We start from the raw sequence: 230,686 nt of genomic DNA, 5'->3' as shown, positions 1-230,686 counted from the left end.
ATGATATATCAGAAAAGGAAGAATATAAGGAAATATATCCTCTAAATTTTTTATGGGATTTAAAAGAAACAGATCAAAATCTCACGCATCATCCTGAAGGAACTGTTTGGAATCATACAATGTTGGTATTAGATCAGGCTGCTAAATTTAGACATTTAAGCGAAGAGCCTAGAGTTTTTATGTGGGCAGCGTTGTTACATGATATTGGTAAGGCACCTACAACTAAAGTAAGAAAAGGTAAAATAACTTCTTACAACCATGATAAAGTAGGGCAGAATATGGCAGTTATTTTTCTAAAGGAATTAATGTTAATAGAAGATAGTGATTTTATATATAAAGTAGCAGATTTAGTAAGGTGGCATATGCAACCGCTTTTTATAGTGAAAAACATGCCATTTGCGGAAATAGATAGAATGTTAGAAGAGGTTTCAGCTGATGAAATAGCTCTTTTAGCTATTTGTGATAGAGTTGGTAGAGGAAAAATGACGGATGAAAAAGCTAAAGAAGAAATAGATAGTATTGAAAGATTTTTGTTAAGAGCAAAGGAAAGAGCTAAAAAGTTGGAATATAGTCATTAAAAGGAGTGATTCTATGGCAACTAAGGGTGAGAAAAAAAGAAAAAATGATAATAGAACTAAAGATCCAAAGTCAAAGTCAGCAAATCCAATAACCATGGAAGTAGATCCTAATATGAATAAACCTGTTAGAGGGTTACCTGAGGTGTAATATATAATAAATTAGAAGGGCTGTCTCAAAATAGAAAGTAATTTCTAAATAAAGATAGCCCTTCTTTTATTATTAATAAAAATTCCTTAATTTACAATTACATTTAGATCGCATTAAATTATGAAGAATCTAGCTCTCATGCTTCATAATAAAGATATAGACTATTATATATAAAAAGGCTATAATTATGTTAAAAAATATAATATAAATGAGAGAAAGGATAGAAAATTTGAATATTGGAATAATAGGACCCTTAGATTCTTGTAAAAAGATATCTGAGGTTATTAAAAAATATTTTCCTAAATTAACAGCTAAAATATATGCAGTTAGTAAAATAGAGGAAGCATATTTAGAAATTGAAAAATCTCAAAAAGAATGTGAAGGATTGGTTTTTACAGGTGTAGGAGTATACTCTAAAGTAATAGAAAAGGTCGACCCTTCTGTGCCATACGTTTATACTCCTTTTTTAACGTCTAGTATTATGAAGTCACTTTGGGAGTTAAAAGAAAAATTTCCATATTGTAAAAATATTTCAATAGATATTGTAAAAAAATCAGAAGTAAAAGATATTCTTGAAGAACTAAATTTAAATGATATAAATGTGCAAGCTATGGATTATAACCATCTATATACCGAGCAAGATTACGTTGACTTTCATGTAACAATGCATGAAAAAGAAGAGGTAAGCGTATCTATTATAGGTTTAGGATGGGTATATGAAGAAGTAAAAAAGAAAGGATATCCTGCAATAAGGCTTTATTCAACTAAAAGTGCAATAAAAAGTACAATCAATGATTTGTTGTACAAAATAAAAGAAGCAGAAGCTAAGGAAGCAACTATGGTAGTACAGCTTCTAAGTGTAAAAAATCAAGAAAATATTTCACAATATAAAGCTTTAGAAATAAGAACACTTATAGAAAGTAACTTAGTAGGATATTTAAAAGAAATCCAGGGAAGTATTTTTAATTTAAAATCTGATCAATACATAATATTTTCTACTAGAGGAGCTATTGAGAACACTGAAAATTTAGTGAAATTAAAAAACACATTGGATTATTTAGAAAAGAATAATATTAAAATCTTTGTTGGTACAGGGTTAGGAAGAACAGCATATGAAAGTGAAATTAATGCAAGAAAGGCATTACAGATAGCTGCTAAAGAAGAAAAAAGCTGTATTTTTAAAGTTGATGGAAATAAAATAGAAGGTCCTTTGTTAGAAGAAGAAGAACTTACCTATAATTTAACAATGGATAACTCAGAAGTAGAAGAAATGGCAGAATTAATAAATTTAAACCCATTGTATATCAGGAAGATTAATGCCATAAAAGAAAAGTATTCGAAAGATACATTTACAAGTGAAGAGTTGGCACAATATTTAAATATAAGTATAAGAAGTGCAAATAGAATAATAAAAAAAATACTAGACAACAATTGTGGAGAAGTAGTAGGATTAGAATCTAATAATTCTTTAGGAAGGCCTAAAAAAATAATTAAAATAAATTTCGATAAAAATTAAATATATTTTTAAACAAGATTCAGTTTATCTGAATCTTGTTTTTTTGATAAAAATCTACATTTTTCTATTGACTTATTGTAACTGTTTACATATAATTATACGTAAAGTATTAAAGACAACTAAAGGACAAGACTAAAATGCAATTATATAATCTAGTACAGGGAATCGATAAAAATTAAAGAAAATGTTGAGAGGAGGCAAAGGTTTAGGTTGAACTAATACATATGTAAATTCTAAATAATATGTAAGGAGATACAGGGATGAAAGAAAAAATTAATAAGAATTACAAGAAAATATTTCTAGTAGTAATGATAATATCTTTAGTTACAGAATGGATTGGATCAAGAAATATTGAAATAGGAGTAGTTAAAATAGCACTTTTCCCAATGTTATATGCCGTAATAATAGGAATTTTAATAACGCCAGATTTATTAGGTAAAAAAATAAAATCATTACAAAAAGTTATTGGCGAAAAAGAGATGGGTATAGCTGGAGAGCTAGTAGGAATATCTCTTATTTTGTTAGGAGTAAGATATGGAACTTTAGTTGGACCTAATTTAGATAAAATTATAAGTGTTGGATGGGCATTTTTAGCACAGGAATTTGGACATATAGTTGCTCCTCTATTAGCTTTACCAATGGCAATATTTGCAGGAATGAATAGAGAGGCTATAGGAGCTGCTACCAGTATAGGTAGAGAACCTTCTTTAGGGGTTATATCAGAAAAGTACGGAATAGACTCACCAGAAGGTAATGGTGTACTTGGAACTTACTTAGTAGGAACTGTTTTAGGAACTATATTTTTCGGAATTTTAGGTTCTGTCTGTATATATAGTGGACTACATCCTTATGCATTGGCAATGGCATGTGGAGTAGGAAGTGGAAGTATGACCACTGCAGCTGCATCATCCTTAGCAGTAGCGGTTCCGGAAATGGGAGATACAATTCTAGCTTATGCAGCTACTAGTAATATGCTTTCAGGAATTACAGGGGTTAACTTTTTAATATTTGTAACATTACCTTTCTCAAATTGGTTTTATGATAAATTAATAAGAATTCGTGATAAGAAAAAAGTAGCAAAGGAGAAAATAAATGGGTAACTTTGATATCAAAAAAACAGGCTATCAATTTATTACAATGCTTTTAGTTGGATTAATAATTCTAGTAGGACAACAATTAGGATTAGGTATACCTTTTAATAAGGCGTACTTAGGGATGATCATGCTTATTTTAGTGGCACAGACTTCTTTTATTGTAAATGATTTATTTCCTAAATCTATATTTCCAGCCTTTGGATGGGCTACTATATTAGGATTACTTTTTAGTATGCCATATAATCCATTATCAAAAGTATTTTTATCAAATGTAGAAAATATAAACTTTATGGCTATTACAACACCTTTATTGGCTTTCGCGGGAATTTCAGTAGGAAATAAGATAGATGACTTAAAGAAAATGTCATGGAAAATAATTTTAATAGCTATGTTTATATTTACAGCTATATTCTTTGCATGTGCCTCAATTGCACATATAGTTCTAAAATTACAAGGTAAAATTTGAGTATCTTAAAGGAGGATATTATGAATATAAATGAATTAAAACAAAAGGTAATCAAAGCAATAGACGACAATAAGGAAGTTATATTAAAAGCGGGTAAAGAAATTTATGCTAATCCTGAAATGGGATTTAAAGAATTTAAAACTACAGAAACAGCAGCCAATTTTTTAAAAAATCTTGGATTAGAAGTTGAAGAAAACATTGCAGTTACTGGATGTAAGACAAGCATAAAAGGTGGAAAACCAGGTCCTAATGTTGCTATACTAGGAGAACTTGACGCTATTTCATGTGCAAATCACTGTGATTCAGTTGAAGGAGGGGCAGTTCATGCCTGTGGACACAACATTCAAATAGCAGGAATGTTAGGAGCAGCTTTAGGTCTTGTAAAAAGCGGAGTTTTACCAAATCTTGCTGGGAATGTAACTGTTATGGCCACACCAGCAGAAGAATTTGTAGAATTAGAGTATAGAGCTAAATTAAAAGAAGAAGGACAGCTAACATATTTTGGAGGAAAACAAGAGCTTATTAAAAAAGGTTATTTTGACGATATAGATATGGCTATGATGTTCCACTCTCTAGATATGGGAGATAAAGATGCATTAGTAGGACCAGTAAGTAATGGTTTCGTAGGGAAAAAGGTTCAGTTTATAGGAAAGGAATCTCATGCAGGATCAGCTCCTGAAAATGGAATTAATGCACTTAATGCAGCGATGCTTGCTATAAACAATATACATGCACAAAGAGAAACTTTTAAAGACTCTGATAGAGTGAGAGTTCATCCTATAATTACAAAAGGTGGAGATATCGTAAACTCAGTTCCAGCTGATGTTCAAATGGAATCCTATGCAAGAGCAAGAACAATAAATGGAATGTTAGATTCTAATGCTAAAGTAGATAGAGCTTTAAAAGCTGGAGCAATGGCAGTTGGAGCAGATGTAAAAATAACAAGTATTCCTGGATATCTTCCTATACTAAGAACAGTGGAATTAGATAATCTATTTAAAGAAAACTTAATGTTTATGGGTATGCCAGAAGAGAAGATAATAGAAGGAGGAGACTTTACAGGATCCTTTGACTTTGGAGATGTATCTCATATAATGCCAACTATGCATCCAATGATAGGAGGAATAAAAGGAGATCTTCATACTCGTGAATATGAAATCGTTGATGAAAATCTAGCTTATATAGTACCAGCTAAAGCAATGGCTTTAACAGTTGTAGATTTACTTTTTGATAATGCATCAACAGGAAAAAACATATTAAATAATTTTGAAGCAAAAATGACTAAAAAAGAGTATATGGATTTTATGGAAAGTTTAGATAAAGTAGAATTATTCGAAGGAGATAAATTAATATAAAATCTACGAATAGATTCATAATAAACAACCATAGGACGAGAGGAGATAAAAATGGATTCTTTAAGAGAATTATTTAAAATTGGAAATGGTCCGTCTAGTTCTCATACAATGGGTCCAGAAAGAGCAGCGAAAAAGTTTAAAGCAGAAAATCCCAACGCAGCGAAATTTAAAGTAGAACTTTACGGTTCTTTAGCAGCTACAGGAAAAGGACATCTTACTGATTGGATCATTATAGAGACGCTAAAACCACATGCTACTGAAATTATTTGGAAACCAGAAGTTGTACATGAATATCACACAAATGCAATGAAGTTCTTTGCTTTGGATGGTGAAGAAAATGTAATTTCAGATTGGCTTGTTTTCTCTGTAGGTGGTGGAACCATAATGGAAGAAGGGAAAGCGAGACAAGGCGCTTCTAAAGTTTATTTACTGAAAACCATGGAACAGATAATGGAATGGTGTAAAAAAGGTAGAAAAGAAATGTGGCAATATGTAGATGAATCAGAAGGAGAATCCATATGGCAATATCTTGAAACAATTTGGGAAGCTATGGAGCAGTGTATTCAGACTGGACTTACTAAAACAGGAATGCTTCCAGGAAGCCTAAATTATCCAAGAAAAGCACAATCTTTTTACAGAAAAACTAGAAAAGATGATTCTAAAAATGTTTTTGGTGGAAAAATATTTGCATATACATTAGCGGTATCCGAGGAAAATGCTGCTGGAGGGACAGTGGTAACAGCCCCTACATGTGGAGCGTCAGGAGTAATTCCTGGATTATTGTATGCTTTAAAAGAAGAGTATAATTTACCTAAGGATGAAGTATTAAAAGGACTTGCTGTAGCAGGGCTTATAGGAAATTTAATTAAAGAAAATGCAACTATTTCAGGTGCAGAGGGTGGATGTCAAGCAGAAGTAGGATCTGCATGTGCTATGGCAGCGGGAATGGCAGCATTTTTATTAGGAGGATCCGTGGATCAGATAGAATACGCAGCTGAAATGGCACTTGAACATCACCTGGGATTGACATGTGACCCTGTAGGTGGATATGTACAAGTTCCTTGTATAGAGAGAAATGCAGCAGCAGCTGTTAGAGCTCTTGATGCCGTAAATTATTCGCTTTATACAGATGGAAAACATATGGTTTCATTCGATCAGGTTGTTATTACAATGAAGGAAACAGGTATGGACCTTAAGTGTGAATATAAGGAAACATCCTTAGGAGGGCTAGCTAAATCAAAGTATTAAAGCAATATAAAATCATAATTCTAAAAATAGAGATATAAAACTATGGTTTTGCATGATAAAACTGTTGACAATTTTATTTTGTCGACAGTTTTATTTTTTAGTATCATTATAAATCAACAAGTTATGGGATTGAAAGATTTAAGCATTAAATCTTTGAATAAAATATTTTGGATTTTTAAATTATTTAAAATATAATTACATTTATGCAATAGAAATTTGTATACTTAGTATAAAAGCCTTTAATGAATAAATAATAAAACAAGGGGAGTGATTGTATGAAGGAAAAAGAAAAAATGATTAATGGTGAGCTTTATAACGCCAACGATGAGGAGTTAGTGAAGGATAGAAATAATGCGAGAAGGTTAATGAAAATATATAACAACACTACTCCAGAAGAAGGATATATAAGAAAGGACGTTATAAAAGAATTATTTGGAAAAGTAGGCAATGATTTTTATATTGAGCCTCCATTTGCTTGTGACTATGGATTTAATATTGAATGGGGGGAAAACTCCTATGCCAACTTTGATTGTTTAATATTGGATGGCGCTCCTGTGAAAATAGGAAAAAATGTACTTTTAGCTCCAAATGTAAAAATTTTTACTGCCACTCATCCTATAAGCCCTCAACTAAGAAAAGAAGGAAAAGAATATGCCAAACCTGTAACTATAGGAGACAATGTATGGATTGGCGGTGGAACTATAATTAATCCAGGGGTTACTATTGGAGAAAATACTGTCATTGGCTCTGGAAGTGTAGTGACAAAGGATATTCCAGCTAATGTAGTTGCGGCAGGTAATCCTTGTAGAGTAATAAAAAATATAGAGGAATAAGAGAAGCGTTACATAGAATTTTTTATTTGTTGTAATCATGATTTGGGCATCAGAAACGAGAACTGAGGTACATAGTGACGTCGCGTCACAAAAAAGGCGCTCTTCCCACTATATACCCTAGTTCTTTTATAAGTTACCAATGTGTTTTCAGATATATATTGTGAAGAATTAGTTTTTCATTAATAAGTTTTTACAAAAGTAATTTAGATTCCGAAATAGAGAGCTAAGTACATAGTGAAGCCGCTCCAGATAAAGTGGCTATTTCACTACATACTTAGCTCTTTTGTTTTTTACAAATATATTCTCAAATTTATATTATGGCAAATTGATTCTTCAAATATTTATTTTTATGATTTCATGTTTAAAACTTAAAAATTATTTGCATTTAAGAAGTTATAAAATATCTAAAGTCATAGTAATTATATTATACTAGCAAGAAAAGAAGGAAAGTGATTATGTGTATTATATCACATAAAACTTAAATATAGTTCGGAATGGAAAGGAATATATCGATTAAAACGTAAGTTTATTTACGTAAATTTAAAGGAGTATCTATATTTTTATAAAAATATATGTTATAATAAAAATAAATCAAAAATCAAATAGGGGGGGTCTTTACATGTTAAATGGGAAGAAAATAAGAGAGTATAGATTAAATTTAGGATATACTGCTTCTGATATTGAAAATTTAACTAAAAACCCAAAATATGAAACTTCAATTTCAAAGTCATATTTAGAGGAACTTGAGAGAGGAGATAAGAGTAACCCCAGTTTGCAAAAGGTTATAGTTTTAGCCAATATATTATGTTGTAAGATAGATGATTTGGTTTTATATTAAGTTATAAAAAGCTAAGAACTAAAATAGAAAAATTAAAATAGAATAATAAATGTAGGGATTTTGTTTAACAAAGTCCCTTTTTTATTTTTATGATTTTATTGAATATCCTTATAAAATGTGGACAGAATATTTGAATGGTATATGATTTTTTTTTTATGGAGGTTAGTATGAAAGTAGGAATTCCTAAGGGACTTTTATATTATAAATATTACCCATTCTTTATTAAGTTTTTTGAAGAATTAGATGCAGAAATAATATATTCTTCTGATACTAGTAAGGATATATTAAATGAAGGTGTTAAATATTGTGTAGATGAAGCCTGTCTGCCTATAAAGATATTTCATGGTCATATTGCTTCAATAAAAGATAAGTGTGATATTTTATTGATACCAAGGATTATGCAAATTAGAGAAGCAGAATTTATATGTCCTAAATTTTGTGGTTTACCGGAAATGGTGATAAATAGTATACCAAATATGCCGCAGACAATAACTGCACCTATTTATTTCACATCTATGAAGAAATTATATCAATGGGCCAAAGAAGCTGGAAGGATGATCACAAAAGATAAAAGAAAAATAGAAAAGGCTTTTAATGATGCTGTTGAGGAGCAGAGGAAGTTTAAAGATGGTATAAAAGATGAAAACTTTAAGCTTAATATTGCTTTAGCAGGGCATCCATATAATATATATGATGATTTTACAAATATGAGTTTGGTTAAAAAGCTCAATGAATTAGGTATTGGAGTTATTACTGAGGAGTATGTAGAGGATGAATACATAGATACTGAAGTAAAAAGCCTTTATAAAAAACCATTTTGGACTTTTGCAAGAAACACTTATGGTTTTTTATCACATATAGCAAAGAATAAGAAAGTTGATGGAATAATATATATATCATCTTTTGCCTGTGGAATAGATTCTGTAGTAATTGAACTTGTAAAGGATAGAATTGAAGATTTTCCTTTTATGGTTCTTAAGATAGATGAACACACAGGGGAAGCTGGTATTGATACTAGAATAGAAGCGTTTGTTGATATGCTAGAAAGGAGCTGTTAATTTGAAAATAACAAGTCCTCACATGGGGAATGTATACTTAGCTGCCAAGGCATTATTTGATGGACTTGGGATAGACTATGTTATACCTAATTTCAATAGTAAGTCATCCCTTGAAATTGGTTCATTATATTCTCCAGATGAAATGTGCTTACCATTTAAATTAATGATAGGCAATTACATACAAGCGATTGAACAGGGAGCAGATACAGTAATATTAACAGGTAGCTGTGGACCATGTAGGTTTGGAGAGTATTGTGAATTGCAAATGAACACATTAAAAAGACTAGGGCATGATGTAGAATTTATAGTTATAGATGCTCCAAAAGATATAGGAGTACAAGAGCTTTTAAATAGAATAAATAGAATAGCAGATAATAGTAAAAAAAGTAGAAGAGAGAAGCTTAAAGCTACAACTCAGGCTCTAAAGGTTATAAATTTAATTGATGGAATAGAGGCAAGGGCACATTATCTTGCAGGGTATGAAAAAATAAAAGGCCAATGTAAAAAGCTTCTAAATACTTGCAGAGCAGAATCTGAAAAATGTAATAATCCAGAAGACATGATTAATGTTTTGATGAAATATAAAAATAAGATAAACAATGTAGAGATAGATAAAACAAAGGATCCTATTAAAATTGCTATAATAGGGGAAATATATACAGTTATAGAGCCCTTTTCAAATTGTTATATTGAAGATAAATTAATGGATTATGGTGTTTCAACTAAAAGAAAGCTTAGTCCTAGTTGGTGGGTTAAAAATATGGCATTATATCCTACAAAATTAAATCAGTTAGATATAAAAAAAATGGCTAAAGAATACTTGAACGTACAAATTGGCGGTCATGCAAGAGAATGTATAGGAGAGGCAGTATTAGCTCATAAAGAAGGATTCCATGGCGCTATTCAAATATTTCCAATGGGATGCATGCCAGAGATTGTATCAAAAGCAATATTACCACAAATATCAAAGGATAAAGATTTTCCAATCATGACTCTCATAGTTGACGAAATGACAGGAGAAGCAGGTTATATTACAAGAATAGAAGCTTTTGTAGATTTGCTTGAAAGGAGAAAGGATAAATGTATTATTTAGGTGTTGATGTAGGTTCCGTTAGTACAAATTTTGTACTTTTGGACAATAAAATGAATGTTGTAGAGAAACTATATTTAAGAACAAAGGGAAGACCTATAAATGTAATTCAGGAAGGTTTTAGGATTTTAAAAAATAAATATGATGGTGCTAAAATACTTGCAGCTGGAACTACAGGTAGTGGAAGGCAAATAGCTTCAGCTATAATCGGTGCAGATGCAATTAAAAATGAAATAACTGCCCATGCAGTTGCAGCTTTGCAGGCAGATGAAGATGTAAAGACTATAATTGAAATAGGCGGACAAGATTCTAAAATTATAATTCTAAGAAATGGAATAGTTACTGATTTTGCAATGAATACTGTTTGTGCCGCAGGAACAGGTTCTTTCCTTGATAGACAGGCGGAAAGGCTTGAAATTCCAATAGAGGAATTTGGTGATTATGCGTTAAAATCAGATATATCTGTAAGGATTGCAGGGCGTTGCGCCGTTTTTGCAGAGTCAGATATGATACATAAGCAACAGTTGGGATATAATGAATCTGACATAATAAGAGGACTTTGTGAAGCTATGGTTAGAAATTATCTCAATAATGTAGGAAAAGGCAAGGAAATTAAGTCTAAAGTGTTTTTTCAAGGAGGAGTAGCTGCAAATATAGGAATGAAAGCGGCTTTTGAAAATGCATTGGGTTTTGAAGTGGTTGTTCCAGAACATTATAATATAATGGGAGCAGTAGGTGCTGCAATTATTGCGAAATCTGCCGCAGAGAAAGCAGGAGGAAGTAGATTTAGGGGATTAAATCTTGGAGAAAGTGATTTAATCTCATCAAGCTTTGAATGTGAAGGATGTAGTAATAGATGTGAAGTTGTTAGAATAAATGAGAATGATAATATAATTGGATGCTTTGGAGATAGATGTGGTAAATATAACAAAGTTGGTTAGTATTGCTTTAAAAAATTGCTAGAATAAAATACTTTGCATTTTATCTTAAATAATAATATAATTTACTTTGTATTACCAAAAAAGGAGAGATAAATATGAGCAATCCAATATTTACAATAACTATGGAAAACGGAGATATTATGAAAGGAGAATTATATCCAGAAGTAGCTCCTAATACTGTAAATAATTTTATAAGCTTAATTAATAAAGGATTTTATAATGGCATTACTTTTCACAGAGTAATACCAGGGTTTGTTATACAGGGAGGTTGCCCAGAAGGAACAGGAATGGGTGGTCCAGGATACTCCATTAAAGGTGAATTTAAAATTAATAAATTTACAAATGATTTAAAACATACTGTAGGTGTTTTATCTATGGCTAGATCCATGAGTGTCAATTCAGCAGGAAGCCAATTCTTTGTAATGATAGGAGATGCTCCACATTTAGATGGCCAATATGCTGGTTTTGGAAAAATTACAGAAGGATTAGACATAGCTCTCAAAATAGGAGCAGTAGCTACAGACTATATGGATAAACCACTAGAACCACAAAAAATTAAAGAAGTTACTGTAGACACTTTCGGAGTAGAATATCCAGAACCTGAAAAAATGTAGTTAATAAAAATTGGGAACTAGGTACATAGCGGCATGGCTACAAAAAAGCTGTTTTGCCACTGTGTACTTAGTTCCTTTGTGTTTTACAAAGATACTTTCTAAATTAAGTTATATAAGATTAGTTCACAATTATAAATTTTCACAATGATATTTATATATCAGAAATGGAAACTGAGGTACATAGTGACGTCCCTTCGTAAAAAGGCGCTCCTCCCACTATATACCTCAGTTTCTTTATAAGTTACCAATATGTTTTCAGATATATATTGTGAAGGATTAGTTTTTCATTAATAAGTTTTTTTACAAGTATAATTTGGATTCCAAAATAGAGAGCTAAGTATGTAGTGAAGCCGCTCCGAAAAAAGTCGCTATTTCACTACATATTTAGCTCTTTTGTGGTTTACAAATATATTTTTAAAATTATATTATAACAGAAACGAATTGTAGCTTGCATCAGAAGGCATTCTCCAGTCTCCGCGAGGAGATAAGCTTATAGTGCCCACTTTAGGGCCATCAGGCATAGCGGAACGTTTAAATTGTTGAGTGAAGAATCTTTTGATAAATAGCTGTAGCCATTTATATATAGTATCTTTGCTATATATCCCTTCAAACGCTAATCCAGCTAAATACAATATTTTTTCTGATGATGAACCTTTTACAAAGTGGTAAAGGAAAAAGTCGTGTAACTCGTAAGGGCCTACTATATCCTCGGTCTTTTGAGCTATTCTTCCTTCTTTATCCTTTGGAAGAAGTTCAGGGCTTACTGGAGTGTCTAAAATATCTATCAATATATTAGAAATTTCTTCTTCAGATTCATTTGTGCTTACATATTTAACCAAATATCTAACTAAAGTTTTTGGTATAGAAGGATTAACGGAATACATGGACATTTGGTCTCCGTTATATGTACACCAACCCAATGCTAACTCTGACAAATCTCCAGTACCTATAACCAAGGCGTCTTCCTTGTTAGCCACATCCATTAAAATTTGAGTTCTTTCTCTTGCTTGAACATTTTCGTAGGTTACATCGTGAATTGATGGGTCATGGCCTATATCTTTAAAATGTTGAAGACAAGAAGGAACTATATCTACTTCTCTTAGTCCTGTACCTAACTTCTTACAGAGGTTAATGGCGTTATTATATGTCCTATCGGTGGTTCCAAAACCAGGCATTGTTATAGTGATAATATTTTTGCGCTCTATATGTAATAAATCAAAGGTTTTAACGACTACTAAAAGAGCTAGAGTTGAATCTAATCCTCCAGAAATTCCAATCACAGCTTTTTTTAGATTAGTATGCTCTATTCTTTTAGCTAATGCAGAACTTTGAATATTAAATATTTCTTTACATCTTATTTCTTGTTCACGAATATCTTTTGGCACAAAAGGTTGTTTTTCTATGTATCTATGCATTTTAAAGCTTGATTCTTTAAAGCTAAACTCTATTTCTCTTACATTAAATAAAGTATTTTTATTGTTATCCCTAAAACTAATATTTTTTAACCTTTCTCCATTTAGCTTCTCTATATCTATAGAAGATATTATCATGTTTCCTTCTCTTTCGAATCTTTCATTTTCTTTTAGTATAGAACCATTCTCTCCTATTATTAAGTGTCCGCTAAATAGTAAGTCTGTAGAAGATTCATATACACCTGAAGATGCGTAAATATAGCTAGAAACGCAACGACCACTTTGAGATTTAACTAAATCTCTTCTGTAAGAAGATTTACTTACTATTTCATTGGAAGCGGATAGATTACCTATTACATTAGCTCCTTTTAGACTCAAATAGCTACTTGGAGGAATGGTTACCCATAGATCTTCACATATTTCAAATCCAAATTTAATTACACCACTTTTAAATATTAAATCTACTCCAAAAGGAATGTCTTTTTGAAAATCTAGGTCAATTTTTTCGTCATTAATATGCATTCCTTCAGAGAACCATCTTTTTTCATAGAATTCAGAGTAATTAGGTATAAAGCTTTTAGGAACTATACCTAAGATTTTTCCTTCATAAATTATAAAAGCACAATTATATAATGAATCATTAAATATTAATGGAGCGCCTACTGCTACTAATATATCTTTATTTTTTGAAAAGGAGCATATATTTTCTATGCCCATTGTAGATTTAGAGAGAAAACTTCTATTTAAAAATAAATCGCCACAAGTATATGAGGTAACTGAAAGTTCCGGGAAAACTATCAGTTTTACATTTTGATTTGAAGCATCATCTATACATTTTTTTATATTATTTATATTAAGATCTATATCGCAAACATTTACTGTAGGACATGCAGCAGCCACATTTATAAAATCTTTTTCAGGGCTATAATTTTTATTATTGCTTGAATTCATAAATTTTCCCTCCAACTATATTATTAAATATATTTTTTACAAAATTATTATTAAATAAACCTGTTTATATGTCAACTTTTACATATGCTTAAATTTACCTTATAAATATATTTAAGTATGCAAATAATAAGCGAAATATTGTATAATGATAATAACAATAATTATATCTAAAATCAAATTTGTTATTTATTTTGGAAGGAGGGATTGGCTATAGGAACAACAGCATCAATTTTATTATGGGTAGCTATAGGTGTAGGTGGTGTGGCTATAGACTTATTTACTAGCACTCTATTGTTTGTTTGGTTTACAGTAGGTTCACTGGCTTCTCTAATAGCTTTAATTTTGAACTATTCTTTTACTACTCAATTAATTACTTTTGGAGCAGTAAGTGCATTGTTCATGGCAATTGGATATCCTCTAGCAAAGGAAACATTAAATAAGACTGTGGACAAGACACCTACTATGGAAGAAGGGTATATAGGAAGAGAAATTAGTGTGGATAATGATGTTATAGATACAGCGTTGATAAAGATAGATGGGATTTATTGGACGGCTAAAGCTCAAGGTGAAGTGTTGAAAAAGGGTGATAGAGCTAAAATAGTTTCTATAGAAGGAAATAAATTATTAATAAAAAAAATATAGGAGGGTTTAATTTATGTTAGGGAAGATTATTTTAATTTTAATTTTAGTTATACTGTTGTCAGCAGTACTTTCTTCAATTAAAGTTGTAAACACAGGAAATCTTTATATTTTAGAGAGATTTGGTCAATTTTATAGAGTGTTAGAACCAGGTTGGCATTTTACTATTCCTTTCGCAGATTTTGTAAGAAAAAGGGTCTCTACCAAACAACAAATTTTAGATATTGAACCACAAAGTGTTATAACAAAAGATAATGTTAAAATTTCCATAGATAATGTTATATTCTACAAGGTTATGGATGCAAAAGATGCAGTTTATAATATTGAAAACTATAAATCTGGTATAGTTTATTCAACAATAACTAATATGAGGAATATAGTTGGTAATATGTCTTTAGACGAAGTTTTATCAGGAAGAGATAAGATTAACAATGAGTTGTTACAAGTAGTAGATCAGATAACAGATGCTTATGGAATAAAAATTTTATCCGTTGAAATTAAAAATATTATTCCACCAGCAGAAATTCAACAGGCAATGGAAAAACAGATGAGAGCAGAAAGAGATAAGAGAGCTGCAATACTTCAAGCAGAAGGTCAAAAGCAATCTGATATTGCTAGAGCAGAAGGTGAAAAGCAAGCTAAAATACTTCAAGCGGAAGCGGAAAAGGAAGCTAACATTAGACGTGCAGAAGGATTAAGACAATCTCAAGTTCTTGAAGCTGATGGTAAAGCAGAAGCTATAGAAGCAGTGGCAAGAGCTGAAGCTAAGGCAATTGAAATGGTTAATAAGGCTATAATTGATTCTGGTACAGATGAAAAGGTAATAGCATTAAAACAAGTTGAAGCTCTTAGAGAAATGGCTAAAAATCCAGCTAATAAACTTATATTACCAAATGAAGCTGTTTCTTCCCTTGGAAGCATAGCAGCAATTGGAGAAATGTTAACTAAGAATAAAAATCAATAAAAGCTAAGTTGTGTCCTAGGACACAACTTTTTTTCTATAATAATATATAAATTATTACTTTATTGACATAATATAGTTGTAAAGTATAAAAAAATAAATTAATCTATTATTACAAATGAATTGTAATATAAATTAAAAAAGGGGGGAAGCAGTTATGAATGTAAAAGAGATTATAATTAGAGTAATACTGGCTATATTAGTTGGTGGAGTTATAGGATACGAAAGAGAAAGTAAAAATAGACCTGCAGGTTTCAAAACTCATATTTTAGTTTGTTTAGGTGCAGCTGTTATATCAATGATGCAGATATATGACATAGAGTACACAATTAAGTTAATAAATGAAAGATCAGAATTGAGTAATGCTTTAAAAGCAGATGTAGGAAGATTAGGAGCGCAAGTTATAAGTGGTATTGGATTTTTAGGAGCAGGCACAATAATTCATGATAAGGGTTCGGTAAAAGGGCTCACTACAGCAGCAAGCCTTTGGACTGTTGGGTGTATTGGACTAGCAGCAGGAAAAGGGTATTATTCCTTAAGCATAATCTCAGCTCTATCTGTAATTATTATATTGGCATTTTTAACAAAGTTTGAAAATATGTTTAGAGAAAAATGTACTGCTGTACGATTTCAAATAGATTATACTAATAAAGAGAGAGCTATTAATGATATAACACATTATTTTCAACAGAACAACATTAGGATTAAAAATATAGAGTTTTTTTTGGAAGATGAGGATACGGGCTTTGGAAGTAGCTTATATACAGTTCTATTACCTAGGCGTGCTCACAGAGAAGAGATCATTATGGAGCTAAGAAAGAGTGAGGGAATTAATAGCGTAGAAATATTATAAAGGAGAGAGAAATGTGAAAAATAAAATATTTTACTTTTCTGGTTCAGGAAATTCTTTAAAGGTGGCAAAGGACATTTCTTCAAAACTCGGAAATACCGAATTAATATTTATACCTAAAGCATTAAGAGAAGAGATAGACTTGGAGTGTGAAAAAATAGGAATTGTTTTTCCAGTTTATGCTTGGGGTGTACCTAGGATAGTGGTGGATTTTCTTGAAAAAATAAAAACAAATAAATATGTTTTTACTATAATAACTTATGGTGATTCAGGAGGAAGAACTATAAATCAGGTTAGCAATATTTTAAAAAAGAATGGGATTAAGCTTAATGCAGCATTTGGAATAACTATGCCCGATAACTATATACCTATGTTTAATACTATTTCCGAGGAAAAACAAAAGGAAATATTTAAAGCTGAAGAGGAAAAGATTAAGAGAATTTGCAGTATAATCAAAAATAATGAAGACTATAATGAAGAAGAGAAATCCCCATTAATAGGAAGTATACTATCAAAAGCTGTATATCCTATAGCAATTAAACACTTTAAAAAATGTGATAAAAATTTTTGGGTAAATGAAAAATGTTTAAAATGTTCCATATGTCATATGGTATGTCCGAGAAAGAATATAATAATGAAAGAAGGAAAACCAACTTGGAATGGAGATTGTGAGGCTTGTATGGCTTGTATACATTGGTGTCCACCAAAGGCCATTGAATATGGTAAGAAAAGTAAAGATAAAAAGAGATATACAAATCCTTATATTAAATTAGAGGAAATGATAGAGAACTATTAACTATTTCCTTGGTACTCCGTAATATAAGTAAATAGGGTACTAGGAGGTATTTAAATGAAAAGAATAATAATTACGTTTTTAATATTATTTGGGGTGATTTTTGCGGGATGTTCTAAAAAAAATATGGAACATAGTAAAGATCAAATTAAAAGTACTGATGGCATAGAAAAGAAAGAAGGGAATTATTCAAAATATTATTTTATTTATTCTCAGGTATTAGATTCTTATATGACAATAGACCCTGGATTAAATGATGATATTAAATATATAGCTATAGATTTTGATACTTTAGAGGGAGTAGAAGAAGAGAAAAATCTTATAAAAAAATATTTCGAAAAGTATAATTTAGAAGTCATTGACGAATCTTTTGAAAGCTTAAAAGAAAAAGGTATGGTCAAAGAAGGAAATTATATTGAAGGGATATTGTTATCAATTGAAAGTATTGAATTCACTTCAGATAATCGAGCTGTAGTTGAAGGTTCAAAGTTTCGCTCGGGAAAAGGGGCAGTAGGATTTAAGTCAACTATAAAACTTAGTAATGGGCAATGGAAATTAGAAAATACGGATATGACTTGGATAAGCTAATGATTTATAACACTTAATTAGGAGGGAAAAGTGGGGATTAGTTATTTAGCAGTCTTAACAATTGTTTATTTTGGGTGGATTATTTTAAGTGGCAATATACACTTGTTTTATATGATATGGAATGTATTCTTATCGTGGATTCCGCTGATAATTGCGTTGCAAATGAATAAATTAAGCAAAAAAAGTGGTAAAAAAATAAGGAATAATATTATTGTACTTTTACTAGGGTTAGTTTGGCTATTGTTCTACCCTAATTCACCCTATATAACTACAGACTTTATTCATTTGTCGACTAAGAAATTCTATTTTTCAAATCCTAATTATATTCCTTATGGTTTAGAGCCGAGAGTTTTATACAACAAGGATCTTAAAGTTTGGTTAGAATTTATAAACATTGCCATAGGGGTATGGTTAGGATATGTAGTGGGATTCATATCTTTATATATAAATCAAAGGTTAATAAGAAAAAAAGCTAACAATTTTATCAGCTGGATATTTGTATTTGTGGTTAATATGCTTAGTGGATTTGCTATATACTTAGGTAGGTTTATAAGATGGAATAGTTGGGATGTAATAAAACCTAAAAATATAATAGCTATACTTACAAAAGATATTAATTCTCAATCGTTAAAATATACACTTATCTTCGGCGTGTTTTGTCTTGTTCTATATTTAATAAACTACTCTATTATTAAATTAGCAAAGGAGAAAAATTATGATTAAGAAAATTAGCATATTAATATTAATTTTATGTACTATGTTTCTAGGATGTGGTAGACAGGAAGAAAATAAAACAAATGAAATAGAGAACAAGCCTATAACTCCTACTATAGACCCTGTTAAAGAAGAGCTAAATAAGCTTACCCTAGAAGAAAAAATAGGGCAAATGTTTATTATAAAAATAGAAGGACAAGAAATTAATGAGAATACAATGAAACTAATTAGAGATTATAAGGTTGGAGGGGTAATATTATTTCAAAACAATATAAAGGATTCTTCACAGCTATTAAAGTTAACAAACTCTATAAAGGAATATAATAGGGAAAATCCTATACCTTTGTTTATCTCTATAGATGAGGAAGGTGGAAGAGTAACTAGGATGCCTAAAGAAATTAAAAAATTACCTAGTGGCAGTAAAATAGGTAGAACAGGTAGCAAAGATGTAGCTTATAATGTTGGATTAACAGTGGGAGAAGAACTAATGAGTTTTGGTATTAATATGAACTTTGCTCCTGTTATGGATATAAACAGTAATCCTGCAAATAAAGTTATAGGGGATAGATCTTTTGGTGATAATCCTCAAACTGTTAGTGAGCTCGGTATTGAAGTGATGAAAGGCTTTCAAAATGCAGAGGTTATCCCTGTATTGAAACATTTTCCGGGGCATGGTGATACATCTGTAGATTCACATGAGGATTTGCCAATAATAAATAAGAATATAGAAGATCTTGAAAACTTTGAAATGTTACCCTTTAAAAAAGGTATAGAGGCAGGGGCAGATGTGATTATGATTGCACATATTTTACTACCTCAATTAGATAAAGATAATCCTTCCACTTTATCGCCAGTAATAATTAAAGATATATTAAGAGATAAATTTGATTTTGAAGGTGTAGTTATAACAGATGATATATCAATGAAGGCAATATCAAATAAATATGGTGTAGGAGAGAGTGCACTTAAGTCATTAAAAGCTGGTACGGATATAGTATTGACTTGTCACACTCCGGATAAGCAAGAAGAGATGATTAATTTTATAAAAAAATCAGTAGAAGATGGAACTTTAACTGGAGAAGAAATTGATGGAAAAGTATATAGAATATTAAAACTTAAGGATAAATATCATATCGATGATGAAGCAATGGAGACGGTTAATATTAATGCAATAAATGAAAATATAAATGAAGTATTGGAAGATATTAATAAAAACTTGAAGTAGAAATTATTATTTTATATAAATATAGCCGTAGAGTAAATTCTACGGCTTTTCAACTATATAATATCCTGTTTTGTATAATAAACTATTCCAATTGCTCCTGGTCCAACATGCATTCCTATCACTGGTCCTATGTCACATATTTTAGTTTCTAACTTAAATATTTCTTTTATTTTTTTGTTTAATTCAATTGCCTCATTGAAGCAATTGATATGATGAATAACTACTTCTACTAATTCACAGCTATTTGCATCTTTTAACAGTTTATCTAGCATTGTTTCTATAGCTTTCTTTTTTGTTCTAACCTTTGTATAGATTGTTGTTTTTCCTTCTTCAACTGTTAAGATGGGAATTATTTTAAGTAAATTTCCAATTAAGGCACTTGCTCCTCCAATTCTCCCGCCTTTTTTTAAATATTCTAGGTTATCTGGTATAAATAAGAACTTGCTTTTTTTTAGGTTTTTCTCAGCAATTTTTTTAACTTCCTCTAAGCTTTGTCCTTCTTTTGCTGCTTTTGCAGCTAGGATAGCTGCGAACCCAAGCTGCATACAAGTAGAGCGAGAATCTAATATTTCTATTTTGGCATTTTCATATTTTTCTAAAATCATATTTTTTACTGTATGAGCTGCTGAGTATGTTCCACTTAAATCCGAGGATAAAAATATGCAAAGGATACTGTCACCTTTCTCCACTGCATCTTTCATAATATGGTATAATTCTTCAATGGAAGGTTGAGAAGAAGTAGGTATACCTTCCTGTTCCATCTTTTTGTAAAAAATATCATTATCTATGTCACATTCTTTAAAACTTTCATTTTTAAATATAATATTTAAAGATATAGTTTGTATATCTAATTCTTCTTTAATATCTTTATCAATATAGCTTGTGCTATCAGTTAAAATTTTTATCGCCATAACATTCACCTCAATCACTAAATTACTTACTTGTCTCTAAATTATCCGATGACTACCATTCGTAATACTCCCATTTTCTACGGATGCTACGTCCCTGGATAAGTTCTTCTAAGTTTCAGTTGAAGTAAGTATTCCTTTTAAGCAAACTCCATCTGAAGCTAAGAATCACTTGATATAGCTAATATTTAAAGACCAGTTATTTTTGAAAATGCTTTATTATAAGTTTATATTAAAACTTATATTTATTATTAAATTTTCGTCGCTTTGTAATTAAGTATATATATTTATTCGAAGAATTGAAACCCTAAAGAGAAATAGATTAAAACTTTAATCTATAAAATACCTATACATTGCTCTATTTAATTAAGTTTTTCGCCCTATACATGCATTTGTTAATATTTATGATTTCTTACGTTAAAATATTTCTTTATAATTATTTTTTGTTATAAAATTCTATTTAAAAAACTGAGGAGTAGAAGGTACTATCTTCTACTCCTCAGTTTATTTTAACCAAATAAAACTCTATCACTTAATGATTCTTTAGTTTGCAGATTATCAAAATGTGAAAGCAATTTGTTTACTGTTAACTCTTTTTTCTTCTCTTTACATATATCTAAAACTATATTTCCCTGATGCATCATTATCAATCTATTACCCATGCTTATTGCATGATTTAGATTATGAGTTACCATTAAAGTTGCGATTTTGTTTTCTTTTATAATTTCAGCCGTAATCTCATTAATTCGTTCAGAGGTTTTAGGGTCCAATGCTGCTGTATGTTCATCTAAAAGTAATATTTTAGGTTTGCTCATTACAGCCATAAGTAATGAAAGAGCTTGCCTTTGTCCACCGGATAATAAGCCAACCTTGATGTTCATTTTATCTTCAAGTGCTAAATCTAATTTACATAGCATTTCTTGAAAAAGAGTTATATTTTTTTTAGACAATCCACTAGTTAAATTAAATTTATTTCCTTTATTCTGCGCCATAGACATATTTTCTAGAATTGTCATGTTGGGCGCTACTCCTGATGATGGATTTTGAAATACTCTTCCTATAACTTTTGAACGTTTATGTTCAGACATCGTAGATATATCTCTATTCTCCAGAATAATAGTGCCATCATCCAGGGCTATTACTCCTGATATTATATTTAAAAGAGTGGATTTTCCTGCTCCATTACTTCCTATTATGGTTATAAATTCTTCTTTCTCTACATTAAGATTAAAATTATCAAATATAATTTTTTCATTTACTGTATTATTATTAAAAATCTTATATAAATTATTTATCTGTAACAAGAACTCCACCTCCCATCGGAACTTTTTTTCTAGTTTTAAAATTAAATTTTTTATTATTTAATGATAATGCTATGACTACTATAATTACAGTTACAAGCTTTAAATCTGTAGGCTCAAGACCTAATTGTAAGGCAATAGCTATTATAGCTTTATATATTATAGAACCTAATATAGCCATAGTAGTGCCTTTTACTATACTAGCCTTTTTAAAAATAGATTCTCCAATTATAACAGCGGCAAGTCCCATAACTACAATACCAGTCCCCATACCTACATCTGCAAAGCCTTGGTATTGAGCCATTATAGATCCTGATAAAGCCACTAATCCATTAGAGATTATAAGCCCTAGTATTTTAATGGTGTCCTTATTAACTCCTAAAGAAGTCACTAACTGATCATTATCTCCTGTAGCTTTAAGAATAAAACCTAATTTAGTTTTCAAAAATAAATCTAATATAACCTTTGAAGCTAATGCAAAAATAACTATTATAATTATAGGACTGGAAACTGGTGTGAAAATAGTATCAATTCCAAATAGAGGGATATTGGATTTTCCCATTATCCTCAAATTTATTGAATAGAGTGCTATCATCACAAGAATGCCAGACATAAGATTAGTTATCTTAAATTTCACATGAAATAATCCTGTTATGGCTCCACCTATACCACCTGCTATAAAAGCTAGCAGACAAGCTATAAAAGGATCTATACCCTTTATAAGACACATTGCTGTAACAGAGGCACCTAGTGGAAAGGTTCCATCTACTGAAAGATCAGGAAAATCTAAAATTCCATAGGTTATATAAACACCAACAGCCATTATGGAGAAGATTAATCCTTGTTCCAGTATATTTATCAATATACTCATTTAATTAACACCTCCTGTAACCTTTTCAGCCTGATCATTTAATTCAGCAGGAATAGTTATATTTAATTTTTTAGCAGCATCGGTATTAATTATTAGCTGCATTTCATCTAAGGTTACTATAGGAAGATCCTTAGGTTCTTTTCCGTTAATTATATCAACAGCCATAAGTCCTGTCTGAAAACCAAGTTTATAGTAATCAATACCATTAGTTGCTAGCGCCCCAGACATAACATGGGCTTTTTCTGCACCTATTATTGGGATATTGCTTTTAAAACATTGGGTAGAAATTAATGGCATGGATGATGCTACTATATTATCTGTAGGAGTGTATAGCACATCAATTTTTCCAATCAAAGAATTCAATGCTTGAGGTACATCATTTACATTAGTGATTCCTGCAGTTACAATTTCTAAACCAAATTTAGGTGCTACATTTTTAGCATTATTTACTTGGATTTCTGAATTATTTTCACTAGTATTATATAAAATACCTACTTTTTTAGCCTCGGGTAAAATTTTCTTTAGAAGTTCAAATTGTTTATCGATTGAAACATTATCTGAGGTACCTGTGACATTTGTTCCAGGTTCTTTCATAGATTTAACAAGGCCAGCCTCTACTGGATCTGTAACTGCTGTTACCAAAATTGGTATATCTTTTGTTGTATTATAGGCTGCTTGAGCTGCAGGCGTTGCTATAGCCATTATCATATCCATTTTTTGAGATACAAATCTTTGTGCTATAGTTTGTGTTGTAGGAATATCTCCTTGGGCATTTTGAAAATCAATTGTTATATTTTTACCTTCTTCAAATCCTTTTGATTTTAGCCCATCAATAAATCCCTCTCTTGTGGCATCTAGTCCTGGATGCTCAATTAGCTGTGAAATACCGATTTTAATTTCCTTGTTATCATTTGAATGTGTTTTATTCGGACTTGCACATGCTCCTAAAATAGACGCAGTTAATAACACTGCTAAAGTGATTTTTAAACTCTTTACTACCATACTACCATCCTCCAAAATATTTATAGTTTTTATAAAATAAAAAACTCTCCTATAGGAGAGTTATATAACAAAAAAACATAGACTTATTTTAATATCTCCTACAAAACTACCATTTTACCTAATTAAAATCTACTAAATATAATAATATTTAATTTTTAATTGATCTTACAAATACTACATCAAATTTATCAAACTACTACTCTAGTCTGCTACCATACTGCTATAATGTTCTACCATTCTACTACTTAAGTCCCAAAATTGACTTGTCACTATTCTATATTTATTTTCTAAGCTTGTCAATATATTTTTTATATTTAAGAACAGGTAAAAAAGTTCATAGTAGTTTACTTTAATTATTTAGTGTAAATTATTTAATAATATTTAATTAAAAAAAGGAAGGGAAGCCCTTCCTTTTTTTAAAAGCATGTGAATTGATCTATTTGTCTAAGATCCATTCCGAAAAATACCCATCTGGATCCGGTCCATCTAAATCCAGCAACGGATCTAGGTCCTACAAAAGTAAGCCAAGCCCAGAAACCTCTTCCTCTCCTAGGCCATATGAAAACAAATCTAAAAAGACAAGGTCTGATAGCACCAGGATCCACTGCTAGTGCTTGAAATTGTGGCTGGCTTGGAGTAAATGAAGGTGGTGGTCCGCTAGGAGGTCTGCCTGCGCCAGGACCTCCTCCAGGTCCAGATGGTGGACGTCCTGGAGGAGATGGTGGAAAGAATTGGCGATAATATGGGCAATAAGGGTAACAGCTCTCCATAGAACGAAAATCATCTTCGAAATCCATATTTAGATCATAATCAAAGTCATCAATAAACATAAATACTCTCCTTTTAAAAGCTACATTACATATTATGCAACATGGCACAAAAAGGTTATACTATATTTAATTGGGAATTTAATTTTTTACGAGGAGGAAGAATATGAAGAATTTTAACATCAGATTTGCTAAAGAAGAAGATACTAAATTGATTTTAAATTTTATTAATGGATTGGCAGAATATGAAGAGTTATCTAATGAAGTGGTTGCTACAGAAGAAACATTAAAAGAATCTCTTTTTATAAGAAAGGCTGCAGAAGTAATTATTGGAGAGTATGAAGGAATTCCAGTAGGGTTCGCACTATTTTTTCACAATTTCTCTACTTTTATTGGTAAGCCGGGTATTTATTTAGAAGATTTATATATAAGGCCTGAAATGAGGGGGAAAGGTTTTGGCAAAAAGATGCTTTCATTTTTAGGAAAATTAACTATTGAAAGAGATTGTGGAAGATTAGAATGGTCGTGCTTAGATTGGAATAAGCCATCTATTGACTTTTATAAAAGCATGGGATCTATACCTATGGATGAATGGACGGTATATAGGGTTACAGGAGACGCTTTAGAAAAATTAGCAGGCAATTTTATAAAGTGAAGAGTTGGAAAATGAAAATAAATAATATATGTCCTCAATATCATAAGTTTTTACAAAGATAATTTAGTTTAACAAATAGAGAGCTAAGCACGTATTGAAGTCGCTCCAAGAAAAAGTCGCTATTTCAATACATACTTAGCTCTTTTATAGTTTGAAAATGTATTTTCAAATTTATATTAAGATAAATTAGTTTCTTAAATACTTATCTTTATAATTTTATTGTTTAAAATTTAAAATGCTATGTAATGTGTCCTATGCATTTGAGCAAAGTCTATTCAATTAAAAAAGTTTTGAACATTTTTTAACTAAGTTAAATAAAAGACCAAAATGTAATATATAAACAAAATGTATTTTAAATATTCATAATATTCTATAATATAAATATAAGCATTATTATAGAATTAAAATTTAAGAAATGGGGGATTGGAAAGTGGATAATAGTGATGTGATGATAAGTAAGGATGAAAAAGTAGTTCAAAAGAAAGACTACAAAATCATGGGTTTATCTGTGCCTATGTTCTTTATTTTAGCAATTATTGTTTTATTATCAGCTTATCTTAATGTATTACCAAAAGGCATGATTGGGGCTCTTGCAGTGATGATGGTAGTTGGAGCGGTGCTGAATTTAATAGGAGATCATCTTCCTATTGTAAAGGATTACTTGGGTGGAGGGCCTATAGTTGTAATATTTGCTTCTGCTGCTTTTGTTACGTATAATATTTTTCCTAAGGGAACAGTAGATATTATTACAAATTTTATGACTAAGGAAGGTTTTTTAGATTTTTATATTGCGGCTTTGATTACTGGTAGTATACTTGGAATGAACAGAAATCTACTGATAAAAGCTGCTGTAAGATATATTCCGGCAATTTTAGGGTGTATTGTTTTTTCATTATTATTTGTTGGTATTGCAGGTGCAGTAATGGGATATGGTGTAACTGAAGCAATATTCTATATTGGAATTCCTATAATAGGTGGAGGGATGGGAGCAGGGGCTGTTCCACTTTCTAAAATTTTTGCTTCAGGGCTTAATACAGATCCAGCTCAAATGCTATCTGTTATGGTACCAGCAGTTGCACTAGGAAATGCATTTTCCATAGTAGTAGCAGGAGTTTTAGATAAAATAGGAAAAGGAAGACCAAAGTTAACTGGAAACGGAGAGATGTTAAGAGATAGTAATGCGGAAGTTATTAAAGAAGAAGAGGAAGTCTTTAAACTAGATCTTGGAATAATGGGAAATGGACTTTTGATTGCACTTACATTTTTCTGTTTGGGCTCTATCATAGCCAAGTTTATGCCAGGAATACATCAATATGCCTGGATGATTTTATCTGTAGCTGCAGCTAAAATTTTAGGACTAATTCCTAGAAAATATGAACTAGCGGCGGCTCAATGGTATCAGTTTATAGTTACTAATTTCACTTCAGCCTTATTAGTTGGTATAGGAGTAGCATATACAAATTTAGGAGAAGTTATTGCAGCATTGAGTGGTCAATACTTAGTATTAGTTATAGTTACAGTATTGGGGGCTGCATTAGGAGCGGCACTAATAGGAAGATTAGTAGGATTCTATCCAATAGAAGCTGCAATTACAGCAGGATTATGTATGGCTAACATGGGTGGAACAGGAGATGTTGCAGTTTTATCAGCAGCTAAGAGAATGTCGCTCATGCCATTTGCACAAATATCTTCCCGTATAGGCGGTGCAATGATTTTAATTATAGCCAGCACAATAATAAAAATATTTTCTTGATATATAAATTAATATTAGTCTTATAGAATATTAAAAATTACACTAAATCTCTATATGTCTCGTGACTTTAGACATATAGAGATTTTTGTTTGTTCTTAATATTTAATTGTTTTAAACAGGTTAAATTAAATATATTAGAAAAATAGTAATATTTTTAAAGTGATAGCAATTAGAAGCTAAATGATCTATATTTTCTATATTTTTATATATTGAAGGAACTAGAGGTAGATGAAGATGAGTGGAAATTGGGAATTATGCAAGAAATATTTCATAAAAATAAAAACATAATATTTTTGAAATATTTCTCTCAAATGGTTGACTAATTTTGATTTTTTGTGATAACATCTACAGTAACCTAGCTGGGCAAATATTAAAAAATAAAAATAAGATGTCTCTATATGCTTTTTAAAATAGTATATAGAGACTTTTTATAAATTTTATTTGGAAAAATTAAAAGGGGGCTTTTAGATGGATGGAATATTAGCATTCACGGTATTATTTATCATTTTTGGTGTTGGAGATTTTATATCTTCCAAGACTAAAGCTATTTGTTCAACTATGTTTGTATCTTCAACTATATTGTTGATTGGTTTTTGGGTGGGGCTACCTAAGACTATTTTCAATGATTCTATATTATTACCCTTAGGATCCATAGTTATAGCAATTTTAATAACTCATATGGGGACACTTATGAGTATTAAAGAACTTAAGAAACAGTGGAAAACAGTAGTTATTGCTGTAGGTGCAATTGCAGGTATAGCGGTTTTTGTTTATGTTGCAGGGACTCCTATTCTTGGAAGGGAATACTCTGTGGCAGCAGCTCCTCCTATAGCTGGTGGGGTAGTTGCTGGGATAATGATGGGAGAAGTAGCTAAAGCAAAGGGACTCGAAACTATTATGGTATTTACCACTCTTTTAGTTGTTGTGCAAGGATTTTTTGGATATCCAATTGCTTCTATATGTTTAAGAAAAGAGGCTAAAAGAATTTCAAGTAAATTAAAAAGTGGAGAATATGGAGAACTTAATATATCAAAGAGTGAAGTAGCCTCAACTAAGGAAAGGGAAGAGAAAAAATCTAAGTATAAAATATTCCCTGATTTCCCAAAGGAACTGCAAACATCTTCTATATTGCTAGCAAAATTAGGATTAGCTACTTTTTTGAGTTTTAAATTAGCTGCATTAACCAATGGTGTTGTAAATCAGTATGTTATGTGCTTGATTATGGGAGTTGTTTTGAAGGAAATAGGTTTTTTAGAAGGGGACATTCTCACAAAATCAAATTCTTTTGGAATAGCTATGGGAAGCATACTTACAGTTATATTTGCAAATTTAGTAAATGCAACTCCAGAAATGGTAGGTAAATTATTGTGGCCATTAGTGGTAAGTCTAACTTTAGGAACAATAGGTATAGCTTTAGCCAGCATTCCTTTAGGAAAGTTTTTAGGTATAAGCAAGGAAATGTCATTAGCCATAGGAATTACAGCTTTATTCGGCTTCCCAGGGACTTTTATTATATCTCAAGAGGTTGCCAATGCTGAGGGAAAGACTGAAGAAGAAAAACAGTTTATTCTAAACGAAATATTGCCTAAAATGCTTATAGCAGGCTTTGTAACAGTAACTATAGCATCTGTTGTTTTGGCAGGTATAATGGTAAAGATGCTTTAATTTTTAAAATTTTTGCTTTAGTAATGTATAACTGTACATTGAAATAAGATATATTGATAAAGGGGGATTCATTTATGAAAACATTAGAATTAGCTAAAAAATATTATGATTGGATGGTTGATATAAGAAGGGATTTTCACATGCACCCAGAGGCTTCTCTTAGTGAATTCAGAACTTCTAAGAGAATAAGAGAAGAGTTAGAAAAAATGGGTATTGAAGTTTATAGTCCCTGTGAGACTGGGGTATTAGGGGTTTTAAAAGGTAAGGGAGAGAGGAAGGTAGTTGCATTAAGAGCTGATATTGATGCTCTATCAGTTAATGAAGAAACGGGATTGCCTTATAGCTCAAAGACACCTGGAATGATGCATGCTTGTGGACACGATGCTCATGCGGCAATGCTATTAGGAGCTGCTAAGGTGCTGTCTGAAATGAAAGAAGAGATAAATGGGACAATTAAGTTTATATTCCAACCAGCAGAAGAAGTAGCTAAGGGTGCTAAGAATATGATAGAAGGTGGAGTACTAGAAAATCCTAAAGTAGATATGATTTTTGGTATGCATATATGGACTGATATTGTTGCGGGTCAAGGTAACATACAGGCAGGTCCTATGATGGCATCTGGAGATGTATGGAAGCTTATTATAAAGGGTAAATCTTGTCACGGATCATCACCATGGCAGGGAGTAGATGCTATTACTTGTATGACGGCTGTTTTAAACGGGCTTCATACAATTGTTACAAGAGTAAATGATATAAGAAATCCTATAGTGATAAACGTTGGTACTATTAATGCAGGGGAGAGATTTAATGTAGTTCCTGGAAGAGCTGAAATTACGGGTATGAATAGAGCTTTTACAAAAGAGAGTAGAGAAGCATTGCCAAAGTGGATGGAAGATATTATTAAGAGTACTTGTGAAGCGTATGGATGTGAATATGAATTTACCTATGATTATATATGTAGTCCAACCATTAATGATGAAAACACTGTAAAGTTTGTGAAGAAGTCTCTAGCTAAAGTTATTGGCGAAGAAAATCTTATACCTATAGAAAAAGTTATGGGATCAGAGGATTTCTCGGAATATACGGAAAGAATTCCAGGAGCATTATTGTTCCTAGGAGGAAGAAATGAAGAGAAAAAATGTTGTTACTCGCATCATTCTAATTTCTTTAATATAGATGAGGATGCACTACCTCTAGGGGCTGCTAGTTATGCTCAGGTTGCATTGGATTATATATTGAATAATATAGAGTAGGTTTTAAACCTACTCTATATCTATTAGTTAGGAATTATATATACGGAGCAATGCTTTATGTTTTCTATATTATTTTCTATGGTAGTATGAACTGTTTCTGCGATTTTATGTCCTTCCTCTATGGAGATATTCTTGTCTACACATATACCCACATCTGCGTATACTTTATTTCCAAATATTCTTGTTTTTAAACTATTTACTTTAATAACTCCTTCTATGTCTGAGCTAAGCTCTTTTATTCTATCTATTATATCGTTGCTGGCGGTATGATCTACTAATTCTTTAACAGCTTTTAGATAATATTCCACTCCTACTTTAACAATGATGATACAAACTAATATGGCAGCTATAGGGTCTAATATTTTAAAGCCCATGCGAGCGCCTAGTATACCTATGAAGGTAGCTATAGATGAGATAGCATCAGAACGATGGTGCCATGCATCTGCTTCCATAGATGTACTTTTGATTTTTCTAGCAATCATTAGAGTATACCAATATAAACATTCCTTTACGATTATAGAAGTGGCTGCCGCAATTAAAGCTATTTTTCCAGGTGAACTTAGGTTTCCTCTTATTGAGTCTACTACTCCCTTATATCCTATTGAAACCCCTGTAAATATAAGCAATAAACTAATAATCTTAGTAAATATAGATTCAAATTTCTCATGGCCATAAGGGTGATTTTCATCTGCATCTTTATTTGATATTTTTAATCCTATAATAACTACTAAGGTTGTAACTATATCAGCTAAACTATGAACTGTATCTGCAAGCATCGCTGTACTTTTACCTAATATAGCTCCAGCTAATTTTAATAATGATAATACTAGGTTTATTCCTATAGAAATCCAAGAAGCTCTGGTTCCTACTTTTACATTATCCATTCTAACACCTCTCAATTGATAATAATATGACATAATAACTATAACTACAGTATATGCTGAATACTTGAAATTGACAACGTTTATTAAAAATTAATTTAAAAATATTTTCGATGAATTTGTTTATCAATTGATAATGAAAATCCTTTTAAATCTAATAATATTCATTATTGATATTTAGTATAACTTATACATTAGTATATATGGAGATAGGAAAAACTTATTTAAAAACGCCTATATATTTTTAATTTCGCATATAAAAAAGTATTTCTGTGGAAATATTTTAGAAGCTATGAAGAAAAATAATAGAACATAGGAATAAATAGCTTAGCATTTAATAGTGGAAATAAGGAAAGTTTAAAAGAAAATATAACTTAATTACTAGGGCATCAGGAATTGATTCATTTTATATCTAGAAATGCAAGAAAATATGCAAATCTGATTAGCTTTAATTTTTTAAGCAAATGTTAAGAATTTAGTAAGGTTATAGTAAGAAATATTTCTTATAATGTAGTTATAAAGTTAACCAAGGGGGAATATATTGTGATAAACTTACTTTTATTTCTCTTATTTGCCTTAATTATCACAGTTACATTTGAGTGCTTTGTTGGAGATATATACTTTAACAATGGATGCAGAAAACACTACTATAGAATATTGAAAAGTATTTATAATATGTTAATTATAATATTTATTTTCCTTCATAGAAATTACATATTATCAATGAAGGGCTTGAGTGGAGTATTATTTTTTAGCTGTGGAGCAATTGCTTTAGTTAATATTTTTTATATAGCTAAAGATACAAAGGTATTGAAAGAGGAAGATGCATTATAATGAATGAGGAATAAAATATTATACATAAAAAAAGACATGCAATATTACACTGCATGTCTTTTTAGCTTTATAAATCTAAAGGCTAAAATAACAATCAACAGAAGACCTATATTCGGAATGAATACATTATTATTTATGATTAGATAAAATATATTTTTTGATACATTCGTTATATCGGTTCCTATAATGTTAATTAATATTTTACTTAATAAATAAAAACGATTGGGAATTAATGAATAAAGTATAGTTAATATTATGGATATATAAAATAAAATCGTCATTCCTAAATTCCAATCATATATATTTTTTTTATTCATAAAGATTTTTGTATTTGTATACTTGGTCACAACTATTGAAATAATAGTAAATATTATAAAGCTTAGTAAGTATGAAACGTTAAAAGCGTATGAAGATTTAAATAACCAAGAAGCTTCAAAAGTTCTCCCTGTAGTAGATGATACAAATAATGAGAAAAATACGATGAAAATTTTTTCTAATATAAAAAACATTGAATTACAGATAATTATGTTCTTTACAATATTATCAATATTATTTAATTTCATGTTAATGTATAAAAAAGATGTTAATACAACTAAGAATGATAATGTATATATAAATATCATAGAGATACCATTAGATACCATTAGATACCATAGGTGCTGGAGTATTACTAAATAGTAATGAGTCTAAATAAATAAAAATTACATATACAAAAAACATATTAATAAGACATTTAACTTTATGTCTGATTGAAAAAGAAGAATATTTATTTTTAGATGGTAAAGAGTCCTTTATTTCTGCTATACCATGCATTCCAAAATCTGATATTGAACGAGATATAGCCTCTCTTTCGCAATATCCCTTTTCTATATATTCTTCTTTAAGTAGCATTAGATGATCATAAAATTCAAATTTTAATTCCTCCTTATCATGATCATTTATACCACTATTTTCAAGTATTTTATTTATAAAGATTTCAAAATCATTCATATTGTGTCTATACCTCCTTAAATATCTTTATTAAAGATGTGATTTTATCCCATTCTAACAATTTTGTCATCAAAGTTTCCTTTCCCTTCGGTGTAATTTTGTAGTATTTTCTTTTATTAGAGGGTGTATAATTTTGCCAATAGGATTGTATCAATTCTTTTTCTTCTAATCTTTTTAGCGCTGGATATAAAGTACCTTCTCCCATAATATATAATCCATTACTCTTTTCTTTTATATTTTTTGCAATTTCATAACCATATGTATCTTGCTTTTGTACTAATAATAGTATGAGTATGTCAATGCTACCTTTTAAAATTTCTTTATCCAATCATAAACCACCTTTTCATTATTATATCTAAATATTACCATAAAGTACATCGTATTACAAGGTATAAATTAATAAGTAATTATAATTTTTATATGGTATAATTATATGTAATATATTGGTATATAAGGGGATGTGAGGAATATGAAAGACATGAAAGAAAAAATAATATATTGTTTGTTGGGGTTTTCCATAGTATTAAACATCTATACTATAAATTTAGTCTTAAACCTTAGAGATAACATGGCAAATAGTTTATCTGATTTAAGCTGGCAGATGAGGAATACGCAAAATAATGTAAGTGAAATAAATAATTCATTAAATGGAATGGAGAGAGAAGTTGATGAATACATAACAAAGGACAAGAGGGCTAAAGGTGTTATGTCTAGTTATGAATTGGCACAATATTTAAATATTCCAGTAGAGAAGGTTTGGAGAATAATAGAAGATAAAGAATCTAAAATACCCTATGTTGTAATAGATCTTGACTATAGGTTTTCTAAGGAAGCCATAGATAAATGGTTGGTTTCAGTAAAACATATAGATACTTATAAAGATATTCTCACATCTCAATAGATGGGAGAATATTTTTTATCCGATGATATGATATAATAGAACTAATTTTGATAAAAGGCTGATGATTATGAGTAAAGAATTTAAGATTTCAGTAAGAAATTTAGTGGAATTTATAATGAGATCTGGTGATATAGATTCTACTTTTATAGGAAATAGTAGAGCTCTAGAAGGAACTAGGGTGCACCAGAAAATACAAAAGAATAAAGGGGAAAACTATAGAGCGGAGGTTTCTTTAAAATATATCTTCGCTTATAAAGATGCCATTATAAGTGTAGAAGGAAGGGCTGATGGCATTATTGAAGAGGATGGGGAAGTAATAATCGATGAGATTAAGAGTACTACAAGAGATTTAGAAAGCATAGAAGAAAATTACAATCCACTTCATATGGCTCAAGTAAAATGTTATGCATACATATATGGAAAGGAAAATAATCTAGAGAGTTTAAAGGTTCAACTTACCTATTGTAATGTAGAAACAAAGGAGATAAAAAATATAATTGAAGAATACTCCTTAATAGAGTTGGAAGAATTTCTCTATGATTTGTTGGATAAGTACTATGTATGGATTCAATTTGAAAAAGAATGGCGTGAATTGAGAGATTCTAGCATAAAAGCCTTATCTTTTCCCTTTACTGAGTATAGAAAGGGTCAAAGGGAGTTAGCAGTAGCAGTATATAGAACTATACAAAATAAAAGAAATATTTTTCTTCAGGCACCCACAGGCGTGGGTAAAACCATATCCACAATATTTCCTACCATAAAAGCTATGGGGGAAGGGTTGGTGCATAAGATGTTTTATTTAACAGCTAAAAATATAACTTCTTCTGTAGCCTTAGAAGGTATTAAATTAATGAATGAAAAAGGATTATCTCTAAAAACCTTAGCTATTACAGCCAAAGATAAAATTTGTTTTAAAGAAAAAACTATATGTAATGGGGAGCAGTGTGAATATGCTAGAGGTCATTATGATAGAGTAAATGAGGCCATATTAGATATATTAGAAAATGAAGATTTAATAGATAGAGAAAACATCCAACTTTATGCTGAAAAGCATAAGGTTTGCCCTTTTGAGTTTTCTTTAGATGTGTCTTTATGGGCAGATATGATTATATGTGATTATAATTATGTATTTGATCCTAGGGTATATTTAAAAAGATTTTTTGATAGTAAGAAAGAAGATTTTATATTTTTAATCGATGAAGCACATAACTTAGTAGATAGAGGGAGAGATATGTTTTCTGCCTCATTGAATAAAGAGGATTTTCTTAAAGGGAAAAAGATTACCAATGAAGTTGGGAAAAAATTATATAAAAAACTGGATAAAATTAATTCATACTTTTTAGAACTAGGAAAGAAATGTGACGAAAAGGGATATTTAATATTAAAAGAAGATCCTTTAGAGATAGCTTCCATGATAAGAAGTACAGTGGAAGAAATGGAGAAATGGTTAAAAATTAAGGATAACTCAGAAGAATATGAGCATATTTTAAAATTATATTTTGACTGTTTAGCTTTTATAAGAATAAGCGAACTATATGATGAAAATTTCATGGTTTTTTCAAAAAAGCAAGGAAAAAATATAGTATTAACTTTGTTTTGTTTAGACCCATCTAGACTTTTGAGGGAGGGTATAGAAAGAGGAAAGACTGGAGTTTTCTTCTCCGCCACATTAACTCCAATAAATTACTTTATGGATGTATTAGGAGGAGATAAGGAAGATTATATAGTTAGAATACCATCTCCTTTTGATCCTAGTAAAAGAAAAATAATTATTGCAGGAAATGTATCTACTAGATATAAACATAGAGATATTAGTGTAGATAAAATTATAGAGTATATTAAAGTTTTTATTGGATCCAAAAAAGGAAATTATTTAGTGTTTTTTCCTTCTTATACTTACATGGAAAAGGTCCTTGAAAAGTTCAAAGAATACGATGAGGAGATAGATATTCTTTCTCAAAATTCAATAATGAATGAGAAAGAAAGGGAGGAATTTTTAAATAAATTTCAACAAAATCCAGAGAGAACAATGATTGCATTTACAGTGCTTGGAGGAGTATTTTCTGAGGGGATAGACCTAAAGGGGGAAAGGTTATCGGGAGCAATAATTATAGGAGTGGGGCTTCCTCAAATATGTTTTGAGAGAGATATAATAATGAATTATTTTAATGCATCTAACGGAAATGGGTATGAATACTCTTATGTATACCCAGGAATGAATAAAGTTCTTCAAGCTGGAGGAAGGGTTATAAGAACAGAAGAGGATAGAGGAGCTATTTTATTGATAGATGATAGATTTATAACTAAAACTTACAAATATTTATTTCCTAGGGAATGGAGAGATAATATTGTAGTATATAGCCCCAAAGATTTAGAGAAGATATTATTAAATTTTTGGTGAGATTGTGATTTTTTATGTTGACAAATTTAATAAATTTAAAATATACTAAACACTAATAAATAAAATCACGAAATAATTTTCTAAAAAGGGGGCATATTTATGAAAAATAGTAGAAAGGATTTATTCGTAATAGGGTTTGCACTATTCGCCATGTTTTTTGGTGCAGGAAACCTTATTTTTCCTCCATATTTGGGGAATATGGTAGGAAGCAAATTTGCAATGGCAACTATAGGCTTTGTTATAGCAGGGGCAGGAATGCCTTTTTTATCTATATTGGCCTGTAGTAAGACTAATGGTAATTTTGAAGACATGGCAGGAAAGGTGAGCAGAAGGTTTGCTATAATATGCTCTGTAGCCATATTTTTAGCTATAGGTCCTATGCTTGCAATACCGAGAACTGCGGCTACTACACATGAATTAACAATTCAGCCGTTATTTCCATTCATACCATCATTTTTATCTATGATATTATACTTTGCATTAAATCTATGCTTTGTTTTAAGACCATCAAAGGCCATAGATTATATAGGGAAGTTTTTAACACCAGCATTGTTGATTACTTTAATGCTTTTAATAATTAAAGGAATTATATCACCTATTGGTGAGATTGTAGATAGGAATGCTACATCAGTTTTTTCAAGCTCTTTAATAGAAGGGTATCAAACCATGGATGCTCTAGCAGGCTTGATGTTTGCAACTGTAGTGACTAATTCTTTAAAAGAGAAAGGTTATACGGGAAAAGATGGAACAATCATGACTATTAAGGCAGGATTAATAGCTATTATTGGACTAGCTTTAGTATATGGAGGATTAACGTATTTAGGAGCGCAAACTAGCTCTATTTATTCTAGTGGAGATATTTCTAAAACTGCATTATTACTTCAAATATCCGAAAGAACCTTTGGAAAATATGGAAGTACATTAGTTGGAATTGCAATGGGACTAGCTTGCTTTACCACTTCTGTTGGACTTATTACAGCAGGATCTACTTTCTTTAGAGATATATCTAATGGAAAGTTATCTTACAATATGAATGCTATAATAATTTCTTTAGCTAGTATTATAATTGGAACCTTTGGAGTTGATGAAATAGTTAAAATATCTGTACCTATATTAAGTATTCTGTATCCTGTTGCTATAACTTTAACTCTAATAACTCTAACTAAAAATTTATCCCATAATAAAGTTGTTATAAAAAATGCTGTATATACTTCTTTGTTTTTCAGTATAATTGAAACCTTACCTTCTATGGGAATAGACTTTGCTAAAAGTTTTGTTGAGATATTACCACTATCTAAACTTGGGTTTGGTTGGGTAATTCCTACTGTTTTAGTTTTAGTAATTAGTTTGATTTTTAGTAGAAAGCAGCAGCTATCTCTCACTGAAAATATATAATTTAATTTTGAAAGTATAGATTTAAAATAAAAGCAGAGGCATATAGTGAAAGGAACACCTTTTTTAAGGAAGATCACTATGTACCTCTGTTTTCTACTTAGGATGTAGATTATATTTTGTAAAAAGGCTTTTCTTTATAGAAGTTGTTTTCTCTCATTAAAAAATCCTTTATATGCTAAATAACATGCTAAGTAGGAAGATATAGAAGTTGTAGATAATATCATGAATGTAACCATTAATTGATATTTTATCGCTTGAACTGGTGGAGTACCTGCTAGTATCAACCCTGTCATCATTCCAGGTAAGGAAACTATACCTAGAGTTTTCATTGAGTCTATCATAGGAAGCATTCCCGTTTTTATAGAATCTCTTATAATTTCCACAGAAGATGATTTTATATCAGCTCCTAAGGATAGTTTTATTTCAATCTCATCTCTTTTGCTTTTAAAGTTGGTTAAAAGTTGCTTGTAACAAAGTCCTAGAGATATCATGGCGTTTGTAATTACCATACCACCTACTGGGATTATTTGACTAGGTTCGTATTTTATACTTCCAGCTAGTACTAATATTATTAAAGTTATGAAGGTACCTAATGATATAGAAATAAAGGAAATTATGTATTTAGATTTTATTCCATTTCCTCTCTTACCTGCATTATAAGAAGCATTTACTATCATGAATAGAAGTAATAAAGATGTATAAATGGGATTTTTAATGCTAAATATTAAATCTAATAGATAGCCGATGAATATAAGTTGGATAATTGCTCTTATTACACCGATTAAGGTTTCTTTTTCTAAATCTAATTTTTCTTTATAGGAAAAAAATAAAGATATAATTATTAAACATGAGCTGAATAATAAAGAGTAAGTATTCATATTAACTGAGTTATTCATTTTAAAACCTCCAAGGATTTTACTTTTCCATCCTCTATTGTTAAGAGTTTGTTTGCATATTTAACACTTTGTTCCTTATTGTGGGTTATCCATAGAATAGTAGTGCCTGCGTTGTTTAATTTGTAAATAATATTTTCAATTATAAGGGTATTTTCGCTATCTAAAGCTGAAGTTATTTCATCAAGAAGCAGTATATTTGATGGAAAAATTAAGTTTCGCATTAAAGCTATCCTTTGTTTTTCACCACCGGAGAGATTTGTTATTTTTTCATCTAATATTTTTTTATGTAAATTGAACAAATCACATAAATACTCTGCTCTTTTTATATCAAATTTTTTATTTCTTATTTCATAAGGAAAGTGTAGATTGTCTATCACCTTATCTCCGAATAAATAAGGAGTTTGAAAACAGTAGCTAATCTCTTTCCTAAGCTCAATTGGATTGTAACTTAACATATCCTTTCCTTTATATGATATACTTCCACTACTAGGACTTATCAAATTATTGCATAATTTTAAAAATGTGCTTTTCCCGCTACCGGAGGGGCCTACTATGGAAATATAATCTCCTTCTTCTATGTGTGCATTTATATTTTTTAATATATTTTTCCCGTGATTTTCATAGGAAACTTTTGAAAAATTTAACATAATCATAACCTCCACTAAATTTCTTTAAAAAGATCTCTAGTATTTATCCGATACTACCATTAGTAATAATCCCATCACACTGTTTTATAAGCAAACTCCATCTAAAGCTAAAAATTACTTTATTTTATTTATATAATAAACATACTATTTTCTATATGAAAACAATACTATTATTATATAATTTTAATGCAAAAGAAATCAATAAAATTTCTATGGTAAGCCACCATACTTTTAAATTAAAGAGAGGGTGGTTCTTTCATTTTTAGAGTTAAATGAATAGAATATAATTGATGTAGTATGTTAGGAGGTTTTTTATATGCAAATCGGTGTAGTTATGGGAGGAATTTCCTCAGAAACAGAAATATCATACCTAACAGGAAAGCATATTATTGATAGTTTAGATAAGGATAAATATGAGGTTTTACCTATTCCTATAAATACTAAATATGAATTAATCGATAGAGTTAAGTGTTTAGAGTTTGCTTTTATAGCTCTCCACGGTAGTTTTGGAGAAGATGGTAAAGTTCAGGCTATTTTAGAGAGCATGGATGTGCCTTACTCTGGGTCAGGAGTATTATCAAGTGCTCTTTGTATGGATAAAAATACTTGTAAAAAAGTATTTATAGCAGATAGAATAAAGACTCCTAAGTGGATTATGATAAAAAAAGTTGAGGAAATAGATTTCCAAGAAGTAGATAGGATCGGTTTCCCACTGATTGTTAAACCTAATAGCGGAGGATCCAGCATAGGAATTGCTTTAGTTTATAATAAAGAAGAACTGATTAATGCTGTGAAAGAAGCATTAAAGTATGACGAAGAAGTAATGGTAGAAGAATATATAAATGGGGAAGAAATAACTTGCTGTATGTTAGATGGTGAATTGTTACCTATACTATCTATTAAACATGATAAGGAGTTTTTTGATTACTCTTCAAAGTATGATGATGATGGTGCTGAAGAAAAACCAGTTGAGCTTTCAAAAGAGATATATAGCAAAGTGGAGAAAGCTTGTAAAATATGTTGGAACAGTTTTAAGTTGAGTGTTTATGCTAGAATTGATATGATTATAAGAGAAGATGATGTTTACGTATTAGAAATAAACACTTTACCGGGTATGACTAAAAATAGTCTTTTTCCCAAAAGTGCTAAAGCCTTTGGATTAAGCTTTAGTGAATTATTAGATAGGATAATAGAATCATCTTTGAAAAAGTGATTAGCTTTGAGGTGAATATATGTTTCATAATATAAAATTGGAGCAAGGGGAAACAGCCTATGGTCAAATATATAGCTATATAAAGGAAATGATTGAAAATGGAATGTTACCAGGAGGTAGCAAGCTTCCTTCCACAAGAGAAATGGCTACAATTATGAAAGTGAGCAGAAATACTATAATAAAAGTCTATGAAATGCTTGAAGATAGTTTTCTTGTTTACACTGAAAAGGGGAAGGGAACCTTTGTATCTAAGGTGGATATTAATAAAAATAAAGAGTGGCATATAAACTGGAGCGAAAAGATAAATGAGTTTGGAAAGAAAGCTGAAGCTTTAGATATAATGAAACATGAGCAATTATATAAAAGAGGTATGATTTCCTTTAGAAGTATAGCTCCTGACGAAAGCTTATTTGATGTTGAAGAATTAAAAAGAGCTTTTTTAAATAGAGTTGCTCTTGAAGGAGAAAAAATATTAAATTATGGTTATGCAAGAGGATATAAATATCTTATTGAGTATTTAATGAAGTATATGGAAGAAAAGGGAGTTAACACAAAGAATAAGGAAATACTAATTACTAATGGATTTACAGAAGGATTTGATATAGTGTTATCTTCTTTAACTAGTAAGGGTGACAAAATATTGTGTGAGAATCCAACCCATAATACTGCAATTAAATTGATGAGATTGTATGGATTAGACATTATAGGTTTGGACATAAATGAAAATGGTATAGATTTGGATAGTTTAGATAAAAAGTTAAATGATGATATAAAATTAGCTTATATAATACCATCTTATCACAATCCCACAGGTATGGTTATGCCTTTTGAAGGAAGGGAAAAGCTCTACAATAAATTAAAAGAGCATAAAGTTCCAATAGTTGAAGATGGGTTTAATGAAGAATTACAATATCTAGGCACTCACATAGCTCCATTAGCTGCTATAAGTGGTGAAGAGAATTCTGTTATTTATATTGGAAGTTTATCAAAAATATTATTTCCGGGTATGAGAATAGGATGGATATTTGCAGACAAAGAATTAATAGACATTTTTGAAAGTGTAAAAAGAAGTAAAAATATACACACTTCCTTTCTAGATCAAGCTATATTATATGAATATATGAATAGTGGTTCTTTTGAAAAGTATGTAAAAAAGGTTAGAAACATTTATAAAGAGAAGTATGAATTAGCTAAAAGCCTTTCAGAAGCCTATATTCCAAATGAGTACGTACTTGGAAATGGAGGACTTCATATATTTGTTAAGTTAAAAGATGTAGATGCAAGAGTGCTTTTAGATAGATGCCTTAAAAGAGGAGTAATATTTACTCCAGGGGATATATTTTATACAGATGGGGGAGGAAAAAACACCTTAAGAATAGGTTTCTCGAGAAATTCCTTAGAAGAAATAAAAGAAGGAATAAAGATAATAGGAGAAGAAGCATACCTAATTAGAGGAAGGTGATTTATAGACTATGAAAGAAAATAATAAACCAATCTGCTCAACTTGTAGTTGTGGTGGTTGCCACGAAAAGTACTGTGCATCGAAAGTATTCATATTTTCAACTCTTAAAGAAGAGCAGTTTAAAGAAATATCAAAATTAATTGTTACTAGAAGGTATAAAAAGGGAGAAAGCATATTTTTTGAAGACGACTTATGGGATAGGCTTTATATTATAAATAAAGGAAAGATAAAGGTATTTAAATACACAAAGGAAGGTAAGGAACAAATACTTTATCTGCTTTCAGAGGGAGATTCCATAGGAGAATTGAATCTTTTAAAGAGAGGAAAATTTGAATTTAACGGTGAGGCTCTAGAAGACACTTCAATTTGTACTTTAAGCAAGGAGGATTTTGACAAGATTTTAATAAACAATCCTGGTATAACTCTTAAAATATTAGAAAAAGTTCACGATAGAGTGGTAAATCTAGAAAATTTAGTTCAAATGCTTAGTACAAAGGATATCGAAACTAGAATAGGAAATTTGCTATTAAATCTTATAGAGAATTTCGGAACAAAGCATGATGAAGATATAATTCTAGATTTGCCTATTAATAGAGAGGATATGGGTAACTTCGCTGGCATAACTAGAGAGACGGTGAGCAGAACTCTCTCAGCCATGGAAGAAGCGGGAGTAATAGATATAGTAGGCAATAAGAAAATTATCATAAAGGATATAGAATACCTTAAGAGCCTGATTTAAGTGTACACCTAAGAATATGATTCATATGAACCTATGAAAAACTAAATTATCTTTGTAGGAGCTTATAAATGTAAAACTAATTTATGAGTGCAACAAATAAAAAATGCTATATAATGCTTCTTATGCTAATTCGCTGCAATAAGAACTTCTAAAATTTATTTTATAAAAATCCCTAATGCTGACAAACTCCCTTCGCTCAAACATGTGCAGCATCTTAACGATATTTTTCTAAAATAAATTAAGAATTTCTAGATTTTGCTCAAATGCATAGTCCACATTACATAGCATTTTTTTAAAGTTTTGTACAATGAAATTTTAAAATAAATATTTGAAAAGATAATTTGTCACAATCTAATTCTGAACACATATTTGTAAACTATAAAAGAGCTAAGTATGTAATGAAATAGCGACTTCTTCTGGAGCGGCTTCATTACGTACTTAGCTCTCTATTTGTTAAATTAAATTATTTTAATAAAAGTTCTCCTAGTATTCTACCGGTTTTTATAGATAATTTTTTTCCTTCGTTATCATTATAAAATCTAACTCTTAAAGGAAGTTTTATTGAATTATCACTAGTAACTTTTATTATATAAGATGTATCAAATACTTTACCATTGCTATTTTTTAAATAGTCATTTATTATTTCAATAGCTTCTCCACTCCAGCCATAAGAACCAAAGGCAGCTAAGTATTTGTCTGATAAATCTAATTTTATTATCTCTTTAAGTATTTCTTCTGTATTACCTATCATATCTCCATATTTTGTAGAGCTTCCTATAAGGATTAAATCTGATTCTATAACCTTTTCTTTAATTTCCTCAAAGGATAAGGATTTTAAATTTAACACTGTGGTATCTATATTTGAATCTCTTAAACCTTCACTTATATTTCCGCCAATTTTTCCAGTATTTCCAGTCATAGAGTTATATAATATCAATGCTTTTTTACTTAGATTTTCAGTAGGAATGTCGCTCATATTGTCATATAATTTAATATATTTTTCAACATTTTTTCTAAGTATAAAACCATGAGAAGGGGCTATTATTTCTATTTCTAAGTTCTTAATTTTACCTATCATGTCTTTAACGTAGTTTCTGTGAGGACTCATAATAAGTTTGTAATAAACCTTAAAATCTTCATCTATATCATCTTTTGATAAATCGTTGAACAAATCATAAGTAGCTATATGAGAACTAAATATATCACAAGGGAATAAAATTTTATCTTCTAAAGCATAAGTTATCATAGTTTCTTCAGTATGAAGATAAGGAGTTTCCAAGAACTTTAGGGTTTTTCCTCCTATATCTAGGCTATCCCCATCCTTAATTATTAAGTAATTTTTATCATAAAATTTAAACATTCCATTTAATAATTCCTGAGCCTTTGCATTAGTTACAATAGTAGCATTTGGAGCTTTATTTAGTAAAGCTGGCAAGGCTCCTGCGTGATCAGGCTCCACATGATTAATTACTATATATTTCAAGTCTTCTAGATTAATATGCTCTTTGAGATTTTCTACAAACTCTCTAGAATACATTATATCAACTGTATCTATAATAGTTGGCTTTTCAGTTTTTAATAAGTAAGAGTTATAGGTAGTGCCTTTTTCTAGAATCAGCCTATGAAAAGGAACCTTTCTATCATCAATTTTTCCAATCCAATATATATTATCTTTTAAAAGTAAATTATTTTTCATTTTAACACCTCTTCTAAAATTTATTTTTTGTTTAATTTAATGATACAACTGATTTTCCATACAATATGTGATTAGAATCAATTTTAAAATTGATTCTAATCACATATTAGTTTTCCTATATTGACTATAATGAAGACATAAAATATAAATTTATGGAGGTATGAATAATGAATAAAGTTTTCAAAAGTTCACATAAAATAGGAGATATAGTTGTTAAGTTTCCCAAAGCTATGGATGTATTTAGAAGGCATGGTATTGACTTTTGTTGCGGAGGTAATAGACCTTTAATAGATGCGATAAAAGAGGATAATTTAAATGAAGAAGAAGTTTTAAAAGATCTTCTTGATGAATATGAGAAGATTGATTCTCTTATAAAGGAAGAAGTGGATTGGTTAAATATAAGCTACAACGATTTGATAGACTATATTGTAAATAAGCATCATGGATTTCTAAATGAAGAACTTCCAATAGTAAGTGAATTGACTACAAAAATATTAAGGGTGCATGGAGAAAATCATCCTGAATTAAGTAAGGTATATAAGTTATTTCATAATTTAAAAATGGAATTAGAGGAGCACTTAATAAAAGAAGAGGAAATAGTATTTCCACTAATTAAAAAATATGAAAAGGAAGGTTCAAAGGAAGCTTTGGATAACGCAATAAAAATAATAGAAGAACTTGAAGCAGAGCATACTGGAGCAGGAGATATATTAAAGGAATTAAGAAAAATTACTCATAATTATGAAGTTCCAAAGGACGGATGTAACACTTATAAATACACTTATGACAAGCTTCAAGAAATTGAATTAGATTTATTTAATCACATTCATTTAGAAAATAATATAATGTTTCCAAGGCTTAAAAAATAAAAGAGGCAATTTAGCCTCTTTTATTTTTGCACATTTTTGTATATTATAATTTTGGTTAGAAACCTTAATGGCAGCTTCTGCCGCCTCTACCTCTTCCCATCATTCCGTGAAAACCATTTTCTGATCCTGGACTTTCGTCTAGGCAATCATCTATATAGTTATCAAAGTCTTCTTTAAATCTTTCTCCTTCTTCTTTGGTGATAGTTCCATTTTTGATAGCCTCATCTATGGCTTTTGTTCTTCCTTCAACCATAGCATTTTTAAAATCTTCATTGCTCATTCCTTTTTCTTCTGCTATTTCCCACATATGTTTTCCAGAATTAAGTGCGTCTTCGATTTCTTTATCGCTCATATTTAATTTATCTCTTAATATTGATGTCATCATGTCATAACCACCAAATCCCATCATGTGGTGATTACCCATACCCCTCATGTGATGATCATACATATCCATCATATTATAATCATCTATTCCTGTTCTTCCGTCCATTCTTCTGGAATATGATGTATTGTCATTATTAATATTTGATGTATTTATATTTCTAGGTGATGCTGTAGCTGCATAAGCAGTAGCTCCTACCCCTAAAGCTAATGTTAAAGCCAATGTGGTTATAATATTTTTTCTTTTCATAGTAAAGTCCTCCTAAACATTTTTCTTTATGAATATATAATAATATATAATATTGATTAAACTATGAGGAGATTGTGATGGAATTGTGAAAATTATTGTAATTATTTTGTAACATATTCGTAAATTCAATGTAATACATGCTATGGATAATTATAGTAATATATAATTAAAGAAGAGCTTAAAAGGAGGACTATTATGAATAAGAAATTAAAAAAGATTACATTGGTAATATCTACAATTGCTATAATATTTGCTTTTACTGGTTGTGGAAGTAGTAAGAATACTTCTTCATCAAAAGAGAATGAGGTGAAGGCAGAAATCAATGAAAATAAGAAGGAAAAAGAATATAGTAAGGAATTAGCAGCTTTTTTTCCTAAAGAGGATATGTCAGAAATGCAGTACAGTGGTACTTCCGAATATAGTGAAGCAGTAAAAATTGGCAAAGTTTCAGGGACTAAAGAAACTTTGATTATTGATTTAAAAGGAACTGTTAAAAGGGTAGCTGAAGAAGGAGAAGGAGCTACTGGGGACAAATTACAATTTGTAAAAGAATATACCATAGATAATGAATCTGTAAAAGAAGTACAAACCAATGGAGAAATTAAGAAAAATCAAGGAGCTATTGAAAAATCTACAATATTAAAACTGCCCCTAGAAAAGGGAAATAAGTGGGAAGATGAAGTAGAATTAAAAGGCAAAACTTATAAAGCTGAAACTACTATACAAGATATATCTAAAGGTGAAGATGGAAAAAGAATAATAACAACAGAAACTATTGTTAAAGGAGTAGAAGGATATCCAGATAAAACTTATAGAGAGATAAAAGCATTTAAAGAAGGAAAAGGACTTGTGGAATTTAGCAATGTACTAGTATTTGAAGATGGAAGTACTATGGATTTCTCATATAGTTTATTCGAAGCTGGAAATGAATAAAAAGTGCTTTGTACTTAACATTTTAAAAACACATTTTTAAACCATAAAAGAGCTAAGTATGTAATGAGAGAAACGTCTTTTGAAGTGAACTCATTATGTACTTAGCTACCCCTTTTTGTATATCCAATTATCTTTGTAGAAACTTACAATTAAGAGAAAAAAATTTAAGGTTTCAACAAATTCAAAATGCTATACAATGCTTCTTATACTATCTCGCTTCAATAAGAACTTCTAAAATTTATTTTATAAAACTCTCTAATGCTGACAAACTCCTTTCAGTCAAACATGTACAGCATCTTAACGATACTTTTCTAAAATAAATTAAGAATTTCTAGATTTTGCTCAAACGCATAGGGCGCACTACATAGCATTTTTTAGTTTTAAATATTTGTAAAACATAAAAGAGCTAAGTATGTAATGAAATAGCGACTTTTTCTGGAGTGGCTTCATTACATGCTTAGCTCTCTATTTGTCAAATTAAATTACGTTTGTAGAAATCTATCTTTGAGAAAACAATCTGTTACAATATATATTTGAAAATACATCTGTAAAACATAAAGGAACTGAGATATATAGTGGGAGGAGCGCCTTTTTGAAGCGATCTCACTAAAGAGCAGTCCTGCTGTTTTCCGGTAATACTGTTTTTTCAAAATAAATTAGGTTACAATAATAGTAACATTACTTATAAGGTGGAGTTTAACATGAGTTTAAGATTTATTTATGGAAGGTCTGGCAGTGGGAAAAGTTATTATTGTTTACAGGATATAAAAAGAAAAATTGAAAAAGGAGAAGATACTACAAAAATTCTTCTTGTACCAGAACAATTTTCATTTCAAAGTGAGAAGAATTTATTGAGTTTTCTTGGAGAAGAGAATATAAATAAAGCACAGGTTCTTAGTTTTAAAAGATTGGCTTATAAAGTGTTTAATGAGGTGGGAGGAATTACTCATAGACATATCAATGACTCAGGAAAGAGTATGCTCATATATAAAATAATAAATGATTTAGGTGATGAATTAAAAATATTTAAAAACGCATCTAAAAGAGATGGCTTTATTTCTACTATGTCTGATCTTATAACTGAATTTAAGAGATATAGCATCACTCCGGAAAATTTGCTTGAATCGTCAAAGGGGATAAGTGAGAATACCCTTAAAAGTAAAGTTGAAGATTTAGGTCGTATATATTTAAAATTTGAAGAAAATTTACATAACAAATACATAGATAGTGACGATGATTTAACTATATTAATAGATAAACTGGATAAATCTAATTTATTTGATAATGCAGAAGTTTGGATCGATGAGTTTTTTGACTTTACTCCTCAAGAATATAAGATATTAGAAAAAATACTTTATAAGGCGAAAGTGGTAAATATCACTTTAAGTACTGATGTATTAGAGGGTAGCTCCCCAATAGACAACTTAGATTTATTTTATCCTAGTAAAAATACTGAAGAGAAATTTTTAAGCATAATAGAAAAGAATAATATAAGATATGATAAACCTTTGGCATTAGAATGTTCACCTTGTTATAGATTCAAGGATAAGAAAGAATTAATTCATTTAGAAAAAAATTTATATGCCTTTCCTTATAAAGAATATAAAGAGAATACGAAAGATATAACTTTGTTTAGAGCGCTAAACAAGTATACAGAAGTTGAGGATACAGCTAGAAATATTTTAAAGCTAGTTAGAGAAAAAGGATATAGATATAAAGATATTGCTGTGATAACAGGAGACTTGGAAGGCTATGAGAATTTAGTTAGGGCGGTATTTTCAGAATATGAAATTCCATATTTTATAGATAAAAAAGTTCAAATTAGCAATAACCCTCTTGTGATATTTATATTATCTTCTATAGAGATATTTGCAAAGGGATGGAGCTATGAATCTGTTTTTAGATATTTAAAGACAGGACTTACGGATTTAAAGGAAGAAGAAATTGATATTCTAGAAAATTATGTTTTGGCAAACGGAATAAGAGGTAAAAAGTGGACTGAAATTGATAATTGGCAATATAGGATAAGATATGGATTTGGTATAGATGAGGAGATTTCTGAAGAAGAAAAAGAAGATTTAAATTTTATTAATTCTTTAAAAGAAAAAGTAACTTCTCCATTGATGGAGTTTAATAAAAATTTAAAGAGAAGTAAAGGGGCCAAAGAAATGAGTAAAGCCCTATATGACTTCTTAAATACTATGAAAATAAATACAAAAATTGAAGAATGGATAATTAAATTTAAAGAAGAAAATCAACTGGATAGAGTAAGTGAATATAATCAAATATGGAATATAGTAATAGACTTGATGGATCAAATTGCAGAGGTTCTAAAGGAAGAAGATGTGACTATAGATGTTTTTGGAAAACTACTTAAAAGTGGATTTGAACAATATGAGTTAGGATTGATACCTCCAGCTCTAGATCAGCTTTTAGTAAGTAGTATTCAAAGACTTAGAAGCCACCAAATAAAGGCTCTTTATATTATTGGAGTTAATGATGGTGTGTTCCCAGGGGTTATATCTACCGAGGGAATTTTAACAGATATGGACAGGGAAGGATTATATAACAGTGGCATAGAGTTAGCTAAGGATACTAAGAGTAAAGCTTTTGAAGAACAGTTTGTAACCTATATAACTATGACTACTATGAGCGATTATTTAAGGATTAGTTATCCTATAGCGGATCATGAAGGAAAATCTTTAAGGCCCTCTATTGTTGTCTCTAGGTTTAAGAGAATTTTTCCTGATATTATAGAGAGTAGCGATATTATAAAAAAGCATGATATAGAAGAGAATATTAATAAAGTAACTACTCCGGGGGCTACATTTAATGAACTCATTGTTAATTTAAGAAATGATGATAACTTAGAGGTTAATCCTATTTGGTTAAGTGTATATAGTTGGTATATTGAAAACTATAATTGGAAAGATAAATTAACTAATATACTAGAAGGATTTTCTCATAATAATGAAGCAGAGATATTAGATACTAAAAAGGTTAGAAAGTTATATGGTTCCAAAATGAATATTAGCGTATCTAGACTTGAAAAATATGCAGAATGCCCCTTTGCTTATTTTATAAAATATGGAATAAAGGCAAAAGAAAGAAAGATATATAAACTTACAACTCCAGATGTTGGTACATTAATGCATGAAGTTCTTGAGGACTTTTCAAACTATATGGAGGATAAAGAAATTCAGTGGGAAGATGTAACCAATGAGCTGTGTGGTGGAATTGTATCTAATATTGTAGATGAAAAAATTGATGGTATGCCTGGTAGTATATTTAAAAGCTCTCCAAGGCATGAATATATGGGTAATACAGTAAAAAGAATATTAACTAGAGCTGTGTCTGTCATAGGAAGCCAGATAAAAAAAGGGGAGTTTAAGCCATTAGACTATGAATTGTCTTTTGGATTTAATGGGGATTTTCCGCCTATATCTATAGAATTAAGTTCAGGTGAAACTGTAAATTTAATCGGTAGAGTAGATAGAATAGATGATTTAAAAAATACAGAAGGAACATATATAAGGATTATAGATTATAAATCAGGAAGTAAAGAATTTAAATTATCTGATGTTTATTATGGATTACAAATACAATTATTAGTGTATCTTGATGCTCTTTTAAATGAAATTGAGAAAAAATATGGAGAAAATGCTCTTCCAGCAGCTATGCTATATTTTAAATTAGATGACCCTATAATAAAAACTAAAGGGGAAATAAGTGAAGAAGAGATAGAAAATAAAATAATAAAAGAATTAAAGATGAAAGGATTAATATTGGCAGATACTGAAATAATAAGAGCTATGGATAAAGATCTAAAGGGTTCTTCAGATATTTTACCTGTAAGAATAAATAAGGATGATACTATAGCTAAAAGTTCTTCTGCGGCAACTAAGGAGCAATTTCAAATATTGAGGAAATATGTAAGAGGCATGATAGTTAATTTATGTGAGGAAATGTTAGAAGGGAATATAAGTATAAAACCTTATAAAAAGAGTGATTCATCCACTCCTTGTAGGTATTGTGAATATTCTGCAGTATGTCAGTTGGACACAACATTAGATGGTAATGGATATAGATTTATCAATGACAAAAGCGATGAAGAAGTATGGGATTTAATAAAAAAATCTATAGAGTAGCAAGGCAAGGTATGAACTAAGGGCATGGTTTGGAGGAAAAATTGTGGAACATAAAAAGTATAAAATCAATGAAGTTGCAAAAATGCATAATATATCTAAAAAAACTCTAATATATTATGATAAGATTGGACTTTTTAAACCGCAGTATGTGGATGAAGTGAATAACTATAGATATTATGATATGAAAGAGCTTCCAATATTAAAGCAGATTGTATATTTAAAGAATATTGGATTTTCTTTAATGGAAATAAAAAATCTTTTGGATAATAGGGAGCATGATTTAATAATAGACGCATTAACCTCTAAAGATAATGAAATAGTTAAAGAAATTGAAAAACTTCAGGAGACACATAATAGCATTGAACATTTATTGAATTTTTATAAAAAGACAAAATATCTAGATAAAAAGGATCTATATAAACCAGCAGTTAAGATATTTACAAAGAGAAAAATTTTTTATTTAAGATGTGAAGAAGAGGGTAGTTGGGAAGAGATAATGCTGACTTATAGGAGAGTATTAAGGCATCTTCAAGAGTTAAATTTATTCTCTCATAAAGAGTATGGGACTATATATTTAAAAGAAGGGATTGAGTCTGGTTTTAAGCGTAATGTAGGATCTTTTATAAGTATTTCTGATAAATATGACATTAAAGATGAGACGATTCTCCAAGAGGGAAAGTATATTTGTATGTATAAAGATGGAGGATACTATAATGAAGATGCAGTTAAATATCTTTTAAATTGGATAAAAGAAAATGGCTATGAGGTTATAAGTGACATATATGAATATTGTATGATTGATTATACTTTTACAAAATCAATAGAAGACATGATATCTGAAATTCAAATAAGGGTGAGATAATATCTCATCCTTTTTACTTAGAAAAATTATTGTTGACAATGACCTTAGGGCACGGATTAAAGTGAAATTGTTAAAAAATTAATAATTGATTTAAGGAGTGAATAAATCATGTCAGAAAACAAAATTAATGCTAAGGAGTTTATTAGCAAGATTCTTACAGGTATGAGTATTGGTATTGTAGTTGCGTTAATACCTTCCGCTTTGTTAGGAGAATTAGGTAAGGCTCTTAATATAAATGCTATAGTGGAAATTACAAAGATGGCAAGCAATTTATTGACTATTGTAATGGGACTTTGTATAGCTATGCAATTTAAGATGTCTCCTATACAATCAGGAACTTTAGCAATAACTACAATGATAGGTTCTGGAGCTTTAAAAATAAAGGATAATGTTATTCAATTTGCTGGAATGGGCGATGTAATAAATGCTGGAATAACAGCAGCATTGGCGGTATTATTAATATTATATATAGGTGACAAATTAAAAGCTTACACAATGCTTTGCGTTCCAACAGTTGTTATTACTCTTATAGGATTTACGGGACTAGAAATGCTTCCATATGTATCTTCAATAACAAAATACTTAGGAAATATGGTTGCAGCATTTACAACATTACAACCAGTATTAATGGGAATATTCACAGCTGTTACTTTTGCAGTATTAATAGTTTCACCAGTATCTACTGTTGGTGTTGCTATGGCTATTTCATTAGCGGGAATTGGTTCAGGAACTGCAAACCTTGGCATATGTGCTGCAGGTTTTGGACTTGCAGTAGCTGGATTTAATGTAAATGGAATGGGAACTTCATTAGCCCATATATTGGGCTCACCAAAGATGCAACTAGCGAACTTTGTGAAGAAACCAACAATGATGCTGCCTATAGTTGCAAATGCAGCAGTAGTTGGAGCTTTAGGTGGATTACAAAAAATACAAGGTACACCAATGAGTGCTGGATTTGGTGTTAGTGGACTTATAGGGCCAATAAATCATTTAAATATTGTTGGATATAGTACAGGAAATCTAATAACAACAGTAATAATGTTTATAGTAGCCCCACTTATATTGAGTTTTGTATTTAAATATTTATTTATAAACGTATTGAAGATGGTTAAGGAAGAGGATTATTTAATAGAATTTAAATAATATAGGGGGAAAGTAAAATGAAGATTATTGCATATGCATATAGACCAGATGAAACTATAGCTTTTGAGAGATTCTCAAAGGAGCTAAATTTAGATGTTACTTATGTAAAGGAATGTTTATCACCTGAAAATGCACATTTAGCAGAAGGAATAGAAGCTGTTGCAATATTAGGTAATTGTAATGCTAAAAGAGAAGTCTTAGAAAAGTTGAGCAAGTGTGGAGTTAAATATTTGGCTTCAAGAAGTGCTGGTTATAATAATATAGATTTAGAGGCAGCTAAAGATTTTGGAATAAGAGTGAGTAATGCAACATACTCTCCAAATTCAGTGGCAGATTTTGCAACAATGCTTGCATTAATGTTAAACCGTAGAGTTATAGAGTCAATAAAAAGAAATCAAGGGCATGATTATACATTAGGCGGATTAATGGGAAATGAATTGCGCAATCAAGTAGTTGGAGTTATTGGGACAGGCCGTATAGGGCAAACTGTTATAAAAAACTTCAGTGGATTTGGCCCTAAAATACTGGCTTATGATTTATATCCAAACGAAGAAATGAAGAAGTATGTAGAATATGTGGATTTGGACACATTGTTAGGAGAAGCGGATATTATTACATTACATGCTCCATTATTTGAAAGTAACTATCATTTAATAAATAAAGAAACCATTGCAAAAATGAAGGATGGAGTAAAGATAATAAATACAGCTCGTGGAGAATTAATAGATACATTTGACCTTATAGATGGATTAAAGAATGGAAAAATCGGAGGAGCAGGGCTGGATGTTATAGAAAATGAGTTAGGCATATTCCATAGTGATTGTAGATTTAAAACTATAGATCATGATGGATTAGCTATATTAAAGGGATTGCCTAATGTAATATTAACTCCTCATTGTGCATTCTATACAGATCAAGCAGTTAGCGATATGGTGGAATGTGGATTGAGAAGCTTACATTCATTTTTAGTAAATGGAAATAGTTCTTGGGAAATTAGTTTATAAAAATCTATATTATTAACTCGTATAATTATATAATAAAAAATCCAGGATCATTCAAAGAATTCTGGATTTTTTATTATAAGCATAAGAGCATTTTAATCAACTATAAAAAGTTTAGCACCATTTTTAGTAGAGGAACGATGTGGATTTATATCATCAGCAACTTGATAGCTTGTACCAGCTTTAAGAGTAAATTTTCTTCCATCATCTAATTCTGTTTCTAATTCTCCTTCTAACACAAGTAGTACGTGTCCGCGACTGCACCAATGATCTGCTAAATACCCAGGAGTATATTCCACCATACGGACACGTATATTTCCTTGTTCAAAAGTTCTCCATATTGCTTTTCCAGTTATGCCAGGGTGTTCTGTAGTTTCTACTGTACTCCAATCAACTGTACAGAATGGAACATCAACAATTTTCATATTTCTCTCTCCTTTATGTATGATAATTGTATTTAGCTCCATTATATACTAGTTATGATATATAAGGGTAAGAGTAAAGCTTTGTTAAAGCCTAATAAGCTATATATTCTCTGAATATCTTGAAAATTCAGTTAAATAGGTATGGATGCTAGAGTATATTGGTAATTAATAAAAATTACTTTGTAATTTTTTTAAGGATTTTACTGCATTTTCTCTTGGTCTAACTTCTATAATATATACAATATCCTTACCATCCATTAATGAAAAATGTTTTTTAAAGTCTAAGTTACCTGTGCCTACAATTTGATGATCACTTTTACCGTTGTTATCATGAACATGGCAGGTTTTTATTTTATCAATATTTTTAATAAAGAATTCCACTTCATTATATTTATTTTCATAGGAATGTCCTATGTCCCAAGTTAGAGAAAGGGAAGTTGTATCTAGTAATTCTTGAAGAGTTTCTTGAATTAAGCTTTCTGTAAATCGCCCGGAGTTTTCAACACAAATCATTAATTTATTTCCGGCGTGATTAACTAATTCTATTAGAGAATTGGTTAATATTTTTTTATACTCTTCTTTGTGAAATTCCTCCATATAACTTTTTCTATCCACTAGGGTAAAACATACTGAAGGACCCACATGGAGGGTCAAAGCTCTCCCCCCAATGTGTATTCCAAAATCTATTATTTCCTTTAATCTATATATGGTAGCTTGCCTAATGCTGCTTTGAAGCTGGAGCAGTGTTATATCTTCAGGGGCATGCATGGACAAAGTTATTCCCTTATCTTCGGCATATTTTTTTATTTTCGCTCTTTCCTCTATAGAAAAGTTCTCAGGAAAGTATATAGGAACATTTAAATTTATTTCTACAGCAGACATGCCATTTTCCTTTGCAAAATCTATGGTTTTATAAATATTTTCTTCTCCCACTGTAGCAGCATATCCAATTTTTTTCAGCATTTTTATGCACTCCTTTATAGCTTCAAACTTTCAACTCTCAATTAGTATAAGCTTTTAACTTATGCTAAATTTGAACAACCTTTGCCCATAAGATATTATCAGAAGATGTGAGTTTATTTAGAGCAGATTTTGATATTTTATCGTCTATATTTAATATCATAAGGGCTCTATCACCTTTTAATTTTCTTCCAACTTGCATAGTTGCAACGTTCACGTTTTCTTCTCCTATGAAGGTACCAACTTGACCTATAACTCCAGGGACATCTCTATTTTGTAATATTAACATGTAATCTGTTGGGTTAACATCAACTTCATAGCCAAGTATTTCAACTAATTTTCCATCCCCTTTATTGGATAGTGTTCCAGATAGGGTAAATTCCGCTCCCGCATCATTTGTAATTTTAATTTTTATCAAGTTTGAATAGTTATTATAGTGCTCACAGAAATTTTCACAGGTTATGCCTATGCCACTTTCTTTTGCTTTTACTAAAGCATTGATATAATTAACTTTGTCATCCATTATAGGTTGCAATAATCCTTTGATAAAGGCTATGGTAGCCATTTCAGTATCCTGACAGCCTATTTCTCCCCAATAATTTATATCCACAAATTTTATTACTTCCTTGTTTAGTTGGTAATATATCTTACCAAGGGATTCCATTAAATCAATATATGGTTTTAAAACTTTTAATTCATCCCTGTGTATTAGAGGAAGATTAACAGCATTAGGCACAATTTCACCTTTTATGCCATAAAGCACCTGTTGAGCTACTGTTAGTCCAACATTCTGCTGAGCTTCTATTGTAGTTGCACCTATATGAGGAGTAACTACTACATTAGGGAAGCTATATAATTCTGCACTGTATCTAGGTTCCTTATCGTGAACATCTAAGCCTACGCTGGCAATTTTACCAGTAGCAAGTCCATTGTATAGGGCTTTTTCCTCCATTAGTTTTCCTCTGGCAGCATTTACAATTCTAACTCCATCTTTCATAAGAGCTACTTCTTTTTCACCAATGATGCCTATGGTTTCTTCTGTTCTTGGTGTGTGAATAGTTATATAATCTGATTCCTTCAATAACTCTTCTAAGGTATTTTTCTTTGTTACATTGTATCTTTCAAATCTTTCATCTGAAATATAAGGATCGTAGGCAATAACTTTCATACCAAAGGCATTCATTCTTGTAGCAACAAGAGCTCCAATTCTACCAAGGCCTATAATTCCTAAAGTTTTATTGAATAGCTCGTTTCCCATGAAGCTATCTCTGTCCCAATTTCCATCCTTTAAAAATTTATCTGATCTAGCTATATTTCTTGAGGTGGAAAGTAAAAGTCCTATGGTCAATTCGCAAGCTGAAATGCTATTGCTATCAGGAGTATTAGCTACTATAATACCTCTTTTTGTAGCCTCAGGAATATCAATGTTATCTACTCCATTTCCAGCTCTGCCTACAATTTTCAAATTAAGGGCTCTATCCATTAGTTCACTGTCTACTTTTGCATCACTTCGTATTATGAGCCCTTGATAATCATTTATTATATTTAATAGCTCTTCTCTTTTTATATCTATTTTTACGTCAACTTGGAAATCTTGTTGATTTCTCAACAATTCTATTCCCATATCATCTATTTTATCAATTACTAAAACTTTATTTATTTCCACGACGAATACCCCCTGTAATATTTTATATTATCTCTCTAATTGCATTCATAGTTCTATATATCATCTCTTCGTTTATACATCCCATATGACCCACTCTTATCATCTTTCCTTTTGCAGCTCCTTGCCCTCCGGCAACTATAATATTGTATTCTTTTTCTAATCTGTTTTTTATATCATTAGCATTTTCAAAGGAAATAGCGGTAATGGTGTTGGAAAGTGCATTTTCATCAGTAAAGATATTTAATCCCATACCTTTTATTTCTTCTCTGAATTTATCTGCTAGTATTTTATGCCTTAAAAATACATTATTTAAGCCTTCCTCTTCTATCATAGCCAAAGCTTCATTAGCAGCTGATATAAGAGAAACAGCAGGAGTATAAGGGTTTTGAGGGTCAGCTTTTTCTAAAAATTTGTTAGCATTTAAGAAATCAAAATAGAATTTAGGTATATTTGAAACTTTACAATACTCAAAAGCTTTTTTGCTCACACCAACAAAAGATAATCCAGGTGGAGACATTAGAGCTTTTTGAGATGCTGTTACTATTACATCTATATTCCACTCATCCATTCTAATATCTATTCCTCCAAGGGAGCTCACTGCGTCTACAATGTAAAGAATATTTTTATCTTTTAAATATTCTCCTATTTCTTTTATAGGATTAACTGCTCCTGTTGAAGTTTCATTATGAGTAATAATAAGACCTTTATGATAATCTTTTAAATTATTTTTAATTTCCTCAAGAGAAACAGCCTTTCCCCAAGGGACCTTTATTTCATCGACTGTTAATCCATATATTTTTGCTATTTGTATAAACCTATCACCAAAATCGCCAATAGATACCGCTAAAATCCTATCTCCAGTACTAAAACAGTTGGCTATAGAGGCTTCTAATGCACCTGTACCAGCAGATGGGAATGTTAAAACATTGTTTGAAGTTTGAAATACAAATTTTAATCTTTCGTTAAATTCTCTAAATAAATTGCTGTATTCTGATGTCCTATGATGAATCATTTTTTCATTCATCTTGTTTAATACTCTTTCAGGAACATTAGTTGGTCCTGGTGTCATTAATAACTTTTCCATATAGAAAACCTCCTATCAAAATAAAATAAAAAAACCCGCCCATTAGAATAATCTAAGGACGGGGGATAGCCACGTGGTACCACCTTAATTTTGCTACTTGCAAGTAGCCTTTGCATTATAACGGTTTTTAACCGGCATAGGTTTTTACCCCTATACAGCTCCAGGTCGGATTCGACAAGCTTCAATGCCAATTCTCACCATACATTGGCTCTCTTAAAATGAAGGATTGCTTACTACTACCTTTCAAAACATTAATGTATTAACTCGTATTATATAATATATTAAAACATAAATCAATATTTAAATTTAGTATTTTTATTCTCTAATCCTACATATAATTTATAGAAACAACAAAAGTATTATAATAAAAGGAGTGTAAATTATAGATGATTGGGGATAGGGGTGCTAATAATAAATATGGTGAAGTTATAGAAAATATGTTTGATGGATTTATGTATAGCAAAATTATTTTAGATGATAATTCCATACCAATAGATTTTATTTTTGAAGAAATTAATGATAAGTTCATAAATATGTTAGGGACAAGTAGAGAAAATATAATAGCCAAAAAAGGAAGTGAAATATTAAGGAAATATAAGGGGGGAGATCTTTCATCTATTTATATTTATGGAAATATAGCTTTAAATGGAGGAATGGCTAGATTTGATGAATATTGGCAAGGCATTGACAAGTGGTTTTCTGTATTTATTTACAGCGACAAAAAAGACTATTTTGCCATAACATTGATAGATATAACAGGCATGAAAAGAACTTGGAATAAAATTAATAAATTATCTGATAGTTTGGTTAGGTATTTACAATTACCCTTTGGGAATATAGACTACAGCATTATTTGTAAGGATATTCTAAAGTTATCTGAAGGAAAAATAGCTGCTCTCATTATGTATGATAAAAGGAACGGTACCTTTAAGTTTAAGTCTTTGCAAGGGTTAGATGAAAATTTAAAAGTATTTGATTCTATTATAGGATACAAGCTACTGGGGAAAAATTTACCTATGGATAAAAGAATAAATAAATTATTAAAGGAAGAAAGAATTGTTAGATTTTATACTATTGGAGAGTTTTTAAGTAACATTGTTAGTGAAGATAAAATAACTTTAATAAAAGATAAAATAAATGTGGATTATTGTTGTAGTGTAACGATTAAAGAAGGGAAAAATATTTTAGGAGAACTTATAATATTTATGCCAAAATATAAACCTATATTCGATAGTAGCATACTTGAATTATATGCAAATTATTTAAGTTCATTTTTAATAAGACAGAACTTGGAAAGGGAATTAAAAGAAAAGGAAGAAAGATGGAAGTTTGCTATTGAAAGCAATGGTGATGGGGTTTGGGATTGGAATATTAGAACCAACGAAGTTATATTTTCTAACACATTTTTACACATGTTAGGCTACGAAGAAAATGAAATATCAAAGGATTTCCAGTCTTTTATTAGTTTAATTCCTACAGAGGATTTACACTTGTTTTATGATAATCTCCAAAAACATTTCAATGGTGAAAGTGAGATTTTAAGGATAGAACATAAATTGAAATGTAAGGATGGATATTATAAAGAATGTTTGGCTAGAGGGAAGATAGTAGGGTGGGATAGCAATGGAAATCCTAATAGAATAGTTTGCACTCATACGGATATTACGGAAAGAAAAAGAGCTTTTCAAAAGGTAGCTTATCTTTGCTTTCATGACAATTTAACAGGGTTATACAATAGAGCTTTTTTAGAGGAAGAAATGAGAAGATTAGATACTAAAAGACAGTTGCCATTAACTATAATAATGGGAGATGTAGATTGTTTAAAGTTAGTTAACGATGCCTTTGGTCATGATGAGGGGGATAAGTTGATAAAAAATGTAGCTAAAATACTTAAAAAGTGCTGTAGAGAAGAGGATATAGTCGCTAGAACAGGGGGAGATGAATTTGTAATAATGCTACCTAAGGTGACAGAAGAAAGAGGGCTTAGAATAGTAGAAAAAATCAAAGATATGTGTAAGAGAGAAGTAGGTTGGACTATCCAACCTAATATTTCCCTAGGGGTAGCCACTAAAAATAACAATGAAGAAAGTATTGCTAATGTATATAAAAAAGCTGAAGAGAGAATGTACAACAATAAATTATTAGAAAGTAAAGAATTAAAAAGGAAAATAACTAATTATTTAACTGAAATGCTCAATAAAAAGTCTCAAAACAAAGAAGAAGACTTAGCTATGGTAAAGGATCTAGCTTTAAGAATAGGAGAGCATTTAAATTTAAGTAAAGATGAAATGGATGCTCTATTAACATTATCAACTATATATAATATAGGGCTAATTGCTATGCCGGAAAAATTATTAGAAAAACAGGGAGATTTCAATGAAATAGAGATGGAGATAATTAAAAGACATTGTGAAACAGGATATAGAATAGCATCTTGTATTCCAGATTTTGCTTATATTGCAGAGCACATATTATGTCATCATGAGTATTATAACGGAGAAGGATATCCACAAGGATTAAAAGGAGATGAGATACCCCTATTATCTAGAATAATATGTGTTTTAGAAGCTTATATCAAATACGAAGATAAACAATCAGGATTAGAAGAAATAATGCTATATTCCGGTAAGAAATATGATCCTAAGATAGTAGATGTCTTGGAAATAATTGTAAAGAGTCATAAAAATATGGAGAAATAGAATAATAGAAAAACCTTCTGGTAAAACTATTTTGGAATAAACTTTACAGGAGGTTTTTTTTATGTCTGATAAGGATATTAAAAGCTCATACGAAGAAAGTGCGAAAAGGATGAGCGGTGGGACAGAAACTCTAGGATCTAAAGTAAAAGATACCAACGATCCTAATGAACACAATGACTTGCATGAAAAGATTAAAGTAAACTATAATAATTCACCGGATTTTTCTTCTATGGAGGAAGTACATAAGTGGCAAAGGGAACACGTGAAAAAAGAACAAGGGAAAAATGGGTATCCTTTAAATGTAATAATTGACCCAGCTATGAGAGAAATGTATAAAGTTGTACATGATGCAGGTTTAACTAACGTATTTGATAGATTTTCACAACAACAGCCTATACAATGTAAATTTTGTATAGAAGGATTATCTTGTCAACTGTGTGCAAATGGACCCTGTCGTATAAATGAAAAAGTACCAAGAGGAACCTGTGGTGTTGATGCTCATACTATGGTGGCTAGAAACTTCATGTATAGACATGTTACTATAGGAACTTCAGCAAACATATTCCACTGTCATCAAGCTGCTCGTACATTAAAAGCAGCGGGAGAGCATCCTGAAAGTGGATTGAAAATTAGAGATGCTGAAAAGCTTAAGAAATACGCCGATATGGCAGGCTTAGATGCCAATAAACCAATTGAAAAGCTGGCAATAGAGTTTGCTGATTGGGTTATGGATGATATTCATTCTCCTTACCATATACCTTCAAAAACAGTTGAAGCTTTTGCTCCTACAAAACGTAAAGAATTATGGAGACAGCTTGGTTTATTCCCAGGAGGAGGATATAGTGAGGTAGCCTATGCTCAAACTAGATGTATGACTAACTTTACATCAGATCCAGTAGAGTTTTTATTAAATAGTGTGAGATTAGGTATAGCTAATGAATATCAAGGACTATTCCTCTTAGATATTATTCAAGAAATTTTAATGGGTACTCAAGAAATAGCTAAGAAGAAACAAAACATGGGATTGTTAAAAGAAAATATGATAAATGTGGTGACAAATGGTCATATGCCGCTTCTGGCTCATGTTGCCATTGATTTAGCTTCAACGGATGAGTGGCAGCAAAAGGCTAAAGCTGCAGGTGCTGAAGGTATTCAAATATTAGGCCATGTATGTGAAGGGCAGCAACTTATAAACTATGAAGGTACCCATAATCAAAAAGGTTATGGTGGTCAAGAAGGAGAATGGTTGTCACAAGAATATTTATTAGCTACTGGTGTAATAGATTTATTTATGTTTGATTACAACTGTACTGTAGCTACAATGCCTATTTTTGCAAAGAGATTTGGAACTAAATTATTGAGTACTCATCCAGTAATAAAACTTCAAGGAACCGAAACCTTAGATTTTGTTCCTGAAAAAATGAAAGAACAAGCAGAAAAAGCGCTGGATAAAGCACTTGAGGCATTTAAACAGCGTAAATCAGAAAATAGAAAAGTATATATTCCACCATATGTATCAGAATGTACCGTAGGATTTAGTACTGAATCCGTTAAAAAAGCTTTAGGTGGAAGTTTTAAACCTTTAATAGAACAAATAGCGAATGGAAATATCAGAGGTATAGCTACTATTGTAGGATGTACTACTGCAAGATATGACCAGGGTGGAAGTAATATATTTAAGATTACTCAAGGCTTAATTAAAAATAATATAATAGTATTATCTGGAGGATGTACATCTAGTGTAATGGAATACACTGGACTTACTAATCCAAAAGCTGCTGATGAATGTGGAGAGGGATTAAAAGCTGTATGTAAGAGTTTAGGAATACCACCGGTTTTATCTTATGGTGCTTGTGTAGATATAGGAAAAATGACTCACACAGCAAAAGAAATAGCTGACGAACTGAATGTAGATACAAATAAATTGCCACTAGTAATTGGAGCACCTGAATACTTAGAGCAGAAGGCAGTAGCGGATGCTTGTACTGCAGTAGCTTTAGGTTGGTTAGTGCACGTAGCTCCAGTTCCATCAATAACGGGAAGTGATGTAGTAGTGAAAACTCTTACTGAAACTACTGAAACTCTTGGCCTAGGAAAAGTAGTAGTTGAAATGGATGCAGAAAAAACAGTTCAAATATATGTGGATCATATAGAGAAAAAACGTAAAGAATTAGGATTAAATTAAAAAATTAGAATTAAGTTAAAAGAATAAGATTAAGATTAAGTTAAAGCAACAAAAAGCTTAGGTATTATTAAAATGCCTAAGCTTTTTTATTTAATATGAATATATAGTAAAAATTTTTAATAGTATATATAAATAAGTAATGATAAGGGAATGAGGGGATATGATAATCGAAAAGATAAGAGAAGTTGCTGATAAGATTTCTAATTCAGAGGATTTAGACTGTATTGAAGTATTAGAAGATTTGATTTTATCAGCAGGTGAATTTGTTAAAAAGGTAAATACGCTAGAAGGAGGCATTATTGTTTCTAAATATTATAAAGATGGAGAAGAATTTAGAGAGTACATGGCTGAGTTGGATAAAGAGAAATTCTTGGCTCATAATGAACTTATAGCTAATGTTAAAATAGTTAATAGATTATGTAAAAAATATAATATTCCCATTGTATATATTGGAGATGAAGAGGATAGAGCAGCTATTGGAAAGTTTGGACTTGCATTAACCAATGAAATATTTTCTTCAAGAAGAACATAAAAGCATGTAAATTAAATACATGCTTTTATTTTATAGAATTATTGCTAATTTTCGTATATATTTTCATTAGTTATTCAACTAAAATTTATTGTTTTTATAGGTGTTATAAGGATTTTATTAGATGTTTATATAATTTTTAATTAAAGAAAAAGGTATTTCAAATTTTACTACACCTAGTGCATAGGGAGCAATTTCATAAGGTTGGAAGTAAATAACCAATCTATCTTTTTCTATATAGAAATTTTGATCTTCTTTTATACCATCAAAGCCAGCAATAGGGTAGTTTTCCTTATTTTTTTCTTTTATTTGTTTATTTATCTCAGTATTTATAACCTTTTTATAATCTACTCCGTTTTTAAATATATCTTTTAAATACAACTCTTTACCAGTAGTTAAATCGATATTATAGGGAGTTACAGTATAATTACCATGAGCTCCACCGGTATATTGGTAATATAAGACTGTAAGGCTTAAAAGCTTATCATTAGCTAAGTATATTGTATAATCTGTATCCGCTGCGTAATCTATAATATTGAAACCCATTTTTTTAGATTCCTCTACAAAATCTGTTCCGGCTTTTTTTAATGAATTATTAAACTTTAACGCATCATTTCTTAATAGTTTATTTAAGTTTTCCTGTATATTTTTATCTTTTAATCCATTTATAACAGGAACTCTAATATCACCCTTAAATCCTGTCTCATATTCTTTTATTAGATCTGTATATATTACAGGGTTACCTTCTTTTAGCTGTAAATCTAAATTAACTCCTTTTTCAAAAGATTTAAATGGCATTTTAAATTCTTTAAAACCTCCAGCGTAAGGAGCAATTTCGTAAGGTTCAAAATAAATTACTATATTATCTTCTACTATATAAAAAGGTTGATCCTGTAGAATTCCTTTGAAATACCTACTTATTTCTTCATAGTATTCAGAAGGATTTTCTTGGATTTTTTCTCGTATTACGGTATTTATTATTTCTTTATAATCCTCACCAGGATTAAATAAATCCTTTAATGAGGCATTAATTCCTGTTTTAGTATCTATATTAAAAGTTTTTTTACTACTCATGCCATGAGCTCCGCCGGTATACGAATAGTAAGAGATTGTAAGACTTAATAAGTTGTTTTTATTATAATGAACTTCATAATTTACAGAAAGTCCATATGGATTCATGAGGGTTCCTTCTTCTTTACTTTTAAGGGCAGATTTTTTTATATCTTCTTTAAGATCTAATATTTCCTTTTCAATTTCTTTATTTAATTTTGTTTCAATATCTTTATTGTTTAATAAAGAAATCACAGGAATTTTAATATCTACATTTATTAGATCGTTACTTTCCTTTAATTCCTTTGTAGATATTTTAACGTTATTTTCAATAGTTTTTTTAATTGTTTGAATTTGTGAGATTTCCATATGGGTTTTATCTACTAAACTATTTGCGAAAGTAGGAGTATAAGAATTTATAACTAACATTCCAGTTAGTGTAGCTATTAATAATTTATTCATGATAATTACCTCCATTAAAAAAACATTTAATTTATGTTTTAAATATACTATATTTTCCAATAGAAGAGGTTACGAAATAACTAATTTAAAGTAACAAATTGGTGACAAATTCTTAGCAAACTTTTAAATGAGCATATAATTAAGACTTTGTAGTATAATTATATGGAAGTTTACTTGAAAGGAAAAGGGGAGGATATTTTATGGAAAATAATATGGATGTGTTTCCAAAGCTTGAAACTGAAAGATTAACATTAGAAAGTATAGATGATAGTCATGTGGAAGATTTGCATAAATACTGGTCTGATGAAAAAGTAACAGAATTTATGGACATAGATAACTTTACAGATATTGATGAAACCAAAAAAATGATAAATTTATTAAATCATCTTTATAGCCAAGGGAAAGCAATTCGTTGGGGGATATATAGGAAAGAAGACAACGCTATAATAGGAAGTTGTGGTTATAATAGTGGATTGGAAGAGGGTATGACTACAGGTGAAATAGGATATGAAATAGGAAGAGAATATTGGGGAAAAGGATATATGGAAGAGGCTTTGAGAGCTATAATTGATTATGGTTTTGAAAAGCTTAATCTTAATAGAATTGAAGCTTATGTTGCAAAAGATAATGAAAAATCTTTAAAGTTAATATACAAATTAGGATTTAAGAAAGAAGGTTTATTGAGAGGCAAAGGCTTCTATAAAGGGAGATTCTGGGATGAATTCATCTTCGCTTTAATCAAAGATGAGTGGGGAAAAAATCAAATAAGCAAAGTTCTTTTTCATGTAGATGAAAAAGAAAAGTTAGACTTAGGCTTTAAAAATATAAAAAATTTATTAAATGATTTAGGTGAAGAAAATACTTATATAGAGATGGTTGTAAATGGTGAAGCAGTAGAGGAATTAAGAAAAGAGGAATTTAAATATGATAATATATTAAATGAGATAATCTCCTCTAGGGTTAAAATAGTTGCTTGCCAAAATTCATTAAATGCTATGGAAATTAAGAATGAAGACTTAATAGAATCAATATTTATAGTACCTTCAGGTGTAGGAGAATTAGCAAGAAAACAAATAAATGGTTGGGCTTATATTCGTCCATAAATTTTGTTTATGGTTAACTAAGGAGAGGGTTTTATGAGGGATATAATAACTGAAGAAGTGGTCTATAAAAATTTTGGCATATGTGTAAAAATGAGTAATAGTGAAATAGAGCTATACATTACTATAGATAAGGGGCCTAGGATCATAAGATATGGATTTATAGATGGAGAAAATCAATTTTGCGAAGATATTCCCACAACTATGGAGGTTTTAGGTGATACTTGGAGCTTAATGGGAGGGCATAGGTTGTGGCATAGCCCAGAGAATAATCCAAGAACTTATATTCCAGATAACAAACCAGTAAAATGGAGTAAAAATGGAAATTCAATAACATTAGAAATGGAAGAAGAACCATGGACACAGGTAAAAAAAGAGATGGAAATACATTTAAAAGGTGAAGGAACGGAAGTGGAAATTCTTCATAAATTAACTAATAATAACGCTTGGACTATAGAGTTATCTGCATGGGCGATTACAGTTATGGCTTCAGGAGGCGTGGAAGTAATTCCACAGCCTAAAAGAGAAACAAACTTACTTCCTAATAGAGTCATATCTCTATGGCCCTATTCAAAAATGAATGATGAGCGCATATACTGGGGAGATAAGTATATATTATTGAAACAAAATAGAAGTAAAAAGCACCCATTTAAATTAGGAATTGCAAATGAAGAGGGATGGGCAGCTTATTTTAATCATAATAGTTTATTTATAAAAAAATATAAGCATATATTAGAAGAAAACTATCCTGATTTTGGAGCATCATATGAAACTTATACAAATGAATATATGGTGGAAATGGAGACTCTATCACCTTTAAAAAAGTTACTACCAGGTGAATCTATTACACATGCAGAAAAGTGGCAACTAATAGGGGATGTTTTTTATCCTGGAGAAGAGGAAGATAAAATAGAAAATATATTTAAAACAAAAGGAATTTAGTAATTTAAGTGGACAAATATAGGTTTTTGACTGAAAATCAAAAACCTTTTTTCATGTGTAGATTTTGTTTTAAACCTTTTATTTATCATTTATATATGTTAATTTAAAAAGATTTAAATTTTTTTAAATTAATTAAACTAAAAAAGGAATTTATTTTTTTTTGTAGAATAAAATATAGTAAGGAATGAGGTGAAAACTATGTTGGACATGGAGTTTAATTGGCAGAACATAAATATTGCGAATATTCGGAAAAAAGATGTAAAAATTATTCAAAATTGGCTTTATCAACAAAGTGAATTTTGTGAAGAGGATATATATCCCATAGAAATAGATAAGTTGTATGATAGATTTTTAGAATATTATATAAGTGAGAATGAATTTTTCACAAAAATTCAATATGAAGGAAAATTGATAGGTATACTAAAAGGCAGAGTAGAGTTCAAAAATCCAGCAGAAGCGTGGGTATGGTGTATAATGCTGGATTATAAATATAGAAGTTTAGGAATAGGAAGTAATATAATAAATGAAGTAAATAAATATTTAACTAGAGAATATGGAGTTGCAAATTTTTACACTACAATTATAAAAGAAAGTCCTAGGACTATAAAATTCTTGAAAAAAAATGGGTACAAAATCATACGTGTTTCTAAAAATTATTATGACATAGATGGTAAACAAATGGATATGTTAATTTTAAAAAAATAATTTGGAGGGATGGTATGGATAAGAATCTTTTATGGTATTTAGAAAAAAAGGTAGGAAAAACTATCGAAGCGTTAAAAAGAAATAATATGGATGCATACTTTGTAAAAGATGAATCTGAATTAAGAGAAAAGCTTAAGGAATTGTTAAAAGAGAAATCAACTGTTTCAGTAGGAGGCTCTATGACTTTATTTGAAACCGGAGTTATTGATTTATTAAGACATGGGGAATATAAGTTTTTAGACAGATACGACGAGCATTTAACACCTGCAGATATTAAGAAATTATACAGAGATACATTTTATGCAGACACTTATATTTGTAGCACAAATGCATTAACAGAGGCAGGAGAATTATATAATATTGATGGAAATGGGAATAGAGTAGCTGCTATGATATTTGGCCCTGACCAAGTTATTGTTATAACAGGAATTAATAAAATAGTAAAGGATTTAAAAGAAGCTGAGGATAGAGTAAAAAGACTAGCAGCTCCAATAAATGCTAAAAGGCTTAGCAAAAACACTCCTTGTGCAAAGGTTGGTTATTGTACAGACTGTAATATAGACGATAGAATATGTAGTGATTATGTAGTTTTAAAAAGACAAAAAACTAAGGGAAGAATTAAAGTTATAATAGTTGGTAAAGAATTAGGGTATTAATTTAATACCCTTTTTTTAAACATTTACTACTATATCACTTAATTACTTAGGAGAATTTATCCAGTTATATAGAGGGAAATATTGGAACTGGTTAACTATCGTATAAATCTTATATACGTATTTAAATTAGAAAAGTTCTATAATAAAACATATAATTCTTAAGAAATTCTTAAATTTTCTTGACATTATATTCGAATCTCAACTATAATATAATAGGTGCTGAATCTTAAGTTTATCTTAAGTACGGAGGAACCAGTAAGTGTGGGGTTAATCTTAGTAATATAATGTAGGCTAAGTAGGGTAACCTTTGCCCGAACCCGTCAGCTAACTTCGGAAGCAAGAAAGGTGGAAAATATGAATTCTTCAAAGCAAAAGCTAAGCTCAATTTTAGTGTTTTTTATTTTTTTAATAGGTTTTACTGTGTTTAAAAGTGATTTTGTTAAAGCAGATGCATCCATTGATATGAACAATAAAGGGATGGAAGTAAGAACAGCTACAGTAAAAACAGATAAGGTTGTTATAGTTCCAAAAAGAAATAATGAAAATAGTTCTAAATCATCCAACGCTTCAAAATCATACAGTAGAGGTGGAAGAAGTGATATAGTATCCTATTCATACAATTTCTTAGGTAGACCCTATGTGTGGGGAGCAGCAGGACCATCAGCTTTTGATTGTTCAGGATTTACACAGTATGTTTATGCCGCATTTGGAGTAGGACTAGGTCATTATACAGGATCACAGTATCAAGTGGGACAACCTGTTAAAAAAAGTGAATTAGTTCCTGGTGATTTAGTTTTCTTTAACACAGATGGAAGCATATCTCATGTAGGAATGTATATAGGAGGAGGACAATTTATACACGCCTCTTCAGGAAGTAAAAAAGTTACTATAAGCGAACTTTCAGGAAGTTATTATGCTGAAAGATATGCAGGAGCTAGAAGAATAATTAAATAATTAGATAATTTTTGCCCGACAGATTTTTGCCGGGCTTGTTTTTTATTATGTTTTTTATCATAAAATCCCCCCTTATTAAATAGTATTTAATAGAGAGTATTTTTAAAACGGGGTGATAAAAATAAAGTATACAAGATATGATCTTAAAAGAAAAAGAAAAGATAAATCTGTCTCTTTTATTTTAGTGTTTTTACTAATATTATGTTTATTGTTAGGTGTAGGATTTTTATTTAAAACTCTATCAAAAGAAAACACTAACGGCAGTATAGAAAATAAAAAAGAAAATATAAATATAACAAAAGAAGAGACTGGAAAAGAAAAAGAAACTAAGAATGCTAAGGAAGTGGCTTTTGTTAAGGGTGAAGTTGCAAAGTATGCAGCTGTTCAAGGTGGTATGTTTAAAAATGAGGAATATGCCAATGAGACAAGAGAGAAGTTGAATCCCTTTGGAAACCCATTTATATCAAATGAAGGAGAATTTAAAAGAGTAATTTTAGGTGTATACAGTGAAGCAGAAAGTAAAAAGATAATGGATGAGTTAACAAAAAATAAAATAGAAAATTCTAGGTTAGTATTTGAAATTAAATATAATGATGTATGTGATTTTGAAATAGCTCAAATAACCAATGCTTATTTGCAAATATTAAATAAATTATCAGAAAAAAACGTAAAACATATTGAAACAAAGGAGCTAAAACAATGGGTTAATTCTTTAAATGATATAGATACAAACAGTAAAAATATAGATAAATTAAAAGAAATCAAAAATAAAATAAACTCTCTACCAGAAAAAATTAGCAAAGATAATTTAGAAGAAAACTATGTGTTTATATATAATTATCTTAAAAAATTTAATTAATTAAATTGGCCCATCATTTATCAATATTAAATGATGGGCTAATTTTTAACTTTATAAAAATTTTATTAACATTATATTATACATACTTGTTAATAAATTATATAAATGATAAACTATAAAAGGTAAAAGATATAATTTTTAATAATGTGGCAATAATTACTAAAAACCGATACAGGAAGTGTAAAAATGAGAATTATTTTAGCGTCAGCTTCAGAAAGAAGAAAAGAATTATTAAAAAGAATACTGGGTGATTTCGAAGTTATTGTGAGCCAATTTGATGAAGATCAGGTTCGATTTAATGGAGATTGTGGAAATTATGTCATAGAATTAGCCAAAGGAAAAGGAATGGATGTAGTTTCAAATATTAAAGATAATAATTCCTTAATTATTGCCTGTGATACAGTGGTTTTCTTTAATGGTAAGGTGCTTGGTAAACCTAAAAGTGAAGAAGAAGCTTTTTCTATGCTTAAAGAATTAAGCGGAAATGTTCACCATGTTTACTCTGGTATATTTATCTATAATAAAGAAACTAACTCTATAATGACAGATTACATATGTACAGAAGTTAAGTTTTCTAATCTTTCAGATGAACTTATAAAAAAATACATAGAAAGTAAGGAACCTTTTGATAAGGCTGGTGCTTATGGAATCCAAGGCTATGGAGGAATTTTTGTAGAAAGAATAAACGGATGTTATTACAACGTTGTAGGTCTTCCTCTAAATAGTCTATATAAAATGCTAAAGGAGATGGGGGTAAATCTTTAAAAGGAGTAGTTAAATTTAATGAAAAACAATTTAAAACTAAGGGATTTACCTATTAATGAAAGACCTAGAGAGAGATTACTTCGATATGGATGCGAAAGTCTTTCTAATGTGGAATTATTGGCAATTATTTTAAGAACAGGAAGTAAAAAAGAAAATGTTTTAAGTTTATGTGGAAATATAATGGAGATATCTAAAGGCTTAAATGGTATTTTAGAATTATCTAGAGAAGAATTAATGCAAATCGATGGTATTGGAGAGGCTAAATTATGTCAACTTTTAGCTTTATCTGAACTCTTCAAAAGATTCAAGTCTTTTAAGTCAGGAGATAATTACCAAATAACTAAACCTCAGGATGCAGCTTTTTTGGTTATGGAGGAAATGAGATATTTAAAACAAGAATATATTAAAGTAATAATGTTAAATACTAAAAATGGTGTTGTAAAGGTTAAAGATATATTTATTGGAAGTTTAAATAGTTCTATTGTGCATCCAAGAGAAATATTTTGTGAAGCAATAAAAAATAATAGTTCATCAATAATTATTTGTCATAATCATCCGTCTGGTGACCCTATGCCAAGTAATGAAGATATTGACATTACAAAAAGGATAGTGGAATGTGGTAATATAATAGGTATAGAACTATTGGATCACATAATAATTGGTGACGGAGTTTATATAAGTTTAAAAGAAAAAGGCATGGTGTGATTGAAAGGAGAAATTATAGATGGCATTGTTTGGAATATCTAAAGATATGGGAATAGACTTAGGAACAGCAAATACATTAATATACGTAAAAGGAAAGGGAGTAGTTTTAAGAGAACCTTCCGTTGTTGCAATAAATAGTGACACAAAAAAAGTATTGGCAGTTGGTGAAGAAGCTAAACAAATGATAGGAAGAACTCCGGGTAATATAATAGCTATAAGACCATTAAGAGATGGAGTAATTGCAGATTTTGATGTGACTCAAGCTATGTTGAAAAAATTTATTGAAAAAGTAAGTTCTAAAAGTGCTTTTACTAGTCCTAGAATAATTGTATGTTTTCCATCAGGAGTTACTGAAGTTGAAAAGAGAGCAATAGATGCAGCTACAAAACAAGCAGGAGCAAGAGAAGTATTACTTATGGAAGAACCTATGGCAGCAGCTATTGGAGCAGGGCTTCCAGTTAACGAACCTACAGGAAGCATGATTGTAGATATTGGTGGAGGAACTACTGAAGTTGCGATTATTTCTTTAGGTGGAATAGTAACTAGCAAATCTTTAAGGGTTGCAGGAGATGAATTTGATCAATCAATAATAAGTTACATAAAAAAGAATTTTAATTTAATGATTGGAGAAAGAACAGCTGAAAATGTAAAAATTGAGTTAGGATCTGCATACGATACTGGAGAAAATAATTCAATGCAGATAAGAGGTAGGGACTTAATAACTGGTCTACCTAAAGTTATAGATATAACTGAAAGTGAAATAAGAGAGGCTTTAGCAGAACCTGTAGCTTCTATTATAGAGGCTATAAAAAGCACTTTAGAAAAAACACCACCAGAATTAGCTTCAGATATAATGGATAAAGGTATAATGCTCGCTGGTGGAGGAGCTACACTAAAAGGATTAGATATACTTGTTAATGAAGAAACCCATATGCCAGTTCACATAGCCGATGCTTCTATAGATTGTGTTGCCATAGGAGCAGGAAAAGCATTAGATACTTTAGATAAATTATTGGATAGCAGAAGAAAAAGATAAATATGGGCTTTTTAAAAAATAAACTGGCAGTAGCTATAGTTGTACTGTCAGTTACATTTTTAGTTTTAATTGGGTATAGTGCCAAAAGAGAAAAAGTATCTTTTGTTGAGAACGGTGTGGGGGTAGCGGTTAATCCTATTCAAGGATTATTTTATAAAATTAATACAAAGGCTAAGAATTTTACAGAATTTGTTACTAGTTTTTCTGATGTTAAAAACGAAAATGAAGAATTGAAAAAGAGAAATACTGAATTAGAAAGCAAAGAAAAAGATTATGATGTATTAAAGGAAGAAAATGAAAGACTTAGAGGAATGTTAAAATTTAAAGATCAGAACTCTGAATATGACTATATAGGATGTGACATTGTAGGAAGAAGCGGAGGAAACTTTTTAGAGGAATTTACCATTAATAAGGGTAAAAAGGATGGAATCGAAAAACAAATGGCAGTAATAACAGAAGATGGACTAGTTGGGCAAATAGGTTCAGTAGGAGATAACTGGGCTAAAGTTCAAACGCTGTCTAATGAAAATATAGCTGTTACTAGTATAGTACAAAGTACTAGGGAGAGTGTAGGGGTAACTAAAGGTTATAAGGATGGTAGAAATAAGAAATTAGCAAAAACTTACTACCTTCCATTAGAGTCTGAAATTAAAGTAGGGGATTCTATATTGACATCAGGAACAGGAATATATCCAAAAGGTATTAGAATAGGTAAAGTAATAGATGTTGAAGAGGACAAAGGTAAAGTTATGAAAAATGCTATTATACAACCTTTTGTAGATTTTTCTAAGCTAGAAGAGGTTTTGGTAGTAGTTCCCAAGAATAAATTGAATATTAGGTGATGGGTATGAGAAAGATAGTAACTTTATTTTCCATAGTTCTTATACTTTTTATAGGAGATAATTCAATTATACCTTTTCTTGCCATTAAAGGATTTAGTCCTAGCCTTTTATTTGTATTTATAGTGAGTTATTCAATTATAAATGGAAGTTGGGAAGGCTTATGGCTAGGTGTTTTTGCAGGGTTGCTGCAAGATGTTTATTTTTCAAATGTTTTAGGTATAAATGCATTAACAAATATGTTGAGTTGTGTAATAGCAGGTTATGTTGGAATTAATATATTTAAAGAAAAAATATTAATTCCAGTAGCAACTAGTTTTTTGCTGAGCATTTTTAAAGGAATACTAGTGTTTATGCTGTTATATATTGTTAGTGTAAATATGCCTTTAAGAAATATAGTTTTTAATTCCCTATATAATATGTTAGTTTCGATTCCCATGTATAAGTTTGTATTTAACTTATGCAACAAGGATTATATGGAGAGAAAATGGAAGTTTTAAAGGAATGGTGAATTATGAAGGATAAGAAGAAAAAGCTTAATAGATTTACGGCCTTCTTTTTAATAATGGGTGTAATATACTCCATTCTGATTTTTAAATTAGGAATTCTTCAGATAAAAGATAGCGAATATTACAAAGAGAGAGCAAGTCTTACGGCTATAACAGAGATTCCTGATCCGGCCCCAAGGGGACCTATAATAGATAGAAATGACGAAATACTAGCAACAAATATTCAAAGCTATATGTTAGTATATAATGAGACAAGTGATAATAAAAAGTATTTTTTTGAAACTATGGATAAAGTGTTCAACTTATTAGAGAGTAATGGTGAGAAAATTCAAGATGATCTTGAGTTAAAGGCAAATCCTTATAGATTTGAATTTAAGACTAATGATGCAAAGGCTAAAGAATCATTAGAGATTAGATTTAAAAGAGACAGAGGATTAAATGAAGCTATTGAAAAAAAATTATTTCCTGATAAAAAAGGTAAATTTACAGACCAAGAAATAAAGCAGGTTAATAAGGAATTGTTAAAAATAACTCCAGAGCAAACATATAAGTTATTAGTAGAACAGTATAAAATTTATCCTAAAGAAGATTTTAAGAATTTATTAGAACAATACAGAATTGCACCAGAGGAGACTTATCCAATAATAACTAGTAGATTTAACATAAAATCAACTACAGAATTTAAAAATAAATTAGATGAATATAAAAATAGCAAGTCTAAGGATAGACAAGAAATTTTAGATAGTATCATCAGTGAATATGGAATAGATAAAATGGAGTATCCTTTAGAAAAGCAAAGAAAATATCTTATAGTAAGAGATACTATGAAGATGCAGAGTTTTACTGGATATAAACCTGTAATAATAGGAAGTAATATTAAAAGGGATACTGCGTTTGTATTTTCAGAGAGATTAAATGATCTTCCAGGTATAGATGTTACAACTCAACCAGTAAGGTACTATCCTAATGATGAATTAGGATCAGCTTTCTTAGGATACATTTCTAAGATTAGTAATAATTCAGAACAATATAAAGAGAAGGGCTATGATGTAAGTTCAGATTATGTTGGAGTTTCAGGGTTAGAAGCTGTTTTTGAGGATAGATTAAAGGGTTCTAAAGGTGGAAGAATTGTAAAATTAAATAAACAAGGAAGAGTTATTGAAGAATTAGGCAGAAGGGAGCCTTATCCAGGGCAAACTATGAAACTTAATATTGATAAGGATGTTCAAAAAGCAGCTGAGGACGCTTTGGATAAGACTATGAAAAATTTAAGAGATAATCCAAGGGTAAGTTATGATGGAGTTGATACATCAAATGCTACAAGGGGAGCTGCGGTAGCTATCGATGTAAATACTGGAGGTGTACTAGCGTTAGTCAGCAAACCAGGATTCGATCCAAATATTTTCTCCGTACCTGGAAAGTTGACAAGTGAATTATACACAAGTCTTTTTAACCCGGATTATGAAGAGTTTGCGAAAGATTATATAGCGAACAGAAGTCTCAGTGTAACTGCAGAGGAGTTATTCCCTGTTGAAAAAGATGGTTCAAGAAGAGATGTATATGATATTTACCCTAAACCTTTTTTTAACTATGCAACTTCATCCTTTACATCACCAGGATCTACTTTTAAGCCACTAACAGCTATAGCAGGCTTAGAAGAAGGAGTACTGGGACCTAATGAAACTATATATGATAATTTAATTTATACTAAGCATGGATACAAAGGTAGAAGCTGGAATTATTCAAGTAAAGGTAGCTTAGATGTGGTGGAGGCTTTAGCATATTCAAACAACTACTTCTTTTTTGAAGTTGGAGATAGGTTATATGAAAAAGGTTTGGATACTTTAGCTGAATATGCATGGAAATTTGGATTAGGTGCGCCACATGATGTTGAAAACCCTACAACAGGAATAGAAATACCAGAATTATTTGGTCAGGTATTTAATGTTCAATCAGAAAAGAATAAAGCATCTAATATATATATATGGTCTTTATATGATGAATTGCTTCAATTGAGAAAAGTAAAAAATACTAACACTTACGAAGGAATAGATTTAAGAGTTAGAGATACAGATAGCAAAGAAGTAAAAGGCTTAAAGGAAGAAATATACGACACTATAATAAAGCAAATGAGATATAGAAATGTGCCTAATTTCTCTGAATCAGTAAAAGGCATGTTAAAGGAGGTAATTCAAAAATCTCCTAGCATGAATTCGAAAAAATTTACTGATGGAGATATATCGGCAGCTATGAATAAAATTTATAAGGCTGTATATGCAGTTGAAGAAGAAGCATTGAGGCCGGGTAACGTATATAATGCTGCCATAGGTCAAGGATCTAATTATTTTACACCACTTCAATTAGCTAATTTTGCTGCAATGATAGCTAATGGAGGAACAAGATATGAATTACATCTTGTAGATAAATTTTTAGATGCTGAAGGTAATGTTGTTCAAGAATATAAACCAGAGGTAATGGATAAAGTAGATCTAAAACCAGAAACCCTTAAAGCAGTAAGGGAAGGTATGCACGCCGTTTCATCCTACGATGAAGGTACAGGTGCATCAGAATTTAGAGATTTCCCTATAGCTACAGCAGGTAAAACTGGTTCCGCTACTTTCAGGGAAAATGGAGTGCAAGAAAAAGTAGGAAGAACTTCTTCTGGTGTTTATATAGGGTATGCTCCTTATGATAATCCTCAAATTGCTGTTTGTGTAATAATATTTGACGGTGGACATGGTGGATCTGTTAATCCCGTTGCAAAAGCAATATATGAAGCTTACTTTAAAGAGGAGCTAACGAAGCAAAATTACAATTTTCAGCATATAAATTAAATTTAAAGGCATATACAAAAATTGTATATGCCTTTTTTAAAAAGAATATGATAATTTAGAAGGAATTACGCAATATTTGTTGAAATATAAAGTTATGCCTGCTTTGGAGGGGTAAAAATTATGTTAGATGATAGTATAATAATAAAAGGAAACAAAGAAGGAATAAATGCAGTAATAAATATGAATAAATTTAAAGATTTTGATGAGATGCTCGAATCTTTAATTGAAAGATTATCTAAAGGTAAGGTGTTTTATAAAGGTTGTACTTTAAAAATTACAACGGAACTAAAATACATAAACGATAAAGAATTAAGAAGGCTTAGGGATATACTTTTTGACGAAATTTTAATTAAAGACTGCATTTTTGAAAATGCAGAGGATGAAAATAATAAAGTTTTTTCAGGTATATATGAAGGTAGAACTAAGTTTATAAGAAGGACTATAAGAAGCGGACAAGTTATTAACTATTCAGGAAATATAGTAATAGTTGGGGATGTTAATTCTGGTGCTGAAATATATGCAGGTGGAAATATAATTGTTCTAGGTGTTTTAAGAGGTTATGTACATGCAGGGGCAGGTGGCAATGAAAAGGCAATAGTTGCAGCATTTACTTTACAGCCACAGATACTTCAAATTGGAGGAGTGGCTACAAGAGCCCCAGAAGAAAATATTAGACCTCAATATCCTGAGGTAGCTAAAATAAAAGGAAACACAATAGTTGTAGAACCTTATTTGCCAAACAAATTTATATAACGGAGGGAAAATTATATGGGAGAAGCTATAGTAATAACATCAGGCAAAGGTGGAGTTGGTAAGACAACTACTACTGCAAACATAGGTACAGCCTTAGCGTCTATGGACAAAAAGGTGGTTGTAGTAGACGGAGATACTGGATTAAGAAACTTAGATGTATTGATGGGACTTGAAAATAGAATAGTTTTTACTTTAATGGATGTAATAGAGGAAAATTGCAAATTAAAGCAAGCACTTATTAAGGATAAGAGATTTCCTAACTTATTTTTACTTCCAACAGCTCAAACTAGAGATAAAGACGATATATCAAAGGAGCAAATGTCAAAACTTATTAGTGAGTTAAAAGAGGAATTTGACTATGTATTGATTGATTGTCCTGCTGGAATAGAACAAGGGTTTGAAAACGCTATAATAGGTGCTGATAGAGCTTTAGTTGTTGTCAATCCGGAAGTTACCTCTGTTAGAGATGCAGATAGAGTAGTAGGAAAATTAGAAGCTAAGGGAGTAGAGGATCCTCAACTCATTGTAAATAGAATAAATTCAGACATGGTTAAAAATGGAGACATGCTAGATGTTAATGATATATTAGATAGTTTGGCAATAAAATTGATAGGTATTGTTCCAGATGATAAAAATATAACAATTTCAACTAATAAAGGTGAACCTATAGTTTTAAATGATAAAGCGGTATCAGGAAAAGCTTTTAATAATATAGCTAGGAGAATTATAGGGGAAGAAATAGCATTTCTAACTATGGATACCAATGAAGGTGGATTTTTGCATTCATTAAAGAAACTCTTCGGAATTAAATAGGGGTGATATTAATGGATTTTATGGGTTTTTTCACAAAAAAATCTTCAAAAGATACGGCTAAGGAGAGATTACAATTAATATTAATACACGATAGAGCGACGGTTTCTCCAGAGCTTTTAGATAATATTAAGGAAGAAATAATGAGTGTAATATCCAAATATGTTGAAATTGATAAAGATGAATTGGAAATAACCATGACAACTTCTGATGAAGAAGAAGGCAATTCTCCAGCTTTGGTTGCAAATATTCCTATAAAAAAAATGTTGAAAAGAAGATAATTTTAAAAGCTATGTATAAATTTATACATAGCTTTTTTGGAGCTACATTGATATAATCATACTTATTGGATAGCTAACCATTTCTAATATTCTATCTATTGAGATGAAACTTCTCCCTAAACAGGGAAGTAAGGGATTTGGACAAAATCAAAGGTTTTGCCTTACTGCCTAGGTGGGATATAAGAACTGTTAAGTTCCTGGATAATTTCTTCTAAGCTTCAGTTATAGTAGGTGTTTTTTTATAAGAGAATCAACATGAAGCTAGTGATCACTTGGTATTGGAGGGGTTTTACAATGTTAGATAAGTTTAAAATTAGTAAAAAATTATTAAAAGAATTGGATTTTGGGTTAATATTTGTGGTATTGATTATAGCTATTTTTGGAGCATTAAACATATATAGTGCTACAAAAACTTGGGCAGGAATTTCAGTATTTAAATCTCAAATAGTTTGGATATGCTTAGGATTAGTTGTTACATATTTTATTTTATTAATAGATTATTCTGTAATTCAAGGTTATGTTAAAGTCTTTTATTGGTTCAGTGTAATACTGTTATTCTTAAATGATACAATATTTAAGGCAACAGTTAATGGAGCTGGATCATGGATGAAAGTAGGGTCCATAACTCTAGGACAACCATCAGAACTTGCTAAACTAGCAATGGTATTAATGATAGCAAAAGAGTTAGATGATATGGAAGGGGAAATAAATAACGTAAAAAACTTTTTTAAGTTGTCTATGTATGCAATTATACCAATGATATTAATAGTTATTCAGCCTGATATGGGAATGACTATGGTATGCTTTTTTATAGTTCTAGGTATGTTTTTTGCAGCAGGATTAGATTTTAAAGTTATAGGAGGAGGAATCCTAGGGATAATTCTATTGATAGCTGCAGTATGGAATTCGCCTTTAATGCATGATTATTGGAAAGTAAGATTGATATCAGTAGTAAACCCTGGAGCTGATGAACTAGGTGCAAACCTTCAGCTTATACAATCTCAAATAGGTATAGGCTCTGGTGGAATAGTTGGAAAAGGATTTACTAAAGGAACTCAAGTAGCAGGAGGATTTATACCAGAAGTTCATACAGATTTCATCTTCTCAGTTGTAGGGGAAGAGTGGGGATTTATAGGGGCAATTTTTCTGTTAGCTTTATATGGAATATTGCTATATAAATTTATAAATATAGCAAGAACATCAAAAGATATTTTTGGATCTATGATATGTATTGGTGTAACTTCTACTTTTATGTTTTCTATACTTCAAAATATTGGTATGACCATTGGAGTTATGCCAATTACAGGTATTACATTGCCCTTTATGAGTTATGGGGGAAGTTCTCTTACCACGGCCTTTATGTCTATTGCTCTTGTTTTAAATGTAGGAATGAGAAGGAAAAAAATAAATTTCTAGGGGGAATCATTATGAACATAGCTTTAATAGCCCATGATAAGAAAAAAGAAGACATGGTGGATTTTGTGAAAAGATACAGAGAAGTATTTGAGGATCATCAACTTTTTGGAACGGGTACAACGGGAAGATTGATAGAAGAAAACACTGGGTTAAAGGTTCATAAATTTTTATCAGGGCCACTAGGAGGAGATCAACAAATTGGAGCACGTGTGGCAGAGGGGAGAATGGATTTTATAATATTTTTAAGAGATCCATTAACTGCGCAACCTCATGAGCCAGATGTAACTGCTCTTGTAAGATTATGTGATCTCCATTGTGTACCTTTGGCAACGAATTTAGGCTCTGCTGAAGTGTTTATTAAGGCTTTAAAAGCACACTACTTTTAAAATTTAAAATTAAGAATGAAAAAGGTCTTTTAACGGAAGTTAAAAGGCCTTTTTATTTACTATATAGTTCAACTTCTAATTACCAACTATTAACTATCCATTCTCAACTTTCATAGAAATAAGAGTAATATTTAAAAATTCATCTCAATATATATTTTATAGATTGTATTTTTATTTAAGGGGGAAAAAAGATGGGTAGCTATAATTCACAATATGAGGAATATTATAGAAATCTGAAGAAAAGAAAAGAGGTAAGTAATAATTATTCTAATAGAGGCAAAAATCAAAGGAGTATTTCACATTATATAACCAAAAGGATAATTAGAGATTTGGTTGGAGCTACTATGTTAGTCTTTCTAGTTCTTATGTGTAAAGTAATAGTCACTCCAAAGACTCAACTTCTATACAACTATTCTAAAGAAATAGTAAATAAAAACACAGATATATCCTCTTTAGGTATAAATATAAAAAATTTTAGTTTTAAAGAATTAGAAGAAAAGGCAACGAATATAATTGAAAGTGCAAAGAGCAAGATAACAGGTAAAAAAACTATGAATCAAAAGATAGGTGAGGAGTTTATTCTACCTGTCAATGGTTCTGTAACTTCAGGATACGGCTATAGGACGGATCCTATAGATAATAAAAACAAATTTCATCATGGAACGGATATAAGTGTTAAAGAAGGTACAGAGGTGAAAGCAGCTTACAATGGCAAAATTAAAGATTGTGGAGAAGATCCGGAGTTAGGCAACTATATATTAATTGATCACGGGGAAGGAATAGAAACAAGATATGCTCATCTAAGTTCCGTAGATGTAAAAAAGGATGGAACAGTTATTAAAGGTGAGGTAATTGGAAAGAGCGGAAAAACGGGAAAAGTTACAGGAGAACATCTTCATTTTGAACTCCTATTCATGGGAGAGAGTAGAAATCCTGAAAATTATTTATCAATTAAATAGGATGGGAAAATGACTTGATAAAAATAAATAAATACTTCATTCCATATTTATTAATATTATTTTATATAGGCTATGAAAAAAAACTTTTATTTTCACTTGCTATAGTGATTTTGCATGAAGGTGTACATTACTTAGTTGCACGATATTTTGGATTTGCAGGTTTTCAAATAGAAATCTTGCCTGTAGGGACAGTTTTGAAGTTAAGAGATATAGATGAAGCTTCAACTAAAGAAGAGCTGATTATATCTCTGTCTGCACCTCTTATAAATTTAATTTTGGCAGCAGTATTTTATATATTATTTACCATTAAACCTTTAAATATATATTTATTATTATATGAATGTAATTTAATTATAGGATTATTTAATTTAATTCCAGCCTATCCCTTGGATGGTGGGAGGATAATAAGAGGAATACTAAATTATAAATATATTTATAAAAAAGCAAATCTAATTACAGTTTATATTAGTTTAATTTTAGGTATATTTTTAATATTTATTTACCTTTTTTTATTTTTTGCAGGTAAAAGTAACATAAGTTTAGGACTTATAGCTTTATTTATTATTATTTCTTCTATAAAAGAACGAGAAAGGATAACATATATAATTATGGGAGATATTATTAAAAAGAAAAATAAATTTCTAAAAAGAGGATACATTGAAAATAGAAGTATTTCTGTTAGCTATAAAAGTACTTTGGTAAGTATTTTAAGCATAGTAGAAAAAAATAAATATAATATATTTTACGTATTAGATAATGAAATGAAAGTGATAGATTTAATATTTGAACAAGAAATTATAGAGGGATTAAAATTATACGGTAATATAACCTTAGAAGAATTCATGGATGTACAAGATAAAAACTACGGATGACGCATCTTCAAAAGGATAATTAATTATTCTTTTGAAGACTATTTTCCATGGTGAAATTATTTTCAATTTTAAAGTTAATATGGTATTATATAAAAATAAGAACCTAAGAGGAGGTATATTGATGAACTTAATTCCTGATGATATTCTATTTAGAGTAGAAAAGCCAGCTAGATATATAGGAGAAGAATTTAATTCATATAAAAAAGATAAAGAAAATATTGATATAAGATTTGCATTTTGTTTCCCTGATGTATATGAAGTAGGGATGTCACATCTAGGAATGAAAATACTTTATTATATCTTAAATGAAAGAAAAGATACTTATTGTGAAAGGGTATTTGCTCCTTGGCCAGATATGGAAAAGCTTATGAGAGAAAACAATGTTCCTTTGTATGGGTTAGAAAGTAAAGATTCTATAAAGGACTTTGATTTTGTAGGATTTACCCTTCAATACGAAATGAGTTATACAAATATATTAAACATGTTAGATATGGGTGGAATAACTATAAGAGCCTCAGAAAGAAAGGAAGAAGAGCCACTTGTAATATGTGGTGGTCCTTGTGCATATAACCCTGAACCTCTTTACGATATAGCAGATATATTTATTTTAGGAGAAGGGGAAGAAGTTTTACATGAATTATTAGATCTTTATAAAGAGTTTAAAGAAAAATCTAAGAGTGAATTTCTAAAAGAGGCATGTAGAATTAAAGGTATATATGTGCCTTCTTTATATGAGGTAAATTATAATGAAGATGGCACTATAAAGGAGTTTACACCTTTATATGAGCATGCGCCAAAGAAGATTCAAAAAAGGATAATTAAGGACTTCAATGAAATTTCTTATCCAGATAAATTAATAGTTCCATATACTGAAATTGTTCATGACAGAATTAATTTAGAAACTTTTAGAGGATGCACAAGAGGATGTAGATTCTGTCAGGCTGGAATGATTTACAGACCAATAAGAGAAAAGAAAAAAGATAAGTTAATGGAGTTAGGAGAACAGCTTCTTAAAAGCACAGGCTATAATGAAATATCTCTAACCTCATTGAGTATTTGCGATTATTCAGATATAAGAGGGCTTATAAATTCTTTAATAGAAAAACACCAACATGAGAAAGTAGGTGTATCCCTTCCTTCTTTAAGAATAGATTCATTTTTTGTTGATTTAATAAATGAAATACAAAAAGTTAGAAAAACTGGATTAACCTTTGCGCCTGAAGCTGGAACTCAAAGGATGAGGGACGTTATAAATAAGGGCGTAAATGAGGAAAATTTATTAAATGCCACAAGAAGTGCCTTTGAATCAGGATGGTCCACTATAAAGCTTTATTTTATGATAGGACTTCCTTATGAAACAATTGAAGATGCTATAGGTATAGCTACAACTTCAGGAAAAGTGGTAGACGAATATTATAAAATACCAAAGGATAAAAGGAAAAAGGGATTAAGGGTAACATCTAGCGCGTCCATATTTGTGCCTAAACCATTCACTCCATTTCAGTGGGAACCTCAATTAGAAGAAGAGGAAGTAATGAAAAGAGTTTACGCTATAAAGGATAATATAAAGAGCAGGGCTATATCTTTCAACTATCATGCATCTAAAGTAAGCTTTATGGAAGCTATTTTTGCTAGAGGAGATAGAAGACTATGTGATGTTCTTATAGAAGCATGGAAAAATGGAGCAAGATTTGATGGATGGTCTGAGTATTTTAATTATGATAATTGGATGAATGCCTTCGAAAATTGTAAGGTGGATCCTAATTTCTATGCATATAGAAAAAGAAGCTATGAAGAAATATTACCTTGGGATTTTATAGATATAGGAGTAAATAAAGAATATCTTATAAAAGAAAATGAAAGAGCAAAATCAGGAGTAATAACTCCAGATTGTAGAGAGGGATGTACAGCTTGTGGTGCAAATATAAATCTAGAAGGGAAGTGCTTTGAGGGTGCGTTATTTAGTTAAATTCACAAAGGAAAGCAATATAAAGTTTATTTCTCATTTAGATTTAATGAGGACTATTCAAAAGGTAATTAAAAGAGCGGAGCTTCCAATAGAATACTCACAAGGGTTTAATCCACATATGAGTATATCTTTATCCCAACCTCTCTCAGTAGGAATGTTTTCTAAAGGAGAGTATATGGATATAAATCTTAATGAAGATTTAGACCCCATGTATATTAAAGAAAAACTAAATGAAAACTCTCCTTCAGGTATAAAATTTATTAATGTAGTAAAACTAAACAAAGAAGGAAAAGATGGGAAAAAGATACCGCAATCCATGGCAGCTGTAGATGCAGCCAGTTATTCCATAAGAATAAAATATAATAATACTGAAGATTTGGACGGGGAAATAAAAAAAATATTCAATATGGAAGAGTGGAAGGTTGTAAAAAAAGGTAAAAGTGGAGAAAAGGAAGTAGATATAAAACCAATGCTTAAAAAAATCCAATATAAAATTGGAGAAAATCTATTGTCTATGGATGTATTAGTGAGTTGTGGAAGCAGGGAAAACTTATCAGCAGATATTTTAAGTAAATTTATCCTAGAAAATACTAGTAATGGAAATAAAGATGCTTTTGTTTTAATCGAAAGAGAAGAAACCTATGGAAGATTAAACAATAAACTTCTTCCACTTGATGAGTGTCTAGGAAAAATGTAATACTCTAATTTGACTAGAGGTGTTGAATTTGAAAGAGATATTCGTAGAACGAAATGGTTCTACATTAAGGATAGCAATAAAAAGAAATAATAAGTTAAAAGAGTGCTATATTGAAGAAGATTCAAAAGAGCCATTCCCAGGGGAAATATATAAGGGAGTAGTAAAAAATATAATTCCTGGTATTAAGTGTGCCTTTATTGATATAGGGCATAAAGAAAACTGCTACATGTATATAGATAGAAAGTTTAAAAATACTGGAATTAAAAAGGGCGACGAGATTCTAGTAGAAGTAGTTAAGGAAGCTATAGGAAAAAAAGGACCTAAAGTTACAACGGCAGTATCTATTCCAGGAAGATATTGTGTTTTAAATACCTTAGATAATGATGTAACTTTCTCTAAAAAAATAACTGATGAAGACTTAATAGCGTATATTAAAAATGGATTAGATAAACCAAAGGACATAGGACTTATGATAAGGACTAATGCCTCTAAGGTTACCGTAGATATGATAAATAAAGAAGTAGCCTATCTGTATAACATCTTTGAAGATATAGATAGAAAAGTGAAATATTCTTTAAAACCTGGACTACTCTATAAAGCAGGAGGAATATTAGGCAGGATTTTAAGGGACAAATTAGATGAAGAAACCACAAAAGTATATGCTAATAATGTTGAGGATTACGAAGAAATAGAAAGTTATATAGCTAACGCAAAAGATGCTAATGTTTTTTTAGAACTTCATAATGAGGAAATAGGATTATTTCAGTACTACGGCATAGAAAATGAAATATTAAAGCTTAGAAATAACAAAGTGCAATTGAATTGTGGAGGATATATAATAATCGAAAAAACTGAAGCTATGTATACAATCGATGTTAATTCAGGTAAAAATATTAAAGGTGAATCCATGAGGAAGACTGCCTTTATCACCAATATTCAAGCAGCCGAGGAAATAGCTAATCAAATTAGATTAAGAAATTTAAGTGGAATAATACTAGTTGATTTTATAGATATGAAGGATGAAGAAGATAAAGGAAAAGTATTAAATAAATTAAAAGATGGCTTTATAGAAGATAAAATCAAAACGGTTATATACCCTTTTACAGAGTTAAACTTAGTACAGATTGCAAGAAAGAGAGTAGGAAAGCTAATAGAGGAATATATGGATGAACCTTGTAGTTGCTGTAAAGGTAGAGGCAAAAGACTAAAGCTTTCTTATATAAATTTACTGATAAAAAATGAAATAGAAAGAATAAAAGAAAGTAACAATATTAAGCATATTTATATAGAACTTAATACTGTTTACGAAAAACATGTAAAAGATGATATTATTTCATTTATAAAGGAAATAGAAGCTTTAGATCTAGCTGTTTATTTAAATTTCTTTAATGGAGAAGAGTATTATAAAGTGGAACCTTTATTATTTTCTAATCAATTGGAAAACTTAAAAATGTATAAAATATACGGCTAAAAAACTTTACAAAGCCAGCCAGATATGTTAAAATGGCTTTTGTAGACCGCGCAGAAAAGGTTGCAAACATAGTATCTATGTACCTTAAATGGCGAGACTGGTTAGAGGAGGTGTTTTTATGTACGCTATAGTTTTGACTGGAGGAAAACAGTACAAAGTTTCAGAAGGAGACGTAATTTACGTTGAAAAATTAGAAGCTGAGGTTGATTCTACAATAGAATTAGACGATATCCTTGCTGTAAGCAAAGCTGATGGAGAATTCGTTGTTGGTAAACCAGTAGTTGAAGGAGCTAAAGTTACTGCTAAAGTTGTAAACCAAGGAAAAGGCAAGAAAGTTGTTGTTTTCAAGTATAAGAGAAAGAAAGCTTATAGAAAGAAACAAGGACACAGACAGCCATACACTAAACTTCAAATAGAAAAGATCAACGCGTAAGCCTTATGATCAAAGCAGTATTTAAAAAGAAAAGAGATAATATAGTTTCATTTAATATTAAAGGACATGCAAATTCAGCAGAAGAAGGATATGATTTAGTCTGTTGTGCTATTTCAGCTATATCCATAACTATTGCCAATGGCATTACTGAAGTTGCTAAAGTAGATGCGGATATAAATACAGAAGATGGTTTTCTAAGTTTGAGCTTAGAAGATAAAAATTCTGAGCAAATACATAAATGTCAATGCTTAATGGAAACTATGTTACTTGGATTGAAAAGTGTAGAAAAAAATTACGGTGAATATATAAAAGTTTTAGTAGAGGAGGTGGAGTAGTATGTTACTAATGAACCTTCAGTTATTTGCTACGAAAAAAGGTGTAGGTAGCTCAAAGAACGGAAGAGATAGTGAATCTAAAAGACTTGGAGTTAAATCTTCAGATGGTCAATTTGTTTTAGCAGGTAATATATTGGTAAGACAAAGAGGAACAAAAATTCATCCTGGTAACAATGTTGGCAGAGGTGGAGATGACACTTTGTTCGCTAAAGTAGATGGTATAGTTAGATACGAAAGAGTTGGTAAAAACAAAAAAAGAGCTTCTGTTTATCCATTAGGAATAGAAGAAGTTGTAGTAGTAGCTGAATAATACAAAGCACCCTGGTTTAGGGTGCTTTTTTAAAATTTATGTATCGGGGGAGAACTATGGGGGATCTTGAGAAAACTATAGAATTATTAAGAAAACAAAGGCATGATTTTATGAATGATCTTCAAATTATATATGGTTATCTTCAGATGGGAAGGGAAGATAGGGCAAGAGAAGCTATAAAAAAACTGAGTATGCATAATGAAAATATAAGTGAAATATATAGCTTAGGGGATAGTTATTTAGCCTATAGCTTAGAGGAGAATATAAGGAGAATATTAGGAAAAAATGTTGATGTAAATATAGACATAGAAATATCCAACTTTTCTAAGCCGCCCTTTGAAATAGACTACGATAAAAAAATAAATTTAGTAAATAATATATTTAATAAAGTAGAAAAAAGTGAATTGAATTCGTTACATATATATTTTTTTGAGGATGAAATAGGGCAGAGTCTTTTTATAGGTAATAACGAAGAATTGATTGATGAAATGAACTGGATGGAGAGCTGGGAAAAATTAAGTATAGAAATAGAAGGAATTTCGGTATACAGATGTATTTATGGGGATAATATTGCTTATAGAATTATATTTATAAACGATTAAAAAGTAGATTAAGAGGTGAGAAGTTTGTTTATAGACAGAGCAAAAATATTTGTTAAATCAGGGGACGGAGGAAATGGTGCCATATCCTTTAGAAGGGAAAAATATGTTCCATTAGGTGGACCAGATGGAGGAGATGGCGGAAAAGGTGGAGATGTAGTATTAGTTGTAGAGCCTAGCATGACTACTCTTTTGGATTTTACATATAAGAGAAAATATGTATCTGAAAGAGGAGGAGATGGTTCAGGGGCAAAATGCTTCGGTAAAGATGGTACGAAGCTATTGATAAAAGTTCCAATGGGGACTGTGGTTAAGGATGAGGCTTCAGGTAAAATAATGGCAGATTTATCTCATGCAGGAGATAAGTATGTAGTGGCTAAGGGAGGAAAAGGAGGAAAAGGAAATGTAAAATTTACTACTCCTACAAGACAAACTCCTAATTTTGCTGAACCTGGTATGCCAGGAGAAGAAAGAACAATAGTGTTAGAATTGAAACTTCTTGCAGATGTAGGATTGATAGGATTCCCTAATGTTGGAAAATCAACACTCTTATCCATTGTTACTAATGCTAAACCTAAGATTGCTAACTATCACTTTACAACACTAAGTCCAAATTTAGGAGTTGTATCATTGCCAGGTATAGAACCTTTTGTTATGGCTGATATACCAGGTATTATTGAAGGAGCAGCTGAAGGAGTTGGTTTAGGACTTGACTTCTTAAGACATATAGAAAGAACAAGATTACTGATTCATGTAGTAGATATATCAGGAATAGAAGGTAGAGATCCTTATGAAGATTTCTTAAAGATAAATGAGGAATTAAAAAAATATAGCGTAAAACTATGGGATAGACCTCAAATAATAGCTGCAAATAAGAGTGATATGCTTGTAGATGAAGAAGCATTTGAAGATTTCAAAAGAAAAGTTGAGAAATTAGGATATAAACAAGTGTTTAAGATATCTGCAGGGACAAATCAAGGATTAAAAGAGTTAATTAAAGAATCAGCTAGAATTTTATCAACTATACCTGTAATAGATTTAGAAGTAGAAGAAAAGGATATGTATGTTCCAGAAGAGAAGAGATTTACTTATACAATAAGAAAAGAAGAAGATGTATATGTTATTGAAGGAAGTTTTGCAGATAGGCTTCTTCAAAGTGTTAATGTTAATGATCCAGATGGATTAAGATATTTCCACACCGTATTAAAGAATAAAGGAATTATGGATGAATTATTAGAGCAGGGTATAGAAGATGGAGATACAGTAAGATTTAAAGACTTCGAATTCGATTTTATACTGTAATAATCAATATATTTAGGAGGATAAGAATGATAACTGGAAAGCAAAGAAGCTATTTAAGATCATTAGCTAATACTATGGATCCTATTTTTCAAGTAGGAAAGGGCGGAATAGAGGAAAATTTTATAAAACAGGTAGACTCAGCCCTAGAAGCTAGGGAAATAATTAAAATTTCTGTGTTAAATAATAGCGGATTAACTGCAAGAGAAGCTTCTGACATGATTTGTGAAGAACTAAGTTGTGAGGGAGTTCAGGCAATAGGAAACAAGCTGGTTATTTATAGGAAATCAAGTAAAAAGCCAAAAATACAATTACCATAGTGGTATATGAGGGGGTAGTTGTAATATGGAGAAAAAAGCTATATTTGGAGGAACTTTTGATCCCATACATAATGGCCACCTTCATATAGCCTATGAGGCTTTATATAGGTTAAACTTAGATAGAATAATTTTTATGCCCTCGGGAAATCCACCACATAAATATGAAAAAGATATAGCAGACTCTAGGATTAGATATGAAATGGTCAAAATGGCTATTAGAGAAGAGGAAAAATTCGAAATAAATGATTATGAAATAAGGAAAAAAAATATTAGTTATACTTATGAAACTTTGAGTTTTTTTAAGCATAATTATCCTAAGGTTATGTGGCATTTTTTAACAGGTGTGGACTGTTTAATGGATTTTGACACATGGAAAAATATTGATGAGATTATGGAAATGTGTAAGCTTATCGTGTTTAATAGGCCTGGATATGACAAAGAAAAAATATTAGAACAAAAAGAAAAGCTGGAAAGTGAACATAATAAAGAGATAATATTTCTAGATATACCTTTATTAGAGATATCTTCTACAGAAATTAGAAAAGCTGTAAAGGAAAATAGAAATATAAGATATTTTTTACCTGAGGGAGTATACAATACTATAAAAGAGTTAAAGTTATATATATAACTTTTTATATTGTGTCTAGGAGTTGATTTAGATGTGGAATGAGGAGCGTATAGAGGCCTTTTTGAAAGAAAACTTAGATAATAAAAGATATCAACATAGTTTAAGAGTGAGAGATACGGCTATAGATATGGCGAAACATTTTGGAATAGATGAAAATAAGGCAGCTATTTCAGGATTAGCTCATGATTGTGCTAAATGGATGAATGCTTATGAGCTAATTAATACTGTTAAAAAGAATGGATATAAAATAGATGAAGTCTGTGAAAAAAGTCCTCAATTATTACATGGATTAGCAGGAGCAATAATTGCTAGAGATACTATGGGAATTAAAGATAGAGAAATATTTAATGCAATAGCGTATCATACCACTGGTAAGAAGAATATGACATTACTAGAGAAGATTATATACCTTGCGGATTATATAGAGCCCTTAAGAAGGTATGCAGGAGTAGAAGAAATAAGAGAATTATCTTATAGAGATATAGATAGGGCTATGATTAAATCCTTTGATTTGACCATAAAATATATAATTGAAAGAGGACAAATGTTACACATTAATACTGTAGAAGGAAGAAATTATATTATAAAAGCTGTAGGTGAGTAAAATGGTTAGTAAGAAAAAAGGGGACAATAATAGTAAGAAAGGCAATAAAAGAAAGAAAAAAAAAGGTGGAAAAAAACTAGTTATATTGCTGACGATATTATTTGTTATTGCCTTTGCATCTAGCTTTCTATATTTCTACTTATTAAGTTTTAGTAATAATTCAAAAATAGGGGATGGAGTAGCTAACGTAGAAAGAAAAGAAACTTCAAATGATGAGCCTGTAAATATATTGGTAATGGGAGTAGACTACGGAGGCCCATACAATAAAAATGAACCGAAAAGAACAGATACTATGATTTTAGTAAGCTATAATCCTAAAGATAAAAAATTAAATATGATATCAATACCAAGAGATACTAGAGTGAGAATAAATGGTAAGGTTCAAAAGATTAATGCTGCTCATGCCATAGGTGGACCAAAATATTCAGTAGACTCTGTAGAGAGTTTATTGGGTATAGATGTACATTATTATGCTAAATTGGACTATGAAGGGTTTAGAAAAATTATTGATAGCATAGGTGGCATAGAGATGAAAATTGAGCAAGATATGTATTATGATGATGACACTCAAGATTTGCACATAAGATTTAAAAAGGGAGAAGTAGTTCATCTAGATGGTAAAAAAGCAGAAGAGTTCTTTAGATGGAGACAAAATAATGATGGAACAGGGCTTGCAGAAGGAGATTTAGGAAGAATTAAGAATCAACATCTGTTTATAAGTAAAGTTATAGATAAATTTAAAAGTCCAGCTATTATCACTAAGATACCTTCCATTATGTCAACTTTACCTAAATATGTGGAAACCAATATGAAACCAGACGAAATAATCAAGTATGGTTATTCATTTTTAAGGGTTGATCAAGAAGATATGGACATATCTACACTAAAAGGAGAAGCTAAATATGTAGGAAATGTATCATATTTCTTATATGATGAGAAGGCCAACAAGGATTTAGTTAATTCTTTAAAGGGAATAACAAAGGAAACCCAAGTACAAAGAGAAAAGCTGAAAATACAGGTTTTAAACTGTACTAATAAAAATGGTTTGGCATCAGAGTATTCATCTCGTTTAAAAAGCAAAGGATATACTGATGTTTTTATTGGAAATGGAGATAAAAGAGAAAAATCTAAAATTATTATTAAGGGTGTAGATAAAGACTTAATTGATAGTATAAAAAAAGATTTTAAAATAGATAAGGTAGAAAGTAGTAGTTATAAAGAGGGGGATTATAATATAACGGTACTATTAGGGGAAGATTATACCAAATAGATAAAAGGAGTTTGTTATGAGTAGTAAATTAAATTTTCTATTTGAGAAGGATGAAGAAATGCCTCTAAAAGAGTATCTAAAATTTCATTTAAAATTATCTTCTAGACTTATAAGGGGGGCTATTAGAGAGGATAGAATAAGAGTAAATGGAGAAATCGTAAAATTAAGCTATAAACTTAAAAATGGCGACTCCATTGACATTTCTATTCAGAAGGATGAAGAACAAAACATTGAACCAGAAAAAATAGATCTAGATATAGTATATGAGGATGAAGATATAATTGTAATTAACAAAACATACGGAATGGTTGTTCATCCTACTAAAAGTTACCCTAATGGCACCTTAGCTAATGGTTTGTTGTATTACTTTAAAAGTAGTGGTCAGAATTGCATAGTTAGATTGGTTAGTAGACTAGATATGGATACTTCAGGACTAATATTAGTTGCGAAAAACCAATTTGCTCATATGGCTTTAGCTAGGGATATGGGAGAAGATAGTTTTAAAAAATGGTATTTAGCAGTGGCACATAATAAGTTTACCGAAAAAGAAGGAACAATAAATCTCCCTATTTATAGAACAGGCGGAGAAAGTATAAAAAGAATCGTAGACCATAGAGGGCAAGAGAGTATTACTCACTATAAAGTTATAGAAGAGTATACTGCTGGGAGCTTAGTTCAAGTATTACTAGAGACAGGAAGAACTCATCAAATAAGAGTTCATCTAAGTCGTTTAGGAAACCCTCTATATGGTGACTCCCTTTATGGAGAGGAATACGATGATGATTTGCTTATTAATAGACAAGCGCTTCATGCATATAAATTATCTTTTCCACATCCAAGGACTGGAGAAGTTATAAGTTTAGAATGTGGATTGCCAGAGGATATAAAAAAATTAATAGAGGAACTAAAAAAGAGCTAATCTTAAAAAATTAGCTCTTTTTTAGTTCCTCTACCAGATACAAGTACTACATTGCTATCAAGTGATTCTTAGCTTCAGATGGAGTTTGCTTAAAAGGAATACTTACTCCAACTGAAGCTTAGAAGAACTTATCCAGGGACGTAGCATCCGTTATGCACAGCATAAGAACTCTAAATCGTTTTCACAGAGTGCGATGGGGGTATTATGTATGGTAGTCATCGAATAAAGTAATTAGTAAATATTTTTTAATTTGTTTTTTCTATATATAATTACTAAAGCTATTATTATGACTGATAATAATAAGGATACTATAGTAACGACAGTTGTGTTCATTTTTGATATTACCTGAGCTGAAACATTAGTTTTTATTATATGATCTGAATCACTTAAAAGTTTTAATGTTCCGATATTTTTATCATTAAAGGAGATTGAAGCATTTATTACATTATCACCCTTTTGAAAGGACTCACGACTTAAATCTTTATTCTCTAAATTAAATACAGCTTTTTCATCATTACCTTTTTCTTTTATATAATAAAAGTCTTCAGAAGCTAGTAACTTCACATTTAAATCCTTTTCATTATACTCAGTAACAACTTCATCTTTTGAAAACATTTTAACTAGTTCATAATTATTAAAGCCATAATCGAATAATTTTATAGCATCGGCGAAATAAGTCTTATTTTTATCATGAATAAATGCAGCAACAAGTCTATGATTATTTCGTTGTGCACTAGCCACATAAGAATGCTCAGATTGAACGGTGTAGCCAGTTTTTCCACCTTCTATTCCATCATAATAATAAGTAGAATATTGTTGAACTAATTTATTTTTGTTCCACAAAGGCCTTGGCTCTTTAGATTTATTTGTAGGGGCTATTTTATATGATAAAGATGTGGATATTTGCACATAATCAGGATATTTAGCTAACTCCCTCATGATTAAAGCTAAGTCTTTAGCAGAAGTTCTATGCTTGTCATTGTAAAGTCCGCTTGGATTTACAAAATTAGTATCTTCACATCCTAACTCTTTTGCGCGTTTATTCATAAGCTTGGCAAATTCCTCGACGGAACCGCTGATATGCTCGGCCAAAGCTTCAGAGACATCATTTGCAGATTCTAAAAGAAGAGCATAAAGTAAATCTCTAACGGTTATTTGCTCACCTTCAAAAATATATATTTTGCTACCATCTGCAAAAGGAGGTTTTTTTCCAACGGTAACTACATCATCAAGGTTAGTATTTTCTAAAGTTAATAAAGCTGTCATAATCTTAGTGGTTGAGGCAGGTGGATAAGGCTTATCCATATTCTTTTGAAATAAAATTTCTCCTGTAGTAGCGTCCATTAAGATAGCTCCATCAGCAGAAACACTAGGTGGATTACTTTTTGCACTAACTGTGTTTAAATTTGGAATTATAAAAAAAATTAAAACAAGTATAAGTAAATTATGTATTTTTCTCATGATATCCTCCTTAGTTTTGCTTAAAAACAATTATATCAAAAATCATCCAAAACTGCGATATTAATTAATAAATTTGTCAATAATTTAAAATAACATTATCTTAGGAGGTATAAATTGTGAAAAATAAGAAGAAAATAATAGGTTCTACCGTAATTTTAGCTTTATTTTTATTTTCCATGCTAATAGGATATTTTAGAGATAATGTCTATAATGAGAAAACTGAAGACATATTTATTGAAAATAAAATTGAAAATAAAGAGGAATCTCAAGAGAGTGGTATAACCATTTATGTAAATGGGGAAGTAACAAATCCAGGGGTATATAAATTAAAAGATGATAGTAGGATAGAAGATGCAATTAAAATAGCAGGCGGATTTACCAAGAATGCAGATAAGGATAAACTTAACTTAGCGAAAAAAATAAGAGATGAAGATTATATATTTGTATATGAGAAAGATGATGAAAATGGTGATGGATCTAAAAGAAGCAACAGTAATAATGAAGAAAAGAAGATTAACATAAACGATGCTTCTAAAGAAGAATTAAAATCCATCCCTGGAATAGGTGAAGTAACAGCACAAAAGATAATTGAGTATAGAGAAAAAAATAGGGGATTTAATTCTATTGAGGAGATAAAAAATATAGATAGAATTGGAGAAAAAACCTTTGAAAAGTTAAAAGATAAATTAGATATAAGATAATATGCTTAATAAATATAAAAACATTAGGTGCAAATTTAAGTACTTAATTTATATTATTAAATTAAATAGTTAAGTAGATATAGTGTATTTTGTACATTGAATATATACCTTATATCATTATATAAAGATTAAAGGAAATGTATAATAGTAGTATAAGAAATATTTAAAACTTAATATACAAATGTACTCAATTACATGTGATTAAATATGCTTGTTATATTTTTAGGGAGGCTTAGAAAGCATGGGTAGTAAGAGCATAAGAAATGCTCAAGAAAAAGATGTTAATGAAGTAGCAGAACTTATTTACAGCACGGAAAATGATCAAGAATATGTCTGGGGAGGAAAGTCTAAAAAGGATAATATAAAAATAATAAAAAAACTTGTAAAGATGCCAGACTCAAGATATTCATTAAATTATACAAAGGTTATAGAGTATAATGGTGAGGTAGCAGGAATAATAATAACTATACCTTATGAAGATTTTAATAAACTAAATGTGAAAACAGAAAAAATAATACTTAAATCATTAAAAGGATTTGTTAAAAAAATTAGATTTCTAATTGAAGATGTAAAATATAATTTAGTAGGGGAATGTAATAAAGGTGACCTTTATGTTGCTAATATCGCTACTAATGAAAAAGTAAGAGGACTAGGTCTCGGTAAAGCTCTTATGAATTATGCAGAGCGGTTAGCAAAAGAAAACCACTATGAAAGATGTGTTTTAATTGCTAAAGATGAGGAAACGTCAGAGTTCTATGAAAAAATAAAGTATGAAAAAGTATTTAATAGAAACATTTTAGGTGAGAGAATAATTAAGATGGCTAAGCCTATAATATAGATGTAAAAACATAGAAGTATTAATCAAATAACATGCTAGGGATTATTAAAAATTCCTAGCATGTTATTTTTTAAAACATATTTTAATATATGTTTTAAAAAGATAAATGTTAAAAAATAATTTTTGTATTTATATGGAAGAAATCATAGCGATTAATTGTTTTATTGAAGGAAATTTCATCTTTACGTAGAATATAGTAAAAGGATTGTAGAATAATTAAAAGGAGGAAGTCCAATGGCTCAAGCTCACCTAGTGAAAGGGGAGATATTTTTTAATGAAAGCCTAAAAGAACGTGAATATAATTATTTAGACGTTCTGGAAGGAAGCTCTAAAATAGATTTTTCAATATTGAAGAATCTAGGAACTATTGCAATTAATAAAGAGCTATACTTAAGATGTGAAAAAAACATTATAAGGTTATTAGTGCTATTATCCTTAATAAGTTTTAAAGATGAAGGTAAAGAAAATTATACAAAAGAAGAAGTAATTAATAGAATTTTATTTATAAAGAAATATTATAATATAATAAAACCTGAAATTATCAATAATATTTTTTATTTCAAGCCTGATATGTTAAAAGTAGAGAAGTTATTATATGAGCAAAAATAGTATTTGCATTATTTGTAATTAAAAACCTTGTGTATTCAAGGTTTTTTTATTTTTTATAAATATTATTTATAAAATCGGTAATAATATTATTATGATAACCTCTTGATTTTCCCCAATTTGGGGATTTTTTTTTACCTTATTCCATATATATCATTCACAATGCTCCAAATATACTGGGTGAATGGATTTTTTAAACAAATTTTACCTAAAGCTTAAAAAGCACTTGATTATAGAAAGGAGAGATATAAATGCATAGAGAAAGTAAAAAGCAAGCTAAAAAAGGAAGTAAGAAAGGTGCTAATGCTGACATAATACATGTTGATGAGATGAAAAAGCATGATAGCAATAAAAAGAATATGAAATAAATATAATTCATGTAAGATACATTGTAAAATGATATAATATAATTATAAAAATAAGGAGTATAGAATTATCTATACTCCTTATTGTGTATCCGAAATAAAATTCCTTTTAAAATTTAACCTACCTACTAAATAGAAGACAAACTCTCCTACTAATATTGCGGATACTAAATCTAAAACCACATGTTGTTTAACGAAAAGTGTTGAGATTATAATTATAGTTGACACTATATACACCGAAAACTTTATGAAAAGATTTTCTTCAAAACTTATACCTTTAATCATTAAATAACAAGTTAATACATGTATACTTGGAAAACAATTAAAAGGCTTATCAAAATAGTAAATGATTCTAGTTAATTTAGTAAATAAATCATCACCGTACAGTATAGGTCTGGGAACTGTAGTCTGAAAAAGGAAGTAAGTTATATAACAGATGATTAACCCTAAATTTAAGCTTATTAAAGTTCTATAATATATTTTTAAATCTTTCGTACATAGATAAAATAGAGTAAGAAAAATAAAAGGATACCAAATTATATAAGGAACTATAAATTCTTTAACAAAGGGAATATTTCTATCTACCTCAGTAATTATGGTATAGACACCTCTATTAGCATTATTCAATAGAGCATAGAACACATTAATTATTGGTATTGAAACCAAGGATAACATATGAAAAATATTACTTTTAATTCTTTCTTTTTCCATTTTCGCCTCCTATATGTATCATTTTGTATTATTTCACTTTATATTATTTTAATACATAATTATTTAAATATTTATATACTAAAGCTTAAGAATATCTTAAAAATATATTAAAACAACTGGACCTTTTGTAATATAAGCTAAAAGGCTAAAATAAATTAAGCCTTCAAGAGGAATTAAACTTAACTATTCATAAGAATATACCGATAATAGAGATGGTATAAAAAATCAGCAGATTAAAAGAAACTTAAAAATGCTATTAAGATAAGAATATGCATAAAAATAAAATTAGTTCAGATGTGAACTTTGATAATAATTAAAAGAATTTTGTAAAAGAATATTTGGATTTATATAATAAAACTCTTTGGGAATAATAAGGATAAATTATTTTAATAGGAGAATAGAGATGATTATAGGGACAGGAGTAATTTGTCTAAGAGCTAATTGGGTTCATTCATTAAAAGAAAAAAGGATGATAGTTCAAAGTCTAACCACAAGAGTAAAAAATAAATTTAATGTATCTATAGCAGAAATTGAAGATCAAGACTTACATCAGTCAATAGTATTAGGAGTAGTCTGTGTAAGTAATGAAGTAAGACATGCAAATGAGGTAATACAAAAAGTGATGAATTTTATAGAGAATAACACTGATGCTATTGTAGATGAAATAACTATTGAAATAATATAAAAAATTCAAAAGCATTGTAAATTATAATTTACAACAAATATTTTTTAATTTTAGGATAGGCCAAATTATTTTCAGAGTTGTAAGTTTCTACAGAGATAATCTATTGTAGGAAACAAAAAGCTAAGTATGTAGTGAAGCTGCTCTAAAAAAAGTCACTATTTAACTATATACTTGGCTCTTTTATGTTTTATAAATATATTTTGAAGTGTTGATTATTATATATATTGAGAATAATTATTTATTGTAAAAAATTTTTAAAGATATTTAGATATTAGATAAATAGGTCTATACATATAGATTGCTAGACGTACTCATTATTCGGAGGTAAGGTTTATGACTGAATGGTATAATTTAAGTTGGAATGAAGTAGTAGAACAGCTTAATAGCGATGCTAATAAAGGTTTAACAGAAGAAAAAGTGGAAAAGCTACAAAATAGTTATGGGAAAAATATTATAGAAATTCCTAAGGGAAATAACATTCTATATATTATGCTTTTGCAGTTTAAAAACTTTTGGCTGTTGTACATGCTATTAATAATAGGAATATATTTTTATATAGGTCAGGTTAATGAGGCTATATCTTTATTTGGCATTTTAATGTTGAATATTATTGTAATTTCTTTTGGAGAAAGTGAAAGAGAGAAAGAAATTAAAGAATTACAAAGGCTTCAATCATCTCAGGCGATGGTGGTAAGAAATGGAGCTACTGTAAAGATAGCTGCTGAAGATTTAGTGGTTGGGGATATTATTATATTAAATGATGGAGATATTGTTCCAGCAGACATAAGATTAATAGAGGGAGATAACATTAAAGTAAAAGAAGGAGCTGTAACAGGAGAAGGATATACAGTAGAAAAATATAGCACAAAAATTGAAGATAAGGAACTTCCTCTAACAGAAGTAAGAAATATTTTATTTAAATCTTCAGCTATAATAGAGGGAAGCGGCAAGGGAATAGTTATTGCAACAGGGACAGGCACTGAAATAGCTAACATAATTGGGTTAGTCGTAGAAAACAATGAAGAAGGAAATATGATAAATAAAAAACTCCATAGTATATTAAACTCATTTACAGTAATATCTATTATAATCTCTGCTTTTATGGCGTTTATTCAATTATATATATTAAAAGGTGATATAGTAGATGGATTTTTTAGTTTTGCTTGGGCACCTATTGCCTTTATTCCATTTAGTATTTTTATATTAATAGAAATAATATCATATTTTATAATAAAGGATTTTAATAAAAAAGGAACAGTAATAAAAAATCTGTCTGTTGTAGAAAATCTATCAAAAATAAATATGATATGTGAGGATAAGGTAGGAGTATTTTCCGAGAATTATGCTCATGTGAAGAGTGTTTATGTAGATGATAACCTTATAGGTGTGGAAGATCTTAACTTAATGGAATTAAATGAAGAATTTAATACATTAAATAGAGTTATACATATTGGAATGCTATGTAATGATACAAAATTTACTAATGGAGAGTATATAAATCCTAAAAATGATATAACTGAAATAGGGCTAGCAAAATTTGTTCGTGAAAATAATATACATAGTCTTCAATTAGAGGGGATAGAAAATAGAGTTTTAACTATTCCTTTTGATAAAGACAGAAGGCTCATGAGTACAATTAATAGAGTAGATAATAATTATAGAGCTAATGTTAGAGGAACAGTAGATTCACTTTTGAATAGATGTACTCATTTAATGAAAAATGGAGTAGAAAAAGAGATTGCTGAAGAAGATATTAGAAAAATTAAATATGCAGATATTCAAATGTCAAGGATGGGGCTTTATGTAGTAGGATTTGGATATAGAAATTACAATTATGAGCCAAGCATTAATGAAAACTTAGAAAGTAATTTAGTATTTGCAGGATTAATAGGATTTTATAATCCACCTTTAAATGAAATTTCAAATTTAATAAAGAAGGGACGAGAATTAAATATTCACCCTATCATATTTACAGAAGAGAATAAATTAACAGCAGAATCCTTTGGGAAAAAGATTGGAATACTTAACAGGGTAACAAGGGTATTGTCAGCAGTTGAAATGGACAATATGCCAGAGGAAGATTTAAACAAGATAATAGGCAGGATGTCCATATTTTCAAAATTAGAATCTAAACATAAAACTAAAATAGGTAAGCATTATAAAGAAATAGGACAAAATCTTATGATGTCAGGAAAAAGGATTACTGATTTGCCGTATTTAAGAATCTCAAAAGTTGGTATGGCTCTTGATGGAACAAATATAGTAAATAAATTATCTGATGTGTTGGTAAAAGAAAGAACCTATGAGAGCTTATTAAATATTATAATTTCTTCAAGAAAAATAGTTAATTCCTTAATAAATATTATAACATATAGTTTTTTATGCTCTCTAACTGCAGTTATTGTTAATATAGCTTCTAAGCTATTAGGATTAGGTTATGTATTAAATTTTTATAATATTCTTTGGATCAATGTGATTACTACAATAATATCTTCTATAGGCATAGCTTTAAATTATAAAAATGAAGAAGAATATAACACAGAGTCCATAGGAAAGAACATATTTAATGGTATTATTTTAAAATCTATATTTAAAGCAGTATTTATAGCAGCTGTAGTGTTAGGTAGTTTGTATTTAAATGAAAAAATATCATTTTTAATTTTAAACTTATGCTTAATAATATTATCAATAACTTTTAATAAAAAACATACTTCAAAAAGCAAGTTATGCTATATATTTAATGCAGTAGTGCAATTGATATATTTCATAATTTTAACAAAGCCCAATATATAGTTTAAACTCCATAGTATTGGATAAAATAATAATATGGAGGTGCAGTATGCTATGTTTGAAGGTATCTTTGAAACCATAGTTATGGGAAGTGATACTGTATTTTTAGATTTACCACAAGAAGAGTATATTTCAAAATATAATACACTGGATTTTGACACTGCTCAAAACTTAGCTGAAAAATATTTTGAAAGTAAAGGGGAAAAGGTAGTTCCGGAAGTTCAAGATTTTTTTGTAAATGAAGATATTCATAGGATTAAAATAACGGTTCAATTGAAGGATTTAAATTAATGAAAAGACATATAGTTTTTTATGCTGTATCTTTTTTCATAGGCTGCTTTTCATCCATGTGTTATATAAGCAATATTTATATAGGTGCAGTAATAGCTGCATCTTTTTTATACATAATTTTTATATATGAAGATAAAATTATTATTATTATTATGTTAGCATTCTTTTTATGTGGTGCTTTTAGATTTAACAGTTATTTTAATTATTTACCTAAGAATGAAGAAAAAATTAGAATACTAGATCATAGAGAAAATTATATTGTTGGTGATATAAAAGGCAGAAGGGTACTCATTAAAGGGGAAGTGGAGGGACTATTAGAAGGCTTAAGCATAGCAGCAAAAGGTGAATTTAAAAAAGATATTAACTATGGTAAGGGCATAATAGGAAGTTATCAAATATATGAATATAAAAATAAAAAAGAAGATTTAATATATAAGTTTGGGGATAGAAAAAGAAGAGTCATAAAAAAGTTGGAGAAGAATTTAGATAAGGATAAGTTGGCATTGGTGATGTCTTTATGTTTTGGTGATGTAAGCTTAATGGATAATATAGAAAAATATAAACTTCAAAAACTGGGAGTCATTCATGCCATTAGTGTGTCGGGATTTCACATTTCTATAGTGTATAAAGTTATACATATGATTTTAGGATTTAAATTAGCATTAATATTTACTCTATTGTATGTAATTTTTACGGGATTTAAATACTCTACACTAAGAGCTTTTATTATGATATTAATACTATCTTTTTCAGATAAAGTATATAAAAATTATGATGGTATTTCTTCGTTAGCCACCGCATTTTTAGTAATTTTATTTATAAAACCTTATTCTTTTATGGAAATGGGCTTTTCATTATCATTTTTAGCTACATTAGGTATAATATTGCACTACAATAATATAAAATCCACCCTCAAATCCGTACCAGAAAAGTTGAAGGATACCTTGAGTATAACTTTAAGTTCTCAAATCTTTACTCTACCATATATAGCATTCACTATGGAAAATTTCAGTTTAGGTTTTCTTTTAGGAAATATATTTTTAATGCCCATATTTTCTTTAATAGTTATATTAGGCAACCTTTCTATACTTACTATTAAAGCTGATCTTTTATTTAGCATTATCTCTTATATACTCTATTGTTTAACCTATGCCGTGCAATATGTTTCTTATTTACTTATAAAAATATGTCCACCGATCTCATATTTAGGTTCTCTTGAAGGTATATACTTTATGATAGTGTATTTTAGTTATATAATGATTAAAAAAGGAGTAGTAAAATTTAAAGCTTTACCTCTTATATCTTTCCTATTGATATTTATAAATACATATTCATTATTTCCTTCAGTTTATTTCATTAATAATGAATATGTAAACGGGGCTGTTATAAGGTATAATAATGAATGTGTTATGGTATGTAATTATGATTTAGAAAAGGGAAAGGAAGTTATACAAATAAAAGAAAGCTTCAATGCTACTAAAGTAATAACGGATATAAAGGATAGTGATTCTATTTATATAAAAAATTATGAAACAAATATTTTATTTGAAGAAGATAGAGTATCAGGTATAAAATTAAGGAAAAACAATAAAAACTTTTTAGTGATTTCAGAAGAGGAAAGGGATTATTGGTATAAAATAATTTTCGGAAGAGTTGTTAAATGGAGGTATTAGGATGATTAATTTATCTCAATTTGAAGATAAGATAAAAAAAGGGACTATAGATAATTGTTATGTTTTTTGTGGCTTAGATGAGGAAGCTATAAAGGATAAAATAAGAGTATTAGAAAGAAAAATACTGGCTGAAAATTTTGTGGATTTAAATTTTGTTAAATTTGATGGAGATAATTTAGTAAATCTTGACTCCGTTATAAATGCCTGTGAAACATTACCTTTTATGAGCGAAAAGAAAATTGTTTTAATATATAGGGCTAATTTTTTAGGAGAAAAAGAAGATGGCAATAAAAAAAGTCTATATAATGAGCTTAATAGTTATTTGAAAAACATTCCACCCACTTGCACATTAATAATTTATTATATTTTTAAAGATAAAAGGGAAAAACCAAGTCGTAAGATTTTATCATTAGAAGGAAAAGCCACTGTGGTAAAAAGTGATAAAATATATGGACGAGAATTAGAAAGTAAAGTAAAAAATATATTCCAAAGCAAGGGAAAGGATATTGGAAACGTAGAATTGAAATTGTTTTGTTCCTTACTGTCTGGCGATATGGGAATAATAGAAAATGAAGTGGAAAAGCTATGCTGCTATGCTATAGATAGGGATATAACAAAGGAAGATATATATCTTCTTTTAAATAAAAAAGAAGATGATGATATTTTTGATTTAGTAGATTTAATTGGTGATAAAAAAGTAAAAGAGGCTATAAATTCCCTAAATGAGTTGATGCACAAGGGAGATAAAGCTAACGAGATTTTATTCATGATTGAAAGGCAATTTAAATTATTATATAGAATAAAATATTCTTTAGAGAGAATGATGAGTAGAGATCAAATATGCTCAGAAATAAAGCTTCCACCTTTCATATGTGAAAAGCTAATAAATCAAAGTAAGAAATTCACAATATCTAAATTGGTAGGAGCCTTAGATATTTGTTTGAAATGGGAAAAGAACCTAAAAAGTTCTTCCTTAGATAGGAAAACTCAAATGGAGCTCTTATTAATTGAGACTATGACTGCATAGAACTAAAATTATTACAAAATGTATATAATGTGTATAAAAAGCAAAAAACCGGTGGATACACCGGTTATTTTTATGCGTTTAAACCATTTAATTTTGCTGATAATCTTGATTTAACTCTTGCCGCTTTATTTTTATGTATAACTCCTTTTGAAGCAGCCATATCTAAAGCTTTTGCTGAAGCCTTGTATTCAGCTTTAGCATCTTCAAGGTTACCACCAGCAACAGCAGTTAAAAACTTCTTTATAGTTGTCTTTAAAGATGATTTTACCATTCTGTTTCTTAAAGTTTTTGTTTCAATAACTTTTATTCTTTTCTTAGCTGATTTGATATTTGCCATGTCTTTTCACCCCCTTGTAATATTAATAGGGTATCAGCAGTTTTTGGGGAAATCTGCGGATCAGTCCAAATTATTAACAAAGGTTATTATAACATTTATTTTATTCTACTTCAAGTGGATTTTGCCTATATTTTGATAAGAATATGAATGTGGAATAATGGAAAAACTATATTGAAAATAAGATAAAAGAAAGGAAGAAGACAAATGGTTAGTGTTAGAACGGATTTAGCTGTTGAAGCAAAAGAATTATATGAAGAAAAAAGTAGTAATAAAATACCTGGTGTAGAGGTAAGTGAACATGTAGACAGTAATATAAAAATAACCGATGTTACAATAGTAGATGAGTCTGGAGAGAGGGCAATGAATAAGCCTAAAGGAACATATATTACATTAGATATTCCAGAAGTCAGTGGCTACGATGAAGAAACTATGGAGGATGTAAGTAGAGTGCTAGCTAAAGCCTTATCTCCATTAATAAATTTAGATGAAAATATGACCGCTATGGTGGTAGGGTTAGGAAATTGGAATATAACTCCTGACGCACTGGGTCCTAAGGTAATTGAAAAATTAATGATTACAAGGCATTTAAAACAACTTATACCTGATCAAATAGATGAGGGAATAAGACCTGTATGCGCTATGGCACCAGGAGTGTTAGGACTTACAGGAATAGAGACAGGGGAGATTATAAAATCCGTAACTGAAAAAATAAAGCCTAATTTAATAATATGTATTGACGCTCTTGCATCAAGAAGATTAGAGAGGATAAATAGAACCATACAAATAGGAAATACAGGAATATCTCCAGGTTCAGGAGTGGGAAATAAAAGGATGGAGATCAGCGAAAGAGCCTTAGGTATACCAGTAATAGCAATAGGAGTTCCTACAGTGGTAGACGCAGCTACAATTGCAAATGATACTATAGATATAGTTTTGGATGCAGTAATAAATCAAGCTACGAAAGGTAGTGGATTTTACGACATGTTAAGATCCTTAGATAGAAATGAAAAACAAAAAATGATAGAAGAGGTTTTAAACCCTTATGTAGGAAATCTCATGGTAACTCCTAAAGAAGTTGATAGCGTTATAGATAGTGTATCAAAAATAATTTCCACAGGTATAAATATTGCTCTTCAACCTGCGTTGGAGTTAAAACAAATTAATAATTATATAATGTAATTATCATATATATATTTACCCCCTCATATAATAGTTAACATATAATCTGCTTTTACATATGAGGGGGTGTATTATGGACATTAAAGAACGAACAGAGAAAACTATTAATTATAGAAGAAATAATAATAGAACGAATAGAATGATAAATAAAAGTAGTATTTTAGCCTTTATGCTCACATTAGTCTTAGTGTTTTTTGTTGTGCTACCTTTTGTAACTAAAGCAAACTCTAGAGCTGAGGGAATAAGAGAAAATTTTTTTTATATGAAAATACTAAACAATACTATGCCTTTAGTTGAGGCCACGGTTTTTAATGAAGAAGACATAGGCGAAAGCAGGTTATCTTTAAAAGATAGTGTGTTTGAATTTTTCAATATTAACATTAAAGATCCAATATCTCTTATTAAAAGAGAAATGGCATACATTGGATTAGATTCGGAGACAGAAGGACATGGAGAAAATAAAGTAAATATAATATTTAATCCCTTTAAACTAAATGACAATGCTGTATCCATGGAAGAAGAGAATAAATTGAATTTACCTAATAAGACAGTAACAGTACAAGATCCGAATTTGAAAAAGACCTTAAATAAATCAAAACCTGAAGTGTTAATATATCATACACATACAACAGAAAGCTTTAGACCTGGACCAAAGGATAATTTAGATTTAACAAAGAGTATTGCAGCAGTAGGAGATGAACTGAAACGCGAGCTTGAAGAGAATTACGGTATATCTGTTGTTCACGATAAAACTATCCATGATGCTACAGCGTATACTCAAAGCTACCAAAGATCAGGAGTAACTTTGGACAAACATCTAAAGCAATATGGTGATTTTAAGCTCATAATAGATTTACATAGAGATGCTGTAGATAATAAAAACGCTGTCACTACAAAAATGAATGGAGAAGATGTTGCTAAAATTATGTTTGTAATGGCTAAAAAAAGTCCTAACTATAAAAACAATCTATCTTTAGTAAATAATTTAATAAATACGTCCAATAAGTTGTACCCAGGTTTTTCTAGAGGCATATATTATTATAATAATGGAACAAGTTATTTCCATCAAAATAAGAATAAAAATGTAGTTTTAATAGAAGTAGGTGCTCATACTAACACTTTAGATGAAGCAAAAAATTCTGCTAAATACATAGCAAGAATAATAGCTGAGCAGCTCAATGGTAAAAAATGAATAAAAATATATCAAAAGGACACCCTTATAATAAGTATTTATCCGGGAACTAAGAGCTTTTAATACCCTCATCCTTATTTAAGTTAGAATTAAAAATTGTTAAGCTCCTGGATAAGTTCTTCTAATTTTCAGCTAGAGTAAGCATTCTTTATAATGAGGCTCTATATGAAATTAGGAATCACTTAATTAAGGGGTGTTTTTTTATTGAAGAAAAATAAGTATATAATAGTTTTTATACTTTCATTATTTATAGTATTAATTGGATTTTTAAAGGTTAGCAGTGCTTTACCTACCTTTATAAAAAATAAATCTAACTTCAAAGTATATTTTACTGAAAGACCTTTTGATTTAACCATAGAAACTAAAAATTATATAATGTATTTTAATGAAAAATCTATTGATAATATTCAAAATAGTGTTCATGAAACCTTTAATCAAATTGTTCAGTGGAGTAAAGATAAATTAGAAAGTAGTACGGAGGGCATATAGTATAAGGGAGGAGAGGGGGTTAGGCTATTTAAAAAATATTGACATTTCCCTAGGAATTTATGCTATAATTTAGTTTGTACTATTTTACGATGGAGGTAAAGTTAATGCAGAGCAATAGACAAAAACATATTAGGAATTTTTCAATCATAGCACATATAGATCACGGTAAATCAACGCTTGCAGATAGATTGCTTGAGACCACTGGAACACTTACAGAAAGAGAAATGGAACAACAAATATTAGACTCAATGGATTTAGAAAGAGAAAGAGGTATTACAATAAAGTCAAAGGCAGCTAGATTAATATATAAAAGAAAAGATGGGGAAGAGTATGTTTTGAATCTTATTGATACCCCAGGACACGTAGATTTTAACTACGAAGTATCTAGAAGCCTGGCAGCATGTGAAGGAGCAATACTGGTGGTAGACTCAACCCAAGGAATACAAGCGCAAACCCTTGCTAACTGTTACCTTGCATTGGATAATGACTTGGAAATAGTACCTGTAATAAATAAGATAGATCTTCCTAGTGCTAGACCAGATGAGATTAAACAGGAAATTGAAGATATTATAGGTATTGAAGCAGGAGATGCTCCAATGATTTCAGCTAAAACAGGATTAAACATAGAGGATGTTTTAGAAGCCATTGTGGAGAAAGCTCCAGCACCAGAAGGTGACGAGGAGGGGCCGTTAAAAGCCTTAATATTTGACTCCTATTATGATAGCTATAGAGGAGTAGTTTGTCATTTAAGAATTAAAGAAGGTACCGTTAAAGCTGGTACTAAAATTAAATTAATGGCTACAGGAAAAGTTTATGAGGTTGTTGAAGTTGGTGTATTCGTACCTCAATATATGAAAGTTGATGAATTAAAAGCAGGAGATGTTGGATATTTAACAGCATCAATAAAGAATGTAAGAGATGCTCGTGTAGGAGATACTATTACGGAAGCTTCTAGACCAGCAGATAAACCACTTGCAGGATATAGACCGGCAGTGCCGATGGTGTTCAGTGGTATTTATCCAGTGGATGGAGCGAAATATGAGGAATTAAAGGAGACTTTAGAAAAACTTCAACTAAACGATGCAGCATTATCCTTTGAACCTGAAACATCCATTGCCTTAGGATTTGGTTTTAGATGTGGTTTCTTAGGACTTCTTCATATGGATATAATTCAAGAGAGAATAGAAAGAGAATTTAATTTAGAAATTATTACTACAGCACCATCTGTTATATATAGAATAACTAAAACCGATGGAGAGCTTTTAGAGATTACTAACCCTACAAATCTTCCGGAGCCTTCAGAGATAGAAAGTATGGAAGAGCCTATGGTAAAATGCTCTATAATCGCTCCTTCTGATTATGTAGGTCCAATAATGGACTTAGCTCAAAATAGAAGGGGAACATTTAAAGACATGCAGTATCTAGATACAACTAGAGTATCTTTAAATTATGAAATACCTCTTAATGAAATAATCTATGATTTCTTTGATGCATTAAAATCAAGAAGTAGAGGATATGCTTCCCTAGATTATGAATTAATAGGATATAAACAGGCTGAACTAGTTAAGTTAGATATACTTTTAAATGGAGATATAGTAGATGCCCTTTCAATGATAGTGCCTCAAGAAAGAGCCTATATGAGAGGAAGATTTATGGCTGAAAAGCTTAAAGAAATTATCCCAAGACAGATGTTCGAAATTCCAATACAGGCGGCAGTAGGTGCAAAAGTAATAGCTAGAGAAACAGTTAAAGCATTGAGAAAAGACGTTTTAGCTAAGTGCTACGGCGGTGACATATCAAGAAAGAAAAAGCTTTTAGAGAAGCAAAAAGAAGGAAAGAAGAGAATGAGACAAATTGGTACTGTTGAAATACCTCAAGAGGCGTTTATGGCAGTGCTTAAGACAGAAGACTAAGGGAAAATCGCGACCTATAGAAAATTATAATTTAAAAACACATAGCTTTTCAAAATTAGAATATGATAGATTATTTTTACTGTTATAGGTTTTTACAGAGGTAATCTGTTGTACGAAATAGAGAGCTGAGTATGCAGTGAAGCCGCTCCAGAAAAAGTCGCTATTTCACTACATACTCAGCTCTTTTGATTTAAAGATATATTTCTGAAATTAAGTTATGACAAATTGTTTTTGCAATTGTAAGCTCTACAAAAGTAATTAGTTATCTAAAATGAGAACTGAGGTAAATAGTGACGTCACTTCGAGAAAAGATGTTTGTTCCACTATATATACTTGGTTCTTTTTGTAAATACTTAATTTATTGCATCAAGTGATTCTTAGCTTCAGATGGAGTTTGCTTAAAAGGAATACTTACTCCAACTGAAGCTTAGAGGAACTTATCCAGGGAGGTAGCATCCGTTATCTCTCACTTGTAGAAGATGGGAGTATTACGGATGCTAGTCATCGGATAAAACTTCAAAAATGCTGTGTAATGTGCACTATGCATTTGAGCAAAATCTAGAAATACTTAATTTATTTTATAAAAATACCGTTAAGATGCTGCACATGTTTGACCGAAGGGAGTTTGTCAGCATTAGGAAGTTTTATAAAATAAATTTTAGAAGTTCTTATTGAAGCGAGACAGCATAAAAAACATTATATAACATTTCTTATTTATTAAAATCACAAGCATTTCTTGACTTTTGTATTTTATAGTTACATTTTTACAAACAGCTAGTTAAGCCCTTTAAAAAAAGTCGCAATTTTACTATAATGTGAGGTGCACTAAATGAAAGAAATTAGTTTATACATACATATACCATTCTGCAAACAAAAGTGCCTATATTGTGATTTCCCCTCTTATGGTGGGAAAGAAGATATGATGGGAGAGTATACTAAGGCGCTGGTTAAGGAATTAGAGAGTCTTCCTTTAGATAAGAAAATAAAAACTATTTTTATAGGAGGGGGAACTCCTTCATACTTAACATTGGAAAATTTAAAAATTCTTAAAGAAGCTATAAAAGGAATAAATAAAGATAAAGATATTGAATTTACCGTTGAAATAAACCCTGGAACTATAGATGAAGAAAAGTTATCTTTGTTTAAAGAAATGGGAGTAAATCGAATAAGCATAGGATTACAAGCGTGGCAAAACAATCTTTTAAGGGAATTAGGCAGAATTCACAACTTAGAAGAATTTTTAATAACATATGAAATGTGTAGAAAATTTGATTTTAATAATATTAATATAGATGCAATGTTTGGATTGCCAAATCAAAGTATGAAAGATTGGGTTGAAACTTTAGAAAATGTAGTTAAGTTAAATCCAGAGAATATATCCTGTTATAGTTTAATAATTGAAGAAGGTACTCCTTTTTATAATAAGTATGAAAAAGGAACGTTAATATTACCTGATGAGGATACAGAAAGAGAGATGTATTCTTATTGTATAAATTTTTTAGAAAAGAATGGGTATAAGCAATATGAAATTTCAAATTTTGCTAAGGTAGATAAAGAGTGTAGACATAACTTGGTGTATTGGAACTTGTCAGAATACATAGGGATTGGAGTTGGAGCTCATTCTTATATAGAAGGATTAAGATATAGACATACAGAAAATATTTCCGAGTATATAGAAAAGGTAAATAAGGGAAATAATATTAATCTAGACATATATGAAAATACTATAAAAGATGAAATTGAAGAATTTATGTTTATGGGATTAAGAAAAAGGGAAGGAATAAGCATAGAAGAATTTAATAAAAGATTTAAAAGGGATATATATGAGGTTTATGGGGAAATATTAAATAAATATTTACAATTAGGTCTGCTAATTGAAGAGGATGGATATATTTTCTTGTCAATCAAAGGGATTCAGGTGTCTAATAGTATAATGTGTGAATTCATATTATAATATGGAATAAAGAAATTAGGAGATAAATATAGATTTTATGAGAAAATAGGTTAAATTGTGGTTAAAATACTGTAATAGGATAAAATACAAGTATATTAAATAATAATGACATTTGACAAATCTTAAAGAGAATGATATTTTTTAATCATAGCAATTAGCACTCGTTGATGATGAGTGCTAATAAAGCGAGGTGATTTTATGGAAATGGATGAAAGAAAAATAAAAATACTTCAGGCTATTATCAATGATTACATCAATACAGCTGAGCCTGTTGGGTCCAGGACCATAGCTAAAAAGTATGATTTAGGGATTAGTTCTGCAACCATAAGAAATGAGATGGCGGATTTAGAAGAAATGGGCTATTTAGAACAACTTCATAGTTCCTCAGGAAGAAAGCCTTCCGATAAGGGATACAGATTATATGTAGATAAACTTATGAGGGTTCAAAGAGTATCCCAAGAGGAGTTAAATATTATTAGGGCCCATATGATAAATTCAGCTCTATATGAGATGGATAAAATGATTAAACAGGCTACAACTATTCTTGCGGAGTTGACAGGGCTTACCTCTATAGTTAGATCACCATCAGTAAAGAAGAGCTCACTTAAATCAATACAATTAATTAATATTGATGGTAATAGCATACTATCCGTTATTATTACGGATGCAGGAATTATAAAAAATAACATAATTCGAATGAAAAAGCCTGTGGATACTGAAGTACTAGTTAAACTAAGTAATCTCTTAAATATAAGGCTAGTTGACTTGAATATAGAAGAGATTCACTTAGAGGTAATAAATAATTTAAAAGATGACCTTAAAGGGTATGATGACATTTTTAATGCTATAATACCTGCTCTTTACGAGAGCTTAAATAGTATAGATAAATCTGAAATATACATGGAGGGAAGTACTAATATATTTAACTTTCCAGAGTATAATGATATTCAGAGAGCTAAGAATTTTTTGTCTTTAATAGATAATAAAGATAAAATAAAATTTCTTATAAATAATAGCGATAGTATATCTGTAAAAATAGGTGAAGAAAATTATTTAGAAGATGCTAGGGATTGTACAGTAATATCTGCAGTATATAGGCTCAAGAATAGACCATTAGGTACTATCGGTGTTATTGGTCCAACTAGGATGCCATATTCAAAGGTAATATCTATATTAGGTGAAATAGTGACAGAAATAAATAGCATAATAAATGAAGAAAATATAGATAATCCATAAAGGGGCTAAAGAATAATTGATTGGAGGAAAGGGTCAATGGAGAGGGAATTAAACGTAAATGAAGAAGCTAACTTAGAGGAGGAGACTCCAGTCCAAGCGGAAGTAAGTGAAGATAAAGAGTTTGAGGATATTGTAAATGAAGAAGATGAAACAATAAGACTTAAAGATGAGAATGAAAAGCTTAAAAATGAATTAGATACTATAAAAGATAGACTTCTTAGAACTGCGTCAGAATACGAAAACTATAGAAAAAGAACAGCTAAGGAAAAAGAAGGAATTTATTCCGATGCTTGTGAAGATGTATTGAAAGAAATGCTTCCTGTCTTAGATAATTTGGAAAGAGCTATGGCAGCTGATGGCAGTTTAGAAGATTTAAAAAAAGGAATTGAAATGACTTTAAAGCAATTTAAAGATTCAATCGATAAATTGGGAGTGGAAGAAATATCTACTCAAGATGGATTTGATCCAAACTTTCATGAAGCTGTAATGCATGTACAAGACGAAAGTTTTGGAGAAAATCAAGTAGTAGAAGTATTTTTAAAGGGTTACAAAAGAGGAGAAAAAGTAATAAGATATACAATGGTTAAAGTTGCTAATTAAATTATTATAGAAAATTTCTATAGATTAAATATTAATTATATGAAAATTAAATGAAGTTAACCATAAGGAGGTAGTTTTATAATGGCAAAAGTAATCGGTATCGACTTAGGTACTACAAATTCATGTGTATCAGTTATGGAAGGTGGAGAACCAGTAGTTATTACAAACGCAGAAGGAGCAAGAACAACACCATCTGTTGTATCCTTCCAGGCAAATGGAGAAAGACTTGTAGGTCAGGTAGCAAAAAGACAGGCTATAACAAATCCAGATAAAACAATAATGTCAATAAAGAGACATATGGGAACAGACCATAAAGAAAATATAGATGGAAAAGAGTATTCACCACAAGAAATATCAGCAATGATACTTCAAAAGCTTAAAGCAGATGCTGAAGCTTATCTTGGAGAAACAATTAATCAAGCAGTTATAACAGTTCCTGCATATTTTAATGACAGCCAAAGACAGGCAACTAAGGATGCAGGAAAAATAGCTGGACTTGAAGTATTAAGAATAATCAACGAACCAACAGCAGCAGCGCTAGCTTATGGTTTAGATAAAATGGATACAAACCAGAAAATATTTGTATATGACCTAGGTGGAGGTACTTTCGACGTATCTATACTTGAATTAGGAGATGGAGTATTCGAAGTTAAATCTACAAATGGTAACACAAAACTTGGTGGAGACGACTTTGACCAAAAATTAATAGATTATATTGCAGATACTTTCAAAGCTGATTCTGGTATTGAACTAAGAAATGACAAAATGGCATTACAAAGATTAAAAGAAGCAGCTGAAAAAGCTAAAATTGAATTATCATCATCAATGCAAACTAGCATAAACTTACCATTTATTACAGCAGATGCTACAGGCCCAAAACATATAGATATGAGCCTAACTAGAGCTAAATTTAATGAGTTAACTCATGATTTAGTTGAAGCTACAATTGAACCAATGAAAAAGGCATTAAAAGATGCTGGACTTTCAATAAATGAAGTAGATAAAGTTATATTAGTTGGTGGTTCAACAAGAATTCCAGCAGTTCAAGAAGCTGTTAAGAACTTTACTGGAAAAGAACCATCAAAGGGTGTTAACCCAGATGAATGCGTTGCAATGGGTGCAGCAGTTCAAGCAGGTGTATTAACAGGAGACGTTAAAGACGTACTACTTCTTGACGTAACACCATTAACTCTAGGAATTGAAACTTATGGAGAAGTTGCAACTCCATTAATAACAAGAAATACTACAATACCAACAAGAAAGAGTCAGGTTTTCTCAACAGCAGCAGATGGTCAGACTTCCGTTGAAATTCATGTAGTTCAAGGGGAAAGACCTATGGCTGGAGATAATAAGACATTAGGAAGATTTACTCTATCAGGAATAGCACCAGCTCCAAGAGGAATTCCACAGATAGAAGTAACTTTTGATATAGATGCTAATGGTATAGTAAATGTTTCAGCTAAAGATAAGGGAACTGGAAAAGAAGCTAACATTACAATAACAGCATCAACTAATTTAAGTGATGACGAAATAGAAAAGGCAGTAAATGATGCTAAGAAATTCGAAGAACAAGATAAGAAGAGAAAAGACGCTATAGAAACTAAAAACAATGCTGATCAAATAGTATATCAAAGTGAAAAAGCTCTTAAAGATCTAGGAGATAAAGTATCAGCAGAAGATAAAGCTACTATAGAAGATAAAATAAAAGCTGTAAATGAAGTTAAAGATGGAGAAGATTTAGAAGCTATAAAGAAAGCTACTGAAGATTTAACTCAAGCATTCTATGCAATTTCATCTAAGATGTACCAAGATCCTGCAGGTCAACCAGGAGCAGAAGGCTTTGATCCAAGCAACATGGGAGGAGCTAACCCAGGTGGAGCACCAGAAGATGACAATGTAGTAGATGCTGAATATAAAGTTGAAGACGATAAATAATTATCATTAAAAAGTTAAGGGAGGAGTAAATGCTCATCCCTTAATTTTAATGAGAATAAATAAATTGAGTTAATAAACTATAAATTATCAATATCCATTAGAAAAGTGGACTTTAATAAAGAGGTGAAAAGGATGGCAAAAAAAGACTATTATGAAATACTTGGACTTCAAAAAGGTGCAAGTGATGATGAAATAAAAAAGGCATTTAGAAAGCTTGCGATACAATACCATCCAGACAAAAATCAAGGAAACAAAGAAGCGGAAGAAAAGTTTAAAGAAATCAATGAAGCTTATCAGGTATTATCAGACCCTCAAAAGAAAGCCCAATATGATCAGTTTGGAACGGCAGATTTCCAAGGATTTGAAGGTGGCTTTGGAGGAGGATTTGATTTTTCGGACTTAGGTGGTTTTGGAGATATATTTGAGTCCTTCTTTGGAGGTTTTGGTGGTGGTGGCCGAAGAAGAAACGGTCCACAAAAGGGTGAAGACGTAGAGTATACTATTAATCTAACTTTTGAAGAAGCTGTATTTGGAGTGGAAAAAGATATTAACTTAACTAGAAGTGAGACATGTCATAAATGTTCTGGCTCAGGTGCTAAGGAAGGTACTCAACCTAAGACTTGTCCAAAATGTGGAGGATCAGGTCAGGTTAAGGTTCAAAGAAATACTCCATTAGGTAGCTTTGTAAGCGTAGGCACTTGTGATACCTGCGGAGGTAAAGGAAATGTAGTTTCAGACCCATGTTCAGAGTGTAGGGGTAAGGGAACTGTAAGAAGACAAAAGAAGATAAAGGTTAACGTTCCAGCAGGCGTAGATAATGGAAACATAATTCCTATTAGAGGACAAGGAGAAGCTGGATCAAATGGAGGACCTTCTGGGGATTTATATGTAAATGTAAGAGTAGCCCCTCATTCAGTATTTAAAAGAAAAGGATATAATATTTATGTAGATACACATATCAGCTTTTCGAAGGCTACCCTTGGATCAGAATTAACGGTTGGAACTGTAGATGGGGACGTTAAATATACCGTACCACCAGGAACTCAACCAGGAGCTGTATTTAGATTGAAGGGAAAAGGTGTTCCTTTTGTTAATGGAAAAGGAAGAGGAGATCAATATGTAAATATTATAGTTGATATACCAAAGAGTTTAAATCAAAAGCAAAAAGAAGCACTATTTGCGTACATGGAAGCTAGTGGTGAGTTAGAAGAAGAAGAAGGAAGAGAAGGCTTCTTCGACAAAATTAAAAAGAACTTTAAATGAACTCTGTTCCGTGGAAAATTATAATTTTAAGACACATAGATTTTCAGAATTAAAGTACGACAAATTGGTTTTACAATTATAAGCTTTTATAAAAACAATTAGGGGCTCAAAAGTATAGAGCTAAGCAGGTAGTGAAGCCGCTCCAATAAAAAGTCGCTATTTCACCACCTACTTAGCTCTTTTATGTTGTACAACTTATATTTTTACAGTTATAAGTTTCTACAGAGATAATTTGTTGTACAAAATAGAGAGATAAGTACGTAATGAAGCCGCTCCGGAAAAAGTCGCTATTTCACTACATACTTATCTCTTTTGTATTATACATATTGTAAATACTTACTTATTGCAGTGAAGGTTACAGAAACATTGCATAGCATTTTGGATTTGTCGTAACTTAATCAAGCTTATAAACTTTAAGAGTTTTGGCGCAGTTTTTTTATTGATTGCTTTAAAAGAAATAGGTTATAATGTATAATTGAAAAACAGGTATATGCTTTAAAAGGAGGTGGACTTTGTTGGGAATATAAAATTATTCTCAATAAGGATTATATATGAGTAATGAAAAAGATTGGTTAGAGGTAACGATAATTACAAGCAGCGAAGCGGTGGAAGCTGTTTCAGCTATACTTTACAATACTGGGGTAAAGGGAGTTTCTATTGAAGATCCAGAAGATATCGAGTTTAAAAAGAAGAACCCAGGTGATTGGGACTATTTTGATGAGGATCTTTTACAAGTTAAAGAAGGGGCAATTATAAAGGGATACTTTAAAGAAGATGAAAACTTTGAAGAATATTTTAAATACATAAAAGAAAGTATAAACAATTTAGATGAGCACGGAATAGATAAAGGTAAAGGCGAGGTATTTGTAACTAAGGTTAATGAAGAAGACTGGGAAAATAATTGGAAAAAGTACTATAAGCCAACTAAAATAGGGGAAAGAATTATAGTAAGACCAATATGGGAAGACTATAAAAGTGAAGAAGGAGAAATAGTAATAGATTTAGATCCAGGCATGGCTTTTGGAACGGGAACTCATGAAACCACTAGAATGTGTATTAAAGCTTTAGAAAAGTATGTTAATCCTAATTCTACTGTGTTTGATATAGGCACTGGCTCTGGAATACTAGCTATAGGAGCGGCAAAATTAGGAGCGAAAAAGGTTATTGGAGTGGATTTAGATCCTGTAGCCGTTACATCAGCAAAAGAAAATGTAGGTTTTAATAAATTAGATAACATAGAAATACGCTATGGAAATCTTATGGATGTAGTTAAAGGTAAGGCAGATATTGTAGTTGCCAACATAATAGCTGATATAATAATATTACTTGCTGATGATGTTAAAACCTTTATGGAACAGGGAGCATGCTTTATATCTTCTGGTATAATAAAAGAAAGAAAAGATGACGTAATAAAAAAACTAGAGGAATGCGGATTAGAAATAGTAGAAGTAAACACTGATGGAGAATGGGTTTGTATAGTATCAAAACTAAATTAAGGAGTGTAAAGAGTGCATAAGTTTTTTGTCCCACAAAATTTTATTAGAGATAATGAAGCTATAATAGAGGGAGAAGATGTAAAACATATATATAAGGTTTTAAGGTTGGCTCCAGGAGAAGAGGTTACTATAAATAATTGTAATGGAGAAGAATTTTTAGGAGTTATAAAGGATGTAAATAAAAAAGAAGTAACAGTGGAACTAAAAGAAAAACTTCTAATAAATAATGAGAGTGCAATACAGATATATCTATTTCAAGGTTTACCTAAGTCTTCTAAAATGGACTTAATTGTTCAAAAGAATTGTGAGCTTGGAGTAAGAGAAATTACACCAATAGTTACGGAAAGAGTTATAGTTAAAAATGAGATTGGTGAATATAAGAAGCTAGATAGATGGGCTAGAATCGCTTTAGAGGCCAGCAAGCAATCTAAAAGAACTCTAATACCAAAGATTAATCCACCAATAGAATTTAAGGAACTTTTTGAAGAGCTAAGGAAAATGGATTTAGTAATAGTACCTTATGAAAATGAAGAGGGATTTGGAATAAAAAACGTAGTAAATACATTAAGAGATAAGTCTATAGAAAAAGTAGGAATTGTAATAGGGCCTGAAGGCGGTTTTGAAGAAAAAGAAATATGTGATTTAAAGAGTTTAGGAGCGCATATAGTAACTCTAGGTCCAAGAATATTACGAACAGAAACAGCTGGTTTTGTCTGCACATCTCTTATAATGTATGAATTAGGAGATTTAGGAGGAAAATTATAATGAAAGTTGCTTTTACTACTCTTGGTTGTAGAGTTAATCAATATGAAACAGAAGCCATGGCAGAGAAGTTTATAAAGGCAGGGTACGAAGTAGTAGATTTTGAAAAGTATTCAGATGTATATGTTATAAATACATGTACAGTTACTAATATGGGCGATAAGAAATCTAGACAAATGATAGGAAGAGCTAGAAGAAATAATGAAACAGGAGTAATTGCGGTAGTTGGATGCTATTCACAGATAGCACCAGAAGCAGTATCTCAAATTTCAGGAGTAGATGTAGTAGTTGGAACTAGAAACAAGGGTGATATTGTACATTTAGTTCAAAAGTTTATGAATGAAAATAAGCAAATCATTCAAGTTGGAGATGTACTTAAAAACAATGTTTTTGAAGAACTAAATATTGAACAATATAGAGATAGAACTAGAGCTTTTTTAAAGATACAAGACGGATGTAATAGCTTTTGTTCCTATTGTGCTATTCCTTATGCAAGGGGCGCTGTTTGCTCAAAATCACCTGATAAAATAATTGAAGAAGTTAAAAATTTAGCTTCTCATGGATTTAAAGAAATAATACTTTCAGGTATACAAATTTCCTCCTATGGTGCTGATCTTGATGGAGATTGGGACTTATTAAAAATATTAGAGGAAATAGATGAGATAGATGGAATAGAAAGAATTAGAATAGGATCAATAAGCCCTAGGTTCTTTACAGAAGATAGAATGAGTAGAATATGGAGATTGAAAAAATTATGTCCTCATTTTCACCTATCTCTTCAAAGTGGATGCAATATCACGCTAAAGAGAATGAATAGACATTATACAACGGAAGAATACAGATGGGTTGTAGAGGAGTTAAGAAAAAATATAAAAGATGTTTCAATTACCACAGATATAATTGTAGGTTTTCCAGGAGAAACAGAAGAAGAATTTGAATGTACTTATGAATTTTTGAAAGATATAAAGCTTTCTAAGATGCATATATTTAAGTATAGCCCAAGAGAGGGAACAAAGGCTTCTGTTATGGAGAATCAAATAGATGGAAATATTAAAGAAGAAAGAAGCAATAGACTTATAGAATTAAATAAAGAAAATGAAAAAGCTTTTATGGAAAAGTTTATACACAGAAACTTTGAAGTTTTATATGAGGAAAAGTCTAAAAGAAATAGCAATTCCCATGAGGGATATACTCCAAATTATATAAAGGTAATTTGTGAAGGGGATAAAATAACAGAAGGATGTATCTTCAACACTGAAATAGTAGAAGTAAAAGAAGAACATTGTGTTGGAAAGCTGATATAATATATAGTAAGGAAAATAATATTATATAAAATATATTATTTAATTGGCTTGGGGAGGTGAAATTATGGATAATTGTATATTTTGTAAAATAATAAAAGGAGAAATACCTTGTAAAAAAGTATATGAAGATGAGCTTATTTTAGCCTTTGAAGATATAAATCCAGAAGCACCAGTTCATGTGCTTATAATTCCTAAAAAACATATAGACAGTTTAGATAGTTTAGAGGAAGAAGATAAAGATATACTTTCGCATATTTTTATTAAAGCAAAGGATTTAGCGAGAGAATTGGGAATAGCAGAAGATGGATATAGAGTTGTAAATAATTGTGGTATAAATGGAGGGCAAACAGTTTTACATATGCACTTTCATATACTAGGTGGAAGGAATCTTCAATGGCCACCAGGGTAAAATATAAAAAGTAAAACAATTAATGAAATTGTTGACAGGTAATACTTTTCTATTATATAATAAGCTATGTGCTATGTCACCCATATTGCCTGTTTAATTTATGAAGTAAATTGAGCTAGCGGAGGGAGGGAGAACAAATGTCAGAAATCAAAGTTGGAGAAAACGAATCACTAGAAAACGCATTAAGAAGATTTAAGAAAAAATGTGCTAGAGCTGGTGTTCTTTCAGAAGTAAGAAAAAGAGAACACTATGAAAAACCAAGTGTTAAGAGAAAGAAAAAATCAGAAGCAGCAAGAAAGAGAAAGTTCAAATAAATTTTGAAAGAAGGTACTGAATATGGCCCTTAAAGAAAGATTGCAAGAAGACTGGAAGCAAGCTTTAAAGGCAAAAGAAAAGTTTAAAGCTAATACTATTAGTACAGCCAAAGCAGCTATATTATTAGTAGAAAAAACTGATGGAAGAAAACTTGATGACGAAGAGATCATTGAAGTTTTGGCTAAGGAAGTAAAGCAAAGACGTGAAGCTATCCTTGAGTTTAAAAAAGGAAACAGACAAGATTTGGTAGAAGAATCAGAAGAAGAAATAAAAATCTTGTTAAGTTACCTTCCTCAGCAATTAACAGAGGATGAAGTAGTTGAGATTGTCCGTCAGGCAATAGAGGAATCAGGGGCAATTAGCATGAAAGATATGGGAAAAGTAATGGCTGTAATCGTACCAAAAACAAAAGGTAGAGCAGATGGTAAGCTTGTTAGCGAAATAGTTAAGAAAAGTTTAAATAAATAAAAAAAGGACTAATATGGTCCTTTTTTATTTATTTAAACTTTTTTTATTTTAGAATGAAGAATAGCTCTAGGATTTTCTCAATGCTTTTGTCATTTTATTAAAAGGAAATTCATAAATTAGTATGAAAGTACTTTTAAAAGGTGGAAAAATGGAAAATAAAATTAATACAGTGAAAAGCAATGTGATTGACAAGTTAGATTTACCAAGAGATGTAGTATTAGATTTACCGAAGATAGCTATTACAGGAAATAATGAAATTATAATTGAAAATCACAAAGGTATAATTATTTTTGATGAAAGACAAGTTAAAATAAATACCAGGGTAGGGTTAGTTAATATATATGGAGAAGGATTGGAAATACTTTTCTTAGGAGGAAGCACCATAAGCTTAAAAGGCAAATTTAGGTCTGTGGTGTATGAAGAAGTTGAGTAAGGTGAATTTAAATAAGTATGAGAGAAGTATTATTACCCTGGAAATACAATCTCTTATGCCAGAAAAGTTCTTAAATCTTCTTTGGAGCAATGCTATAGAAGTCAAAAATATAAGAAAAAAAGATATGAGTACATTTACTCTAGAAATTAGTTTAAAGGATTATAGAAAGATAGAGGGAATATCTAAAAAAACTGAAAGTAAAATTAAAGTAATTGGAAGAAAAGGAATGGCATTTTTTGCATTTAGGATGAGGAAGAGAAAGGCTCTAATTGCAGGAGCATTCGTTTTTGCGGCTATAATATATATTCTTTCTACATATATCTGGAGAATTGACATAGAAGCAGGGAACACTTTATCACCCTATGAAATAAGAAGAGAATTGATATCCTATGGAGTTAAAGAAGGGGTTAGAAAAAAAGATTTAAATGTATTATCGGTAGAAGAAAAATTGATTAAAAACAATGAAAATATCATGTGGGTAAGGGTTAGAATAGAGGGGTCTATATTAAAAGTTAAAGCTTTAGAAAGACAAAGTCCGCCTAAATTTGTCCAGGATGATGAGCCCTGCAATTTAGTAGCTAAGAAAGATGGAGAAGTAGTAAGAGTATTTACAACAGCAGGCACAGCAGTTGTTAAAAAAGGCGATATTGTTAAAAAAGGAGAATTGCTTGTTAAAGGAGAGCAAGGAAAAGAAGGCAGTATTTACGAGGTTCATGCAAATGGCGAGGTGGTTGCGAGAACCTTCTATGAAGAAACAAAAAAAGTTAAGAGTAGCGAAGTTAGAAGAGAAAGAACGGGGGAAAAAAGTGAAAACATTTATATTGAAATTGGAAAAAAGAAGTTGTTTTTAAAAAAATCTATGAATAATTTTGACAAGTATGATAAAATAGAACATAATAAAGGCCCACTAGTATTTCAAAGCTTTTTTGAAGTCAATGAAAAGACTCATAAATTGGATAAAAAAACTCTTATTGAACAAACTGCCGAAGAATTATTTAATGATATTAAAGTTAAATTTGATAAAAGCATTTCTATAGTGGATAAAATAGTAGATCATACTGAAGAGGATGGCGATATCGTCGTAAGAGTATTAGTGATTGCTGAGGAAAATATAGCACTTCCAGAAAAAATTGAAATTGAGTAACACAGGTTATTGTGATAAAAAGGAAGGTTTGTTACTATGAACAATACTTTAGATAAAAACTCTAAAAATGACAATACTAAAAAAAATAATACTAAAAAGATAGTTTTATTTATTTGTACATTTATTTTTCTATATTCAGTACTTATAACTTCATTAGTAACGCAAAAATATAGTTTAAAAGAAGGAGATATCGCTAAGGTTGATATAAAAGCTCCTAGAGAAATCGTTGATGATGCAGCGACTAAAGCTAAAATACAACAAGCTATTCAAGCGGTACCATTGCAATATAATAAAAATCCTGAAGTTAAAATAAATGTTATTGAAAATATAAATTATCTATTCTTAAAAATAAAGGAATTAAAGAGCTCTACTTTAGATGATAATGAAAGAATTCAACAATTAAAGGTATATCCTAAATTTAATTTAATGGATGAAGATTATACTTTGTTAATGAGTTTAAGTGAAGAAGAAAGAGATACATTAAACACTGCATTAGTTAATATAATGTCTCAGCTATATGATACTATGAATATAGCTGATAGTGGTGAGAGCAAGAATGAAGACGTAAAAAAAGCTCAAGAGTTTATACTTTCAAGAGTAAATGCTTCAAAGCTACCTAAAAAAGTGCTAAAGGATTTAGCTGCAAGTATAGGATATTCTCAAATAAAGCCAAATTTTTTCTATGATAAAGAAAAAACTGAGGAGCTACAAAATGAAGCAAAGAAAAAAGCGCCTATAGTGATAAAGAAAGATCAGACCATAGTAAAAGAAGGAGAACCTGTAACTAATGCTCAATTAGAGCTATTAGAAAAATTGGGACTTTTAAATGCAAGAGAAAACTTTCAATGGTATATATATTTAGCTTTAGGGGGGCTAATTTTATCTACGCTAGGATTACAGTGGTATTATATGCGTAAATATGCCAAAGACATATATAAAGATTTGAACAAGATGATATTAATTAGCATATTGACATGTATATCTGTATTATTGGCAAGAGTGCTGAGTGTAGTTCCATTTTTAATACCATTGGCTTGTGTACCTATGTTATTTTCATTGCTAATTGATAGTAAGTTATCATTGATAATAAATGGGCTAAACTGTGTGCTAATTAGTTGTGCTGTACAATTTAATGTAGAGATTACCATTTTAGCAATAATAAATGCTATAGCTGGTTCTATTATTTTAAGAAGAATGCAGCAAAGAAATGATATTATATACTCTGCTATTATTTTGGGGGTTATTAATGTAACCTTTGCATTTTCTACAGGATTTTTATTAAGTAATAATACTGTAGATGTGGTAAAGAAGGCTTCTTATACCGCTGTAGGAACATTTATATCAGGAGTACTTACAACAGGTTTTTTACCTTTCTTTGAGAGTATTTTTGATATTGTAACCACAATAAAGTTATTAGAGCTATCAAACCCTAATACACCGCTTTTAAAAAGACTTCTTATGGAAGCGCCGGGAACCTATCACCATAGCGTATTAGTAGGCAATCTAGCAGAGCTTGCCGCAGAGGAGGTAGGGGGGAATCCGGTTTTAGCAAGGGTGGCTTCTTATTACCATGATGTAGGTAAAATAAAAAGACCTTATTTCTTTAAAGAAAATCAATTGGGCGGAGATAATCCTCATAATAAAATAAATCCTAATTTAAGTGCATTGATAATAACCTCTCATATAAAGGATGGAGTAGAATTAGCAGAAGAATATAAAATACCTAAGGTAATAAAAGATGTAATTGAGCAGCACCATGGTACAACTTTAGTTAAATATTTTTATATAACTATGAAAAATTCTAGTGAAAACCCTGAAGAAATTAAAGAAGATAATTTTAGATATCCAGGACCGAAGCCGGAAACTAAGGAAGCTGCAATTATAATGCTTGCAGATAGTGTTGAAGCAGCAGTAAGATCAATTAATGATGCTACCAAAGGTAAGATTGAGGAAATGGTTAATAAAATCATAAAGGATAAATTAAATGAGGGACAATTAGACAATTGTGAACTGACACTAAAGGACATTGATAAAATAAGAGAGTCATTTATAAAAGTATTTATGGGAATATATCATCAAAGGATAGAATACCCTACTGATAAATGGCACACTAAAGGATGAGGAAAGGATAAAAACAATGATTTACATTGATGATAGGCAAAATAAGATAAAAGTAAAAGAAGATTTAGAAAAACTAATAGAAAAATTGGTGGATTATTCTCTGAAAGAAGAAGGGTTATCTATCGATTATGAGGTTAGTATCTTATTTGTAGATAATGAAAGTATAAGAGGAATAAATAGAGAAGAAAGAGGAATAGATAGGGAAACGGATGTACTATCTTTTCCTATGCTTCATTATCCTCAGGGAGAAGTTTTTAAAGATGCCTATTTAAATTATGAATTTAAACCTGAGGATTTATATGAAGATAAGTTAATTTTAGGTGATATAGTTTTATCCCTAGAAAAAGCTGAAGAACAAGGGCTTGAATTTAATCATTCCTTTGAAAGAGAAGTGTGTTACTTAATAATACATTCAATACTACATTTATTAGGTTATGACCACATGGAAGAGGAAGAAAAAGCTCTTATGAGAAAAAGAGAGGAAGAAATATTAGATAAATTTAATATAGTTAGAGAGTAAATAAACCTTTAAAGCAGGTGTTACTATGAATATGAAAATGCGAAAAATGTTTGACAGCTTTAACTACGCAATAGAAGGATTATTGCATGCTGTAAGGACTCAAAGGAATATGAGGATACATTTACTTGTAACCCTTTTAGTGTTTACGGCTTGCTTTTTTTATGATGTGAGTAAAATTGAATTATTGATTTTATGCATAACTATTACAATGGTCATTACCACAGAACTTATAAATACGGCCATAGAGTTTGCTATTGATACAACTACGAATTATTATCATCCTTTGGCTAAAATAGCAAAGAATGTGTCTGCTGGTGCGGTGTTAGTTGCAGCTATAAATGCTGTTGTTGTAGGATACATAATATTTTGGAACAAACTTGAATATATAAATTTTATAGTAATCAATAAAATAAAAAATTCCAATCCATATATGATATTCATAATACTATTTATTGTATGTATTATAACTTTAGGTGTTAAGGCTATATATGGAGAAGGTACTCCATTAAGAGGAGGAATGCCTAGTGGTCATAGTACAATAGCCTTTTCCATAGCTACCACAATCGCCCTACTCACTGAAGAGACTGTGGCTATCATTTTAAGTTATCTTTTAGCTACCATTGTGGCTCAAAGCAGGGTAGATTCTAAAATACACTCAATAATAGAGGTTATAGCAGGAGCTGCTTTTGGAACTTTACTTACTATATTATTATTTAAAGTTTTGGGTAAAATATAATATATTGAAATGAATAAAAATAATGCTATAATCTATTTACAAGAGTAAAATTTGGCAGGGCTATATACTTAATTGAAGGGGGAATGGAAAATGGAAAATATAAATTTTGAGTTATTAATACAAGAAGCTTTTAAAGGAAGAGAAAAAGCTTATGTTCCGTATTCTAATTTCAAAGTTGGTGCTGCGATATTAACAGATAGTGGTAAGATATATAATGGATGCAATATAGAAAATGCTTCCTATGGTGCAACTAACTGTGCAGAAAGGACTGCAATTTTTAAAGCTGTATCTGAAGGAGAAAAAGAAATAAAAGCTATAGCAGTGGTTGGAAGTCCTGAAGAATACACCTTCCCATGTGGAATATGTAGGCAGGTAATAAGTGAATTTGCCAAGGAAGATACTCCTGTTATAATAGCAAAAAATGAAAATGAATTTCTAGTAAACAGACTTGATGAAATACTACCAGGAGCTTTTACAAAAAAAGATTTAATTAAATAAGGAGGAAATATGTATAAGTCAGGATTCGTAACTATAGTAGGAAGACCAAATGTAGGAAAATCAACACTTTTAAACAGAATAATGAATGAAAAATTATCAATAGTATCAAATAAACCTCAGACTACTAGAAACAACATACAAACAATATTAACAGGAGAGGACTATCAAATTGCATTTGTTGACACTCCAGGTATGCATAAACCAAGACATAAACTTGGAGAATATATGGTAAAAGTGGCAGAAAGTTCACTAAAGGAAGTTGACATAGTGCTTTTCTTAACTACTCCTGAAATGGAAGCGGGAAAGGGAGATTTGTATATTGTTGAAGAACTCAAAAAGACCAAAACTCCAGTTTTCTTAGTGGTAAATAAAGTAGATGAAAATCCCCCAGAAAGAGTAGCGGAAACCTTAAAAAATTACTCGGATATCATGGATTTTACAGAAATAATACCAATTTCAGCCATGAATGGTAAAAATGTAGATAAGTTAATAGAACTTATGAAAAATTATCTTCCAGAAGGACCTCAATATTATCCAGAAGATATGATAACTGACCAACAGGAAAGATTTATAGTTGGTGAAATAATAAGAGAAAAAGCATTGAGACTATTAAATGAAGAAGTTCCCCATGGAATAGCGGTGGAAATAATGACTATGAAAAAGGACGAAAAAGGTACATATGAAATAGAGGCCTATATGTTGTGTGAAAAAGATTCACATAAAGGAATAATAATCGGCAAAAATGGAACTATGCTTAAAAAAATATCTCAATATGCTAGGCAGGATATGGAGAAGTTCTTAGACGCTAAGGTATATTTAAAAGTATGGGTTAAAGTGAAAAAGGACTGGAGAGATAGTAAATTCATGCTTAAAGAGCTAGGATATAAGTAGAAAGAAAAAAGTTAGGAGATGATTTTCTGTCTACCTTTAATACAAGAGCTATAGTAATAAAAACTCAAGATTATAAAGAAACGGATAAAATAGTTTGGATGTACAGTGAGAAGTTGGGGAAAATTTCTACTATAGCCAAGGGTGCTAAAAAAAATAGAAGTAAACTTTTTTCAACTACTCTATCATTTTGCTTTGGCAATTATCTATTGTATAGGGGTAAAGCCATGTATACTTTAAATGAAGGGGAAATGATAGAATCCTTCCAAGGGCTGCTTATGGATTTAGAGACAATAACCTATGCTTCATACTTTTGTGAGTTAATTGATATTGCTATTCAAGAGGAAGAAAGTAATAGAGAGTTATTTAAAGATTTAGTAACTGCTTTTTATTTTATGAAAAATAAAGTTGGAGACTTAGATACTTTAGCTAGGATTTTCGAAATTAAAATATTAAAGGCCACTGGATATGAGTTGAACCTTCAAAGTTGTACTAGATGTAAAAGCAAAATATCTTCATCAAATTATATAGACTTACAATATCTAGGTGGAATTTGTGAGGATTGTGCAAAGGAAAATGGTATAAAAATAAATAATGGTGTATTTAATATATTGAAATATTTAAGCCAAATTCCTTTGGAAAAAAGTTATAGAATAGTTATTCCAGATAATTTAAAAGAGGAAATTTATAAAGTTCTAAATCTTATAATATGTCAAAATTATTTTAGAAAGCCTAAGAGCTTAGAGACTCTTAATTTTTTTAAAGGGAGTGAAATAAATGAGTGAAATTACTATTGAAAAAATTGATATTATCAGAGAGAGAACAAAAGTGAGTTATGCTGATGCAAAAGAAGCTTTAGAAATCTGCAATGGGAACGTTGTAGATGCTTTAATCTACGTAGAGGAAAATAGAAAGAAAAAAAGAGAAGAGATGTATATAAGTAAAGATGAATTCACTACGTGGATAAAGGAACTAGTAAACAAAGGAAATGTCAATAGGATAAAGATTAAAAAGGGAGATAAGGTGATAGCTGATATACCAGTAAATGCTGGAGTAGCTGTTACAATAGCAGGACTTTGGGCTTCACCGTTCATGGCATTGGCATTATTTGCAGCAGCATTGACTCAGATAACTATTGAGATCACAAAAACAGATGGTACTGTTGAAGTGGTAAATAAAATAATAAAGTCTACTGTAGATGATGTAAAATCAAAGGTTCAAAATAAATTTAATAATGCGCCTGATATAGTAGATGAAAATAATATGTATACTTACTCAGTTAATTTTGAAGAAGTAGACAAAAAAGATGAAAATAAGTAATCCATAGTCAGCAGATTAAACTGCTGACTATAATATTATGATTCCATATAAAACATAAAAAAGCTAGTATCCTTAAGAAAATGAGGGATAATATGTAGCAGATTCAAAATAAATACTCATAATGAGCTTAAAGTGCTATACTATTTCCTTCTATATGATGATATAATAGGGTATATTTAAAATATAATATTTTAGAAAGAGGGTGAACAATATTAAACTATCACAGAGACAAGAAGAGATAATTAAACTAGTGAAAGATAATGAGCCTATTACTAGTGAGCAACTAGCATCGAAATTAAATTTAACCAGAGCTGCATTAAGACCAGATTTGGCTATACTTACTATGACAGGAATATTAGATGCAAAACCTAAGGTAGGATACATATACTCACAGAAACCCTCTTATAGTGCAATTAATGAATACATTAAAAATATTAAGGTTGAAGACATAATGTCAAAACCTGTGGTAGTAAGTGAATCAACTACCGTTTATGATGCCATATTAGATTTATTTTTGCATGATGCAGGAACCTTATTTGTTGAAAATAACGGATTGTTAGTTGGTGCTACATCAAGGAAAGACTTTCTTAAGTTTGCCATGGGTGGAACTGACATGCATAAGGTGCCAATTGGTATCATAATGACTAGAATGCCAAATATAATTGTAGTTCATAAGGAAGATAATGCTTATGATGCAGCATGTAAAATTATTGAGCATGAAGTAGATAGCTTGCCAGTTGTAGACAAAGTAATGGATGGCAATAAAATAGATGGATTAAAGATAATTGGAAAAGTGTCCAAAACAAATGTAACAAAATTATTTGTAAAAATGGGAAAGAATTTATAACTGTATATACTTAAATATATTCTCAAATGGAAGGAATGTTGGATTATGGAATCTATTAAATACGTTTATCTTTTTAAAGAAGGCAATGCTACAATGAGGAATTTACTAGGGGGAAAGGGTGCTAACTTAGCTGAAATGACTAATTTAGGTATCCCAGTTCCACAAGGATTTACTGTTAGTACAGAAGCTTGTGTAAAATACTATAAAGATGGTAAAGCAATTTCAGATAATATTAAAGAACAGATATATGAAGCTCTAAGTGAATTAGAGAAAATTACTGGTAAAGAATTTGGAAGTGTAGAAAATCCACTATTAGTGTCTGTAAGATCTGGTGCTAGAGTATCTATGCCTGGAATGATGGATACTATATTAAACTTAGGATTAAATGATCAAGCAGTTGTAGCTTTAGGTAAGTTAACTGATAATGAAAGATTTGCTTATGATTCTTATAGAAGGTTTATACAGATGTTTTCCGATGTAGTAATGGGAATAGATAAAAGAAAATTTGAAGATGTATTAGATGAAGTAAAAGGAGAAATAGGAGCTAAATTTGACACAGATTTAACAGCAGGGGATTTAAAAGAAGTAGTTAGAAAATATAAGATAATTTATAAAAAAGAAATGGGAGAAGATTTCCCACAAGAGCCAAAGGTGCAATTAATAGAAGCTATTGATGCTGTATTTAGATCCTGGGATAATCCAAGAGCTATAGTATATAGGAGATTAAATGATATACCAGGGGACTGGGGAACTGCTGTAAACATTCAAAGCATGGTATTTGGAAATATGGGTCAAACATCAGGAACAGGGGTTGCCTTTACTAGAAACCCAGCTACTGGAGATAAAGAAATGTTTGGGGAATATTTAATAAATGCTCAAGGGGAAGATGTAGTTGCAGGAATAAGAACCCCTCAATCCATTTTAAGACTTAAAGAAGATTTACCAGAATGCTATGAGGAATTTTTAGCTATAGCAGATAGATTAGAGAAACATTATAGAGATATGCAGGATATGGAATTTACTATAGAGCAAGGTAAATTGTATTTCCTTCAAACAAGAAGCGGTAAGAGAACAGCTCAAGCAGCATTGAAAATTGCAGTTGATCTAGTAAGTGAAGGGCTTGTTGATAAAAAGGAAGCTATGCTAAAGGTTGATCCTAAGCAATTAGATACACTACTACATCCAACTTTTGATAAAGAAGAATTAAAAAATGCTAAAGTAATAGCAAAAGGACTTCCAGCTTCTCCAGGGGCTGCTTGTGGAAAAGTATATTTCAATGCTGAAGATGCAAAAACACACAGTGAGCTAGGAGAAAAGGTTGTTTTAGTAAGAGCGGAAACTTCTCCAGAAGATATAGAAGGTATGGTAGTAGCAGAAGGAATACTTACAGTTAGAGGAGGAATGACTTCTCATGCAGCTGTTGTAGCTAGAGGTATGGGAAGATGCTGTGTTGCTGGTTGTGGAGATATAAAGGTTAATGAGAAGGCTAAAAACTTTGAAGCAAATGGTGAAATATACAATGAAGGAGATTATATTTCATTAGATGGAAGTACTGGCTTTGTTTATGGACTAGCAATAAAAACTGTTGAGCCAGAAATAAGTGGTCACTTTGGAACGTTTATGTCCTGGGCAGATGAAATAAGAAAATTAAAAGTTAGAACCAATGCAGATACTCCAAGAGATGCAGCTCAGGCGGTTAAATTTGGAGCTGAAGGAATAGGTTTATGCAGAACAGAGCATATGTTTTTTGACGAGGAAAGAATTTTTGCAGTAAGAGAGATGATAGTAGCTGAAAATGAAGATCAGAGAAGAGGAGCTTTAGAGAAGCTACTTCCAATGCAAAGAGAAGACTTTGTAAACATATATGAAGCTATGGAAGGAAGAGCAGTAACTATTAGATTGCTTGATCCACCACTACATGAATTCTTACCAACAGAAGATGAAGATATTGAAGAATTAGCTAAAGATTTAGGAATAAGTTTCCAAAACTTAAGATTTAAAATAGAATCTTTAAAAGAATTTAACCCTATGATGGGGCATAGAGGATGTAGATTAAGTATCTCTTATCCAGAAATAGCAGAAATGCAAGGAAGAGCTATAATAGAAGCTGCTATTGAAGTGAATAAGAGAAAAGGATACAATATTGTTCCAGAAATTATGATTCCTTTAGTAGGAGAAGTAAAAGAATTAGGATTTGTTAAAAATGTAGTTGTAAGCGTAGCAGAGGAAGTAATTAGAAATTCTAATGCAGAATTAGATTATAAAGTAGGTACTATGATAGAAGTACCAAGAGCAGCACTTACAGCTGATGAAATAGCAAAAGAAGCAGAATTCTTTTCTTTCGGAACAAATGACTTAACACAAATGACTTTCGGATTCTCAAGAGATGATGCTGGCAAGTTCTTAAATAATTATTATGACAAAAAGATATACGAATTTGATCCATTCCAGAAGTTAGACCAAGATGGAGTAGGAAAACTTGTTGAAATGGCAGTAAAATTAGGTAAATCAACTAAAGATGATTTGAAAATTGGAATCTGTGGTGAGCACGGTGGAGACCCTTCTTCAGTAGAGTTTTCACATGCAATAGGATTAGATTATGTTTCCTGTTCACCTTATAGAGTGCCAGTTGCAAGACTTGCTGCTGCTCAAGCTCAGGTTAAAAATCCAAGACAATAAAATAATAAGAAAATAGTATAAGTATAGGGTATTGTAACTAAATTTCATTAGTGATTTTAAGTGCAATACCTTATTTTTATTAAAAATTTATATTTTGAAGCAGAATTTTAAAAGAAAAATAGTTATTATGGAACACTTTTGAAAGGTGTAAGCAATTAATGTACACAAATAAAATTAATATAAATAAGATGTATTAACATGGAATTTAGGAGAAGCATTTTTGAGCAAAAAGAGAATACAAAAGATGCTTTTGATATGACTAACTTTACATACAATAATTGGAATGATATACTAGAATCAATATTTGAGGAACCAACTATTGAAGATGTAGGAGATGTGGAGAGAATGGGCATTAAGAAATAAAATAGGTGGTGGGGATATTTGGTGAGCATGAATTTATTAAAAATGATATTAGATATATGTTTATTCATAGGTTTCATAATCCCTTTATTAGACATCTTATTAGGCACAACTACTTCATTAATTAATTTAGATTTTGATGTTGATATAGATTTTGATGGACTTATTCCATTTAATATAATGTGTTTTTCATTTGCACTAATAGTATTTAGTTCATTTGGATTATTTTTAATGAAGTTTATGACTAACACTATAACAGTTGTATTACTACTAGGAGTATCTTTAATAGCTTCAATAATAGCATATACATCTGTATATAAGTTTATAGTACGTAAATTAAAATCAAATGATCCCATAGCATTAAAATCTAGTGATTTAATAGGTATGGTAGGTATTGTAGTATTGAGAATAACACCTCTTAGCGATGGCGTTATATCATTAACAGATAGTACAGGAGCTATTATAACTTATAGAGCAACATTAAGTCCTTATGCAGGTGTGGAAGGTGAATATGTTATAAACCAAGGACAAGAAGTAATAATATCAGATTTTGATATTGAGAAAAAAATTTGTTACGTTATATTACTGAAAGGTAAGCAATAAAAATTAAATAAATGGGGGGTATATAAATGGCAGACGTTATTTTTAGTTCATTATTTGGAACAGTTGGACTTATAGTAATTGGATTAATACTAGTCATTGCTGGAATATTGAGTACATGGAAAAAAGTGCCTTCAGACAAGGCGGCAGTAATTGTAGGCTTTGGGAAACCTAAAGTAGTAACTGGTGGTGGAACAGTTGTAATACCAGTAGTACAGAGAATGGATACAATTACTTTGGAAAATATTATGTTTCCAGTGGAGATTAGGCAAACAAAGACAGCGTTAGGGGTTACGATTAATGCTGAAGGTGTAGTAGTTATAAAAGTAAAGAATGATGAGAGCAGCATATTAGCGGCAGTACAGCAGTTTAATAGTGCCAAAGAAGCTGAAACAGTTAGTACTATAAGAACACAAGCATCTGAGGTATGTAAAGGTAAACTTCGTGAAATTGTATCATCAATGAGTGTTGAAGATATATACAATGATAGGGAAAGTTTTGCGGCTAAAGTTCAGCAAGTAGCGGGAACTGAGCTTGGGGATATGGGATTAGAGTTAAAATCATTTACTATAAATGATATTACAGATGATGAGGGGTATATAGAGGCATTAGGTAAAGAGCAAATAGCTAAGGTGAAATCAGCGGCGTCTATAGCTGAAGCTGAGGCAGACAAGGAAAGAGAAATAAGAACAGCTGAAGCGGCTAAAGAAAAGCAAATAAGAACAGCTGAAGCACGTAGAATAGGTAAGCAAGCAGAATTAGAGGCTGAAGCTCAGGTGGCAGAGGCAGAGAAAAATAAACAATTAAAAATTTTAGCATACAAGAAAGAGCAAGAGGGATTGAGAGCTGTATCTGACGCGGCTTATCAAATTCAATCTAATATAACATCAAAAGAAACAAAGGGTACTGAAATGGATGCTACGCTTCTTGAGAAGCAACGTGATAAAGAAATAGCTGAAGCTGAAGTTCAAATAGAGATTGCATCTGAACAAAGAAGAATAGAACTAGCGGAGAAAAAGGCAGAAAGAAAACAAGCAGAATTATTAGAAACAGTTGTTAAACCTGCTGAAGCAGAAAGAAAAAGAAGAGAATTAGAGGCAGAAGCTAATAAGTTTGAACAGTTAAAGAGAGCTGAGGCTGAAGCTGAGAAATTGAGATTAGAGGGAGAGGCACAAGCTAAGGTTATAGAGTCAAGAGGTTTAGCAGAGGCAGATGCTATAAGAGCTAAAGGTTTAGCTGAAGCAGAAGCTCTTGAAAAGAAAGCTGAAGCGCTTGCTAAAATGGATGAAGCAGGTAAATTACAGATGGTTATTGAAAAATTACCAGAGATTGCAAAAGCTGTTGCAGAACCATTATCAAAAATTGGAAACATTACTATTATAGGTGGTTCTGGAGAGGGGTCAGACGGTGTATCTAATGTAACGGGTTATACAGTTGGAGCACTTAAAGCAGTTACTGAAGCAGTTAAAGAAACTATAGGATTTGATTTAACTGATGTTATGAAATCAAATACAATTAAAGCTAAAACTGATAAAGAGATTAAAATTGATATTCAAGGATTACCTAAAAACACCAATGAATCTTTAGAAAAATATAATAATGCAATAAAAGATATGAAAGATGGTAGTGAAGAATAGAAATAAGAAATAAAACTTAATAGTTTCATTAATGATCATAAAAAGTATATCATTTTCCATAATAAATTATAGGCTTTTATTATAGTTAATATGGATGGGTAGAATTTAAATTTATAGAGAGCATTTCTGCATAAATCAGAAATGCTCTTTTTTATTATGAAATAGAATAATTCAACAAATATATAATGTAAATAAATAAAAATTTATTGATAAACGATAAAAAACATGCTATCATATACATAGAAATTAAAAGTGAGGTGCTTTTTATGAAAGAATATTCCACAATTTTCTTAAAGATAGCTGTTATTCTTATTGGAATTCCGGTTCTTGCTCTGTGTATATTTTGGGTGCCTGGATTTATAAATTATTTACACTTTTCTATTTTAATGGGTGTGTATGCATCAGCGATAACGTATTTCTTTGCTCTTTATCAGGCTTTAAAACTTTTAAGCTATATTGACAAGAACAAAGCTTTCTCTCAAATTTCTGTAAATGCTTTAAAGAATATAAAATACTGTGCAAACACAATCAGTATTATATATGCAGGATTAGTACCATTCTTAGTTCCTATAGCGGAAGCAGATGATGCTCCAGGTCTCGTAGCATTTCCAATCATCATTATTTTTGGGTCAATGGTGATTGCAGTCTTTGCTGCTGTTCTTCAAAAGCTTTTAAAAGAAGCCATAGATATAAAATCAGAAAATGATTTAACAGTATGAGGTGATATAATGGCTATTATAATCAATGTTGATGTGATGTTGGCTAAAAGAAAAATGAGTGTAACTGAACTTTCGGAGAAAGTTGGAATAACCATGGCAAACCTCTCTATACTAAAGAACGGAAAGGCAAAAGCTATTAGATTTTCAACTTTAGAGGCAATATGCAAAGCTTTGGACTGCCAACCAGGTGATATTTTAGAATACAGAAATGACACATAGTAGATTAGTTAAATGGTGAGTAAAGTTTATTCGGGGAGGTAATATATGAAGATTAAATTAATTCAACCTGCAATGCTACCAAGACCAATGGATACAAAGTTAAAAACAAGAATGTCTCCTTCACTAGCATTACTCACAATAGCAAATCTTACGCCGAAAGAATATGAAGTCATTATTGAAAATGAAAATGTTGAAAAGATAGATTTCGATGAACCTGTAGATTTGGTAGCAATAACTGTCACTGTAGATGTTATGAATAGAGCGGTGGAAATATCAAAAGAGTTTAGAAATCGTGGAGTAACAGTAATTGCAGGAGGTATACATATTACAGCAGATCCAGAGGGTGCTCTTAATAGTTTTGACACAATATGTGTGGGAATGGCTGAGAGAGTTTGGGCAAAAATCCTTAAGGATAAAGAAAATAATTCACTTAAGAAGATATATTATGATATGGAAGGTATTTACGGGAAAGAAATAGTATCACCTAATTATCATATTATTGATAATAAAAAGTATTTATATACTAATATAATTAGTACAAGTAGGGGATGTCCTTTTCAATGTGATTTCTGCTATAATAGCTGCAAAAATGTACTTAAAACTTATATTAATAGACCTATAGATAATGTAATTAAAGATATAAAGGCATTAAAAACAAGACATATAATGTTTATTGATGATAATTTTATTGGAAATCCTAAATGGACAAAAAAATTGTTAAAGGAAATAAAACCTCTTAAACTAAAATGGAACGCAGCGGTTACTTCCAATATAGTGGACATGCCTGAATTATTAGATGAAATGAAGGAATCTGGCTGTCAAAGTCTATTTATAGGTTTTGAAAGTATAAATAGTAAGTCAATAGATAGTGTCCATAAGGTGCAAAATAGTGTAAAGAGATATGAGAAACTTGTAGATGAAATTCATAAGAGGGGAATAATGATAAATGCAAGTTTTGTTTTCGGATTAGATGAAGATGATGTCTCTGTATTTAAGAACACATTAGAATGGATAGTCAAAAATAAGATAGAAACGGTGACCTCACATATCCTTACCCCATATCCTGGTACAAAGTTATACTTATCATTAATAGAGGAAAATAGAATTGTAGATTTTAATTTGTCAAAGTATAACACTGCCCATGTGGTATATAAACCCAAGAATATGACAGCAGAAGAATTATATAATGGCTATCTATGGATATATAAAGAAGTGTACATCTTTAAAAATATAATGAAAAGACTACCAAAATCTAAAAAACAATGGATTCCATTTCTATCATTTAATTTATTTTATAGGAAGTTTGGAAAGTTCACTGAATTATTATGCGATATAGTTTCTTTTAAAAATATAGGAAGATTTTTTAGATGGTTAGCTTATTGTATAAAGTAGGTGGTGGAATTTTTATAGAAAAATTCTTGAAGTTAATAAAAAGCTTTTGGTAATGCCAAAAGCTTTTTATTATAAGGTATTTTCTCTATGAAAACACCTATATTAATTTTAAATTCTTCTCTGTGGACTAATCTAAATTTTCACAAAGATTTAATTATAACAATGATAATAAGAAGCAAAAACTTTTTTATAATTTCACATTAAATCTTTCTTCAATATACTTACTAAAACCTATAACAAATTCTAGTTGTTTATCGTTGTTTTCTACAGATTTATTTAAAATTTTGATAAAGGATTTTTTATTGCATTTATTAATGTTTTTATAATAATCTCTAGATATCTTCCAATATTTTTGAGGGTATCCCAGGTATACTAAAAGATATTTATATTCATCTAAGGTCAATGGCTTAATACTCTCATATGCGTGAATGCAGTTTAATGCTAATTGTACATTCCAATTAGTTTTATCTCTCCTTAAAAATCTCCTCATAAAGTATCCAATATCATGAACGCAATAATCAATTTTACATTTATCAAAATCTATTACCCATATGTTGTTTTTTGGATCAAAGATTAAATTTTTATTCACATAGTCAAGGTGACATAAAGAGGTACTAAGATTAGAATTATCAATTGTAGATCCAACAGTTGAAGAAGTTTGAGCCATTACTATATTAGTATCAAAGTTTTGTAAAAATATTTTTGAAAAGTTATCTTTATAATTGAAAGCTAAATTAGAACAATTCAAAAGCTGATGAAAACGCTTTTGAATGGATCTATGAAGATCATCTCTTCCATACCTCACATAGCTCCCCTCTATAGGAGAAAAGTTTTTACCACATGAGTGCATTAAAGCTAAGTTTTTGGCAGAGACTAAAACATGTTCTTCATTGTCATAATCACATTTTTCCCCTTCAATCCATGGGGTTAATATAAATAACATATTATTAAATTCCACATATCTATTCCTATTTAAAGTAGGCAATATTTTCGGCACATTAATACCATACCTATAAAACCATTCAATGGAGGAGTAGACAAAGAGAAGATGATCTAGTGGAAAATAAACCTTCTTTAAGCAATAGCTCTCATCTTTTGAGTATACTTTATAAACAGCTCTTTGCTTATCTGTATCTTTAAATTTAATCTGAGTAACTAGAAAATTATCTAGACCATAATAAGGTAGAATGTATTTTTTTATATTTTCTTCAGCCAATATATTAATATTATATTCTCCAGCCGCAATAGGCATATGAACACTCCTTATCTTAGTTTTCTCTTTATAATCATATTAATTAATTTTTAATATTATACATATACTTATTAATATATTTGCAATGGTAATAATTAAATAGAGGACTTTTTACTTAAAATATAGAATAGGTAATATGGTGATAGTTATGGAAATAAGAAAGAAAATCGAGTATAATGAAGAATTGAGTTTAATTCCTCAAGCTGCTAAATCTACAGGTTCATTAGGGAGGAATATAAAGGAAATAGGGGATGAAATAAGAACTGTTTACATGGTGGATAGAGATAGGATAATTCATAGCAAATCTTTTAGGAGATTAAAGCACAAAACTCAAGTCTACATAAAAACTTGGGGAGACCATTATAGAACAAGATTAACCCATACCTTAGAAGTGGCGCAAATAGGTAAAACCATAGGAAAAGGCATAGGATTAAATGAGGATTTAATCGAGGCGATTGCCCTTGGCCACGATATAGGCCATGTAGCTTTTGCACATAATGGGGAAGAAGTATTAAATGAGCTGCTTCCTAATGGTTTTAAACATAATGTGAATAGTGTTAGAGTGCTAACTAAGATTGAAAGGCAAGGTAAGGGGCTTAATTTAACTCCAGAAGTTATTGACGGCATATTAAATCATAGTGGTTTTTCTAAAAACAATAAAAAGGCTTTTACTTTAGAAGGGCAAGTAGTAAAATATAGTGATAAAATTGCCTATGTAAATCATGATATAGATGACTCTATAAGAGCAGGACTTTTGAAAAAACAGGATATACCAAGCTATATATTGGATATACTAGGTAATACTCATGGTGAGAGGATAGACACTTTAGTAAAGGATTGTGTATATACTACTATAAATAATATAAAAAATGGAAAAATAGAAGTATCTTTAAGTGAAAGCATAGAAAAAGCTTTAAGAGAGCTAAGAGATTTTATGTTTGCTTATGTATATAAAGGTTCCATACTAAAAGAAGAAAGAGATAAAGCTAAGTTTGTATTAAGACAGGTATATGAATACTATTTAAAGTATCCGCAAAAGATGCCAGAATTTTACAAGACTGTAGTGGAAAAGGAAGGGCTTCATCAAGGAGTAGCAGATTATATAGCTGGAATGAGTGATGATTACTGCTTATTATTATTTAATAGTATATATGTACCTAAAATTGTAATATATTAGTTAAAATCAGAATAATTACCAAGGTGTTAAGGTAAAATAAATTTAAGTGATAAATTAGAAAATAATATGATTTTGAAGGATATTTTAGTTTTATAAAGAATATATATTTTATGATAATCTTACCAAAAAAATAATTTAGAATAAAGAAGGATTTCTAAGTTATTTGTCGAATAAAATAAAACTTGGTAGGAAATTATAAATTTGAAGGTTAGGTGAATTGTGTAATTGATATCGGAAGATGTCATTCAAAAGGTAAAAGAGTATAACAACATAGTAGATGTTATTTCAGAAACTGTTAGACTTAAGAAGTCAGGAAGATATTATACAGGATTATGTCCATTTCATAATGAGAAGACTCCATCCTTTACAGTTACTCCAGATAAACAGATATATAAATGCTTTGGTTGTGGCGAAGCTGGAAATGTAATAACTTTTGTTATGAAGACCAAAAATCTAACATATGTAGACACTATTAAAATGTTAGCAGATAGAGCCAATATAGAAATAGAAGATAGTAAATCCTCTATTACTGATAATAGTAATAAACTTTATAAGATTAATACAGAAGCAGCTAGATATTTTTATTATAATTTAAGAAAAAACAAATCAGCTATGGACTATTTAATTAAAAGAGGTTTAGGCTCGAAGACAATTAATAAGTTTGGGCTTGGTTATGCATTGAATTCATGGGACTCCCTTTTAAAGTATCTAAAAGGAAAAGGGTATACTGAATTAGATATGCTATCAGCAGGGCTAATATTAAAAAATAAAAATGATAGGTATTATGATAGGTTTAGAAATAGGATTATTTTTCCTGTGTTCGATTATAGGGGTAAGGTAATTGGTTTTGGGGGGAGAGTTATGGATAACTCAAATCCTAAATATTTGAACTCTCCAGAAACCTCAATATTCAAAAAAGGAACAAATCTTTACGGTATAAACTATGCAATTGAAAACAATGAAGAAAAAATGTTTATAATTGTCGAAGGCTATATGGATTGTATTTCACTTCATCAACATGGGGTAAAAGCAGCGGTAGCCTCTTTAGGTACGGCTTTCACTTCTAATCAGGCTAAGTTATTAAAAAGATATGCAGATAAGGTTGTTATAGCATATGATGCTGATTCAGCAGGGGAAAAGGCTACTTTAAGAGGATTGGAAATTTTAAAGGAAGAAGGGTTTGATGTAAGGGTGCTTTCTATACCAAAAGGAAAGGATCCTGACGACTTTATAAAAAATAACGGAAAAGATGAGTTTCTGAAATTAATAGAAAGATCAATGGAATTAGAGGATTATAAAATAGAAAAAGCAGCTAAAGGATTAAATTTAAAAAATCCTAATGATGTTGCAAAATATGCAGAAATTGCTTTAGATATAATAAGAGACTTACAACCAGTAGAAAAAGACATCTATATAAATAAGCTTTCACAGAAAACTGGCATACAAAATCAGGCTTTATACGACTTAATGAATAATAAATTGCAGAAAGATGGAAATAATAACAATTTAATGAATAGTAATGAATTTTTTGGAAATAAATATTATTTAGAACCAGTTTATGTAAAATGCGAACGAACTTTGATTAATATAATTGTAAGTAAGGAAGAAATGAAAGAATATATATTAGAAACATTAAAAGAAGAATATTTCATTTCACAAGGAAGAAGAGAAATTTATAAATTCGTATTAGAGAATTTGGATAAGAATGAAGATGAAATCACTGCTTTAATAGAAAGTAAATTTATGAATTACAATATTATAGAAGAATGGATAAAAATCAAAGAAATTAATATTATAGATGACGATTGCAATTATAAGTTATTGATAGACGATTATGTAAGAGAATTAAAAAGACTTAAATTAGATCAAACTAAAAAAGAAATTATGGAAAAAATAAAAAAGCTAGAATCTGAAGGAAGACTTAAAGAATCATTAGAGTTAGCGCAGCAGCTTTTTAATATACAAAAACAGTTGGATGGTATGCAGTAATAGCGTAAGGAGGCATTTATTAATGAAAGATAAGGGTGCAAAGATGCAACTAGTAAAAAAACTAATTGAAAAAGGTAAGAAAAGTGGAACTCTTACATATAAAGAGATAATGGATGAACTAGATGAAGTAGACTTAAGCCCAGACCAGATAGAGAAGGTGTACGAAGTTCTAGAATCCATGGGAATAGATGTTATAGGAGATATGCAGGATGCAGATGTTCCAGAGGAGGAATTAGATTTATCCGTACCAGAAGGTATAGCAATAGATGACCCAGTAAGAATGTATCTAAAGGAAATAGGTAAAGTTCCTCTTTTATCCTCAGATGAAGAAATAGAGTTAGCAAAAAAGATTGAAGAGGGAGATCAGGCAGCTAAGAAAAAATTAGCTGAAGCAAACTTAAGATTAGTAGTAAGTATTGCTAAAAGATATGTAGGTAGAGGAATGCTTTTCTTAGACTTAATTCAAGAAGGTAACCTAGGATTAATAAAAGCTGTAGAAAAATTCGATTATAGAAAAGGATACAAGTTTAGTACATATGCTACTTGGTGGATAAGGCAGGCTATAACAAGAGCCATAGCAGATCAGGCAAGAACTATAAGAATCCCAGTACATATGGTAGAAACTATAAATAAATTAATAAGAGTGTCAAGACAGCTGTTACAAGAACTTGGAAGAGAGCCAGTACCAGAAGAAGTAGCAAAGCATATGGATATGCCAGTTGATAAGGTAAGAGAAATAATGAAGATAGCGCAAGAACCTGTATCTTTAGAAACACCTATAGGGGAAGAAGAGGATAGCCATTTAGGAGACTTTATACCAGATGATGATGCTCCGGCTCCAGCTGAAGCAGCAGCCTTTACAATGCTAAAAGAGCAGCTTATAAATGTATTAGATACTTTAACTCCAAGGGAAGAAAAAGTCCTTAGATTAAGATTCGGTTTGGATGATGGAAGAGCTAGAACTCTTGAAGAAGTTGGAAAAGAATTCAACGTAACAAGAGAAAGAATAAGACAAATAGAAGCTAAGGCTCTAAGAAAATTAAGACATCCAAGTAGAAGTAAAAAATTAAAGGATTATTTAGATTAGAAGCACCACCCGGTGCTTTATTCCATAAATAAAATAATCATATATGAATATATGTAAAGGTGATATTATGGAAAACTTTAAACAAATTAAAGGTAAAGGACTTCCCTACATTATAGGAGAGACTCTTTTATACAACTTATTTATTGCAATACTAATACATTTAGTAGATTCTTATGAGTTATCAAACTTGCTTAAGGTTACTCTAATTATAATAAATATATATGAGTTGCATTATATACTGCTATACAATAGTTTAGCATGTATAATAGATGATGAAAAAATATGTATAAAAGGTATTTTCGGACTTAAAAAAGATATTATTAAAATAGATTCTATATTAGGATATCAAAGAACTAAAGGGGACATAAAGGGCATAAAGATATATGGATACGGCAAGTCTTATTTTGCTTTAGGAAAATCCATAATAGATGATATAGGCATAGCGAGAATGTATGTAACTTCTAATAAGGATATTATTTATATTAAGACAGAGGATATGGCTTATGCTATATCACCTGAGGATTGTGACAGATTTGAACAATGTCTTTTGAATAAAGGCATAAAGTCTACAACTTGGGATTATTCTATTAGAAAAAATACAAATTTACATAGGGATAAAAAATTTTTACTTCCCTTAATAAGTACTACTATAATAATTTTAATATTAACACTAACCCCTTTTGTTTTATATTTATTAGATAAATTACCAGCAAAAATGCCCTTAAGCTTTGATGCTAATTTTAATCCAGTAAAAATTGGTACAGGGAAACAGTTTGCATTTAAACAAATGACTTACGGTGTTTTAAATATGGCATTGTTATTTTGCATGTATTATGCATGCTATTTTTATGCTAAATATGACAGAAAGTCATCCTATAGACTTATGTATATTTCCCTATTGTCCGCATTAATATTTTTAGTAATTCAAGGTAAAATATTATTTACTTTTTAGCATGGAGTTGTTTTAAAATATGGATATAAGCATGAGATTAAAGACTATGGCCAATATGGTAGATAAATGCTGCTGTTGTGCAGATATTGGAACAGACCATGGCTATATTCCTATATACCTTATAAAAAAAGGAATATGTGATAAGGCAATAGCCTCAGATATAAATAAAGGACCCTGTAACAAGGCAAAGAAAAACATAAAAAAGGAAGAATTAGAGGATAAAATAGAGTGTAGAATAGGTGGAGGATTAACCACAATAAAGGTTGGAGAAGCCAATGTAGCTGTTATAGCAGGCATGGGTGGTAATCTAATTAGAGATATAATAGAGGAGAGCATAGAGGTATTTAAAAACTTAGATTATGTAATAGTACAACCAGTACAAAATCCTGAAGTGTTAAGAGAATATATATATTCTAAAGGTTATACTATAATTGAAGAAGAGCTATGCTTTGAAGAAGAAAAATACTATGAAATAATGAAAATTGCATATGATAATAAAATTGAAAAGGTAGATAGTATTTTTTATGAAGTTAGTTATTATCTTGTTAAAAATAATCATCCACTAATAAAAGAATTCACCTTAAATAAGATTAATAAATATAATAAAGTATTAGACTATATAAAGGAAGATACTGAAGGTGCTAAAATAAAAAAAGATGAAATTAATAAGAAAATATGCAAGTTAAAGGAGTTGATAGCATGTCTTTAAAGGTTAAGGAATTAATGGAGATAATGGAAGACTATGCTCCTTTGAAATATAAGGAAGACTTTGATAACGTTGGACTGATGGTTGGAGATCCAGAGGATGAAGTAAAGTCAATATTAGTAGCTCTTGATTGTACATTAGATGTAATAGAGGAAGCTAAAGAAAAGGAATGCAATTTTATACTCACTCACCATCCATTGTTATTTATAAAACCTAAAAATATAACTACAAGAACATTGCAAGGTAAAAAAATAATAGAGTTGATAAAGAATGATATAAATTTATATTCAAGTCATACAAACTTAGACTCAACTATAGATGGATTAAATGATTTAATTGTTAAACTATTAGGATACGATCAGTGGACAATAATGGAGGATAAGAATCCACATGGAGTAGGGGAAAATAAGATAGGACTAGGAAGAATAGTAGATTTAAATACTCCATTAACATTAGAAGAATTGTGTAATAAGGTTAAAGGAACTTTAGGCATATCCACATTGAAATATTCAGGTAAAGAAGATAGGATTATAAAAAAGCTAGCATTAATAAATGGTAGCGGAAATGATTTTCTTTATAAGGCAAAGGATATGGGAGCAGACTGTATAATCACAGGGGATACTACTTATCATTATGCAAGTGATCTAGCTGAAGAAGATGTTTGCATAATAGACATTGGACACTTTGAAAGCGAGTGGCCAACAATGAAAATAGTAGGAAATTGGCTTCAAAATAAAATTAATTTTAATGGATATACTAATAAGGTAAATATATCAGAAAAAAGTGTTTCACCATATAAGTACATATAAAGTATGTTTACAGAAATTACAAGCAATTTTTTTCGATAATTATTTGCATTTTTTTATTTAGTATGATATGATAATTTCTGCGAGTAAGTCAGACAGTCGCTGCTGTGGAAACACAGGAGAGGAAAGTCCGAGCTCCATAGGGCAGGGTGCTGGGTAACCCCCAGTCAGGGTGACCTGAAGGAAAGTGCAACAGAGATATACCGCCATAGGTTATTCTATGGTAAGGATGGAAAGGCGAGGTAAGAGCTCACCAGCGCAATGGCGACTTTGCGGCTATGTAAACCCCACTTGGAGCAAGATCGAATAGGGAAGCATAAACAGGGATTGCCCGTCCCGCTTCCGGGTAGTATCGCTTGAGCCTATTGGTAACAATAGGCCTAGATAGATGACTGTCAAATACAGAACTCGGCTTATAGATTTAGTCGCATAAATTGTGTAAAGCACTCACTGATTAGTGAGTGTTTTTTATTACATAAATTAAAATTAATATTAATATCATTAATAGTGAAACCTCTATATATGCGTCAATTCTAATAAAAGATTTTTTCGTGTGTTTTAAAGTAAAATAAATAGCTATACACAATAGAAATACCCTTTTTGTGATAGTTGATTTAGAAAATAAGATATGATATGATTTACAAAATGATGAAAATAGATTTGGTGTTATAGGAGAAAGACATGTTCTAAAGTTAATCATTGGGAGGCGAAAATGAATAAGTGGGGTAAATTAAATTTAGGTGATGAGATTAAAAATATAGTTCAAGATGCTTTGAACAATGGGGATTTTAAAAGATTAAATCGAGATATTGAGAATGTTGTTAAAGGTGCACTTGATGAGGTTAGAAGTTCAATTGATTGGAAGCGAGAGAATCATCATAATTGGAACAGTCAAACTTGGAACAGTCAAACCTGGAATAGTCAAACTTGGAATACTCAGACTGGTAAAACTAATGATTATCAGCATAGATATAAAAAAAATTCACAGACATTTGAGGAAGAAAAACCAAAACAACAAAAAGGTAACTATAATACCATGAGTAATTACAATAATTCTTACAGACAGGGTAAAGTAGCTTTAAAGCCAACTAAGCTCACAGTTCCAGTAGGACAGGTGTCAGGAACATTGTTTACTGTATTTGGAATCATAGGAAGTACTGCATTTGGAATAGGAATAATTGTATTAACACTATTAGGATATTTACTTGGAGGTAAGGAAATATTTCATACCATTGCTATAGGGCTGATACCTTTTTTTGCTGTAAGTATAATTTCATGTATGAATGGAAACAGGATTCGTAAAAGATTAAAAAGATTTCAAAGGTATATAGCACAAATGCATAACCGTGACTACTGTTTGATTAAGGACTTTTCTTCCGTAACAGGATTGAGCAATAAATCTACGGTGAAAGATTTGCGAAAAATGATTGCTATTGGTATGTTTCCAGAAGGACATATTGATGATAAAAATACCTGTTTTATGTTAAACAACGAATGCTATGAACTATATCTTAAGTTGCAGGAAAATATGAAAATGAAGGATTTAGAGGAACAGAAAAAGCAGAAGCATCAAACGACACAGCAGGATTTTACACAGGGAGAAAAAAGTAGTAAAAATCATGGGCTGAAGCCAGAAATTAAAAAAGCCATTGATGAAGGAAGACAATTCGTCATGGAAATTAAAAATGCAAATATCGCAATTCCAGGTGAGGAGATATCACGTAAATTAGATAGATTGGAAGAAGTAACAGGAAAAATCTTTGATTATGTGGAAATTCACCCAGAAAAGTTTCCTGAGATAAAGAAATTTACGGAATATTTCCTGCCAACAACATTAAAATTGGTGGATGCTTATAGGAGATTAGATTATCAGTCTGTACAAGGAGAGAATATTTCAAATGCAAAGAAAGAGATAGAGGAAACAATGGATACCATTAACCTTGCGTTTGAAAATTTATTAGATGGTCTGTTTGAGGATGTAGCAATGGATATATCAACGGATATATCTGTATTAGAAACTATGTTTGCGCAGGAAGGGTTAACAGAGAAAAATATGAGAGTTAAAAAATAAAACTATGGAGGGCAAAAAATGAATAATGAATTACCAACACTAACTTTTGATCCTTTTAGTGATGATGCATCAACTCAAGAAGTACTATGCGAAGACATACTAAATAAGGATGACATGCATAGTCAAAAGCCAGTATTTGATGAAAGTATCTTTTCACCTGAAGAGAAAAAGATGGTGGACGATTTTGTAAATCAGATTGATTTAAATAAATCGAATCAGATTCTCCAATATGGCGTAGGAGCTCAAAAGAAGATAGCAGACTTTTCTGAGACAGCCTTAAATAATGTTAAAACTAAAGATTTAGGTGAAATTGGTGATATGCTTTCTGGTGTTGTAACAGAACTGAAAAGCTTTGATGTAGATGAAGAAGAGAAAGGATTTTTAGGGTTCTTCAAAAAATCATCGAATAAACTTACGGCAATGAAAGCAAAATACGATAAAGCAGAAGTTAATATAAATAAAATTTGTGAGGCGTTGGAAAAAAATCAGATACAGTTGCTGAAAGATATAGCAATGCTTGATAGAATGTATGAACTTAATAAGACGTATTATAAAGAACTTTCTATGTATATTCTGGCAGGTAAAAAGAAACTGGCTAAGGTTCAGGCTGAAGAATTACCTACACTGATAAAGAAGTCTGCTGCCAGTGGTTTGCCGGAGGATGCCCAGGCAGTTAATGATTTGACTGCTATTTGCAACCGCTTTGAGAAAAAAGTTCATGATTTAGAATTAACTAGAATCATTTCGATCCAAATGGCACCACAGATTCGTTTGGTTCAAGGCAATGATACCATAATGGCTGAAAAAATTCAGTCCACCATTGTAAACACAATTCCACTATGGAAAAGTCAGATGGTTTTGGCCTTGGGAGTTGCCCATTCAGGTCAGGCTGCAAAAGCTCAAAGAGAAGTAACGGATATGACGAATAAGCTATTAAGGAAAAATGCTGAAACACTTAAAATGGCAACTATTGAAACAGCAAAGGAATCAGAACGAGGAATTGTGGACATTGAGACACTTCGTATTACCAATGAATCATTAATAAAGACCCTTGATGAAGTTATACGTATTCAAACAGAAGGTCATCAGAAGAGGAAGGAAGCAGAGATCCAGTTGAATAGAATTGAGGAAGAATTGAAAACTAAGCTTTTAGAAATGAGAGGTTAGGAAAGGTGTCAGGTACTATTCGAATAATGTCGGAAAAATCATAGGTTTAAAAATAGGAGAGATAGTCTTGAAAAAGACTGTATCTCTTTTTTAATTAACAATGAATTTTTAAATTCATTGTTAATTTCTTTGTTTTGCTGTTCAACTCACTTCACCGTGTATGTAGTATATCTGTATTATTGTTTTGATTAGGGGGACAGTAGAATTAAAATATACATTTTCATGAAATTTTGTGACTTGAGCACAGCGAAAGGAATGATAGTTATTATGAAAGAAGAATTAATTAAAGTTACTATTGATAGACCTATGGGCAGTGGTCACCCAGACTATCCAGATATGATATATCCTATAAATTATGGATATGTTAAAGGAATAATGGCACCTGATGGAGAAGAACAGGATGCATATGTGATAGGTGTAGATAAACCGGTTCATGAATATATTGGAAAGTTAATTGCAATTATACACAGAAATGATGATATCGAAGAAAAGTGGGTGGTTTGTGCAGAAAATGTGACTTTTAGTAAAGAAGAAATTGAAAAACTTACCTATTTTCAAGAACAGTATTATGACAGCTACATAGAAATGATCTAATAGATACTAAAGATATAAAACCTGCCATAGAATAGCAAGCTCGCTCACTTGTTCTCTCATAACAACCCCCGAGGGGTGTAAATAATATAGTTGCAAAATTAATGTATGGCAAAAGGCAATTTGCCGCCAATGCTGGATATTCTTTTTCTAATTAAATTTAAAGCCATGGGTTAATTTAATCAAAAAAGCCATAAGTTAGAATTACCTACTCATGGCCTTTTATTTTACTTTATAACAAAGGGAACTTTTAATATTTTTTAAAACATAATATTTAGTTTTTATTTAGTATGTTAAACTTATCTATTAATTTCATCAACTTTATTTAAATCATTTTTAAGCTGATCTTGTGGAGTAGCATAAGCAGGATACCATCCTTTACTTATTACCATATCTGATAATTTAAAATGATCATTAATACAAGAATTAAGCTGATTAGTTAACATTTGTCTAAGCTGATGATTAGTTGTTTCAGGTATAACTTTACTCAATAAAGATATATCTGTCTTTGAAGCTGCTAAAGCATCTAAAGCTATATCTTTATCATCCATAACATTCATATCTGTATTATTAGTATCTAGCATATCAAATAATCCCATATTATTACCTCCTATAATATTATAAATTTTGCTTTAAGAATCCTTGTAATTCTTGAATACTACTTTTTTTACTATTTAATGAGGTCTGTAAAAAATTTTTTAATTCCTCGTCATTTACCATATTTAAAGTTGCATTAGCCTTTTTTACACCAAGTACACTACTTGATAATAATTCATGAAGTTCTAATGTTTCATGAGGAGCTAGCTTTGTTTGGTTTTCCATAATTAATCACCTCCATGATAGTATTATTGCTAAAGGAAAATAATATATTCGTAAAAGACGAAATGAAAAAGCTTATATTTTATATTTTGCGTTAAGGAATAAAATTAAAGAGATATACTCAAAATAACCATAATTATTATTAAATTTTAGCAAGGAGAGTTGTGAATGTTTAAGCATGAAAAACAATTATTAAAAGAAGTAAGAGTTGAGAGACCTAATCCACAATACGCAGTATTAATGCAAGAACAATTAGGAGGAGGAAATGGGGAATTAAAAGCAGCTTTGCAATATTTATCTCAAAGTTTTAGAATAAAAGATCAGGCAATAAAAGATTTGTTTTTAGATATTGGAGCCGAAGAGCTTAGTCATATGGAGATGGTAGCTCAAACTATTAATTTATTAAATGGTCATGATGTAAATTATGAAACAGTAGGAACTGGAGAAATTGAAACCCATGTATTGTCAGGATTGGCACCGGTATTGATTAATTCTTCTGGAGCTCCATGGACAGCAGATTATGTAACTGTCACAGGAGACATAGTAGCAGATTTGCTTTCAAATATAGCTTCTGAACAAAGGGCTAAAGTTGTATATGAATATTTATATCGTCAAATAAATGATAAATATGTACGTGAGACAATTGACTTTTTATTAAATAGAGAAGAAGCTCATAATGCTTTATTTAGAGAAGCATTAAATAAAGTTAAAGATACCGCATCTAATAAAGATTTTGGAGTAACAGAAGATTCAAAGCTATATTTTGATTTATCAACACCGGGTAATTTCTTCGAAGCACCTAATCCAACAGAACCATCTTTTTCAAATCCAAGAAAATAATTAAAAAACTATGCTAATACACATTGAGAGTATTAGCATAGTTTTAAAATGTTATATTTCTTTAGAAGGTTAATAATTAAAGATTCCGCTGTATTAAGGTATACATATTGAATAATATTATTAAATAAAACAATAAAAGCTTAAGAGTAAAATTAATACTATAAAAACATAAGGAGTCTAGTTTTATAAAAATTAAGTATTTATAACCTTAGTTTGACTCAAATAAGTAAATATATCCGAGGTAAAATATGGGCTATAATTTAATCAAACTTGTATTTAAAAGCTTAGAAAATATAAATCAAGCGTAAACAGTATTTTAATCTACTATTTACGCTTGATTTTAAAATATTATTCTTTGATTCTTGATTTGGTTGGATCACAATCTGGACGCTTTACTTTAGAAGTTTGAGATAGCTTAGTTTGGTAATAGCACTCTTCTCTATACATATGATCAGGTACAAGAGGATCTAAAGTTCCTAGTACTTTCTTTTCTGATATGTTCAATTTTAAAATTTGTAAAAACTCTTTAAATGTATTCATTTCACAATCTGCAGATTCATTGAGCCTATCTAATGCAGGAAATTCACATAGTCCTGTTCTCATATATCCTTTAAATTCTATGGCTTTTAAGTATAGATTATCAAAAGTTTTAGAAAATTTATCGCTTAATTTAATTAAATCTTTTTCAGTCATATCCAGAGATGAAGAAATTGAACTAGCATGACCTGATCCATCAGGTAGCCATAAAAGGTGATAATGTATAGGATTAAATAAGGACTTTTCCTTATTCATAAGACAATTAAGTACATTTAAGTATTCATCAAGCTCATTAACCATATGATTAACAAAGGTTGGAGGTAAATTAAAACTAATTTTTCCACATATCTGTTGTGAAATTATATATAGTTTAAAATTCCTCATTTCTTCAGCCGCGTTATATGCCGCTTTAGTTAATTCCATTAAATCTTTAGGTGGTAAGTTTTTTCTAGATTTATCTAAAAGTTCGTCAAATAAACATTTAAAATAATTTGCTTTTTTTATTAAATTTGGTTCTGTAGAAGGGAGTGCATTAATTATAAAGCGTGCATGATCTCCTAAAATCTGTAGCCAAAAAGTATTTTCAAATGATAAGTCATCTTTTAATAAATCATCTTTATAAATATCCAAAATGGACCTCCTAAAATATATTTATCGCATAATTAAATTGTATGTTGTATTTTATAAAAATATCATATTATATTCATGATTGAATTTTAATTTTATAACAATTTTATTGGAGATATAATAAATATTTAGATATCAAAATAAAAAAAGATTATAAAGAATGGTTAGTATTGTAGATATTAAACATGCTAAGCTAAAGTTAAGATTTAGGTTGGGTTAATTCACTTTTTTTATATTATACGAGGACAATTAAAAAACATACCAATACTTTTAACTCATACTGGTATGTTTTTAAACCGGTTTGCTTTCAAAAGGCGAATTTGAAAATTGTTATAAATGTTGTAAATAAAGAAATAAAAGCTTGTGGAGGTACAGGATTTATAATTTATTAATTCTAGGAGTTTAAATATGTCATAAATAATTTAGGTATTTATGACTCTAGCTTAACTCAAATGAAGTAAATATATTCGAGGTAAAGTATGGATTATAATTTAAAAAGCATACCAATACTTTTTAAATTGTATTAGCATGCTTTCTTAAACTCCTTGTTTAAATAAGGAGGTGTACTTATAATAATATATTCACAATTAATATATATGTTACTAAAATGTGCAATGCATTATACTACTAGCTGCGCTGCCTAATAATAAAATACATTGCACTCCTAACTATAAAGCGTGAGATAATTAAAAATACTTGATAAAGAGCGCAATAAATAAAATTTAAAAATAAATATAAATTAATTAGGAATAATAAAAAGAGGATTATTACACACAAATGTTAAGGAGAGAAAGCTATGGATAAATCATCTAAACACATGGAGATATGTACAGAATTAAACGAATTATACAAAAGAAAAAATCATGATTATGGAGATAGTTTTGGCAAGGGATTTAAAGAATATGGAATGGTAATGCCTGTAATAAGACTGGAAGATAAATTGAGTAGACTTAAAACGTTAATCAAAGCAGAAAATAAAGTTGATGAGAGCATAGAAGATACATTAATGGATTTAGCCAATTATTCTATAATGACATTAATAGAATTGGAAGGCGAAAAAGGAGATAAAAGCAACGAGTGAAATAACAGCAATATAGTTACTACAGGGGTAGGGGTGGAGCTACTAGGCAGAAATAATCTTATATATTATAAAATTATTTAAATATAAAATAAAAAGAATAAAACCTCCATGGGGGAAATATATTGGTTATTGGAGGTGGGAAATGTGTATTTAGATAGGTTTATAGGTCAAACTATAGATGTAGCAGTAAAAACAAAAGATAAATGGACAAAATTATTTACAAGTTACTTTGATCCATATGATTATATAATTTGTGAACTAATAGCAGTAGATGAAATTGGAATTTGGGTTAAAGAATCAGCAGATATTGTTATTGTATGTGATAAGGCGGGAGATAGTATTCCTAAAGAAAAGGCCATAAAGGAGACAACTACTGTAGGTCTATTAATTAAATGACACGAAATAGAAACAATTAGAGTATATAAAGATTCTATGCTATTTGAAGGGAAGAAGCAATTTTGTACTCTAAACAATGATGAAAATATAGACGATTGTTATTAATTTAAAGAGCCTAAGTAAGGGCTCTTTCTTAATATATAAAAAGAGGTGGCTCATGACAAAGTCTAAATATGAAATTTATGTCAAAGATAAACTTGTACTAGTTGAATGGTGGACATTTTTTATCCGATGACTACCATCCGTAATACTCCCATCGCACTCTGTGAAAGCGATTCACATAAAATCAAAGATTTTAGTTCTCTGCTTTTCTACAAGTGGGAGATATTAGAACTCTTGAGCTTCAGCGACTTAGAGTTCTTATGCTGTGCATAACGGATGCTACGTCCCTGGATAAGTTCTTCTAAACTTCAATTGGAGTAAGTATTCCTTTTAAGTAAACTCCATTTGAAGCTAAGAATCACTTGATTTTGTCAGTCTATTAGTGATCATTTTGCACTTCTAACTATAAAGCGTGAGATAGTTAAGAATACTTAATAAAGAGCACAACAAATAAAATTTTAAAATAAATATAAATTAATTAGGAATAATAAAAAGAGAATTATTACACACAAATCTTAAGGAGAAAAAGCTATGGATAAAGCATCTAAATACATGGAGATATGTACAGAATTAAACGAATTATACAAAAGAAAAAATTATGATTATGGAGATAGTTTTGGTAAGGGATTAACTATGTCAACATGATAGTTGTTACAGAGGTAGAGGTGGAACTATCATGCAGAAATAATATTCATTTAACTGGATAAATTTCACATGATTATTAACTTGCCAAAAATCACATAATACAACCATATACATATAAATTATATTTAGTGGAGGTAAGAATATGAGAAAACTTTCAGAAGTAGAAATGTTATCTTTAGCATCACTATTGAAGATGGAACAAGATGGATTAATTGTACAAAAAGCAGTAAATGCACTAATAACAGATGAAAACTTGAAAAGACAAGGTGAATCTAGCGCACTAGCAGCAGAGGGTAGAATAAAAGGATTACAACAATTTATTAATGAAAATCAAATATCAGTTCCAGAGGAGGTATAATAGAATGGGAAATTTAATTGGAAATCTAATTAGAAATAACGTTGATATTAATGATGAGGTTATTTCTACAGATATGCTTGCTTCTGGAAAAGTTGCAGCTGATGCATATCTTAATGCTACATTAACAAGCAGTACTCCAGAATTGAGAGCTATATATTCTGCTAGCTTAAATCAAATAGTTGGAGGACATACCGCTCTTACAGAACTATCTGTAAATCGAGGTTGGGCTAAACCTTACAATTCACCTGCACAACAATTGACTGATACTTATAATGAATCAAAAACTGTAATTAATCTAACTGAAAAATAGTATAAAGTAAAATTTGTTATAAATATTTTAAAAGAGCCATGTTATGAGCTCTTTTTTTAATGCACAGAATACTTATCTGCAAGATATTGTGCATAATGTGAATGATAAATACTATATATAGTATTTATCAATAATTGTAATAATAAATGGAGCGAATGGTGAAGGATTACTTCTTAAAATAATGAAGGGACGCCAATAGAGGTATCAAAGTTTGTATATGATGTCCTACAAATGTATAGATGCATTAATGATTCATATGATGATTTAGATAAATAAGAGAGGGATTAGCTACTGAAATGGTAGAAGGAAAACGAAGTGGTTATCTTATAATTCATTATTTAAACATTAAGGGAATGCCCGATTATATGGTATTTACTGATAAGAAATATCACCAGAGACTAAAAACTTTTGCAATGAGTTTGAATGAAATAATAAACAAAGAAGAAAATATTGATGAGAAGTTGAAAAAAATGATAGACAAATATAAAAACACTGATGAAGTTATAAAACTCTAACAGATTAGTAAAAGCACTCTTAGCAGGGTGTTTTTTATTTTGCCAACAATGCTAATATCATAATCCTTACTTCCAAGTGCTTACAATAATCTATATACTTTGTTAATATATGGGTATATAACAAAACTATAATTAGAAGTTATTTATGAGGTGATTGTACATGTGTATAAATATAATAAGTGAACCAATATATGAATGCTATCAATTACTTATAGATTTTGCTTTTAAAAAAAGTAAAAGATTTCTTTTTCATATACCGGATGGTTTGAGAGTGGATAATAGTGTATTAAGTTTATTTAATGAAATGAAGAAGCACCTTATTGAAAGAATACCATCGAGCAGCTTTTCTCATACAGAGTATACAAGAGGAGAAGTATATGTTTTTCAATGCAATGATGAGACAAATTTGATAATAAGGAATAGGGTTACTGGTTTATTTGATTGGAGACTTCCTAAACTTCCGGAAGATTTAAGTTTTATAAATGAAAATGATGATGTATGGTTTGGAACTATATCTCATGAACATATGGTGTGGATTACTGAATGTAATGATACAGAAAAAGAGTATTTAGCAAGTATCATAGATATTGATTTTAAAATGCAATGAGAAAACAAAATAAATAAAATTATAAAAAGACAATTTAAAAAGCATACTAATACTTTTAATTTGTATTAGCATGCTTTCTCGAACTTACTGCTTATTTAAGGTGAATTTTAAGGTGTTTTATAGTAGTAATATATTCACAATTAATATATATGTTACTAAATAAGACAGTAAAAATTATAATTAACCGCTCCTTCCAAACCTTTACAAAATGACCTGTACATTGCTATAATTAACCAGGAAGGAGGGGTAACATTGAAGAAAAAATATTTAATTATACCTACAGCCATAGTATTAATGTTTAGTTTAATAGGTTGCGGAAATAAAGAAATAAAAGATAATGGCTCTAAGTCTGTGTCATCAAATGATAATGAAGTAATCACTGAAAAACAAAGTACAGATAAAAACACTGAAGAAGTAAGTGAAGAGCTTAAAAGTATATATTACGATGAAAAAAGAATAATTGATAATAGTGGAGGAGCTTATTATTCAGAATATGCGCTGAATGAACACAATGAAGATACTATTAGTGTAAAAATTGATGGATATTATGGAGCAATCAATTATTGGGTTTTAGATGCAAAATCAGCTGGAAAAATAACTTTAGATTATAATTTTGAATTTAGCAAAGAAGGAAAGTATAAACTACTTTTATGCACTCCTGATAAAAAGCTTGTAAAAATTTTTGAGCATACCTCAGGTGAGGATAGTATAGAGAATGAAATCACAATAGATATAGAAAAAGGTGTAACAAGAATAGTAGCTGTTGGAAATGATGCTACTGCAAAAGTAGATATATCAATTAAAAAACAAGGAGATATTGAGATAAGAAATAAATAATTATAATCAAAATTAAATGTTAATTATTGAAATATTTCTTAAGAGATATTGCTAAAAAATAATCCTGAATTTATTTCAGGGTTTATTTTATTAGGTATATAGCAGAAATTTAATTTATTGTACGAAATAGAGAGCTAAGCATATAGTGAAGTTGCTCCATTAAAAATGGCTATTTCACTACATACTTAGCTTTTTGATTTGTTGATATTAAGATGGAATGTTTTATAGGAATAATGACTATAATACTTGACATTGCAATAAGCATACTTTACAATAAAGACAACAAAGGAGTGATTATATTGAATCGAGATAAGTTATTGGAAAAAGCAAAAAAAGAAAATCTTTGGAAAGATGAAAGGGAGAGGTCACTTGACAGTGAAGCATCGAGGCTAGCAGGTGTCTGCAGTATGTTACTACTAATTGTACTTATTATATATAATTGGTGTACCGGAGAAGCAAAAGATTCGCTAATGGGAATTTTATTTGTATATATGGGAATTGATTATTTCTTCAAGACTAATAAAAAAGGAAAAATCTTTAGGATTGCTTCCATTTTCATGATCATTGCAGGATTAATTTATTTTGTAGACCCCTTAATTAGAGGAATTTTTTTATGAATGATGAGTTAGTATTAAAAAATAGACTGAAAGTGGCTCGAGCGGAAAAATCCATGAATCAGACTCAGTTGGCGGAACTCATTGGGGTATCCCGACAAACTATCAGCGCCATTGAAACTGGCCAGTTCAATCCTTCTGCAAAGCTTGCTTTAATTCTGTGTATTGCTTTGGATAAAAAATTTGAGGAGCTCTTTTATTTTGAAGAAGATTAGGTATAGAACTTAGCTGAAATCCACAATAATGTTAGATGAAGATAAATAATTAAGTTGGTATTTTTATTTGGCTATTAACAATTTTTGGTTTGTTGTGTTATAATTAGTTAAATTAAAAATAGTTGATAATAATTATATTGTTATCATTAGATTTAAATATATGAATTGATAGGAGGATGATATCATGAGCAATCAAGAGCAAAAGCAAGAGAAGGAAAATTCAAGTTTAGTGGTAGAAAAATTATTGAAATCTAGATCAATCATAATTTCTGGAGAGATCAATCAAGTTTTAGCAGAAAAAGTAACTACACAACTCTTAATTCTACAAGAAATGGGAGATGAACCAATAAAATTATTTATCAACAGCCAAGGTGGTCATGTGGAAGCTGGTGATACAATTCATGATATGATTAAGTTTATTAAACCACGTGTTATTGTAATTGGTACTGGTTGGGTTGCAAGTGCTGCTATTACAATTTATCTTGCAGCTGAAAAACAATATCGTTACTCTTTACCAAACACAAGATATATGATACATCAACCATTAGGTGGATTCAACGGTCAAGCTACAGATATTGGTATTGAAGCAAAAGAGATATTGAGAGTACGTAAGAGAATCAATAGCATAATCAGTGAAGCCACTGGCCAATCCTTAGAAAAAGTAGAAAAAGATACAGATAGAGACTATTGGTTAAGTGCTAATGAAGCAGTTGATTATGGAATAGTAAATCAAGTTATTTCAAAATATGATGAACTAACTAATCTATAATTTATTAAGATATTAATATATATAAGAAACATATAATAACAAGTATTAGAAGAGTACCCTATTAAGTAGATACAGTTAAAAAGATTGTCGTAAAATCTACTTAGTGGGGTGATTTTTATTTTACTACTCAATTTCTCGACACAATGTTAAGAAAGCTTCTAATATCTATTTCTTAGTAATAGTCATAATTATCTTCTTTAATTTATACTATTTTATTGTCTAATTTGATTAAGGGATATCTAATGCTCTTTTGATAGTTTTTTTCTTTAATAGTTACTTCTATAATACCTATAATATTAGGAATAATACCATCATTACTCCTAATATTATAGGTATTCTTACATTTGTGGTATTAGGCATAGTAGTTAAAAATATATATAAAACATATAGTAAAGATACTAAACGTTAATAATAATTAAAATGTTTGTAAAAGCATGAAAAACTGAAATAATTATGGTATTATTATAAGAATAAAATATTTTTATTTGGAGGTAAGTAATAATGGAAGTAGAACCCGACCCTGCGAATATAACTTCGCAACTAATATTAATAGCCATTTTAGTATTGATGAATGCATTTTTTGCTTCAGCAGAGATGGCAATAGTATCACTAAACAAAAACAAAGTAAAACTTCTTGCAGAAGAAGGGAATAAGAGAGCGAAATTATTAATAAAACTAATGGAGGAGCCAACTAAATTTTTATCTACTATACAAGTAGGAATAACATTTGCTGGATTCTTTTCTAGTGCTTCTGCAGCTACTGGAATATCATATGATTTGGCACAGTATCTAAATAAGTTTAATATTCCTTATAGTGGACAAATATCCTTAATTGTTGTAACTATTATATTATCATACATAACATTGGTTTTTGGAGAATTATTTCCTAAAAGAATAGCACTGCAGAAGTCAGAGGCTATTGCAATGTTTTCTGTGAGGCCTATAATGTATGTATCTAAAATAACTGTACCATTTGTAAAATTACTTTCAGCATCAACCAATGTTTTGGTTAGATTAGTTGGGCTTGATGGAGAAGGTTTAGATGAGAAGGTATCAAAGGAAGAAATAAAATCAATGGTAGAAGTTGGACAAGAACATGGTGTTATAAATGAAACTGAAAAAGAAATGATAAATAGTATATTTGAGTTCGATGATAAATTAGCTGATGAAGTAATGACACCAAGAACTGAAGTATACTTAATTAATATAAATACTCCTTTAGATGAATACTTAGATGAGTTAATAGAGGAAAGATACTCAAGAATTCCTGTATATGAGGGAGATAGCGATAATATTATAGGTATTCTCTATATGAAAGATTTCTTTATTGAAGCCAGAAAGCGTGGCTTTGAAAATGTAGATATCAGAAGTATATTACGTCCTGCATATTTTGTGCCAGAAACTAAAAATATTGATGAGTTATTTAAAGAACTTCAGGCTACAAAAAGACATATGGCGGTATTAATAGATGAATATGGTGGGTTCTCAGGAATAGTCTCTATAGAAGACCTTATAGAAGAAGTTATGGGTAACATAGAGGATGAATATGATGATGACGAGCCGGAAATAAAAAAAATTGATAGTAATACTTTTCTAGTTAATGGATTGCTTGCAATAGACGAACTAAATAATTATCTTCATATAAATTTATATTCTGAAGAACAAGACACTGTTAGTGGATTTTTAGTGAATTTATTAGGGAGAATACCTAATAGCGGAGACCAAGAAATTATAGAACATGACAATATTGTATTTAAGGTTGAAGAGGTAAAAGAAAAACGTATAAGTAAAGTAAAGATTTGTGTTCAAAGAGACGCATAGTCCTCTCTTTTAAAGTATGAAATATTTAAAAATACATTTATAAAGTATAAAAAATAAACCAAAACCGACAGATTTCAACACTCTGTCGGTTTTCCTATCTCCTCAATTTTATTATCATATTTTCCTCCCAAATTACTTCAAAACCGTAAATTAACGTACCTTACGTTAATGTGCCGATAAAACTTTGAAAACTTGCAATAAAGATAGAAAATACTTCACAATCAATACAGTTAAAGGAATTTAAGTTAGTATATGGTTGAATATGGAAATGACTAATGTTATAGTAACATTAATGCAAACGGACGTTCTTATAAAACTAAATAAAATTTGATCATTAAAAGGGAGGAATTTTTGTGAAGTATACAATACTTGGCTTTAAGCAAAGTGAGCTAGTAAGGTTTGGTCTAGACACTATAGATGCACTTATATTAAGGTATTTTGTTGACTTTAAAGATAGTGGACGTATGATAAGAAAAGAAATAGATAATGAAATTTACTATTGGGTGAAATATGAAGGAATAATAGAAAGTCTGCCTATATTGAATTTGAAGAAAGATAGCATATATAGAATACTTAAGAGAATGGCAAAAGCAGACATTCTTAGACATGAAACTATAAGGGAGAAGGGAATGTTTTCTTATTACGGTATTGGTTCTAAATTTATAAAGCTAATACCGGATTTTAAAACCAATCCTACGGTTTTAAAATCTGAGCCCTATGTAAATAAATCCATAACCCTACGGTTTTAAACCCTGAACAAAAGATTAATCTACTAAAAGACTCATCTACTAAAGATATTAATATATAGTCTTGTCGCTAGGTGTTTTAATTAAAAGACTAGTAGGAAAGGGCTTCAAATTTATAGATAATCCCCTTTTGAAAATGGAATAATATTAATAATACTACACATTATATAAATATATCTTATTTTTGAGCTAATTATTGGAAATTAAAAATGTGAAAAAAGAGTGCTTAAGTAGCTGACAACGAAACGAAGTACAAAAGCTAAGAAATTCAAAAGGGGAGAGTAAAATGTCTGATTATATTCTAAAAGTAGAGAATCTAAAAAAAGAATTCCAGCTCTCTAAAACACGTAAGATTGAAGCTGTAAAGGGAATAAGTTTTGAAGTAAAGCGAGGAGAAGTTTTTGGATTTCTCGGACCAAATGGAGCGGGCAAAAGTACAACTATCAGTATGATTACAACTCAGAAAGAAGCTACATCAGGAGAAATTTTTATTGACGGAGAATCCGTTGTGAGAAATCCAGCCTTGGCCCATAAAAAAATTGGAGTGGTAGCTCAACATAATAATTTGGACAGAGGGTTAACAGCGCGAGAAAATCTCATTTATCACGCTAAATACTTTGGTATGGACGATGCAGCTGCAAATGAAAGAGCGGATGAATATCTAGAAAAGTTTGGTTTAAAAGATCGTGAACATGATTATGTAAGAGGTTTTTCTGGTGGTATGGCTCAACGTTTAAAAATTGCCCGAGCAATTATGCACAACCCAGATATATTGTTTTTGGATGAACCAACTACCGGCCTAGACCCTAGTTATAGAGCTATTTTATGGGAACAAATGCTGGCTTTAAATAAAGCAGGTACTACCATATTTCTTACTACTCACTATATGGAGGAACCAGAGCAATTATGTGATAGAATTGCTATTGTTGACAAAGGGGAACTGAAAGCAATAGGTACTGCCGATGAACTAAAAGCTTTGATTCCTACAAGCAATATTGTTTCTATTAAGTTAGCTGATCTTAAACCAGATTTTGCTGAGCAAGCCAAGACTTTACCTGAGGTTGAAAATGCCATCATACAAAATGACGTATTACTTCTATATATGAAACATGAGCACCCTGATTTTAATCAAATTCTTGAATGGATAAAAACATTAAACACATCATTGCAAAATATTAGTTTGAGCACAAGTACACTTGATGATGTGTTCATTCATATAACTGGAAAGGAGATCATAAACAATGGCGAAGGAAAATAACAATGATACAAATGTATCATGGATAGCTTTTAAAACTATGGTAAAACGAGATCTAGTCATACAAATCCGTGATAAATGGGAATTTGTTTTTCGTGTGGCTATGTTACCTTTTATGCTGATATTATTGTATGGTTATATCTTGCCAAGAATAGGTCTTCTACCAGCAACCTTTCCAACTCAGATGTTTCCGGGCATGGTAGGGATGAGTATTCTTGTAACAGGGATACACGGAACTGCGGTTCCTCTAACAATGGACTTTAATATGTCCAGGGAAATAGAAGATCGCTTGATGGCTCCAGTTAATATACGAGTTGTTGCTCTAGCAAAAATGTTTGTTGGTATCATTGAATCTTGGATTGGTGGACTAATTGTATTGCCACTATCCTTAATATTTATGGGCAATTCATTGAACTTGACACTTAATCCTCAAAGCATCTTAAGTCTAATCCTTATATTGATACTTGCCGCTATTTCTTCTGCAACGCTAGGACTTCTAGTAGGAACTATTATTAAGCCAAGTCAAATTGCAGCTATGTTTCCTGGATTCTTAATGCCTTTGGTTTTCTTGGGTTCCATATTTTTTACATGGAATGCGCTAAGTGTGATACCTATTATTAAAATATTAGTTTTGGTGAATCCATTAGTTTATGTAAATGAGGCTCTAAGAGCTGTTATGGCACCACAAATTGAGCATATGCCTCTGTTTTATAGCATTTTAGGTATAATCTTAAGTATATTAATTATGGGGTATTTTGGAGGAAAACGATTCATGCGCATGGCTAAAGGAAGTCAATAAGAGCTATGTCAAAAAGATTTAGAGGAATTAAGATAATATATTATAGTTGGACAGCATAGGATTAAATATAGGTTATTTGAATACCGTATTATTCAAAATTGAATTTTGCGGTATTTTTTATGTAACAATTTAAGCAAACTTATCACACCTAATCCATATTATGTAGTAATCACTGCAAATTGAATCTTTAAGAATGCAATAAAACGATATTCAATTTCCTATGAAATTAATTAGGAAAAATTTATATATAAAGCTTCATCCATTTTTATATTAAAAAATCATAAGATATGAGATCTGGACGAAATGCTTTACTTAGAAAGGAGTGAGGAAAATGAATGAAGTAATAGCTATGGCAAGCTTAATAGGTGTAATAAGCGTAGGAACAATAATCATTGGTTTTAGATATATGAGGACCAAGTCAAAGGTTAAAGAGGAACGCTTGGAACTAGAGAGGAAAGATGTAGCACAATAAGTAGATAATTAATAAGCAAATATAAAAAGGAGCTCATTTATGAAGTGCACCCCAAATGTTAGACATCTATAATATTTGGAGGTGTACTTTTTTATGGCTAAATATTCTTTAGAAACTAAAATTAAGGTAGTAAGTGACGTATTGAAATGGGGGCAGTTTATAGAGTCTTAATAAAGTAAATATAAAAAAATAACTAAGTTTATAAATGGAATTCTGTAAAAAATTAATATTAATTTTATAATACTTAAAAGAATTGATGAACTTTTAAATGATTTTATCTGTGGACTTAGAAAATAATATAGGCTCAGAACATAGAGCAGGGGGAAGAAGATATTCTATATAATTAAACGAAAAAGTATAAAGTGAAAATTTAAAATTTTGTCGGAAGGTTTATTTCATTTAGAAAACAAATGCCTTGAAATTGCTTATTGTAATATATATAATAAAGTTGATATTAAAAATAAACTTAAGTAATTATATATTTTGAAATTAAAGTATTAAGTAAGCCAACAGGAAGGAAGATAATAAGTATGATAAAAGGTGAGCAAAGTAGGGGGCAACTAGAGAATTTACTGCTTAGTTTTTTTGAAGAAGTGACTTACAATAGTAATATATATAATAATATTAAAAATGAATTATTTGAAAATCATAATATAGCAAGAAGTAAAATTGATGGAATATTTACTCAAACAACACCAATTAACTCAATACTTGACGAAGAATTATATTTAATTAATAAACAAATTTATGAAAAATTAAATGATGAGAACAGAGAAATAAAAGAATTAAATCCAGAAAATTTCTTTTTACCTAAAGAAATATTTGAGTATAATACTTTTAAACATTCGAAACAAGCAAATATAAGTAATATAATTGAATTTAAAAATGTTATTCAAGTAAATCCTGAGCAATGGTATTGTGTAATGTCAGTTAAAGAGGTTGCTGATTTATTCAATAGAGGTGTAATTAGTTACGATCCTCAAACGCAACGACAATTGACTAAAAAAGTTACTCGAGGCAGAGTAACTAAGAAGCCAACGATTATTCCAGAAAAAATAAAAGCTATTGAAGCAGGAATTGAAGCAGGTGAACTGAATGATTATTCCATTACTGTAAATATACCTGTTACTGGTGAAGAACGATTTGAATATAGAAATAATAACATAAGGGTAGAGGTAAATGGAATATCATCAAAATGTAGTTGTATTGATGGATATCACCGTTTTCTTGCAAGCGCTAATTATGGAAATACACATCCAGAAAGCAATTTTAATGTTGTATTTAAAATATATCATGCCACCACATTTCAAGCAGCAAGATATGTAAGCTCAGTAGATCAGCAAACAAAAATTGATGATTTACATGTTCAAGTTATTAGCGATACTAACGCTTATATTACAATGATTAAAGACATTAATAATTATGGAAGTAAAGAAACCAATGGATTATACAATAAAATAGGAGAAGATCTATTTGATGTAAAAAACAATAATAAATATACCACTTATAAGATATTAGCAGATGCTATTGAACATAATTTTGGCAAAGATAATAAGTTGAGTTTATTAGAAAGAAAGAAAATACAAAAATTCATTATAGATGGATTTATTTACATAATAGGGACTTTTGAAAGTGATTTTAAAAATCCTAATACATCAAGAATACATTCCATAGTTACAGAGCCAAATACATTTGTGGGCTATATTTCTATGCTTTCAAAGCTGTATAAAGAAAAAGATTGGGAAGAAAAATTAACGGAAGTTTTAAACGAAATTGATTTTGATAAGGAAAAATTAAAAGATAAATGGCAAGAGATAGGATTATTTACTTCAAAGATAGGATCAACACATGTAAGAAAAATATCTCAATACTTTAAGCAATTTATAAAAGGAGAATAAATATGATTGCATATAATAAAACAGGTTTCGATGATGAAACAAGATTATTCAACAGAGATATTAAAGAGGCATATATGGAAGAATTGAACGAGGTTGAAAATACATTAAAAACCATACTAGGTACATTTAGATTAACTGCAATTGCTGAAAATGATTATAATAGAGATATATTTGAAATGAGTAAAATAGAATTTGAAGAAGTATTAAAAGTATTAAAATGTAAGTCCTTAAAGTCATTAATAACTAGATTTTCAATACTAGATAGCTATATAACATGGGCTTATGAAAATGGATATTGCAATGTACCAGTGACTTCATATTTTACACAAGACGATTTAGAGAAGTATGTATTCAAAGTAAATAATTTTATATCTTATGATGAGATAATTAATATATTTGTAAATAATGAAAGAACAAAGGCGCTAAATATTCAGGACGTTGCAGCTATGTTATGTCTATATGAAGGAATAAAAGGTACTCAAAATCAAGAATTAGTAAATTTAATGAAAAATGATATTGATTACAAGAATAAAACTGTAACAGTTAAAACAAAAGATGATGATGGAAATATAATTAATGAACGCATAGTGCATATAAAAGAAGTTACACTATATTATTTAAATCAAGCATTATTGGAAACAGATTATAAGAGAGTTAGAGTAAGAAATAACAAGGAATATGAGTTGTTATATCCATTACCTTACAACGGATATGTATTAAGACAGCCAGTGATAGGGGGAAAAAAACGCACTAAAGATGAATGCGAATCTATAAATTGGACTGCCATTAATTCAAGAATAAAAAGGTTAGCTATATCAGTTAAAATGCCATATTTAACTACTCAAAGCATATACCAAAGTGGAATGTTATATAAATTGCTAGAAATAGAAGAAGAACAAGGATATTTAAATAAAGAAGACTATATAAGAGTTGTTACAGAAGCTGGACAAAATGAGGAAACATATTTTACTTTAAAACAATTATATTTAACTAGATTTAATACTGAAAGTGTAGATGGCATTAGAGGAAGAGATTAGAGGAAAGTGGTTTAAAAACCACTTTTTTTAGTTAGTAATACAATAAATATAAAAAATATAATGAAACATAAATGGAGAATTATGTCGAATCAATACCTTCGTATAGTGTTGCATAAAACTAAAATTGGTAATATAATAATACTATCAGAACATACGTTCGAACATGTAATGATGGGAGAGGGTTTAATGGAACAATTACTAGATCATTTACAAAACTTAGAGGGTAAATGTGTTTGCATTGATATGGTAACGCCTATTTCAATGGCAATTAATATTGAAAAGTTTGTTTGTAACTCAATGGAAGATGTATTAATTCTTGAAGATGAATTTGATAGAGTAAATCCTGTGGTGATATATAATGATGAAATTAAAGAGATTGATATATCTATGGATATAGAATTAATAGGAAATGATTACATATTAAAAATCCATACAGCATAAAACACCAACCTGTACGAGATAAAATAAATTGTACAGGTTTTGCTCAAACTTAATTATATCAATATAAAAAATATGATTTATAGAATAGATAAGAGAGATATATGATAGTTAATTTAGAACAATATTTATAAAATAAATATAAAAAGTAAATAATAGAAATCATACTAAGGGATATCATTGACATATTCTGTGTAAGGGGGAAAGAATATTGATAGAAATGTATAGATTAAAAAAAATAAATATAAGTTACATAATAAAAAATAAATATAATATAAACATAGACAAAGAGGGTGAGAAGGATTTCTTAATACAGCAACAAGGTAATGCTTTGTTTAGACAAATAGAATTACTAAGAGGTTATAAAACCACGAATATAGATGAATTAATATTTGTTGAATCTAAAAATAAAAGTAAAAATGAGCAATTAATACATATTTTAAAGAATGGTTTTTATTGCAACAGTATTAAATTCTTAAGAATAGGAAAATCAGCTTCTCAAGCTAAAAATGGTATTACAGTTTTTATAAGCGAAGATTATTTTAAAAGTATTACAGAGAGAAGTCAATTAGGAATAACGCCTAAATCATGTGTAATAAGTAAATATGAAGCTTATCGAAATCTTATACTTAGCGCTTGTAAAATAGTTGATTCACCATTACCTTATATAATTATTGTTGATGATTATGAAAAAGTATTGCCCAATCAATATGTTAGATATGTTTCTACTGAACCTGATGAATTTGAGGATGAAGATGGCAAGAAAATAAAATATGATAAGAAGTTAGTAAAGGAAGGACTTCATGATGTAAAAATATCTCCATTTGATGGCATGGGATGCCATACAGAAAAAATCAGCAAGTTATGGAAAGAAGCTATAGGTTTAAAACATGATGCTATTTCGTTTCAAATAAGGCTTCCTTTTATGAAAGGTATGAGTACACAAGCCCCAATACAAGAATATTATAAAGATATGAAAGTAACTAAAATTAAGGATATATTTGGGACATACCATGATGTTGAAAAGATCGATTGCATTTGGACAAAATCAATGTGGAAGGGATATAGTATATTCAAAGATAGATTCGGAAAAAAAGGATGGAATGAATATTTAAATAGAGTAAATGAATATAAATTTCAGCTTGGAATTAGTAAATATAATCATAACATAAAAGATATAGATTTATATTCAAGACAAAATTTTCAATATTTACAGTGTCATGATTTTTTAAATAATAAGTATGTTCAATGGTTTAACTCAAAAGATAAAAATAAAGGTAAGTTTGATTTTTCAAAAGAGGATAATAAAAGTAAATTAATAAAATTAGCGGAGTATTCTACAGACTTATTTGAAAAAATTATAAAAGGAGATAAATTATACACATTAAAATATTTAGGAATAACTGAAACTAATTCATTAAAAGATATAAACAGTAATTATATAAAAGCTATAATGATAAATGATAATATGTTGCAAGATATTTGTATAAAGAAAACGCTGATTAGAATGTTAAGGAAATCAATAAATCAATTGAAATTTGGAAAAATATATTCAAATGGATTTTACCACATAGCAGTTGGGGATATTATAGGATTTCTTCAATATTGCGGTGGATTAGATGTGAGGGGGTGCATAGGAGCCAATGAAATATATTGTAAAACTCTGCCTAAAGGGGAGTGCGTATCCCTTCGCTCGCCATTAATAGACCCTTCAGAAGTAAACAAGGTCAAAATAAGCTCTAATGAGTTAACTGATAAATATTTAGATTATTTTAAAGAAAATAATATTGTAATGTTTTCTATGTATGATATTTCACTACCGCAACAAGGTGGAATGGATGTTGATGGAGATTTGGTGAACTTGTGTAAGGAAAAGCTATTAATTGATTCAGTAATAGAATACCCAATAATAGTTGATATGACAGATAAAGCTACAGATGTAGCTAAAGACTATACTTTAGAAAATATAGTGGAATATGAATGTAATACAAGAGATAATCGCATAGGTGAAATTACTAACGTAGCTACCAGCATATTAAATGTAGTTACTGATAATGAAAAATATAAACAAAAAAACAAAGATGATATTGCTATACTGAGGATTACTCAAGGTAAAGAAATCGATTTTATAAAGACTTCTACTAGGTGGCATATAAGTCAATCATTAAGAAAAAGAAATAAGAAAATACCGTATTTTTTACTGTATAGCTATCCTAAAAAACTAAAGGCTTATAATAATATAAAAAATATTAATAAAGATATTGAAAGTGAAGAAGACAAGCTTCCCTATAATGCTTACAGATCATCCTCTCCAATGAATGAATTATGTGATTATATTTTACAATGGGAAAGGGATCTAATATGGAATTATGAAGTGATTGATACATCTTCATTCCTTATTAATAAAGACATTCCAACAGATAACTTACATATAGAAAAAATGTTAACTAAAATATATAAAAATTTTATATATGAATTTTATTCAATAATTGATAACGAAGATAAAAACAATAAGGATGAACAAGACTTGGCCAATTCAGATGGTGAAATAGACAAAGATGACACAGATAGTCAATTAGATATATTATTTGAAAAATACAGAAGTATAATTAATGAAGTACCTTTGGACAAAAAAGTTATTACTAATTATTTAGTTAAAATATGTTATAAGTTTAAAAATAGAGATAAGGTTTTTTGTTGGTCGATGTGTGGGGATACAATGCTAGAAAATTTAAAGAATAACAGTAAAAATAATCCACAAAAAATCGTTGAAACCAGTAAAGAGGATAGGAATTCAAAAGAATATTTAGGAAGATGGTATAAGCTAGTTGATGTAAATGAGGAGGACACGGATGAATAGAATTGATTTAAGTGAAATGCTTTATTACTATGAATTAGGTGATGAAAATGAAAAAGAAACTATATTAAAAGAATTTAAAAAAATGCTATGGGGGAGTAAGTGCAAATTTAAAAAATATAAGAGAAAGTATAATTATACCGTTGATAAAGATTTGATAAAAGATCGGAAACTTATTGATATATTTACACCCCATGAAAGTATAGAATACATGGTTGCTAAGGGGAAATATAAAAGCAAATTAAATTCTATTGATTACATAAGGGTTAAAGTTAATAACTTATACGGCTATTATTGTGACAGAGATACATATTATAAAAGTGAATACTATAAATGTATAACAGTTCCTAAAAATGAATACATAAAATTAGTAAGAAAGATAATAGCAGAAGAAAGCATAAATATTGTAGATATTAAAGATAAAATAGAAAGATCTCTTGATGAGGCTGAAATGTATAGAAAACAGTCCACGTCGAATAAATTAAATATAACATGGAATGATCATAAAAATATTATAAATGATTTTATAGAGAAAATATTTGAAAATTATAAGCCACTAGAGGAAGTAGAAGATGATAGCTGGGAAATAGATAGTGTAATTATTGATGGATGGAATGAAGATAATTATATCATTTCTTATTTCTCCAAGAGTTTAAGTGGTTACTATAAAAATTATGTAAGAAAGGCTGCAGGAATTAGTAAATACAAAGAATATATATATTGTGAAGCTTGTGGTAAGCTCACTGAAAAGACTAGCAATCGTACTAAATACTGTCACATTTGTGCTAAGGAAAAAAAATTAGAAAAATATATACGATATAATAAAAAAAGAGAAATAACCACCAATAGAAAAACGCATATAAGATAGTAATATAAAGAATTTGAATACATTTTTAATAGCTTATTTATCAGTATGGAAAGAGATGAATATATCTTTCTAAGGGCTACCCCAAATTCATGATTGTATCAATCCGATAGATAGAATAAAAGTTGGAAGAGTAGTCCTTTATAAAATAAATATTAATAAAATATTTAAGAAAGAGTGAATTGTTTTATAGTATTACAAATCTTAATTAGAGGGAATGAATATGGATTATAAATTAAATTTAGTAGTAGGCGAGCCCATTGATTTTTATGGAATTTGTACTATATACCAACCTACTTTAAAAGATATCATGAAGTTTGGTATAGATAAGTATGAAAAATTATTAATTCCTTATAAAATTACTAAAGAAATATTTACAATTAATAATAATATTAGTGATTTTGATTTATTAAGGACAAAAATTAAAAATGGAGATAGTGAGGAGTATATAGATGTACTCAGTCTTTTCATACAATCTTTAAAGTTTTTTTGTAAAATTGAAGAAAAAGAAATAAGCATAAATGCTTATGACAATAGTTTTGTTTTTAATAATGATTTAAATAAATCTATTAATAGAGAAAATTTTGAGGAGTTTTGCAAAATTATATTAGAAGTGAATGGTACAGAAAAAATTAAAATAGAAAAGTCCCCTATGTTTAGTAGTGAAAGACAAAAACAAATATGGGAACTTTCACAAAAAGGAAGAGCTAAAAGCTCAAAGAAAGATAGTATAAATTTTGCTACAATCGTCAATATAGTTAAGTTTGGAATGGATAGTTTAATAAGTAAAGACATTATAAAGAATATGACTATATGGGAGATAAATAACGCTTACGAAAATATTATGAAAAAAGAAAGATATAGAGAAAATCTCGATATATGTTTAGTAGCAGGAAACGAAAATAATGAATTAGACCTAATACATTGGTCAATAAAAATGAAATTAGACTAAGAATTTAAATAAAATTCTTAGTTTTATTTATAAAAAAATATAAGGGAGGAATTTAATAATGGATATTAAAGGTATTAAGGACAGTGCTAATGTAACACTAAAAAGAAAAGGAAAAGATGGTGTATCAAAGACAGTTTTATATGCTGACTATTGCAATGAAACTTCATTTGATATAAAGTCTAATGCGGTATATGCAACAAAAAAAGGAGTTAAGAAAATAAGTTGGATTACATCAACTGATGGAATTTTAAAATTAAGTGCAGAAGTGTTTGATTTAAAATGGATACCTATTTTATTAGGTTCTGATTTTAAAGAAGGAATCCAAAACGTTCTTACTAGAGAAGTTCTTACAATCGAGAATGGAAAGGTTGAATTAAAGGATACACCTAAAGATGGAACTTTAGAATTATTTGTACTAGGTAGAGATTTAATAAGCCATGAAAAAGAATTAGTAGAAGGACAAATTACTAATCCTGATACATATGGAATAACATTAAAAACAATTGATTTTAATAGTGGATCTCAACCGGATGGAACAAAAGTTGTTGCTTTTTACCTACCAACCACTATGCCAAATGGTAAAAGCTTCAAAGTAAAAGCAAGTTGTGAACCTTCTAGCTACGAAATTTATGGAGATACTCATGTTAGAGATGAAGATGGAATAGATAAGTTCTTCCATTTCTATGTACCTAATGCTAAGCCAAAATCAGAACTACAATTAACAATGAGTGCTGCAAATGTTACTAAGTTAGACATGCAATTCGATTTACTTGAAGGAGTATTTAGTTCAGGAGAAAAAGGAATACTTGATATTTCAGTTGTAGAGTAATAAAGAAATTATAAAGTAAATATTAATGATAGGTAGTTTAAATGTTATGACTGCCTATTATTTTCTTTTACAATGATATAATTAGCTATATCATTGTAAAAGAAAATAATATATTATAAAAAATTAAAATAATAAAAGGATATGTTTAACACATGTCCTTTATTTTTATAAAATAAGGAGGAATTATTCATGTCCATAAATTTAAGTGAATTAAAAAGAGAAAATATGAGATGTTTAATTTATGAGGAGAATGGAAGTATAAAGACCGTCTATGAAAATTTTGAAAAAGTAAAGCAAATGGTTGAAAATCCGATAGAGATCTATAACCCAAATATGAAACAAAAGGAATTAATATTAAATTTGCTGACTAATAATTTAAATGTTAAAGATACTTCTATCGATGCATCTATATCAGACGAGGATGTTTTGTTAACACTATTTTCTGAAATTACAAATATATATTTAGATTTAAATAAAGAAAGAGATAAAGAATTAATAAGTGAAATTTTAAAAGATCCTTCACCTGTATTAATGAAAATCAAATTAGAAATTGAAAAAATAATATATCAAGAGTTTTTAAATTGGTATGAAAATGTAAAAATGCTTAGCAATTCACCTGTAGAAATACAAGAAATTATTGTAAATGGCGATGAAAGAGAAAAAGAGGCAGAATTAGAAGAAGAAAATACTATCGAAGAATTAGAAAGAAAATTAGAGGAATTGAAATTAAACCGCAATAGATAAGAGGAATTATAAAATGAATTTTAAAGAAATATTAAAGAATAAAGCTTACAAAGTGGACTAGCAAATCATCAGCTAGTTCATTTTCTTTTTAAAGGAGGTTGGATTAATGGCTGATGATTTAGGTATTCGCTTAGAAATTAACTTTGAGGAATATGGTAAAGTAAACTCTAAATTACAGAAATTATTAGGTCAGTTACAGCAAAATAATAAATTAGTTATACAAATAGATAATGATTCAATAAGTAATGCAATAATTAATATAGAAAGCCAGTTAAATGCATTGAAAAATCAAATGTACATGTCTTTAAATATAGATACCACAAATTTAGGTGAAAATATAGATAATATAAGAAATCAAATTAAAGAATTAAACGGAGAAATTAATAAAGTAAAATCTAGCCAAGGAGCAACAAGTCAGGATAATGAATATTTACCAAATTTGAAAAGTAAAATGCATGAATTTTCTAAGGACTCATTTTTGGATGAGATGTTAAAGTCAACAAATGAGCATTTTAAACCTATAAATAAAAGTATTGGTGAAAGTATTACTAGTACTAGAGTATTAATAAATATGACGCATGCTTTAGGTGGATCTACTGCAATGCTAACTACTCAATTATTTAAACTAAAAGCACAACAATTATTAGTAGCAGCGTCTTCAGTTGCTATGCAAGCTGCTATTACCATGGGAATATCCGTTGGTATTAGCTTACTTTCCTCATTTATAGATAAGGTTATGAATGCAGATAAACATTTAAAGGAGTTTAATAAAAATATAACTCAATCTACAAAGGATACAGCTAAATCAATATCTGATGTTGAAAATTTGATGAAGCAATCTGATAAATTACAAATAGATATATCTAATTCTAAATCGGAAGAAGAAAGAAATAAATTTAAGAAGGAATTAATAGAAGTTCAAAAAAATATAGCGGATATAATGCCAGAAACTGTTTCTGATTTTTCGGATGAAAATGAGGCAATTGCTGCCAATAATGATTTAATAGCAGAACAACTTGAATTGAAAAAGAAAAGGAAGATATTAGAGGCAGAAGAGTTTTTCGATAAAAATAAAAATATAGAAGCACAAGCAGAAGAATATAAAAGATTAAAAGATGAACTAGAAGAGTTAGAATTAGCAAAAGCAAATGGTCAAAAAACTATTACTAGAACCATTAAGGGAAAGGACGAACTTACAGGCGAAGAAAGAGAATATACAATCGACGTAGATGTTAATACAGCATTAGATGCAAAGTATAAAAGAATGGAAGAAATATCAGAGATCGTAAGTCAAGCAAATACGTTAACTTTATTTTTAAATAAATATAGTGGAACAAGTAGAGATTTAATAAAGCTAGAGACCGATGAAATTAAAAAGAATACATATGCTAAAAAAGAGAACCAATATTCTATGAGTGCTGAACCATTCGAAAAGCTAGCTAAGAGCTTTATGGATACTAAAAATGTATTAGCTGAATTAAACAAAGCACAAGATGAGTATAGTAATAATAGTAAATATAGCGAGTCTACATTAAATTCTTTATTAGAGAAATTTCCAGAACTATTAAACTATTTAAATGATGAAAAAGCTTTACATGGCGAAATTGATAAAAAAATACAAGAGCAAAAAAGTGAAACTGAAAATGCCTATAAGAAGATGATAATGGCTAGTGACAAGTATTACCAAAACAATATAGGTGGTATAGATAAATTAGAAGATCGATTAAAACAACATGGGATTACATTAAGTAAGGGACAGAGAGAGGAGCTTCAGAATGCTAAGAATTTGGCAGAAGCTAAAATTGCTGTAGAGCAGGAACTTGTATTGAATTTAAATGATCTTTGGGGTAAGTATTATAAAATTCAAGGAGATATTTTTGAGTCCATGAAATTGCCAGACGATGATTGGGCAGATACCTTACTAAAAGGAACTAAAGCATCAAGTCTTGCAAAAGAAGGCGAAGGTAAAGATATTTATAGTCAAATTCAAGAGTTAACTGAGCAGTTACAAAAATCTAAAGAGGTTTTTGATGAAATTGGAGCAGAAATTAAAGTACCATATTTTTCTTCTGGAGATATTGATAATTCTAACTCAAAAACAATTGATAATTCTAATTCAAAAAAAGAAATAGAAGACATCAATTTAAAAACTGATAGATATAAACAATTAAATGATGCTATACAAGATGTTCAGAATCAGATAGAAAGTTACCAGCAGATTAATGATAGAGTATATAACCAGGAGAAAATAAATAACTTAGAAAAAGAAATAGACTTACTCAACAAAAAACAGGGTTTATATAAACAACTAAATGAGGAGCAACTAAAGGAAAGAGTAGAGTTAAAAGGGTCACTCGGTAATCAAGGGGTTAAGTTTGGTTCTAGGGGAGAAATAACAAACTATCAGCAAATTCTAAGTTCTAAACAATCTTGGGCTAATTCTTTATCAGGGGAAGCTAAAGAAAATGCAAAAAAACAGGTTGAAAATTTGCAAGAAGAAATGAATAAATATCTAGATCTAACTTTCAAAACTTATGTCGAAAGCGGAAAAGCAATAAAAGAAATAGATAAATTAAAAGAAGATATAAGAAAACAACAGTTAGAAATAAAAATAAAGATACATGATACTGGCGCTGAAAAAATAAAAAAAGAAATAGATGATGTTCAATACAAATTAGATATATTAGATATAACAGATAAAGAAAATTACAAAGTTAGAGCAGAATTGATTAATGAGATAATATACAAAGAAAAAGAGGAAAGAGATTACCGCTTAAAAGTAATAGAAGATTTAGAAAATCAATTAAAATCGGTAAAAGAAAATTCTGATCAGTGGACTTTGATTAATGAAACTACAGATAGATATAAACAAAATATTAAAGATTTAAATATAAGCATTTTAAATCACACTGAAAGTTTAAAAAGACAAAATGAAGAAATCCTAGGTTTTGTAAAATCTGTTGAAGATAAAATTATAGAAATTATAAGAAAAAATTATGAAGAGCAACAAAAGCTAGCAAAAGAATCAAAGCAAAAAGAGATGAAGCTAGAAGATGAGAGGCATAAAAAAAGATTAGAAAACTTAGAGAAGGAAAAGCAAGGTTTAATCGATATAGTTGACTTGCAACTTAAAGAGCTTGAAGAGAAAATAAGCAAAGATGAATATGATAAAAAACTAGAAAATCTTCAGAAAGAACGAAATACATTACAACAAAAATATGATTCATTGGCTCTTGTAGATACTATTCAAGGTAGAGCTATGAGAGAAGGGTTACTAAAAGATTTAAATGACTTAGACGAAAAAATTGAAGAAGAAAAGTATAAAAGAAATAATGAATTAAAGAAAAAGGAATTAGAAGAATTAAAGAAAAATTATTCTAAAGACGTAGATGAAAAGAAAAAAGCTGAAGATAAAAAATATGAAGATAAGAAACAAAAATTAGAAGAAGAAATGAAGGAGATAGATAAGTATTATGAGGGTCGTCTAGAAAAGGATAATTTATATAGAGAAGTTAGACAAGTCATAAATAGTGGATTAATAAGTGATGTAAAAGGAAACCTAATAGATTTAAACATAGCCATTGAGGAATATGAAAACAAATGGGGAGAAGGGCTAAGTGCATTAGGCAATAAAATAAAAACGGAACTTATTGATAATTTAGAAAAGGTTAGAGAATTATTAAAAGATGGTGTACTAGAAAAAATAAATAATAATATTTCAGAATCTAACGACTCTAATATTTCACAAGGAAAAAAGAAAGTTTATGCAATGTCTAATGATAGAGCTGTTAATGACTATACAAATGCCAAGGAAGCTTTTGATGGAAATGATTATGAAGTTATAGATATTTCAAAAATGTCAGAAGAAGAAATAAAAAGAATAAGAATTAATATAGGAGATGTAATAGTAGGTGTTGCTGAAGATAAATTCAAAAATAACGATACAAATTCAATAGCGGATAAGATACCTATAGGAAAGAACACTGAAAAAACAAAAGAAGAAATATCAAAATATTTGAAAAAGCGTTCTTATATGAGGAGTGGGTTCATAGCTGAAAGTCAGCTAGCAGTACCTTATAGAAGTACAAGTAATTTTGAAGCAGTGTTGAATACATCACAGATAAATGAATTAACAAAAAGAACAGTATCTCAAACAGCATCAAATTGTATTCCTTATTCATTATTAGATTCTATGAATCATTCTTCAAATTCAGGATACAGCAGGGGAATAGAAATAGATAAGCTTATAAACATAGAAGGTAATGCAACTAGTGATATCATACCTAAAATTGAACAAGCTGGCAACAATGCTATAGAAAAGTTATATCAAAAAATGAAGGGGTTAGGTCATATTTAAAATAATTTAAAAATAGTGTGGGTAGAAAAACTATGCGCACTATTTTTACGGGAGGTGAAGTTTAAATGTCCTCATGTTTAGAAGATTATATAGTTTATGACGGTATTAATAGTAGAGATTTAGGATTATTAGTAGTTGAAATAAATTCTGGTATGATAGAAATGCCTTTTGGGTACAGTAGGAGTATTTTAGAAGAGGAAGTAGGCTTGAGAGATACTCCTTATTTTTTTGGTGTTAAATCAAATGCTTTAGAGTTAGAAATTACTTTTTGTAATGATGAGTTTTCAGAATGGGATATGGATACAAGATGGAAGATAAATAGATGGTTATATAAAGATAGACAATATAAAACATTAATCTTAGGCGATAACAGAGATATAGTTTACTATTGCATGCCTGTAGGAGATCCTAAGAGATATGATAATGGAAATAAAAAAGGATATATTACTATTAAATTTAGATGCAATGGGCCTTTTCCATATACTAAAACTGTAATGGAGGTATATGACTACACAAAGAACCCAAGTAACACAATAGAAATAAGGAATATGTCTAATGTATTAAATTATTACTATCCTGAAGTGATGATAGAAATGACAGATGATACTGAGGTTTCAATAATAAATTTAACTAATAACAATGAAGAGTTTAAGTTTATAGGGTTAAAAAAGGGTGAAAAAATATATATAAACAATGATTTAAAACAAATTAAAAGTAGTTTAGAAGAAAGCGGTATATACAGACTTAATAATTTCAATAAGAATTGGTTTAGATTGGTTCAGGGTAAAAACAGAATACAAATAAAGGGCAATGTAAAAGTTGTTATCAGGACAAGTTATCCTATTTCATTATAGAATCGAGGTGATATTGTAAAGATGTTTGGTGATATAGATAAGTCATTAAAAACATTTAGTGAAAAAATAGAATTAGTTTTATGCAAAAGCAATAAAGAAGAAGAGATAGCTTTTTTAAATGAAGCCTATGGAGTGAAAATAACTAAGAAATATAGGGAAACAGACGAGCTAGAATTTTATATTCCCCATTACATACAATTTCAGTATAAACAAATTAAAAATCCTAATTGGGATTTGATAAATGGATGGTATACCATCAAATTAAACAATGAGCAGTACTTTGTTATAGATAAAGTGAAATTAGTAGGTGAAGATAAGGAAACTATGTATGTCCATTGTTATAGTGAGGAATATGTTTTAAGTAAAGTAAATATAGAGATAGATGTAGCTACAACATGGCAATTGAGAAGTGATGATATTGAAACGGGAGAAGGAATATTTACTGAAATATTACCTCAATATGTAAAGAATTGGACATTAGGAACTGTAGAACATAAGGCTGAATATGCTGACGAGGAATTGGGACAGTTACATAAGAAATATAGAATATTTGATGGTATGAAAAAAAGCTGGCTAGATTTTTTATTAAATGATGTACAAAAATCCTATGAATGTGTGTTAGAATTTGACACCCTAAATAATAAAATTAATATCTATAATGATAAAGACAGTGAAGAGGATAAGCAAAGAAAGAATAAAGGGCTTTATATCAGTAACGAAAACTATTTAAAAAATATAGTAAAAATAGAAAAGTCAGATGAAATAGTAACAAGACTATATGTATATGGGAAGGACAATTTAAATATTGCTAGTTACAATCCCACAGGACAATTATATATTGAAGACTATAGCTATTTTAAAAATAAAAAATATATGTCACAAGATTTAATTGAAGCCTTGGATAAATATGAGGAGAAGCTTACTGAAAATACCTCTGTATTTTATAATTTACTTGAAGAATTAAACGAACTAGTAGTAGAATCCGTTGAGCTAGAGAATAAAAAAGATGAGTTAGAGAGCGAGAAGGATTTACTTGAATTAGAGCGAGATGTTTTAATAAAGCAATTAGAAAGATTATATGGTATAGGAGAAAATGAAATTAGTAATCTCTTGAATATAAAAGCTGAAACAGACGAAGAGAGAGAAGAAATAGCTAAGTTTCAAAATAATATATTAAATCTAACTTTAAAAATATCAGCTAAAGATCAAGAAATTGAGAATCAAAAAGTATTGATAGAAAACAAAGAGAATCAAATAGAAAGTAAAAATAATGATATAAATCAAGTAAGAGTTTCTTTAAGTAAAAAAAATAATTTCACAGAAGAACAATTAAAAAAATTAGAGAAGTTGACCTTTCAGCAAACCTGGGCTAATACTAATTATTTCAATGTAAAGGAATTATATTTTGCTGGAAAACATGCTTTAAGTAAAATAAGTTCACCTCCCATTGAGTTTGAGACCGATGTGGTGGACTTTTTAGATGTAGTAGAATGTCAACATGATTGGAATAAGCTAGTAAAAGGAGATTATATTAATATTTTTCATTCTAAATTAGGTATAGATATTGTAGTTAAATTAGTGAAAATCGAATATGACAGGGATGGTAAAAAAATAAACTTAACCTTTAGCAACAAGGATGATCATGATGATGCAGAAAAATTTATAAGTAATATGCTAAATAAGTTTAATAATTCAAATACAACAATAGACATTTTTAAAGGCAATTGGGACAAGGGCAGCTATGGATATGATTTAGTAACCCAAATGAGAGAAAGTGCTTTAGATGCTGCGAAGAATAAAATTTTAAGTCAAAATCCTCATCAAAAGATTAGTATTGATGGACATGGAATATGGTGCAAAGATGGGGACAATGAAGATAGGCAACTGAGAATAGTAGCGGATTTGTTAGTTATGACCACAGATGGATTTAAAACAGTGGACTTAGCCATTTCTCCGCAAGGTATTGTAGGACAGAAAATTGTTGGAAAAATAGTGGCTTCTAATCAATTAATAATCACTAATAGAGATTCTAATGGTGATCATACTTTTATGGTTAATGATAGCCATATGGAAGCTTATAATATGGATTTGTCATTATTAAGTAAAAACAAAATGAATAGAATATATCTAAATCCAGAAGAAGGAATCAAAATACAAAGGAAAGATAGCTCTATTTGGAAAGATACAATGTGGTTAGACATGGATGGGAAAGTTCATGCCGAAAGCTTTGTAGTAATGAATACAAATTCTGTATTAGATGATAATGGATTAAGAATAGATAATGGATGTATATGGATAAATAATAAAAGTGGCGATGATATATTTAAAGTAAATACAGATGGCGAAGTAGATGCTAACGGTAGGTTTAGAGTATTTAGGTATGATATTTCTCAAAATAAAATATGCTTAGCAGACCTATATAAAGATACTGCTAAAGGCGGAAAACTATTAATTAATGACTGGAATGGAAATATAAATGCTTTCTTAGGATCTGCACCAGACTACACATACACAGGGGGATTTTTTAAGTTATATAATGGAGATAAAGCCAAAGAAAGAATAGAAATAGGCATTCACTCATTAAATGATATGGGTGTTATGAAAATAAAAAATAACCAAAGTAAAAAGATAGTTGAAATTACAGGTAATGATAGTGGAGGCACTATAAAGCTTAACAATAAAGAAGAAAAAACTAAGTTGTTTATATCTTCGCAAGATGAAAGTTTTAATCAAGGTATAATAAAGCTTTATGGAGAAGATGATAAGGAAAAAATCATCATTAAAGCTAAAAGTTCTGTAGATAATGTAAGTGGTATGTTGAGTGGAGATAGAAAAACAGGTGGTTTTATACAATTTAGATCATATGATAATAGTCAAGAATTCTTTATAACTGCTAATAATGAAAATAACTTTGGAATGTATGATAAGTTTGGAAGTGCATTTGAAATAAACCATAGTTCAGGTGCAACTATAATGTCTAATCAAAGAAAAACCTCAATTAGTTTGACTGACGATGGAATGAGCTTAAACACAACTAATATTAATGGGCTGAGAATTGCTTATTTCTCAGGAGGAGAAATAAAGGGAGCTCCTACACATACATATATGTTGCCTGTATTGTTTAGAGCTAGTTCTAGCTTTAGTGGAACAGGAGGAACAACAATCAATCATAATTTCGGTGATACTAATTATTCAGTTTCGATAACTCCAACAGGAGGCACACCTGAAGGAAATATAGGTGAAATAAGGGTTGTAAAAAGTGCTACAAGTGTTACTGTGTATAACTCAGGTAGTTCTAGGTCAGGATTTGACTTCATTGTATTAAAATAATCTATTATAGAGAGGAAGAATTTAAAATGAATATGTTACCAACAAACGGGACTTTTTTAATAAGTGAGAACTGCAATCTTCGTTGTAAATATTGCTTTGTACCTGAGAAAAATCCTTATAATATGACAGAAGAAGTTGCGAAGAAAGGAATTGACTTATTATATGAAAACGCTGAAAAACAAAATAAAGATCATGTAAATGTTTTATTATTTGGTGGTGAACCTCTATTAAACTCTAAGTTAATAGAGGTTATTTTTATATATGGATTGAAGAAACAAAAAGAAACGGGCATTAAGTTTACTTCTGATATTATAACCAATGGCACAATAATGAATGATTATATATATTGGTTGTTTATGGAATATAAAGATAAGGTAAATTTAAGCTGTCAATTGAGTATTGATGGAGTAAAAGAAGTTCATGATATGTATAGAGTTAACATAGATGGCAGTGGTAGTTTTGATAAAATAGCAAAAAACATAGTTAAATTTAAAGAAATATATAAGACCAATCCAGAAATGCTAACTGTTCATGGATGTATTAATCGTAAAAGCCTACCATATTTATTTGAAGGATATAAATTTTTTAGAGAAGAGTGGAATATGAAAAACATATGGTTCATGCCTGTACATGAAGAAGGGTGGACTGAAAGTGATGTAGACATATATGATAGAGAACAAGGTAAGATATATGACTACATAATAGATAAAATAAAATATAAAAATGAGATAAGTGAATTAAATTACTTTACTCCATATAATAAGTGTTTATATCCTTCTAAGAAAAAAGATGCTCCATGTGGTGCAGGAAAGACATTGATAACTATAACTGCCAAAGGAGATATATACCCTTGTCATAATTTTTACTTTAATGATAATAAGGCAGAAACTAAAATAGGTGATGTTTGGAATGGTATTGATTTAGAAAAAATAAAACCGTATAAAGACTATACTTGTGACAATATGAGTTGCGATAAGAAATGTGAACATTATAATTGTTATAGATGTATAGCAACAAATTGGGTTCATAATGGAGATATGCTACAACAGATACAAGGATGTTATTGTAAAATGTCATTAATAGATAAAAAATATACTGATAAAATGAAAGTTGACTTAATTGAACTAGGGCTTTATAAAGAAAGGTATAATTCGAGTAATCAAGCAAGAAAAGATGAAGAATATTACAATAAATATTCTACAGAGATATTAGCAAAGGCATTTAAACTAATGCTTTTAGAATTACAGGATATAAAAGCTAATCAAAATGTTATACAGAAAACATTGGTAAAACTACTTAATGAGAACAAGGAAGTGGTGTAAGTATGTCTACTATTAAAGATATTAGCTTAAAAGGGATGACAAACCACGTAAGTGAGAGAGTTAAAGGTGGAGTATCTTTGAGTGTAAATGATAAATGGCATCACTTTAAAGAATTAGATGAATTAATAAATAATATGTATGTAATTAGAGATGGTTCAAATTTAGGGTGTGATTCACATGGAAGTGATACACGGGGAGATAACCTACCTAAAACTATTTGTAGCGGTCATTCTAAGATATATAGTAATACTGATTTATCTTTAGGACAGTTTAAAAGAGTATTTGAAAGCATGACAAAATGCTCTTGTGATAGCAATGCTGTTGAAGGATGTCATTGTGTATCTAATTGTACTTGTAATTGTAATAGTGATTGTTGCGTGGGATATTGCACTTGTCAAGGCTATGTACCACCTACACCATAGTTGATTGGGGTGATTTTATGTTTAAATATATACAGGAGTTAGATGAATTATTAATATCTGTTTTTGATGACAATACTGAGTTTACCTGTCATGGACGAACATTTTGCACTTGTAATGCCAGGTGTGCTTGCAATACACAAAGGATTTTTGTGGAGGATAGCTTAAATGAGCAGATACACAATATATCTAATCGAGCAGTGTAATTGCAGGTGTGTGTATTGTTATCAAACATCATATGAAAGAGCATACACTTGGGAAGAAATAAAAGTGCAATTAGATGTGATAATTCAAGATGGAAAACAAGATAAGATAATTGAATTTATTGGTGGTGAGCCTTTATTAACATTTGATATGTTAGTAAAGGCTTATAATTATTTAGAGAATAATCTCAATAAAATTACAGTTTTAAGATATTACATTAGTACAAATTTGACTATTTTAAATAAAAATATATTAGATTTTTTCAGAGAGAATGATAATATTTTTATTTCAATTAGTTTAGATGGTAATAGAGAAATGAATAAATTAAGACTGTGGAGAAATGGTAAGGAAAATTATTTTACAGTGGTAAGAAATATTAAAAAGCTAATTAAAAACAATTTAAATGATAGATTAATGGTTCATATGGTTTGTCATAAGGAAAATGTGGATAATTTACATAAAGGAGTTAAATTTCTAAATAGGTTAGGTGTGAAAGCAATTGATATAGGTATAGTTGAAAACACTATGTCAATCGATAAAAATTTTTGTAATAGTTTTATTAATGAACACGAAAAAATTTCCCTAGACAAGAAAAAAGGAAAGTTAACTTCTGTAATAATCACATTAGACTATGAACCTATATCATTGGGGAGCTTCAGTAAAAAAGATAGTACATACTTAATTTATTATTTAAGGAATTACGTATATAAAAATCATATTAATATTGAACAGGAGGCATAGCATATGAGAAATTTATCAATAGATTTTACAGAGCAAGAGCTGCGTAACTTGCTTATATTTTTAGATAGAGCTGAGATTAAAGGAAAAGAGGAAGCTTTTGTTTATGTGAATTTGTGGAGTTTATTAGAAAGACCTAATATAAAATACAATACTGATAAGGAAGAAGAAATTAACAAACAACAAAGTAAAGATAAAAAATAATCTTAATAAAAGATATGGTTCAATTTTAAAGAGCTGAGAAGGGAGGTGAGATTTTATGTTTTTCAATGTAAAAAGAAGTGATCCCATTAGGTTACATATTAGAAAAGGAACTGTGGATGACCCTTATGTTGATATAAATGAAAAATTAACAGTTATAAATAATCAAATTCAACTCCATGAAATACCTAGTGAATTTGAACGAGTAATTATAGATGGATACACAGAAATAATGCTTGATAAATATGAGGAAACCTTTCATATAGAACCAAATAAATTTTTGGTAGATTATCAAACAGGTATGATTAAGTTCAATGAGAGTGAGGAGAAAAAAGATGTTACCGCAACATATAAGGGTACAGGAGTTATTAAATATCCAGCAAGTAGAATATGGGTACATTCTCCCAATCCTTGGGCAGTAGAAAATCTTCAAGAACTCATCGATTTTATTTACAAAAAAGAGCAGGAGCTAAAGGATGAAGTAAGTAATGCAATTGAGCTTATAAAGAATAAAACACAAGAATACATGAAATTCATTCAAAATAAAACCCAAGAGTTTTTAACATTTTTAGAAGATAAGAAACAGGAATTTATAGACTTTGTTCAATTAAAAAGCGATGAGTTTGTAGCATATGTTGATAAATTCATTGAACGTGCAGAAGAAAAAATACGAGATATAGATATTCATATTGATATAGCAAGAAAACAAACAGAAGAATGTAAACAAGCTACAGAAGAATCAAAGAAAGCAACAGAAGAAACTTTAGAGGCTAAACAAATTACAGAAGAAGCAACTGAAAAGGCTATTGAAGCAACTAATAAGGCTAATGAAGCTACTAGATGGTCTATAGAAAAAACTCAAGAATCTATTGAAGTAACAAACAAGGCAATAGAAGAAACACAATTAATGAAAATTGATAGATTTAATACTAGATTAATTTGGCAAGAACCAGTAGACGTATTTGCTTCTATAGATATAGTTTATCCAAAGCCAGAAATGGGCTGGACCACAATGACATTAGATAATGGTAATATTTATCGTTGGGATGGTTTTGAATGGAAATATATAGGCAATATGAAAGGTGGAATACCTTTAGTTAATGAAAATAGCGATGGGTTAATGCATAAAGATGACTATATTAAACTTCTTGGAATAGAAGAAGGTTCACAAAAAAACTTTATTGGAGAAGATGCTAAAAATGCATTACCAAACTATGTTCATACAAAAACTATAGTATTTGTAATAGCTGCTAAAAAGCTAAAAGAAGGCGTTCAAGACGTTCAGATTGAATTTGAGGAAAAAGGAATTATTCAATCTGTTAGTGGTATTTGTAAAACTCCAGGAATTGAATACACTGCAATTCAATTAGAAAAAATATCTGATGCTGATATGAAAGCTGGACATGACAATTGGGTTGAAGTATGCGAAACAAATAAAGAAGTTATATTTGACTATGGAGAATATAAATCAACGCAAGCAAGCATAGTGGAAAGAGAAGTAAATCCTCTTGACTCCTTTAGACTTAATATAAAAAAATTAGGCGGAGGAATTGAGAGTATAACAATAAAGGTTAGAATATTAGTTTAAAAATTTATAAAAATTACAAAGAGGAGTGATGTTTTAATGGCAACAGCTTTAAAACCTTTAGTAACATGGTGGGAAGATTATATAGATGCAAGTGATGGACAAGTTAAACAAAGACCAGTTCCAAATAATTTATGGGACTTAGGAATTGTAGATGCAGACAACAACCCTGAGTTAACTACACATGCTTTTTATGTATGGAATAACAAAAGACCATCTGGTTCAGCACCTAATTATACGAATGTGCCTGATATGGTTAATTGTAGAATAACAACAAAAGACGGTGCTTTCGGTAAATATATCCCAGGAGAAATGAAATCTCCTTTAGTTATGGAACAATGGGTAAGAGTAGCAAATCTCTTATCATCTACTCCAGGTGAAACACCTACATATACGCCAATAGGTTCTGAAATGAAAAATGGTGTATTAACTCAAAAGGATATGCAGATAACAGCTATGGGTAGCCCAAGTGGTGGCGGAGTTTCAACAGGAGTAATTTCTGGTGCTATGAATGATGGTAAATTTGAAACAGATAGTTCAAAAAATTGCTATTCAAAAATAAAAGCACAAATTAAAGTACCTCCAAGTGCTGATGCAGAAGAAAATAAATTTATAGTAAGAGTATATTATAACGTACAAACTGGCGGTGCTGGTGCAGTTTAAAATATAAAACAAATTATAAAAATAAAATAGAGACTCAATACAATGAGGTGATAGAGTGAAAGATGGATTAAATAAATTTGAAAAGGTTCATCCATATGCTTTTAGTAGTGAATTAGACTTTATGTCAGTAGGAGAGTATCTTGATGGTACTTTCCTTTTTGAGTTTAATCCAGAGAAAAAAACATATAGTAGAACGGATGAAGTTATAAAAGATAAGTTAATTAGATTCGGTGTTGTTGGTCATGGTGTGCGAACATACTTTAATGCACTTACAGGTGTGTTTACATTTGACCAAAATAAAATAGAAATATTGTATAGAACTAAAGATAGAGACTATATCCTTATGGGACAAGATGTAAAATATAATGATATTATATATTTTAAAAATGCCTATAGTCAAATGAATTATAGCGGGAAAAGTAGTACAAATTTCTGTGGATATAATTTTGGATATAAAAATCAAATACTATATAATGATGGAACAATGTTATATTTTAAACCTATCTTAAATATACCAGTAGACCAACCTGCTAATTTTCAAATAAGATTAGTGAGTAATAAAGATATGGATGGACAAATAATAATAAAGGTTAACGATTTTAAGGAATATAAATTAAATGCTCCATTAGACAAGAACGTTGGCGGAGAGTTGACGTGGTTCATTAGAGTTTAGGAGGTGGTTGTTAAATGGCAAATATTAATATAGACGTTGGAACGGGTACGCTCTTAGTCTATAAAGGCGAAGATTTTAGCTTTCCATTTACTATATACCCACCTGTTGAAACTAGTGAGGATATAATTACTTCTACAAATGAATTAGTTTTTAATAGAGAAATCATAGGACAGAAACAATTCACAATGACTCACACTAAAGCTGAATGGATTCGCTTAGATTCATTTGAATATGTTTTAGATGATGATATTGGAAGAGTTATTAAAACTACTGGTATAACAAAAGCACGATTTAAATATCGTATTGAACTTGTTGGAGTAAGTGGTGAAATACTTCAAGTAGTGAAAGATTATCAAAAATATTTTATGATGATAAATGAGCCGATTAGTGATGAAGTAATTGTTCCAATCAGCTTAATAACTACCGCAGTCAACTCATATAAAGTTCGAGTGGTTGCTCTTTTTGAAAATGGGAATACATCATCGGCTTCAAGAGAAGTAGTGTTATATAATGAAGCTCCTACAATAGTAGGTACTGTTGAAAAAAATGTTTTATATCTAAACATAGGAGATACAGATAATGATTTAGTAAGATTCAATGTTTATTTAAATAATAGAAAAGTCTATCCTGTTGATTCGGACTATACGGGATTTGAACCTCCTGGAAGTCATGTAGTTAAGTTTGAATCCGTAGATGTCATAATCAACGATGTTAATACTATTGTTATAAATGCACAGGATAACTATGGAACAAGAAATAAATTTGAGTATCCGTTTTTAGGAGAGTATTCTGGAATACTATTCTCAGATGAAAATGGAGAATATTACTCAACAGATTTAGGAGATATTCTAAAGAGATTGAAGTTTGGAACTGTAATGGCTGGTAGTATGAGTGATATTGCAAAAGTTATAATAACAAACAATATGGGATTTGATGTAAAGAACTTAGAGGTCATAATAACCCCAGAAAAGAAGCCAGATAAGTTAGATGTTTATTATGGTTTCGAAAGTGGAATGTTGATTAAAGATAATGAACAATTATTAAGACCTGGAACTATGCCAAACAAAGGAACACAAGATTTATATTTAAGAATACATCCAGATATAGAATTTGAACATGGCAGTGCTAGGTTTGAGATATTTGCACAAGCACAACCAGCAGAGTAGGAGGTGCTAATATGTATAATAATAGAATGGAAGCCGAATTTGCGATTATATGGAAACGTGAATCCGATTTAGGCGGAAGTTTATGGGTTAGCACCTTTGATGATAGTTTAAGTGGTACTCTAACTGTTCATAGACCACCTAAGAATAGAATGGAAGCAGAAGTTAGAGCTTTATTGCCAGAAAGACATGAAGTAAAAGCTTCTGTAATAAAAGATACATATGTAACAGATTATCGACCAACATTAAACTATGGTGAGTCCAGTATTATGAAAGTTGGTACTGATAAAGATGGATATGTATTTAGAAGTTTAGTTCAATTTGGAATACCAGAAGATTTACAAAGAATGAGAATTACTAAGGCAAAAATGAAATTATATTCAGATGACCCATCATCATTCAAAGGATTGGAAATATCTTATCCAGATAAAGAGTGGGGAGAATATAATGTTGTTTGGATGGGACAACCTTCAAGAAAATCTGTATATAAAACAGTAAATCTTGAGTCAGGATTATATGAGCATATTATTGATGTAACAGAAGCAATAAGAGATTTATGGAATGTTTACCCTCATCAAAATCTTGGTTTCATACTAAAATCGGAAGATGAAAGTATCATTCAAATGAAAAACTTTGGCACGAAGGAAAGTACAACGCCTCCAGAAATAACTATAGAATATTTTGACGAAGACTTATTCTCAACTACAGGTTCAGTTATTGGCGGTAGAGTTAACGTGAGGCGTACTGAATGGTCAGATTTAGGTGGTAAATTAAATGTATGGAAAGACTCTGGCGATAGTGAAATAGATGGTAATGTTATAGTTAATCATCCAGATATGACTAGAGGTAAAATAACTATTGCAAAACTAAGTCAGATACATGGTAAAATTACTCCTCATAGACCATTTAGCGATATGAATGGAAATGTAGAGATAAGTGCTATGCCTACGAATAATTTAAATGGTTATTTAAATGTTATGCATAGCAAAGACATTGAAGGAAAAGTAAAAGTACAAGAATTAGAATGGTCAGACTTAGATAGTAAGATACCAACTACACATCATAATGGTATAAATGGTAGAGTAGATGTTTGGTATAAATCTGATTTAGATGGTGAGGTTATAGTAAATCCACTTGAAAGAGAAGATTTAGATGGGAGATTGCCTATTAGTAGTCATAATGGATTAAATGCTAAAATGCAAGTTTTATACAAAAGTCAAATTAATGGTAATGTTGATATAAGATATAAGAGTCAATTAGATGGTAGAATTCATGTGCAAACTAAAGGTGATACAGAAATAGATGGTGCTATAAGAATCATATACAAATCAGACCTGGATGGGTTTATACGAACTAATCCAGTAGGATTTAAAGGAAGAATAGTAGTTGATGCTGTTAATGGAATTGACGGTAAAATAACTATAAGTGCCAAGGGTCAAGATTTACATGGTGTATTTACAACAACACTAAAGAATGATATGAATGGTCACATTAATGTGAGAACAATGGATATAGATGATTTATATTCGCAGATAAATGTTGGAGAAGTTCCAGATTTAGATGAAGGTATCATTTATGCTTTCATAATGTAAGGGGTGATGTTTATGGAAGATAATAAAATACTTGAAGTCATTTCACAAGGAGATGAGAATTGCCAGCATATCTGGTGTTGCAATCCAATAAGTGAAATGACAATAGAGAATAATTGTATAGTATTTAAGTACGATAGGATATGTCAAGAGTGCCTAAGACAAGAGGTGATTAAGTCAAATAAAAGAGGAAAAAACATTAAGAATTATAAAAACATAAAAGAAAAGTAGAGATGTTTGAAAGGTTGCCATGGTTATTTTATGGCAACTTTTTTATAATGTAAACGTTTAATGGTGGGATTAAAGAATCAAGTAAGTAATTATATATTAATGTGATGTACTTATGAATGCTATGGGTATAAGAAAAGACGATAAAATCAAGATTTTATCTAAAATATTAAAGAACTTAAAAGCTAGAAGAACTAATTTTGAGAAAGAGGTTAATAGTGAGTAATTAAATATAGGTGAGTGAGATTCCCACCTTATAAATATTATTTTGAATATTGAAGGGAGGTAATTATATGGAAGATATAGCTCTTGGAACTCAATTAAATGAACCTTTAAAAGGTTATAAAAGAATTTATGTAGATAATGATATTTTTTCTTATCCTGCTGGGGTGTGGAGTAAAAATGGAGAACTCAGAGCTTCTCTAACTCCTAATGCCGAAATATCTATACAAATTAACTATAATTGTGATGTTTTTATAATGGGCGATACTTGGTCTTCATATAGAACAAAGAGTGTTGAGGTTTTTGTTAATGATGTTTATAATGGTGAATTTACCCAAACATATCCTAATGTTAGAACATTTAATGTATTATGTTATATTATAAAAGATTTAAAAAGTGGTGATGTTATAAAACTATATCCTAAAGGTCTTAACAATGCAAATGTTGCTATGGGGTTTCATGGAATAGATTTTAAAATTAAACGTGATTTTCTCATCCAACAAGGAGTAGAGGTCTACTCAATAGACCATAACTATATAAAATTAGGAGAGCCAGTAAGTGACCAACAACTTAATCAATGGTTTGAGCTATATGGATATGAAGATATAGGTATTTTATTAGAAGACTCTACAAGAAGAACGGTGTCTTCACAAAAAGAACAGGATGTTTATGAAACAAGAAGTATAGATTTTAATAAGTTTTTAGGTAACGTTGAGATAAAAGAGCTTACTGATACATCTGACAATGTAAGTTATGATTCTTCTCCGTTTAAAATATTAGATGATATTAAACAAATTAATAATGGTAAGTTCAATGTGTTGGTTAAGAAGTAAAACTGAAAGTTTGGATATGATATAACATGTATTGTATAAAGAGGTGATATTGTAGATATAAAATATTTTATGAATCCAAATGATGTGAGTAATGTTGGATTGTCAAATAATAACTTGATAGTGACATCTATTGCATCTGGATGGCAAGGAGTTCGCTCTAATTTACCAATAAATAATATTGGAAAAGACAAAATATATTTAGAGATAGAAGTAGAAAGTTGCAATAATAATAACTCCATGATATGTCTGATAAATAAATCTCAATCTTTAACTGATTATAATGCTCCAAATAGATACTGGAGTGATGGAACGAGTTACGGAAAGAAGTGGAATATAGGAGATGTTATTAGTGTTTTATATGATAATACATTAGATAATGGCACTTTGGTTTTTTGGAATAACGGAGAGCCACAGGGTGTTCGGAGCAAAAATTTAAATGAACAAGACTTATATCTTGCATTTTTAGTGTTTAAAAGCAGTACGGCAGAACAAATTCTTACAGTAAACTTTGGAAAAGGTAATTTTAAATATAAAATTCCAAATGGGTATGATAGTTTATAAAAAATATTAGAATGATAATTAAATATTTGGAGGTGATTATAAAATGTTAACTCAAATAGATATTAGTAATGCTCAAATAATATCTGGAGGAGATGATATAAGATTCCCCAAAGAAAATGCTGTAAATGGGATGATTAATAAAGAAAATAGTTGGGCTTCTTCTCAGAATTATACAAATTTAAAAAGTGCGTTTTGGGGCATTATTTTTGACAGAGAGATAGATATAACTGAAATTCATTATTATCAAAGAGATTCTGATGAACCAAATAATATATCAAAATTGAATATACTTATCACTAACGATGGTTTGACATGGACTCCTTTAAGAACAGTAGATGTAGTTCCGAATAAAAATATTATAGAAATAAATACAAAAACAAAAGGGTTTAAGCTTACTGCGGGTTCTGGTTTAAGTGGAAACTCACAATGGTCAATAGTAGAGGTTGATTTTTTTACTGATGAAACTAAATATCTCATTCGTCAAAAAGAAAATTTGTATTATATAGACCATAACTATTTGAACTTAGGAGCTTCTACAGATACAAATAAAACGAGTCAATGGATAGACAATTATGGTTATGATGATATAGAAATATTAATGGATAATTTAAATTATAAAAAGACTCCAACAGATAAAGGATTTGAAGAAATATATAAATCATTAAATATAGATTTTAAAGATATAAAAGGTGATATATCTTTAAAGAATGAAGATGATAAAAGAAATATTTATTATGATTGTGAAGAATATAAAATTATAGATAAGATAAGAGAAAGTAATGGTGGATTAGGAAATATAGTTTATAAAAAATATTAGGAGGTGGTTATATGAGTTTAGAAAATATAGTTTTAAATAAACCTATTGCGTACGTTAGTAATTATGGTGATGGCAATCCTCCAAGTCAAGCTATTGATGGTATAAAGGCAAATAATAACGGATGGGGTACAACTACAAATGTGTTTAGTGGGTTATTTGTAGTTGATTTAGAGAGTTACTATTCTATAAAATATGTAAAGGTAAGACCGTTCACGTCAACCAATTATCCTAGTAATGTTAGAGTTAAGGATATGGAGATTATAGCTAGAGATAGTAAGGATGGTGAAGATATAGTCTTGGCAAAATATACATTTCCAAATACTAATCTTATAGAACCCACTATAGAAATTAATTCTACAAAAAAATATAGGTATATTGGAGTAAAAGTATTATCTCCTTTTCAAACATCACAGTCAACTACAGGAATTGGTGAATTTGAGGTATATGGAGTAGACTTCGTACCACATTATCTCATTCAACAATCAAAAAATATATATTCTATAGACCATAACTATTTAAATTTAGGAGAATCAAAATCTCCTACAGAACTATCTTCATGGATAGATAATTATGGATATGGAGATTTAAATATTATAAATGAATCATTAGATAACAAGCATACTCCTACAACAGTAGATGAAGAAATGATATATGAAAGTTTAAATATAGATTTTAATGATGTAAAGAAGCCTAATATATATGTATTTGAAGATGATGATAAAAAGAAAGTTAGATATGATACTGATTCATATAAGATAATAGATGAAATAAAAAAGATAAATAATGGAATTGGGAATGTTGTGTTTAAAGAATATTGATTTAGAAATTTGGAGGTGATTGAGTGAGTTTGATAACGTGGAATCCTAACGACAAAGGTAAAGATGTAATTTTATCCCTTAATAACATGGAAGTGAGTGCTATTGGTTATGATTCTGGTATTAGAGCTACAAAAGGATATAATTATGGAAAATATTATATGGAATGTAAAATTGTAGATGTAGGAGCTATGGTGCTTGGGATAGCTAATAAACAATCATCTTTATCTTGGCTCGTTAATGGTCAGTTTGGTAATGATGCTAGAGCGTACAGTTGTCTTAATGCTACAAAATATCCCGAGAATAAACCTTATGGGGATAAAATTATATCTGGAGAAATAATTGGAATGGCTGTAGATTTGGATAAAAAAATAGTAGAGTTTTTTAAAAATGGTATGTCAATGGGGGTAGCTTTTAATGACGTAGGATTGTTACAAGGCGATATATATGCGTTTATAATTAATTCTAGTGTTAATTATAAAATGAATGTACAGTCAAACTTCGGAGCGAATGAGTTTGATATAATAACATCCAATCCTAATGAGTGGAGTAGGCTAGTTTATGAGGGTTATAGACCATATGATTTTGATAATGCAATATGGTTTAGCTACAGTCATCTTATAAAACAAAGCAATGAATATTATACAACAAATAATAATTATTATAAATTAGGAACTCCAAAAGACAAGACTGAATTAAAGAGATGGTTATCTGAATATGGAACAAATAACATATTAAATTTACAAGATAGTTTAAATAATAAAATAGTTCCTGTAGATAAATTTAGTGAACCACGTAAAATATATCAGTCTTTAGATGTTGATTTTAATGATGTAAAGAAACCTTATGTTAGCATGATTGATATGGATTTAAATAAAAGACTAGATTATGATGCTGATTCTTATAAAATTATTGACGAGATAAGAAAAGTTAATAATGGTATTGGTAATGTTGTGTTTAAGGAATATTAATTTAGTTTTAGAAATTTGGAGGTGATGGTATGACAACAATAGACCGATATACGAAACTATTGCTACATATGGATGATGGTAGTTTTAAAGATGAAATGGGAAATGAAGTAAGTAATATTGGCAATGTAACCTTAGATACTTCTAATAAAAAATTTGGAAGAAGTAGTGCGAAGTTTAATAAGAACAGTTTGAGTTTAGATGATTCTAAAGGAGATTTTCATTTTGGAGAAGAAGACTATACTATAGATTTCTGGGTTTATAATAATAATTTATCAACTAGTTTTAATGTAATGATAGATTATAGGCAGACTGGTCATGTAGCAAATCCTATAATTTATTTTCAGAATAAAATTATAAAAGTAATGTTTAATAGTAAAGAAGTAATTATTGGAGATTCAGTCGAAGTTAATAAATGGTATCATATTGCTTTAGTAAGAAGTTCAAAGGTTACAAATTTATATCTAAATGGCAAAAAACAAGGAACTTCATGGAATGATTCAAACAATTATATAAAAGTGCCAAGATTATTAATAGGAAACTCTTTTGATAACTATGGTATCTCGGGTAATATAGATGAATTAAGAATATCAAAAGGGATTGCAAGGTGGACAAGTGATTTTACACCGCCTATAGAGCCTTATTCGAATGACAAGTATTTAATAAAACAAAGCAACGATTACTACTCTACATACAACAACTACTTAAAATTAGGACAACCTACTAATTTAGACGAACTAGACGCTTGGTTTAAAGACTATGGTATGAGTAACATATTTAATCTTCAAGATACTTTAACCTCAAAAAAAGTGCCTATGGTTGAAGGCGTAGGCAATATATATGAATCCTTAGATGTTAATTTAAATGATTTGAAGAAAGAAGATTTATATATTACAGAAGAAGATAATAAGACTTATTTTGAGTATGATTATAATAATTATAAGATTATAGATGAGATAAGAAAAATAAATGGTGGTATAGGAAATGTTGTGTTTAAAGAGTATTAGTTTAGAATTTAATTTGGAGGTGATGTAATGGCAGTTAATCAACAATTGTTGCAACCAGAACAGGGTTGGAAGAGATATGATGATAAAGATAGCAATATAGAGTATGTTGGCAATTGGAAACCGTATGACAATTCTGGATTGTGGGAAGGTTCTTCTAAATATACGAATGACACAAATGCTTCAATTAGATTTGATTTTACGGGAAGCAGAATAAGAATAATATCAGAAGTATCATCTATAGATAAGAGAGATGACAATATTATCATTATAGATGGCAATGAATATAAATTCTCTGAATCTTATTCTCCAACAAGATTTAGAGTAATTGTTTTCGAAAAAACAGATTTAAGCAAAGGGATTCATTTTGTTGAGATAAAACCTTCTCCTAGCGTTGCAGAAACCACTGGTTATGGTATAAATATGGTCTTAGATGCTATTGACATAGACGAAAATGGGGAGCTAAAACAGTATTACATTCCTAAACATTTAATCGAACAATCTGATAATTTTTACTCAATCAAACCAGAATATTATGAAGGTGGAAGTTTTAAGCCAATAACTTTAAGTTCTGGAGATTATCCAATTAAAGCTGACTTTGATAAAAGTGGTTTTGATAATTTAAATGATTTATTGAGAGAAAGAAAAGAAGGTAGCTTAACTTCTAAAAGTACAAGTTTAGATTCTGGAAAGATGTTTAGTTTTGATTTTGGTAGTGATTTTAAGAGTATAAAGAATACTCCAAATGTAGTGTTACCCGATGTATGCTATACTGATAGTGGATATGATGGAATGAAAGAAACAAATTTTTCACATCCTCAAATATATGGTACTGGCGGAGGTAGAGTTAGCACTTATCCTAATGTAGAAACAAAAGTAAAATTAAATAACAAATATTCGCTAAGTAAAATGTATATAACTGTTAATAGTACAGGGTTGGTTATAAATTATAACTGTTCGGTTTTTGCAAGTAATGATGATGTTGATTATATAACTTTATTAAATAATGTGAATGTAAGTAAAGATGGGCAATATATAAATATAAACAATAATATTGGTTATAAATATTATAAAGTTGTTGTTAGTTCATCTATGTATGATGCAAGAAACGGAAGTGTATCTTTAATCAGACTGTTCGGCTGTTTGTCATATGTAACCAAATACTTAATTCAAGACAGAGATAATATTTTATATACTTATGACGGAGAAAACATTATAGAATCTCCTTCTCAAACATTAAATGAACAGAATTATCTAGCTAATGGATTTGAAGATACAACTTTAATATCAGAAGATAAATGGAGTAGTAAATTTCCAAATAAATTAGATTTAAAACTGCTAATGTATACAGATGATATAGAAAAAACAGAAGCTACTATGACATATGAATTAAAAAATCCATATAAGCCTATTGATATATTAAAGAAGAACAATAGTGGTGTTTGTAATATATTGATGAGTAAGAATTAATTTTTAGCATAGAGAGGTGATAGTGTGGCTAAAATAAATCTAAATGGAACAGAGGTTGAGTATAATAATATATATTATATAAGTACAAATGGTAATGATAATACAGGCGATGGAAGAAAAAGTAATCCTTTTGCTTCATTTCCAAAAGCTATGAGTCTTGCTCAAAATAATGACTTAATATATTTTTTAAAAGGAATGTATAATATATCTGAAATGTATAATGTCAAAGGAAGTGCTGGAACTTTTTTATATGATGACAATAAGCCTATTGTCATATATGCTGAAAAATATTCTTATTTTAAAATAGATAATCCTATAAATAAGGTACGTGATACAAGTGCTATAGTTATATCAAATGCTTCCACAAAGGTTATTGGGTTTACAATAGATTATAATGTAACAAAAACTACTGTAAATTATGAGAGAGCTATCTTTGGCAGAAACGCTGGTTATGCAAGGGGGGCTATTTATAACTCTCATTTTATAATAAGAAGTAAAACATCTTTTTCTTATGCGAATAGTGGTAATGCATTGACTTGTTATAATTGTAATTTTGATATATTAGATGGGTTGGAAAATGCTTATTCGGGTGAAACAACTTTTAATAAATGTACATTTAGTAATATTTCAAGATTAAATTCTAATGCTGGAATGAAAGGAACTGATAATAAATATAATGTTTCTTATGATGCTGATTTTAATTCAGTACCAGACGATGAAGGTTATGGGGTTATGTATGGTGATTTTTCTTGGAGATACAAACCTTCATTATTCTTAGTAAAGCAAGAAGCGAATTATATACTTATAAATAATAATTATTATAATCTTGGCAGACCAAAAGATGATAATCAATTGTTAGAATGGTATAAGAAATATGGTTATGATAAACCAGATATTATATCAGATAAATTAACTATTAAAGATTTTCCTTTGATAGTTCCATATGGAGCAACGTCAAACAGAACTATGTTTGAGCTAGATGCAAATGATATAAAAAATAGCATTGAGTTTATTGAAGATGAAGAAAAAGGTGATTACATAAGGCATGGCTCTAATGAATATAGAATATATGACAAACTAGCAGATAGATTTGACAAATTTGAAATAACAATGATTGAATAAAACAATAAAAAGGTGGTAAATATTATGTCTGTTTCAATTGCAACAATTCCAGTGATTAAAGGTGAGTCAGCAAAAGAAATGTTAGAATCTTTAAAGATACCTATAATTACAAAAGAATTTGCAGAAGAGTGTAAAAAGAAAACTGAAGGAATTACTATTAAGAAACATAAAGATATTATGATTCTAAAAGCTATAAAAGAATGTAGTGAAAAATATAAAGAATCCTTAAATGATTTAGCTAAATAAAGATTTCTAATAACAAAATAAAAATTAGAGGTCTTTTTATTTTGTTTAAATTTAACATGATTTAATATAGTTTTATTTAATTGAGAAGGTGTTACAGCCTTCTCTCTTATTTTATAAATATAATTATCGAGGTGAGAAAGGTGGTTTAAATAAGTATGGATATAGAAAAACACTTGCAAAGTCAGGTAAAAGACCATGAAATTAGAATTAGACAATTAGAGGATAGTGACGTTAGACAGCAAATTCAGCTTGCAAACATTGAAAAAAGTCAAGCTGAAATAAAAGTAATGATAAACGAAAGCTCAAGAGAACAACAAAAGGCTCTAAATGATAATCAAAAAACATTAAATGAATTTACTGAAAGAATATTAGATACCTTTACTAATAATATAAACAATGATAATAAAACTAAAAATGAAGTTAAGTTTCATAATACTAAGCAATTTTGGGCTATAGTAGCTACCTTAATGACAATATTAGGCTCTATAGCAACTTATTATTTTAGTAAATAAATTATAAAAGGAGGTTGGGAATTATGTTGCCGTTAAACAGTAAAATAGCAATAGATTTAGGACATGGTACTGGCGGAGATAGAGGAGCTAATGGATTTTTAAATGAAGAAAAAATAATAAGAGAGTATGGAAAGTTTGTAATTGATGGACTTAGAGAACTAGGATACACAGTTTATGATGTAACTCCTACTAAAAATAACCTTACTTTATCACAATCTTTGACTTATAGAGTAAACATGGCGAATTACTATAAAGTAGATTTATTTGTATCTTTACATGGAAATTGCTTTGAAAAAGAAAGTGCTAATGGTTGTGAAGTATTATATATGTCAACTAAAGGAAAGGAGTATTCAGATAGAATATGCAAAGAAATATCTAGCTTAGGATACTTCAATCGTGGAGCTAGGTTTAGAAACGATTTATATGTTTTAAAACATACATCTATGCCAGCAGTGTTGATAGAACCATTGTTCATATCTAATAAAGCAGATTCTAATAGATACAATGCTAAAGATATTGCTAAGACAATCATAAAAGGAATAACAGGAAAAGAAGCATTTCAAAAGAAATCCGAAGAAGTGAAAACAGAAAACAAAGAGAGCTATCCATCTATAGACCATACTATACCAAACTTTGAAGGAATAGTGCCTTTTGGTGATATAGGATATGTACAAATCATACCAAACAGAGGAAGAATTGACCTGCATTTAGATAAATACAATTATATATCTATTCAGGATGATGAAAAAGAAGGTAATAAGGTTTGGATTACCACAAGAACTAAAGGAACTAAACAAATAATATAAAATAATTAAAAAATAATCAAAGTTAATTAATAAGTGTATAGAGATATACGCTAGATATATAAAGGAGGAAAACATTATGCAAAATGAAATAACAAAAATCTTAACACAAGCTATATTTTCAATATTAGGGGTATTAGTTACATATTTAACTACATTAATAGTTTCTTATATTAAAAGTAAGCAACAGGAATTAATAAATAAAATAGGTGCTGAACAATATAACACTAATTATAACATCGCAAAATCAATTTATTTTGCTGTTGAACAACATTTTAGATTTATACCACAGGCAGGAAAAGAAAAAAGAGAGCTATTTGACAAAATGCTTTTAGAAAAAATACCTACACTTAAACAATCAGATTTAGACCATTTTAGAGAAGCCGTTGTTGGTGAAATAAACAATCAAATAAATGATTCAAAAATATTTGAACTTGCTCCAACTTTCAATCCTGAAATTGATTCTATTTAGATATCTAAGTATTTAATCATTACTATTCTAGTTTCAGCTCTAGACTTAAATTTCCGTCCATAAAACTATTCTTTTAAAAAAATTATAAGAAGATCTAAAATATATACTATCATGACATCAGTTTTTAGTATCCATACTTTAAAAAACCACCATTCTTCAATAAATCTCCTTAATCATATAAAGCATATTGTATGCTTATCAAATTGAAATAATAATCCTTTCTTAATATTCTATTTATCTACATCAGCATTAAATGCGTCTATAACTAATTTTAAAGTTATAGTAACACCTATCATCTACAAATTTTCTATTAAATAGATCCACAACAATATCTAAGTAAAGACGTTTTCATCATTTTGTATATATGCCGTACTATTAGACATAAAAAAGAAATTTAAATTTAATTATTAATACTATTAAAAATCATATCAAATATAATATATAAAAAATTGACAAAGGCCTAAAAATATGGTAAATTTATTTTGGAAAATATATCATATTAGGGGGAAAAACATGAAAAAAGGAAGAAAAAGTCTACTTCTATCACTTGTTTTAATAGTAATTTCAATTATGGTAATAGGATGTAGTTCTAAACCAAAGGTAGCTGCTGATGAAACAGCAAAAATTCTATTTGATTTTTATATCAAAGGAGATCAGGAGGCTTTAGCGAAGATCAAATTACCTAAAGAGCAAATAGAAGAAATTTCAAAAATACAAAAAGACGAAACTATGAAAACAATAAAAAATAATTTTGCAGTAGCAGGTTTGAAAGTTAGTGATGCCCAAGTAAATGAAATATACACAGCTCGTGCATCAGCATTAAAGAAATTATCAGCAGAAACAGAAATTGTTTCTGAAAATGATGAATCTGCAGATGTTAAACTAAAGACAACCTATATTAATGAAATTGCTCTTGATGAAAAAGCAGCAACAAATGCTATTCAAGAAGTTGAAAAGTTAAACATTACAAATCAGGAAGAAATTCTTAACAAACTAACAGAGGTTTATATAAAAAATTTAATAAATGAATATAAGAATGTACAACCATCATCAGATTTAAAAGAACAAACATTTAAATTTGAAATAAAAGAAAAGACTTGGTTGCCACAAGACATAGAAACATTTTCTATGGGTATTGTTAAGTTGGTTTTAGGAATGGAATAAATTTCATAAAGCTAAAATTACACTTATAAATAATAGAATAATATAAATTTAAATTAAAAACTTATTAACTTAAATTGAAGATTAATTTAAAATTATATATAAATATTAAGGAGATGGTAGAGAAATTGCCATCTCCTTAATATTTATATTATAATCAAGTGATTCTTAGCTTCAGATGGAGTTTGCTTAAAAGGAATACTTACTCCAACTGAGGCTTAGAAGAACTTATCCAGGGACGTAGCATCCGTTATGGGAGTATTACGGATGGTAGTCATCGGATAAAATTTTTTTATATGAGGTAAATGGGATATAATAGAGAAAATCATTTAATTATATTAAGGGGAGGATAGGGATATCGTGACTGAGATAACTGGTAAATATAACAAAGCAATTGTTTACACAGATAATATTGAAGAGGCTGCAGTTAAGCAGATTGAAACCTTATGTAATCAAGAGTTTGTAGAGGGAAGTAAAATAAGAATAATGCCTGATGTACATTGTGGAATGGGCTGCACAATAGGAACCACAATGACCATTGAGGATAAGGTAGTTCCCAATCTTGTTGGGGTTGATATCGGCTGTGGAATGGAAGTTATAAAGCTTGAAAACCGACGCATGGAGCTTCAAAAACTTGATAAGCTAATTTACGAGAAAATTCCTAGTGGTTTCAAAATAAGAGATAAGGAACATAAATTTAATGATGAAATTGATCTAGATGAGCTCAAATGTAGAAAGGAAGTAAATCTTATTAGAGCAAGAAAAAGCATTGGAACCTTGGGTGGAGGTAATCACTTTATTGAAGCTAATAAAGATGGCGAAGGAAATCTATATTTAGTAGTTCATTCAGGAAGCCGACATTTAGGACATGAAGTTGCAAGCTTTTATCAAAGGGAGGCATTTAAATCCCTTAATAGCGATAATAAAGACTTAGCCTATGTATCCGGAGAGATTTTTAAAGATTATATTCATGATATGAAAATTGTTCAACGTTTTGCAGAATTAAACCGTAAGGTTATGATTAATGAAATAATTAAAGGCATGAAGCTCAATGTAGCAGAAGAATTTACAACTATTCATAATTATATTGATATGGAAAATATGATTTTAAGAAAAGGTGCAGTTTCAGCTCAAAAAGGAGAAAAGCTTTTAATACCAATAAATATGCGAGATGGCAGCCTTATTTGCATTGGAAAAGGAAATGAAAATTGGAATTTTTCAGCTCCACATGGTGCTGGTAGAATTATGAGCAGAACTCAAGCAAGAAATTCATTTACATTGAATCAATATAAAAAGACTATGGAGGGAATTTTTACAACATCAGTAAAGAAAGAAACCATAGACGAATGTCCATTAGCTTATAAGTCCATGGAGGAAATAATAAGTAACATCAAAGACACCGTAGATATAGTTCATAAGATAACGCCTATATATAACTTTAAAGCTGCGGAATAAAATTGAATTAACAGTAAGAGGATAATAAGGCGTACATAGATTTATATAAATCTATGTACGTTTCTTATTTGAATTTTTATTATTACTTTCCAGTGATAAAACTATTAATAATGAACATCTCTTAAGCACAATCCTTTTGCTTCAAGAATTAATTTAGTCTCTGCTCTCTTCTTTTCATTTAATATTCTTTCTACATCTGCTGGTTTAATGTTCTCCTTACCCACTTCTAGGAGAGTTCCGGCAATGATTCTAACCATATTTAATAAAAAACCATTTCCGTTAATCTCCATTTCTATCATACCACAATTTTCAGTTATATTTATGTAATTGATAGTCCTAATAGTTGATTTATCCTTAGATTTTAATCTGGTAAAGCCTTGAAAATCATGAGTTCCAATTAAAAACTTTGCTCCCTCTCTCATTGCGCTTAAATTAAGCTTTTCATTAATGTGATAATAATATTTTTTGTTAAATACACTTCTGAATTTATTGTTATTTATCCTATATACATAGGTTTTTGATTTTACATTATACCTTGCATGAAATCTTTCGCTAGTATCTTTCATAGATTTTACTAGTATATCTTCAGGTAAAAATGTATATAGATAATTTAACATATCCTCTATACTGAGATTAGAATTAGTATGAAAGTTTGCTGTATAATTTTCAGCGTGTACACCAGAATCCGTTCTTCCACAACCTATCACCTGAATGTCTTCTCCTGTCATTTTAGATAAAACAGTTTCTATTTTATCTTGCACAGTTGAAACATCTTTAATTTGTTTTTGCCATCCTTTGTATCTAGTTCCATCATATTCTATCGTCATTTTTAAATTTCTCATCTAGACCCACCTTTAGTTTTTGTATTAATTATATACCATAAAATCTATTTTTATTTATATCTCTATCTATATCATAATAGCACTATTACCATTTAAATAAAGAAATAAATCCCTTGTTGCTTCTTGATAATCCAAATTTAGAATAAAATGATTCTTCAGAGGGCTTTGTTAACAAAACAGGGCTTAAATTGTTTTCCTCAAGAAGCTCCATTAGATTCTCCATTATTTTTGTACCAATTCCTTTGCCTTGGTAGTCTTTATGTACAAGCAATCTTAATATATAAGCATGTTTAATACCATCAGAAAGTATCTGAACAAATCCTATAAGTCTATTTAAATCATCTCTTACAGTAATCCATCCCCAGGATAATCCTAAAGATTCTTCTAACTTCTTAGGTGAATTTAATCCCCATCCTATAGTTTTCAATAAATTGTTTAATTCATTTGCATCAATTTTAGCATTTCTTTCAATACGCATAGAACCCACTCCTTTCACAATAATATAATATTATCATAAATTTACATGTATGTAATAACTTATATTCTAATTGTGTATAAATTGTAAAATTAATCAGAACATATTGTAAGTAAAGAAAATACAGTCTAGTTTTTAACTATATAACTTGGTAAAATAAAGTATATAACTTAAGATAACAAGGGAGGTATTAGATGGATGTTTTATTTATCGCAGGAATAATTCTGCTTATATGCGCAGTTTCTAGTAAGGTTTTATATAGGTACGGTATACCTACCTTGGTTATATTCCTTACAATGGGTATGCTTATGGGCTCAGATGGGCCAGGAGGCATTTATTTTAATGATCCACAGCTTGCTGAAAATTTATGTAATGTCGGACTTATATTTATTATGTTTTCAGGTGGTTTTGGTACAAGTTGGAAGACGGCGAAGCCCGTTGCTCTGGCAGCCGGTGTGCTTGCTACCCTTGGAGTAGTACTTACAGCATTTTTGATAGGAATTTTTGCTCATTTTGTACTTGGGTTTACCTTTCTTGAAGGAATGTTACTCGGTTCCATAGTATCCTCTACGGATGCAGCCTCGGTGTTTTCTATACTTCGATCGAAACAGCTCAATCTTAAAAATGGTCTAGCTCCTATGCTTGAAATGGAGAGCGGGTCTAATGACCCTATTGCATATATGTTAACCACTGTTTTTCTTGGGTTAATATTAGGTGAAAGTCAAAATATATTTTTACTTTTACTGACACAAATTGCAATAGGAGTACTGGTAGGTGCCATTATAGGTAAACTTTCAGTATGGCTTATCAATAATATCAATCTTGATATTGATGGGCTTTATTCCATTATTGTTATTGGTACTGCACTGTTATCCTATGCGGGCGCTGGATTGCTTTCAGGAAATGGATTCTTAGCTGTTTATATTACAGGTCTCATACTAGGAAACAGTAGGCTTGTTCATAAAATAAGCTTGGTTCGTTATTTTGATGGATTATCTTGGCTTATGCAAATTCTTTTATTCTTCACATTGGGATTATTAGCTTTTCCATCAAGATTACCTAGCGTAGCAACACAGGGAATGGCAGTTGCAATTTTTATCATTTTTGTTGCACGTCCAGTGGCTATATTCATTGTTTTGACTTTGTTTAAAAAACCTATTAAAGAGCAGTTACTTGTATCATGGGTTGGATTTCGTGGTGCAGCGGCAATTGTTTTTGCAACATACCCTTTAACAGCAGGGCTACCTGTTGCAGATGAAATATTTAATATCGTGTTTTTTATAGCATTGGTGTCCGTTGTAGTTCAGGGAACTCTTTTTATTCCTATTGCTAAAAAGCTTGATTTGGTAGCAGAGGAAGAGACGGTGCTTAAGACCTTTACTGATTATTCAGGAGAGCTTCACGCGGAACTTTTGGAAGTGACAATTCCAGAGGGTAGTAAAATGGCGGGAAAGGCTATAATGGATTTGGATATACCTACGGAGATATTGATAGTAATGGTTAAACGAGGGAGAAAACTAATTACTCCAAACGGTGCTACTATAGTTGAAGCTGGGGATATTATTATGATGGCTGGAGACAATAAAGTACAACTTATGGAAATGCAAGATGTATTTGGGGTTACTAGTTAAAAAATATGAGTATAATAAGAATTGCTTATTAAGTATAAATAAAAAAACTATGTGTTATTGGATTTTTCATACACATAGTTTTTTTATTTATATTTAATTTCCACAAGGTAAAAACACACCCTACATAGAAAATACTATAAATAGAAATATTTTGAAAAATCAGTGAAAGGAGGGTTCATGCTACATATTCATTCATTTTACTTATTGATTGGAGGGGTGTAATAAAATGATACAACAGTATGATATTAAGACAGTAAGTATTGATAATGGAGAGGTTATTGGGTATAGAGAGGCAGGCTGTGGAGATGAAACAATTTTATTGATTCATGGCAATATGACTTCTTCTAAGCACTGGGATTTACTAATGGATAAGCTTACTCCCAAGTATAAGGTTTATGCAGTGGATCTAAGGGGTTTTGGAGCTTCTAGTTATAACAATAGGGTGAACTCATTAAGGGACTTTAGTGAAGATGTGAATGATTTTTGTGGGAAGATTGGAATAAAGAATGCCATAGTCATAGGTTGGTCTACTGGTGGGGGAGTGGGCATGTATTTATCAGCAGATCATAGTGATAAGGTAAAGAAACTTATTTTAGTTGAATCTGTAGGGGTTAAGGGTTATCCCATTCTTAGAAAGAATGAAGAAGGACAACCTATAGCTGGAGATTTTTTAATAACTAAGGAGGAAATAGAAAAAGATCCTGTACAAGTAGCTCCTGTTTTAAGAGCTATAGAAAATAGAGATAAAGAATTTTATAGAGGGTTATGGAATCATGTCATATACACCCACAATAAACCGGAAAGTCATAGATATGAAAAGTATTTAGAGGATATGCTTACTCAAAGAAATTTAGTGGATGTAGACTATTCTCTTGTGCACTTTAATATAACTGAAGAATTTAATGGAATTTCAAAGGGTGATGGAGCAGTCAATAAAATAGAAGCCCCTACCCTCATATTTCAAGGGGATAGAGATTATGTAGTTCCTTTTACCATGGCAGAGGACATAAATAAGCATATAAAAAATTCTCAAATGATTATTTTAAAAGACTGTGGACATTCTCCTTTTGTTGACTGTTTAAATGAGATTTATGAGGAAATTGACCAATTTATAAATTTATAAATTTATAGATGTGTAAATTGCTTAGTAATAGTTATATGATAATAATTATGTGTTAATAGTAACGTGAAATCTTAAGATAGGGAAAAATAAATAATCTTTAAAATGTGAATGGCTGCAGTTTCCATATTAATTATGAAATTTATCATTAATTAATGTAAATGTAGCCATTTTTCTATTACTAAAATTAAAAAACTGACTAGGGGGAAATTATAAATTTGGCATGGTACTTGCTAGTAATATAATGTGAAGAAAACAAAGGACTGTACAATGAAGTTCTTACTAAGGGTAGGAACTGTAGGAAACCGTAGAAAAACCTTAAATAGCTATAGAAAAATTATGTAAGTATTAATGACATTGTACCAATTTGTTACATAGGGGAGGAGAGGGTGTATATGGATATTTTTTTGCAATTATTATTTAGTAGCCTAGAGACAGGGAGTGTTTATGCACTGGCAGCGCTTGGTATCATCATTATATTTAGAACAAGTAGAACCACTAATTTTGCCCAAGGTTCAGTGGGAATGTTTAACGCATTTATAGCTACAGTATTTTTAATGAAATTCAATTGTCCTGCTTGGGTAGCTGCAATTGTAGGCATGATATTTGCTATTATAACGGGTATCTTAGTGGATATTGTGATAATAAGAAGAGCAAATAAAAGCTCACCAATAGCAAAGCAAATCATAACTTTTGGACTTATTATGTTGTTTTTAGGAATTGCACCTATGATATTCGGCTCAATGCCATTGTTTTTTCCAAGGTTTATAGAGTCAGGAACATTGGATATAGGAGGGGCCTCTATTACCTATAATGCTCTACTTAACATTACTATAGGAATAGTTGTTATGTTAGTATTATTCTATTTTCTACAAAGAACAAAATTGGGTCTTGCAGTAAGGGTTACATCCTCAAATGAGCAAACCGCTAGACTTATGGGAGTTCCAACTAAAACTGTAACAATGGTATCTTGGGCAATAGCAGCAGCACTTGGTACGTTATCAGCCTTAATGTTAGCACCATCTATTACAGTAAATGTTTCTATGATGGACAATGTTCAAATAAATGCTCTCATAGCCTGTGTATTAGGAGGATTCTCCACTTTTTATGGCCCAGTTTTAGGAGCCTATATTATTGGCTTAAGCAGAAATATTTTGCTATTTTATGTTTCATCAACCTGGGGAGATGCCATTGTATATACATTGATTCTTATATTTATAGTACTTAGACCAAATGGAATCATTGGTAAAAAGATGGTTAAAAAGGTGTAGAGAGGAGAATAACACTGCTATGAAAAAATTACTTAAAAATGTTTATGGGAGATATATACTTTTTGGAATTATATTATGTTTGATACCATTCTTGCAATCACAAGGAATTTTAAATAGTGCTACGGTGACAATCTTTGGAACTATATTGTTTTACGCTATCGTGGGTATAGGAATGAATGTATTGCTAGGGTATTCTGGTCTTATTTCTCTTGGAACTGCAGGATTCATGGGACTAGGTGCATATACATCAGCTTATCTAACCAGTGATTTGAAGATGCCCTTTATAATTTCTCTTCTAATATCTATGCTAGTACCTCTTGTTATTGGACTTTTAATCGGCGCTGCCTCCTTAAGATTAGAAGGGTATTATTTAGCAATAGCAACCCTTGGGGTAGCAGAAATTCTTAGAAAGGTATTTGTAGAGTATGAAGTTATCACAGGAGGTTTCTCAGGGAAAAATGCAAACTATCCGGTATTGTTTGGAGCAATTAAGTTAGATAGAGGGAGTACCTTTGTATTGCTTGTGGTTGTCTTAGTTATAGTGATGATACTTACCCATAACTTTATTCATGGGCCAATTGGTAGAGCGCTACTTACCATGAGGGGAAGCGAAGCTGCAGCTCAAGCTATGGGAATAAACCTTTTAAAATACAAACTTATAGCCTTTGGAGTGGCGACAGTATACGCTGGACTGGGAGGAGCCCTTTATGTGCATTTTATAAAATTTGCTTATCCCTCTACCTGGACATTGACCTTATCACTTCAAATAGTAGCGGTGATAGTAATTGGAGGTATGAGAACCATAAGCGGGCCTATAATAGGATCTTTCATAGTATTTGGAGTACCTGAACTAATACTAAAAAGACTTCCCTTAATAGGAAGCACGGATGGATTATCCTTTATATTTACAGGAGTATTAATAATTGTTGTCATTTTATTCTATCCAAATGGTTTAATATTTGTTTTCGATGATATAAAAAAATACTTTAAAAAGAAAAAGGTGATAGTAAATGAGCAAAGTTCAAATGCTTAAAGTAGAAAATCTATCAATAGCTTTCTTAGGACTAAAGGCAGTAGACAATCTTAGTTTTTCAATAAATGAAGGTGAAATATATGGACTTATTGGACCTAATGGGGCAGGAAAGACTACAGTATTTAACTGTATAACTCAATTTTATAAACCAGATGGTGGCAGTGTTCTTTTTACCAAAGAGGACGGCTCTGTAATAGATTTAGTAGGAGAAAAAACTCATAATATCATAAAGCTTGGATTGGTTAGAACCTTTCAAAACGTAGAACTTATAAGTGAGCTATCATTATTAGATAATTTACTAGTAGGTGCTCATGTACAATATAAAAGTGGTATTTTTTCTCAATCATTAAGATTAAAAAGAGCAAGAAAAGAAGAGGAGAAGCTTAGAGAAAAAGCTTTGGGGGTATTAAAGTTTCTACAATTAGAAGATAAAAAGGATGAGTTAACAAGTGGTCAACCTTATGGGATATTGAAGAAAATCGAATTAGGAAGGACATTGATGAGCAATCCAAGATTAATTATTCTCGATGAGCCTGCTGCAGGACTTAATGAGGTAGAAACCTTAGAACTAGCAGAGCTAATTAGAACTATTAGGAGTAAATACAATTGCAATATTTTACTGGTGGAACATGACATGAGATTGGTAATGGATATTTGTGACCGTATTTGCGCAATTTCATTTGGTAAAAAGTTAGCAGAAGGAACTCCTAAAGAAATTCAAACTAATAAAGAAGTACAAGAAGCATATCTAGGAAAGGATGAATAGCATGAGTGAGATAGCGTTAAGTATCGAAAACCTCAAAGTTTCCTATGGAAGCATAGAAGCTTTAAAAGGAATAAATGTGAAAGTCCCTAAAGGAAAAATTGTAGCACTATTAGGAGCCAATGGCGCAGGAAAAACCACTACTTTAAAGGCTATTTCTGGTATTGCAAAAGTAGAAGCTGGGAAAATAAATTTTTTCGATAAAGATATTACCAAAATGTCTGCAGAGAAAATCACTTCACTAGGGATTATGCAATCACCAGAAGGAAGACAAATTTTTTCAGACCTTTCAGTGGTAGACAACTTAAAAACAGGAGCTTTTACATTAAAAAACAAAGAGGAAATAAAGAGAAATTTAGATAGAGTTTATAGATACTTTCCTAGGCTTAAGGAAAGGGAGAAGCAAATAGCTGGGACTTTAAGTGGAGGAGAGCAGCAGATGTTAGCTATAGGAAGAGCACTCATGAGTAGTCCTAAGGTTCTTTTGTTAGACGAGCCATCACTAGGATTAGCTCCCCTTATTGTTAGAGATATATTTAAAATTGTTAAGGAAATCAATGAAGAGGGAACCACAGTGCTCATCATTGAGCAAAATGCCCTTCAAACCTTAAAAATAGCGGATTATGCCTACGTTTTAGAAGTGGGAGAAATAAATATATCTGGAAAAGCAAGTGACTTAATTAAAGATAAGAAACTTATAGAAGCTTATTTAGGATCATGTTAGAACCTCTTAAAAAGATTAAAGTATCCAAAGGGAGAAATCTCTTAATATATTAATCACTATATATTAATCATTAATTTAAAATTATTAATTAGGGGGATTAAAGATGAGAAGAAAAATTTCATTATTATTAGCTACATTAATGGTTGCAACGGTAGCTTTAGCAGGTTGTGGCAAAGAAACTGAGAAAGCACAAGGGGTAACAGATACTACTATAAAAATAGGTAACAGTGCAGCTACTTCAGGAGCTCTTGCACCAGTAGGAGTGCCATTTAAAGTAGGTATAGAGGCTTACTTAAAAATGGTGAATGAGGGTGGAGGAATAAACGGAAGAAAAATTGAATATGTGCATCAAGATGACGAGTTTAATCCTGAAAAAGGTAAAGCAGCTCTTGAGAGACTAGTAAATGACGAAAAAGTATTTGCTTTAGTTGGTCACTTTGGAACTCCAATTGTTGGAGCTACATTAAATGATATAAAAGAAAAAGGAATTCCAGCAGTTTACTTCGCTACAGGGACAGGTATTCTCTACAATGAAAAAGCTGAAGGGAATGAGAGATGCATATATCCAGTACAGCCAGTTTACCCAATGGAAGGACGTATAATGGCAACTTGGGCAAAGGGAGAGTTTAAAGCAAGTAAAATAGGAGTTATTTATACAAATGATGATGCTGGTAAAGACTTATTAAAAGGCATTCAACAGGAGGCTAATACCCTTGGTGGATTAACTGTAGTTGATGAGCAAGTAGCTCCAGGCTCAGAAGACGTATCAGCAGCAGTATCAAAAATTAAAAATGAAAATGTAGACATAGTAATTATAGCTGGAATACAAGGCACATTCCCACAAATAGCTAAAGAACTTGCAAAGCAAGGCAATACTAAGCCAGCCTTAACAACATATGTAAATGCCGACAAAACTATGACAGAGGCAGTAGCTTCAACAGTTAATAATAAATTTGACATTTATGCTCATGCTTGGGTGGATGCGACAAAACCGACTATGGATGAATATAGAAAATGGATAAAGGAAACTTCAAGTGAAGACTTCAGTAACAATGCTTATGCCATGACAGGATGGATAGCAGCACACTTTTTTACAGAAGGTTTAAGACGTGTTGGTGATAAGGAATTAACTTGGGAATCTTACATGGATGCTCTTGAGTCTTCACCAATTGAAAATCCATTTGGTGGATCTATAGACTTCTCAAATGGAAAAAGACTTGGAACACAAGAAATGGCTTTAGTAAAAATGAATGAAAAGAATCCAACAGGATGGGACCCATACATTGGATTTAGAAGCATGGAGCAAATATTAGGAAAATAGTTAAACATAAAAAGGATGATAAAACTATGAGTTATGTAAATATAGACGATTATGATATTTATTATGAAAGCTATGGAGAAGGGGAAACGGTTATATTTTTAAATGGAATTATGATGAGTGCACTTAGCTGGAGACCTTTTTTAGATAGCTTTAAAAATTACAGACTTATTCTTATAGATTTTGTAGACCAAGGAAAGTCTTCTAAAGGGAGAGGAGAATACACTCAGGACCTGCATGTAGAAATTCTAAATAAATTTATTGAAGAGCTTAATTTAGGAAAGGTTAATTTATTTGGAATATCCTATGGTGGAGAGGTGGCAATGAGATTTTCCCTAAAATATAAAGAAAAACTGAAGAGTTTAATGCTAGCTAATACCACTTGTTACACTAATCATTTAATGAAAGATATAGAAAGACTTTGGGATTATGCTGCATCAACCTATGATAATAAGGTGTTTTTTTCAGCTACAATGCCTTTTATATATTCGCATAAATTTTATGAAGAAAATAATGAATGGCTAAAGGAAAGGGAAAAATTATTTGAAACAGCTTTTACTAAGGAGTGGTATGATGGATTTAGAAGAGCCATTAAAAGTGCTTCAACTTTAGACTTAAGAGAGGAAATTGAAAAAATAGATATACCCACCCTTATAATAGGAGGAGACCTAGATATTATAACTCCATTACCCTATCAAGAAGAAATTTATAAAAGAATAAAAACCTCCAATATGGTAGTTATAAAAGATTCAGGACATGGATCTATGTATGAAAAGCCCTCAGAATTTTGTACTATACTAATAGGTTTCCTCCAAACTTATAATAGTAAAATAAGTATAACTTAATCTTTATACCCAAGGGAGAACTTTATCCTTTGGGTATATTTATATTAACAGCTATAATTTATCTTAATATTCAATATATTTACACAATATCTATTGTAGTGTATAATATTAGTAATATTTCCATTATATTGTGATGGGGGTGTTTTAGTGAAATGCATAGGAGAAGATAAGGATTTTATGAGGTTTTGCCAAAATGTCTTTGACAGCCTTCCTATTGGTGTAGATATTTTAAATAAACAGGGTAAAATCATTTATATAAATAGTGCTTTTAGCACATTTTTAGGGCCTCCTATTGAAGATATGATAGGAAAACTAGTTACTGATGTTAATCCCGGGTCAGGTTTCTTAGATACATTAAAAAGAAAACAAGCAGAGATAAATATTAAGCATAGTTTTAATAACGGAAAAGAAGCTATTGTTCACAGAATGCCTATATATGATGACAAAGGGGAAGTCATAGGTGGAATGGGCATGTTGGTTTTTGATAATGTGGACAAGATGCAAGAAGTTTTAAATAAATTTAAAATGGTAGATAAGGAATTAAAACTATATAAAAATGAAATGGCAAGATTAAACTCTGCAAAATATAACTTAAGTCACATAATAGGAGTATCTAAGGAAATTGAAGATAGTAAAAATAAAGTTAGAAAATTCGCCGCGGTGAATTCTAGCGTACTAATTTTAGGAGAAAGCGGGGTTGGTAAAGAGCTCTTTGCTCATTCTATACATAATGAAAGTAAAAGAGCAAATATGCCTTTTGTATCAATAAATTGCTCTGCCATTCCGGAGAATTTAATAGAAGCAGAACTTTTTGGATATGAAGATGGGGCTTTTACTGGAGCTAAAAGAGGGGGCAACCTTGGAAAATTTCATTTAGCTAATGGAGGAACTATATTTTTAGATGAAATTGCAGAAATGCCTTTACACATGCAAGCAAAACTTCTTAGAGTATTGCAAGAAAGAGAGGTTGTACCAATTGGAGCTAAGGCACCTCAACCTATCGACGTAAGGGTTATTAGTGCAACTTGTAAAAACTTAGAGAAAATGCTAATGGCGGGAAAGTTTAGAGAAGACCTGTATTATAGATTAAATGTATTAACATTGGAGATACCTCCAATAAGAGAGAGAAAGTCCGATATACCCATACTTATAAAGCGATTTTTGGATAACTTTTATAAGGAAACAGGCATGTTTAGGCATGTATCTCCTAATGTAATGGAGATACTCGCTAACTATAATTGGAAAGGTAACATTCGTGAGATTAGAAACGTAGTGGAAAAAATGTCTGTAAATGCGGATGATGTTAATATTGGAATAGGTGATTTGCCAGCTTATATAGTAAAGGATGGCTTAAAGGAAAGAACTGCTTCTAAGAGCGGAGGATTAAGTCAGATGCTGTCTGCTATTGAAAAGGAGATTATAATTAATGTTCTTAAAGAGTGCAACTACAATAAAACGGAAGCCTCTAAAAAACTTCAAATACCAAGGCAATCCCTTTATAGAAAAATTGATGAATATGGCTTGGAATTAAAGCTGTAACAAAAGAAGACATTGTTATAAATTGGTACAAGACTATTTAAGGTAAATATTTGTGCTAATAAATTTCTCACGCGAAGAGAGAAGTTTATTAGCATTTTTTATTCAAAAAATCAAATGGCATGAGTTTTGCTTATTTTAAATAATGAGGAAATAAGCAGGGAGGGAACTTTAATGAAAGATCATATAGGAGTAGTTGGTTTTGGGCTATATTTGCCAGAAAATAAGTTAACAGCAGCAGAGATTAGTGAGCTAACTGGTGGAGTATGGAGTGAGGAGGCAGTTGTTTGTAAGCTAGGTTTTGAGCAAAAAACTATTCCAGGTGAGAGAGATGGTACTGAAGAAATGGGATATTATGCTGCAATGGATTGTTTGAAAAATAATGGAGTTGATCCTTTAGACATAGATTTAATTATTTGCATTGGAGAGGAATGGAAGGAGTATCCACTAACCACATCTGCTATGTATATTCAAGAGAAAATTGGTGCTTATAATGCCATTGGCTTTGATATTGCTCAAAGATGTTGTACTGCTATAACTGCGATGAAGGTAGCAAAGGACATGATGATAGCAGATAGTAAAATAAATACAGTGTTAATTTGTGGAGGATACAGAAATGGAGACTTCATAGATTATAAAAATAATAGAGTTAGCTTTATGTACAATTTAGCAGCAGGAGGAGGGGCAGTTGTATTAAAGAAAAATTATGGAAGAAACGCTCTTTTAGAAACTTCAATTATCACTGATGGTTCCTTTGCAAGAGATGTGGCGGTTATTTATGGAGGTACAGAGCATCTTATAAATAATGAAAATTTAGATAGGGCATATAAGTCTTTAGATGTTATGGATGTGGAAGGAATGAAGAGTAGATTAAATGAAAAATCTACGCCAAATTTCTTAAAGGTTATAAGAGACGCCTTAGAAAATAGCGGTTATCAGCAAGAAGATATCGACTATATAGCAATGATCCATTTTAAATATTCTGCTCATAAATATATTTTATCAGAACTTGGAATCAGCGAAAGTAAATCTATCTACTTAAAAGATTACGGACATATAGGTCAAATAGACCAAATTTTATCCGTGAAATTAGCTTTAGAAGAAGGAAAAATTAAAGATGGCGATGTGGTAGTAACAGTAGGCGCAGGTATTGGATATGCTTGGGCAGCTAACGTAATTAAATGGGGAAAGGTTGAATAAGGTGGAAGAATCATGAATTATAAAGAGGAGTATTCAAAAAAACATATTACTATGGAAGAAGCTTTGGGTAAGGTAAAGTCAAGAGATGAGATTGTTGTATCCTTAGCAGCAGCTGAACCAGTAGGGTTTTTATCTAACCTTCATAAAATCAAGGAAAGGGTAGAAGAGGTTTCCGTGGTAACTTGTCTTAATATGAATAACTATGAATTTACTTCAGACCCATCTATGAAAGGTCATTTTATCAATGAGACTTGGTTTTATAGTCCATTGACGAGAAAGGCTCATAATAATGGCACAACTAGCTTTGTTCCAAATCATCTTCATAGAGCTGCTAAGGATAGACTATATTATAAAAAACCAAATATTTTTGTAGGTAGTGCAACACCAATGGACAAACATGGATATTTTTCTTTATCCTTATCCGTTACTTATGAAAGAAATTATGTGGAGAAGGCAGATTTAGTGATATTAGAAATTAATGAAAATCTTCCAGTGGTTTATGGGGATACAATGGTTCATATAAGTGAAGTGGATTTTTTATATGAGTATAATGGAAAGGTACCAGAGCTTCCACTGGTTACTCCTAGCAAGAAGGATATTATTATTGGAAATCTTATTGGAGAGCTTGTTGAAGATGGCTCAACAATACAATTGGGCATAGGTGGAATACCGAATGCAGTTGCTAAAGCCCTTGAAAATAAAAAAGATTTAGGGGTTCATACAGAGATGATAACGGAAGGAATGTATGAACTTTATAAAAAAGGGGTAATTACAAATAGAAGAAAAACTCTTCATAAAAATAAAATGATAGGAACATTTGCTTTGGGAAGTAGAAAGCTCTACGATTTTATAGATGGAAATCTTGGGGTAGAGCTTAGACGTGGTGAGTATGTTAATGATCCCTATGTAATAGGACAGAACTATAAAATGGTATCTATAAACACTGCTCTTCAATTGGATTTAACAGGTCAATGCTGTTCAGAAGCTCTAGGCATTAGACAATATAGCGGAACTGGTGGACAAAGTGACACTGGAGTTGGGGCTAAAAACTCTGAGGGAGGAAAGTCCATAATAGCTTTATACTCCACGGCTAAAAATGACACCATTTCAACTATAGTCCATTTCTTAAGTCAAGGAGCCCCAGTATCTTTTTCTAGAAATGATGTGGATTATGTAGTTACTGAATATGGAGTAGCTAGATTAAGAGGAAGAAGTATAAAGGATAGAGTTAAGCAGCTTATAGATATAGCTCATCCTAATTTTAGGGAGGATTTAAAAAGCCAAGCAGAAAAATATGCTATATGGTAGAGTTATGAGTAAAAAGCTTCTGGTGTTCTTTATAAAAATGAACATGACAGAAGTTTTTTCTTGTTTTAATACATAGAAATATATCTTAATATCCTTTCAAAATATATAAGAAAATAATATTATTCGATATATGTTGAATATATGATTCGAATATGATAGAATGATTTCGAGATAAAAATTGGTAATATCAATATAATTTTCGAAAGGGCGGATATTATGAAACTTCTTAATCTTAGTTCAAGTACAAAAACAACTTATGAAATTCACATGAAATACTCTTCTTTATGGGAATGTGCATTGGGTATAGCCGCATCTACTTATGACGAACTGCATCATACTCTTGAAAAGTCAGGGAAGTATTGGAAAGATACAATAGAAAAATTACCTGCTGCAGTAGAAAAAGAACTGATGTATAGTAAAAGGCACAATACATGGAAGACGTTGCTTCAGCTGCTCTATTTAGAAGATTTTACAGGCTTAAATAGCTTTTTAAAATATATAAGAAACTTAGAAGAGGGGGAGTTAAGATTTTATTCAATTCCATTTTTAGGGCTTAAAAATGAAGAGGATAGAAAAAATGCTTCCATTGGAAATAAAGAAGCTATGGAAGAATTAATAAAAAGTTGTTCAAACAATAAATTTTTTCCAAGCTACATAGAATTTATATGTAATGTACCTGTTGATACCCTTAAAAACCATCTTGAAATTTTAATGAAGGGATGGTATGAAGCTGTAATTAAACCAGATGAAGAATATATTTTATCAGTACTTAAGAGGGATTTTGAAAACAAAAATTTAATGAAGAAAAACCTATCTCCTGAAAAATTTGTTGAGTGGGCTACAGGGGGTAGAGTATATTTACCAGAGCCAACAATAACCAATGTTTTACTTATACCTCAATATTCTTACAGGCCATGGACTGTTGAAGCCGACAGTAGGGATACAAAAATATTTTATTATCCTGTAAGTGATGAAAGCATAGAGAATAGTAAGGATGCTTATGCTCCAGATTTTAGTTTAATTCAAGGATATAAGGCTTTAGGAGATGAAATGAGGCTTAGAATTATAAAACTTCTCTATGAAGAGGACAGAACACTTCAGGAATTAACGGAAAAGTTAAACCTTGCAAAGTCTACCGTTCACCATCATTTAAGTATGTTAAGATCAGTACGACTTGTAAAAATCGTGGAATCTAAGTACCAATTGAATAAAGAATTTTTGTTTTTAATGGAGTCTGAGCTCAAAAGCTATTTAGAGAGATAATTTATAAATTGGAGGTTTTTTATGATTGAAGGGTATAATTCCTACTCAAATAACTCGATTAATAAAACTCGATTTCAAAGGTTGATGCCAATTTATAAATTGATGACGGGAACAATGATTTCTTTTATAGGAGATCAAATTTATATGATTGCATTACCCTGGATAGTATATAATATCACAGGTTCAGTAGCTCAGATGGCTACCGTTACGGCAATAGGAAAGATTCCAAATATATTTCAACCCATCACCGGAGCCCTAGTGGATAGGTTTAATAAGAAAAAACTTCTTTTAATATGTGATGCAATAGAAAGTACAGTGGTATGCTCAATGGGCTTTTTATATTTGGCAGGTGGGTTAGAAATATGGCATATATATTTAGCTACTATATTTTTAGGATTTTTAGGACAGATTTATGACGCAGCTAGGTTTTCGGCCATACCTTTAATGGTAGAAAATAATGACTTGCATTTTGTAAATTCCCTTGATTCAGGGATTTATAATATGGGGATTTTAATAGGGCCCTCTATTGGTGGAGCCATAATCACCCTATATAATCCAGGGTATGCTCTATTACTTAATGGAATAAGCTTTTTAGGAACTCTAATAACAACTCTATCCATTGATATACCAGATAATATATTAAATAATAGATCAGAGGAACATAATATAAAAGGTGAAGAAAAAGGATGTGAAAATACATCACTTTTAAAGGAATTAGGAGATGATCTAAAAGTAGGTTTTCAGTTTGTATTTAAAAATCCTATTTTATTTCACACTAACATTGCTTTAATTTTTTCTACCATAGGAACCACATTGTTTTTGACAGTAATGTTTTTTTACCTGCGAAGTGTGATCTGTCTTGATGCTCAACAGGTAGGGATATTGCTTTCCATAGGTGGAATTGGTGCCATGTTAGGTTCTATATTTACTAATTATCTACTAAAATATCTTTCATACATAAATGTAATAATTATAGGATTCATAGTAGGAGGAAGCTCTATTATAATCTTTGGAAGTGTTGAAAATTATCTCCTTCTTATATTGAGCAATGCCTTGGGAACTTTTGCGGCGTCGCTGATTAATCCATGTGTGGCGACTATAAGACAATCTATTACACCCAAGCATCTTCTTGGAAGAGTTCAAGCAACAAGCAAATTCATGACGTGGACTCTTATACCAGTTTCAGCATATTTATCAGGTTTATTATCCGATTATTTTGGAACTACTACTACAATAGTAGTAGGAGGAATTATACAGATGGCAGCGTCGTTGATACTTTTTAGAGTTTCTCAAACCTTTAAGACAAAGGGGCATTAAGCCCCTTGAAAAATTAATTCAGTTATTTTATCTAAATTGATATTTAATATTTAGAGCATATATTTAGATTATCTTCAGATATCTTTCCTGTTAAAATTTCTGATGCCTATTAACATGGATAATGCAAATGTTATAAGAAGCATTAAGTAAAATACAGGTATTGAAGATATAGGAGATTCATCAGGTGGTGACATTGCCAACATAGGTTGGGCCCAAGGATAAAATTGTCCTAATTTAGTATTTACTATAAATAGAGATGGTAATGTAAAAACTATGTTCACAGCAATGGGAATTCCAAAATTGTCCCAATGAAAAGAAAATATCAATTGTATTGCTATCAAAGGAAAAGAAGCTAACCACCCTCTAAAACCAAAGACTACCAGGGTAAGCCAAGGAATATCAGATTTTATCCCTGTTAAATGGCCTAAAATCAAAAATAGAGTTAATAATATAAATTGAGTTATTGCCATAAGAGAAGCTGACAATAAAAACTTACATATATATGTTTTTGAACGTGAGATTGGCAGTGATAAAATTTGTTTCCATCCTCCACCTATATGTTCTGTTCTACAAACTAATGCTGTATATATGCCAGATAGTATAGGAAGTATAAAAGATCCCATAAAAATATCTACTTGTGTCCACGCCTCTAACCAAGGATTATCTCCTGGCTGCATAAAAATATCATAGTTGTTAAAGAAATTTGTAAGAGCTAAAACTACTGCAATAATTGATCCTAAAATAATTACTATCCATACTCGCAATCTGCGAATTTTTAATATTTCTGATGAGAAAATATTACTTAGCATGTCATCCTCCTTTTACATATCTTTATGTTTAAAATGTAGTGTACCTGTTATTAAAAAAATACATCCAATAACAAGACTACCTATAATAAAAATCCTTAAATCAGGGTTGTGTGTTAATCCTTTTTCACCAAGCATAATAGTTGAAGCTTGTGTAGGATAAGCCCAAAATAACCAACGTAGATTTTTATTCATTGCAAAAAATAGTCCCATCATACTAGAAATAGCACCTGCGGCAATAGGGAAGGCCTGGTTTTTTATAGTCATTGATAACCAAAGTTGCAGAGTTATTATTGGAAAAGAGGTAATATAAACTAATATACTATCCCCTAATAGTGACTTCCAAGGAATATTACCTTTAAAATTAAAGATAAAACCTATTAGCAACATACCTATTGTCAGAGCTATAGATGAAATAAAAAGACTAATCATCAACCATGATAATTTTCCTAAATAAATATTTGTTTTAGGAATGGGTAAAGAAAGTATTTGTTTCCAGCAATTTGATTGATGTTCAATATTACAAAGAGCAGAAGCTATAATAGTAATACTTAAGGGAACACCTAAACCAAGTAAAAGGCTATTATCAAAAATTAAATAATCCCATAATGAATTAGCGTTAAACATTTCGGTCATCTTTTCTATATATTCAACTCTAAAAAAGAAATTAAGTGATTCATAAACAAAAATCATTAATGGTAATGATATGCTTATCCAAAATAATGACATACCTTTTAACTTTAATTTGTCCGAATTAATGGTATTATACATTATAGGCTAATCCCCTTTCCTATCAACTCTAAAAAGATGTTTTCTAATGATTGTTTTACCTCTTCCAATTTATATACGGATATTCCGTTGTTAATAAATAGTCTGTTTATTTTAGCGGCAACAGAACAGTTGTAGTTAGGTAACCATATACAATTATTTTCTAAATGTCCCCTAGCTCCTAATTTATTAAGTAGGTCAGATGCTTTATCAATATTATCAACTTGAATTTTTAATTGGGAATGGCCTCTATTTCGCAATGTATTTATAGAATCTTGAAATATTAAATTACCATTATTAATAATCCCTACCTGTGTTGCTATTTGGTCAATTTCACTTAATAGATGGCTTGAGACAATTACAGTCATACCATATTTTTTAGGGAATTCCTTAATTAACTCTCTAATTTCTTGAATCCCAGCAGGATCTAATCCATTAGTAGGTTCATCTAAAATTAGAAGTTCTGGCTGATTAAGGAGTGATGTAGCAATGCCCAATCTTTGCTTCATTCCCAAAGAATACTCCTTAGTAAGACGGTGTGATTCCTTAGTAAGCCTAACAATATTTAATACTTCATCTATTCTATTTTGTGGAGCATTTATAAGACGTCTAACAGCTTCTAGATTTTCATATCCAGTTAAATGACCATAATAAGATGGATATTCAACCAGGGAACCAATTTTTTTTAATATGTTTAATCTGTTTTCTTTAAAGTTTTCACCAAATATTTTTATTTCTCCATGAGTTGGACGAACTAGACCTAGAAGCATTTTTATAGTGGTGCTTTTACCAGCTCCATTAGGACCTAAAAAGCCATAGATTTCCCCTTTATTAATGGAGAGATTAATTTTATTTACAGAAGTTTTTTTTCCATATTTACGAGTTAAATTTGTAGTCTTAACAACAACCTTTTCCATATCAATCACCTCAAGGATTATTTTAGCACACCTATGTAAAACAGAGGTTTAACCTTATCTAAAATCTTACTAAACTTAAATTTCTTATAAATAATATAAGAATCAAGTTAATATGAGCGTTTTCATGTAGTTTAGGGTCTGATAAGGCTTTAAACCTAAATATGGGCTAAATACAATATTAACAGAGCATTAACTTTTCCTTTAGATTCTTATCAAAATTTTATTATTTGGTATAATATTAATACTATATAGGGGGTGATTACTATAATTGATGAAATTTTAGGAGCTAAGTTATTATTTGTAGATGATGATAAGTACATAATTGATTTATTAAAAATTACATTTAATAAAGAACAGTTTCATAATATTTATACTGCTAATAATGGACAAGAAGCTATTCAAATATGTAAGAAAATAAATATAGATTTGATTTTACTCGATGTAATGTTACCAGATTGCGATGGTTTTATTTTATGCAGGCAATTGCGTGAAATTACAAATGTACCCATATTATTTTTAACTGCAAAAATTACAGATCTTGATGAACTATCAGGCTTTGCTTTTGGAGGAGATGATTATATTAAAAAACCATTTAATCCTCTAAAAGTAGTAGCAAGAGTTAAAGCACAATTAAATAGAAAACATATTCTGGAGAATATTTCTATTGAAAAAACAGTTCACAATTTTAATAGATTTCAAGTTTATGCGGAATCTGGCAAACTTATTGTGAATGGAGAACAAGTAGAGTGTCCAGCCAGAGAATTTCAACTTCTTGTATTTTTATGCCAAAATCCTGATATAGTATTTAGTAAAAAACAACTTTATAGAAGAGTTTGGAATGATAGTTTTGGGGATGAAAGTACAGTAATGGTTCACATTAGGCGTTTAAGACAAAAGATAGAGATAGATCCAAGTAACCCACAATATATAATAACTGTTAGGGGATTAGGATATAAACTTCAACCTGAGAATACTGAGGTAATTAATTGAATAATCAGAGAAGATTAACAGCTTACTTTTTACCGAGAACTATTATTTTATTATTATTAAGCTATTTTGTTTTTTTATCTCCATTATCTTTATTCAATCTTCTATTAAAACATGAAAATAATCCCATATCGGAAGTTTTTGTTTCAACAATCATAGAAAATACAATTATACAAAACGAAAAGGTAATAGTTAAGCAGAATATTTTAGATAAGATAAATCAAGAAGATATGTGGTTACAAATCCTTAACGCAGAAGGTTATGAAATTTTTCAATTTAATCGACCTAAAGATTTTCAAATACAATATGCTCCAGGAGAATTAATATTAGAAAAAAACAATAACGCTAAAAATGAGTATATGATTTTTACTGGATTTAAGAATATACAGGGGCAAAAGTTAACTTGGATAGTTGGACAACATAATTTTACTAAAGACAAATTAGAGCTAATTCTAATTATTTTAGGTATGATTTTAGCTGCTATATTTGCTTCTATGCTTTTCAGTAAGTGGATAGGTAAGCCTCTTGCTTACATTCTTTTTTGGTTGCAACAATTATCAAAGGGAGCTTATTTAGAAGAAAATACAAATAATATTACACCAATATATGAAAATAAAAATGGAAAGATTAAAAGGCCATATATAATATACAAAGAGGTTATATTTGCTCTCAATCAACTTACTTTAAAGTTAAGAGAAAATGAAAAAGAGAGAAAAGAGTTGGATAAATTAAGAGAAGAATGGATTACTTCAGTTTCTCATGATATAAAAACTCCTTTGTCTGTTCTAAAAGGATATGCAGATTTATTAGCCACAGATACTTTAGTATGGAATGAGAAAGAAGTTAGTCAATTTGTATCTATAATTCAAGACAGAAGTTGCTACATAGAAGAACTAGTAAATGATTTTAACCTGATTTTTCGATTAAAAAACAATGATTTACCTATTAATAAAAACAATGAAGATGTTATAGAGTTACTTAGAGAGTGCATGATTGATATCACAAATACATCTAAAGGGAAAAAACAATATTTAAATTTTTATAGCAATGATGAGGAATTATTTTACCCAGTAGATAAAAAGTTGTTTAAACGAGCTATAGATAATTTGCTTGTAAATGCTGTAATGCATAATCCTGAGAAAACAACTGTAGAACTTAAAGTATGCTCTTTTGATAATAAAAGCTTAGATAAAAATGTTTCTAATTTTCAAATTATAATTCAGGATGATGGGATTGGAATGGATAGTAGAACCCAACGTCATTTATTTGAAAGATATTATAGGGGAACAGATAGTAGTTCTGATGTTAAAGGAACTGGGCTAGGAATGGCAATAGCACAACAATTAATTTACGCACATAAAGGGGAAATTTCTGTGAGCAGTGCACCAAAAAAAGGGACAAAAATAACTATAACATTAGGGTGAGATCTGTAAGGATAAATAGTTTAAATTAGTTGTAAAATAAAAATCAGTTCAGATGGGCTTAAAACCTCATCTGAACTAAGTTTCACTTTATAAGTTTTGCTAAATAAACTTTGACCCAATTTGGTTAAATTCATGATGCGACCTCCATAATGAGTATATATTTACATTATAATACAGTAAATAATTGGAGTGCAATGATTTTACTAACCATTTACTACCTTAACTAAACGTCTTACATAATTATCAACGAATTCAACAAGATCATATTCGCCGTTATGTAGGCACCAGTCATAAACTACTCCTCTTACAGCAATAAATAAATATTCTACTATTTCTATGGGGGTCATATCCGTGGATATTTCTCCAGTTTTTTGCCCCTCTTCGATAATGTTTTGTAATACAGTTTGCATATGTCTTCCTTTAGTTATAAATAATCTATTATGAACGTTGTATAGCTGCTTTATAAAATCAAGACCTCTATTTACATTATAATCTGCATAGTAACGAAAGAATGCAATTATCCTATTATGAGTACTGCCTTCCTTCAAATCATTAGCCACAACATTTAAGAAATAATCGTCTGCCACTCTATATACTTCATCAAGAATATCATTCTTTGATTTAAAACAATTATAAAAAGATCCCACTGATACACCAGCTGTTTTGCATATTTCATCTACAGTAATATTTTCAAATCCTTTCTTCTCTATCAACTCCACGGCAGTGCGATATACTTTATCTTGAGTATTCTGCGCCTGGATTTGCCTTTTTGTTAATTTATTTTTGACCATGAAATCTCTCCTATTTTTATTAATTTCACAATAGAGTATAGCAAATAATCTATTTTAAGTAAAATGAAGAAAATTACGATGATTTACCAATAAAAAATCTGTGTTACAAAAATAGAAAATATTGTATTGACATACTATTAACAATTAAAGTATAATGAACTCGTTCAGTGAATTAATTCATAATTGTTAAAGGCGCCAAATAAGGGAAAAATATAAAAATATAATGAGTAGAACATGAATAATACATAGTAAAACATATAATTATTAGTAAAAATAGAGATTTCAAAGGGGAGAAAATGGTGAAAAAATTAACATTAACTAAAAAAATGATTTCTACTTTTATGTGTTTAACATTAGCAATATCTACAGTTGGTTGTAAATCCAAACCTACAGGGACAGAAGCACTATCATTTAAAGCAGGTACCTATACAGCTTCTAAAACTGGACATAATGCTGATATAAAAGTTGAGGTAACCGTTGATGATACTTCAATCAAAAGTGTAAAGATTCTTGATCATAAAGAGAGCCCAGGTATATCCGATCCAGCAATTGAGAGAATTCCTAAAGCAATAGTTGATGGACAAACTTTAGCAGTTGATGCTATATCAGGTGCAACAATTACAAGTAAGGCAATCCTTGCAGCGGTTACTGAGGCAATTAAGTCAGCAGATGGAAACATCGAAGCCCTTAATGTTAAAAAGGAGAAAGATCCAAAAGCTAAAGGTGAAACTAAGGAATATACCACTGATGTTGTAGTTATCGGTGGGGGTGGCGCAGGTCTTGCAGCAGCTGTATCTGCACATCAAAATGGTGCTAAAGCCATCGTATTAGAAAAAATGCCAAGACTTGGAGGAAATACTATACTCTCCGGTGGTGCATATAATGCAGTTGACCCTAAAAGACAGAAAGCACAGGGAATAGAAGATTCCGTAGATAAACATTATACTCAAACATTTGAAGGTGGAGACAAGCTTGGTAAACCTGAACTTATCAAAGTTCTTGTAGAAAATGCATATCCTTCTATTGAATGGCTTGAAAAGCTAGGAATGAAGTTTGATGACAAAGTTTTTACAGTTTTAGGTGGAATGTGGCCAAGAGCTCACAAACCTTCTACGGCTTTAGGAACAGGATTTTCAGATACTTATCTTAAATATATTAATGAAAATGAAGGTGTAGAAATTCTTATGGACACTGAAGCTACAGAGCTTTTATTGGATGGCAATAAAGTGGTAGGAGTAAAAGCTAAAGGTGTAGATGGAGATGTAATAGTTAAAGCTAATAATGGTGTAGTTATAGCAACAGGTGGTTTTGGAGCAAATGTTGAGATGAGAGATAAATACAACAAAAATTGGCCTAAACTTACTGAAATCAAAACAACTAATCATCCTGGTGCAACAGGTGATGGATTAGTTATGGCAGAAAAAGTTGGAGCAAATCTTATTGGATTAGATAATATTCAATTACTTCCAATGGGAGATCCTAAAACAGGAAGCCTTAGCGGAAACATTGAGCAGGGCGTTGAAAATCGTATTTTTGTAAATAAAGATGGTAATCGTTTTGTTGATGAAGGTGCTCGTAGGGACGTTATGACTAAGGCATTAATGGAGCAAAAGGATGCCTCTATGTGGGTAATTGTTGATAAACATTCCTATCCAACAGGAGATACAAAGAATAATTTCAATGAATCTATAGATGAGCTTGTTGAACAAGGAAGAGCTTACAAAGCTGATACCCTTGAGGACTTAGCAAAACAAATTGGCGTAGATCCTGCTAACTTTGTTAAAGCAGTAGATGAATTTAATAAGGCAGTAGAAAAAGGTGGAAAAGATAAATTTGGCAGAACACTATTTGCTGATAAAATTGATACTGCTCCATTCTATGCAGGTGCACGTGTACCTACAGTTCACCATACAATGGGCGGAATAGAAATTAATGAAAATGCACAAGCTTTAGACAAAAAAGGTAATGTAATTCCAGGTCTATATGCAGCTGGTGAGGTTACAGGCGGTATACACGGTAGCAACCGTTTAGGAGGAAATGCATTAGCGGATATAACAGTATTCGGTAAAATTGCAGGTGAAAGTGCTGCGTTGAAAAAGTAATAAGTTGAAAAAATAATAAATGGAAGTGTAGCAGAATTTACATTGATACACTTCCATTGTTTTTGCTGAAATTAATTTTAACAATATGTAAAATTAATTTCATTTATTTCTATAGAAGAATTTTTATATATATGCTTTACTGTAATATAAAATAAAATCATGGACACATTGAATACAGAAGCTGCCAAAATAGTATAGGCAAATGGTTTCATATTTAAAAGTAAATCTACATTAAATGGTGGTGCGTTTAAATAACCATAGTTAGCACTAAAGATTATGTTGAATTTATATATAAGTACATTATATACATTTGTAAATATTAAAATAGAGTGCAAACTTTTTTTGGTTATAGGATATTTTTCAACATATAAAAGGTATATTGAAGCCCACAACATAACAATATGACCTATAAAAAAAGATAGCAAAGTATAATGTGGGAAATTAAAAGGATCTGTAGAGGGGAATAATAATGCAAAGATTGAACCTATTAATCCCCAATAACAAGAAACATTCTTAAATATATTCTTATTTGTTACAAAAGCTAAAATTGTAAATATAATGGCTATTCTACAGTTATAAAGAGGCAGACTTTCTTTAATAGTAAAATATCCAGAAAAAGCATACCATAAATATAAAGATATTTGCTGAACTGATAATACTGAAACTACTGTAATTTTAAAATATTTATCAAGTCTAGAATCTTTAAAGCTATCTTTATTTTTTATGATAAGAAGTGTTCCTAATAATGCAACTAAAAGTATTACAAGATGCATTGTACTCATTATTGGAAAGCTGTAGTTATCGGGTGTTCCTCTAAAAAAATATTTTAAATTATTTATCATAATACCATCACCTCGATTACAGAATCTCGAATTTCTAATTTAAAATATAATACAGGTGTAAATTTAAAACATATTTATAATATATTTATATGGCAGCTATAAAATGTAATATTCTATAAAGATAAGGCTTGTACTTTTGCAGAATATTGTTATCCTATAGTAAAAATATAAATGGAACAAATCCAACAAATAAAACCCTGTTGACTTTGTTCCATTAAATTCATATAAGTAATTACGTAACTGTATTATATCATAAAATATTAAAATCCACTATGATTAATGATGATTTTTTGTTTTTAACAATACTTTACCATTATAAACTTTATTTTGAATATTATTTTCAATAGCCATTTTTCCACTTACTAAAACATACTCTATACCTTTAGGCTTAGCAAAAGGCTGAGTAAAGGTAGCTGTATCCTCAATATTGTCTAAATTTAGTATAACTAAATCAGCTATTTTACCTGCCTCTATGATGCCCCTATCATTAAGTCCTAATAATTTAGCAGGAAGTCCTGTTATTTTATAAATTATCTTTTCTAGAGGTAATAAATTTTTACTTAAAGATATCTTAATGTATCTAGGAAATGTTCCAAAATTTCTTGGATGAGGAGTACCGAATCTAAAATCATTGAATCCTATGGCAGCTCCATCACTTCCAACAGTAATATTTTCTTGCTTCATTATATACTCTACATCATCTTCATTCATGCTATAGTAAGTTACCACAGCGGAACCTTCTGTTTCTAAAAGTAATTTTTTAACCACTTCAGCTAAGGAGATGTTAAGCTTATTTGATATTTCTAGTAAACTTAATCCTCCATAATTTTCATCCGTTCCTTTTGCAGAAGAAACTACTATTTTATCACCGCCTCCACGAGAATATATATTTTCTTCTATTTTAGCGGCAATGCTTTCCCATTTAGGGCTGTTAAAAGTATTCTTTATAGTTTTTATTCCACCCTCTTGAGCATCTTTTGGGATGATTGGATAGAGTGAAGTACAAGATGCCGTATAGGGATATTGATCACAAGAAATATCAAGTCCTTCTTTAATAGCCTCATTGATTAGATCAATAATTTCTTTTCCACGTCCCCATTGATTTCTTCCCATAAGTTTTAAGTGTGAAATATGACAATGAACATTACTTTCTCTAGCTATATCTATCATTTCTTTTACAGATTCAAAAACTGTGTCACCTTCACCACGCATATGAACAGTTAATATGGCATCATGTTTTTTTAATACCTTGGCCAATTCTACTAGCTCCTCTTTTTCTGAAAAGCTTCCTGGTGGATAAACTAATCCTAGAGACATTCCCCAAGCTCCAGATTTTAATTCTCTTTCTAATAAATATTTCATTTCATTTAACTCATCATCAGTAGGCCTTCTGTTTTCAAAGCCCATTACGGTCATTCGTAAAGTTCCATGACCAATTTGAGGAAGGTTGTTTATTGAAGGTCCATTTTCATTTACTCTTTTTACGTATTCATTTAAAGTAGAGAAATTTAAATTTATTAAATCTGTATTGTAGCATAGGGAGCTACAATAATTCATTAAATCTTTCTTTATAGAATCGTTGTTAGGAACTAAGGATATACCACAGCTACCTACAAGCTCTGTGGTAATACCTTGGAATATTTTACTTTCAAGATCTTTATAGATTAAAAATGAACTGTCTGAATGAGAGTGCATATCTATAAATCCAGGAGATAGTATATTTCCTTTAGCATCTATTGTTACCTTACCCTCTAAAGTAGAATCTTCTCTACAAATTTTTTTGATTACATCCTTTTCAATTCCTATGGATCCTTTGAAAGGCTTATTGCCACTTCCATCTACAATAAGGGCATTTTTTATTACTATGTCAAACATATTTTTCCCTCCTTTGTAACAATATATAAGTAATATCTAAATTAATTATATCACAAATTTTTAATTAATGAAAAAATATTTTCAAAAAACAAAGAATTAGTAAAAATATTTTTAAATTTACTGACAAAATGAAAATAATGTGTTAAAATATTTAAAAAAAGAAAATATATTTTCGGAAATGTAAGGAGAGGATATCCTATGGAAGATAATGTTTTTAATATAGTTGAAAAAAAGTATTCAGGTTTCACAAAAACTTATAAATTAATAGCTGATTATATTAAGGAAAATTACTCAGATATTGTGTTTCTATCTATCCAAGAGCTAGGAGATAGCATGGGTGTGAGTAATTCAAGTATAACAAGATTTTGTAGAGAATTAGGTTACGCTGGATATGCAGAATTTCAAAAAGCTTTGCAATCATTAATACAAAAAGATATTACCCCGATGAAAGAAATAAAAAAATCTATCTCTGATTTAAGAGATGAAGAAGATATATTACAAAAGACTATAGAGCTAAACATAGCTACTCTTCAAAGCATGTATTCAGAAAATTTGAAAATAGATTTTCAAAAGGCTGTAGAGTTGGTAAGTAAAGGTAAGAGAATATACATAGTTGGAACTAGATCCACATTTACTGTAGCATTTTATCTTTATTTTATGTTGAGTAGGTTTATGGATAATATAGTTCTACTTTCCCCAGGACAAATGGATGTATACGACAAAATATCCACCATTGATAGTGAAGATGTTTTAATATCCATTAGTTTTTCTAGATACACTAAATTCACTTCAGATGTGACAAATTTCTTTAAAAATAAAGG

Annotated in this window: 223 protein-coding genes, 1 other RNA gene, 1 riboswitch and 1 other annotated feature (2 of these 226 only partly in view); of the genes, 191 read left to right on the top strand and 33 right to left on the bottom strand. The window is 30.1% G+C overall.

Translation table 11 applies throughout. The features are described from left to right. From KQI86_RS04795 to KQI86_RS04740, 13 genes are all read left to right on the top strand, one after another. Positions 1-578: the 3' portion of an HDIG domain-containing metalloprotein gene (locus KQI86_RS04795; protein WP_216437997.1), read on the top strand. Its footprint begins 73 nt before the window's first position; 578 of the gene's 651 nt are visible here — the last part of the coding sequence; its start codon lies beyond the left edge, outside the window; its stop codon occupies positions 576-578. Positions 579-591: 13 nt separating this feature from the next. Beyond that, entirely contained in the window at positions 592-726 is a 135-nt protein-coding gene (locus KQI86_RS20335) for a hypothetical protein (protein ID WP_281417201.1), read from the top strand. Between the two features lie 208 nt (positions 727-934). Then, complete coding sequence (locus tag KQI86_RS04790; RefSeq protein ID WP_216437996.1) at positions 935-2,242, top strand: hypothetical protein; 1,308 nt, start codon at positions 935-937, stop codon at positions 2,240-2,242. A gap of 260 nt (positions 2,243-2,502) precedes the next feature. Further along, positions 2,503-3,342: a DUF3100 domain-containing protein gene (locus KQI86_RS04785; protein ID WP_216437995.1), complete on the top strand. Its 840-nt coding sequence runs from the start codon at positions 2,503-2,505 to the stop codon at positions 3,340-3,342. Beyond that, complete coding sequence (locus KQI86_RS04780) at positions 3,335-3,802, top strand: hypothetical protein (protein ID WP_216437994.1); 468 nt, start codon at positions 3,335-3,337, stop codon at positions 3,800-3,802. The genes KQI86_RS04785 and KQI86_RS04780 overlap by 8 nt, the downstream gene beginning before the upstream one ends. A 20-nt stretch (positions 3,803-3,822) precedes the next feature. Next, positions 3,823-5,157, top strand: a complete 1,335-nt coding sequence (locus KQI86_RS04775; RefSeq protein ID WP_216437993.1) for an amidohydrolase — start codon at positions 3,823-3,825, stop codon at positions 5,155-5,157. A 51-nt stretch (positions 5,158-5,208) separates the two neighbouring features. Beyond that, positions 5,209-6,405 (top strand): L-serine ammonia-lyase, iron-sulfur-dependent, subunit alpha, encoded by a 1,197-nt coding sequence (locus KQI86_RS04770; RefSeq protein WP_216437992.1) that lies wholly within the window; start codon positions 5,209-5,211, stop codon positions 6,403-6,405. Between the two features lie 275 nt (positions 6,406-6,680). Continuing rightward, positions 6,681-7,238 (top strand): sugar O-acetyltransferase, encoded by a 558-nt coding sequence (locus KQI86_RS04765; protein WP_216437991.1) that lies wholly within the window; start codon positions 6,681-6,683, stop codon positions 7,236-7,238. A 619-nt stretch (positions 7,239-7,857) separates the two neighbouring features. After that, positions 7,858-8,076 (top strand): helix-turn-helix domain-containing protein, encoded by a 219-nt coding sequence (locus KQI86_RS04760; protein WP_216437990.1) that lies wholly within the window; start codon positions 7,858-7,860, stop codon positions 8,074-8,076. Positions 8,077-8,243: 167 nt separating this feature from the next. Further along, positions 8,244-9,134 carry an acyl-CoA dehydratase activase-related protein gene (locus tag KQI86_RS04755; RefSeq protein WP_216437989.1) on the top strand — a complete coding sequence of 297 codons (891 nt, stop codon included), beginning with the start codon at positions 8,244-8,246 and terminating at the stop codon, positions 9,132-9,134. A gap of 1 nt (position 9,135) precedes the next feature. Next, positions 9,136-10,227, top strand: coding sequence for a 2-hydroxyglutaryl-CoA dehydratase (locus KQI86_RS04750; RefSeq protein WP_216437988.1), 1,092 nt, complete (start codon positions 9,136-9,138; stop codon positions 10,225-10,227). Continuing rightward, entirely contained in the window at positions 10,215-11,165 is a 951-nt protein-coding gene (locus KQI86_RS04745; protein ID WP_216437987.1) for an acyl-CoA dehydratase activase, read from the top strand. Before KQI86_RS04750 ends, KQI86_RS04745 begins: the two co-directional genes overlap by 13 nt. Before the next feature lie 95 nt (positions 11,166-11,260). Beyond that, the gene (locus tag KQI86_RS04740; protein WP_216437986.1) at positions 11,261-11,779 is read left to right on the top strand and encodes a peptidylprolyl isomerase; all 519 of its coding nucleotides are present in this window, start codon (positions 11,261-11,263) and stop codon (positions 11,777-11,779) included. A gap of 425 nt (positions 11,780-12,204) precedes the next feature. Here the strand turns inward: KQI86_RS04740 and KQI86_RS04735 are convergent, their stop codons facing one another. Continuing rightward, positions 12,205-14,142, bottom strand: a complete 1,938-nt coding sequence (locus KQI86_RS04735; RefSeq protein ID WP_216437985.1) for an NAD(+) synthase — start codon at positions 14,140-14,142, stop codon at positions 12,205-12,207. A gap of 204 nt (positions 14,143-14,346) precedes the next feature. Between KQI86_RS04735 and KQI86_RS04730 the strand changes: the two genes are divergently transcribed. The 7 genes from KQI86_RS04730 (at position 14,347) to nagZ (ending at position 19,912) form a co-directional block, all read left to right on the top strand. Further along, positions 14,347-14,784, top strand: coding sequence for an NfeD family protein (locus KQI86_RS04730; protein ID WP_246582650.1), 438 nt, complete (start codon positions 14,347-14,349; stop codon positions 14,782-14,784). 13 nt (positions 14,785-14,797) lie between these two features. Then, positions 14,798-15,745 carry an SPFH domain-containing protein gene (locus KQI86_RS04725; RefSeq protein ID WP_216437984.1) on the top strand — a complete coding sequence of 316 codons (948 nt, stop codon included), beginning with the start codon at positions 14,798-14,800 and terminating at the stop codon, positions 15,743-15,745. Positions 15,746-15,899: 154 nt separating this feature from the next. After that, positions 15,900-16,595: an MgtC/SapB family protein gene (locus KQI86_RS04720; RefSeq protein ID WP_216437983.1), complete on the top strand. Its 696-nt coding sequence runs from the start codon at positions 15,900-15,902 to the stop codon at positions 16,593-16,595. 13 nt (positions 16,596-16,608) lie between these two features. Further along, on the top strand, positions 16,609-17,388 hold the full coding sequence (locus KQI86_RS04715) for an EFR1 family ferrodoxin (RefSeq protein ID WP_216437982.1): 780 nt from the start codon (positions 16,609-16,611) through the stop codon (positions 17,386-17,388). 54 nt (positions 17,389-17,442) lie between these two features. Then, on the top strand, positions 17,443-17,973 hold the full coding sequence (locus tag KQI86_RS04710) for a hypothetical protein (protein ID WP_246582649.1): 531 nt from the start codon (positions 17,443-17,445) through the stop codon (positions 17,971-17,973). 30 nt (positions 17,974-18,003) lie between these two features. Beyond that, positions 18,004-18,696 carry a DUF1361 domain-containing protein gene (locus KQI86_RS04705; protein ID WP_216437981.1) on the top strand — a complete coding sequence of 231 codons (693 nt, stop codon included), beginning with the start codon at positions 18,004-18,006 and terminating at the stop codon, positions 18,694-18,696. Next, positions 18,689-19,912 carry a beta-N-acetylhexosaminidase gene (gene nagZ / locus KQI86_RS04700; protein WP_246582648.1) on the top strand — a complete coding sequence of 408 codons (1,224 nt, stop codon included), beginning with the start codon at positions 18,689-18,691 and terminating at the stop codon, positions 19,910-19,912. Before KQI86_RS04705 ends, nagZ begins: the two co-directional genes overlap by 8 nt. A 53-nt stretch (positions 19,913-19,965) precedes the next feature. Here the strand turns inward: nagZ and KQI86_RS04695 are convergent, their stop codons facing one another. The 5 genes from KQI86_RS04695 to KQI86_RS04675 form a co-directional block, all read right to left on the bottom strand. Next, positions 19,966-20,823 (bottom strand): DegV family protein, encoded by an 858-nt coding sequence (locus tag KQI86_RS04695; RefSeq protein WP_216437980.1) that lies wholly within the window; start codon positions 20,821-20,823, stop codon positions 19,966-19,968. A 506-nt stretch (positions 20,824-21,329) separates the two neighbouring features. Further along, positions 21,330-22,124 carry an ABC transporter ATP-binding protein gene (locus KQI86_RS04690; RefSeq protein WP_216437979.1) on the bottom strand — a complete coding sequence of 265 codons (795 nt, stop codon included), beginning with the start codon at positions 22,122-22,124 and terminating at the stop codon, positions 21,330-21,332. After that, on the bottom strand, positions 22,108-22,992 hold the full coding sequence (locus KQI86_RS04685; RefSeq protein WP_216437978.1) for an ABC transporter permease: 885 nt from the start codon (positions 22,990-22,992) through the stop codon (positions 22,108-22,110). Before KQI86_RS04685 ends, KQI86_RS04690 begins: the two co-directional genes overlap by 17 nt. Then, on the bottom strand, positions 22,993-23,994 hold the full coding sequence (locus KQI86_RS04680; RefSeq protein ID WP_216437977.1) for an ABC transporter substrate-binding protein: 1,002 nt from the start codon (positions 23,992-23,994) through the stop codon (positions 22,993-22,995). Between the two features lie 416 nt (positions 23,995-24,410). Beyond that, a complete protein-coding gene (locus KQI86_RS04675) occupies positions 24,411-24,824 on the bottom strand; it encodes a hypothetical protein (RefSeq protein WP_246582647.1) in 414 nt (137 codons plus the stop codon). 103 nt (positions 24,825-24,927) lie between these two features. Between KQI86_RS04675 and KQI86_RS04670 the strand changes: the two genes are divergently transcribed. The 4 genes from KQI86_RS04670 to KQI86_RS04655 all read left to right on the top strand — a co-directional run bounded on the left by KQI86_RS04670 (position 24,928) and on the right by KQI86_RS04655 (position 30,087). After that, positions 24,928-25,416: a GNAT family N-acetyltransferase gene (locus KQI86_RS04670; protein ID WP_216437976.1), complete on the top strand. Its 489-nt coding sequence runs from the start codon at positions 24,928-24,930 to the stop codon at positions 25,414-25,416. 430 nt (positions 25,417-25,846) lie between these two features. After that, a complete protein-coding gene (locus KQI86_RS04665; protein WP_343216137.1) occupies positions 25,847-27,169 on the top strand; it encodes a 2-hydroxycarboxylate transporter family protein in 1,323 nt (440 codons plus the stop codon). A gap of 468 nt (positions 27,170-27,637) precedes the next feature. Beyond that, positions 27,638-28,834 carry a hypothetical protein gene (locus KQI86_RS04660; RefSeq protein WP_216437975.1) on the top strand — a complete coding sequence of 399 codons (1,197 nt, stop codon included), beginning with the start codon at positions 27,638-27,640 and terminating at the stop codon, positions 28,832-28,834. A 74-nt stretch (positions 28,835-28,908) separates the two neighbouring features. Then, positions 28,909-30,087 carry a M20 metallopeptidase family protein gene (locus KQI86_RS04655; protein WP_216437974.1) on the top strand — a complete coding sequence of 393 codons (1,179 nt, stop codon included), beginning with the start codon at positions 28,909-28,911 and terminating at the stop codon, positions 30,085-30,087. A gap of 23 nt (positions 30,088-30,110) precedes the next feature. Here KQI86_RS04655 and KQI86_RS04650 read toward each other — a convergent pair whose 3' ends face one another. Continuing rightward, positions 30,111-30,971 carry a cation diffusion facilitator family transporter gene (locus KQI86_RS04650; RefSeq protein WP_216437973.1) on the bottom strand — a complete coding sequence of 287 codons (861 nt, stop codon included), beginning with the start codon at positions 30,969-30,971 and terminating at the stop codon, positions 30,111-30,113. A 540-nt stretch (positions 30,972-31,511) separates the two neighbouring features. Here KQI86_RS04650 and KQI86_RS04645 point away from each other — a divergent pair. After that, positions 31,512-31,802, top strand: coding sequence for a hypothetical protein (locus KQI86_RS04645; protein ID WP_216437972.1), 291 nt, complete (start codon positions 31,512-31,514; stop codon positions 31,800-31,802). 633 nt (positions 31,803-32,435) lie between these two features. Here KQI86_RS04645 and KQI86_RS04640 read toward each other — a convergent pair. Both KQI86_RS04640 and KQI86_RS04635 read right to left on the bottom strand, forming a co-directional pair. Next, a complete protein-coding gene (locus KQI86_RS04640) occupies positions 32,436-32,792 on the bottom strand; it encodes a hypothetical protein (protein ID WP_216437971.1) in 357 nt (118 codons plus the stop codon). Between the two features lie 7 nt (positions 32,793-32,799). After that, a complete protein-coding gene (locus KQI86_RS04635) occupies positions 32,800-33,120 on the bottom strand; it encodes a PadR family transcriptional regulator (protein WP_216437970.1) in 321 nt (106 codons plus the stop codon). 141 nt (positions 33,121-33,261) lie between these two features. Here KQI86_RS04635 and KQI86_RS04630 point away from each other — a divergent pair, with 141 nt between their 5' ends. The 3 genes from KQI86_RS04630 (at position 33,262) to brnQ (ending at position 37,489) form a co-directional block, all read left to right on the top strand. Continuing rightward, positions 33,262-33,693: a MerR family transcriptional regulator gene (locus tag KQI86_RS04630; RefSeq protein WP_216437969.1), complete on the top strand. Its 432-nt coding sequence runs from the start codon at positions 33,262-33,264 to the stop codon at positions 33,691-33,693. A 61-nt stretch (positions 33,694-33,754) separates the two neighbouring features. Then, positions 33,755-36,094 carry an ATP-dependent DNA helicase gene (locus KQI86_RS04625; protein WP_425514351.1) on the top strand — a complete coding sequence of 780 codons (2,340 nt, stop codon included), beginning with the start codon at positions 33,755-33,757 and terminating at the stop codon, positions 36,092-36,094. A gap of 99 nt (positions 36,095-36,193) precedes the next feature. Further along, positions 36,194-37,489 (top strand): branched-chain amino acid transport system II carrier protein, encoded by a 1,296-nt coding sequence (gene brnQ / locus KQI86_RS04620; protein ID WP_216437967.1) that lies wholly within the window; start codon positions 36,194-36,196, stop codon positions 37,487-37,489. 134 nt (positions 37,490-37,623) lie between these two features. On the opposite strand, the gene KQI86_RS04615 is transcribed toward brnQ, so the two are convergent. Together KQI86_RS04615 and KQI86_RS04610 are read right to left on the bottom strand one after the other, a co-directional pair. Beyond that, a complete protein-coding gene (locus KQI86_RS04615; protein WP_216437966.1) occupies positions 37,624-38,385 on the bottom strand; it encodes an ABC transporter permease in 762 nt (253 codons plus the stop codon). Next, the gene (locus tag KQI86_RS04610) at positions 38,382-39,038 is read right to left on the bottom strand and encodes an ABC transporter ATP-binding protein (RefSeq protein WP_216437965.1); all 657 of its coding nucleotides are present in this window, start codon (positions 39,036-39,038) and stop codon (positions 38,382-38,384) included. Before KQI86_RS04610 ends, KQI86_RS04615 begins: the two co-directional genes overlap by 4 nt. A 310-nt stretch (positions 39,039-39,348) precedes the next feature. Between KQI86_RS04610 and KQI86_RS04605 the strand changes: the two genes are divergently transcribed. Genes KQI86_RS04605 through KQI86_RS04595 form a run of 3 tightly spaced genes read left to right on the top strand, consistent with a single transcriptional unit; the run spans position 39,349 to position 42,446 of the window. Then, entirely contained in the window at positions 39,349-40,245 is an 897-nt protein-coding gene (locus KQI86_RS04605; RefSeq protein WP_216437964.1) for a D-alanine--D-alanine ligase, read from the top strand. Positions 40,246-40,264: 19 nt separating this feature from the next. Next, the gene (locus tag KQI86_RS04600; protein WP_216437963.1) at positions 40,265-41,707 is read left to right on the top strand and encodes an aminotransferase-like domain-containing protein; all 1,443 of its coding nucleotides are present in this window, start codon (positions 40,265-40,267) and stop codon (positions 41,705-41,707) included. Positions 41,708-41,717: 10 nt separating this feature from the next. Then, complete coding sequence (locus KQI86_RS04595) at positions 41,718-42,446, top strand: Crp/Fnr family transcriptional regulator (RefSeq protein WP_216437962.1); 729 nt, start codon at positions 41,718-41,720, stop codon at positions 42,444-42,446. Positions 42,447-42,909: 463 nt separating this feature from the next. On the opposite strand, the gene KQI86_RS04590 is transcribed toward KQI86_RS04595, so the two are convergent. Then, on the bottom strand, positions 42,910-44,142 hold the full coding sequence (locus KQI86_RS04590; protein WP_216437961.1) for an FprA family A-type flavoprotein: 1,233 nt from the start codon (positions 44,140-44,142) through the stop codon (positions 42,910-42,912). A 167-nt stretch (positions 44,143-44,309) separates the two neighbouring features. Between KQI86_RS04590 and ric the strand changes: the two genes are divergently transcribed. Then, the gene (gene ric / locus KQI86_RS04585) at positions 44,310-45,011 is read left to right on the top strand and encodes an iron-sulfur cluster repair di-iron protein (protein ID WP_216437960.1); all 702 of its coding nucleotides are present in this window, start codon (positions 44,310-44,312) and stop codon (positions 45,009-45,011) included. 64 nt (positions 45,012-45,075) lie between these two features. Here ric and KQI86_RS04580 read toward each other — a convergent pair whose 3' ends face one another. Further along, entirely contained in the window at positions 45,076-45,642 is a 567-nt protein-coding gene (locus KQI86_RS04580) for a hypothetical protein (protein WP_216437959.1), read from the bottom strand. A gap of 195 nt (positions 45,643-45,837) precedes the next feature. Here KQI86_RS04580 and KQI86_RS04575 point away from each other — a divergent pair, with 195 nt between their 5' ends. From KQI86_RS04575 to KQI86_RS04555, 5 genes are all read left to right on the top strand, one after another. Next, positions 45,838-46,575 (top strand): hypothetical protein, encoded by a 738-nt coding sequence (locus KQI86_RS04575; protein WP_216437958.1) that lies wholly within the window; start codon positions 45,838-45,840, stop codon positions 46,573-46,575. A gap of 701 nt (positions 46,576-47,276) precedes the next feature. After that, a complete protein-coding gene (addB, locus tag KQI86_RS04570) occupies positions 47,277-50,723 on the top strand; it encodes a helicase-exonuclease AddAB subunit AddB (protein ID WP_216437957.1) in 3,447 nt (1,148 codons plus the stop codon). A 43-nt stretch (positions 50,724-50,766) separates the two neighbouring features. Beyond that, complete coding sequence (locus tag KQI86_RS04565; protein WP_216437956.1) at positions 50,767-51,585, top strand: MerR family transcriptional regulator; 819 nt, start codon at positions 50,767-50,769, stop codon at positions 51,583-51,585. A 108-nt stretch (positions 51,586-51,693) separates the two neighbouring features. Then, a complete protein-coding gene (locus tag KQI86_RS04560) occupies positions 51,694-52,728 on the top strand; it encodes a PTS sugar transporter subunit IIC (RefSeq protein ID WP_216437955.1) in 1,035 nt (344 codons plus the stop codon). Between the two features lie 17 nt (positions 52,729-52,745). Next, the gene (locus KQI86_RS04555; RefSeq protein WP_216437954.1) at positions 52,746-53,732 is read left to right on the top strand and encodes a D-isomer specific 2-hydroxyacid dehydrogenase family protein; all 987 of its coding nucleotides are present in this window, start codon (positions 52,746-52,748) and stop codon (positions 53,730-53,732) included. Between the two features lie 92 nt (positions 53,733-53,824). Here the strand turns inward: KQI86_RS04555 and KQI86_RS04550 are convergent, their stop codons facing one another. The 4 genes from KQI86_RS04550 to KQI86_RS04535 all read right to left on the bottom strand — a co-directional run bounded on the left by KQI86_RS04550 (position 53,825) and on the right by KQI86_RS04535 (position 57,864). Next, positions 53,825-54,154 (bottom strand): DHCW motif cupin fold protein, encoded by a 330-nt coding sequence (locus tag KQI86_RS04550; RefSeq protein ID WP_216437953.1) that lies wholly within the window; start codon positions 54,152-54,154, stop codon positions 53,825-53,827. A gap of 165 nt (positions 54,155-54,319) precedes the next feature. Next, a complete protein-coding gene (locus KQI86_RS04545; protein WP_216437952.1) occupies positions 54,320-55,117 on the bottom strand; it encodes a sugar phosphate isomerase/epimerase family protein in 798 nt (265 codons plus the stop codon). A 64-nt stretch (positions 55,118-55,181) separates the two neighbouring features. Next, the gene (gene serA / locus KQI86_RS04540) at positions 55,182-56,780 is read right to left on the bottom strand and encodes a phosphoglycerate dehydrogenase (protein ID WP_216437951.1); all 1,599 of its coding nucleotides are present in this window, start codon (positions 56,778-56,780) and stop codon (positions 55,182-55,184) included. A 22-nt stretch (positions 56,781-56,802) separates the two neighbouring features. Beyond that, on the bottom strand, positions 56,803-57,864 hold the full coding sequence (locus tag KQI86_RS04535; protein ID WP_216437950.1) for a pyridoxal-phosphate-dependent aminotransferase family protein: 1,062 nt from the start codon (positions 57,862-57,864) through the stop codon (positions 56,803-56,805). A gap of 51 nt (positions 57,865-57,915) precedes the next feature. Then, positions 57,916-58,120: a binding site (T-box leader), on the bottom strand. 130 nt (positions 58,121-58,250) lie between these two features. On the opposite strand from KQI86_RS04535, the gene KQI86_RS04530 reads away from it, so the two are divergent. The 3 genes from KQI86_RS04530 to KQI86_RS04520 all read left to right on the top strand — a co-directional run bounded on the left by KQI86_RS04530 (position 58,251) and on the right by KQI86_RS04520 (position 63,280). Then, the gene (locus tag KQI86_RS04530) at positions 58,251-60,563 is read left to right on the top strand and encodes a sensor domain-containing diguanylate cyclase/phosphohydrolase (RefSeq protein WP_216437949.1); all 2,313 of its coding nucleotides are present in this window, start codon (positions 58,251-58,253) and stop codon (positions 60,561-60,563) included. Between the two features lie 61 nt (positions 60,564-60,624). Next, positions 60,625-62,748, top strand: a complete 2,124-nt coding sequence (gene cooS, locus KQI86_RS04525; RefSeq protein WP_216437948.1) for an anaerobic carbon-monoxide dehydrogenase catalytic subunit — start codon at positions 60,625-60,627, stop codon at positions 62,746-62,748. Positions 62,749-62,908: 160 nt separating this feature from the next. Continuing rightward, entirely contained in the window at positions 62,909-63,280 is a 372-nt protein-coding gene (locus KQI86_RS04520) for a DUF3232 domain-containing protein (protein ID WP_216437947.1), read from the top strand. 117 nt (positions 63,281-63,397) lie between these two features. Here KQI86_RS04520 and KQI86_RS04515 read toward each other — a convergent pair whose 3' ends face one another. Then, complete coding sequence (locus KQI86_RS04515; RefSeq protein ID WP_216437946.1) at positions 63,398-64,789, bottom strand: PdaC/SigV domain-containing protein; 1,392 nt, start codon at positions 64,787-64,789, stop codon at positions 63,398-63,400. A 200-nt stretch (positions 64,790-64,989) separates the two neighbouring features. Here KQI86_RS04515 and KQI86_RS04510 point away from each other — a divergent pair, with 200 nt between their 5' ends. From KQI86_RS04510 to KQI86_RS04355, 32 genes are all read left to right on the top strand, one after another. Next, on the top strand, positions 64,990-65,892 hold the full coding sequence (locus KQI86_RS04510; RefSeq protein ID WP_216437945.1) for a GNAT family N-acetyltransferase: 903 nt from the start codon (positions 64,990-64,992) through the stop codon (positions 65,890-65,892). 33 nt (positions 65,893-65,925) lie between these two features. Next, positions 65,926-66,831 carry a DUF4380 domain-containing protein gene (locus KQI86_RS04505; RefSeq protein WP_216437944.1) on the top strand — a complete coding sequence of 302 codons (906 nt, stop codon included), beginning with the start codon at positions 65,926-65,928 and terminating at the stop codon, positions 66,829-66,831. A 198-nt stretch (positions 66,832-67,029) separates the two neighbouring features. Then, entirely contained in the window at positions 67,030-67,536 is a 507-nt protein-coding gene (locus KQI86_RS04500) for a GNAT family N-acetyltransferase (protein WP_216437943.1), read from the top strand. A 14-nt stretch (positions 67,537-67,550) separates the two neighbouring features. Beyond that, a complete protein-coding gene (locus tag KQI86_RS04495; RefSeq protein ID WP_216437942.1) occupies positions 67,551-68,192 on the top strand; it encodes a lactate utilization protein in 642 nt (213 codons plus the stop codon). A 207-nt stretch (positions 68,193-68,399) separates the two neighbouring features. Beyond that, a riboswitch (cyclic di-AMP (ydaO/yuaA leader) is annotated at positions 68,400-68,546 on the top strand. Then, positions 68,547-69,146, top strand: a complete 600-nt coding sequence (locus KQI86_RS04490) for a C40 family peptidase (RefSeq protein ID WP_216437941.1) — start codon at positions 68,547-68,549, stop codon at positions 69,144-69,146. It begins immediately after the preceding riboswitch. Positions 69,147-69,258: 112 nt separating this feature from the next. Beyond that, positions 69,259-70,005: an SPOR domain-containing protein gene (locus KQI86_RS04485; RefSeq protein ID WP_216437940.1), complete on the top strand. Its 747-nt coding sequence runs from the start codon at positions 69,259-69,261 to the stop codon at positions 70,003-70,005. A 186-nt stretch (positions 70,006-70,191) separates the two neighbouring features. Further along, a complete protein-coding gene (locus KQI86_RS04480) occupies positions 70,192-70,770 on the top strand; it encodes a Maf-like protein (protein WP_216437939.1) in 579 nt (192 codons plus the stop codon). Between the two features lie 18 nt (positions 70,771-70,788). Next, on the top strand, positions 70,789-71,475 hold the full coding sequence (radC, locus tag KQI86_RS04475) for a RadC family protein (protein ID WP_216437938.1): 687 nt from the start codon (positions 70,789-70,791) through the stop codon (positions 71,473-71,475). A gap of 19 nt (positions 71,476-71,494) precedes the next feature. Beyond that, entirely contained in the window at positions 71,495-72,511 is a 1,017-nt protein-coding gene (locus KQI86_RS04470) for a rod shape-determining protein (protein WP_216437937.1), read from the top strand. 2 nt (positions 72,512-72,513) lie between these two features. Then, positions 72,514-73,353 (top strand): rod shape-determining protein MreC, encoded by an 840-nt coding sequence (mreC, locus tag KQI86_RS04465; RefSeq protein ID WP_216437936.1) that lies wholly within the window; start codon positions 72,514-72,516, stop codon positions 73,351-73,353. Positions 73,354-73,358: 5 nt separating this feature from the next. Next, positions 73,359-73,850, top strand: coding sequence for a rod shape-determining protein MreD (mreD, locus tag KQI86_RS04460; protein WP_216437935.1), 492 nt, complete (start codon positions 73,359-73,361; stop codon positions 73,848-73,850). 14 nt (positions 73,851-73,864) lie between these two features. Then, on the top strand, positions 73,865-76,693 hold the full coding sequence (locus KQI86_RS04455) for a penicillin-binding transpeptidase domain-containing protein (RefSeq protein ID WP_216437934.1): 2,829 nt from the start codon (positions 73,865-73,867) through the stop codon (positions 76,691-76,693). 120 nt (positions 76,694-76,813) lie between these two features. Continuing rightward, positions 76,814-77,446 carry a septum site-determining protein MinC gene (gene minC / locus KQI86_RS04450; protein ID WP_216437933.1) on the top strand — a complete coding sequence of 211 codons (633 nt, stop codon included), beginning with the start codon at positions 76,814-76,816 and terminating at the stop codon, positions 77,444-77,446. Between the two features lie 15 nt (positions 77,447-77,461). Continuing rightward, the gene (gene minD / locus KQI86_RS04445; RefSeq protein WP_216437932.1) at positions 77,462-78,259 is read left to right on the top strand and encodes a septum site-determining protein MinD; all 798 of its coding nucleotides are present in this window, start codon (positions 77,462-77,464) and stop codon (positions 78,257-78,259) included. An 11-nt stretch (positions 78,260-78,270) separates the two neighbouring features. Next, positions 78,271-78,537 carry a cell division topological specificity factor MinE gene (gene minE / locus KQI86_RS04440; protein WP_216437931.1) on the top strand — a complete coding sequence of 89 codons (267 nt, stop codon included), beginning with the start codon at positions 78,271-78,273 and terminating at the stop codon, positions 78,535-78,537. Between the two features lie 294 nt (positions 78,538-78,831). Continuing rightward, positions 78,832-79,953: a rod shape-determining protein RodA gene (gene rodA, locus KQI86_RS04435; RefSeq protein WP_216437930.1), complete on the top strand. Its 1,122-nt coding sequence runs from the start codon at positions 78,832-78,834 to the stop codon at positions 79,951-79,953. Positions 79,954-79,964: 11 nt separating this feature from the next. Next, complete coding sequence (mgsA, locus tag KQI86_RS04430; RefSeq protein WP_216437929.1) at positions 79,965-80,339, top strand: methylglyoxal synthase; 375 nt, start codon at positions 79,965-79,967, stop codon at positions 80,337-80,339. Between the two features lie 191 nt (positions 80,340-80,530). Then, the gene (locus tag KQI86_RS04425) at positions 80,531-81,298 is read left to right on the top strand and encodes a M23 family metallopeptidase (protein WP_216437928.1); all 768 of its coding nucleotides are present in this window, start codon (positions 80,531-80,533) and stop codon (positions 81,296-81,298) included. A gap of 14 nt (positions 81,299-81,312) precedes the next feature. Next, positions 81,313-82,170 carry a M50 family metallopeptidase gene (locus KQI86_RS04420; RefSeq protein ID WP_216437927.1) on the top strand — a complete coding sequence of 286 codons (858 nt, stop codon included), beginning with the start codon at positions 81,313-81,315 and terminating at the stop codon, positions 82,168-82,170. A 121-nt stretch (positions 82,171-82,291) separates the two neighbouring features. Continuing rightward, a complete protein-coding gene (locus KQI86_RS04415; RefSeq protein ID WP_216437926.1) occupies positions 82,292-84,139 on the top strand; it encodes a TIGR03960 family B12-binding radical SAM protein in 1,848 nt (615 codons plus the stop codon). After that, the gene (locus KQI86_RS04410; RefSeq protein ID WP_216437925.1) at positions 84,117-84,836 is read left to right on the top strand and encodes a TIGR03936 family radical SAM-associated protein; all 720 of its coding nucleotides are present in this window, start codon (positions 84,117-84,119) and stop codon (positions 84,834-84,836) included. Before KQI86_RS04415 ends, KQI86_RS04410 begins: the two co-directional genes overlap by 23 nt. Before the next feature lie 28 nt (positions 84,837-84,864). Then, a complete protein-coding gene (locus KQI86_RS04405; RefSeq protein WP_216437924.1) occupies positions 84,865-86,307 on the top strand; it encodes an Rne/Rng family ribonuclease in 1,443 nt (480 codons plus the stop codon). Between the two features lie 118 nt (positions 86,308-86,425). After that, complete coding sequence (gene rplU, locus KQI86_RS04400; protein ID WP_216438341.1) at positions 86,426-86,740, top strand: 50S ribosomal protein L21; 315 nt, start codon at positions 86,426-86,428, stop codon at positions 86,738-86,740. A gap of 5 nt (positions 86,741-86,745) precedes the next feature. Then, positions 86,746-87,075, top strand: a complete 330-nt coding sequence (locus KQI86_RS04395) for a ribosomal-processing cysteine protease Prp (RefSeq protein WP_216437923.1) — start codon at positions 86,746-86,748, stop codon at positions 87,073-87,075. Position 87,076: 1 nt separating this feature from the next. Next, positions 87,077-87,385: a 50S ribosomal protein L27 gene (rpmA, locus tag KQI86_RS04390; RefSeq protein WP_216437922.1), complete on the top strand. Its 309-nt coding sequence runs from the start codon at positions 87,077-87,079 to the stop codon at positions 87,383-87,385. Positions 87,386-87,441: 56 nt separating this feature from the next. Further along, positions 87,442-87,987, top strand: coding sequence for a Spo0B domain-containing protein (locus tag KQI86_RS04385; protein ID WP_216437921.1), 546 nt, complete (start codon positions 87,442-87,444; stop codon positions 87,985-87,987). Between the two features lie 24 nt (positions 87,988-88,011). Beyond that, positions 88,012-89,286 carry a GTPase ObgE gene (gene obgE / locus KQI86_RS04380; RefSeq protein WP_216437920.1) on the top strand — a complete coding sequence of 425 codons (1,275 nt, stop codon included), beginning with the start codon at positions 88,012-88,014 and terminating at the stop codon, positions 89,284-89,286. A gap of 26 nt (positions 89,287-89,312) precedes the next feature. Beyond that, a complete protein-coding gene (yhbY, locus tag KQI86_RS04375; protein ID WP_216437919.1) occupies positions 89,313-89,603 on the top strand; it encodes a ribosome assembly RNA-binding protein YhbY in 291 nt (96 codons plus the stop codon). A gap of 25 nt (positions 89,604-89,628) precedes the next feature. Continuing rightward, complete coding sequence (nadD, locus tag KQI86_RS04370; protein WP_216437918.1) at positions 89,629-90,231, top strand: nicotinate-nucleotide adenylyltransferase; 603 nt, start codon at positions 89,629-89,631, stop codon at positions 90,229-90,231. A 31-nt stretch (positions 90,232-90,262) separates the two neighbouring features. Then, complete coding sequence (gene yqeK, locus KQI86_RS04365; RefSeq protein ID WP_216437917.1) at positions 90,263-90,835, top strand: bis(5'-nucleosyl)-tetraphosphatase (symmetrical) YqeK; 573 nt, start codon at positions 90,263-90,265, stop codon at positions 90,833-90,835. A gap of 1 nt (position 90,836) precedes the next feature. Beyond that, positions 90,837-92,105, top strand: a complete 1,269-nt coding sequence (locus tag KQI86_RS04360; RefSeq protein WP_216437916.1) for an LCP family protein — start codon at positions 90,837-90,839, stop codon at positions 92,103-92,105. A gap of 16 nt (positions 92,106-92,121) precedes the next feature. Next, the gene (locus KQI86_RS04355; protein WP_216437915.1) at positions 92,122-93,024 is read left to right on the top strand and encodes an RluA family pseudouridine synthase; all 903 of its coding nucleotides are present in this window, start codon (positions 92,122-92,124) and stop codon (positions 93,022-93,024) included. A 231-nt stretch (positions 93,025-93,255) separates the two neighbouring features. Here the strand turns inward: KQI86_RS04355 and KQI86_RS04350 are convergent, their stop codons facing one another. Continuing rightward, positions 93,256-94,485, bottom strand: coding sequence for a D-alanyl-D-alanine carboxypeptidase family protein (locus KQI86_RS04350; protein ID WP_216437914.1), 1,230 nt, complete (start codon positions 94,483-94,485; stop codon positions 93,256-93,258). A gap of 116 nt (positions 94,486-94,601) precedes the next feature. Here KQI86_RS04350 and KQI86_RS04345 point away from each other — a divergent pair, with 116 nt between their 5' ends. From KQI86_RS04345 to KQI86_RS04335, 3 genes are all read left to right on the top strand, one after another. Then, positions 94,602-95,186: a helix-hairpin-helix domain-containing protein gene (locus tag KQI86_RS04345; RefSeq protein ID WP_216437913.1), complete on the top strand. Its 585-nt coding sequence runs from the start codon at positions 94,602-94,604 to the stop codon at positions 95,184-95,186. A gap of 241 nt (positions 95,187-95,427) precedes the next feature. Beyond that, positions 95,428-96,024, top strand: coding sequence for a GNAT family N-acetyltransferase (locus tag KQI86_RS04340; protein WP_246582646.1), 597 nt, complete (start codon positions 95,428-95,430; stop codon positions 96,022-96,024). Between the two features lie 234 nt (positions 96,025-96,258). Beyond that, positions 96,259-96,633 carry a hypothetical protein gene (locus KQI86_RS04335; protein ID WP_216437912.1) on the top strand — a complete coding sequence of 125 codons (375 nt, stop codon included), beginning with the start codon at positions 96,259-96,261 and terminating at the stop codon, positions 96,631-96,633. Between the two features lie 443 nt (positions 96,634-97,076). Here KQI86_RS04335 and KQI86_RS04330 read toward each other — a convergent pair whose 3' ends face one another. Beyond that, entirely contained in the window at positions 97,077-97,706 is a 630-nt protein-coding gene (locus KQI86_RS04330; protein ID WP_216437911.1) for a phosphatase PAP2 family protein, read from the bottom strand. Between the two features lie 403 nt (positions 97,707-98,109). On the opposite strand from KQI86_RS04330, the gene KQI86_RS04325 reads away from it, so the two are divergent. From KQI86_RS04325 to holA, 5 genes are all read left to right on the top strand, one after another. Beyond that, a complete protein-coding gene (locus KQI86_RS04325) occupies positions 98,110-98,391 on the top strand; it encodes a DUF503 domain-containing protein (protein WP_216437910.1) in 282 nt (93 codons plus the stop codon). 333 nt (positions 98,392-98,724) lie between these two features. Further along, the gene (locus KQI86_RS04320; protein ID WP_216437909.1) at positions 98,725-101,184 is read left to right on the top strand and encodes a P-type ATPase actuator domain-containing protein; all 2,460 of its coding nucleotides are present in this window, start codon (positions 98,725-98,727) and stop codon (positions 101,182-101,184) included. A 51-nt stretch (positions 101,185-101,235) separates the two neighbouring features. Further along, positions 101,236-101,472: a hypothetical protein gene (locus KQI86_RS04315; RefSeq protein ID WP_216437908.1), complete on the top strand. Its 237-nt coding sequence runs from the start codon at positions 101,236-101,238 to the stop codon at positions 101,470-101,472. After that, positions 101,472-103,145 (top strand): ComEC/Rec2 family competence protein, encoded by a 1,674-nt coding sequence (locus KQI86_RS04310; RefSeq protein WP_216437907.1) that lies wholly within the window; start codon positions 101,472-101,474, stop codon positions 103,143-103,145. Before KQI86_RS04315 ends, KQI86_RS04310 begins: the two co-directional genes overlap by 1 nt. 1 nt (position 103,146) lies before the next feature. Continuing rightward, on the top strand, positions 103,147-104,172 hold the full coding sequence (holA, locus tag KQI86_RS04305; RefSeq protein WP_216437906.1) for a DNA polymerase III subunit delta: 1,026 nt from the start codon (positions 103,147-103,149) through the stop codon (positions 104,170-104,172). 70 nt (positions 104,173-104,242) lie between these two features. On the opposite strand, the gene rpsT is transcribed toward holA, so the two are convergent. Next, complete coding sequence (gene rpsT / locus KQI86_RS04300; protein WP_216437905.1) at positions 104,243-104,509, bottom strand: 30S ribosomal protein S20; 267 nt, start codon at positions 104,507-104,509, stop codon at positions 104,243-104,245. 204 nt (positions 104,510-104,713) lie between these two features. On the opposite strand from rpsT, the gene gpr reads away from it, so the two are divergent. The 32 genes from gpr to KQI86_RS04140 all read left to right on the top strand — a co-directional run bounded on the left by gpr (position 104,714) and on the right by KQI86_RS04140 (position 137,137). Next, entirely contained in the window at positions 104,714-105,688 is a 975-nt protein-coding gene (gene gpr, locus KQI86_RS04295; protein WP_216437904.1) for a GPR endopeptidase, read from the top strand. A gap of 103 nt (positions 105,689-105,791) precedes the next feature. Continuing rightward, positions 105,792-106,880, top strand: coding sequence for a stage II sporulation protein P (locus KQI86_RS04290; RefSeq protein WP_216438338.1), 1,089 nt, complete (start codon positions 105,792-105,794; stop codon positions 106,878-106,880). Positions 106,881-107,084: 204 nt separating this feature from the next. After that, positions 107,085-107,369 carry a hypothetical protein gene (locus KQI86_RS04285; protein WP_216437903.1) on the top strand — a complete coding sequence of 95 codons (285 nt, stop codon included), beginning with the start codon at positions 107,085-107,087 and terminating at the stop codon, positions 107,367-107,369. Positions 107,370-107,473: 104 nt separating this feature from the next. Then, positions 107,474-109,282: a translation elongation factor 4 gene (gene lepA / locus KQI86_RS04280; RefSeq protein WP_216437902.1), complete on the top strand. Its 1,809-nt coding sequence runs from the start codon at positions 107,474-107,476 to the stop codon at positions 109,280-109,282. 829 nt (positions 109,283-110,111) lie between these two features. Further along, positions 110,112-111,236, top strand: a complete 1,125-nt coding sequence (gene hemW / locus KQI86_RS04275; RefSeq protein WP_216437901.1) for a radical SAM family heme chaperone HemW — start codon at positions 110,112-110,114, stop codon at positions 111,234-111,236. Between the two features lie 198 nt (positions 111,237-111,434). Next, complete coding sequence (gene hrcA, locus KQI86_RS04270) at positions 111,435-112,472, top strand: heat-inducible transcriptional repressor HrcA (protein WP_216437900.1); 1,038 nt, start codon at positions 111,435-111,437, stop codon at positions 112,470-112,472. Positions 112,473-112,508: 36 nt separating this feature from the next. Then, positions 112,509-113,072 carry a nucleotide exchange factor GrpE gene (gene grpE / locus KQI86_RS04265; protein WP_216437899.1) on the top strand — a complete coding sequence of 188 codons (564 nt, stop codon included), beginning with the start codon at positions 112,509-112,511 and terminating at the stop codon, positions 113,070-113,072. A gap of 81 nt (positions 113,073-113,153) precedes the next feature. Then, positions 113,154-115,007, top strand: coding sequence for a molecular chaperone DnaK (dnaK, locus tag KQI86_RS04260; protein WP_216437898.1), 1,854 nt, complete (start codon positions 113,154-113,156; stop codon positions 115,005-115,007). A gap of 132 nt (positions 115,008-115,139) precedes the next feature. Further along, a complete protein-coding gene (gene dnaJ, locus KQI86_RS04255; protein WP_216437897.1) occupies positions 115,140-116,270 on the top strand; it encodes a molecular chaperone DnaJ in 1,131 nt (376 codons plus the stop codon). Positions 116,271-116,821: 551 nt separating this feature from the next. Next, the gene (gene prmA / locus KQI86_RS04250) at positions 116,822-117,766 is read left to right on the top strand and encodes a 50S ribosomal protein L11 methyltransferase (protein WP_216437896.1); all 945 of its coding nucleotides are present in this window, start codon (positions 116,822-116,824) and stop codon (positions 117,764-117,766) included. Between the two features lie 12 nt (positions 117,767-117,778). After that, complete coding sequence (locus KQI86_RS04245; protein WP_216437895.1) at positions 117,779-118,531, top strand: 16S rRNA (uracil(1498)-N(3))-methyltransferase; 753 nt, start codon at positions 117,779-117,781, stop codon at positions 118,529-118,531. Further along, positions 118,531-119,832 carry a tRNA (N(6)-L-threonylcarbamoyladenosine(37)-C(2))-methylthiotransferase MtaB gene (gene mtaB, locus KQI86_RS04240; RefSeq protein ID WP_216437894.1) on the top strand — a complete coding sequence of 434 codons (1,302 nt, stop codon included), beginning with the start codon at positions 118,531-118,533 and terminating at the stop codon, positions 119,830-119,832. The genes KQI86_RS04245 and mtaB overlap by 1 nt, the downstream gene beginning before the upstream one ends. A gap of 64 nt (positions 119,833-119,896) precedes the next feature. Further along, on the top strand, positions 119,897-120,241 hold the full coding sequence (locus tag KQI86_RS04235) for a histidine triad nucleotide-binding protein (RefSeq protein WP_216437893.1): 345 nt from the start codon (positions 119,897-119,899) through the stop codon (positions 120,239-120,241). A gap of 137 nt (positions 120,242-120,378) precedes the next feature. Beyond that, a complete protein-coding gene (gene rpsU / locus KQI86_RS04230; RefSeq protein WP_010292600.1) occupies positions 120,379-120,555 on the top strand; it encodes a 30S ribosomal protein S21 in 177 nt (58 codons plus the stop codon). A gap of 22 nt (positions 120,556-120,577) precedes the next feature. Next, a complete protein-coding gene (locus KQI86_RS04225; RefSeq protein WP_216437892.1) occupies positions 120,578-121,024 on the top strand; it encodes a GatB/YqeY domain-containing protein in 447 nt (148 codons plus the stop codon). 148 nt (positions 121,025-121,172) lie between these two features. After that, positions 121,173-121,457: a sporulation protein YqfC gene (gene yqfC, locus KQI86_RS04220; RefSeq protein ID WP_216437891.1), complete on the top strand. Its 285-nt coding sequence runs from the start codon at positions 121,173-121,175 to the stop codon at positions 121,455-121,457. Beyond that, a complete protein-coding gene (gene yqfD, locus KQI86_RS04215; RefSeq protein ID WP_246582644.1) occupies positions 121,441-122,601 on the top strand; it encodes a sporulation protein YqfD in 1,161 nt (386 codons plus the stop codon). The genes yqfC and yqfD overlap by 17 nt, the downstream gene beginning before the upstream one ends. A gap of 36 nt (positions 122,602-122,637) precedes the next feature. Further along, positions 122,638-124,722, top strand: coding sequence for an HD family phosphohydrolase (locus KQI86_RS04210; protein ID WP_216437890.1), 2,085 nt, complete (start codon positions 122,638-122,640; stop codon positions 124,720-124,722). 16 nt (positions 124,723-124,738) lie between these two features. Continuing rightward, complete coding sequence (ybeY, locus tag KQI86_RS04205; RefSeq protein WP_216437889.1) at positions 124,739-125,242, top strand: rRNA maturation RNase YbeY; 504 nt, start codon at positions 124,739-124,741, stop codon at positions 125,240-125,242. 31 nt (positions 125,243-125,273) lie between these two features. Beyond that, positions 125,274-125,978, top strand: a complete 705-nt coding sequence (locus tag KQI86_RS04200) for a diacylglycerol kinase (protein WP_216438333.1) — start codon at positions 125,274-125,276, stop codon at positions 125,976-125,978. A 99-nt stretch (positions 125,979-126,077) separates the two neighbouring features. Next, positions 126,078-126,476, top strand: coding sequence for a cytidine deaminase (locus KQI86_RS04195; protein WP_216438332.1), 399 nt, complete (start codon positions 126,078-126,080; stop codon positions 126,474-126,476). Positions 126,477-126,485: 9 nt separating this feature from the next. Beyond that, on the top strand, positions 126,486-127,367 hold the full coding sequence (gene era, locus KQI86_RS04190) for a GTPase Era (protein ID WP_216437888.1): 882 nt from the start codon (positions 126,486-126,488) through the stop codon (positions 127,365-127,367). A gap of 26 nt (positions 127,368-127,393) precedes the next feature. Continuing rightward, entirely contained in the window at positions 127,394-128,149 is a 756-nt protein-coding gene (recO, locus tag KQI86_RS04185; RefSeq protein ID WP_216438331.1) for a DNA repair protein RecO, read from the top strand. Further along, positions 128,142-128,684: a DUF4342 domain-containing protein gene (locus KQI86_RS04180; protein WP_216437887.1), complete on the top strand. Its 543-nt coding sequence runs from the start codon at positions 128,142-128,144 to the stop codon at positions 128,682-128,684. Before recO ends, KQI86_RS04180 begins: the two co-directional genes overlap by 8 nt. 202 nt (positions 128,685-128,886) lie before the next feature. Further along, positions 128,887-129,531 carry a transcriptional regulator CcpN gene (gene ccpN / locus KQI86_RS04175; protein ID WP_216437886.1) on the top strand — a complete coding sequence of 215 codons (645 nt, stop codon included), beginning with the start codon at positions 128,887-128,889 and terminating at the stop codon, positions 129,529-129,531. 45 nt (positions 129,532-129,576) lie between these two features. After that, positions 129,577-132,210, top strand: coding sequence for a pyruvate, phosphate dikinase (ppdK, locus tag KQI86_RS04170; RefSeq protein ID WP_216437885.1), 2,634 nt, complete (start codon positions 129,577-129,579; stop codon positions 132,208-132,210). Between the two features lie 198 nt (positions 132,211-132,408). Continuing rightward, the gene (locus KQI86_RS04165; RefSeq protein WP_216437884.1) at positions 132,409-132,573 is read left to right on the top strand and encodes a hypothetical protein; all 165 of its coding nucleotides are present in this window, start codon (positions 132,409-132,411) and stop codon (positions 132,571-132,573) included. A 27-nt stretch (positions 132,574-132,600) separates the two neighbouring features. Then, positions 132,601-133,173, top strand: coding sequence for a hypothetical protein (locus tag KQI86_RS04160; RefSeq protein WP_216437883.1), 573 nt, complete (start codon positions 132,601-132,603; stop codon positions 133,171-133,173). 26 nt (positions 133,174-133,199) lie between these two features. Beyond that, positions 133,200-134,807 carry a flotillin family protein gene (locus tag KQI86_RS04155; RefSeq protein ID WP_216437882.1) on the top strand — a complete coding sequence of 536 codons (1,608 nt, stop codon included), beginning with the start codon at positions 133,200-133,202 and terminating at the stop codon, positions 134,805-134,807. 266 nt (positions 134,808-135,073) lie between these two features. Next, entirely contained in the window at positions 135,074-135,526 is a 453-nt protein-coding gene (locus tag KQI86_RS04150) for a DUF2975 domain-containing protein (RefSeq protein ID WP_216437881.1), read from the top strand. Between the two features lie 9 nt (positions 135,527-135,535). Continuing rightward, on the top strand, positions 135,536-135,745 hold the full coding sequence (locus KQI86_RS04145) for a helix-turn-helix domain-containing protein (RefSeq protein ID WP_216437880.1): 210 nt from the start codon (positions 135,536-135,538) through the stop codon (positions 135,743-135,745). Positions 135,746-135,790: 45 nt separating this feature from the next. Further along, a complete protein-coding gene (locus KQI86_RS04140; protein WP_216437879.1) occupies positions 135,791-137,137 on the top strand; it encodes a B12-binding domain-containing radical SAM protein in 1,347 nt (448 codons plus the stop codon). A gap of 187 nt (positions 137,138-137,324) precedes the next feature. Here the strand turns inward: KQI86_RS04140 and KQI86_RS04135 are convergent, their stop codons facing one another. Next, positions 137,325-138,389 carry a CotS family spore coat protein gene (locus KQI86_RS04135; protein ID WP_216437878.1) on the bottom strand — a complete coding sequence of 355 codons (1,065 nt, stop codon included), beginning with the start codon at positions 138,387-138,389 and terminating at the stop codon, positions 137,325-137,327. A gap of 148 nt (positions 138,390-138,537) precedes the next feature. On the opposite strand from KQI86_RS04135, the gene KQI86_RS04130 reads away from it, so the two are divergent. From KQI86_RS04130 to KQI86_RS04085, 10 genes are all read left to right on the top strand, one after another. After that, the gene (locus KQI86_RS04130; RefSeq protein ID WP_216437877.1) at positions 138,538-139,566 is read left to right on the top strand and encodes a deoxyguanosinetriphosphate triphosphohydrolase; all 1,029 of its coding nucleotides are present in this window, start codon (positions 138,538-138,540) and stop codon (positions 139,564-139,566) included. Positions 139,567-139,791: 225 nt separating this feature from the next. Further along, complete coding sequence (gene dnaG / locus KQI86_RS04125) at positions 139,792-141,555, top strand: DNA primase (RefSeq protein ID WP_216437876.1); 1,764 nt, start codon at positions 139,792-139,794, stop codon at positions 141,553-141,555. A 22-nt stretch (positions 141,556-141,577) separates the two neighbouring features. Next, entirely contained in the window at positions 141,578-142,642 is a 1,065-nt protein-coding gene (gene rpoD, locus KQI86_RS04120) for an RNA polymerase sigma factor RpoD (RefSeq protein ID WP_216437875.1), read from the top strand. 67 nt (positions 142,643-142,709) lie between these two features. Continuing rightward, a complete protein-coding gene (locus tag KQI86_RS04115; RefSeq protein WP_216437874.1) occupies positions 142,710-143,594 on the top strand; it encodes a PH domain-containing protein in 885 nt (294 codons plus the stop codon). A 19-nt stretch (positions 143,595-143,613) separates the two neighbouring features. Then, positions 143,614-144,303 (top strand): tRNA (adenine(22)-N(1))-methyltransferase, encoded by a 690-nt coding sequence (locus KQI86_RS04110; protein ID WP_216437873.1) that lies wholly within the window; start codon positions 143,614-143,616, stop codon positions 144,301-144,303. Then, positions 144,294-145,109: a Nif3-like dinuclear metal center hexameric protein gene (locus KQI86_RS04105; RefSeq protein WP_216438330.1), complete on the top strand. Its 816-nt coding sequence runs from the start codon at positions 144,294-144,296 to the stop codon at positions 145,107-145,109. Before KQI86_RS04110 ends, KQI86_RS04105 begins: the two co-directional genes overlap by 10 nt. 80 nt (positions 145,110-145,189) lie before the next feature. Next, an RNA gene (rnpB, locus tag KQI86_RS04100) (RNase P RNA component class A) lies at positions 145,190-145,538 on the top strand. A 280-nt stretch (positions 145,539-145,818) separates the two neighbouring features. Continuing rightward, positions 145,819-147,177 carry a 5-bromo-4-chloroindolyl phosphate hydrolysis family protein gene (locus KQI86_RS04095; protein WP_216437872.1) on the top strand — a complete coding sequence of 453 codons (1,359 nt, stop codon included), beginning with the start codon at positions 145,819-145,821 and terminating at the stop codon, positions 147,175-147,177. 18 nt (positions 147,178-147,195) lie between these two features. Further along, the gene (locus KQI86_RS04090) at positions 147,196-148,344 is read left to right on the top strand and encodes a toxic anion resistance protein (protein WP_216437871.1); all 1,149 of its coding nucleotides are present in this window, start codon (positions 147,196-147,198) and stop codon (positions 148,342-148,344) included. A 222-nt stretch (positions 148,345-148,566) separates the two neighbouring features. Next, positions 148,567-148,938: an inorganic diphosphatase gene (locus tag KQI86_RS04085; protein ID WP_246582642.1), complete on the top strand. Its 372-nt coding sequence runs from the start codon at positions 148,567-148,569 to the stop codon at positions 148,936-148,938. A gap of 296 nt (positions 148,939-149,234) precedes the next feature. On the opposite strand, the gene KQI86_RS04080 is transcribed toward KQI86_RS04085, so the two are convergent. After that, entirely contained in the window at positions 149,235-149,534 is a 300-nt protein-coding gene (locus KQI86_RS04080) for a spore coat protein (RefSeq protein ID WP_246582641.1), read from the bottom strand. 19 nt (positions 149,535-149,553) lie between these two features. Further along, positions 149,554-149,757 carry a hypothetical protein gene (locus KQI86_RS04075; protein WP_216437870.1) on the bottom strand — a complete coding sequence of 68 codons (204 nt, stop codon included), beginning with the start codon at positions 149,755-149,757 and terminating at the stop codon, positions 149,554-149,556. 165 nt (positions 149,758-149,922) lie between these two features. On the opposite strand from KQI86_RS04075, the gene KQI86_RS04070 reads away from it, so the two are divergent. Then, positions 149,923-150,594, top strand: a complete 672-nt coding sequence (locus KQI86_RS04070) for a manganese catalase family protein (protein ID WP_216437869.1) — start codon at positions 149,923-149,925, stop codon at positions 150,592-150,594. A gap of 348 nt (positions 150,595-150,942) precedes the next feature. Here KQI86_RS04070 and KQI86_RS04065 read toward each other — a convergent pair whose 3' ends face one another. Then, positions 150,943-151,761, bottom strand: a complete 819-nt coding sequence (locus KQI86_RS04065; RefSeq protein ID WP_246582640.1) for a DUF2935 domain-containing protein — start codon at positions 151,759-151,761, stop codon at positions 150,943-150,945. A 793-nt stretch (positions 151,762-152,554) separates the two neighbouring features. Between KQI86_RS04065 and KQI86_RS04060 the strand changes: the two genes are divergently transcribed. The 51 genes from KQI86_RS04060 to KQI86_RS03810 all read left to right on the top strand — a co-directional run bounded on the left by KQI86_RS04060 (position 152,555) and on the right by KQI86_RS03810 (position 202,707). Continuing rightward, the gene (locus tag KQI86_RS04060; RefSeq protein ID WP_216437868.1) at positions 152,555-152,839 is read left to right on the top strand and encodes a DUF1599 domain-containing protein; all 285 of its coding nucleotides are present in this window, start codon (positions 152,555-152,557) and stop codon (positions 152,837-152,839) included. A gap of 144 nt (positions 152,840-152,983) precedes the next feature. Continuing rightward, complete coding sequence (locus KQI86_RS04055) at positions 152,984-153,235, top strand: hypothetical protein (RefSeq protein WP_216437867.1); 252 nt, start codon at positions 152,984-152,986, stop codon at positions 153,233-153,235. 889 nt (positions 153,236-154,124) lie between these two features. Further along, entirely contained in the window at positions 154,125-154,340 is a 216-nt protein-coding gene (locus KQI86_RS04050) for a hypothetical protein (RefSeq protein ID WP_216437866.1), read from the top strand. A gap of 4 nt (positions 154,341-154,344) precedes the next feature. Beyond that, positions 154,345-154,650, top strand: a complete 306-nt coding sequence (locus KQI86_RS04045; RefSeq protein WP_216437865.1) for a spore coat protein — start codon at positions 154,345-154,347, stop codon at positions 154,648-154,650. A gap of 296 nt (positions 154,651-154,946) precedes the next feature. After that, the gene (locus tag KQI86_RS04040; RefSeq protein WP_216437864.1) at positions 154,947-155,165 is read left to right on the top strand and encodes a hypothetical protein; all 219 of its coding nucleotides are present in this window, start codon (positions 154,947-154,949) and stop codon (positions 155,163-155,165) included. 271 nt (positions 155,166-155,436) lie between these two features. Further along, a complete protein-coding gene (locus tag KQI86_RS04035; RefSeq protein ID WP_216437863.1) occupies positions 155,437-155,772 on the top strand; it encodes a hypothetical protein in 336 nt (111 codons plus the stop codon). A 252-nt stretch (positions 155,773-156,024) separates the two neighbouring features. Beyond that, the gene (locus KQI86_RS04030) at positions 156,025-156,609 is read left to right on the top strand and encodes a hypothetical protein (RefSeq protein WP_216437862.1); all 585 of its coding nucleotides are present in this window, start codon (positions 156,025-156,027) and stop codon (positions 156,607-156,609) included. 212 nt (positions 156,610-156,821) lie between these two features. Further along, positions 156,822-157,226, top strand: coding sequence for a DUF6442 family protein (locus KQI86_RS04025; protein ID WP_246582639.1), 405 nt, complete (start codon positions 156,822-156,824; stop codon positions 157,224-157,226). Next, a complete protein-coding gene (locus tag KQI86_RS04020; protein ID WP_216437861.1) occupies positions 157,223-157,438 on the top strand; it encodes a helix-turn-helix transcriptional regulator in 216 nt (71 codons plus the stop codon). The genes KQI86_RS04025 and KQI86_RS04020 overlap by 4 nt, the downstream gene beginning before the upstream one ends. 184 nt (positions 157,439-157,622) lie before the next feature. Further along, a complete protein-coding gene (locus KQI86_RS04015; protein ID WP_216437860.1) occupies positions 157,623-158,207 on the top strand; it encodes an ATP-dependent Clp protease proteolytic subunit in 585 nt (194 codons plus the stop codon). Between the two features lie 501 nt (positions 158,208-158,708). Next, entirely contained in the window at positions 158,709-160,028 is a 1,320-nt protein-coding gene (locus KQI86_RS04010; RefSeq protein ID WP_216437859.1) for a hemolysin family protein, read from the top strand. Positions 160,029-160,381: 353 nt separating this feature from the next. Further along, a complete protein-coding gene (locus tag KQI86_RS04005) occupies positions 160,382-160,777 on the top strand; it encodes a hypothetical protein (protein WP_216437858.1) in 396 nt (131 codons plus the stop codon). Between the two features lie 283 nt (positions 160,778-161,060). Continuing rightward, positions 161,061-162,032 carry an ABC transporter ATP-binding protein gene (locus tag KQI86_RS04000; protein WP_216437857.1) on the top strand — a complete coding sequence of 324 codons (972 nt, stop codon included), beginning with the start codon at positions 161,061-161,063 and terminating at the stop codon, positions 162,030-162,032. After that, entirely contained in the window at positions 162,016-162,828 is an 813-nt protein-coding gene (locus tag KQI86_RS03995) for an ABC transporter permease (RefSeq protein ID WP_216437856.1), read from the top strand. Before KQI86_RS04000 ends, KQI86_RS03995 begins: the two co-directional genes overlap by 17 nt. A gap of 331 nt (positions 162,829-163,159) precedes the next feature. Then, the gene (locus KQI86_RS03990; protein ID WP_216437855.1) at positions 163,160-163,300 is read left to right on the top strand and encodes a hypothetical protein; all 141 of its coding nucleotides are present in this window, start codon (positions 163,160-163,162) and stop codon (positions 163,298-163,300) included. Positions 163,301-163,830: 530 nt separating this feature from the next. Next, the gene (locus tag KQI86_RS03985) at positions 163,831-165,198 is read left to right on the top strand and encodes a hypothetical protein (RefSeq protein ID WP_216437854.1); all 1,368 of its coding nucleotides are present in this window, start codon (positions 163,831-163,833) and stop codon (positions 165,196-165,198) included. Positions 165,199-165,200: 2 nt separating this feature from the next. After that, positions 165,201-166,235 (top strand): phage lytic cycle repressor MrpR family protein, encoded by a 1,035-nt coding sequence (locus tag KQI86_RS03980; protein WP_216437853.1) that lies wholly within the window; start codon positions 165,201-165,203, stop codon positions 166,233-166,235. A 60-nt stretch (positions 166,236-166,295) separates the two neighbouring features. Then, positions 166,296-166,676: a hypothetical protein gene (locus tag KQI86_RS03975; protein WP_216437852.1), complete on the top strand. Its 381-nt coding sequence runs from the start codon at positions 166,296-166,298 to the stop codon at positions 166,674-166,676. Positions 166,677-166,884: 208 nt separating this feature from the next. Beyond that, positions 166,885-169,533: a hypothetical protein gene (locus KQI86_RS03970; RefSeq protein WP_216437851.1), complete on the top strand. Its 2,649-nt coding sequence runs from the start codon at positions 166,885-166,887 to the stop codon at positions 169,531-169,533. Next, complete coding sequence (locus KQI86_RS03965; RefSeq protein WP_216437850.1) at positions 169,526-170,398, top strand: hypothetical protein; 873 nt, start codon at positions 169,526-169,528, stop codon at positions 170,396-170,398. Before KQI86_RS03970 ends, KQI86_RS03965 begins: the two co-directional genes overlap by 8 nt. A gap of 220 nt (positions 170,399-170,618) precedes the next feature. Continuing rightward, positions 170,619-171,347, top strand: coding sequence for a hypothetical protein (locus KQI86_RS03960; RefSeq protein ID WP_216437849.1), 729 nt, complete (start codon positions 170,619-170,621; stop codon positions 171,345-171,347). A 58-nt stretch (positions 171,348-171,405) separates the two neighbouring features. Next, positions 171,406-172,176, top strand: a complete 771-nt coding sequence (locus tag KQI86_RS03955; protein ID WP_216437848.1) for a hypothetical protein — start codon at positions 171,406-171,408, stop codon at positions 172,174-172,176. A gap of 189 nt (positions 172,177-172,365) precedes the next feature. Next, positions 172,366-172,920 (top strand): hypothetical protein, encoded by a 555-nt coding sequence (locus KQI86_RS03950; RefSeq protein ID WP_216437847.1) that lies wholly within the window; start codon positions 172,366-172,368, stop codon positions 172,918-172,920. A 106-nt stretch (positions 172,921-173,026) separates the two neighbouring features. Then, a complete protein-coding gene (locus tag KQI86_RS03945) occupies positions 173,027-177,277 on the top strand; it encodes a hypothetical protein (RefSeq protein ID WP_216437846.1) in 4,251 nt (1,416 codons plus the stop codon). A gap of 65 nt (positions 177,278-177,342) precedes the next feature. Beyond that, complete coding sequence (locus KQI86_RS03940) at positions 177,343-178,131, top strand: phage tail domain-containing protein (protein ID WP_216437845.1); 789 nt, start codon at positions 177,343-177,345, stop codon at positions 178,129-178,131. A 21-nt stretch (positions 178,132-178,152) separates the two neighbouring features. Next, the gene (locus tag KQI86_RS03935; protein WP_216437844.1) at positions 178,153-181,461 is read left to right on the top strand and encodes a phage tail family protein; all 3,309 of its coding nucleotides are present in this window, start codon (positions 178,153-178,155) and stop codon (positions 181,459-181,461) included. Positions 181,462-181,487: 26 nt separating this feature from the next. Beyond that, on the top strand, positions 181,488-182,783 hold the full coding sequence (locus tag KQI86_RS03930; protein WP_216437843.1) for a radical SAM protein: 1,296 nt from the start codon (positions 181,488-181,490) through the stop codon (positions 182,781-182,783). Positions 182,784-182,785: 2 nt separating this feature from the next. Next, positions 182,786-183,205 (top strand): hypothetical protein, encoded by a 420-nt coding sequence (locus KQI86_RS03925; protein ID WP_216437842.1) that lies wholly within the window; start codon positions 182,786-182,788, stop codon positions 183,203-183,205. Positions 183,206-183,222: 17 nt separating this feature from the next. Further along, positions 183,223-183,408 (top strand): hypothetical protein, encoded by a 186-nt coding sequence (locus KQI86_RS03920; protein WP_216437841.1) that lies wholly within the window; start codon positions 183,223-183,225, stop codon positions 183,406-183,408. After that, positions 183,371-184,147, top strand: coding sequence for a radical SAM protein (locus KQI86_RS03915; RefSeq protein WP_216437840.1), 777 nt, complete (start codon positions 183,371-183,373; stop codon positions 184,145-184,147). The genes KQI86_RS03920 and KQI86_RS03915 overlap by 38 nt, the downstream gene beginning before the upstream one ends. A gap of 3 nt (positions 184,148-184,150) precedes the next feature. Next, complete coding sequence (locus KQI86_RS03910) at positions 184,151-184,348, top strand: hypothetical protein (RefSeq protein ID WP_216437839.1); 198 nt, start codon at positions 184,151-184,153, stop codon at positions 184,346-184,348. A 55-nt stretch (positions 184,349-184,403) separates the two neighbouring features. Beyond that, a complete protein-coding gene (locus tag KQI86_RS03905; RefSeq protein WP_216437838.1) occupies positions 184,404-185,933 on the top strand; it encodes a hypothetical protein in 1,530 nt (509 codons plus the stop codon). A 36-nt stretch (positions 185,934-185,969) separates the two neighbouring features. Continuing rightward, positions 185,970-186,593 carry a hypothetical protein gene (locus KQI86_RS03900; RefSeq protein WP_216437837.1) on the top strand — a complete coding sequence of 208 codons (624 nt, stop codon included), beginning with the start codon at positions 185,970-185,972 and terminating at the stop codon, positions 186,591-186,593. Positions 186,594-186,648: 55 nt separating this feature from the next. Continuing rightward, positions 186,649-187,266 carry a hypothetical protein gene (locus KQI86_RS03895; RefSeq protein ID WP_343216136.1) on the top strand — a complete coding sequence of 206 codons (618 nt, stop codon included), beginning with the start codon at positions 186,649-186,651 and terminating at the stop codon, positions 187,264-187,266. 14 nt (positions 187,267-187,280) lie between these two features. Continuing rightward, a complete protein-coding gene (locus KQI86_RS03890) occupies positions 187,281-188,432 on the top strand; it encodes a hypothetical protein (protein ID WP_216437836.1) in 1,152 nt (383 codons plus the stop codon). An 11-nt stretch (positions 188,433-188,443) separates the two neighbouring features. Continuing rightward, positions 188,444-190,021, top strand: a complete 1,578-nt coding sequence (locus KQI86_RS03885) for a DNRLRE domain-containing protein (RefSeq protein ID WP_216437835.1) — start codon at positions 188,444-188,446, stop codon at positions 190,019-190,021. 12 nt (positions 190,022-190,033) lie between these two features. Beyond that, on the top strand, positions 190,034-190,249 hold the full coding sequence (locus KQI86_RS03880) for a hypothetical protein (protein ID WP_216437834.1): 216 nt from the start codon (positions 190,034-190,036) through the stop codon (positions 190,247-190,249). A gap of 290 nt (positions 190,250-190,539) precedes the next feature. Further along, on the top strand, positions 190,540-191,301 hold the full coding sequence (locus KQI86_RS03875; protein WP_216437833.1) for a hypothetical protein: 762 nt from the start codon (positions 190,540-190,542) through the stop codon (positions 191,299-191,301). Between the two features lie 69 nt (positions 191,302-191,370). Continuing rightward, entirely contained in the window at positions 191,371-191,862 is a 492-nt protein-coding gene (locus KQI86_RS03870) for an SPRY domain-containing protein (protein ID WP_216437832.1), read from the top strand. A gap of 43 nt (positions 191,863-191,905) precedes the next feature. Further along, on the top strand, positions 191,906-192,679 hold the full coding sequence (locus tag KQI86_RS03865) for a discoidin domain-containing protein (RefSeq protein WP_216437831.1): 774 nt from the start codon (positions 191,906-191,908) through the stop codon (positions 192,677-192,679). An 11-nt stretch (positions 192,680-192,690) separates the two neighbouring features. After that, positions 192,691-193,497, top strand: coding sequence for a discoidin domain-containing protein (locus tag KQI86_RS03860; RefSeq protein ID WP_216437830.1), 807 nt, complete (start codon positions 192,691-192,693; stop codon positions 193,495-193,497). 23 nt (positions 193,498-193,520) lie between these two features. Beyond that, positions 193,521-194,465, top strand: coding sequence for an SPRY domain-containing protein (locus KQI86_RS03855; RefSeq protein ID WP_216437829.1), 945 nt, complete (start codon positions 193,521-193,523; stop codon positions 194,463-194,465). Between the two features lie 29 nt (positions 194,466-194,494). Continuing rightward, a complete protein-coding gene (locus KQI86_RS03850) occupies positions 194,495-195,469 on the top strand; it encodes a LamG domain-containing protein (protein ID WP_216437828.1) in 975 nt (324 codons plus the stop codon). 27 nt (positions 195,470-195,496) lie between these two features. Then, positions 195,497-196,936 carry a hypothetical protein gene (locus tag KQI86_RS03845; protein WP_216437827.1) on the top strand — a complete coding sequence of 480 codons (1,440 nt, stop codon included), beginning with the start codon at positions 195,497-195,499 and terminating at the stop codon, positions 196,934-196,936. A 24-nt stretch (positions 196,937-196,960) separates the two neighbouring features. After that, the gene (locus KQI86_RS03840) at positions 196,961-198,058 is read left to right on the top strand and encodes a hypothetical protein (RefSeq protein ID WP_216437826.1); all 1,098 of its coding nucleotides are present in this window, start codon (positions 196,961-196,963) and stop codon (positions 198,056-198,058) included. Between the two features lie 24 nt (positions 198,059-198,082). Further along, positions 198,083-198,304: a hypothetical protein gene (locus KQI86_RS03835; protein WP_216437825.1), complete on the top strand. Its 222-nt coding sequence runs from the start codon at positions 198,083-198,085 to the stop codon at positions 198,302-198,304. Positions 198,305-198,459: 155 nt separating this feature from the next. Then, positions 198,460-198,816, top strand: coding sequence for a hypothetical protein (locus KQI86_RS03830; RefSeq protein WP_216437824.1), 357 nt, complete (start codon positions 198,460-198,462; stop codon positions 198,814-198,816). Between the two features lie 23 nt (positions 198,817-198,839). Next, complete coding sequence (locus KQI86_RS03825) at positions 198,840-199,622, top strand: N-acetylmuramoyl-L-alanine amidase (protein WP_216437823.1); 783 nt, start codon at positions 198,840-198,842, stop codon at positions 199,620-199,622. Positions 199,623-199,698: 76 nt separating this feature from the next. Further along, on the top strand, positions 199,699-200,091 hold the full coding sequence (locus KQI86_RS03820; protein WP_216437822.1) for a hypothetical protein: 393 nt from the start codon (positions 199,699-199,701) through the stop codon (positions 200,089-200,091). A gap of 513 nt (positions 200,092-200,604) precedes the next feature. Then, entirely contained in the window at positions 200,605-201,255 is a 651-nt protein-coding gene (locus tag KQI86_RS03815; RefSeq protein ID WP_216437821.1) for a DUF5105 domain-containing protein, read from the top strand. Between the two features lie 357 nt (positions 201,256-201,612). Next, a complete protein-coding gene (locus tag KQI86_RS03810) occupies positions 201,613-202,707 on the top strand; it encodes an RtcB family protein (protein ID WP_216437820.1) in 1,095 nt (364 codons plus the stop codon). A 104-nt stretch (positions 202,708-202,811) separates the two neighbouring features. Here KQI86_RS03810 and truA read toward each other — a convergent pair whose 3' ends face one another. Then, positions 202,812-203,549, bottom strand: coding sequence for a tRNA pseudouridine(38-40) synthase TruA (gene truA, locus KQI86_RS03805; protein WP_216437819.1), 738 nt, complete (start codon positions 203,547-203,549; stop codon positions 202,812-202,814). 85 nt (positions 203,550-203,634) lie between these two features. Continuing rightward, the gene (locus tag KQI86_RS03800; protein ID WP_216437818.1) at positions 203,635-204,027 is read right to left on the bottom strand and encodes a GNAT family N-acetyltransferase; all 393 of its coding nucleotides are present in this window, start codon (positions 204,025-204,027) and stop codon (positions 203,635-203,637) included. Positions 204,028-204,218: 191 nt separating this feature from the next. Here KQI86_RS03800 and KQI86_RS03795 point away from each other — a divergent pair, with 191 nt between their 5' ends. The 13 genes from KQI86_RS03795 to KQI86_RS03735 all read left to right on the top strand — a co-directional run bounded on the left by KQI86_RS03795 (position 204,219) and on the right by KQI86_RS03735 (position 219,353). Next, positions 204,219-205,655, top strand: coding sequence for a potassium/proton antiporter (locus KQI86_RS03795; RefSeq protein ID WP_216437817.1), 1,437 nt, complete (start codon positions 204,219-204,221; stop codon positions 205,653-205,655). 226 nt (positions 205,656-205,881) lie between these two features. Then, on the top strand, positions 205,882-206,778 hold the full coding sequence (gene phaZ, locus KQI86_RS03790; RefSeq protein WP_216437816.1) for an intracellular short-chain-length polyhydroxyalkanoate depolymerase: 897 nt from the start codon (positions 205,882-205,884) through the stop codon (positions 206,776-206,778). Between the two features lie 392 nt (positions 206,779-207,170). Next, complete coding sequence (locus tag KQI86_RS03785; protein ID WP_216437815.1) at positions 207,171-208,046, top strand: branched-chain amino acid ABC transporter permease; 876 nt, start codon at positions 207,171-207,173, stop codon at positions 208,044-208,046. Between the two features lie 19 nt (positions 208,047-208,065). Further along, positions 208,066-209,079 (top strand): branched-chain amino acid ABC transporter permease, encoded by a 1,014-nt coding sequence (locus KQI86_RS03780; RefSeq protein WP_216437814.1) that lies wholly within the window; start codon positions 208,066-208,068, stop codon positions 209,077-209,079. Further along, positions 209,057-209,845, top strand: coding sequence for an ABC transporter ATP-binding protein (locus KQI86_RS03775; protein ID WP_246582637.1), 789 nt, complete (start codon positions 209,057-209,059; stop codon positions 209,843-209,845). Before KQI86_RS03780 ends, KQI86_RS03775 begins: the two co-directional genes overlap by 23 nt. 1 nt (position 209,846) lies before the next feature. After that, on the top strand, positions 209,847-210,566 hold the full coding sequence (locus KQI86_RS03770) for an ABC transporter ATP-binding protein (RefSeq protein WP_216437813.1): 720 nt from the start codon (positions 209,847-209,849) through the stop codon (positions 210,564-210,566). Positions 210,567-210,669: 103 nt separating this feature from the next. After that, the gene (locus KQI86_RS03765) at positions 210,670-211,887 is read left to right on the top strand and encodes an ABC transporter substrate-binding protein (RefSeq protein ID WP_216437812.1); all 1,218 of its coding nucleotides are present in this window, start codon (positions 210,670-210,672) and stop codon (positions 211,885-211,887) included. Positions 211,888-211,913: 26 nt separating this feature from the next. Beyond that, entirely contained in the window at positions 211,914-212,729 is an 816-nt protein-coding gene (locus tag KQI86_RS03760) for an alpha/beta fold hydrolase (protein WP_216437811.1), read from the top strand. Between the two features lie 147 nt (positions 212,730-212,876). Further along, entirely contained in the window at positions 212,877-214,268 is a 1,392-nt protein-coding gene (locus KQI86_RS03755) for a sigma-54 interaction domain-containing protein (protein WP_216437810.1), read from the top strand. 171 nt (positions 214,269-214,439) lie between these two features. Then, on the top strand, positions 214,440-215,465 hold the full coding sequence (locus KQI86_RS03750; RefSeq protein ID WP_216437809.1) for a 3-oxoacyl-ACP synthase: 1,026 nt from the start codon (positions 214,440-214,442) through the stop codon (positions 215,463-215,465). Between the two features lie 12 nt (positions 215,466-215,477). Continuing rightward, positions 215,478-216,773, top strand: coding sequence for an acetyl-CoA hydrolase/transferase family protein (locus tag KQI86_RS03745; protein ID WP_216437808.1), 1,296 nt, complete (start codon positions 215,478-215,480; stop codon positions 216,771-216,773). 216 nt (positions 216,774-216,989) lie between these two features. Continuing rightward, the gene (locus tag KQI86_RS03740) at positions 216,990-218,036 is read left to right on the top strand and encodes an ArsR/SmtB family transcription factor (protein ID WP_216437807.1); all 1,047 of its coding nucleotides are present in this window, start codon (positions 216,990-216,992) and stop codon (positions 218,034-218,036) included. 21 nt (positions 218,037-218,057) lie between these two features. After that, positions 218,058-219,353, top strand: coding sequence for an MFS transporter (locus tag KQI86_RS03735; RefSeq protein WP_216437806.1), 1,296 nt, complete (start codon positions 218,058-218,060; stop codon positions 219,351-219,353). Between the two features lie 74 nt (positions 219,354-219,427). Here the strand turns inward: KQI86_RS03735 and KQI86_RS03730 are convergent, their stop codons facing one another. Genes KQI86_RS03730 through KQI86_RS03720 form a run of 3 tightly spaced genes read right to left on the bottom strand, consistent with a single transcriptional unit; the run spans position 219,428 to position 221,844 of the window. After that, positions 219,428-220,162, bottom strand: coding sequence for an ABC transporter permease (locus tag KQI86_RS03730; protein WP_216437805.1), 735 nt, complete (start codon positions 220,160-220,162; stop codon positions 219,428-219,430). Between the two features lie 12 nt (positions 220,163-220,174). Next, positions 220,175-220,930 carry an ABC transporter permease gene (locus KQI86_RS03725; protein WP_216437804.1) on the bottom strand — a complete coding sequence of 252 codons (756 nt, stop codon included), beginning with the start codon at positions 220,928-220,930 and terminating at the stop codon, positions 220,175-220,177. Further along, positions 220,930-221,844, bottom strand: coding sequence for an ABC transporter ATP-binding protein (locus tag KQI86_RS03720; RefSeq protein WP_216437803.1), 915 nt, complete (start codon positions 221,842-221,844; stop codon positions 220,930-220,932). The genes KQI86_RS03725 and KQI86_RS03720 overlap by 1 nt, the downstream gene beginning before the upstream one ends. Positions 221,845-222,099: 255 nt before the next feature. On the opposite strand from KQI86_RS03720, the gene KQI86_RS20480 reads away from it, so the two are divergent. Beyond that, positions 222,100-222,834: a response regulator transcription factor gene (locus KQI86_RS20480; protein ID WP_343216135.1), complete on the top strand. Its 735-nt coding sequence runs from the start codon at positions 222,100-222,102 to the stop codon at positions 222,832-222,834. Continuing rightward, a complete protein-coding gene (locus tag KQI86_RS03710; protein ID WP_216437802.1) occupies positions 222,831-224,255 on the top strand; it encodes a sensor histidine kinase in 1,425 nt (474 codons plus the stop codon). The genes KQI86_RS20480 and KQI86_RS03710 overlap by 4 nt, the downstream gene beginning before the upstream one ends. 203 nt (positions 224,256-224,458) lie before the next feature. On the opposite strand, the gene KQI86_RS03705 is transcribed toward KQI86_RS03710, so the two are convergent. Next, positions 224,459-225,046: a TetR/AcrR family transcriptional regulator gene (locus KQI86_RS03705; protein WP_216437801.1), complete on the bottom strand. Its 588-nt coding sequence runs from the start codon at positions 225,044-225,046 to the stop codon at positions 224,459-224,461. A 299-nt stretch (positions 225,047-225,345) separates the two neighbouring features. Here KQI86_RS03705 and KQI86_RS03700 point away from each other — a divergent pair, with 299 nt between their 5' ends. Next, entirely contained in the window at positions 225,346-227,148 is a 1,803-nt protein-coding gene (locus tag KQI86_RS03700; protein ID WP_343216134.1) for a flavocytochrome c, read from the top strand. Positions 227,149-227,225: 77 nt separating this feature from the next. Here the strand turns inward: KQI86_RS03700 and KQI86_RS03695 are convergent, their stop codons facing one another. Further along, the gene (locus KQI86_RS03695; RefSeq protein WP_216437799.1) at positions 227,226-227,990 is read right to left on the bottom strand and encodes a YwaF family protein; all 765 of its coding nucleotides are present in this window, start codon (positions 227,988-227,990) and stop codon (positions 227,226-227,228) included. A 276-nt stretch (positions 227,991-228,266) separates the two neighbouring features. Next, a complete protein-coding gene (locus KQI86_RS03690; RefSeq protein WP_216437798.1) occupies positions 228,267-229,865 on the bottom strand; it encodes an N-acyl-D-amino-acid deacylase family protein in 1,599 nt (532 codons plus the stop codon). Positions 229,866-230,063: 198 nt separating this feature from the next. On the opposite strand from KQI86_RS03690, the gene KQI86_RS03685 reads away from it, so the two are divergent. Beyond that, positions 230,064-230,686 carry the 5' portion of a MurR/RpiR family transcriptional regulator gene (locus KQI86_RS03685; protein ID WP_216437797.1) on the top strand. Its footprint extends 223 nt past the window's final position, so only the first 623 of its 846 coding nucleotides appear in the window; it begins with the start codon at positions 230,064-230,066; its stop codon lies beyond the right edge, outside the window.

This window comes from Clostridium mobile, from assembly GCF_018918285.1.
Lineage (GTDB): Bacteria > Bacillota > Clostridia > Clostridiales > Clostridiaceae > Clostridium_AW > Clostridium_AW mobile.
Note: the sequence above shows the minus strand (reverse complement) of the source record. Positions and strands in the feature narration are given on the sequence as shown.

Excerpts from the sequence above, each read along its gene's own strand:
- KQI86_RS20335 (WP_281417201.1), top strand. The coding sequence starts at position 592 with ATGGCAACTAAGGGTGAGAAAAAAAGAAAAAATGATAATAGAACTAAA.
- KQI86_RS04790 (WP_216437996.1), top strand. The coding sequence starts at position 935 with ATGAGAGAAAGGATAGAAAATTTGAATATTGGAATAATAGGACCCTTA.
- KQI86_RS04785 (WP_216437995.1), top strand. The coding sequence starts at position 2,503 with ATGAAAGAAAAAATTAATAAGAATTACAAGAAAATATTTCTAGTAGTA.
- KQI86_RS04780 (WP_216437994.1), top strand. The coding sequence starts at position 3,335 with ATGGGTAACTTTGATATCAAAAAAACAGGCTATCAATTTATTACAATG.
- KQI86_RS04775 (WP_216437993.1), top strand. The coding sequence starts at position 3,823 with ATGAATATAAATGAATTAAAACAAAAGGTAATCAAAGCAATAGACGAC.
- KQI86_RS04770 (WP_216437992.1), top strand. The coding sequence starts at position 5,209 with ATGGATTCTTTAAGAGAATTATTTAAAATTGGAAATGGTCCGTCTAGT.
- KQI86_RS04765 (WP_216437991.1), top strand. The coding sequence starts at position 6,681 with ATGAAGGAAAAAGAAAAAATGATTAATGGTGAGCTTTATAACGCCAAC.
- KQI86_RS04760 (WP_216437990.1), top strand. The coding sequence starts at position 7,858 with ATGTTAAATGGGAAGAAAATAAGAGAGTATAGATTAAATTTAGGATAT.
- KQI86_RS04755 (WP_216437989.1), top strand. The coding sequence starts at position 8,244 with ATGAAAGTAGGAATTCCTAAGGGACTTTTATATTATAAATATTACCCA.
- KQI86_RS04745 (WP_216437987.1), top strand. The coding sequence starts at position 10,215 with ATGTATTATTTAGGTGTTGATGTAGGTTCCGTTAGTACAAATTTTGTA.
- KQI86_RS04740 (WP_216437986.1), top strand. The coding sequence starts at position 11,261 with ATGAGCAATCCAATATTTACAATAACTATGGAAAACGGAGATATTATG.
- KQI86_RS04735 (WP_216437985.1), bottom strand. The coding sequence starts at position 14,142 with ATGAATTCAAGCAATAATAAAAATTATAGCCCTGAAAAAGATTTTATA.
- KQI86_RS04725 (WP_216437984.1), top strand. The coding sequence starts at position 14,798 with ATGTTAGGGAAGATTATTTTAATTTTAATTTTAGTTATACTGTTGTCA.
- KQI86_RS04720 (WP_216437983.1), top strand. The coding sequence starts at position 15,900 with ATGAATGTAAAAGAGATTATAATTAGAGTAATACTGGCTATATTAGTT.
- KQI86_RS04710 (WP_246582649.1), top strand. The coding sequence starts at position 17,443 with ATGAAAAGAATAATAATTACGTTTTTAATATTATTTGGGGTGATTTTT.
- nagZ (WP_246582648.1), top strand. The coding sequence starts at position 18,689 with ATGATTAAGAAAATTAGCATATTAATATTAATTTTATGTACTATGTTT.
- KQI86_RS04695 (WP_216437980.1), bottom strand. The coding sequence starts at position 20,823 with ATGGCGATAAAAATTTTAACTGATAGCACAAGCTATATTGATAAAGAT.
- KQI86_RS04685 (WP_216437978.1), bottom strand. The coding sequence starts at position 22,992 with ATGAGTATATTGATAAATATACTGGAACAAGGATTAATCTTCTCCATA.
- KQI86_RS04680 (WP_216437977.1), bottom strand. The coding sequence starts at position 23,994 with ATGGTAGTAAAGAGTTTAAAAATCACTTTAGCAGTGTTATTAACTGCG.
- KQI86_RS04675 (WP_246582647.1), bottom strand. The coding sequence starts at position 24,824 with ATGTTTATTGATGACTTTGATTATGATCTAAATATGGATTTCGAAGAT.
- KQI86_RS04670 (WP_216437976.1), top strand. The coding sequence starts at position 24,928 with ATGAAGAATTTTAACATCAGATTTGCTAAAGAAGAAGATACTAAATTG.
- KQI86_RS04660 (WP_216437975.1), top strand. The coding sequence starts at position 27,638 with ATGGATGGAATATTAGCATTCACGGTATTATTTATCATTTTTGGTGTT.
- KQI86_RS04655 (WP_216437974.1), top strand. The coding sequence starts at position 28,909 with ATGAAAACATTAGAATTAGCTAAAAAATATTATGATTGGATGGTTGAT.
- KQI86_RS04650 (WP_216437973.1), bottom strand. The coding sequence starts at position 30,971 with ATGGATAATGTAAAAGTAGGAACCAGAGCTTCTTGGATTTCTATAGGA.
- KQI86_RS04640 (WP_216437971.1), bottom strand. The coding sequence starts at position 32,792 with ATGAATGATTTTGAAATCTTTATAAATAAAATACTTGAAAATAGTGGT.
- KQI86_RS04630 (WP_216437969.1), top strand. The coding sequence starts at position 33,262 with ATGAAAGACATGAAAGAAAAAATAATATATTGTTTGTTGGGGTTTTCC.
- KQI86_RS04625 (WP_425514351.1), top strand. The coding sequence starts at position 33,755 with ATGATTATGAGTAAAGAATTTAAGATTTCAGTAAGAAATTTAGTGGAA.
- brnQ (WP_216437967.1), top strand. The coding sequence starts at position 36,194 with ATGAAAAATAGTAGAAAGGATTTATTCGTAATAGGGTTTGCACTATTC.
- KQI86_RS04615 (WP_216437966.1), bottom strand. The coding sequence starts at position 38,385 with ATGAATAACTCAGTTAATATGAATACTTACTCTTTATTATTCAGCTCA.
- KQI86_RS04610 (WP_216437965.1), bottom strand. The coding sequence starts at position 39,038 with ATGATTATGTTAAATTTTTCAAAAGTTTCCTATGAAAATCACGGGAAA.
- KQI86_RS04605 (WP_216437964.1), top strand. The coding sequence starts at position 39,349 with ATGCAAATCGGTGTAGTTATGGGAGGAATTTCCTCAGAAACAGAAATA.
- KQI86_RS04600 (WP_216437963.1), top strand. The coding sequence starts at position 40,265 with ATGTTTCATAATATAAAATTGGAGCAAGGGGAAACAGCCTATGGTCAA.
- KQI86_RS04595 (WP_216437962.1), top strand. The coding sequence starts at position 41,718 with ATGAAAGAAAATAATAAACCAATCTGCTCAACTTGTAGTTGTGGTGGT.
- KQI86_RS04590 (WP_216437961.1), bottom strand. The coding sequence starts at position 44,142 with ATGAAAAATAATTTACTTTTAAAAGATAATATATATTGGATTGGAAAA.
- ric (WP_216437960.1), top strand. The coding sequence starts at position 44,310 with ATGAATAAAGTTTTCAAAAGTTCACATAAAATAGGAGATATAGTTGTT.
- KQI86_RS04580 (WP_216437959.1), bottom strand. The coding sequence starts at position 45,642 with ATGAAAAGAAAAAATATTATAACCACATTGGCTTTAACATTAGCTTTA.
- KQI86_RS04575 (WP_216437958.1), top strand. The coding sequence starts at position 45,838 with ATGAATAAGAAATTAAAAAAGATTACATTGGTAATATCTACAATTGCT.
- addB (WP_216437957.1), top strand. The coding sequence starts at position 47,277 with ATGAGTTTAAGATTTATTTATGGAAGGTCTGGCAGTGGGAAAAGTTAT.
- KQI86_RS04560 (WP_216437955.1), top strand. The coding sequence starts at position 51,694 with ATGTCAGAAAACAAAATTAATGCTAAGGAGTTTATTAGCAAGATTCTT.
- KQI86_RS04555 (WP_216437954.1), top strand. The coding sequence starts at position 52,746 with ATGAAGATTATTGCATATGCATATAGACCAGATGAAACTATAGCTTTT.
- KQI86_RS04550 (WP_216437953.1), bottom strand. The coding sequence starts at position 54,154 with ATGAAAATTGTTGATGTTCCATTCTGTACAGTTGATTGGAGTACAGTA.
- KQI86_RS04545 (WP_216437952.1), bottom strand. The coding sequence starts at position 55,117 with ATGCTGAAAAAAATTGGATATGCTGCTACAGTGGGAGAAGAAAATATT.
- KQI86_RS04535 (WP_216437950.1), bottom strand. The coding sequence starts at position 57,864 with ATGGAAAAGTTATTAATGACACCAGGACCAACTAATGTTCCTGAAAGA.
- KQI86_RS04530 (WP_216437949.1), top strand. The coding sequence starts at position 58,251 with ATGATTGGGGATAGGGGTGCTAATAATAAATATGGTGAAGTTATAGAA.
- cooS (WP_216437948.1), top strand. The coding sequence starts at position 60,625 with ATGTCTGATAAGGATATTAAAAGCTCATACGAAGAAAGTGCGAAAAGG.
- KQI86_RS04520 (WP_216437947.1), top strand. The coding sequence starts at position 62,909 with ATGATAATCGAAAAGATAAGAGAAGTTGCTGATAAGATTTCTAATTCA.
- KQI86_RS04515 (WP_216437946.1), bottom strand. The coding sequence starts at position 64,789 with ATGAATAAATTATTAATAGCTACACTAACTGGAATGTTAGTTATAAAT.
- KQI86_RS04510 (WP_216437945.1), top strand. The coding sequence starts at position 64,990 with ATGGAAAATAATATGGATGTGTTTCCAAAGCTTGAAACTGAAAGATTA.
- KQI86_RS04505 (WP_216437944.1), top strand. The coding sequence starts at position 65,926 with ATGAGGGATATAATAACTGAAGAAGTGGTCTATAAAAATTTTGGCATA.
- KQI86_RS04500 (WP_216437943.1), top strand. The coding sequence starts at position 67,030 with ATGTTGGACATGGAGTTTAATTGGCAGAACATAAATATTGCGAATATT.
- KQI86_RS04495 (WP_216437942.1), top strand. The coding sequence starts at position 67,551 with ATGGATAAGAATCTTTTATGGTATTTAGAAAAAAAGGTAGGAAAAACT.
- KQI86_RS04490 (WP_216437941.1), top strand. The coding sequence starts at position 68,547 with ATGAATTCTTCAAAGCAAAAGCTAAGCTCAATTTTAGTGTTTTTTATT.
- KQI86_RS04480 (WP_216437939.1), top strand. The coding sequence starts at position 70,192 with ATGAGAATTATTTTAGCGTCAGCTTCAGAAAGAAGAAAAGAATTATTA.
- radC (WP_216437938.1), top strand. The coding sequence starts at position 70,789 with ATGAAAAACAATTTAAAACTAAGGGATTTACCTATTAATGAAAGACCT.
- KQI86_RS04470 (WP_216437937.1), top strand. The coding sequence starts at position 71,495 with ATGGCATTGTTTGGAATATCTAAAGATATGGGAATAGACTTAGGAACA.
- mreC (WP_216437936.1), top strand. The coding sequence starts at position 72,514 with ATGGGCTTTTTAAAAAATAAACTGGCAGTAGCTATAGTTGTACTGTCA.
- mreD (WP_216437935.1), top strand. The coding sequence starts at position 73,359 with ATGAGAAAGATAGTAACTTTATTTTCCATAGTTCTTATACTTTTTATA.
- KQI86_RS04455 (WP_216437934.1), top strand. The coding sequence starts at position 73,865 with ATGAAGGATAAGAAGAAAAAGCTTAATAGATTTACGGCCTTCTTTTTA.
- minC (WP_216437933.1), top strand. The coding sequence starts at position 76,814 with ATGTTAGATGATAGTATAATAATAAAAGGAAACAAAGAAGGAATAAAT.
- minD (WP_216437932.1), top strand. The coding sequence starts at position 77,462 with ATGGGAGAAGCTATAGTAATAACATCAGGCAAAGGTGGAGTTGGTAAG.
- minE (WP_216437931.1), top strand. The coding sequence starts at position 78,271 with ATGGATTTTATGGGTTTTTTCACAAAAAAATCTTCAAAAGATACGGCT.
- rodA (WP_216437930.1), top strand. The coding sequence starts at position 78,832 with ATGTTAGATAAGTTTAAAATTAGTAAAAAATTATTAAAAGAATTGGAT.
- mgsA (WP_216437929.1), top strand. The coding sequence starts at position 79,965 with ATGAACATAGCTTTAATAGCCCATGATAAGAAAAAAGAAGACATGGTG.
- KQI86_RS04425 (WP_216437928.1), top strand. The coding sequence starts at position 80,531 with ATGGGTAGCTATAATTCACAATATGAGGAATATTATAGAAATCTGAAG.
- KQI86_RS04415 (WP_216437926.1), top strand. The coding sequence starts at position 82,292 with ATGAACTTAATTCCTGATGATATTCTATTTAGAGTAGAAAAGCCAGCT.
- rplU (WP_216438341.1), top strand. The coding sequence starts at position 86,426 with ATGTACGCTATAGTTTTGACTGGAGGAAAACAGTACAAAGTTTCAGAA.
- KQI86_RS04395 (WP_216437923.1), top strand. The coding sequence starts at position 86,746 with ATGATCAAAGCAGTATTTAAAAAGAAAAGAGATAATATAGTTTCATTT.
- rpmA (WP_216437922.1), top strand. The coding sequence starts at position 87,077 with ATGTTACTAATGAACCTTCAGTTATTTGCTACGAAAAAAGGTGTAGGT.
- KQI86_RS04385 (WP_216437921.1), top strand. The coding sequence starts at position 87,442 with ATGGGGGATCTTGAGAAAACTATAGAATTATTAAGAAAACAAAGGCAT.
- yhbY (WP_216437919.1), top strand. The coding sequence starts at position 89,313 with ATGATAACTGGAAAGCAAAGAAGCTATTTAAGATCATTAGCTAATACT.
- nadD (WP_216437918.1), top strand. The coding sequence starts at position 89,629 with ATGGAGAAAAAAGCTATATTTGGAGGAACTTTTGATCCCATACATAAT.
- yqeK (WP_216437917.1), top strand. The coding sequence starts at position 90,263 with ATGTGGAATGAGGAGCGTATAGAGGCCTTTTTGAAAGAAAACTTAGAT.
- KQI86_RS04360 (WP_216437916.1), top strand. The coding sequence starts at position 90,837 with ATGGTTAGTAAGAAAAAAGGGGACAATAATAGTAAGAAAGGCAATAAA.
- KQI86_RS04355 (WP_216437915.1), top strand. The coding sequence starts at position 92,122 with ATGAGTAGTAAATTAAATTTTCTATTTGAGAAGGATGAAGAAATGCCT.
- KQI86_RS04350 (WP_216437914.1), bottom strand. The coding sequence starts at position 94,485 with ATGAGAAAAATACATAATTTACTTATACTTGTTTTAATTTTTTTTATA.
- KQI86_RS04340 (WP_246582646.1), top strand. The coding sequence starts at position 95,428 with ATGGGTAGTAAGAGCATAAGAAATGCTCAAGAAAAAGATGTTAATGAA.
- KQI86_RS04335 (WP_216437912.1), top strand. The coding sequence starts at position 96,259 with ATGGCTCAAGCTCACCTAGTGAAAGGGGAGATATTTTTTAATGAAAGC.
- KQI86_RS04330 (WP_216437911.1), bottom strand. The coding sequence starts at position 97,706 with ATGGAAAAAGAAAGAATTAAAAGTAATATTTTTCATATGTTATCCTTG.
- KQI86_RS04325 (WP_216437910.1), top strand. The coding sequence starts at position 98,110 with ATGATTATAGGGACAGGAGTAATTTGTCTAAGAGCTAATTGGGTTCAT.
- KQI86_RS04320 (WP_216437909.1), top strand. The coding sequence starts at position 98,725 with ATGACTGAATGGTATAATTTAAGTTGGAATGAAGTAGTAGAACAGCTT.
- KQI86_RS04315 (WP_216437908.1), top strand. The coding sequence starts at position 101,236 with ATGTTTGAAGGTATCTTTGAAACCATAGTTATGGGAAGTGATACTGTA.
- KQI86_RS04310 (WP_216437907.1), top strand. The coding sequence starts at position 101,472 with ATGAAAAGACATATAGTTTTTTATGCTGTATCTTTTTTCATAGGCTGC.
- holA (WP_216437906.1), top strand. The coding sequence starts at position 103,147 with ATGATTAATTTATCTCAATTTGAAGATAAGATAAAAAAAGGGACTATA.
- rpsT (WP_216437905.1), bottom strand. The coding sequence starts at position 104,509 with ATGGCAAATATCAAATCAGCTAAGAAAAGAATAAAAGTTATTGAAACA.
- gpr (WP_216437904.1), top strand. The coding sequence starts at position 104,714 with ATGGTTAGTGTTAGAACGGATTTAGCTGTTGAAGCAAAAGAATTATAT.
- lepA (WP_216437902.1), top strand. The coding sequence starts at position 107,474 with ATGCAGAGCAATAGACAAAAACATATTAGGAATTTTTCAATCATAGCA.
- hemW (WP_216437901.1), top strand. The coding sequence starts at position 110,112 with ATGAAAGAAATTAGTTTATACATACATATACCATTCTGCAAACAAAAG.
- hrcA (WP_216437900.1), top strand. The coding sequence starts at position 111,435 with ATGGAAATGGATGAAAGAAAAATAAAAATACTTCAGGCTATTATCAAT.
- grpE (WP_216437899.1), top strand. The coding sequence starts at position 112,509 with ATGGAGAGGGAATTAAACGTAAATGAAGAAGCTAACTTAGAGGAGGAG.
- dnaK (WP_216437898.1), top strand. The coding sequence starts at position 113,154 with ATGGCAAAAGTAATCGGTATCGACTTAGGTACTACAAATTCATGTGTA.
- dnaJ (WP_216437897.1), top strand. The coding sequence starts at position 115,140 with ATGGCAAAAAAAGACTATTATGAAATACTTGGACTTCAAAAAGGTGCA.
- prmA (WP_216437896.1), top strand. The coding sequence starts at position 116,822 with ATGAGTAATGAAAAAGATTGGTTAGAGGTAACGATAATTACAAGCAGC.
- mtaB (WP_216437894.1), top strand. The coding sequence starts at position 118,531 with ATGAAAGTTGCTTTTACTACTCTTGGTTGTAGAGTTAATCAATATGAA.
- KQI86_RS04235 (WP_216437893.1), top strand. The coding sequence starts at position 119,897 with ATGGATAATTGTATATTTTGTAAAATAATAAAAGGAGAAATACCTTGT.
- rpsU (WP_010292600.1), top strand. The coding sequence starts at position 120,379 with ATGTCAGAAATCAAAGTTGGAGAAAACGAATCACTAGAAAACGCATTA.
- KQI86_RS04225 (WP_216437892.1), top strand. The coding sequence starts at position 120,578 with ATGGCCCTTAAAGAAAGATTGCAAGAAGACTGGAAGCAAGCTTTAAAG.
- yqfC (WP_216437891.1), top strand. The coding sequence starts at position 121,173 with ATGGAAAATAAAATTAATACAGTGAAAAGCAATGTGATTGACAAGTTA.
- yqfD (WP_246582644.1), top strand. The coding sequence starts at position 121,441 with ATGAAGAAGTTGAGTAAGGTGAATTTAAATAAGTATGAGAGAAGTATT.
- KQI86_RS04210 (WP_216437890.1), top strand. The coding sequence starts at position 122,638 with ATGAACAATACTTTAGATAAAAACTCTAAAAATGACAATACTAAAAAA.
- ybeY (WP_216437889.1), top strand. The coding sequence starts at position 124,739 with ATGATTTACATTGATGATAGGCAAAATAAGATAAAAGTAAAAGAAGAT.
- KQI86_RS04200 (WP_216438333.1), top strand. The coding sequence starts at position 125,274 with ATGAAAATGCGAAAAATGTTTGACAGCTTTAACTACGCAATAGAAGGA.
- era (WP_216437888.1), top strand. The coding sequence starts at position 126,486 with ATGTATAAGTCAGGATTCGTAACTATAGTAGGAAGACCAAATGTAGGA.
- KQI86_RS04180 (WP_216437887.1), top strand. The coding sequence starts at position 128,142 with ATGAGTGAAATTACTATTGAAAAAATTGATATTATCAGAGAGAGAACA.
- ppdK (WP_216437885.1), top strand. The coding sequence starts at position 129,577 with ATGGAATCTATTAAATACGTTTATCTTTTTAAAGAAGGCAATGCTACA.
- KQI86_RS04165 (WP_216437884.1), top strand. The coding sequence starts at position 132,409 with ATGGAATTTAGGAGAAGCATTTTTGAGCAAAAAGAGAATACAAAAGAT.
- KQI86_RS04160 (WP_216437883.1), top strand. The coding sequence starts at position 132,601 with ATGAATTTATTAAAAATGATATTAGATATATGTTTATTCATAGGTTTC.
- KQI86_RS04155 (WP_216437882.1), top strand. The coding sequence starts at position 133,200 with ATGGCAGACGTTATTTTTAGTTCATTATTTGGAACAGTTGGACTTATA.
- KQI86_RS04150 (WP_216437881.1), top strand. The coding sequence starts at position 135,074 with ATGAAAGAATATTCCACAATTTTCTTAAAGATAGCTGTTATTCTTATT.
- KQI86_RS04145 (WP_216437880.1), top strand. The coding sequence starts at position 135,536 with ATGGCTATTATAATCAATGTTGATGTGATGTTGGCTAAAAGAAAAATG.
- KQI86_RS04140 (WP_216437879.1), top strand. The coding sequence starts at position 135,791 with ATGAAGATTAAATTAATTCAACCTGCAATGCTACCAAGACCAATGGAT.
- KQI86_RS04135 (WP_216437878.1), bottom strand. The coding sequence starts at position 138,389 with ATGCCTATTGCGGCTGGAGAATATAATATTAATATATTGGCTGAAGAA.
- KQI86_RS04130 (WP_216437877.1), top strand. The coding sequence starts at position 138,538 with ATGGAAATAAGAAAGAAAATCGAGTATAATGAAGAATTGAGTTTAATT.
- rpoD (WP_216437875.1), top strand. The coding sequence starts at position 141,578 with ATGAAAGATAAGGGTGCAAAGATGCAACTAGTAAAAAAACTAATTGAA.
- KQI86_RS04115 (WP_216437874.1), top strand. The coding sequence starts at position 142,710 with ATGGAAAACTTTAAACAAATTAAAGGTAAAGGACTTCCCTACATTATA.
- KQI86_RS04110 (WP_216437873.1), top strand. The coding sequence starts at position 143,614 with ATGGATATAAGCATGAGATTAAAGACTATGGCCAATATGGTAGATAAA.
- KQI86_RS04105 (WP_216438330.1), top strand. The coding sequence starts at position 144,294 with ATGTCTTTAAAGGTTAAGGAATTAATGGAGATAATGGAAGACTATGCT.
- KQI86_RS04095 (WP_216437872.1), top strand. The coding sequence starts at position 145,819 with ATGAATAAGTGGGGTAAATTAAATTTAGGTGATGAGATTAAAAATATA.
- KQI86_RS04090 (WP_216437871.1), top strand. The coding sequence starts at position 147,196 with ATGAATAATGAATTACCAACACTAACTTTTGATCCTTTTAGTGATGAT.
- KQI86_RS04085 (WP_246582642.1), top strand. The coding sequence starts at position 148,567 with ATGAAATTTTGTGACTTGAGCACAGCGAAAGGAATGATAGTTATTATG.
- KQI86_RS04080 (WP_246582641.1), bottom strand. The coding sequence starts at position 149,534 with ATGGGATTATTTGATATGCTAGATACTAATAATACAGATATGAATGTT.
- KQI86_RS04075 (WP_216437870.1), bottom strand. The coding sequence starts at position 149,757 with ATGGAAAACCAAACAAAGCTAGCTCCTCATGAAACATTAGAACTTCAT.
- KQI86_RS04070 (WP_216437869.1), top strand. The coding sequence starts at position 149,923 with ATGTTTAAGCATGAAAAACAATTATTAAAAGAAGTAAGAGTTGAGAGA.
- KQI86_RS04060 (WP_216437868.1), top strand. The coding sequence starts at position 152,555 with ATGGATAAATCATCTAAACACATGGAGATATGTACAGAATTAAACGAA.
- KQI86_RS04050 (WP_216437866.1), top strand. The coding sequence starts at position 154,125 with ATGAGAAAACTTTCAGAAGTAGAAATGTTATCTTTAGCATCACTATTG.
- KQI86_RS04045 (WP_216437865.1), top strand. The coding sequence starts at position 154,345 with ATGGGAAATTTAATTGGAAATCTAATTAGAAATAACGTTGATATTAAT.
- KQI86_RS04040 (WP_216437864.1), top strand. The coding sequence starts at position 154,947 with ATGGTAGAAGGAAAACGAAGTGGTTATCTTATAATTCATTATTTAAAC.
- KQI86_RS04025 (WP_246582639.1), top strand. The coding sequence starts at position 156,822 with ATGGAATGTTTTATAGGAATAATGACTATAATACTTGACATTGCAATA.
- KQI86_RS04020 (WP_216437861.1), top strand. The coding sequence starts at position 157,223 with ATGAATGATGAGTTAGTATTAAAAAATAGACTGAAAGTGGCTCGAGCG.
- KQI86_RS04015 (WP_216437860.1), top strand. The coding sequence starts at position 157,623 with ATGAGCAATCAAGAGCAAAAGCAAGAGAAGGAAAATTCAAGTTTAGTG.
- KQI86_RS04010 (WP_216437859.1), top strand. The coding sequence starts at position 158,709 with ATGGAAGTAGAACCCGACCCTGCGAATATAACTTCGCAACTAATATTA.
- KQI86_RS04000 (WP_216437857.1), top strand. The coding sequence starts at position 161,061 with ATGTCTGATTATATTCTAAAAGTAGAGAATCTAAAAAAAGAATTCCAG.
- KQI86_RS03995 (WP_216437856.1), top strand. The coding sequence starts at position 162,016 with ATGGCGAAGGAAAATAACAATGATACAAATGTATCATGGATAGCTTTT.
- KQI86_RS03990 (WP_216437855.1), top strand. The coding sequence starts at position 163,160 with ATGAATGAAGTAATAGCTATGGCAAGCTTAATAGGTGTAATAAGCGTA.
- KQI86_RS03985 (WP_216437854.1), top strand. The coding sequence starts at position 163,831 with ATGATAAAAGGTGAGCAAAGTAGGGGGCAACTAGAGAATTTACTGCTT.
- KQI86_RS03980 (WP_216437853.1), top strand. The coding sequence starts at position 165,201 with ATGATTGCATATAATAAAACAGGTTTCGATGATGAAACAAGATTATTC.
- KQI86_RS03975 (WP_216437852.1), top strand. The coding sequence starts at position 166,296 with ATGAAACATAAATGGAGAATTATGTCGAATCAATACCTTCGTATAGTG.
- KQI86_RS03965 (WP_216437850.1), top strand. The coding sequence starts at position 169,526 with ATGAATAGAATTGATTTAAGTGAAATGCTTTATTACTATGAATTAGGT.
- KQI86_RS03960 (WP_216437849.1), top strand. The coding sequence starts at position 170,619 with ATGGATTATAAATTAAATTTAGTAGTAGGCGAGCCCATTGATTTTTAT.
- KQI86_RS03955 (WP_216437848.1), top strand. The coding sequence starts at position 171,406 with ATGGATATTAAAGGTATTAAGGACAGTGCTAATGTAACACTAAAAAGA.
- KQI86_RS03950 (WP_216437847.1), top strand. The coding sequence starts at position 172,366 with ATGTCCATAAATTTAAGTGAATTAAAAAGAGAAAATATGAGATGTTTA.
- KQI86_RS03945 (WP_216437846.1), top strand. The coding sequence starts at position 173,027 with ATGGCTGATGATTTAGGTATTCGCTTAGAAATTAACTTTGAGGAATAT.
- KQI86_RS03940 (WP_216437845.1), top strand. The coding sequence starts at position 177,343 with ATGTCCTCATGTTTAGAAGATTATATAGTTTATGACGGTATTAATAGT.
- KQI86_RS03935 (WP_216437844.1), top strand. The coding sequence starts at position 178,153 with ATGTTTGGTGATATAGATAAGTCATTAAAAACATTTAGTGAAAAAATA.
- KQI86_RS03930 (WP_216437843.1), top strand. The coding sequence starts at position 181,488 with ATGAATATGTTACCAACAAACGGGACTTTTTTAATAAGTGAGAACTGC.
- KQI86_RS03925 (WP_216437842.1), top strand. The coding sequence starts at position 182,786 with ATGTCTACTATTAAAGATATTAGCTTAAAAGGGATGACAAACCACGTA.
- KQI86_RS03920 (WP_216437841.1), top strand. The coding sequence starts at position 183,223 with ATGTTTAAATATATACAGGAGTTAGATGAATTATTAATATCTGTTTTT.
- KQI86_RS03915 (WP_216437840.1), top strand. The coding sequence starts at position 183,371 with ATGAGCAGATACACAATATATCTAATCGAGCAGTGTAATTGCAGGTGT.
- KQI86_RS03910 (WP_216437839.1), top strand. The coding sequence starts at position 184,151 with ATGAGAAATTTATCAATAGATTTTACAGAGCAAGAGCTGCGTAACTTG.
- KQI86_RS03905 (WP_216437838.1), top strand. The coding sequence starts at position 184,404 with ATGTTTTTCAATGTAAAAAGAAGTGATCCCATTAGGTTACATATTAGA.
- KQI86_RS03900 (WP_216437837.1), top strand. The coding sequence starts at position 185,970 with ATGGCAACAGCTTTAAAACCTTTAGTAACATGGTGGGAAGATTATATA.
- KQI86_RS03890 (WP_216437836.1), top strand. The coding sequence starts at position 187,281 with ATGGCAAATATTAATATAGACGTTGGAACGGGTACGCTCTTAGTCTAT.
- KQI86_RS03885 (WP_216437835.1), top strand. The coding sequence starts at position 188,444 with ATGTATAATAATAGAATGGAAGCCGAATTTGCGATTATATGGAAACGT.
- KQI86_RS03880 (WP_216437834.1), top strand. The coding sequence starts at position 190,034 with ATGGAAGATAATAAAATACTTGAAGTCATTTCACAAGGAGATGAGAAT.
- KQI86_RS03875 (WP_216437833.1), top strand. The coding sequence starts at position 190,540 with ATGGAAGATATAGCTCTTGGAACTCAATTAAATGAACCTTTAAAAGGT.
- KQI86_RS03870 (WP_216437832.1), top strand. The coding sequence starts at position 191,371 with ATGAATCCAAATGATGTGAGTAATGTTGGATTGTCAAATAATAACTTG.
- KQI86_RS03865 (WP_216437831.1), top strand. The coding sequence starts at position 191,906 with ATGTTAACTCAAATAGATATTAGTAATGCTCAAATAATATCTGGAGGA.
- KQI86_RS03860 (WP_216437830.1), top strand. The coding sequence starts at position 192,691 with ATGAGTTTAGAAAATATAGTTTTAAATAAACCTATTGCGTACGTTAGT.
- KQI86_RS03850 (WP_216437828.1), top strand. The coding sequence starts at position 194,495 with ATGACAACAATAGACCGATATACGAAACTATTGCTACATATGGATGAT.
- KQI86_RS03845 (WP_216437827.1), top strand. The coding sequence starts at position 195,497 with ATGGCAGTTAATCAACAATTGTTGCAACCAGAACAGGGTTGGAAGAGA.
- KQI86_RS03835 (WP_216437825.1), top strand. The coding sequence starts at position 198,083 with ATGTCTGTTTCAATTGCAACAATTCCAGTGATTAAAGGTGAGTCAGCA.
- KQI86_RS03830 (WP_216437824.1), top strand. The coding sequence starts at position 198,460 with ATGGATATAGAAAAACACTTGCAAAGTCAGGTAAAAGACCATGAAATT.
- KQI86_RS03825 (WP_216437823.1), top strand. The coding sequence starts at position 198,840 with ATGTTGCCGTTAAACAGTAAAATAGCAATAGATTTAGGACATGGTACT.
- KQI86_RS03820 (WP_216437822.1), top strand. The coding sequence starts at position 199,699 with ATGCAAAATGAAATAACAAAAATCTTAACACAAGCTATATTTTCAATA.
- KQI86_RS03815 (WP_216437821.1), top strand. The coding sequence starts at position 200,605 with ATGAAAAAAGGAAGAAAAAGTCTACTTCTATCACTTGTTTTAATAGTA.
- truA (WP_216437819.1), bottom strand. The coding sequence starts at position 203,549 with ATGAGAAATTTAAAAATGACGATAGAATATGATGGAACTAGATACAAA.
- KQI86_RS03800 (WP_216437818.1), bottom strand. The coding sequence starts at position 204,027 with ATGCGTATTGAAAGAAATGCTAAAATTGATGCAAATGAATTAAACAAT.
- KQI86_RS03795 (WP_216437817.1), top strand. The coding sequence starts at position 204,219 with ATGGATGTTTTATTTATCGCAGGAATAATTCTGCTTATATGCGCAGTT.
- phaZ (WP_216437816.1), top strand. The coding sequence starts at position 205,882 with ATGATACAACAGTATGATATTAAGACAGTAAGTATTGATAATGGAGAG.
- KQI86_RS03785 (WP_216437815.1), top strand. The coding sequence starts at position 207,171 with ATGGATATTTTTTTGCAATTATTATTTAGTAGCCTAGAGACAGGGAGT.
- KQI86_RS03780 (WP_216437814.1), top strand. The coding sequence starts at position 208,066 with ATGAAAAAATTACTTAAAAATGTTTATGGGAGATATATACTTTTTGGA.
- KQI86_RS03775 (WP_246582637.1), top strand. The coding sequence starts at position 209,057 with ATGAGCAAAGTTCAAATGCTTAAAGTAGAAAATCTATCAATAGCTTTC.
- KQI86_RS03770 (WP_216437813.1), top strand. The coding sequence starts at position 209,847 with ATGAGTGAGATAGCGTTAAGTATCGAAAACCTCAAAGTTTCCTATGGA.
- KQI86_RS03765 (WP_216437812.1), top strand. The coding sequence starts at position 210,670 with ATGAGAAGAAAAATTTCATTATTATTAGCTACATTAATGGTTGCAACG.
- KQI86_RS03760 (WP_216437811.1), top strand. The coding sequence starts at position 211,914 with ATGAGTTATGTAAATATAGACGATTATGATATTTATTATGAAAGCTAT.
- KQI86_RS03750 (WP_216437809.1), top strand. The coding sequence starts at position 214,440 with ATGAAAGATCATATAGGAGTAGTTGGTTTTGGGCTATATTTGCCAGAA.
- KQI86_RS03745 (WP_216437808.1), top strand. The coding sequence starts at position 215,478 with ATGAATTATAAAGAGGAGTATTCAAAAAAACATATTACTATGGAAGAA.
- KQI86_RS03740 (WP_216437807.1), top strand. The coding sequence starts at position 216,990 with ATGAAACTTCTTAATCTTAGTTCAAGTACAAAAACAACTTATGAAATT.
- KQI86_RS03735 (WP_216437806.1), top strand. The coding sequence starts at position 218,058 with ATGATTGAAGGGTATAATTCCTACTCAAATAACTCGATTAATAAAACT.
- KQI86_RS03730 (WP_216437805.1), bottom strand. The coding sequence starts at position 220,162 with ATGCTAAGTAATATTTTCTCATCAGAAATATTAAAAATTCGCAGATTG.
- KQI86_RS03725 (WP_216437804.1), bottom strand. The coding sequence starts at position 220,930 with ATGTATAATACCATTAATTCGGACAAATTAAAGTTAAAAGGTATGTCA.
- KQI86_RS03720 (WP_216437803.1), bottom strand. The coding sequence starts at position 221,844 with ATGGAAAAGGTTGTTGTTAAGACTACAAATTTAACTCGTAAATATGGA.
- KQI86_RS03705 (WP_216437801.1), bottom strand. The coding sequence starts at position 225,046 with ATGGTCAAAAATAAATTAACAAAAAGGCAAATCCAGGCGCAGAATACT.
- KQI86_RS03695 (WP_216437799.1), bottom strand. The coding sequence starts at position 227,990 with ATGATAAATAATTTAAAATATTTTTTTAGAGGAACACCCGATAACTAC.
- KQI86_RS03690 (WP_216437798.1), bottom strand. The coding sequence starts at position 229,865 with ATGTTTGACATAGTAATAAAAAATGCCCTTATTGTAGATGGAAGTGGC.